The 228452-nt window shown below is 60.6% G+C and carries 209 protein-coding genes and 1 pseudogene (2 of these 210 only partly in view); 104 read left to right on the top strand and 106 right to left on the bottom strand.

Going from position 1 to position 228452, the window contains the following annotated elements:
* Nucleotides 1–608, bottom strand: partial view of a YihY/virulence factor BrkB family protein gene (locus FDG13_RS06955; RefSeq protein ID WP_370528179.1) — the 5' portion only. The gene continues 274 nt to the left of window position 1, outside the view; the window shows 608 of its 882 coding nt (coding positions 1–608); the start codon lies at nucleotides 606–608; its stop codon lies off the left edge, out of view.
* Nucleotides 609–1124: 516 nt separating this feature from the next.
* Here FDG13_RS06955 and FDG13_RS06950 point away from each other — a divergent pair.
* Nucleotides 1125–1754, top strand: a complete 630-nt coding sequence (locus FDG13_RS06950; protein WP_180126076.1) for a DUF2026 family protein — start codon at nucleotides 1125–1127, stop codon at nucleotides 1752–1754.
* A gap of 38 nt (nucleotides 1755–1792) precedes the next feature.
* Here FDG13_RS06950 and FDG13_RS06945 read toward each other — a convergent pair whose 3' ends face one another.
* The 4 genes from FDG13_RS06945 to FDG13_RS06930 form a co-directional block, all read right to left on the bottom strand.
* The gene (locus FDG13_RS06945; protein WP_180126075.1) at nucleotides 1793–2704 is read right to left on the bottom strand and encodes a hypothetical protein; all 912 of its coding nucleotides are present in this window, start codon (nucleotides 2702–2704) and stop codon (nucleotides 1793–1795) included.
* A gap of 367 nt (nucleotides 2705–3071) precedes the next feature.
* Entirely contained in the window at nucleotides 3072–4217 is a 1146-nt protein-coding gene (locus FDG13_RS06940; RefSeq protein WP_180126074.1) for an ABC transporter permease, read from the bottom strand.
* 2 nt (nucleotides 4218–4219) lie between these two features.
* Nucleotides 4220–7054, bottom strand: a complete 2835-nt coding sequence (gene rbbA, locus FDG13_RS06935) for a ribosome-associated ATPase/putative transporter RbbA (RefSeq protein ID WP_370528178.1) — start codon at nucleotides 7052–7054, stop codon at nucleotides 4220–4222.
* Nucleotides 7055–7060: 6 nt separating this feature from the next.
* On the bottom strand, nucleotides 7061–8032 hold the full coding sequence (locus FDG13_RS06930; RefSeq protein ID WP_180126072.1) for an HlyD family secretion protein: 972 nt from the start codon (nucleotides 8030–8032) through the stop codon (nucleotides 7061–7063).
* 410 nt (nucleotides 8033–8442) lie between these two features.
* On the opposite strand from FDG13_RS06930, the gene FDG13_RS06925 reads away from it, so the two are divergent.
* The gene (locus FDG13_RS06925; protein ID WP_180126071.1) at nucleotides 8443–10920 is read left to right on the top strand and encodes an EAL domain-containing protein; all 2478 of its coding nucleotides are present in this window, start codon (nucleotides 8443–8445) and stop codon (nucleotides 10918–10920) included.
* Nucleotides 10921–11110: 190 nt separating this feature from the next.
* Entirely contained in the window at nucleotides 11111–14716 is a 3606-nt protein-coding gene (locus FDG13_RS06920) for an EAL domain-containing protein (RefSeq protein ID WP_180126070.1), read from the top strand.
* Nucleotides 14717–14821: 105 nt separating this feature from the next.
* On the opposite strand, the gene FDG13_RS06915 is transcribed toward FDG13_RS06920, so the two are convergent.
* The 4 genes from FDG13_RS06915 to FDG13_RS06900 form a co-directional block, all read right to left on the bottom strand.
* Complete coding sequence (locus FDG13_RS06915) at nucleotides 14822–17932, bottom strand: efflux RND transporter permease subunit (RefSeq protein WP_180126069.1); 3111 nt, start codon at nucleotides 17930–17932, stop codon at nucleotides 14822–14824.
* Entirely contained in the window at nucleotides 17929–19236 is a 1308-nt protein-coding gene (locus FDG13_RS06910) for an efflux RND transporter periplasmic adaptor subunit (protein ID WP_180126068.1), read from the bottom strand. The genes FDG13_RS06915 and FDG13_RS06910 overlap by 4 nt, the downstream gene beginning before the upstream one ends.
* A 113-nt stretch (nucleotides 19237–19349) precedes the next feature.
* Nucleotides 19350–19928 carry a cob(I)yrinic acid a,c-diamide adenosyltransferase gene (locus FDG13_RS06905; RefSeq protein WP_180126067.1) on the bottom strand — a complete coding sequence of 193 codons (579 nt, stop codon included), beginning with the start codon at nucleotides 19926–19928 and terminating at the stop codon, nucleotides 19350–19352.
* Nucleotides 19929–20032: 104 nt separating this feature from the next.
* Nucleotides 20033–20440 (bottom strand): hypothetical protein, encoded by a 408-nt coding sequence (locus FDG13_RS06900; RefSeq protein WP_180126066.1) that lies wholly within the window; start codon nucleotides 20438–20440, stop codon nucleotides 20033–20035.
* 115 nt (nucleotides 20441–20555) lie between these two features.
* Here FDG13_RS06900 and FDG13_RS06895 point away from each other — a divergent pair, with 115 nt between their 5' ends.
* Nucleotides 20556–21980 (top strand): FAD-binding oxidoreductase, encoded by a 1425-nt coding sequence (locus tag FDG13_RS06895; RefSeq protein WP_180126065.1) that lies wholly within the window; start codon nucleotides 20556–20558, stop codon nucleotides 21978–21980.
* Between the two features lie 58 nt (nucleotides 21981–22038).
* On the opposite strand, the gene FDG13_RS06890 is transcribed toward FDG13_RS06895, so the two are convergent.
* Nucleotides 22039–22515, bottom strand: a complete 477-nt coding sequence (locus tag FDG13_RS06890) for a hypothetical protein (protein WP_180126064.1) — start codon at nucleotides 22513–22515, stop codon at nucleotides 22039–22041.
* Nucleotides 22516–22648: 133 nt separating this feature from the next.
* On the opposite strand from FDG13_RS06890, the gene FDG13_RS06885 reads away from it, so the two are divergent.
* The 3 genes from FDG13_RS06885 (at nucleotide 22649) to FDG13_RS06875 (ending at nucleotide 27396) form a co-directional block, all read left to right on the top strand.
* Nucleotides 22649–23044, top strand: coding sequence for a glutathione S-transferase N-terminal domain-containing protein (locus FDG13_RS06885; RefSeq protein WP_180126063.1), 396 nt, complete (start codon nucleotides 22649–22651; stop codon nucleotides 23042–23044).
* A 69-nt stretch (nucleotides 23045–23113) separates the two neighbouring features.
* The gene (locus FDG13_RS06880; protein WP_078364980.1) at nucleotides 23114–23875 is read left to right on the top strand and encodes a sulfite exporter TauE/SafE family protein; all 762 of its coding nucleotides are present in this window, start codon (nucleotides 23114–23116) and stop codon (nucleotides 23873–23875) included.
* A complete protein-coding gene (locus FDG13_RS06875; protein ID WP_180126062.1) occupies nucleotides 23875–27396 on the top strand; it encodes a bacteriohemerythrin in 3522 nt (1173 codons plus the stop codon). Before FDG13_RS06880 ends, FDG13_RS06875 begins: the two co-directional genes overlap by 1 nt.
* Nucleotides 27397–27530: 134 nt before the next feature.
* On the opposite strand, the gene mtnA is transcribed toward FDG13_RS06875, so the two are convergent.
* Genes mtnA through FDG13_RS06860 form a run of 3 tightly spaced genes read right to left on the bottom strand, consistent with a single transcriptional unit; the run spans nucleotide 27531 to nucleotide 31969 of the window.
* Entirely contained in the window at nucleotides 27531–28622 is a 1092-nt protein-coding gene (gene mtnA / locus FDG13_RS06870) for an S-methyl-5-thioribose-1-phosphate isomerase (protein ID WP_180126061.1), read from the bottom strand.
* Nucleotides 28619–29878, bottom strand: coding sequence for an S-methyl-5-thioribose kinase (gene mtnK, locus FDG13_RS06865; protein WP_180126060.1), 1260 nt, complete (start codon nucleotides 29876–29878; stop codon nucleotides 28619–28621). Before mtnK ends, mtnA begins: the two co-directional genes overlap by 4 nt.
* Nucleotides 29879–29899: 21 nt before the next feature.
* The gene (locus FDG13_RS06860) at nucleotides 29900–31969 is read right to left on the bottom strand and encodes a bifunctional aldolase/short-chain dehydrogenase (protein ID WP_180126059.1); all 2070 of its coding nucleotides are present in this window, start codon (nucleotides 31967–31969) and stop codon (nucleotides 29900–29902) included.
* 148 nt (nucleotides 31970–32117) lie between these two features.
* Between FDG13_RS06860 and FDG13_RS06855 the strand changes: the two genes are divergently transcribed.
* The 3 genes from FDG13_RS06855 (at nucleotide 32118) to FDG13_RS06845 (ending at nucleotide 34430) form a co-directional block, all read left to right on the top strand.
* Nucleotides 32118–33110 carry a sugar-binding transcriptional regulator gene (locus tag FDG13_RS06855; protein ID WP_180126058.1) on the top strand — a complete coding sequence of 331 codons (993 nt, stop codon included), beginning with the start codon at nucleotides 32118–32120 and terminating at the stop codon, nucleotides 33108–33110.
* Nucleotides 33111–33264: 154 nt separating this feature from the next.
* Complete coding sequence (locus FDG13_RS06850; RefSeq protein ID WP_180126057.1) at nucleotides 33265–34005, top strand: TerC family protein; 741 nt, start codon at nucleotides 33265–33267, stop codon at nucleotides 34003–34005.
* Entirely contained in the window at nucleotides 34002–34430 is a 429-nt protein-coding gene (locus FDG13_RS06845) for a universal stress protein (RefSeq protein ID WP_180126056.1), read from the top strand. Before FDG13_RS06850 ends, FDG13_RS06845 begins: the two co-directional genes overlap by 4 nt.
* Here the strand turns inward: FDG13_RS06845 and FDG13_RS06840 are convergent.
* The 7 genes from FDG13_RS06840 to mnmG form a co-directional block, all read right to left on the bottom strand.
* Entirely contained in the window at nucleotides 34423–35157 is a 735-nt protein-coding gene (locus FDG13_RS06840; RefSeq protein WP_180126055.1) for a trans-aconitate 2-methyltransferase, read from the bottom strand. The genes FDG13_RS06845 and FDG13_RS06840 overlap by 8 nt on opposite strands.
* A gap of 58 nt (nucleotides 35158–35215) precedes the next feature.
* A complete protein-coding gene (locus FDG13_RS06835; RefSeq protein WP_180126054.1) occupies nucleotides 35216–36196 on the bottom strand; it encodes a ParB/RepB/Spo0J family partition protein in 981 nt (326 codons plus the stop codon).
* Between the two features lie 13 nt (nucleotides 36197–36209).
* A complete protein-coding gene (locus FDG13_RS06830) occupies nucleotides 36210–36749 on the bottom strand; it encodes an alpha/beta hydrolase (protein WP_180126053.1) in 540 nt (179 codons plus the stop codon).
* A gap of 57 nt (nucleotides 36750–36806) precedes the next feature.
* Entirely contained in the window at nucleotides 36807–37592 is a 786-nt protein-coding gene (locus FDG13_RS06825; RefSeq protein WP_180126052.1) for a ParA family protein, read from the bottom strand.
* Between the two features lie 69 nt (nucleotides 37593–37661).
* Nucleotides 37662–38276 carry a LysE family transporter gene (locus tag FDG13_RS06820; RefSeq protein ID WP_180126051.1) on the bottom strand — a complete coding sequence of 205 codons (615 nt, stop codon included), beginning with the start codon at nucleotides 38274–38276 and terminating at the stop codon, nucleotides 37662–37664.
* A gap of 329 nt (nucleotides 38277–38605) precedes the next feature.
* Nucleotides 38606–39259, bottom strand: a complete 654-nt coding sequence (gene rsmG, locus FDG13_RS06815) for a 16S rRNA (guanine(527)-N(7))-methyltransferase RsmG (RefSeq protein ID WP_180126050.1) — start codon at nucleotides 39257–39259, stop codon at nucleotides 38606–38608.
* Nucleotides 39256–41328: a tRNA uridine-5-carboxymethylaminomethyl(34) synthesis enzyme MnmG gene (gene mnmG / locus FDG13_RS06810; protein ID WP_180126049.1), complete on the bottom strand. Its 2073-nt coding sequence runs from the start codon at nucleotides 41326–41328 to the stop codon at nucleotides 39256–39258. The genes rsmG and mnmG overlap by 4 nt, the downstream gene beginning before the upstream one ends.
* A gap of 187 nt (nucleotides 41329–41515) precedes the next feature.
* Between mnmG and FDG13_RS06805 the strand changes: the two genes are divergently transcribed.
* The 16 genes from FDG13_RS06805 (at nucleotide 41516) to minE (ending at nucleotide 54635) form a co-directional block, all read left to right on the top strand.
* On the top strand, nucleotides 41516–42730 hold the full coding sequence (locus FDG13_RS06805; protein ID WP_180126048.1) for a 6-phosphofructokinase: 1215 nt from the start codon (nucleotides 41516–41518) through the stop codon (nucleotides 42728–42730).
* 352 nt (nucleotides 42731–43082) lie between these two features.
* The gene (gene gstA / locus FDG13_RS06800; protein WP_180126047.1) at nucleotides 43083–43691 is read left to right on the top strand and encodes a glutathione transferase GstA; all 609 of its coding nucleotides are present in this window, start codon (nucleotides 43083–43085) and stop codon (nucleotides 43689–43691) included.
* A gap of 41 nt (nucleotides 43692–43732) precedes the next feature.
* Nucleotides 43733–44476 carry a rhodoquinone biosynthesis methyltransferase RquA gene (gene rquA, locus FDG13_RS06795; protein ID WP_180126046.1) on the top strand — a complete coding sequence of 248 codons (744 nt, stop codon included), beginning with the start codon at nucleotides 43733–43735 and terminating at the stop codon, nucleotides 44474–44476.
* Nucleotides 44477–44544: 68 nt separating this feature from the next.
* Complete coding sequence (gene ccmA, locus FDG13_RS06790; protein WP_180126045.1) at nucleotides 44545–45180, top strand: cytochrome c biogenesis heme-transporting ATPase CcmA; 636 nt, start codon at nucleotides 44545–44547, stop codon at nucleotides 45178–45180.
* Nucleotides 45177–45872 carry a heme exporter protein CcmB gene (gene ccmB / locus FDG13_RS06785; protein ID WP_180126044.1) on the top strand — a complete coding sequence of 232 codons (696 nt, stop codon included), beginning with the start codon at nucleotides 45177–45179 and terminating at the stop codon, nucleotides 45870–45872. The genes ccmA and ccmB overlap by 4 nt, the downstream gene beginning before the upstream one ends.
* Nucleotides 45869–46606: a heme ABC transporter permease CcmC gene (gene ccmC, locus FDG13_RS06780; RefSeq protein ID WP_180126043.1), complete on the top strand. Its 738-nt coding sequence runs from the start codon at nucleotides 45869–45871 to the stop codon at nucleotides 46604–46606. Before ccmB ends, ccmC begins: the two co-directional genes overlap by 4 nt.
* Nucleotides 46593–46787 carry a heme exporter protein CcmD gene (gene ccmD, locus FDG13_RS06775; RefSeq protein ID WP_180126042.1) on the top strand — a complete coding sequence of 65 codons (195 nt, stop codon included), beginning with the start codon at nucleotides 46593–46595 and terminating at the stop codon, nucleotides 46785–46787. Before ccmC ends, ccmD begins: the two co-directional genes overlap by 14 nt.
* Nucleotides 46784–47227, top strand: a complete 444-nt coding sequence (gene ccmE, locus FDG13_RS06770) for a cytochrome c maturation protein CcmE (protein WP_180126041.1) — start codon at nucleotides 46784–46786, stop codon at nucleotides 47225–47227. Before ccmD ends, ccmE begins: the two co-directional genes overlap by 4 nt.
* Nucleotides 47228–47261: 34 nt before the next feature.
* Nucleotides 47262–49229: a heme lyase CcmF/NrfE family subunit gene (locus FDG13_RS06765; RefSeq protein ID WP_180126040.1), complete on the top strand. Its 1968-nt coding sequence runs from the start codon at nucleotides 47262–47264 to the stop codon at nucleotides 49227–49229.
* The gene (locus FDG13_RS06760) at nucleotides 49226–49750 is read left to right on the top strand and encodes a DsbE family thiol:disulfide interchange protein (protein WP_180126039.1); all 525 of its coding nucleotides are present in this window, start codon (nucleotides 49226–49228) and stop codon (nucleotides 49748–49750) included. Before FDG13_RS06765 ends, FDG13_RS06760 begins: the two co-directional genes overlap by 4 nt.
* Complete coding sequence (locus FDG13_RS06755; protein WP_180126038.1) at nucleotides 49747–50214, top strand: cytochrome c-type biogenesis protein; 468 nt, start codon at nucleotides 49747–49749, stop codon at nucleotides 50212–50214. The genes FDG13_RS06760 and FDG13_RS06755 overlap by 4 nt, the downstream gene beginning before the upstream one ends.
* An 8-nt stretch (nucleotides 50215–50222) precedes the next feature.
* Entirely contained in the window at nucleotides 50223–51560 is a 1338-nt protein-coding gene (gene ccmI / locus FDG13_RS06750) for a c-type cytochrome biogenesis protein CcmI (protein WP_180126037.1), read from the top strand.
* A gap of 387 nt (nucleotides 51561–51947) precedes the next feature.
* A complete protein-coding gene (locus FDG13_RS06745; RefSeq protein WP_180126036.1) occupies nucleotides 51948–52127 on the top strand; it encodes a hypothetical protein in 180 nt (59 codons plus the stop codon).
* Between the two features lie 596 nt (nucleotides 52128–52723).
* Nucleotides 52724–53503 (top strand): septum site-determining protein MinC, encoded by a 780-nt coding sequence (gene minC / locus FDG13_RS06740; RefSeq protein ID WP_370528177.1) that lies wholly within the window; start codon nucleotides 52724–52726, stop codon nucleotides 53501–53503.
* Nucleotides 53504–53555: 52 nt separating this feature from the next.
* Nucleotides 53556–54371 carry a septum site-determining protein MinD gene (minD, locus tag FDG13_RS06735; protein ID WP_180126034.1) on the top strand — a complete coding sequence of 272 codons (816 nt, stop codon included), beginning with the start codon at nucleotides 53556–53558 and terminating at the stop codon, nucleotides 54369–54371.
* A 3-nt stretch (nucleotides 54372–54374) separates the two neighbouring features.
* Nucleotides 54375–54635 (top strand): cell division topological specificity factor MinE, encoded by a 261-nt coding sequence (minE, locus tag FDG13_RS06730; protein ID WP_078364951.1) that lies wholly within the window; start codon nucleotides 54375–54377, stop codon nucleotides 54633–54635.
* Between the two features lie 45 nt (nucleotides 54636–54680).
* On the opposite strand, the gene FDG13_RS06725 is transcribed toward minE, so the two are convergent.
* The 3 genes from FDG13_RS06725 to FDG13_RS06715 form a co-directional block, all read right to left on the bottom strand.
* A complete protein-coding gene (locus tag FDG13_RS06725; RefSeq protein WP_180126033.1) occupies nucleotides 54681–55013 on the bottom strand; it encodes a flagellar protein FlaG in 333 nt (110 codons plus the stop codon).
* Nucleotides 55014–55134: 121 nt separating this feature from the next.
* Nucleotides 55135–55335, bottom strand: coding sequence for a hypothetical protein (locus FDG13_RS06720; RefSeq protein ID WP_180126032.1), 201 nt, complete (start codon nucleotides 55333–55335; stop codon nucleotides 55135–55137).
* A gap of 271 nt (nucleotides 55336–55606) precedes the next feature.
* The gene (locus FDG13_RS06715) at nucleotides 55607–57826 is read right to left on the bottom strand and encodes a cation-translocating P-type ATPase (protein ID WP_255435129.1); all 2220 of its coding nucleotides are present in this window, start codon (nucleotides 57824–57826) and stop codon (nucleotides 55607–55609) included.
* Nucleotides 57827–57904: 78 nt separating this feature from the next.
* Here FDG13_RS06715 and FDG13_RS06710 point away from each other — a divergent pair, with 78 nt between their 5' ends.
* Nucleotides 57905–58102, top strand: a complete 198-nt coding sequence (locus tag FDG13_RS06710) for a heavy-metal-associated domain-containing protein (RefSeq protein ID WP_180126031.1) — start codon at nucleotides 57905–57907, stop codon at nucleotides 58100–58102.
* A gap of 3 nt (nucleotides 58103–58105) precedes the next feature.
* Nucleotides 58106–58768 carry a Crp/Fnr family transcriptional regulator gene (locus tag FDG13_RS06705; RefSeq protein ID WP_180126030.1) on the top strand — a complete coding sequence of 221 codons (663 nt, stop codon included), beginning with the start codon at nucleotides 58106–58108 and terminating at the stop codon, nucleotides 58766–58768.
* Nucleotides 58769–58812: 44 nt separating this feature from the next.
* Here the strand turns inward: FDG13_RS06705 and FDG13_RS06700 are convergent, their stop codons facing one another.
* Nucleotides 58813–61017: an OsmC domain/YcaO domain-containing protein gene (locus FDG13_RS06700; protein WP_180126029.1), complete on the bottom strand. Its 2205-nt coding sequence runs from the start codon at nucleotides 61015–61017 to the stop codon at nucleotides 58813–58815.
* A gap of 22 nt (nucleotides 61018–61039) precedes the next feature.
* Nucleotides 61040–61384, bottom strand: coding sequence for an HNH endonuclease (locus FDG13_RS06695; RefSeq protein ID WP_180126028.1), 345 nt, complete (start codon nucleotides 61382–61384; stop codon nucleotides 61040–61042).
* A 241-nt stretch (nucleotides 61385–61625) separates the two neighbouring features.
* On the opposite strand from FDG13_RS06695, the gene FDG13_RS06690 reads away from it, so the two are divergent.
* Nucleotides 61626–61814, top strand: coding sequence for a DUF2892 domain-containing protein (locus FDG13_RS06690; protein WP_180126027.1), 189 nt, complete (start codon nucleotides 61626–61628; stop codon nucleotides 61812–61814).
* A 252-nt stretch (nucleotides 61815–62066) separates the two neighbouring features.
* Here FDG13_RS06690 and FDG13_RS06685 read toward each other — a convergent pair whose 3' ends face one another.
* The 3 genes from FDG13_RS06685 to FDG13_RS06675 are packed head-to-tail and all read right to left on the bottom strand — an operon-like array spanning nucleotide 62067 to nucleotide 64660.
* Nucleotides 62067–62807 carry a cytochrome c3 family protein gene (locus tag FDG13_RS06685; RefSeq protein WP_180126026.1) on the bottom strand — a complete coding sequence of 247 codons (741 nt, stop codon included), beginning with the start codon at nucleotides 62805–62807 and terminating at the stop codon, nucleotides 62067–62069.
* The gene (locus FDG13_RS06680; protein ID WP_180126025.1) at nucleotides 62804–63382 is read right to left on the bottom strand and encodes a hypothetical protein; all 579 of its coding nucleotides are present in this window, start codon (nucleotides 63380–63382) and stop codon (nucleotides 62804–62806) included. The genes FDG13_RS06685 and FDG13_RS06680 overlap by 4 nt, the downstream gene beginning before the upstream one ends.
* Nucleotides 63383–64660, bottom strand: a complete 1278-nt coding sequence (locus FDG13_RS06675; RefSeq protein WP_180126024.1) for a 2Fe-2S iron-sulfur cluster-binding protein — start codon at nucleotides 64658–64660, stop codon at nucleotides 63383–63385.
* A gap of 210 nt (nucleotides 64661–64870) precedes the next feature.
* On the opposite strand from FDG13_RS06675, the gene FDG13_RS06670 reads away from it, so the two are divergent.
* A complete protein-coding gene (locus FDG13_RS06670) occupies nucleotides 64871–65818 on the top strand; it encodes a cation diffusion facilitator family transporter (protein ID WP_180126023.1) in 948 nt (315 codons plus the stop codon).
* Nucleotides 65819–65901: 83 nt separating this feature from the next.
* Here FDG13_RS06670 and FDG13_RS06665 read toward each other — a convergent pair whose 3' ends face one another.
* The gene (locus FDG13_RS06665) at nucleotides 65902–66804 is read right to left on the bottom strand and encodes a recombination-associated protein RdgC (RefSeq protein WP_180126022.1); all 903 of its coding nucleotides are present in this window, start codon (nucleotides 66802–66804) and stop codon (nucleotides 65902–65904) included.
* A gap of 189 nt (nucleotides 66805–66993) precedes the next feature.
* Here FDG13_RS06665 and FDG13_RS06660 point away from each other — a divergent pair, with 189 nt between their 5' ends.
* The 3 genes from FDG13_RS06660 (at nucleotide 66994) to FDG13_RS06650 (ending at nucleotide 68706) form a co-directional block, all read left to right on the top strand.
* Nucleotides 66994–67524: a Spy/CpxP family protein refolding chaperone gene (locus tag FDG13_RS06660; RefSeq protein ID WP_180126021.1), complete on the top strand. Its 531-nt coding sequence runs from the start codon at nucleotides 66994–66996 to the stop codon at nucleotides 67522–67524.
* 148 nt (nucleotides 67525–67672) lie between these two features.
* Nucleotides 67673–68494, top strand: coding sequence for a DUF2189 domain-containing protein (locus FDG13_RS06655; protein ID WP_180126020.1), 822 nt, complete (start codon nucleotides 67673–67675; stop codon nucleotides 68492–68494).
* Entirely contained in the window at nucleotides 68494–68706 is a 213-nt protein-coding gene (locus tag FDG13_RS06650; protein ID WP_180126019.1) for a DUF2788 domain-containing protein, read from the top strand. Before FDG13_RS06655 ends, FDG13_RS06650 begins: the two co-directional genes overlap by 1 nt.
* Nucleotides 68707–68710: 4 nt before the next feature.
* On the opposite strand, the gene FDG13_RS06645 is transcribed toward FDG13_RS06650, so the two are convergent.
* Both FDG13_RS06645 and FDG13_RS06640 read right to left on the bottom strand, forming a co-directional pair.
* Nucleotides 68711–69298, bottom strand: a complete 588-nt coding sequence (locus FDG13_RS06645) for an NnrU family protein (protein WP_370528176.1) — start codon at nucleotides 69296–69298, stop codon at nucleotides 68711–68713.
* A 27-nt stretch (nucleotides 69299–69325) separates the two neighbouring features.
* The gene (locus FDG13_RS06640; RefSeq protein ID WP_180126018.1) at nucleotides 69326–70915 is read right to left on the bottom strand and encodes a diguanylate cyclase; all 1590 of its coding nucleotides are present in this window, start codon (nucleotides 70913–70915) and stop codon (nucleotides 69326–69328) included.
* Between the two features lie 259 nt (nucleotides 70916–71174).
* Between FDG13_RS06640 and FDG13_RS06635 the strand changes: the two genes are divergently transcribed.
* From FDG13_RS06635 to gpmI, 5 genes are all read left to right on the top strand, one after another.
* Nucleotides 71175–71993, top strand: a complete 819-nt coding sequence (locus tag FDG13_RS06635) for a shikimate 5-dehydrogenase (protein ID WP_180126017.1) — start codon at nucleotides 71175–71177, stop codon at nucleotides 71991–71993.
* Between the two features lie 207 nt (nucleotides 71994–72200).
* Nucleotides 72201–73667, top strand: a complete 1467-nt coding sequence (locus FDG13_RS06630; protein ID WP_180126016.1) for a sensor domain-containing diguanylate cyclase — start codon at nucleotides 72201–72203, stop codon at nucleotides 73665–73667.
* A gap of 190 nt (nucleotides 73668–73857) precedes the next feature.
* A complete protein-coding gene (locus FDG13_RS06625; protein ID WP_180126015.1) occupies nucleotides 73858–74640 on the top strand; it encodes a DeoR/GlpR family DNA-binding transcription regulator in 783 nt (260 codons plus the stop codon).
* A gap of 260 nt (nucleotides 74641–74900) precedes the next feature.
* Nucleotides 74901–77519: a bifunctional acetaldehyde-CoA/alcohol dehydrogenase gene (gene adhE, locus FDG13_RS06620; protein ID WP_180126014.1), complete on the top strand. Its 2619-nt coding sequence runs from the start codon at nucleotides 74901–74903 to the stop codon at nucleotides 77517–77519.
* Between the two features lie 182 nt (nucleotides 77520–77701).
* On the top strand, nucleotides 77702–79342 hold the full coding sequence (gene gpmI, locus FDG13_RS06615; protein ID WP_180126013.1) for a 2,3-bisphosphoglycerate-independent phosphoglycerate mutase: 1641 nt from the start codon (nucleotides 77702–77704) through the stop codon (nucleotides 79340–79342).
* 368 nt (nucleotides 79343–79710) lie between these two features.
* On the opposite strand, the gene FDG13_RS06610 is transcribed toward gpmI, so the two are convergent.
* The 4 genes from FDG13_RS06610 to dnaA form a co-directional block, all read right to left on the bottom strand.
* On the bottom strand, nucleotides 79711–81357 hold the full coding sequence (locus tag FDG13_RS06610) for a heparinase II/III family protein (RefSeq protein WP_180126012.1): 1647 nt from the start codon (nucleotides 81355–81357) through the stop codon (nucleotides 79711–79713).
* Nucleotides 81358–81522: 165 nt separating this feature from the next.
* On the bottom strand, nucleotides 81523–84126 hold the full coding sequence (gene gyrB / locus FDG13_RS06605; RefSeq protein ID WP_180126011.1) for a DNA topoisomerase (ATP-hydrolyzing) subunit B: 2604 nt from the start codon (nucleotides 84124–84126) through the stop codon (nucleotides 81523–81525).
* 149 nt (nucleotides 84127–84275) lie between these two features.
* Nucleotides 84276–85382, bottom strand: a complete 1107-nt coding sequence (gene dnaN, locus FDG13_RS06600) for a DNA polymerase III subunit beta (RefSeq protein WP_180126010.1) — start codon at nucleotides 85380–85382, stop codon at nucleotides 84276–84278.
* Between the two features lie 69 nt (nucleotides 85383–85451).
* Nucleotides 85452–86861, bottom strand: a complete 1410-nt coding sequence (gene dnaA / locus FDG13_RS06595; protein WP_180126009.1) for a chromosomal replication initiator protein DnaA — start codon at nucleotides 86859–86861, stop codon at nucleotides 85452–85454.
* A 273-nt stretch (nucleotides 86862–87134) separates the two neighbouring features.
* On the opposite strand from dnaA, the gene rpmH reads away from it, so the two are divergent.
* The 4 genes from rpmH to yidC are packed head-to-tail and all read left to right on the top strand — an operon-like array spanning nucleotide 87135 to nucleotide 89718.
* Complete coding sequence (gene rpmH / locus FDG13_RS06590) at nucleotides 87135–87269, top strand: 50S ribosomal protein L34 (RefSeq protein ID WP_006299042.1); 135 nt, start codon at nucleotides 87135–87137, stop codon at nucleotides 87267–87269.
* A 54-nt stretch (nucleotides 87270–87323) separates the two neighbouring features.
* Nucleotides 87324–87728: a ribonuclease P protein component gene (locus FDG13_RS06585; RefSeq protein WP_078364900.1), complete on the top strand. Its 405-nt coding sequence runs from the start codon at nucleotides 87324–87326 to the stop codon at nucleotides 87726–87728.
* Nucleotides 87725–88009, top strand: a complete 285-nt coding sequence (gene yidD / locus FDG13_RS06580; RefSeq protein WP_180126008.1) for a membrane protein insertion efficiency factor YidD — start codon at nucleotides 87725–87727, stop codon at nucleotides 88007–88009. Before FDG13_RS06585 ends, yidD begins: the two co-directional genes overlap by 4 nt.
* The gene (yidC, locus tag FDG13_RS06575) at nucleotides 88006–89718 is read left to right on the top strand and encodes a membrane protein insertase YidC (protein WP_180126007.1); all 1713 of its coding nucleotides are present in this window, start codon (nucleotides 88006–88008) and stop codon (nucleotides 89716–89718) included. Before yidD ends, yidC begins: the two co-directional genes overlap by 4 nt.
* Nucleotides 89719–89781: 63 nt before the next feature.
* Here yidC and FDG13_RS06570 read toward each other — a convergent pair whose 3' ends face one another.
* Nucleotides 89782–90240, bottom strand: coding sequence for an Lrp/AsnC ligand binding domain-containing protein (locus tag FDG13_RS06570; RefSeq protein WP_180126006.1), 459 nt, complete (start codon nucleotides 90238–90240; stop codon nucleotides 89782–89784).
* A gap of 164 nt (nucleotides 90241–90404) precedes the next feature.
* On the opposite strand from FDG13_RS06570, the gene FDG13_RS06565 reads away from it, so the two are divergent.
* Both FDG13_RS06565 and FDG13_RS21290 read left to right on the top strand, forming a co-directional pair.
* Nucleotides 90405–93410: an L-glutamate gamma-semialdehyde dehydrogenase gene (locus FDG13_RS06565; protein WP_180126005.1), complete on the top strand. Its 3006-nt coding sequence runs from the start codon at nucleotides 90405–90407 to the stop codon at nucleotides 93408–93410.
* Nucleotides 93411–93537: 127 nt separating this feature from the next.
* Complete coding sequence (locus FDG13_RS21290) at nucleotides 93538–95166, top strand: methyl-accepting chemotaxis protein (protein WP_180126004.1); 1629 nt, start codon at nucleotides 93538–93540, stop codon at nucleotides 95164–95166.
* A 9-nt stretch (nucleotides 95167–95175) separates the two neighbouring features.
* Here FDG13_RS21290 and rocF read toward each other — a convergent pair whose 3' ends face one another.
* The 3 genes from rocF to FDG13_RS06545 all read right to left on the bottom strand — a co-directional run bounded on the left by rocF (nucleotide 95176) and on the right by FDG13_RS06545 (nucleotide 98289).
* Nucleotides 95176–96099 carry an arginase gene (gene rocF / locus FDG13_RS06555; protein ID WP_180126003.1) on the bottom strand — a complete coding sequence of 308 codons (924 nt, stop codon included), beginning with the start codon at nucleotides 96097–96099 and terminating at the stop codon, nucleotides 95176–95178.
* Between the two features lie 19 nt (nucleotides 96100–96118).
* Nucleotides 96119–97666 (bottom strand): PAS domain-containing methyl-accepting chemotaxis protein, encoded by a 1548-nt coding sequence (locus FDG13_RS06550; RefSeq protein ID WP_180126002.1) that lies wholly within the window; start codon nucleotides 97664–97666, stop codon nucleotides 96119–96121.
* 161 nt (nucleotides 97667–97827) lie between these two features.
* Complete coding sequence (locus FDG13_RS06545; protein WP_180126001.1) at nucleotides 97828–98289, bottom strand: Lrp/AsnC family transcriptional regulator; 462 nt, start codon at nucleotides 98287–98289, stop codon at nucleotides 97828–97830.
* A gap of 138 nt (nucleotides 98290–98427) precedes the next feature.
* On the opposite strand from FDG13_RS06545, the gene FDG13_RS06540 reads away from it, so the two are divergent.
* The 5 genes from FDG13_RS06540 (at nucleotide 98428) to FDG13_RS06520 (ending at nucleotide 103800) form a co-directional block, all read left to right on the top strand.
* The gene (locus tag FDG13_RS06540; RefSeq protein ID WP_180126000.1) at nucleotides 98428–99522 is read left to right on the top strand and encodes a saccharopine dehydrogenase family protein; all 1095 of its coding nucleotides are present in this window, start codon (nucleotides 98428–98430) and stop codon (nucleotides 99520–99522) included.
* A gap of 115 nt (nucleotides 99523–99637) precedes the next feature.
* Nucleotides 99638–101149: an aldehyde dehydrogenase family protein gene (locus FDG13_RS06535; protein WP_180125999.1), complete on the top strand. Its 1512-nt coding sequence runs from the start codon at nucleotides 99638–99640 to the stop codon at nucleotides 101147–101149.
* Between the two features lie 60 nt (nucleotides 101150–101209).
* Nucleotides 101210–101608, top strand: coding sequence for a rhodanese-like domain-containing protein (locus FDG13_RS06530; RefSeq protein ID WP_180125998.1), 399 nt, complete (start codon nucleotides 101210–101212; stop codon nucleotides 101606–101608).
* Between the two features lie 360 nt (nucleotides 101609–101968).
* Nucleotides 101969–102727, top strand: a complete 759-nt coding sequence (locus FDG13_RS06525) for a TSUP family transporter (protein WP_078366887.1) — start codon at nucleotides 101969–101971, stop codon at nucleotides 102725–102727.
* A gap of 50 nt (nucleotides 102728–102777) precedes the next feature.
* Nucleotides 102778–103800, top strand: coding sequence for a GGDEF domain-containing protein (locus FDG13_RS06520; protein ID WP_180125997.1), 1023 nt, complete (start codon nucleotides 102778–102780; stop codon nucleotides 103798–103800).
* Here the strand turns inward: FDG13_RS06520 and mrdA are convergent.
* Genes mrdA through FDG13_RS06500 form a run of 4 tightly spaced genes read right to left on the bottom strand, consistent with a single transcriptional unit; the run spans nucleotide 103787 to nucleotide 108385 of the window.
* The gene (gene mrdA, locus FDG13_RS06515; RefSeq protein WP_180125996.1) at nucleotides 103787–105871 is read right to left on the bottom strand and encodes a penicillin-binding protein 2; all 2085 of its coding nucleotides are present in this window, start codon (nucleotides 105869–105871) and stop codon (nucleotides 103787–103789) included. The two genes, FDG13_RS06520 and mrdA, sit on opposite strands and share 14 nt — an antisense overlap.
* A 3-nt stretch (nucleotides 105872–105874) precedes the next feature.
* Nucleotides 105875–106405: a rod shape-determining protein MreD gene (mreD, locus tag FDG13_RS06510; RefSeq protein ID WP_180125995.1), complete on the bottom strand. Its 531-nt coding sequence runs from the start codon at nucleotides 106403–106405 to the stop codon at nucleotides 105875–105877.
* Nucleotides 106402–107325, bottom strand: a complete 924-nt coding sequence (gene mreC / locus FDG13_RS06505; RefSeq protein ID WP_180125994.1) for a rod shape-determining protein MreC — start codon at nucleotides 107323–107325, stop codon at nucleotides 106402–106404. The genes mreD and mreC overlap by 4 nt, the downstream gene beginning before the upstream one ends.
* Before the next feature lie 16 nt (nucleotides 107326–107341).
* A complete protein-coding gene (locus FDG13_RS06500; RefSeq protein WP_180125993.1) occupies nucleotides 107342–108385 on the bottom strand; it encodes a rod shape-determining protein in 1044 nt (347 codons plus the stop codon).
* Nucleotides 108386–108587: 202 nt separating this feature from the next.
* On the opposite strand from FDG13_RS06500, the gene gatC reads away from it, so the two are divergent.
* Genes gatC through gatB form a run of 3 tightly spaced genes read left to right on the top strand, consistent with a single transcriptional unit; the run spans nucleotide 108588 to nucleotide 111860 of the window.
* Nucleotides 108588–108887, top strand: coding sequence for an Asp-tRNA(Asn)/Glu-tRNA(Gln) amidotransferase subunit GatC (gene gatC, locus FDG13_RS06495; RefSeq protein WP_180125992.1), 300 nt, complete (start codon nucleotides 108588–108590; stop codon nucleotides 108885–108887).
* A gap of 18 nt (nucleotides 108888–108905) precedes the next feature.
* Nucleotides 108906–110378, top strand: coding sequence for an Asp-tRNA(Asn)/Glu-tRNA(Gln) amidotransferase subunit GatA (gene gatA / locus FDG13_RS06490; protein WP_180125991.1), 1473 nt, complete (start codon nucleotides 108906–108908; stop codon nucleotides 110376–110378).
* Nucleotides 110379–110387: 9 nt separating this feature from the next.
* Nucleotides 110388–111860, top strand: coding sequence for an Asp-tRNA(Asn)/Glu-tRNA(Gln) amidotransferase subunit GatB (gene gatB / locus FDG13_RS06485; protein ID WP_180125990.1), 1473 nt, complete (start codon nucleotides 110388–110390; stop codon nucleotides 111858–111860).
* On the opposite strand, the gene FDG13_RS06480 is transcribed toward gatB, so the two are convergent.
* Nucleotides 111857–112537 carry a DUF4124 domain-containing protein gene (locus tag FDG13_RS06480; protein WP_180125989.1) on the bottom strand — a complete coding sequence of 227 codons (681 nt, stop codon included), beginning with the start codon at nucleotides 112535–112537 and terminating at the stop codon, nucleotides 111857–111859. The genes gatB and FDG13_RS06480 overlap by 4 nt on opposite strands.
* Nucleotides 112534–113244 (bottom strand): orotate phosphoribosyltransferase, encoded by a 711-nt coding sequence (gene pyrE, locus FDG13_RS06475; protein ID WP_180125988.1) that lies wholly within the window; start codon nucleotides 113242–113244, stop codon nucleotides 112534–112536. Before pyrE ends, FDG13_RS06480 begins: the two co-directional genes overlap by 4 nt.
* A 10-nt stretch (nucleotides 113245–113254) precedes the next feature.
* Here pyrE and FDG13_RS06470 point away from each other — a divergent pair, with 10 nt between their 5' ends.
* From FDG13_RS06470 to FDG13_RS06455, 4 genes are all read left to right on the top strand, one after another.
* Entirely contained in the window at nucleotides 113255–114040 is a 786-nt protein-coding gene (locus FDG13_RS06470; protein ID WP_180125987.1) for an exodeoxyribonuclease III, read from the top strand.
* Nucleotides 114041–114123: 83 nt separating this feature from the next.
* Nucleotides 114124–114870, top strand: a complete 747-nt coding sequence (fabG, locus tag FDG13_RS06465; protein WP_180125986.1) for a 3-oxoacyl-ACP reductase FabG — start codon at nucleotides 114124–114126, stop codon at nucleotides 114868–114870.
* A 183-nt stretch (nucleotides 114871–115053) separates the two neighbouring features.
* Nucleotides 115054–115773 carry a TerC family protein gene (locus FDG13_RS06460; RefSeq protein WP_180125985.1) on the top strand — a complete coding sequence of 240 codons (720 nt, stop codon included), beginning with the start codon at nucleotides 115054–115056 and terminating at the stop codon, nucleotides 115771–115773.
* 48 nt (nucleotides 115774–115821) lie between these two features.
* Nucleotides 115822–116172 carry a phage holin family protein gene (locus FDG13_RS06455; RefSeq protein WP_180125984.1) on the top strand — a complete coding sequence of 117 codons (351 nt, stop codon included), beginning with the start codon at nucleotides 115822–115824 and terminating at the stop codon, nucleotides 116170–116172.
* Here the strand turns inward: FDG13_RS06455 and FDG13_RS06450 are convergent.
* Nucleotides 116143–117756, bottom strand: a complete 1614-nt coding sequence (locus FDG13_RS06450) for a M48 family metalloprotease (RefSeq protein ID WP_370528175.1) — start codon at nucleotides 117754–117756, stop codon at nucleotides 116143–116145. The two genes, FDG13_RS06455 and FDG13_RS06450, sit on opposite strands and share 30 nt — an antisense overlap.
* Nucleotides 117757–117894: 138 nt before the next feature.
* Here FDG13_RS06450 and moaC point away from each other — a divergent pair, with 138 nt between their 5' ends.
* The gene (gene moaC, locus FDG13_RS06445) at nucleotides 117895–118386 is read left to right on the top strand and encodes a cyclic pyranopterin monophosphate synthase MoaC (RefSeq protein WP_180125982.1); all 492 of its coding nucleotides are present in this window, start codon (nucleotides 117895–117897) and stop codon (nucleotides 118384–118386) included.
* A 12-nt stretch (nucleotides 118387–118398) separates the two neighbouring features.
* On the opposite strand, the gene FDG13_RS06440 is transcribed toward moaC, so the two are convergent.
* The 3 genes from FDG13_RS06440 to FDG13_RS06430 all read right to left on the bottom strand — a co-directional run bounded on the left by FDG13_RS06440 (nucleotide 118399) and on the right by FDG13_RS06430 (nucleotide 122289).
* Nucleotides 118399–119973 carry an O-antigen ligase family protein gene (locus tag FDG13_RS06440; protein WP_180125981.1) on the bottom strand — a complete coding sequence of 525 codons (1575 nt, stop codon included), beginning with the start codon at nucleotides 119971–119973 and terminating at the stop codon, nucleotides 118399–118401.
* Nucleotides 119974–120078: 105 nt separating this feature from the next.
* Nucleotides 120079–121794, bottom strand: coding sequence for a PglL family O-oligosaccharyltransferase (locus FDG13_RS06435; RefSeq protein ID WP_180125980.1), 1716 nt, complete (start codon nucleotides 121792–121794; stop codon nucleotides 120079–120081).
* Nucleotides 121795–121860: 66 nt separating this feature from the next.
* On the bottom strand, nucleotides 121861–122289 hold the full coding sequence (locus FDG13_RS06430) for a pilin (RefSeq protein WP_180125979.1): 429 nt from the start codon (nucleotides 122287–122289) through the stop codon (nucleotides 121861–121863).
* Between the two features lie 307 nt (nucleotides 122290–122596).
* Between FDG13_RS06430 and FDG13_RS06425 the strand changes: the two genes are divergently transcribed.
* Complete coding sequence (locus tag FDG13_RS06425) at nucleotides 122597–123055, top strand: MaoC family dehydratase (RefSeq protein ID WP_180125978.1); 459 nt, start codon at nucleotides 122597–122599, stop codon at nucleotides 123053–123055.
* Here FDG13_RS06425 and FDG13_RS06420 read toward each other — a convergent pair.
* Genes FDG13_RS06420 through purB form a run of 3 tightly spaced genes read right to left on the bottom strand, consistent with a single transcriptional unit; the run spans nucleotide 123000 to nucleotide 125817 of the window.
* Nucleotides 123000–123809: an enoyl-CoA hydratase gene (locus FDG13_RS06420; protein ID WP_180125977.1), complete on the bottom strand. Its 810-nt coding sequence runs from the start codon at nucleotides 123807–123809 to the stop codon at nucleotides 123000–123002. The two genes, FDG13_RS06425 and FDG13_RS06420, sit on opposite strands and share 56 nt — an antisense overlap.
* Nucleotides 123810–123865: 56 nt before the next feature.
* Entirely contained in the window at nucleotides 123866–124426 is a 561-nt protein-coding gene (locus FDG13_RS06415; RefSeq protein ID WP_180125976.1) for a YaeQ family protein, read from the bottom strand.
* 11 nt (nucleotides 124427–124437) lie between these two features.
* Nucleotides 124438–125817: an adenylosuccinate lyase gene (gene purB, locus FDG13_RS06410; protein WP_180125975.1), complete on the bottom strand. Its 1380-nt coding sequence runs from the start codon at nucleotides 125815–125817 to the stop codon at nucleotides 124438–124440.
* 144 nt (nucleotides 125818–125961) lie between these two features.
* On the opposite strand from purB, the gene FDG13_RS06405 reads away from it, so the two are divergent.
* Nucleotides 125962–126576 carry a glutathione S-transferase C-terminal domain-containing protein gene (locus FDG13_RS06405; RefSeq protein ID WP_180125974.1) on the top strand — a complete coding sequence of 205 codons (615 nt, stop codon included), beginning with the start codon at nucleotides 125962–125964 and terminating at the stop codon, nucleotides 126574–126576.
* Between the two features lie 46 nt (nucleotides 126577–126622).
* Here FDG13_RS06405 and FDG13_RS06400 read toward each other — a convergent pair whose 3' ends face one another.
* The 8 genes from FDG13_RS06400 to FDG13_RS06365 all read right to left on the bottom strand — a co-directional run bounded on the left by FDG13_RS06400 (nucleotide 126623) and on the right by FDG13_RS06365 (nucleotide 134423).
* A complete protein-coding gene (locus FDG13_RS06400) occupies nucleotides 126623–127081 on the bottom strand; it encodes a nuclear transport factor 2 family protein (protein WP_180125973.1) in 459 nt (152 codons plus the stop codon).
* Nucleotides 127078–127857, bottom strand: a complete 780-nt coding sequence (locus FDG13_RS06395; RefSeq protein ID WP_180125972.1) for an SDR family oxidoreductase — start codon at nucleotides 127855–127857, stop codon at nucleotides 127078–127080. Before FDG13_RS06395 ends, FDG13_RS06400 begins: the two co-directional genes overlap by 4 nt.
* Nucleotides 127858–127929: 72 nt before the next feature.
* Nucleotides 127930–128469 (bottom strand): DUF3833 domain-containing protein, encoded by a 540-nt coding sequence (locus tag FDG13_RS06390; RefSeq protein ID WP_180125971.1) that lies wholly within the window; start codon nucleotides 128467–128469, stop codon nucleotides 127930–127932.
* Nucleotides 128466–129752 (bottom strand): MFS transporter, encoded by a 1287-nt coding sequence (locus FDG13_RS06385; protein WP_180125970.1) that lies wholly within the window; start codon nucleotides 129750–129752, stop codon nucleotides 128466–128468. The genes FDG13_RS06390 and FDG13_RS06385 overlap by 4 nt, the downstream gene beginning before the upstream one ends.
* A 370-nt stretch (nucleotides 129753–130122) precedes the next feature.
* Nucleotides 130123–131364, bottom strand: coding sequence for a cyclopropane-fatty-acyl-phospholipid synthase family protein (locus FDG13_RS06380; protein WP_180125969.1), 1242 nt, complete (start codon nucleotides 131362–131364; stop codon nucleotides 130123–130125).
* A gap of 11 nt (nucleotides 131365–131375) precedes the next feature.
* Nucleotides 131376–132158, bottom strand: coding sequence for a DUF1365 domain-containing protein (locus FDG13_RS06375; RefSeq protein ID WP_180125968.1), 783 nt, complete (start codon nucleotides 132156–132158; stop codon nucleotides 131376–131378).
* A 73-nt stretch (nucleotides 132159–132231) separates the two neighbouring features.
* Entirely contained in the window at nucleotides 132232–133524 is a 1293-nt protein-coding gene (locus FDG13_RS06370) for an NAD(P)/FAD-dependent oxidoreductase (RefSeq protein ID WP_180125967.1), read from the bottom strand.
* Nucleotides 133525–133730: 206 nt separating this feature from the next.
* A complete protein-coding gene (locus tag FDG13_RS06365; RefSeq protein ID WP_180125966.1) occupies nucleotides 133731–134423 on the bottom strand; it encodes a YggS family pyridoxal phosphate-dependent enzyme in 693 nt (230 codons plus the stop codon).
* Between the two features lie 36 nt (nucleotides 134424–134459).
* On the opposite strand from FDG13_RS06365, the gene FDG13_RS06360 reads away from it, so the two are divergent.
* The 3 genes from FDG13_RS06360 to FDG13_RS06350 all read left to right on the top strand — a co-directional run bounded on the left by FDG13_RS06360 (nucleotide 134460) and on the right by FDG13_RS06350 (nucleotide 137827).
* Nucleotides 134460–135503, top strand: coding sequence for a type IV pilus twitching motility protein PilT (locus FDG13_RS06360; protein WP_180125965.1), 1044 nt, complete (start codon nucleotides 134460–134462; stop codon nucleotides 135501–135503).
* A 248-nt stretch (nucleotides 135504–135751) separates the two neighbouring features.
* Entirely contained in the window at nucleotides 135752–136888 is a 1137-nt protein-coding gene (locus tag FDG13_RS06355; RefSeq protein WP_180125964.1) for a PilT/PilU family type 4a pilus ATPase, read from the top strand.
* Between the two features lie 21 nt (nucleotides 136889–136909).
* Nucleotides 136910–137827: an NAD(P)-dependent oxidoreductase gene (locus FDG13_RS06350; protein ID WP_180125963.1), complete on the top strand. Its 918-nt coding sequence runs from the start codon at nucleotides 136910–136912 to the stop codon at nucleotides 137825–137827.
* A gap of 131 nt (nucleotides 137828–137958) precedes the next feature.
* Here FDG13_RS06350 and FDG13_RS06345 read toward each other — a convergent pair whose 3' ends face one another.
* The 3 genes from FDG13_RS06345 to FDG13_RS06335 form a co-directional block, all read right to left on the bottom strand.
* Nucleotides 137959–138603, bottom strand: coding sequence for a BON domain-containing protein (locus FDG13_RS06345; RefSeq protein WP_180125962.1), 645 nt, complete (start codon nucleotides 138601–138603; stop codon nucleotides 137959–137961).
* Entirely contained in the window at nucleotides 138600–139199 is a 600-nt protein-coding gene (locus FDG13_RS06340; RefSeq protein ID WP_180125961.1) for a phosphoheptose isomerase, read from the bottom strand. Before FDG13_RS06340 ends, FDG13_RS06345 begins: the two co-directional genes overlap by 4 nt.
* Nucleotides 139200–139313: 114 nt before the next feature.
* Nucleotides 139314–139706: a YraN family protein gene (locus FDG13_RS06335; protein ID WP_180125960.1), complete on the bottom strand. Its 393-nt coding sequence runs from the start codon at nucleotides 139704–139706 to the stop codon at nucleotides 139314–139316.
* Here FDG13_RS06335 and rsmI point away from each other — a divergent pair.
* On the top strand, nucleotides 139705–140643 hold the full coding sequence (gene rsmI, locus FDG13_RS06330; protein WP_180125959.1) for a 16S rRNA (cytidine(1402)-2'-O)-methyltransferase: 939 nt from the start codon (nucleotides 139705–139707) through the stop codon (nucleotides 140641–140643). The genes FDG13_RS06335 and rsmI overlap by 2 nt on opposite strands.
* Nucleotides 140644–140667: 24 nt before the next feature.
* On the opposite strand, the gene FDG13_RS06325 is transcribed toward rsmI, so the two are convergent.
* Entirely contained in the window at nucleotides 140668–141513 is an 846-nt protein-coding gene (locus tag FDG13_RS06325; protein ID WP_180125958.1) for a M48 family metallopeptidase, read from the bottom strand.
* A gap of 144 nt (nucleotides 141514–141657) precedes the next feature.
* Between FDG13_RS06325 and FDG13_RS06320 the strand changes: the two genes are divergently transcribed.
* The gene (locus FDG13_RS06320; RefSeq protein WP_180125957.1) at nucleotides 141658–143778 is read left to right on the top strand and encodes an acetyl-CoA hydrolase/transferase C-terminal domain-containing protein; all 2121 of its coding nucleotides are present in this window, start codon (nucleotides 141658–141660) and stop codon (nucleotides 143776–143778) included.
* Between the two features lie 128 nt (nucleotides 143779–143906).
* Here FDG13_RS06320 and FDG13_RS06315 read toward each other — a convergent pair whose 3' ends face one another.
* The 5 genes from FDG13_RS06315 to sucC all read right to left on the bottom strand — a co-directional run bounded on the left by FDG13_RS06315 (nucleotide 143907) and on the right by sucC (nucleotide 150191).
* Nucleotides 143907–146282 (bottom strand): GspE/PulE family protein, encoded by a 2376-nt coding sequence (locus FDG13_RS06315; RefSeq protein WP_180125956.1) that lies wholly within the window; start codon nucleotides 146280–146282, stop codon nucleotides 143907–143909.
* A gap of 78 nt (nucleotides 146283–146360) precedes the next feature.
* On the bottom strand, nucleotides 146361–146996 hold the full coding sequence (locus tag FDG13_RS06310; RefSeq protein ID WP_180125955.1) for an FHA domain-containing protein: 636 nt from the start codon (nucleotides 146994–146996) through the stop codon (nucleotides 146361–146363).
* Nucleotides 146997–147054: 58 nt separating this feature from the next.
* Nucleotides 147055–147846 (bottom strand): Stp1/IreP family PP2C-type Ser/Thr phosphatase, encoded by a 792-nt coding sequence (locus FDG13_RS06305; RefSeq protein ID WP_370528174.1) that lies wholly within the window; start codon nucleotides 147844–147846, stop codon nucleotides 147055–147057.
* A gap of 263 nt (nucleotides 147847–148109) precedes the next feature.
* Nucleotides 148110–149003, bottom strand: coding sequence for a succinate--CoA ligase subunit alpha (sucD, locus tag FDG13_RS06300; RefSeq protein WP_078364848.1), 894 nt, complete (start codon nucleotides 149001–149003; stop codon nucleotides 148110–148112).
* An 18-nt stretch (nucleotides 149004–149021) separates the two neighbouring features.
* On the bottom strand, nucleotides 149022–150191 hold the full coding sequence (gene sucC / locus FDG13_RS06295; RefSeq protein ID WP_180125954.1) for an ADP-forming succinate--CoA ligase subunit beta: 1170 nt from the start codon (nucleotides 150189–150191) through the stop codon (nucleotides 149022–149024).
* A gap of 152 nt (nucleotides 150192–150343) precedes the next feature.
* Between sucC and argC the strand changes: the two genes are divergently transcribed.
* A complete protein-coding gene (argC, locus tag FDG13_RS06290; protein WP_180125953.1) occupies nucleotides 150344–151279 on the top strand; it encodes an N-acetyl-gamma-glutamyl-phosphate reductase in 936 nt (311 codons plus the stop codon).
* Nucleotides 151280–151283: 4 nt separating this feature from the next.
* Complete coding sequence (locus FDG13_RS06285) at nucleotides 151284–151550, top strand: DUF2164 domain-containing protein (protein ID WP_180125952.1); 267 nt, start codon at nucleotides 151284–151286, stop codon at nucleotides 151548–151550.
* Between the two features lie 18 nt (nucleotides 151551–151568).
* Here the strand turns inward: FDG13_RS06285 and recX are convergent, their stop codons facing one another.
* Together recX and recA are read right to left on the bottom strand one after the other, a co-directional pair.
* The gene (gene recX / locus FDG13_RS06280; RefSeq protein WP_180125951.1) at nucleotides 151569–152018 is read right to left on the bottom strand and encodes a recombination regulator RecX; all 450 of its coding nucleotides are present in this window, start codon (nucleotides 152016–152018) and stop codon (nucleotides 151569–151571) included.
* 50 nt (nucleotides 152019–152068) lie between these two features.
* Nucleotides 152069–153151, bottom strand: a complete 1083-nt coding sequence (gene recA / locus FDG13_RS06275; RefSeq protein WP_180125950.1) for a recombinase RecA — start codon at nucleotides 153149–153151, stop codon at nucleotides 152069–152071.
* A gap of 152 nt (nucleotides 153152–153303) precedes the next feature.
* Here recA and FDG13_RS06270 point away from each other — a divergent pair, with 152 nt between their 5' ends.
* The 3 genes from FDG13_RS06270 to FDG13_RS06260 all read left to right on the top strand — a co-directional run bounded on the left by FDG13_RS06270 (nucleotide 153304) and on the right by FDG13_RS06260 (nucleotide 156000).
* A complete protein-coding gene (locus tag FDG13_RS06270) occupies nucleotides 153304–153777 on the top strand; it encodes a MarR family winged helix-turn-helix transcriptional regulator (protein WP_180125949.1) in 474 nt (157 codons plus the stop codon).
* Between the two features lie 69 nt (nucleotides 153778–153846).
* Nucleotides 153847–154521 (top strand): response regulator transcription factor, encoded by a 675-nt coding sequence (locus FDG13_RS06265; RefSeq protein ID WP_078364842.1) that lies wholly within the window; start codon nucleotides 153847–153849, stop codon nucleotides 154519–154521.
* Between the two features lie 21 nt (nucleotides 154522–154542).
* Nucleotides 154543–156000, top strand: a complete 1458-nt coding sequence (locus FDG13_RS06260) for a sensor histidine kinase (protein ID WP_180125948.1) — start codon at nucleotides 154543–154545, stop codon at nucleotides 155998–156000.
* A gap of 9 nt (nucleotides 156001–156009) precedes the next feature.
* On the opposite strand, the gene FDG13_RS06255 is transcribed toward FDG13_RS06260, so the two are convergent.
* The 3 genes and pseudogenes from FDG13_RS06255 to FDG13_RS06245 form a co-directional block, all read right to left on the bottom strand.
* A complete protein-coding gene (locus FDG13_RS06255; RefSeq protein WP_180125947.1) occupies nucleotides 156010–156759 on the bottom strand; it encodes an SPOR domain-containing protein in 750 nt (249 codons plus the stop codon).
* 8 nt (nucleotides 156760–156767) lie between these two features.
* Nucleotides 156768–157598: a biotin--[acetyl-CoA-carboxylase] ligase gene (locus tag FDG13_RS06250; protein WP_180125946.1), complete on the bottom strand. Its 831-nt coding sequence runs from the start codon at nucleotides 157596–157598 to the stop codon at nucleotides 156768–156770.
* A 21-nt stretch (nucleotides 157599–157619) separates the two neighbouring features.
* A pseudogene (locus tag FDG13_RS06245) lies at nucleotides 157620–158102 on the bottom strand (SET domain-containing protein); the annotation flags it as partial.
* A 55-nt stretch (nucleotides 158103–158157) separates the two neighbouring features.
* Between FDG13_RS06245 and FDG13_RS06240 the strand changes: the two are divergent.
* The 3 genes from FDG13_RS06240 to FDG13_RS06230 all read left to right on the top strand — a co-directional run bounded on the left by FDG13_RS06240 (nucleotide 158158) and on the right by FDG13_RS06230 (nucleotide 161830).
* Entirely contained in the window at nucleotides 158158–161133 is a 2976-nt protein-coding gene (locus tag FDG13_RS06240; RefSeq protein WP_180125944.1) for a DNA topoisomerase III, read from the top strand.
* A 128-nt stretch (nucleotides 161134–161261) separates the two neighbouring features.
* Nucleotides 161262–161552 carry a CopG family ribbon-helix-helix protein gene (locus FDG13_RS06235; RefSeq protein WP_180125943.1) on the top strand — a complete coding sequence of 97 codons (291 nt, stop codon included), beginning with the start codon at nucleotides 161262–161264 and terminating at the stop codon, nucleotides 161550–161552.
* Entirely contained in the window at nucleotides 161540–161830 is a 291-nt protein-coding gene (locus FDG13_RS06230; RefSeq protein WP_180125942.1) for a type II toxin-antitoxin system RelE/ParE family toxin, read from the top strand. Before FDG13_RS06235 ends, FDG13_RS06230 begins: the two co-directional genes overlap by 13 nt.
* Here the strand turns inward: FDG13_RS06230 and FDG13_RS06225 are convergent.
* Together FDG13_RS06225 and FDG13_RS06220 are read right to left on the bottom strand one after the other, a co-directional pair.
* On the bottom strand, nucleotides 161824–162441 hold the full coding sequence (locus FDG13_RS06225) for a ParA family protein (RefSeq protein WP_180125941.1): 618 nt from the start codon (nucleotides 162439–162441) through the stop codon (nucleotides 161824–161826). The two genes, FDG13_RS06230 and FDG13_RS06225, sit on opposite strands and share 7 nt — an antisense overlap.
* A 77-nt stretch (nucleotides 162442–162518) precedes the next feature.
* The gene (locus FDG13_RS06220) at nucleotides 162519–163349 is read right to left on the bottom strand and encodes a TIGR00266 family protein (protein WP_078364832.1); all 831 of its coding nucleotides are present in this window, start codon (nucleotides 163347–163349) and stop codon (nucleotides 162519–162521) included.
* 210 nt (nucleotides 163350–163559) lie between these two features.
* Between FDG13_RS06220 and FDG13_RS06215 the strand changes: the two genes are divergently transcribed.
* The 4 genes from FDG13_RS06215 (at nucleotide 163560) to FDG13_RS06200 (ending at nucleotide 167719) form a co-directional block, all read left to right on the top strand.
* Entirely contained in the window at nucleotides 163560–164627 is a 1068-nt protein-coding gene (locus FDG13_RS06215; RefSeq protein WP_180125940.1) for an extracellular solute-binding protein, read from the top strand.
* A 96-nt stretch (nucleotides 164628–164723) separates the two neighbouring features.
* Complete coding sequence (locus tag FDG13_RS06210) at nucleotides 164724–165878, top strand: ABC transporter ATP-binding protein (RefSeq protein ID WP_370528173.1); 1155 nt, start codon at nucleotides 164724–164726, stop codon at nucleotides 165876–165878.
* Nucleotides 165865–166755, top strand: a complete 891-nt coding sequence (locus FDG13_RS06205) for an ABC transporter permease (RefSeq protein WP_180125938.1) — start codon at nucleotides 165865–165867, stop codon at nucleotides 166753–166755. Before FDG13_RS06210 ends, FDG13_RS06205 begins: the two co-directional genes overlap by 14 nt.
* A gap of 91 nt (nucleotides 166756–166846) precedes the next feature.
* Nucleotides 166847–167719 (top strand): ABC transporter permease, encoded by an 873-nt coding sequence (locus tag FDG13_RS06200; protein WP_180125937.1) that lies wholly within the window; start codon nucleotides 166847–166849, stop codon nucleotides 167717–167719.
* 17 nt (nucleotides 167720–167736) lie between these two features.
* On the opposite strand, the gene FDG13_RS06195 is transcribed toward FDG13_RS06200, so the two are convergent.
* Nucleotides 167737–168147: a hypothetical protein gene (locus FDG13_RS06195; RefSeq protein ID WP_180125936.1), complete on the bottom strand. Its 411-nt coding sequence runs from the start codon at nucleotides 168145–168147 to the stop codon at nucleotides 167737–167739.
* 217 nt (nucleotides 168148–168364) lie between these two features.
* Between FDG13_RS06195 and FDG13_RS06190 the strand changes: the two genes are divergently transcribed.
* From FDG13_RS06190 to FDG13_RS06170, 5 genes are all read left to right on the top strand, one after another.
* Nucleotides 168365–169315, top strand: a complete 951-nt coding sequence (locus FDG13_RS06190; RefSeq protein WP_180125935.1) for a LysR substrate-binding domain-containing protein — start codon at nucleotides 168365–168367, stop codon at nucleotides 169313–169315.
* A gap of 80 nt (nucleotides 169316–169395) precedes the next feature.
* Nucleotides 169396–170946 carry an acetolactate synthase large subunit gene (locus tag FDG13_RS06185; RefSeq protein ID WP_180125934.1) on the top strand — a complete coding sequence of 517 codons (1551 nt, stop codon included), beginning with the start codon at nucleotides 169396–169398 and terminating at the stop codon, nucleotides 170944–170946.
* Nucleotides 170947–171055: 109 nt separating this feature from the next.
* Nucleotides 171056–171496 carry a cytidine deaminase gene (gene cdd, locus FDG13_RS06180; protein ID WP_180125933.1) on the top strand — a complete coding sequence of 147 codons (441 nt, stop codon included), beginning with the start codon at nucleotides 171056–171058 and terminating at the stop codon, nucleotides 171494–171496.
* Nucleotides 171493–172287: a purine-nucleoside phosphorylase gene (locus FDG13_RS06175; protein ID WP_180125932.1), complete on the top strand. Its 795-nt coding sequence runs from the start codon at nucleotides 171493–171495 to the stop codon at nucleotides 172285–172287. The genes cdd and FDG13_RS06175 overlap by 4 nt, the downstream gene beginning before the upstream one ends.
* Nucleotides 172288–172298: 11 nt before the next feature.
* Nucleotides 172299–172817 carry a Rossmann fold nucleotide-binding protein gene (locus FDG13_RS06170; protein WP_180125931.1) on the top strand — a complete coding sequence of 173 codons (519 nt, stop codon included), beginning with the start codon at nucleotides 172299–172301 and terminating at the stop codon, nucleotides 172815–172817.
* A 2-nt stretch (nucleotides 172818–172819) separates the two neighbouring features.
* Here FDG13_RS06170 and FDG13_RS06165 read toward each other — a convergent pair whose 3' ends face one another.
* The 5 genes from FDG13_RS06165 to FDG13_RS06145 form a co-directional block, all read right to left on the bottom strand.
* Nucleotides 172820–173434, bottom strand: coding sequence for a hypothetical protein (locus FDG13_RS06165; RefSeq protein ID WP_180125930.1), 615 nt, complete (start codon nucleotides 173432–173434; stop codon nucleotides 172820–172822).
* Between the two features lie 29 nt (nucleotides 173435–173463).
* Nucleotides 173464–174450, bottom strand: a complete 987-nt coding sequence (locus FDG13_RS06160) for an MDR family oxidoreductase (protein ID WP_180125929.1) — start codon at nucleotides 174448–174450, stop codon at nucleotides 173464–173466.
* A gap of 353 nt (nucleotides 174451–174803) precedes the next feature.
* On the bottom strand, nucleotides 174804–176297 hold the full coding sequence (locus FDG13_RS06155; RefSeq protein WP_180125928.1) for a VWA domain-containing protein: 1494 nt from the start codon (nucleotides 176295–176297) through the stop codon (nucleotides 174804–174806).
* Nucleotides 176297–177895 carry an AAA family ATPase gene (locus FDG13_RS06150; protein WP_218942643.1) on the bottom strand — a complete coding sequence of 533 codons (1599 nt, stop codon included), beginning with the start codon at nucleotides 177893–177895 and terminating at the stop codon, nucleotides 176297–176299. The genes FDG13_RS06155 and FDG13_RS06150 overlap by 1 nt, the downstream gene beginning before the upstream one ends.
* A 187-nt stretch (nucleotides 177896–178082) precedes the next feature.
* On the bottom strand, nucleotides 178083–178484 hold the full coding sequence (locus FDG13_RS06145) for a bacteriohemerythrin (protein ID WP_180125927.1): 402 nt from the start codon (nucleotides 178482–178484) through the stop codon (nucleotides 178083–178085).
* Between the two features lie 182 nt (nucleotides 178485–178666).
* Between FDG13_RS06145 and deoC the strand changes: the two genes are divergently transcribed.
* The 3 genes from deoC to deoA are packed head-to-tail and all read left to right on the top strand — an operon-like array spanning nucleotide 178667 to nucleotide 181463.
* Nucleotides 178667–179467 carry a deoxyribose-phosphate aldolase gene (deoC, locus tag FDG13_RS06140; protein WP_180125926.1) on the top strand — a complete coding sequence of 267 codons (801 nt, stop codon included), beginning with the start codon at nucleotides 178667–178669 and terminating at the stop codon, nucleotides 179465–179467.
* 28 nt (nucleotides 179468–179495) lie between these two features.
* Nucleotides 179496–180119 (top strand): YbhB/YbcL family Raf kinase inhibitor-like protein, encoded by a 624-nt coding sequence (locus FDG13_RS06135; RefSeq protein ID WP_180125925.1) that lies wholly within the window; start codon nucleotides 179496–179498, stop codon nucleotides 180117–180119.
* 24 nt (nucleotides 180120–180143) lie between these two features.
* Nucleotides 180144–181463 carry a thymidine phosphorylase gene (deoA, locus tag FDG13_RS06130; protein ID WP_180125924.1) on the top strand — a complete coding sequence of 440 codons (1320 nt, stop codon included), beginning with the start codon at nucleotides 180144–180146 and terminating at the stop codon, nucleotides 181461–181463.
* A 78-nt stretch (nucleotides 181464–181541) separates the two neighbouring features.
* Here deoA and FDG13_RS06125 read toward each other — a convergent pair whose 3' ends face one another.
* The 8 genes from FDG13_RS06125 to FDG13_RS06090 form a co-directional block, all read right to left on the bottom strand.
* Nucleotides 181542–182768 (bottom strand): ATP-binding protein, encoded by a 1227-nt coding sequence (locus FDG13_RS06125; RefSeq protein WP_255435126.1) that lies wholly within the window; start codon nucleotides 182766–182768, stop codon nucleotides 181542–181544.
* A gap of 135 nt (nucleotides 182769–182903) precedes the next feature.
* The gene (locus FDG13_RS06120) at nucleotides 182904–184556 is read right to left on the bottom strand and encodes a B12-binding domain-containing radical SAM protein (RefSeq protein WP_180125922.1); all 1653 of its coding nucleotides are present in this window, start codon (nucleotides 184554–184556) and stop codon (nucleotides 182904–182906) included.
* Nucleotides 184557–184675: 119 nt separating this feature from the next.
* Complete coding sequence (locus FDG13_RS06115; RefSeq protein WP_180125921.1) at nucleotides 184676–185389, bottom strand: RES family NAD+ phosphorylase; 714 nt, start codon at nucleotides 185387–185389, stop codon at nucleotides 184676–184678.
* Nucleotides 185389–185784, bottom strand: a complete 396-nt coding sequence (locus tag FDG13_RS06110; protein WP_078364805.1) for an MbcA/ParS/Xre antitoxin family protein — start codon at nucleotides 185782–185784, stop codon at nucleotides 185389–185391. The genes FDG13_RS06115 and FDG13_RS06110 overlap by 1 nt, the downstream gene beginning before the upstream one ends.
* 215 nt (nucleotides 185785–185999) lie before the next feature.
* Nucleotides 186000–186422, bottom strand: coding sequence for a YchJ family protein (locus tag FDG13_RS06105; RefSeq protein WP_180125920.1), 423 nt, complete (start codon nucleotides 186420–186422; stop codon nucleotides 186000–186002).
* A 46-nt stretch (nucleotides 186423–186468) separates the two neighbouring features.
* Nucleotides 186469–189663: an EAL domain-containing protein gene (locus tag FDG13_RS06100; protein ID WP_180125919.1), complete on the bottom strand. Its 3195-nt coding sequence runs from the start codon at nucleotides 189661–189663 to the stop codon at nucleotides 186469–186471.
* Between the two features lie 2 nt (nucleotides 189664–189665).
* Complete coding sequence (locus tag FDG13_RS06095; protein WP_180125918.1) at nucleotides 189666–190949, bottom strand: extracellular solute-binding protein; 1284 nt, start codon at nucleotides 190947–190949, stop codon at nucleotides 189666–189668.
* Nucleotides 190950–191073: 124 nt separating this feature from the next.
* Entirely contained in the window at nucleotides 191074–192225 is a 1152-nt protein-coding gene (locus FDG13_RS06090) for a cupin domain-containing protein (RefSeq protein ID WP_180125917.1), read from the bottom strand.
* Between the two features lie 320 nt (nucleotides 192226–192545).
* Between FDG13_RS06090 and FDG13_RS06085 the strand changes: the two genes are divergently transcribed.
* Together FDG13_RS06085 and FDG13_RS06080 are read left to right on the top strand one after the other, a co-directional pair.
* The gene (locus FDG13_RS06085; RefSeq protein WP_180125916.1) at nucleotides 192546–193022 is read left to right on the top strand and encodes a peptidylprolyl isomerase; all 477 of its coding nucleotides are present in this window, start codon (nucleotides 192546–192548) and stop codon (nucleotides 193020–193022) included.
* Nucleotides 193023–193162: 140 nt separating this feature from the next.
* A complete protein-coding gene (locus FDG13_RS06080) occupies nucleotides 193163–194932 on the top strand; it encodes a DEAD/DEAH box helicase (protein ID WP_180125915.1) in 1770 nt (589 codons plus the stop codon).
* 27 nt (nucleotides 194933–194959) lie between these two features.
* Here the strand turns inward: FDG13_RS06080 and FDG13_RS06075 are convergent, their stop codons facing one another.
* Nucleotides 194960–196135 carry an ATP-binding protein gene (locus FDG13_RS06075; RefSeq protein WP_180125914.1) on the bottom strand — a complete coding sequence of 392 codons (1176 nt, stop codon included), beginning with the start codon at nucleotides 196133–196135 and terminating at the stop codon, nucleotides 194960–194962.
* 798 nt (nucleotides 196136–196933) lie between these two features.
* On the opposite strand from FDG13_RS06075, the gene FDG13_RS20860 reads away from it, so the two are divergent.
* From FDG13_RS20860 to FDG13_RS06060, 3 genes are all read left to right on the top strand, one after another.
* On the top strand, nucleotides 196934–197083 hold the full coding sequence (locus FDG13_RS20860) for a hypothetical protein (protein WP_218942642.1): 150 nt from the start codon (nucleotides 196934–196936) through the stop codon (nucleotides 197081–197083).
* 210 nt (nucleotides 197084–197293) lie between these two features.
* On the top strand, nucleotides 197294–199270 hold the full coding sequence (locus FDG13_RS06065) for an AAA family ATPase (RefSeq protein WP_180125913.1): 1977 nt from the start codon (nucleotides 197294–197296) through the stop codon (nucleotides 199268–199270).
* Between the two features lie 202 nt (nucleotides 199271–199472).
* Entirely contained in the window at nucleotides 199473–200864 is a 1392-nt protein-coding gene (locus tag FDG13_RS06060) for a DUF2130 domain-containing protein (protein WP_180125912.1), read from the top strand.
* 156 nt (nucleotides 200865–201020) lie between these two features.
* On the opposite strand, the gene FDG13_RS06055 is transcribed toward FDG13_RS06060, so the two are convergent.
* Nucleotides 201021–201596 (bottom strand): PIN domain-containing protein, encoded by a 576-nt coding sequence (locus FDG13_RS06055; protein WP_180125911.1) that lies wholly within the window; start codon nucleotides 201594–201596, stop codon nucleotides 201021–201023.
* Nucleotides 201597–202073, bottom strand: a complete 477-nt coding sequence (locus FDG13_RS06050) for a helix-turn-helix domain-containing protein (RefSeq protein ID WP_180125910.1) — start codon at nucleotides 202071–202073, stop codon at nucleotides 201597–201599.
* A 212-nt stretch (nucleotides 202074–202285) separates the two neighbouring features.
* On the opposite strand from FDG13_RS06050, the gene FDG13_RS06045 reads away from it, so the two are divergent.
* A complete protein-coding gene (locus tag FDG13_RS06045) occupies nucleotides 202286–202684 on the top strand; it encodes a VOC family protein (protein ID WP_180125909.1) in 399 nt (132 codons plus the stop codon).
* A 49-nt stretch (nucleotides 202685–202733) separates the two neighbouring features.
* Here the strand turns inward: FDG13_RS06045 and FDG13_RS06040 are convergent, their stop codons facing one another.
* On the bottom strand, nucleotides 202734–203864 hold the full coding sequence (locus FDG13_RS06040; protein WP_180125908.1) for a Fic family protein: 1131 nt from the start codon (nucleotides 203862–203864) through the stop codon (nucleotides 202734–202736).
* A 318-nt stretch (nucleotides 203865–204182) separates the two neighbouring features.
* On the opposite strand from FDG13_RS06040, the gene FDG13_RS06035 reads away from it, so the two are divergent.
* The 3 genes from FDG13_RS06035 (at nucleotide 204183) to FDG13_RS06025 (ending at nucleotide 205646) form a co-directional block, all read left to right on the top strand.
* A complete protein-coding gene (locus FDG13_RS06035; RefSeq protein ID WP_180125907.1) occupies nucleotides 204183–204692 on the top strand; it encodes a DUF1993 family protein in 510 nt (169 codons plus the stop codon).
* A 136-nt stretch (nucleotides 204693–204828) separates the two neighbouring features.
* Complete coding sequence (locus FDG13_RS06030) at nucleotides 204829–205209, top strand: VOC family protein (protein ID WP_180125906.1); 381 nt, start codon at nucleotides 204829–204831, stop codon at nucleotides 205207–205209.
* A gap of 86 nt (nucleotides 205210–205295) precedes the next feature.
* The gene (locus FDG13_RS06025; protein WP_180125905.1) at nucleotides 205296–205646 is read left to right on the top strand and encodes a hypothetical protein; all 351 of its coding nucleotides are present in this window, start codon (nucleotides 205296–205298) and stop codon (nucleotides 205644–205646) included.
* Nucleotides 205647–205811: 165 nt separating this feature from the next.
* On the opposite strand, the gene FDG13_RS06020 is transcribed toward FDG13_RS06025, so the two are convergent.
* Together FDG13_RS06020 and FDG13_RS06015 are read right to left on the bottom strand one after the other, a co-directional pair.
* The gene (locus FDG13_RS06020; RefSeq protein ID WP_180125904.1) at nucleotides 205812–206444 is read right to left on the bottom strand and encodes a mechanosensitive ion channel family protein; all 633 of its coding nucleotides are present in this window, start codon (nucleotides 206442–206444) and stop codon (nucleotides 205812–205814) included.
* A gap of 192 nt (nucleotides 206445–206636) precedes the next feature.
* A complete protein-coding gene (locus FDG13_RS06015; RefSeq protein WP_180125903.1) occupies nucleotides 206637–207833 on the bottom strand; it encodes a Fic family protein in 1197 nt (398 codons plus the stop codon).
* A gap of 309 nt (nucleotides 207834–208142) precedes the next feature.
* On the opposite strand from FDG13_RS06015, the gene FDG13_RS06010 reads away from it, so the two are divergent.
* The 5 genes from FDG13_RS06010 (at nucleotide 208143) to FDG13_RS05990 (ending at nucleotide 211319) form a co-directional block, all read left to right on the top strand.
* The gene (locus FDG13_RS06010; RefSeq protein WP_180125902.1) at nucleotides 208143–208523 is read left to right on the top strand and encodes a VOC family protein; all 381 of its coding nucleotides are present in this window, start codon (nucleotides 208143–208145) and stop codon (nucleotides 208521–208523) included.
* Between the two features lie 133 nt (nucleotides 208524–208656).
* A complete protein-coding gene (locus FDG13_RS06005; RefSeq protein ID WP_180125901.1) occupies nucleotides 208657–209064 on the top strand; it encodes an OsmC family protein in 408 nt (135 codons plus the stop codon).
* Complete coding sequence (locus FDG13_RS06000) at nucleotides 209061–209966, top strand: pirin family protein (protein ID WP_180125900.1); 906 nt, start codon at nucleotides 209061–209063, stop codon at nucleotides 209964–209966. The genes FDG13_RS06005 and FDG13_RS06000 overlap by 4 nt, the downstream gene beginning before the upstream one ends.
* A 60-nt stretch (nucleotides 209967–210026) precedes the next feature.
* A complete protein-coding gene (locus FDG13_RS05995; RefSeq protein ID WP_180125899.1) occupies nucleotides 210027–210617 on the top strand; it encodes a TMEM175 family protein in 591 nt (196 codons plus the stop codon).
* Between the two features lie 102 nt (nucleotides 210618–210719).
* Nucleotides 210720–211319 carry a DUF1439 domain-containing protein gene (locus tag FDG13_RS05990; protein WP_180125898.1) on the top strand — a complete coding sequence of 200 codons (600 nt, stop codon included), beginning with the start codon at nucleotides 210720–210722 and terminating at the stop codon, nucleotides 211317–211319.
* Nucleotides 211320–211353: 34 nt separating this feature from the next.
* On the opposite strand, the gene ypfH is transcribed toward FDG13_RS05990, so the two are convergent.
* From ypfH to FDG13_RS05970, 4 genes are read right to left on the bottom strand one after another with little or no spacing between them, the layout of a single operon-like run.
* On the bottom strand, nucleotides 211354–212049 hold the full coding sequence (ypfH, locus tag FDG13_RS05985) for an esterase (RefSeq protein ID WP_180125897.1): 696 nt from the start codon (nucleotides 212047–212049) through the stop codon (nucleotides 211354–211356).
* A 50-nt stretch (nucleotides 212050–212099) separates the two neighbouring features.
* Complete coding sequence (locus FDG13_RS05980) at nucleotides 212100–212852, bottom strand: gamma-glutamylcyclotransferase (protein WP_180125896.1); 753 nt, start codon at nucleotides 212850–212852, stop codon at nucleotides 212100–212102.
* Nucleotides 212853–212872: 20 nt separating this feature from the next.
* Complete coding sequence (locus FDG13_RS05975; RefSeq protein WP_180125895.1) at nucleotides 212873–213280, bottom strand: DoxX family protein; 408 nt, start codon at nucleotides 213278–213280, stop codon at nucleotides 212873–212875.
* A 59-nt stretch (nucleotides 213281–213339) separates the two neighbouring features.
* Nucleotides 213340–213675: a DUF4148 domain-containing protein gene (locus FDG13_RS05970; RefSeq protein ID WP_180125894.1), complete on the bottom strand. Its 336-nt coding sequence runs from the start codon at nucleotides 213673–213675 to the stop codon at nucleotides 213340–213342.
* A 263-nt stretch (nucleotides 213676–213938) separates the two neighbouring features.
* On the opposite strand from FDG13_RS05970, the gene FDG13_RS05965 reads away from it, so the two are divergent.
* Complete coding sequence (locus FDG13_RS05965; RefSeq protein WP_180125893.1) at nucleotides 213939–214739, top strand: tRNA-uridine aminocarboxypropyltransferase; 801 nt, start codon at nucleotides 213939–213941, stop codon at nucleotides 214737–214739.
* A 47-nt stretch (nucleotides 214740–214786) separates the two neighbouring features.
* On the opposite strand, the gene FDG13_RS05960 is transcribed toward FDG13_RS05965, so the two are convergent.
* Nucleotides 214787–215431, bottom strand: coding sequence for an NAD(P)-dependent oxidoreductase (locus tag FDG13_RS05960; RefSeq protein WP_180125892.1), 645 nt, complete (start codon nucleotides 215429–215431; stop codon nucleotides 214787–214789).
* A gap of 95 nt (nucleotides 215432–215526) precedes the next feature.
* Here FDG13_RS05960 and FDG13_RS05955 point away from each other — a divergent pair, with 95 nt between their 5' ends.
* The gene (locus tag FDG13_RS05955; protein ID WP_255435123.1) at nucleotides 215527–216444 is read left to right on the top strand and encodes a LysR substrate-binding domain-containing protein; all 918 of its coding nucleotides are present in this window, start codon (nucleotides 215527–215529) and stop codon (nucleotides 216442–216444) included.
* A 61-nt stretch (nucleotides 216445–216505) separates the two neighbouring features.
* On the opposite strand, the gene alkB is transcribed toward FDG13_RS05955, so the two are convergent.
* Both alkB and FDG13_RS05945 read right to left on the bottom strand, forming a co-directional pair.
* Nucleotides 216506–217165, bottom strand: coding sequence for a DNA oxidative demethylase AlkB (alkB, locus tag FDG13_RS05950; RefSeq protein WP_180125891.1), 660 nt, complete (start codon nucleotides 217163–217165; stop codon nucleotides 216506–216508).
* 88 nt (nucleotides 217166–217253) lie between these two features.
* Nucleotides 217254–218369, bottom strand: a complete 1116-nt coding sequence (locus FDG13_RS05945; protein WP_180125890.1) for a DNA alkylation repair protein — start codon at nucleotides 218367–218369, stop codon at nucleotides 217254–217256.
* Between the two features lie 100 nt (nucleotides 218370–218469).
* Between FDG13_RS05945 and FDG13_RS05940 the strand changes: the two genes are divergently transcribed.
* Complete coding sequence (locus FDG13_RS05940) at nucleotides 218470–219594, top strand: DNA glycosylase AlkZ-like family protein (RefSeq protein ID WP_180125889.1); 1125 nt, start codon at nucleotides 218470–218472, stop codon at nucleotides 219592–219594.
* A gap of 52 nt (nucleotides 219595–219646) precedes the next feature.
* Complete coding sequence (locus tag FDG13_RS05935; RefSeq protein ID WP_180125888.1) at nucleotides 219647–220525, top strand: PA4780 family RIO1-like protein kinase; 879 nt, start codon at nucleotides 219647–219649, stop codon at nucleotides 220523–220525.
* 302 nt (nucleotides 220526–220827) lie between these two features.
* Here the strand turns inward: FDG13_RS05935 and FDG13_RS05930 are convergent, their stop codons facing one another.
* A complete protein-coding gene (locus FDG13_RS05930; RefSeq protein ID WP_180125887.1) occupies nucleotides 220828–223233 on the bottom strand; it encodes a transglycosylase domain-containing protein in 2406 nt (801 codons plus the stop codon).
* Between the two features lie 56 nt (nucleotides 223234–223289).
* Here FDG13_RS05930 and FDG13_RS05925 point away from each other — a divergent pair, with 56 nt between their 5' ends.
* Complete coding sequence (locus tag FDG13_RS05925) at nucleotides 223290–224000, top strand: glutathione S-transferase N-terminal domain-containing protein (RefSeq protein ID WP_180125886.1); 711 nt, start codon at nucleotides 223290–223292, stop codon at nucleotides 223998–224000.
* Between the two features lie 107 nt (nucleotides 224001–224107).
* On the opposite strand, the gene FDG13_RS05920 is transcribed toward FDG13_RS05925, so the two are convergent.
* Nucleotides 224108–225274, bottom strand: a complete 1167-nt coding sequence (locus FDG13_RS05920; protein WP_180125885.1) for a GGDEF domain-containing protein — start codon at nucleotides 225272–225274, stop codon at nucleotides 224108–224110.
* A gap of 129 nt (nucleotides 225275–225403) precedes the next feature.
* The gene (gene yjjJ / locus FDG13_RS05915) at nucleotides 225404–226741 is read right to left on the bottom strand and encodes a type II toxin-antitoxin system HipA family toxin YjjJ (protein WP_370528172.1); all 1338 of its coding nucleotides are present in this window, start codon (nucleotides 226739–226741) and stop codon (nucleotides 225404–225406) included.
* A gap of 242 nt (nucleotides 226742–226983) precedes the next feature.
* On the opposite strand from yjjJ, the gene FDG13_RS05910 reads away from it, so the two are divergent.
* Nucleotides 226984–228452: the 5' portion of an AsmA family protein gene (locus tag FDG13_RS05910; protein ID WP_180125884.1), read on the top strand. Its footprint extends 499 nt past the window's final position; 1469 of the gene's 1968 nt are visible here — the first part of the coding sequence; its start codon is at nucleotides 226984–226986; its stop codon lies beyond the right edge, outside the window.

Genomic DNA, 228452 nt, shown 5'->3' with positions numbered 1-228452 from the left:
TTGTAGATCAGTGCAAACATGGCGGCCACCAGCAAAAAGCTGCCTAAAGCGTTGACCACCGCCGCCAGCACCAGCCAGCCGCCAAACACCGGCTGCAACCAGTTGCCCATGACACCCAGCACCGCACTGGTCACCAGGGACACCATCAGCAGGAAACCAATCGCCAAAATCATGCCAAAAGACAGCAGCCGCGCCCGCACCAGAGCCAGCCAACCACTGCTGGGCTGCTGCGCCGCCACGCGCCAGATGCGATCCAGCGCGTCCTGCAATTCGCCAAATACCGAGGTGGCGCCAACAAACAGCATCAGCAGGCCCAGCACGGTGGCCAGTGAGCCCTCCAGCGGTTTGTCGACACTGGCCAGCAAGTCCTGCACGGCTTTGGCACCGGCATCGCCCATCAAGCTGCTGAGCTGGTGCGCAATTTCACCGCGTGCCGCGTCTTCACCAAACACCAAGCCCGCCACCGAGATCACGATCAGCAACAAGGGCGCCAGCGAAAACAGGGTGTAGTAGGCCAGCGCCGCGCCCATGCTGAGCGCGTAATCGGCCAGCCAGGACTGTGCAGTCTGTGTCAGCAGACGCCAGAAGGCACGGATATTCCAAGGCACCTCAGGCCACCCGGTGGTTCAAGCCGGGCACCTGGATTGGGCGTGACTGGTTGGCAAACAAAGCATGGGCACCCCTGAACAACGAAGAGGGCTCCGAGTATTCGCCACGGGCGCCGCGCTGGCTGTTCGCCAGCGCACATGGCGGGCTAAGTGGATGCACCAGGTTATGCATCAAAACGTGCTCTAGCCCTTATTTAAAAAGGGCTAGGTGCTATGGTATCTGTGTTGGCTGTAGGTTGGATTGATTAAGCCAACGGGCGTGGGCTGGTGCACGACGGCTGCCTGACTTTGATGCGCCGGGCACCATGTGGTGCTTGGGTTTAGGGTGGGTGCAGGCTGGAAACTGTCTGTCGGATTTCGAAGGCTAGTATCGGTGGGCGCTGAAACGTAACACTCAAGATTCAAGACCTCGGTTGGCTGCTTCGACCGGTTGAATCCAAGCCAGAAATCTGTCCTTCATCCAGAACTTTGTAAAAAGCGGAAGTGCTATATGGACGCACCGTTTAAAGTGGCGGCATGAAGACACACCCACTGCTTCCGTTGCCGGACTATCAGCGTATCTATCAGGTTATCTACAGCGTACTTCAGGCGAGCGAAGTTGCCTGCACGCATCGGGCCTGCATCCTGTTCACTATCGCTGGGACATTGATCCTTCGGGAGCATTACAAGCTACCCGCCACGATCAGCACCGGAGTCATGGCGATGATGGTTAACGAAAAAAACTCAACCGTCGCCATGTACGGACGCATGGGGGACGGACCTGAAAGCGATAGTCAAGCGTTTCATGCGTGGGTCGAATGCAAAGGCTGGCTGATTGACTTCATGGCCCCCATCATGGGCATAGGCTTCAAGGAAGACGGGCACGTGCAGCACGTGCCAAGGTGGATGCTTCAGAAGCCTTTGGCCGATCAGAAGACCTGCATAAACGATCTACGGCGGACAGGGGACTACTACTTGGAGCACGATTCTGCGCTTGCTGAGTCGCTTATTGACAGCCAATCTGGAAGCTCGATTGACCTAGCGAACGTTTGCCTTTCATGGTTCCGCCGTCCTCCATCGGCATTGAAGGAACTGGCCCTAGGTGATAGCCAAGGCACGCCCAAGAAGCTTGTCTTGCGTGCCCCGTCGATTGACGGGGTCTGGTGAGTGACTGCGCTCCCTTCGCAATCAAGCGCAATGAACCATTAGCCCTTAATAGCGCCAGCAGCAAGGGCCAGCAACGTTTGAACGTGCGGCTTCGCCAGTTCACCCAGGATGCTGCCCGCTGCGCCCTCAGCAACGGTCTTGATGCTGAGGGCTGTGGCTTTGATGATTTCCCACTTCGGCTTCGGTGAAGTGGCTTGCGCCTTCAGGGTCGCCAGTTCGGCCCGCAGTTCGTCGGCTACATCGCCTTGTACGGCACCACGGTCAAGGGCAGCGCCCAGGGCTTCGATCAAGCCGCGCAGTGCATCAAGGTCGGTGCCCGTGGTGGGGTTGGCTTGGGTCTGGGTTGATCCGTTGGAACTGATCTGAATCTGCGAGCCCGACACGTTGACAAAATGAAAATGCTGTTCTTGCACGGCTTGCTTCTCCTGTTGCGTAAAGGACATTCCTTCACCGATGATCCCGCGCCCTTCAAGGTCTAGCGCCCAATCAAGAATGCGGCTTCTGACACGCTCTATCACGCCGGTCACTTGTATACAAGAGAACTTCAAAAATGGGCGCGTTGCGTATCCTGACCCCTCTTGCATCATGCACATAAGAAGCTGTTCACCATCGGGAGGAAAGTAGCGCCGCAACATTTGGCCACTTTGAGAGAACTGAATGAGTTCTGGGATGGATTCGTACAGCTTCATATTCGTCAACATGTCCGCGATTTCAGGCGGAACCATGAACGGAACCGATTTGCGATAAAGATCCTCCGCAAACAGGTGCCCGGAAATTACCCGATAGTCGGGAACCTCTCCATCGTAGCCATTTAGCTCGGAATTGATCCAGCACACAAGCTCAGGGACAGCAAGGCGGCGGGCCACGACAAGGGCGCGGCGCAGTAGGTTAGCTGTTGATACGGCTGGTGAGCTTGCCATATCGACAAGCTCGGGCACGAGTGCAGGCATGTTCTCCCCTTTGGTTGCATGCATCGGGTGGAGGCGCTGGTTGACAGTGTGGCGTGGCCTTGGTGGCACCCATTGCAGGTGGCCACATTATCCGTAGGGTACGGGGACAACTTTCACTGCTGACTTGTCAGATGAGGCCTGCAGAGTTCGGACCGCCCTGTTCGCGCTCCAACAGCGACAATCAGCAGGGGATGGGTTGGAGCGGCGGCTGAACCCATCTCCTACCACCCACAGCCGGTGAGCCCCCTCAACAAAGCGCCATGGCTTTCTGTCTGCTTTGCAACCGCAGACAACGATGACACTTCCAAGGCTTTTTGGCCTCCAGCCCTTATAGATAAAGGGCAGATAGCTATTATTTCTGAACGACTCAAGCCTGCGTCTGCGTCACCGAGCTGCGAAAACGCCGCAGCGCCGCGACAAAAAACACGCTGCCCACACCCAGCATACAGAGCATGTCAAACCACACCACGCCCAGCCCGGCGCCCCGGTACAAAATGGCCTGCGCCAGCCGCACAAAGTAGGTGGTGGGTGCGGCCAGCATCAGGTGTTGCACCAGCTCCGGCATGCTTTCACGCGGCGTCACACCGCCTGAAAGGAGTTGCAGCGGGATGATGGTCAGGATGATCAACAAGCCCAGCTGCGGCATCGAGCGCGCCAGCGTGCCCAGATAGATGCCGATGGACGCGGCCGCAAACAGGTACAGCGCGGCAGCACCCACAAACAGCGTCACCGACCCGGCAATCGGGATCTTGAGCACCAGCTGCAGCACCACCGTCATCGCAAAAATCACGCCCAGCAGCACCGCCAGCCCGTTGGCCCAGATCTTGGCCAGCATGATCTCGTAAGGGGCCAGCGGCATCACCAGCAGGTGCTCGATGGTGCCGTGTTCACGCTCACGAATCAGCGCGGCACCCACCAGGATGATGGTCAACATGGTGACGTTGCTGATCACCTCCATCACCCCGCCAAACCATTTGCCGTTGAGATTCGGGTTAAAGCGCACGCGGGTCACCAACTGGATCGGCAGCGCCGTGCTGTCGCGTTTGCCAGTCAAAAATTCGGTGATCTCGGCGCTGGCAATCGACTGGATGTAACTCGCCCCGATGAAGGACTGGCTCATGTTGGTGGCGTCGATGTTGAGCTGCACCTCGGGCTGGCGCCCGGCCACCAGGTCACTCTGGAAGTGGGCTGGGATGATCAGGGTGAAGGAGTACAGGCCCTTGTCCATCGCCGCATCCATCTGGTTCAGTGCCATCTGCTGCGGCAGCTTGAAGTAGGGCGGGTAAAGCGCATCCACCAGGCGGCGCGACAGCGGGGACTGGTCCTCGTCCACCACCGCCACCGGCGCGTTGTGCAGCTCGGTCGAGGTCGCGGTGGACGCCACATAAATGCCGCCTGAGAACGCCCAGATGATCAGCAACAGCAATACCTTGTCGGCGACCAGGCTGCGCAACTCTTTGATGCCCAGACGGTAGATGTTGGACAGGCTGGCGACAAAGCGATTGGCAGCCATGCTCATTTCTCCTGCTTGCGCAGCAGCACCAGGCTCAGCAAAGTCAGCACCGGGATAAAAGCCGCCAGCGCAGCGAACTGGCCCATCAAATCACCAAAACCCAGCGCCTTGGTAAACACACCCCGGCAAATCACCAGAAAGTAAGTCGCCGGGAAAAACTGCCCGATCCAGTAACCCAGGCCTTCGAGCGAACTCACCGGCGTGGTCAGCCCGGCAAACTGCACCGTGGGCAACATGGTCAACAAGGCGGTGCCAAACAGCGCGGCAATCTGGGTGTTGGTGAAGGTGGAGATCAGCAAGCCGATGCCGGTGGTGGCGGTCACATACAACAAGGCGCCAAAACTCAGCGCCAGCACACTGCCCTTGACCGGCACCCCAAACACCACCACCGCCTGCAACAACAGCAAAAAGAAGCTGACCATCGACATGGCGATGTAGGGCAGTTGTTTACCCACCAGAAACTCCAGTCGGCTCACCGGCGTGACATACAGGTTGGTGATGGAGCCCAGCTCTTTTTCACGCACCACACCGAGCGCCATCAGGATCGCCGGGATGAAGATCAGCAGCAGCGGAATCACCGCGGGCACCATGGCAAAAATGCTTTTGAAATCCTGGTTGTAGCGGTACCGCAGCACCAGTGAGGCGGCCTGCACTGGCGCGGAACCGGTCGCCTCCGTGATCAACTCGTTCACATACTGGTAGTGGAGACCTTGCACGTAACCACGGATGGTTTCACCACGAAACGGCATGGCGCCGTCGATCCAGACACCCACCTCGGGATGGCGCCCGAGCCGCAGGTCGCGCCCAAAGCCCGCTGGCAGCTCCACCGCCAAAGACAACTCGTCGCGGCGCATACGCTCGTCAATGTCATCGCTGCTGGTGAGGGCGGGCTGCTGGATGAAGTAGCGCGACCCGGCAATGTTTTGGACATAAGCCCGGCTCTCGGGCGACTGGTCGCGGTCGAGCACGGCAAAACGCAGGCCTTCCACGTCGAGCGAAATGCCGTAACCCAGCACAAACATCAGCAGCACCGAGCCCAGGAGGGCAAAAGTCAGGCGGATCGGGTCGCGGCGCAACTCCAAAAACTCGCGGTAGGCGTAAGCCAGCAGGCGGCGCAGGCTGAAGGCCGTATGGGGTGGGTTGACACGTGGCGTGACAGGTGCTCCTGTATTTGTATCGCTGCTCCCTTTATCGACAAGGGCTAGAGTCGCTTTTGATGCATCAGTGGCGGGCTGTGAATCACCGGTCACGGCTGGGGTGACCTCTGATGGCGGTGCTGCGCCAGCGGGCGCAATGCCGCTGGCTTCTTCGAGGTAGCTGATAAAAGCGTCCTCCAGCGTGGCCGCGCCGCGTGTTTGCCGCAGCGCTTCGGGGGTGTCGCTGGCCAGCACACGCCCGGCGTGCATCAAAGAGATCCGGTCACAGCGCTCGGCCTCGTTCATGAAATGGGTCGAGATAAAAATGGTGACGCCCTGGCTGCGCGACAACTCGGCCAGCAGTTCCCAGAACTGGTCGCGCGCAATCGGGTCCACGCCCGAGGTGGGTTCGTCCAGGATCAGCAGCTTCGGGCTATGCACCACCGCCACCGCGAGTGACAGCCGCTGGCGAATGCCCAGCGGCAACCCGGCGGCGGGTTCATCCAGATACGCACCGAGCGAAAACCGTTTCACCAATTCGTCCAGCCGTGCGCCAATGGTGTCGGGTGGCAAGTGGAACAAATGGGCGTGTAAGTCCAGGTTTTGCCGCACCGTGAGTTCGCCATACAGCGAAAACGCCTGCGACATGTAACCGACCTGTTTGCGGGTGTCCAGGTCGCGGGCATTCACCACCTTGCCAAACAAGGTGGCCTGACCTTCGGTGGGCGGCAGCAGGCCGGTGAGCATCTTCATGGTGGTGGTTTTGCCACAGCCGTTGGAGCCCAAAAAGCCAAAGATTTCGCCGCGTTCGATGCGAAAACTCACGTCGCTCACCGCGGTGAAGTCGCCAAACCGCTGGGTCAGGTGGCTGGCCTCGATGGCAGGCGGGCCGCTGCTGGGCTGGCGCGGTGGCATCACCAGCGTGTGGTGGGCCTTGCGCTGCTCGGCTGGCAGCAGGGCGATGAAGGCTTCTTCCAACGTGGTTTGACCGGTTTTGGCAAGTAACTCGGCCGTGCTGCCGGTGGCCAGCACGCGCCCGGCGTCCATCGCCACCAGCCAGTCAAACCCCGCGGCTTCTTCCATGTAGGCGGTGGCCACCACCACACTCATGCCGGGACGGCGGGCACGGATGTTGTCGATCAGCTCCCAGAACTGGCGGCGTGACAGCGGGTCGACCCCGGTGGTGGGCTCGTCCAGGATCAGCAGGTCGGGGTCGTGGATCAATGCGCAGCACAGGCCGAGTTTTTGTTTCATGCCGCCCGAGAGTTTGGCCGCCGGGCGGTCGCGAAACGGTGTCAACCCGGTGCTGGCCAGCAGCTCGGTGATGCGTGTGGCACGCTCAGCCGCGTTTTGCCCAAACAGGCGGCCAAAAAAGTCGACGTTCTCAAACACAGACAGTGTGGGATAGAGGTTTTTGCCCAGGCCTTGGGGCATGTAGGCAATACGCGGCTGGGTTTGGTTGCGCTGCTTGCGGTCTGCCATGTCGGCACCCAGGGCGCTCACCTGGCCAGTTTGAATCTCTCGCGCACCGGCCAGCAGCGCCAGCAGGGTCGATTTGCCAACCCCGTCTGGGCCAATCAGGCCCACCATACAGCTTGCGGGCAAGTCCAGCGTGATCTGGTCAAGCGCCAGCACTTTGCCGTAGCGCTGGGTCACACCCCGCAAGCTGGCGACGCTGCTGGTGGGTGCGGGGGTGTTCACGGCCAACTACCGCAGTTGCAAATTCTTCGGCCAGGGTGCTTGGGGGTCGGTCAACACGTAGGCCAGGCCAGGCATGCCGCCTTTGGTGATCTGCTCATGCTGGGCCAGCCAAGTGGCGTCGACCTTGACCTTGACACGGAACATCAGTTTTTCACGCTCGCTGCGGGTCTCCACCTCTTTGGGTGTGAACTGGGCGCGCGGCGCCACAAAGCTCACGCTGGCGGGCAGCACCTGCTCGGGCAAAGCGTCCAGCACAATACGCGCCGGGCTGCCAATGAGCACTTTGCCAGCATCTGCGGCGGGTAAAAAGATGGTCATGGACACATCCGACATGTTCAAGAGGGTCAACAGCTTGGAGCCAGCCGCCAGCACCTCACCCGGTTCGGCCAGGCGGTAGAGCACGCGCCCGGTGATTGGCGCCTTAAGCGTGGTGTCGTTGACAGTGGCGCTCAGGCTCTCGCCACGGGCCACTGCCGCCTGTGTGGCGGACTCGGCCTCGGCCACCTGCATACGTGCCGCAGACAGCCCGGCCAACGCGCCTTGCTGGGTGTTGCGATCACGGTCAAGCGTGGCACCGCTGATAAAGCCCTTTTGCACCAGTTCTTGTGAGCGTTGCAGGGTGATACGCGCCAGCGCCATATCTGACTCGGCCTTGGACACACCGGCTTGCGCGGCACGGGTGGCTTGTTGTGCCTGGCGCACCTGGGCCTGAGCGGCGCGCCACTGGGCGGCAACGTCATCGGCATCAAGGGTGGCCACGGTCTGGCCCTGGGCCACTTGGTCACCTTCGTGCGGGATCAGGCTGGCCAGCCGCCCACCGACCTTGGTGGCCACATCCACCTCGGTGGCCTCCAAGCGGCCATTGCCAAAAGACAGGCCCTGCGGCAACTCGGGTGCTCGCATCTGCCAGATGGCAAAGGCACCGCCCAAGGCAGCCACCAACACCAGCGTTATGACAATTTTTGACTTGGTGGACATGGTTTTTTGTAGATGGGTTCGAAACGTGAATAGTCAAGGAATTTTTTGACGTGGGCAGGGCGAGGACAGACGCTCTGGATGCTAGACCTTGCTGGCAGACCGGACCGTGCGTCAGCACCCATTGGGTAACGCCGTGACACACGGCTGCCAGAGGCAGAGATTGAGCGTGATATATTGCCACAGCCCTTATCCCAAAAGGAATGATTGCTACGATAAATGTACTATCCCGCCCGTTTGACAGGTCTGACATACTTGACACAAGGTGATGGCTTATGCTCTGCGGGTGGCTGCAGATAGGCAGCGTGCAGGCCCGGTCTGACAAGATGTATGTCTGACCACCGGCCATGGCGACGGGATGACCAAGCGTGTAGGGACCCTATTTGAGTGGGCAACCACGGGAAAAGTTTGACATGAGCGATGAGAACAAACAGCTGCGGGCCGCCATCGACTGCATGCACACGCCGATCTACATCAAGGATCTGGACGGGCGCTACCTCTACGCCAATGATGTGGCTTGCGCCATGCGTGGTCTGCCCCGCGATCAGGTGATTGGCAAGCGTGATGTCGATCTGTTCCCGCCAGCTGCCGCAGACATCATCAGAAGCCACGACCAGCAGGTGATCAGCAGCGGCCAGCCCGCCACCTTGGAGGCCTTCTTGCCCAGTCTCGGGCATGAAGGTGTTCGGTGTTATCTGAGCTTCAAACAAGCCCTGTTGGATGAGGCTGGGCAAGTCAACGCGGTGGCAGGCATCGCCGTCGACATCGATGAACGCAAGCGCAAAGAGGACGAACTCGAGGCCCTGAAAAACCGTTTTGCCGCCACCCTGCAGGCGATTCCTGACCTGATGTTTGAAGTGGACCTGGAAGGCCGTTACCACGCCCACCACGTGCCCCGAGAGGACTGGAGTCTGGTTGCCCCTTCCAAACTGCTCGGGCGCTCAATCCGAGAGGTGCTGCCAGCGCCAGCCGCCGACATCTGTTACCAAGCCCTGCAAGAGGCCTTGGAGAACGGCTTTTCGATCGGCCACCAATACAGACTCGATCTGGAGCGGGGACCCGAGTGGTTCGAGTTGTCGGTCGCGCAGAAAACGCCTGTTGCCGACGAGCCGCCACGTTTTATCGCGCTCTCCAGGTGCATCACACGCCGCAAGGTGGCCGAACAAGCCTTGCAGGAAAGTGAGTCCATGCTGCGCGCCATCGTCGACAACACCCCGGTGGCCTACTGGGCACGCGACCTGGACGGGCGCTGCATCATGGAAAACGCCACCGCTGTCCAGTTTGTCGGCAGCCAGTTGGGCAAAACATTGGAAGAGTCCGGATGGCAAGAGGACGATGTGAGCGTCTGGCTGGCGCAAAACCGCCGCGCCTACGCCGGTGAGGTGGTCGAGGTCGAATACGAATCTTATTCTCTGCGCCATGGCGCACTGCGGGTCTTTCATGTGGTGCTCTCACCGATCCGGGCCGGTGATGCCATTGTTGGCATCGTTGGCTTCAGCCAGGACATCACCGAGCGCAAACGCCATGAACAACGGATCCACCAACTGGCCTTTTTTGACCCGCTGACCCAGCTGCCCAACCGGCGGCTCATGTTTGACCGGCTGGAACATGCGCTGGCCACCAGCACCCGGCATCGCCGCATGGGCGCTTTGCTGATGATCGACCTGGACCACTTCAAGGAGCTCAACGACACCCATGGCCACACCACCGGCGACGGGCTGCTGGTGGAAGTGGCGGCCCGCTTGGGTCGCAGCATTCGCCAAGGTGACACCACCGCCCGCTTAGGGGGCGACGAGTTTGTGGTGATCCTCGAAGACCTCGGTGGCGCCCAGGGCAGCCCGGTGCAGGCCGCCGCCATTGCCACCAAGATCAGGGATGCCTTGAACCAGCCGTTTCAGCTGGCCGCCGGGCCCCAGGGTGAGGCCATCACCTACCACTGCTCTGCCAGCATCGGGGTGGCCCTGTTTGGTGATGTGGAGACCTCGGCCACAGAGTTGCTGCGCCGGGTGGACACCGCCATGTACCAGGCCAAAGCGGCCGGGCGCAACACCTTGCGTTTTTTTGACCCGGCAATGCAGGCCGCAGCCAGTGCGCGCGCGGCCATGAACGCTGATTTGCATGAGGCCCTCGGGCTGGGCCAGTTTGAACTGCACTACCAGGTGCAGATGAACGAGCAGCGCCAGCCCATCGGTGCCGAAACCCTGCTGCGCTGGCGCCACCCGCAGCAAGGTATGGTCTCGCCAGCCAGTTTTATTGCCCTGGCCGAAGACACCGGCCTGATTGTGCCGCTGGGCAACTGGGTGCTGGAAACCGCGTGTCGCCAGCTGGCCACCTGGTCAAAGCACCCTGAGCTGGCCCAGCTCAGTCTGGCGGTCAACGTCAGCGCACGGCAGTTTCGCCAGCTCAACTTCACCGACCAGGTGCAGCAGCTCTTGGTCAGCACCGGTGCCCCGGCCAGCAAACTCAAGCTGGAGCTGACCGAAAGCACCCTGATCGAAGATGCCGACGCGGTGGTCCAGCGCATGGAGGAGCTGCAGGCCCTGGGCATCCGCTTCTCGCTGGACGATTTCGGCACGGGGTATTCCTCCCTGGCATACCTGAAGCGCCTGCCACTGGCCCAGCTCAAGATTGACCAGTCCTTTGTGCGTGATCTGCTCACCGATCACAATGACGCGGCGATTGTCAAAACCATCATCGCTCTGGGCAACAGCCTGGGCCTGGACGTGATTGCCGAAGGGGTCGAGACCGAAGCGCAGCTGGCTTTTCTGGCTGAACATGGCTGCCGTGAATACCAGGGTTATCTGTTCAGCAAACCGGTGCCGTTGGCCGCGTTTGAGCACCTGTTGCTGGCCATGAGCACCCACCCACCGAGCCAGAAAATTTGTCACTAAAAACACGGCGAGGAGTAAACTTTCCCGACATCGCCTGGTGACCCCCCTCGACGCCACGCTGGCGTCACAAGCCAAGCACCTCACTCTACTTGAGCACCCGCGTCTGGCCGGCGCCCACTGCCACCAAGAGCCGACGCAGCTGATCAGGTAGCTTGCCTCGCATCTGCACTTTTGGAAGGCAATGCCGCTTATGGGCCTGAAGTTTTTTCAGTTGCGCTCCCTCAAAACCCGGGTGACCGTGCTCACACTGCTGCTGTTTGTGGTGAGCACCTGGTCGCTGGCTTGGTATGCCAGCAGGATGCTGCGCACTGACATACAACAGGTTTTGGGTGAACAACAGTTCTCCACCGTGTCGGGCATTGCACGTGAGCTCAATGAGCACCTGAATGATCGCCAACGGGCCCTGGAAACCATTGCCAAAAGCATCAGCGCAAATCTCCTGAGGAACCCAAACGCATTGCAGGCCATGCTCGAGCAACGTCCGTTGGTGCCGCTCATGTTCAATGGGGGGGCTTTTATCACCGGGCTGGATGGCGTGGCCATCGCCGATGTGCCACGTTCAGCCGGGCGGGTTGGCACCAACTACATGGACCGGGAGTCGGTGTCGATCCCTCTGCGAGAGGGCAAAACGGTGATTGGCAAACCCGCCATGGGCAAGAAGCTGGGGGCACCCATCTTCAGCATCACCGCACCCATTGTGAGCAATGACGGCAAAACCATCGGCGCGCTGGTGGGCGTGATCAACCTGGGTCAAGCCAATTTTCTCGACCAGATCGCCCAGACCCGCTACGGCAAGACCGGCAGCTACCTACTGATCGCACGCCAACACCAGCTGATCATCACGGCGTCGGACAAAACCCGTGTCATGCAGCCCTCGCCCGCGCCGACACTCAACACCATGCACGACCGCTATATGCAGGGTTTTGAGGGCTACGGGCTGGCCGTGAGCTCACGCGGGGTGCTGGAGTTGTCGGCCGCCAAGGCCATTCCTTCGGCCAACTGGATCGTGGTGGCCACCTTGCCTGCCAAAGAAGCTTTTGCCCCGATGGATGACATGTTGCAGCGGCTGTTTATCAACGCGGTGGTCTTGACCGTGCTGGCCGGTGTGTTGACCTGGTGGCTGATCAGCCGGTTGTTGCAGCATCAACTCGCCCCGATGCTCTCAGCCAGCCGGGCGCTGGTTCACCAGACCCTCAGTGACCAGCCCGCACAGCTGCTGCCGGTGCAGCGACAGGACGAAATCGGTGAGTTGATTGGTGGCTTCAACCTGCTGCTGGAATCCTCCGCCAAGCGGGAAAACGCCTTGGTGCAAAGCGAGGGGCGTTTCAGACAGCTGTTTGAAAGAAATTCCTCGGTGATGCTGCTGATTGAGCCAGCCTCGGGCGACATCGTGGATGCCAATGCGGCGGCGCTGGACTATTACGGTTATTCGGGCCAGCAGCTGGTGGGCATGAACATCAGCGCCATCAACACCTTGCCACGTCGACAAGCGGCCGAGCAAAGGCAAAGTGTCTTGAACGGCAAACGCAACCATTTCCTGTTTACGCACCGCCTGGCGTCGGGCGAGTTACGTGACGTGGAGGTCCATTCCACACCGATTGAAACGCAAGAGCGCCGTTTGCTGTTTTCCATCATCTACGACGTGCACGAGCGGGTACAGGCGCAAAAGGCGCTGCAGGAGAGTGAGCAGAACCTCGCCATCACCTTGCGGTCGATTGGGGACGCTGTCATTGCCACCGACCCGGCGGGCCGCATCACCCGCATGAACCCGACCGCTGAGCAGCTCACCGGGTGGCCACTGGCTGACGCGATCCACCAGCCACTGGCGGAGGTGTTTCGCATCATCAACGCAGAAACACGCCTGACGGTGCCCGACCCGGTGCAGCTGGTCATGGCACGCGGCCATGTGGTTGACCTGGCCAACCACACCGTGCTGCTGGCCCGCGACGGGCAGGAATACCAGATTGCCGACAGTGCCGCGCCGATCCGCGACGCCACGGGTGTGATCGTGGGGGTGGTGCTGGTCTTCAGCGATGTCACCGAAAGTTACCAGGCCGAGCTGGCGCTGCGGCTCAGTGAACAAAGGTACCGCTCCCTGCTGGACCACCTGTCTTCGGGCGTGGTGGTGCACAACCCAGACAGCTCCGTCCTGTATGCCAATGCCACGGCGGCCACCCTGTTCGGGCTGACTCTGGATCAGATGTTGGACAAAACCGCAACCGATCTGGACTGGCCGCTGCTGCAGGAAGACGGCACCCCCATGCTGGCACAAGACTACCCGGTCAACCGGGTGCTGGCATCGGGGGAGTCGCTCAAGAATTATGTGGTGGGCGTGCACCACGCCGGTCAGCCAGCGCCCAGTTGGGCGCTGTGCAGTGCCTTCCCGCTGCGGGATGCCGAACACACCCTGCTGCAGGTGGTGGTGACCTTCACCGACATCACCGAACGCAAGTTGCAGCAAAGCCAGTTGGAGCACATTGCCCATTTTGATGCCTTGACCAACCTGCCCAACCGCGTGTTACTGGCTGACCGGCTGCAGTTGGCGATGGTGCAGGCCCAGCGGCGCGGGCAACAGCTGGCGGTGGTTTTCCTGGACCTGGACGGTTTCAAAAACATCAACGACCGCCATGGCCACGGTGTTGGCGATCAGTTGCTGATCTCACTGGCCAAAGCCATGAAAGACAGCCTGCGTGAGGGCGACACGCTGGCGCGTATTGGTGGGGACGAGTTTGTGGCGGTGCTCAGTGACCTGGACAACCTGCCCAACTGCGTGCCCATGTTGGCCCGCTTGCTGGAGGCCGCTGCGGCACCGGTGCATGTGGGCGAGTTGCTGCTGCAAGCCTCGGCCAGCCTGGGTGTCACCTTCTTCCCGCAAGCCCAGGAGATTGATGCGGACCAGCTTTTGCGCCAGGCCGACCAGGCCATGTACCAGGCCAAAGTGGCGGGCAAAAACCGTTACCACATCTTCGATGCTGCGCAGGACACCTCGATTCGCGGTCACCACGAAAGCCTGGAACGCATCCGCCTGGCGCTGGCCCAGGACGAGTTCGTCTTGTATTACCAGCCCAAGGTCAACATGCGCCGTGGCCAGGTCGTCGGGGTGGAGGCGCTGATCCGCTGGCAACACCCTGAGAAAGGCCTGCTGGCGCCCGGCGCGTTTTTGCCGGTGATCGAAGACCACCCGCTGGCCGTGGCGGTGGGTGAATGGGTGATTGACACCACCTTGAGCCAGATTGAGCGTTGGCACGAGAGTGGGCTGGACCTGCGCCAGGTCAGCGTGAACGTGGGGGCGCGCCAACTGCAACAGGGGGACTTTGTGGAACGCCTGCAATTCCTGCTGGCCAAACACCCCAAGGTCAACCCGGCCAACCTGCAGATCGAGGTGCTGGAGACCAGCGCCTTGTCGGACATGGCGCTGGTCTCGCAGGTGATCGAAGACTGTGCACGTTTTGGGGTGATGTTTGCGCTGGACGACTTTGGCACCGGCTACTCATCCCTCACCTACCTCAAGCGCCTGCATGTCAACATCCTCAAGATCGACCAGAGTTTTGTGCGCGACATGCTGGAGGACCCGGACGATCTGGCCATTTTGCAAGGTGTGATCGGCCTGGCCGCCGCCTTCAAACGCCAAGTGATTGCAGAAGGTGTCGAGACCGTGGCGCATGGCACCGCGCTGCTGCACCTGGGCTGCGAGCTGGCCCAGGGTTATGGCATTGCCCGGCCGATGCCTGCGGCGCAATTGCAGGCCTGGGCAGCAGCCTGGCAGGCCGACGCCGCCTGGTCTGAGCTGGCCTGAACGCCAGCACCGGCCTCGCGCCCACGGCTTTTAAGTCTTTTATGCTTCTAGCCCTTTTGGAATAAGGGCTAATAGCTATTTTTTTGAATAATCCCTGCCATCGACTCAGGCCGTGCCGCTGGTCGCCTTGTCTTGCTCAGGCGGCACCTCGGGGGTGAGCACCGGGCCACGGCCGCTGAAGCGTTCCAGCGTCAGGTAGATCACCGGGGTGATGAACAGCGTGATGGCCTGCGAAAACACCAGCCCACCGACCACCGCCAGACCCAGCGGCTGGCGCAGCTCAGCTCCGGCGCCAATACCCAGCGCAATCGGCAAGGCGCCCATCAGCGCGGCCATGGTGGTCATCATGATCGGGCGGAACCGCAGGATGCAGGCCTCGCGGATCGCATGCGCCGGGTCCATGCCCTGGTGGCGCTGGGCGTCCAGCGCAAAGTCGATCATCATGATGGCGTTCTTTTTCACAATGCCAATCAAAAGCACGATGCCGATGGTGGCAATCAAGGTGAGGTCCTGGCCAAACAACATCAAGGTGGCCAGCGCCCCCACAGCGGCTGAGGGCAGGCCAGCCAGGATGGTGAGCGGGTGGATGTAACTCTCATACAACACGCCCAGCAACACATAAATCACCAGCAGCGCGGCCAACACCAGCACCAGCTGGCTGGCTTGCGAGCTTTGGAACACCGCAGCGTCACCGCCGTAACGGCTGATGATCGAGGTGGGCATCTGAATCGCCTCGCGCGCGGCGTCGATGTGGGCCGTGGCATCACCCAGCGCCACACCGGGGGCCAGGTTAAACGACACGGTGACCGCCTGCAACTGCCCAACGTGGTTGATCGAGGTCGGCCCCACGGTGCGCACCACCGTGGTGAAGCTTGAGAGCGGTACCAGTGCTCCGGTGGAGGCGCGCACATACAGCTTGGCAATCGCGCTCTCGTCCTGTTTGTCCTCGGGTGTCACCTCCATGATGACCTTGTAGGTGTCGGTGGGCAGGTAGATGGTGGAGACCTGGCGTTCACCAAACGCGCTGTACAGCGCGGTGCGTACCGTGTCCATGGAGACACCAAGTGCGTTGGCACGGTCGCGGTCGATCTGCAGCTGGGCTTGCAGCGCGCGCAACTGCGCGTCGCTGGTCACGTCACGGAACATCGGGTCGTTACGTAGGCGGTCCTGCAGCTTGTTGGCCCAGTCGTTGAGTTCGTCGGCGCGCACACTTTGCAAGATGTACTGGTACTGCGCCTTGCTCTGGCGCCCGCCGAGCTGCAGGTTCTGTGTAGGCCGGATAAAGATCTTGATGCCCGGCACCGCGTTGACCTTTTTGCGCAGCCCCTCCACCACCTGCTTCATTGGCGGGCGCTGACCGAGCGGTTTGAGGCTGATGAACATGCGCCCGGAGTTTTGGGCACCGCTGCCACCGTTGAAAGAGCTGACCGCCGCCACCGCCGGGTCCTGGCGGATGATCTCGGCCACACGCTCCTGCAGTTGCACCATGGCGGTGAACGAGGTGTCTTCACTGGCCTCGGTGCTGACCGACATCTGACCCAGGTCTTCCTCAGGGAAAAATCCTTTGGGGATGACCATGACCAAAACGACGGTAGCCACGATGGTGGCGGTGGCCACACCCATCACCAACACCCGGTGCGCCAGCGCGCGGTCCAGCCAGCGGGTGTAGAACGCCAGCATGCGATCAAAACCACGCTCAAACATCTGCACCACGGCACCTGGCGGTTTTTTGTGCGCCTCATCACTCAGGAAACGGCTGGCCAGCATCGGCACCAGGGTCAGCGACACAAAGGCCGAGACCACAATCGCCAAACCCACCACCACCGCAAACTCGTGGAACAACAGCCCAATCACACCGGGCATGAAAAAGATCGGGATAAACACCGCAATCAGCGACACCGAGATCGAGATGATGGTAAAGCCCACCTCACGGGCGCCGCGTAATGCCGCCTGAAACGGCGGCTCGCCCCGCTCGACGTGGCGGATGATGTTCTCGAGCACCACAATCGCGTCGTCCACCACCAGGCCCACCGCCAAGGTAAGGCCCAGCAGCGAGATGTTGTCCAGGCTGTAGGACAGGCCCCACAGCAGCGACACCGCACCAATCAGCGACACCGGCAAGGACAGCGCCGGGATCACGGTGGCGACAAACCGGCGCAGGAACAAAAAGATCACCAGCACCACCAGCACAATCGTGCCCAGCAGGGTCAGCGTCACATCGTGCAGCGCCTCGCGCACCGACAGCGAGCGGTCATTGATCGGTGTCAACGAAACAGACTGAGGCAGCTGCGCCTGCATGGCCGGTAAGGCCGCACGCACCGCGTCCACCACCTGCACCGTATTGGCGCCGGGCTGGCGCAGCACCGCCAGGGTGGTGCTGGGCTCACCGTTGAAGGTGGCCCAGTTTTTATCGCTTTCCACGCTGTCCTCAACATTGGCCACGTCCTTGAGCCGCACCGAGTTGCCACCCCGGGTGCTGATAATCAGCTCGGCAAATTCGGCCGCATTTTTGAGCTGCTGGTTGGCCTGTAACACCAGCGTCTGGCGTGGACCTTCCAGGGTGCCGACGGGTGTGTTGACATTGGCCGCCCTGAGTGCAGCGCTGAGTTCATCCAGACCGATGTTGCGCGCCGCCAGCGCATCGGGCCGCACCTGCACCCGCACCGCATAACGCTTGGCACCAAAAATATTCACCTGCGCCACACCGGGCAGGGTCGCCAGCGTGGGGGTGATCAGATGCTCGGCGTAGTCCTGCAAGTCCGCTGGCGACAACGAGGGTGATTGCAAGGCGATCAGCAGCACCGGTGCGTCGGCCGGGTTCACCTTGCGGTAAGACGGCAGGGTGGTCATCTCGATCGGCAGGGCCCGCTGCGCACGCAGCAGCGCCGCCTGCACGTCCACCGCTGCCGCGTCGATGTTGCGGCTCGCGTCAAATTCAAGCGTCAGCGAGGTGCTGCCCAGCGTGCTGGTGGAGCTGATGGTGGTTAAGCCCGGCACCGTCTGGAACTGTTTCTCCAGCGGCAAGGCGACCGAGATCGCCATGGTCTCGGGGCTGGCGCCAGGCAGGTTGGCGCTGACGCTGATCACCGGGGTGTCGTAACTGGGCAGGGCGGCAATCGGGATGCTTCTGAAGGCCATCACCCCGGCCAGCACAATGGCCAGATTCAGCAACACCGTCATCACCGGACGGCGAATGAACAACTCCGACAGGTTCATGGCTGGCTCGCTGTCTGGGCAGCAGCGGGTGCCGTGGCGCTGTTACCAGCGCCTTTACCCTGCTCTTTGCTTTTGCCTTTGCCAGCACCCGCGTCTGGTGCCATAGCGGCTGGCGCACGCACCACCACCTTGGCTTGGGGCCGCAAGTTTTGGTGGCCATCCAGCACCACGACCTCACCGGGCTGGACACCACTGAGCGCCGCCTCGCCAGCTTCGGCGTGTAACAGCTTGACCGGGCGTGGCACCGCCACTCCGTCCTCAATCACATAGACGATCGTCCCGCGCGGCCCCTGGATGACGCTAGATTGTGGCACCACCACCGAATCTTTCAGGGTGGTGACGGTTTGCTGCACCTCGACAAAAGCGCCCGGCCAGAGCTTGCTGGCCGGGTTGGCAAACACCGCCTTGGCCTTGACCATGCCGGAGTTGGCATCCACCAGGTTGTCCAGAAACTGCAGCCGCCCATCAAAGCTGCCACCGCCGTCGGCCAGCGTGGCCGTCACCTTGGCACCAGCACCCTGAAGCGCTGTCAAGGCATGGGACAAGTCGCGTTGCGAGATGCTGAAGGCCACACCGATCGGGTCAAGCTGGGTGATGGTGACCAGCGCGGTCTGGTTGGCCAGCACCGCGCTGCCCGCAAACACATTGACCGCACCAGCGCGACCGCTGTTGGGCGCGGTGATGCGGGCATAGGACAGCGCCACGTTGCTGGCCGCAATCGCTGCCTGGTCAGCCGCCACGGTGGCGATCCAGGTGTCCACCTGTGCCTGGGCGGTATCCACCGCACCCTGCGAGACAAAGTTCTGTGCCAGCAGCTGCTTGGAGCGTTCCCACTGGCGCCGCGCTTCCGCCAGGCTCGCCTGGTCTTTGGCCAACTGGGCACGTGCCTTGGTGACATTGGCCTCATCGGTACGGGCATCCAGCGTGAACAACAGCTGCCCGGCTTTGACAAACTGGCCTTCCTTGAAATGCACCTGGCGGATCGTGCTGGTGACCTGTGAGCGCACATCCACACTGGTGAGTGGCACCACGGTGCCGGTCGCGTTGAGTTTGACCGCCATGTCGCGCTGCGCGGCGTGTACCACACTCACCGACACCGGTGGCGCAGCTGCACTGGCAGCAGGGGCGGGTGTGCCTGCCGGGGCACTGGCAGCAGGGGCGGGTGTGCCTGCCGGGGCACTGGCCGCAGGTGCCGTGGTGGCCGCAGCGGGGATGGGGGCTTTGTCAGAACAGCCGACAAGGGCCAAAACAACCAGCGCAGACACGGCGCTGGTGGTGGTGAGAGACGGGCGCAAAAAGTTCATAGCCCATGATAAATCAGGCTTATGTCAGGGATGTCGGGCATGTAAAGTGCCCTGCAAAGTTCTGGTAAAGATGGCGTGGGGCACGTGTTTTCACGGCGTCGCCAGTGCCAACCTCAATCCGCCACGGATTGTTTCAGGCGTTCACTGCGCCAGTACACGTCGTCACCCACGCCGCCTTCCGGTCGGTAGCGGTTGAGCACCCGCGCCAGCACAAACATCAGGTCAGACAAGCGGTTGAGGTACTGCTGCGGTGTGGGTTTGAGTGCATCCTGGTTGGCCAGCGCCACCACCACACGCTCGGCCCGGCGTGCCACGGTGCGGCACACATGCGCCTGCGCCGCCGCACGACTGCCTGCGGGCAGGATGAACTCCTGCAGTGTGGGTAGCTGCGCGTTGAAATGGGCCAGGGCTTCTTCGAGCGCCAGCACCGCATCCTGCTGGAGCAGCTCATAACCAGGGATCGACAACTCACCGCCCAGGTTAAAGAGCTGGTGCTGGATGCTGACCAGCAGCTCACGCACCGCGTCTGGCATCGGCTCACACAGCAGCAGGCCGATGTGGGAGTTGAGCTCGTCCACGTCGCCCATGGCGTGGATGCGCAGGCTGTTCTTGGACACGCGGGTGTTGTCGCCCAGGCCGGTGCTGCCGTTGTCACCGGTGCGGGTGGCGATTTGTGTGAGTCTCTGGCCCATGATGGCTACCTTGCTATGATAAAAATAGCTATCGATTATCCTGGAGCCGGGTCCCGGCAGCACAGGACCTGACCAATGGCCCTAGCGCCAGCAGTGCAAAAGCCTTACACCAACAGCACCAGCAAACACAGCACGGCATACGGGAAGGCCACCGTCGGGCGCAGAGCGCTGCGGCCATATTCGGCCAGCAGGCCGCTCAGACCAGGGCGTTGGGCCAACCACTGTGTATGCAGCTGAAACGGTGCCTCGGCGCCCTGCGGTCCCCGCGTAAACAGCCCCTCGATCACCAGCAAGCGCTCGGCCAGCCGGTGCTGCCAGGTTTTGAGGATGGCCTCCTGCAGCCACAACACCAGCACCAGGGCCGCCGCCAGCATCGGCTCCAGCCCGGTCATCCAGCTACCCGCCACCAGCAGCACGGCCAGCAGCTTGAGACCCAAGGCGTTGCGCTCTTGCGCTTCGTGGTGGTTTTGCAGGGTGGCCCACTCCTGGGCCAGGGCGTGTTGCATCTCCATGGGGATAAGACCTTTGACATTCGGATAAAACAGCGCCCAACGGCTGCGGCTGGATTGTCCCCCACGCCGCATGCAGCGGCGATTGCCGATAATCCCCCTCCACCACGGAGACCCCATGAACGCATCCCTGACGAGCGACCACCTGCGCCCAGTTGTCCAAACCCGCCCGGTACCCCCTGCCCTGATCGAGGCCTTGCGCCAGCGCTTTGGCCAACAGCTGTCACTGGCCCAGGTGGTGCGTGAACAGCACGGGCGCGACGAATCCTCTTTCAGCGTGCCACCGCCCGACGCGGTGGTGTTTGCCGAATCGGCCCAGGATGTGTCTGATGCAGTGAAGCTGGCCGCGCAGTACAAGGTGCCGGTGATCCCGTTTGGTGCGGGCTCGTCGGTGGAAGGGCATCTGCTGGCGGTGCAAGGCGGCATCAGCATCGATGTGGGCCGCATGAACCAGGTGCTGGCCATCCACGCTGAAGACCTGACGGTGACGGTGCAACCCGGCGTGACGCGCAAGGCCCTGAACGAAGCCGTCAAATCCACTGGCCTGTTTTTCCCGATTGATCCCGGTGCCGACGCCAGCATCGGCGGCATGTGCGCCACCCGTGCCAGTGGCACCAACGCCGTGCGTTACGGCACCATGCGTGAGAACGTGCTGGCGCTCGACGTGGTCACCGCCAGTGGTGAGCTGATCCACACCGGCACCCGTGCCAAAAAAAGCAGCGCCGGTTACGACCTGACGCGCCTGATGGTGGGCAGCGAGGGCACGCTGGGCATCCTGACCGAGATCACGCTCAAGCTCTACCCGCTGCCCGAGGCGGTGATGGCCGCCACCTGCAGTTTTGCCAGCCTGGCCGAAGCCGTCAATGCCACCATCCAGATCATCCAGATGGGGGTGCCAATTGCGCGTTGTGAGCTGCTCGATGCCGTCACCGTGCGCATGGTCAACACCCATTCCAAACTGAGCCTGCCCGAGAGTGCCTTGCTATTGATGGAGTTCCACGGCTCACCGGCTGGGGTGCAGGAGCAGGTGGAAACGGTGCAAGCGATTGCCACCGAGTTTGGTGGTGACACCTTTGAATGGGCGCACACCCCCGAGGAGCGCACCCGACTGTGGACCGCGCGGCACAACGCCTACTTTGCCGGGGTGCAATCGCGCCCGGGCTGCAAAGTCATCTCGACCGACGCCTGTGTGCCGATCTCGCGGCTGGCCGACGCTTTGCTGGACTCGGTGGCAGAGACGCAGGCCAGCGGCATCCCGTACTTCATGGTGGGCCATGTGGGTGACGGCAACTTCCACATGGGGTATTTGATCGACCCCAACAGCCCCGAGGAGCGGGCCACTGCCGAACAGCTCAACCACCAGCTGGTGCGCCGGGCGCTGGCCCTGGGTGGCACCTGCACCGGTGAACACGGTGTGGGCCTGCACAAGATGGGTTTTCTGGTGGAAGAGGCTGGCGTGGGCGCGGTGGCCATGATGCGCGCCATCAAAACCGCGCTGGACCCGGACAACATCCTGAACCCGGGGAAGATCTTTGCACTATAGTTTTGAGAGCTATCAGCCCTTAATATAAAAGGTCTAGAGGCCAATTTGATCTGTATTGTCAGCGCTGCGGTTCAGCCTCCTGGTCTGGCGCAGCGCGGTCCAGCAGCAGCTTGACCAGCATCACCGCCGCAGCCGAGCTCAGCAGCACCGGTGAGGCACTGAGCCACAGGGCCAGGCTGTGCATCGCCTGCCCACTGACCTGTTGCACAAAACTGGTCAGCTCCACCACATCGTCCACCTGCACCTCGTCAAGCCGGGTCGACCAGCCCGAGAGCCCGCCCTGCAGCCGCAGTTTGGCAAACACCCCGTTGGCCACCGCCAGCAAGGACAGGATACCCAGCGGTTGCATCAGCTGGCGGAGCAACACCCGGCGCTCGTCGGGGGCGGCACTTTGGTACACCTTGCCCACCAGCTTGGAGAGCATGCCCGATTGCACCGCAGGTGCAGCTTGGGTGTAGACCTCGACCAGCAGCTGGTCCATCGGTATCTCGGGGGCTTGCGGCAAAAGCCCAGTGCTTGGGGATGGCGCAGTCATGGCTTGGCTCCTTGGGTGATCTGCTTCCAGTTTAGGCAGCGTTTGTAAGCAGCGGTTAGCGCCGTGTAAAGCCCAGGTAAAGCCCGCCCCGGGTACGTGCCGTATGATCAAACAACAGCCACCTCTTTGTTTGATGAAACCTCTGATCCGACTCTTTTTCCGCAGCCTGCGCATTGCCCTGGGCCCCGTCATGCTGCTCTGGGAGCGGCTCAGCCGCCCCCAAGCTGTACAGCGTACTCCCGCACAACAGGCGCTGATCGCGCAGGACTGCCGCAGCCTGGCGCTCTACCAGTTCAAAACCTGCCCGTTTTGCCTCAAGGTGCGTCAGGAGATGCACCGGCTGGCGCTACCCATCGAGAAGCGTGACGCCCAGCATGACGCCCACCACAAAGCCGAGCTGGTGCAAGGCAGCGGGCGCGACCAGGTGCCCTGCCTGCAGGTCACCGATGCCAACGGCCAGGTGCAGTGGATGCAGGACTCTGCCGTGATCATCGGCTACCTGAACCAGCGCTTTGGTGTGTCCGCCTGAGTGCTCAACTTGCGCTAAAACCCCCAGTCCACGCACAAAAAAGGTGCCCAAGCGGGTGACAATGGCGGGATGTTGTTGGACGTCTGGACCCTCCCCTTGCTGCTGGCTGGCGCTGCTTTTGCGGCCGGTGTGCTCAACGCCGTGGCTGGCGGCGGCAGCTTCCTGACCCTGCCCGCGCTGGTGTTTGCGGGGGTGCCACCGATCATGGCCAACGCCACCAGTGCGCTGGCGGTGAGCCCGGGTTACCTCGGCAGCACCCTGGGTTTCCGGGACGAATTGCGCCGTGTGCCACCGCGTCGCCTGCAGCGTGAAATGGCCATTGCGGCGCTGGGTGGTGTGGCCGGTGCCTGTTTGCTGCTGGTGACACCGGCCAAAGTGTTCTCGGTGATCGTGCCGTGGCTGCTGTTGTTCGCCACCGCGCTGTTTGCTGCAGGGCCGAGCCTGGCGCGTCGGGCCCAGCGCAGCACACTCGACCTGGACCGCTGGCGTGAGCCGGGTCTGCTGCTGGTGGCGATTTACGGGGGTTATTTCAACGGTGGCCTGGGTATTTTGCTGATGGCCTTGTACGCCGTCACGGGTGAGTCCCACATCCACACCGCCAATGCGCTCAAAAACCTGAACTCGCTGGTGTTGTCCTGGTTGTCAGTGGCGGCCTTTGTGCTGGCCGGTGCGATTGCCTGGCGCGAGGGCCTGCTGATGATGGTGGCCGCCACGGTGGGCGGTTTTCTCGGCGCGCGCTGGGCCAGACGCTTGCCAGCGCAGGCGGTCCGTTGGGGTGTGATCGTGACCGGTCTGGTGATGAGCCTGGTCTTTTTCACCCGCAACAGCTGATGCTGAACCAGACGATGTTTGAGATCTTCCCCTGGAACAGCCACCTGGACACAGGCATTGCCCTGATCGATGAGCAGCATCAGGTGCTGGTGCGGCTGATCAACCGGCTGGTGCAGCAACATGTGCACGGCGCCAGTCTGGTCGACCTCAACACCAGCCTGGCGGAACTGACCGACTACGCCGACAGCCATTTCCGCACCGAAGAAGGCATCTGGCGGACCACGCTCGCAGGCCATGCCGCCTTGGACGAGCATGTGCGCGAACACCAGCGTTTTGTGGCCCAGGTGGTGAAGCTGCAGGCGGTCCAGGCGCCCTTGCCCGAGCTGATGGACGAGTTGTTTGCCTACCTGACCGAGTGGCTGGCGGTGCATATTCTGGAACACGACAAACACCTGGCGCAGGTGGTGCTCGGCGTCAACGCAGGACTCAGTCTGGCGCAGGCACACCAGCAGGCGCGAGCCACGAAGTCTGACGCCACACCGGTACTGCTGCAGGGTGTGTTGGCGATGTACCGCACGGTGTCGGCCCAGGCCTTGTCACTGATGCAGGAGAAAGTGGCCCGCCAACAGCTAGAAGGTGCGCTGACCAGCAGCCAGCAACGCTGGCGGTTTTTGCTCAATGGCCCCACCGGGCGGGCCCCGACGTCGATGTCGCCGCTGGAGCAGACCCTGCGCAGCGTGATCGACCATGCCCCCACCGGACTGGTGGTGGCCGATGCGGTGACCCGCCGTTTTGTGTTTGCCAACGCCTGGTTTTGCCAGCTGTTGGGTTACCCACTCGAGGAACTGATGGGCATGGGTCTGGTGGACATCCATCCCGCCGAAACCCTAGCGGAGATAGAGGCTGACTTTGAGGAGATGTTGCGGGGCATCACCAAAGCGCCGCGCGTGATCACCACGCAGCGCAAGGACGGCAGCCGCTTCATGGCCGAGATCGAGCGCCTGCCAATGACCCTGGCCGGGCGCAGCAGCATCCTGGCCATCTTCACCGATGTGACCGACCGGCACCGGGCCGAGTTGGCGCTCACCGCCAGCGAAACCCATTTGCAGACCCTGGTGGACACCCTGCCCGATCAGGTCTGGCTCAAGGATGTGAACGGTGTTCTGCTGTCGTGCAACACCGCGTTTGTGCACTTTCTCGGGCTGGAGAAGGCGGCCATTGTTGGCAAAACCGACCACGAACTGTTCACCCAAGAACTCGCCGATGCTTTCCAAGCCCGTGACCAGGTGGCCAGCGCCTTGCAACAGCCACTGGTCTATGAGGAATGGGTCACCCATCCGATCAGCGGCCAGCGTGCGCTGATGGAGACCACCAAGGTGGCGCTGCGTGATGCCAAGGGCCAGTTGCAGGGGGTGTTGGGCGTGGCCCACGACATCACCGAACGCCAGACCATTACCGCCGCCCTGGAAGCCGAACGCCTGCAGCTGCAAAACGCGGTGGACGCAGCCCAGGCCGGCACCTGGGAATGGGACCTGCGCACCGATGTCATCCGTTTCAACGAACGCAGCTCGGCCATGCTCGGTTACCCCGGGCTCAAACACCGGCAAGGCCCGTACGGCTTGTACATCTCGTGGATCCACCCGGACGACAAGGCGCGCCAGCAACGCCTGATGGCCCAACACCTGAGCGGCGAATCCTCCAGCTACGAGCTGGAGTTGCGTTTGTGCCACAGAGACGGCCACTGGGTTTGGTGCCGCACCCTGGGACGGGTGATGCAGCGTGACGAGACCGGTCAGCCGCTGCTGCTGTCGGGCATCACCATCGACATCAGCGAACAAAAAAACCACCACGAACAGATCGACTACATCACCCACCACGACGCGCTGACCGGCCTGCCCAACCGCAAGCTGTTTGTTGAGTTGCTGGCCGCCAGCATGGCCGAACACAGCACACCACAACAGTTGGCCGTGGCCTACATCGATCTAGACAACTTTGCCGCGCTCAACCTGTCTTATGGACCCGAAATTGGCAACGCGCTGATCCTGGCGGTGAGCCATCGGCTCTCCGCCACGCTGCACAGCCAGCAGCTGCTGGCCCACATCGGTGGTGACGAGTTCGCGGTGATGTTCAGCCATCTGGCACAACCCGAGGATGGCCTGCGCCTGGTGGACCAGTTGCTGGTCGTGCTGGCGCAGCCAATGCAGGTGGCCGACCAGGTGCAGACGCTGTCGCTGACCGCCAGCATCGGCATCGCGCAGCTGAGCCCGAGCGATCCGATTGATGCCGAGCAGCTGCTGCGCCAAGCCAGCCAGGCGATGTACCTGGCCAAACAGGCCGGCAAAAACCGTTATCACCACTTTGACCCGGTCAAGGACGCCATCACCCGCACCCGCCTGACCCGCATCGACGAGGTCGGCCAAGCCCTGGTGCGACGCGAGTTTGTGTTGTTTTACCAGCCCAAAGTGCGCCTGAACACGGGTGAGGTGGTCGGTTTTGAGGCCTTGATCCGCTGGCAACACCCTGAGCTGGGTTTGCTGCCGCCTTACGCCTTCATCGGTCTGCTGGAGCAGCATCCGATGGCGGTGAAACTGGGCGACTGGGTGATCGAAACCGCGCTGGCCCAGCTGGCCAGCTGGCAGGCCCAGGGGCTGAACACCGCCGTCAGCGTCAACATCGACGCGCAGCAGCTGCTCGACCCCGAATTTGCCGACCGGCTGCAGTGGCAGCTGGACCAGCAGCCCACCCTCCAGCCCCAGCAGCTGGAGCTGGAGATCCTGGAAACCGGCGCTTTAGGCAACATCACCCAGGTCTCGGCGCTGATCGCCCGGCTGCAGGGCATGGGGCTGTCGTGTGCGCTGGACGACTTTGGCACCGGTTATTCCTCGTTGACCTTTCTGAAACAGCTGACCGCACACACCCTGAAGATTGACCAGAGTTTTGTGCGCGGCATGCTCGACGATGTGGAAGACGCTTCCATCGTCAACAGCGTGCTGGGGCTGGCACGCAACTTTGACCGCATCGCCCTGGCCGAAGGCGTGGAAACCGTGGCCCACGGCTGCGCCCTGATCGAATTTGGTTGTGAGTTTGGCCAGGGATATGCGATTGCCAAACCCATGCCCGCCGCCCAGGTGCCGGGCTGGTTAACCCAGTGGTCTGTGCCAGCCAGCTGGGCCGAGTCCGAGTCGGTGGGTTCACGCGGCATTGCGATGCTGCTGGCCGAAACCGAACACCGCGCCTGGTTCAAGAGTGTGATGGCGCTGGCCACCCACTCACAGCGCCCACCGCTGGTGGTGGACGGCCCGTGCTGCCGCTTTTCGGTCTGGCTCAACAAACCCAGCACCCGGCTCAAGCTGACGCAGTACCCTGGCTTTGCGCGCCTGGAAGCGTTACACCAGACCCTGCACGAGCGCGCCGATGCGCTGTTGCAGCAGGAGGCCAGGCGCACGGCCCCCGAAACAGCGCAGGAACTCGCTGCGCTGGCCGAGCTGAGCCAGCAGTTGCTGACCGAGCTGCGACAACTGCGTCAGTTGCACAAGCTGACCCCGGACACTGGCGAACCCAGCTTCACCTTCAGAACCTAGACCACGGGGCGGCGGATGACACATCCCGAAGCTCCGTCGTGTCGCCCTGAATCGCTCTGCTATTTGTAGCTACAAGCCCTTTTGATACAAGGACTAGAGGCCAATTTGATGCATCACCTGCCCGACCCTGGCGCTCAGCGCACGGGTGCAAACAGCGCCTGGATCGCCTGCGGATGCGCCGCGCACAGGCCACGCTCGGTGATCAAGGCGGTGACCAGGCGCGCGGGTGTCACATCAAAACCGGGGTTGGTGCCGGTAGCGGTGTTGCTCGGGCAAATCTGCACTGTGCTGAGGTAACCGTCGGCATGCCAGCCCGACAGGTGCGAGATTTCCGAGCCATCGCGGTTCTCGATCGGGATCTCGCGCAGACCGTCATGCACCGTCAGGTCCAGCGTCGAGGACGGCATGGCCACATAAAACGGCACCTGGTTGTCAAACGCGGCCAGCGCTTTCAGGTAGGTGCCGATCTTGTTGCAGACGTCCCCGCTGGCGGTGACGCGGTCGGTGCCCACGATGCACATGTCCACCTGACCACGCTGCATCAGGTGGCCACCGGCGTTGTCAACAATCAGGGTGTGGGGCACACCGTGCTGGCCCAGCTCCCAGGCGGTGAGTGAGGCGCCCTGGTTGCGCGGCCGGGTTTCATCGACCCAGACATGCACGTCGATGCCTTCGTCAAATGCCTGGTAAATCGCCGAGGTGGCGGTGCCCCAGTCCACCGTGGCCAGCCAACCCGCGTTGCAGTGGGTCAGGATGTTGATGCGCTGGCCCGGGCGTTGTTGCGCCAGGGTGCGGATCAGCGCCAACCCGTGTCGGCCCAGTTGCTGGTTGATGGCCACGTCTTCGTCGGCCATCTGGGCGGCCAGCGTATAGGCGGCTTCTACCCGTTGTTCACGCGGCAGCGGCAACAAACGGGTCAACATGCGGCTCAGCGCCCAGCGCAGGTTGACGGCCGTGGGCCGGGTCGCCAGCAAGCTTTGTTTGGCGCTGATCAACGCGGCATCACTGCTGTCCTGGCGCATGGCCACCGCCATGCCGTAGGCGGCCACCACCCCAATCAGCGGGGCACCGCGAATCCACATGTCGCGGATGGCTTGGCCAACGTCAGCCACATCACGCAGGCAGGCGGTTTTGAGTTCGTGTGGCAGATAACGCTGGTCAATCACACCCACACTGTGGTCGGTGTTGAGCCAAACGCTGCGCCAGGCTTGTCCTTGTACTTTCATGGAAGAGATCGTCGTGTCTGTCGGGCCAGGTCCAATGCCTGGTCAATGTTAATGATATGGTGGCGTTGCAACAGCAGCGCCTCACCCAGGCTCAAAGTGCGCAGCTCAATGGCTGCCCGGGCCTGGGGGTCGGGAATGCTGGCGACCTCGGCCACCTTGGCCAGGCCCAGGGTGCGGCGGATCAGTTCGCAACCGGCAAAACCCAGCGCATCGCTGAAGATGCGCCGCACAAACTGCTGGCGAAACAGGGTCTGGCTGCTGGCGTCCCGGGCACAGCCCATGAAGCCAGCGCCAGCCTGGTCCTCATGCTCTTGCCACAAACGAAGAAAGCTCTCCGAGAAGCCGCGCCAGAGGTCACCGGCCTGTGCCAACAACCAGTCCTGGTAGGGCGCGGGGTCTTCCCCGGCCTGCAGACGGTGCCAGTCTTGCGACAGGTAGGCGGTGAAAAGGTTGGCCAGCAGCAGGCCCGGATCAAAACCCAGCGGGCCGTAACAGGCAAATTCGGGGTCGATCACATAGGTGTCGGTCTGGTTCACCATGACCGAGCCGGTGTGCAGGTCACCATGTAACAAGGTTTCGGTCTGGTTCATGAAGGCCCACTTCATCTGCGCAGCAGCCACCCTGAGCGCCGGGTTGTTGTGCAGCCGCTCAATCTCGGTGCGTGGCAACGCCGGGCTGTAGACGTTGCTGGCGTGGTCTTCAAACGGGCAGGTAAAAACCAGGTCTTCGGTGATCTTGCACAGCTCGCCATTGATGGTTTGGGCCACCGCCTGTTTTTTGGCATCCGCACCCAGGTACAGATCGGAGCCATGAAACAGGGTGCGCGCCAGGTAACCCGACAGGTGTTGCGCCAGAAACGGGTAACGCAGGCCCTGGATCAGGCCCTTGCGCAGATTCTGGTGGTGACTCAGGCGCTGCATGATGATCAGCGACTGCGCGCTGTCAAAGTGCAAGACCTGGGGCACATGCTGCGGGCACAAGGCGCCAAACTGCCGCAGGGCGTGCGCCTCGCGGTCAGAACGGTGCCGGGTCAGAGGCCAGCCCTCACCCACCAGGCGCATGTAGGGCAAGGCCTGTTTGACCACCAGACTGGCTCTGGGATTGGCCTGGCTGCTCACAAAATAGACGTAGTTGAGGTTGCCGTCACCCACCTCGACGATGTCCAGCGCATCCATGTCGCCGAGCAAGGCGGTGACGGACGGCACGGTCCGCAGGTAGTTCGCCAGGGTGCTGATGTTGAGGCTTGTAAAGTCCATGGTGTGCGGTGTCAGACGTTCCTATCGCAACATGGCAGCCACGTTGCCACCATCGACCGTGATGACGTTGCCGGTGCTTTTCTTCAACTGGGCCGACAGCACAAACGCATCGGCCACGTCCTGCGCGGTGACTTCCTGGCCCAGCAGGTTACCACCCATGTAGTCCGCCTCACTCAGGCCCCGCGCCTTGGCGCGGGCGGTGATGGTCTGGTCGTTGAGCAGGCCGGTGCGGATGCGGTCGGCATTGACCGCATTGACCCGGATGCCGTCCTTGCCATGCTCCAGCGCATATTGCCGCACCAGGGCCAGCAAAGCCGCCTTGGAGGTGCCATACGCACCAAAGTCGGGGCCGGGGTTGACCGCCTGCTTGGACACATTGAACAACAACACACCGCCCAGGCGCTGCTTTTGCAGGATACCCACGGCGGTTTGCGCCACCAGCTGGTGGGCAAAAAAGTTCACCTCAAAACTCTGGCGCAGCCGCTCAACGGGAAGATCCAGCATGCCACCCCCGAGCGCCACACCGGCGTTGGACACCAAAATGTCGACCCCACCAAAACGCTGCACCACTGCCGCAAAAGCCAACCGCACCGAGTCGGCATCGGTCACATCACAGTGCAAGGCCAAGGCCCAGCGTCCGATGTGCTTGGCCACGGCCTGGGCGGCGGTGGCATCCACATCGAGCAGCGCCACCTCGGCCCCTTGCGCGGCAAAAGCACGCGCGGTGGCCGCACCAATGCCGCTGCCAGCACCGGTGACCACCACCACCCGGCCTTGCAAGGGTTTGGCAGTGGCTTTACCCAGCTTGGCCTGCTCCAGCGACCAGTATTCCAGGTCAAACGCATCGGCGGGCGACACCGGCTCGTAGCGGCCACAGGCCTGCGCCTCGGTGACCACCTCCATCCACGAGGCCATCACATCGGCGTTCACCGCCGCCTCGGCCGCGGTTTTGCCCAACGCCACCAGACCGAGCTGCGGGATGACAATGACACGCGGCAATGGGTCCAGCTCTGTTTTACTGCCGCCCACGCGGGTGTTGTGTTGCTCAAAATAAGCGTGGTAGTCGCTGACATAGGTGGCCAGCCGGGCCTGGGTGTCACGCACCCAGTTATCCAGCTGGCCCGCCAACGGGGCCTGCAGCACCAGCGGGCGGTTTTTCATGCGGATCACATGGTCAGGCGTGGCCACTCCGCGCTGGGCCACCTCGGTCTGACCCAGCCCGTTGGCAAAGTCCAGCGCCAGGGCGTCAGCACGCAAATCCAGCAGCCAGTGCTGCGGGCCATTGGCTGGCGCGATGTCGGCCAGCGCCGCACGCAGATACGGTGCCACCTCGGCCAGGCTCACCACCTGCTCCGGCATCACGGTACGGCTTGCTGCCGAGACGCTTGCTCGGCTGGCCTTGCGCGCGGCAATGAAGACTTCCGCGCGGGTCACAAAGTCGATCATGCGTTCGTAGGACTGGCGGGCGCTGTCGCCAAAACTGAACAGGCCGTGTTTGGCCAGCAACAGACCCTTGGCCTTGGGGCGGGCTTCAAAGGCACGGGCCACCACCTGGGCCAGTGCAAAACCCGGCATCACATACGGAATCCAGATCAGTTCGTCGCCATAAATCTCACGGCACAGGGCTTCGCTGTTGGGCTGGTCAGCAATCACCAGGGCCGCTACCGCATGGGTGTGGTCGATGTAGGTGGCGTCCACATAGGCGTGTAACAAGGCCTCCACCGACGGGGTCGGGGCGCTGCTGTCGAGCAGGTTGGTGCGCAAGGCGTTGACCATGTCTTCGTCAGACAAACGATCAAGCTGGCGCAGTTGGTGCAGACTGTCCATCCGCACCGCCGGGTGACCGGCTGGCTCGATGCTAGCCAGGTCCCAGCCGCTGCCCTTGACACACAACACCCGCACCGGCTGGCCCAACACGTCTGACATCGTCAGCTTGACCGAGGTGTTGCCACCCCCATGCAAGACCAGCTTGGGATTGGCGCCCAGCAGACGCGCCGAATAGGTGCGCAAGGCCAAGGCCGGCGGTACCGCGTGTGTGGCATATTTCTCAACATAAGCCGCCGCGTCGACATCACTCCACAAACTGTTCATACAAGCTTTCAAAAAACAAGTAACATAAGTCGCTGATTTTTAACAAATGTCTCATTGACATATGTTAGCAGCCCATTTCATTTGTCCGGATCGGCATCCGGACCCAGCCGATCCCCCTCCCACTGGTCGCGCCACAAAGGACCCCCACATGAGTACATCCAAAACGCCCAAACCAGCCCAAAGTGGCAAAGGGGTGGCCGGAACCAATGCGCCCAACCTGGACCCGTTGTTGTCGGCCGCCTGGCTGTATTACGAAGACCAGCTCACCCAAAGCGACATTGCCGAGGTGCTCGGTGTGTCGCGCGCCTCGGTCATCAATTACCTGCACGAAGCCCGCCGCCTGGGGGTGGTCAAGATCACCCTGGACAGTGAACACTACACTGCCATGCGGCTGGCCCAGCGCCTGAGCCAGCACTATGGGCTGGAGCGTTGTATCGTCATCCCCGACGACCAGGGCCGCCGGCCGGCCGAGGTGCGCCTGGGTGAGGCCGGCGCGCAGCTGTTGTCCAGCCTGGTGAAAACCGGCGACATGTTGGGCGTGTCCTGGGGACGCACGGTGCTGGCGCTGTCGCAGGCGATCTCACCACAACGCGTGCCAGGGCTGTCGGTGATCCAGATCACCGGCAGCATGCTGGCCACCTTCGAGTTCTCGCCTGAGCTGTGCACCTCCAACATCGCCGACCGTTTTGGCGCCCGCTGTATCAATCTGCATGCGCCCGCGCTGGTGTCGCGCGCCGAGATCCGCGAGCTGCTGTACCAGGAGCCGGCCCTGATCCCGCAGCTGGAGCTGCTGCAAACCTGCACCAAGATCGTCTTTGGCCTGGGCCATGTGGGGCGCGACAGCACGATTTTTGCCTCGGGCGCGGTCACTCCCGACGCGATACAACCGTATCTGGCGCAAGGCGCGGTGGGGGTGATTGCCGGGCGTTATTTCAATGCCGCGGGTCAGCCCATCCACGGGCCGCTGGATGAACGCATGATTGGTTTAACGCTCGATGAGATAGATCGCATTCCGATGCGCATCTGTGTCACAGGTGGTGTGGCCAAAGCACCCGCCATCCGTGCGGCGCTGCAAGGTCGGCACGCCACCATGCTGGTCACCGACGAACTCGCGGCACAGGCCCTGGTCGACAGCTTGTAGGGTGATGAGGGGTATCAGACACTCTGATACTGATAGCTGGATAGCCTTTTCACATCAGGGCTAGAGCCCTTTTTTTCACATATACATGGCCAACAGACCGGTACCCGCCTTGGCCGGGCCGAAGGTGCAGCTTCGCTGTCCATAGAATCACCCCATGCCTGACTTCACTTCTTCCCTGTTCTGGATCGCCGTCCTCCAGATCATCATCATCGACATCATGCTGGGCGGCGACAACGCGGTGGTGATCGCCCTGGCCTGCCGCAAATTACCCCCTGAACAACGCAACAAAGGTATTTTCTGGGGTGTGGTGGGTGCCATTGGCCTGCGCGTGGTGATGATCTTTTTTGCCCTGAAGCTGCTGGCCGTGCCGTATCTGAAGATTGTGGGTGGTCTGCTGCTGCTGTGGATTGGCATCAAGCTGATGCTGCCCGAGCACGAGGAGGGCCACGACAGCATCGACGGTGGTACCACGCTGATGGCGGCCATCAAAACCATTGTGGTGGCCGATGCGGTGATGAGCCTGGACAACGTGATTGCAGTGGCAGGTGCCTCGCACGGCTCGATGGTGCTGGTGACCTTTGGCATCTTGGTGTCGATCCCGATTGTGGTGTGGGGCAGCAAACTGGTGCTGACCTTGATGGACCGCTTTCCGGTGGTGATCACCCTGGGTGCAGCGCTGCTGGGCTGGATTGCCGGTGGCATGCTGCTGAGCGACCAGGCCACGCCTGAAGCAATCGCCAAAGGCCTGCCTTACGCACACCACCTGTTCGGCGCTGCGGGTGCGGCGCTGGTGGTGGTTCTGGGCAAGTGGCTGGGTAGCCGACAGCCCAGGCGCCCCAGCGTGGAACTGAGCACCCCGGCCCCAGACAAAACAACCAACGGAGATATGCCATGAGCCCTTCCCATCTGATTGCCATCGACGGCTCAGAACCCTCAGCACGTGCGGTTGAGCACGCCATTGCGGACGCAACAAGCCGCAAAGAGTGCCCGCACCTTTACCTGGTGAATGTGCAGCCGGCGCTGTCCTCCAACGTGTCACGCTACATCGACGCCGACACCATCAACGACTTCCAACGTGAGACCGGGGAAGAAGCCCTGGCGCTGGCCAAGGCCAAGCTGACGGCCTGCGGCCTGGACTTTTCATCCCACATCCTGGTGGGTGAGGCCGCGCCCACCCTGGTCGAATTTGCCCAGCAAAAAAACTGCAGCCAGATCATCATGGGCGCCCATGGTTTTGGCAGCGTGGTGGGCCTGCTCATGGGTTCGGTCACCGTCAAGGTGGTGCACCTGTCGCCGGTGCCGGTGCTGCTGGTCAAATAAATGGCTGCTGGTAGAGCCACACCGGGCGCCCATCCGGCGCCCGCAAACAGGCCTGGGGCTGCAAAGCCAGGGCCTCAAACTCCAGACTCACCAGCCAGGCGCCTGGTTTCAACTCGGCCAACGCCTTGGTCACCGCACGCGGCATGCTCTCGGGCCGCTGGAACACATACACCAGGTCATAGCCTGACCAATCGGCCTGCCAGATATCACCCTGACGCACCCGCGCCCACGGACAGCGCAGCGCACACAGGCCACATAACAACCAACTCCATTCCAGCCCGTGCAGTTGCGCCTCTGGATAGGCGGCGCGCAGCGCCTTGAGGCCATCCCCCAGACCACAGCCTGCATCCAGAACCATAGCGCCTGGACCAAGTGGAACCTGGTCTGCAAGGTCTTTTAAGGCATGGGGCGGGGTTGGAAACAGTGGCGCATCACGCCAGGCGTTCAAAGGGTAAATCAGCAACAACAATAACAGCGGCAGCAACCAGGCCCAGGCTGGCAGGCTCACGGAGCCCGACACCAGCAACAGCAGCGGGAAACCCAGGCCAATCATCAACCGCCGCCACCAGCTGCTGCCCAGCAGGCTGGCGACCACGCCCAGACCACAGGCACAACCCAGGGCCAGCAAGGGGCTCTGGCCGCTGTGTAACAGGCTTGTGAACAATCCCCAGGCGGCCAGCCAGGTCAGGACCGCAGGCAGGGGCCAGAGGCGGGACAGGCGGCTCATGGCAGCCGGACTCCTGAAACACACATGGCGTGCTTAACCCAGCCAGCTGGTGCTCAGATCAGAGCTTCTGCAGTTTCTCGATCAGCCCATTGAGCTCGTCAAGCGAGCCAAAAGAGATGCTGAGTTCACCCATTTCTTCCATACGCCCGGCCCGTTTGACACGTTTTTTGACACGCACTTCAACCTCGGCCATCAGCAGGTCAGACAGTTCTTCTTCGACGCGTTTTAAATCGCGTGACTTTTCTTTTTTGGGTTTGCTGGCCACCAGCGAGAACTCGGCGCCGAGTTTTTTGACCAGGCTTTCGGCCTCGCGCACCGACATTTTTTTGGTGGCGATCTGGCTGGCAGCGGTGATCTGCATCGCTTTGTCCAGGCTCAGCAAGGCGCGGGCGTGGCCCATCTCAACATCACCGGCCATCAGCATGGTCTGCACCGGCTCGGCCAGGTTCAGCAGGCGCAGCAGGTTGCTGGCGGCGCTGCGTGAGCGGCCCACCGCCTGTGCCGCGGTTTCGTGCGTCAGGCCAAATTCCTTGATCAGGCGTTGTAAACCCTGGGCTTCTTCGAGCGGGTTGAGGTCTTCGCGCTGCATGTTCTCGATCAGCGCCATGGCGGCGGCGGCCTCGTTGGGCACGTCGCGCACCAGCACCGGCACACTCTCCAGCCCAGCCAATTTGGCGGCGCGGAAACGGCGCTCACCGGCAATGATCTCGTACACCGGGCGCCCGGCACCGCCTTGCATGTCGGGTGAGATCTGGCTGCGTTTGAGGTCAGCATCGGTATCACTCAGACGGCGTACCAGGATCGGCTGCATGATGCCTTGGGCTTTGATCGATTCGGCCAGTTCATAGAGCGCGCCCTCGTCCATACGGGTGCGCGGCTGGTACTGGCCGGGCACCATGTCGCTGAGCAAGAGGGTGGACGGTTGGCCACTGTTGGCAGCCGCCGAAGATGCGCCATCCGTGCCGAGCAGTTCGTCGACCGTTGGTCCGAGCAAGGCTTCAAGCCCGCGTCCCAGGCCTTTGGGTTTTTTGGTGACCATGTGTGTCCCTTTTTTAAATGTTTGTCAGTTCTTGCAACAGGGCCTGCCCGGCCGACCAATCGCCCAGGCCGGACTCGGCATTGATGTGACCGCGTGCGCCCATGTTGACCAGGCGGGAACCCCAGGCGCTGGCAAACTGGGTGGACCGCTCAGGGCTGCAATACGGATCGTCGCTGCTGGCCACCAGGGTGCTGGCAAACGGCAAAGTTTTCAGCACCAGCGGCGACCAGCTGCTCAGCACCGAGCGTAATTCTTCACACTCGGCATCACCGGGCGCCACCAGCAGAGCGGCCTTCACCAGCCGGGTGTGGCTGGAGTGCGCCGCCCACGCCGCCACCAACTGGCAGCCCAGGCTGTGCGCCACCAGCACGGCCGGACCATCGAGCGACAACAACACCTCTTCCAGGCGGCCCATCCAGTCACCCCGCAGCGGGCGCATCCAGTCGTGCTGCTCCACCCGGGCGTAGCCAAACTGGGCCTGCCACAGGCTTTGCCAATGCGCTGGGCCAGAGTTCTGCCAACCTGGCAGGATGAGGATGTTCTCAGGTTTCATCATGTCTGTTTTGATAGCTATTAGCCCAGGTTCTGATTGGGCTAAAAGCCAATTTGCCTACATTTTTTTGATGCGTTCCACCATCTCGGTGGCAAAGCTCACAAAGGCTTGTGCACCCTTGCTTGACGGGTCAAACACCACGCCGGGCACACCGTAGCTGGGTGCCTCGGCCAGGCGCACATTGCGCGGAATCACAGTGTCAAACACCTTGTCTCCAAAACGTGCCTTGAGTTGGTCACTGACCTGCTGCTGCAAGGTGATGCGCGGGTCAAACATCACGCGCAACAGGCCGATGATGGCCAGGTCTTTGTTCAGGTTGGCGTGCACCTGCTTGATGGTGTTGACCAGGTCAGCCAGGCCTTCGAGCGCAAAGTATTCACACTGCATCGGCACAATCACGCCGTTGGCACAACACAGCCCATTGAGGGTTAGCATCGACAGGCTCGGTGGGCAGTCGATCAACACAAAGTCGTAGTCACCGTCAACCTCGGCCAACGCGGTCTTCAGGCGTTTCTCGCGCCGCTCCAGGCTGACCATCTCGACCTCGGCCCCGGCCAGCTCCCGGTTGGCCGCCAGGATGTCATAACCACAACCCGCCTCTGCCAGCTTGTCGCTTTGTACACGCGCCTCACGCACCGAGGCGGACTCCAGCAACACGTCGTAGACACTGAGCGCGAGCTTGCGTTTGTCCACACCTGAGCCCATGGTGGCATTGCCCTGCGGGTCCAGGTCCACCATCAACACGCGCTGACCGACCTTGGCCAGCCCGGCGGCCAGATTGACGGTGGTGGTGGTCTTGCCAACGCCACCCTTTTGGTTGGCAATGCAGAAGATTTTGGCCATAGAAACAAACTCAGGGTAAAAAGGAATCCAACAAGATCATGGTTTCACGTGAAACAGCGACGACCCAAACTAGCGCGATACCGCCAGCTTGATGCCGAACCCGACCAAAAACAAACCAGCCACTTTTTCAAGCACACGCGAGATCATCGGGTTGGCACGAACCCTCTCGGCCAGAAAGTGGGTCAACAAGGTCGAAGTCAAACCGTAACCCAAGGTGAGCGCCGCGATGGTGGCAGCCATAACAGCGTAGGTCAGCAGCCCCTGCTGGTGTACCGGGTCTACAAACAGCGGAAAAAACGCCATGTAAAACAAAATGGCTTTGGGGTTGAGCAGCGTGATCATCAACGCCTGCTGCAGGAAGTGATGTGGTTTGATGCTCAGCACCGGCGCCGCACCCGGCTTGGCCAGCAGCATCTTGAACCCCAGCCAGGCCAGATATGCGGCACCCAGCCACTGCACCGCGTGGAAGGCATCCGGGTAGGCCATCAGCAAAGTGGCCACACCGGCCACCGCCGACCACATCAAGACCTGATCCCCCAGGATGACCCCCAACGTGGCCGCTAGTCCACCCTGGATACCGCCCTTGCTGGTCGAGGTGATCAAGGCCAAATTGCCCGGCCCTGGCACCAGCAGGAAGACCAGAACGGTGACAACAAAGGTGGTGTAGTCGGTGATGCCGAGCATGGGATTCTTTAGACAGGGGGAGGCTGAGAGTTTACGTTGGAATGATTGCGGTCAGAAAGCCCCGCCCTCATCTGTTGTTGGCTTACCCGCAGCGGAGTTGGGGTGGATACCGCCGTTCGTGTCCCCCGGCCTGCGGCCTCCTCCTTAACCTCACTTTGGTACCCACCCCAACTCCACCGCTAGCGCTGAATTTAACCCTGACAGGAATGCCACGATCATCCCGAATCAGTTGGATGATGCGTTTTGCGTAGGTTAAGGAGGAGGCAGAAGGCCGGGGGACACGAAGCAAAACGCGTCGCCCGGCTGATTCCTACGAGGTAAAAAAAGACTCAAGCGATCAACGCAGGCCGCATCCAGACAATACACCGCTCCGCGCCCAGTCCCGGCACCTCCAACTGTTCCACGTGAAACACAGACACATTGGACGGCAGTGCCGCCATCTCCTCTGCCGGGTGTTTACCCTTCATCGCCATCCAGATACCCTGCTCTGCCAAGGCCTGGGCCGACCAGTTGGTGAAGTCCAGCAGCGAAGCAAACGCGCGTGAACTGACCACCTGGTATTTGTCGGTCAAACTCTCAACACGTGCATGCACACCCCGCAGATTGGACAACTTCAGGGTGACCGCCACCTGCTGGATAAATGCAGCTTTTTTGGCCACCGTATCAACGCAGTGCACCGTGATATCGGGGCAGCAGATGGCAATCACCACACCGGGCAAACCGGCACCTGAGCCCACATCCAGCAATTTGAACGAGGCCGTTGCATCAGTGAGCTGATGCCGCAAAGGCTTGATCACCGCCAAGCTGTCCAGCAGATGGTGCGTCAACATCTCGGCCGGGTCGCGCACCGCAGTCAGGTTGTAGACCTTGGTCCATTTCTGGATCAGGCCCAGATAGTCCAGCAACCGGGCTATCTGTTCGTCCGTCAGTGCCAAACCCAGTTCGGCCAGACCCTGGCGCAGTGGTACCTCCAGCGTGTTCATTGAGCCACCTCGCTGTTGACCTCCGGCGCCGACGCAACGGGTATCCCAACACGCCGGTCGTCGGGTGTCACAAAACCTTTGAACTTGGTCTTCTTCAAATGGATGGTCAACAACGAAATCGTGGCTGGGGTGATGCCCGACAGACGTGAGGCCTGGCCCAGTGTTTCCGGCTTGTGACGGTTGAGTTTTTGGCGCGCCTCAATGCTCAGTGCAGACACCTGCATGTAGTCCAGATCCTGCGGCAGCTTGAGGTTTTCGTAGTGGGTGGCGCGTTGTACATCGTCCTTCTGGCGATCGATGTAACCAGAATATTTACTGGCGATCTCAACCTGCTCGATCACCGTCGCTGCCGCATTAGCCTCGGCTGTTTCACGTGAAACATCAGCAGCCAACTCGGCCGATGCGTATCTACCACCATCCAAAGACATCAACGACGCATAGCTGACACCCGGGCGACGCAATAACTCAGCCAGGTTGTACTCGTGCTCCAACGTCTTGCCCAACACACGCTCAGCTTCGGCAGCTTCCAGGTTTTTGGGACTGACCCAGATCAAGCGCAGACGCTCTGTTTCACGTGAAACAGCATCACGTTTGCGGCTGAATGCATCCCAGCGCACATCGTCGACCAGGCCGAGTTGGCGGCCCGCTTCGGTCAGCCGTGCGTCGGCATTGTCTTCACGCAACTGCAGCCGGAACTCGGCCCGGCTGGTGAACATGCGGTAAGGCTCGGTTACACCTTTGGTGATCAGGTCGTCCACCATCACACCCAGATAGGCTTCATCACGTGCAGGCACCCAGATGTCTGCCTGGTACTCGATGCGGCCTGTGGCGCTGCTTGCACCGTCACCACCACCGAGGGCACGCGCCTGTAGCGCAGCATTGATGCCGGCAAACAGACCTTGTGCCGCAGCCTCTTCATAACCGGTGGTGCCGTTGATCTGGCCGGCAAAAAACAGGCCGTTGATAACCCGTGTCTCGAAACTGCTTTTGAGCTGTTGCGGGTCAAAGTAGTCGTACTCAATCGCGTAGCCGGGCCGCAAGATGTGCGCGTTCTCCAGACCCACCATGCTGCGCACCAAGTCGTACTGGATGTCAAACGGCAGGCTGGTGCTGATGCCATTGGGGTAGTACTCGTGGGTGGTCAGGCCTTCAGGCTCCAGAAAAATCTGGTGGCTGTCCTTGTCGGCAAAGCGGTTGATCTTGTCTTCGACACTCGGGCAATAACGCGGGCCCACGCCTTCGATCTTGCCGGTGAACATCGGGCTGCGATCAAACCCGCTGCGGATGATCTCGTGGGTGCGTTCGTTGGTGTGGGTGATCCAGCACGGCATCTGCTGCGGGTGTTGTTCTGCCCGGCCCAGAAAGCTGAACACCGGCATCACCGGGCTCATGCCTCCGGGCATGCCGTCGCCAGGTTGTTCGGTACAGCGGCTGAAGTCGATCGAACGACCATCGATGCGCGGGGGTGTGCCTGTTTTCAGACGCCCTTGCGGGAGTTTCAGTTCTTTGAGGCGAGCACTCAAGCTCACCGCTGGTGGGTCACCAGCACGCCCGGCGGCATAGTTGTTCAGGCCGACATGGATCTTGCCATCCAGAAAAGTGCCCGCCGTCAGCACCACCGTGCTGGCACGAAAGTGAATGCCGACCTGGGTCACCGCACCCACCACCCGGTCACCCTCCACCATCAGGTCATCCACCGCCTGCTGGAACAGCCACAGATTGGGCTGGTTCTCCAGGCGCTTGCGGATGGCTGCCTTGTACAAAATACGGTCGGCCTGGGCACGCGTGGCGCGCACTGCCGGGCCTTTGCTGGAATTCAGAATCCGGAACTGCACACCACTCTCGTCAGTAGCTGCGGCCATGGCGCCACCGAGGGCGTCCACCTCTTTGACCAGATGGCCTTTGCCGATGCCACCAATCGAGGGGTTGCAGCTCATCTGGCCCAGCGTCTCGATGTTGTGGGTCAACAGCAGCGTCTTGCAGCCCATGCGGGCAGCTGCCAACGCGGCCTCGGTGCCGGCATGGCCGCCACCGACGACGATCACGTCAAAGTGTTGGGGATAAAGCATGGTGTTTCCATCGAATGGGCGGGAAAAAAAACGGCGCTCGCCCGGCGCCTGTGTACAACTGCGGCAATTTTACCGAAGCCCCCTAAAACCACGTCTCTCGGGCTGTTTCGTCAGCAAAGTCAAACATGTTCAGGCGCACAATAGGTCTTGGCAGTTTCAGCAACATTCTTTTGAAACAGGACAATCCATGGCATCCGGAAAAATTCTCGTCGCCCAAGGTGGCGGCCCCACTGCAGTCATCAACCAATCCCTGGTCGGCGTAGCGCTCGAAGCTCGTCGTTTTGGCCAGATCGAACACATCTACGGCGCGCGCCACGGCGTGCGTGGCATCGTCGACGAGAACTTTGTCGACCTGACCCAGGAGACCAGCCACAACCTGGAACTGGTGGCCAACACCCCGTCAAGCGCCCTGGGCTCCACCCGCGACAAACCCGACGCCGCCTACTGCCACGAGATCTTCAAGGTGTTGCAGGCCCACCAGATCGAGCATTTTTTCTACATCGGTGGCAACGACTCCAGTGACACGGTACGCATCGTCAGCGAAGAGGCCCAAGCCGCCAACTACCCACTGCGCACCATCCACATCCCCAAGACCATTGACAACGACTTGGTTGGCAGTGACCACACACCCGGTTTCCCGTCAGCCGCACGTTTTGTGGCGCAAGCTTTTGCCGGTGCCAATCTGGACAACGCCGCCCTGCCCGGCGTCTATGTGGGTGTGGTCATGGGTCGCCACGCCGGTTTCTTGACGGCGGCCTCGGCCCTGGGTAAAAAATTCCCGGACGACGGCCCACACCTGATCTACTTGCCCGAGCGCACCTTTGTGCTGGAGAAATTCCTCGCCGATGTGAAAGTGGCCTACGAGCGTTTTGGCCGTTGTGTGATTGCGGTCTCAGAAGGCATCCACGACGCCTCCGGCACACCGATCGTCACCTTGCTGGCCAAAAAAATCGAGCACGATGCCCACGGCAATGTGCAGCTCTCGGGCAATGGCGCACTGGCCGATTTGTTGTGTGAAGAGATCAAGTCCAAGCTCAACATCACGCGGGTGCGTGGTGACACCTTTGGCTACATGCAACGCTCGTTCATCGGTTGTGTCTCGGACGTGGACCAGCGCGAGGCGCGCGAGGTCGGCGAAAAAGCGGTGCAGTTTGCCATGTGGGGCGACCGCGATGGCTCGGTGGCCATCAAGCGCACCGGCTTTTATTCGGTCGACTACGAACTGCTGCCGCTGGCCAGCGTGGCTGGCAAAACACGCACCATGGAAGACGAGTTCATCACCGCCAGCGGCACCGATGTGACCGACGCCTTCCGTATGTACCTGCGCCCGCTGCTGGGCTCCAAAATGCCCGATGCCTTCCGGCTGCGGCACAACCCGATTGCCAAGGTTTTACACCGGTAAATCATGCTCTAACCCTTATTTAATAAGGGCTGGTAGCTATCGTTTTTGTGATAGCTGGGCTATACGCTGAGACCAGATCTGTCGGGGTCTCACTTGGCCAGCAGGGGTTCACCGTGGTCCGTTCCCAGCGTCGGCGCCGGGGTGCCAACTGTCAGCTCCTTTTTTGATGGCTGACTCACCAAGCAAAACAAGGGCTCACTGCCCCAAACACCCTTGCTGTTCTTGTGCACGATTTCAGGGCTTCCCGGGCGCTTGCCGCGCTCGGAACAGACAGGCGGGTTAGCATCGGCACACCGCTGTTGTTGTTGCCATGGTGTGGCGTTGCTCACCTTCATTTTTTCTGGAACACCGCATGAAACTCTACTACTCGGCCGGCGCATGTTCGTTGGCAACCCATATTGCGATGAAGGAAACCGGGCTGGCTTTTGAAGCCGTGTCCGCACCTACCAAGACCCACCGTCTGGAAGACGGAACCGACTACTACAGCATCAACCCGCTGGGTTATGTGCCGCTGCTGGTGCTCGACGATGGCAAGCAGTTACACGAGGTTGCGGTGATCCTGCAGTACCTGGCCGATCTGGTGCCAGAGCGGCAGTTGGCACCTGCCAACGGCACGTTTGAGCGTTACAAGCTGCAGGAATGGCTCAATTTCATCGCCACAGAGCTGCACAAAGGCTTCTCCCCGCTGTTCACACCGAACCTGCCAGACGAGGCCAAAGAACCCGCCAAAGCCCGCCTAAACGCCCGCCTACAATGGGTTGACGGCGAACTGAGTGGCAAAAATTACCTGATGGGAGACGTGTTCACCGTCGCTGATGCCTATCTTTTTGTGGTGCAAAGTTGGGGCAAGTTCGTGGGCATTGATGTGTCAGCCTTGGTCAACTTGAGCGCTTTCGCCACCCGGGTAGCGGCTCGTCCGGCTGTGCAAGCGGCCTTGCGGGCCGAAGCTTTGTTGAAGTAGGCCACAGCGCCATCACGCACTCTCTGATTCAAGGTCTGTTCATGATTTTCGATAAAACCAGCGCACGCCCACTTGACACATCCTTGACTTCAGCTGCCACCGTTCCCCAAGTCCCTGTTGTCGTACCCGACTATCTCGAAAAGACCTACTGGTGGGCCTATACCCACCCGAATGCGGTTCGAGTGTTTGAGCGCCAGTGGCTGGTGAACCTGATTCTGTGGGGCAACTTTTCGCGCCTGCGTGATCTGGCGCTGCAGGACATGGGCCAGGTCATCACCGGCCAGGTGCTGCAGGTGGCGTGCGTGTATGGCAACCTGACCGAACACATCGTGCGCCGCCTCGACCCCCAGGCTCACCTGAGTGTGATCGACGTGGCACCGGTGCAGATCAAGAACTTGCACCAGAAACTGCGTGACAAACGCCAGGTCAGCATCCTGCAACAAGACGCCTCGAACATGGGTTTTGTGGATGCCAGCCAGGACACCACACTGGTGTTTTTCCTCCTGCATGAAATGCCGGTGGAGGTGCGCCGCCAGACCATCAGCGAGGCGCTGCGTGTGACCAAGCCGGGTGGCAAAGTCATCTTTGTCGACTACCACAAGCCGGTGGCCAGCAGCCCGTTTCGTTACATCATGGTGCCGATCCTGACCACACTGGAGCCGTTTGCGATGGACTTGTGGCAGCACGAGATCACCGAATGGCTGCCCCCTGCAGACAGCTACAGCCACATCGAAAAACACACCTATTTCGGTGGCCTGTATCAAAAGGTGGTCATCACCCGCTGAAGCCGTCTGTGGTCCCGGGCAAGGGGCGGGCCATAAGATAATTCGAGCATTTTGTTGCTGGCACGCTCTTGAACACCTCACCTACCCTGACATTTTCCAAACTTGGCTGTACCAAGGGTGGGCGTCAGCTTTTCAGGGATGTGGATCACACCCTGCAAGCGGGCCACTGGCTGTATGTCACCGGCGCCAACGGTGTGGGCAAAACCAGTTTGTTGCGCATGGTCTGTGGTTTGGCACCAGTAGATTCAGGCCAGATTCTCTGGAACAACAGCCCCATTGCCGCCCAGCGTGACAGTTACCGGCAAGACCTGTGTTACCTGGGCCACCTCAACGCCTTGCAGGAATCGATGTCGGTCCAGGAAAACCTGGTGTTCACCTCGGCGTTGGCCGGGGTGGCACTGGACGCGCAACAGGCCAAGTTGGTCCTGGCGCGGTTTGGCCTGCACGGGCGCGCACAACAACTGGTGCGCCACCTCTCCCAAGGGCAAAAGCGCCGTGTGGCCTTGTCGCGGCTGGCACTCAGCTCGGCCAAGCTGTGGGTGCTGGACGAGCCCTATGTGGCGATGGACGAGGCTGGCATCCAAATGTTGTCAGACCTGATTGCTGGCCATCTGGACCAGGGCGGCCTGGCGGTGTTGACCAGCCACCAACGGGTGCCGGTTGGCACACACAGCCCACAGATTTTGGAATTGACCGCGTCATGACCCACCCACCCTCCCCACTGGGCGCTGCCTCGGTCATGCTGGCCCTGATCCGGCGCGAAATCGCCTTGGGTCTGCGGCAAAAGGGCGAGGTACTGACACCGCTGGTGTTTTTCATGGTGATTGCCAGCCTGTTCCCGCTGGGGGTGGGTGCCGAATCGAGTTTGTTACTGCGCATGGCACCCGGTGTGTTGTGGGTCAGTGCATTGCTGGCGGCGATGTTGTCGTTACAACGCATGTTCGCCACCGATTACGCCGACGGCTCACTCGAGCAAATGGTGTTGTCCCCGACCCCGCTGGGCCTGCTGGTGCTGGCCAAGGCGCTGGCGCACTTTCTGTTGTCGGGTGTGCCGCTGGTACTGATGGCGCCGGTGTTGGGCCTGCAGTTTGGACTGGACGGCCGGGCGCTGGGCATTTTGATGCTGAGCCTGCTGCTGGGCACACCCACCTTGAGCCTGATTGGCAGCATTGGCGCCGCATTGACCTTGGGCGTACGCGGCGCAGGGGTTTTGTTGTCCCTGCTGATTCTGCCGCTTTATATTCCGGTGCTGATCTTTGGTGCCGGCGCGGTTGAAGCGGATGCTGCTGGCCTGGGATTTGGCGGGCACCTGTCGCTGCTGTCCGCCTTGCTGGTGCTGTCTCTCTTTTTTTCACCCATGGCCACTGCCGCTGCCCTGAGGATTTCTCTGGAATGAAAACACGCGTTGTTCACTGGTTCAAATTTGCCTCGCCACAAAGTTTTTATGGGCTGGCGGGCAAGATGTGGCCCTGGTTTGCCGGCCTGGCCACGGTGCTGGCCGTGGTCGGTTTGTGGATCTCTTTTTTTGTGGCACCGGTGGACGCCCAACAGGGCCAGGGTTACCGCATCATCTTTGTCCATGTGCCAGCCTCACAGCTGTCAATGCTGATCTACCTGGTGATGGCTGCCTGGGCCGGTCTGGGGCTGGCGTTCAACACCCGCCTGTCAGGCATGATGGCCTGTGCACTGGCTCCCACGGGCGCACTGTTTGCCTTTTTGTCACTCATCACCGGGGCCTTGTGGGGTAAACCGATGTGGGGCACCTGGTGGGTCTGGGACGCGCGCCTGACCTCCGAGTTGATCCTGCTGTTTCTCTACCTCGGTTTCATGGCATTACACGCCAGCATTGACGACCCGCGCCGGGCCGACAAAGCCAGTGCGGTACTGGCGCTGGTGGGTGCGGTTAATGTGCCGATCATTTATTTCTCGGTCAAATGGTGGAACACCCTGCACCAGGGTGCCTCGGTGTCGCTCAAAGGCAGTTCCATGGCCAGCACCATGCTGAGCGGCATGTTGATCATGGTGCTGGCGTTCTGGATGTACGCCATCGCCATCGCCCTGCTTCGGGTGCGCAACATCATTTTGGATCGTGAACGTCATACGGAATGGGTGAAACATGCAGTGGCATAGCTGGTCAGAATTCTGGGAGATGGGGGGTTACGGCCTCTACGTCTGGGGCAGTTTTGGCATCACCGCGCTGGTGGTCGTTGGAGAGATCTGGCAACTTCGTGCACAACGCCGGGCCTTGTTACGAAACCTTTTGAACGAAACCAGCTCTCAAGACGATCACCATTCGTCCACACTCTCATGAAACCACGTCATAAACGCGCCGCCCTCATAACTGGTGGCCTCGCCGCGATTGGGCTGGCCGCCTACTTTGTGCTCAATGCCTTTGAGAGCAACCTGGTGTTTTTTTTCACCCCGAGCCAGATCGCCTCTGGTGAGGCACCCAAAGAACGTACCTTTCGCGTCGGCGGCATGGTCAAGGAAGGTTCCCTCAAGCGCGACAACCTGACCGTACATTTTGTGGTGACCGACACCGCCAAAGAGGTGAACGTGTCCTACACCGGTATCCTGCCCGACCTGTTCAAGGAAGGCAAAGGCGTGGTGGCCCAGGGCAAACTCGATGGCAGCGGGCATTTCACCGCCTCCGAGGTGCTGGCCAAACACGATGAAAACTACATGCCCCCCGAAGCTCAGCATGCCATGGACCAGGCGCAGCTGAACAAGGCCGCCAGCTCCCTCAAGTAGGCCTGGCCCACCGCCACTTAACAAAAAACACGCCATGATTCCAGAAATTGGACACTTTTCACTGATCCTGGCCATGCTGGTCGCTTGTTTCCTGGGGGTACTGAGCATCGCCGGTGGGCAGCAAGGCCGTGCCGACTGGATGGCTCTGGCGCGCCCTGGTGCCCAGGTGTTGTGCCTGCTGGCCGCGTTTTCCTTTGGCTGCCTGACCTACGCGTTTTACACCAACGATTTTTCGGTGATGTATGTCGCGCAGCACTCCAACTCCAAGCTGCCAGACATGTACCGGTTTGCCGCCGTCTGGGGTGGCCATGAGGGCTCGCTGCTGCTGTGGCTGCTGATGTTGTGCGGCTGGATGATGGCCATCTCATTGTTTTCACGCCAGTTGCCCGATGTGATGGTGTCGCGTGTGCTGGGGGTGATGGCCCTGATTGCGGCGGGCTTTTTGATGTTCATGCTGTTCACCTCCAACCCCTTTTTGCGGTTGGTGGACATCCCGGCCGACGGTCGGGACCTCAACCCCTTGTTACAAGACCCGGGTCTGGTGTTTCACCCACCCATGCTCTACATGGGGTATGTTGGTATGTCGGTGCCCTTTGCCTTCTCGATTGCCGCCCTGCTCAATGGCCGCCTGGATGCCGCCTGGGCACGCTGGACCCGGCCCTGGGCCACCGCTGCCTGGATCTGCCTGACCATTGGTATTGCCCTGGGCTCCTGGTGGGCCTACTACGAACTGGGTTGGGGTGGCTGGTGGTTCTGGGACCCGGTGGAAAACGCCTCGTTTTTGCCCTGGCTGATCGGCACCGCACTGATCCACTCGCTGGCGGTCACCGAAAAGCGTGGCCTGTTCAGAAGCTGGACCATCATGCTGTCACTGATCGCTTTCTCCCTGAGCCTGCTCGGAACCTTCCTGGTGCGCTCGGGTGTGCTGACCTCGGTGCATGCCTTTGCGTCCGATCCCAAACGCGGGGTGTTCATCCTGTTGTTCCTGGCATTGGTGGTGGGCAGTTCACTGGTTCTGTTTGCCACGCGTTCCGGCAAAGTGCGCTCGGGGGGCTCCTTTGCCCTGTTGTCACGCGAAACTTTTTTGCTGCTCAACAATGTGCTGCTGACCACCGCTGCCGCTGCGGTGCTGCTGGGCACGGTCTACCCCTTGATCATTGATGCGCTCAATCTGGGCAAACTCTCAGTGGGGCCGCCTTATTTCAACAGCGTGTTTGCACCCATCATGCTGCCAGTGCTGTTCTTGATGGTGATCGGCTCCTTTGCCCGTTGGAAGAGTGACACGGCCAGTAACCTGCTCAGAAAACTCAGCCCGGTGGCGCTGGTATCGGTACTGCTGGGTTGCGGCGCGCCGTTTTTGGCGGGGTCCTGGTCAGCACTGGTGGCGCTGTCTCTGTCGCTGGCCTTCTGGATTGTTCTGGGGTCCTGTGTGCAAATCTACCGTCAGCTCAAAGACACACTGCACTGGAGGTCGACACCCATGTCTTTCTGGGGCATGCATGTGGCGCACATTGGTATCGCGGTGTGTGTGGTTGGTATCACCATGGTCAAGGGTTATGAAACCGAAAAAGACGTGCGCATGACTGTCGGCGACACGGTCGAAGTGGGTGGCTACACCTTCCGCCTGACCGGCATCAGCCAAAAAGTCGGCCCCAACTACAACGCCGATGTCGGCACGGTGGAGCTGATCAAGAACAGCCAGGTGCTCAAGACCCTTCACCCTGAAAAACGCAGCTATTTTTCATCCACCATGCCAATGACCGAAGCCGCCATCGACAGCGGTCTCACACGCGATGTGTATGTGTCTTTGGGTGAAAAACTCGACAGCAGTGGTCCACCTGCCTGGGCAGTACGTGTTTATCACAAGCCATTTGTGCCCTGGATCTGGGTCGGTTGTCTGTTGATGGCACTCGGTGGTGCCATGGCTGTGATGGACAAACGCTACCGCCGCAAGCTGGTGAGCACATGGACAGGGGTTGAGGTGAAAGGTGCCACGACATGAAAAAGGCCTATATCCCGCTAGGCATTTTTGTTGTGTTGCTGGTGTTCCTCGGCATTGGCCTCACCCGTGACCCACGTGAAATTCCTTCGCCGCTGATTGGCAAACCCGCACCCGATTTTTCTGCCCCGGTGCTGGACAACCCGGCCCTGCAGATCACCAAACAAGACATGTTGGGCAAAGTCTGGTTGCTCAACACCTGGGCCTCCTGGTGTGTAGCCTGCCGGGAAGAACATCCCCTGTTGATGGAATTTACCAAAACCAAGACCATCCCCATCGTTGGCCTGGACTACAAAGACAAGGATCAGGATGGCCAAAAGTGGCTGGCTCGTTTTGGCAACCCCTATGACGTGGTGATTGCCGACCGGGATGGCCGCATCGGCATCAACTTTGGTGTCTATGGTGTGCCTGAGAGCTTTTTGATCGACAAAGCCGGTGTCATTCGTTACAAGCAGATCGGCCCGTTCACACCGGACGCCCTGCAAAACAAACTGCTGCCTTTGATCCGGGAACTACAACAATGAAAGTCTGGTTTGCTTTGATTCTTTGCTGGCAACTGCTGGCACCAACCTATGCCAACGAAGCTGCCCCTTTGGCGGACGATCCGGTGGTGGAACAGCGCCTGATCAGCATTGCAGAAGAATTGCGTTGCCTGGTGTGCCAGAACGAGTCTCTGGCGGGTTCGCGCGCCGAGCTGGCCAACGATTTACGTCGCGAAGTCCGTAGCCTGATCACTGCCGGCAAATCGGACGCTGAAATCAAGGAATTCCTGGTCAGCCGTTACGGTGACTTTGTACTGTACAAGCCGCCTGTCAAGCCCAGTACCTGGCTGTTGTGGTTTGGCCCTTTGTTGTTGTTGTTGGGCGCGGTCTGGTTGCTGATCCGCACCATCCGCCAAACCCAGAACAATGCCAACACCGAGGTGCTTGACGATACCAAGCGGGCCAGGGCACAAGCCCTCTTACAAAAGACTGATCTTCCAAAATGACTCTATTTATGGGAATCGCAGCGCTCATGACGCTGCTGGTGGTGGCTTGGCTGATTTATCCCTTGCTGCGTCCACCACAACACCGTGGTGTCTCTGCCGAGCGTTTGAACATTGACATCCACCGCGACCAGCTCAAGGCGCTGGAGGCTGACCTGGAACGTGGTGTCATCAGCCAACAAGACTTTGAAGCAAGCCGCGACGAGTTGCAACTGCGTTTGCTCGACGACACGGAAAGCCACGAATCTCGCCAGCCCAACCACAGCAACAGCTTCTGGAATGCCAAACGCATCGCCTGGCTCATGGGTTTGGCCACACCGGCGCTGGCCATCGGCATATACATACAACTCGGTGCACCCACCGCCATCGACAGGGTGGCACCCACCGCAGTGGATGACCAGCAAGTCAAACAAATGGTCGACACCCTGGCTGCCAAATTGCAGGCCAATCCAGACAATCCAAAAGGCTGGGCCATGCTGGCGCGCTCCTACAAAGTGCTGGGCCGACTGGAAGACGCTAAAGCAGCTTTTGAGAAGGCGGGCGACTATGTGCACACCGATCCAGATGTGTTGTTGGACTACGCAGCCTTGCTTGGCATACTCAACGGCAGCAAGCTGGAGGGCCAAGCCGCACAGATGATCAACGAGGTGCTCACACTCAGCCCGGACCATCCCAATGGCCTGATGTTGTCGGGCATCAGTGCCTACCAACGGGCAGACTACGCAACTGCCGTCAAACAATGGGAGAAATTGCTCGGCCTGTTGGACCCCAACTCAGCTGACGCACAACAGATCCAGGCCAATATCGACGACGCACGAGCCCAAGGCAAATTACCCGCCGGAGACAACACCAAACTGCCACCTGTTCCCGCCGGCGCAGCCAATGGCAGCACCACACCCGAGATGATCAACCAGATGGTAGAGCGGCTCGCCAGTCGCCTCAAAGACAATCCCAATGACTACCCTGGCTGGGCCCGGCTGGCCAACGCCTACAAGGTCCAGGGGAGGCTCGATGAGGCAGTCCAGGCCTTTGGCAAGACCGGCCCACTGCTGGAAACCGATGCCAACTTGATCACCCAGTACGCCGACCTGTTGGCCACACGCGCCAAAGGTGATTTCAAGGGGCAAGCACTGGCACTGGTCAACAAAGCCCTGCGCATCGACCCCAAACAGCCCAATGCCCTCATGATGGCAGCACAAGCCGCTTACCAGGCGGCTGACTACGGCACTGCCATCCGCCACTGGGAAACCGTGCTGACGGTGCTGCCTGGCGGCTCACAAGAGAGCCAACTCGTGCGCAGCGAGATCACCGATGCTAAAACCAAGCTGGCAGCACGCAGCAAACCCTGACGCTTTTTTCACCCAACTGCCACCAACCAGATGCGGGCGATGCCCGCATCTGGTTTTTTTTCGTCCAAAACGGCTCAACAACCCCATAACAAAGTGCCACACGCGACTTGGATAAAGCTGTGAATAGTTTGTCTTTAAAAAATGACTTATCCACATAAAAAATTTTGAACTGGAGTTGTCCAGTTTCCGGGCGCAGTTGCAAGGCATGCACATGCACAGGAATTGGAATGCTGTAAGTCTATGTTTTATATGAATTAAATGAGCTTATCCACGGAAGGGGGCAAAGCTTATCTACTACTACTATTTTGTATTCCAATATTTAAATAAAGACAAGGCTGAAGTTTTGACACCCATTTTTGACATCGGAGAAAAATCGAGGGTTGGCTCGTGAACCTCCTCAAAGCCAATGCCAGTGACGCTCCTCGCTGGGCGCGCTTGGCCGACGCCTACAAGGTTCTGGACAAGCTGGATGAGGCTGTAAAAGCTATTTCGTTGCCGGAAGCAGACGCCAATGTGATCACCCAGTTTGTTGACCTGTTGGTCACACCCACCCATGGTGATATGTAGGTCCATATCGTGCACAACGAGATCACCGATGCCAGAACCAAGCTGGCGGCACACAGCTAAGCCTGACTGTTTTTTTCACCAAACGGCCACAAACAGATCGCCGCTATGCCCGAATCTGACTTTTCATTCCAAACGGCTCAACAGCTCTGAGACAAAGCTGCAACAGGTGACTTGGATAAGTCTGTGAATAATGTGTCTTGAAAAAAAGACTTATCCACAAAAAAATTGAAAAAGTGAAGTTGTTCAGTTTTCGGTAGCAGATGCAAGACAGGTACGTGCACAGGAATTTTCGTACGGTAAATCTTTGTTTTATATGGACTAAATGGACTTATCCACGGAGACGAGCAAAGCTTATCTGCTACTACTATTTGATATTCCAAGATTTGGATAAAGACAAGGCCAAAGTTTTGACAGCGTTTACTGGATACGGAGAAATTTCAAAGAAGCTTGTGCATAAAGTGAAATATCCTTGGTCTGCCTGCCTTTTTTTGGAGTGCAATCAAGTAACATTTGGGCCTGGCTTGATGACGCCGTCCCCGACAAGGTATTTGTCTTGCCCAAACCCCTGCGCTTTACCCGTTTCGCCTCCAACACCTGTGACTGACTCCTTCGAAATTAAAAGCGCCCAGCTTCCGCTGATGTCGCTGGTCACCAAAACGCCCGATTTGCAAACCGTGGCGGCTGAATTGCTCAAGCGTTATGGGCCAGCCAGCGACAACGCCGATTTTTTTGACCAGGACGCGGTGGTCATTGACTGCGCTAAACACCAGGTGGAAGTGGACAAGCAGGGTCTGTCGGCCCTGATCACATCCCTGCAGAGTTGTCGCCTGAAGCCAGTGGCATTTCGTGGTCATCCGACCAACAACAACGAAGCCGCTGTGGCCTTGGGATTGGTGATTGCGGCGCCAGAGGTGACCCGCAGCAAATCCGCAGCAGAGGCCAAAAAAATGGTCTCAGCACCGACCGAGGTGGTCAGAGAAGTGGTGACCGAAGTCATTCGTGAAGTGGTGCGTGAGGTGCCTGTGGCCGGACCTGGCACCCTGGTGATTGACAAACCGGTGCGCTCAGGGCAAAAAGTGTACGCCCGTGGTGCGGATCTGGTGGTGCTGGCCATGGTCAACCAGGGTGGTGAAATTGTGGCGGACGGCCACATCCATGTGTATGCCCCGCTGCGTGGCAAAGCCATGGCTGGGGCCAGTGGCAACGTCAACGCCCGTATTTTCTCGACTTGCCTGGAGCCAGAACTCATTTCGATTGCCGGGGTTTACCGCACCAGCGAAAATCCGCTAGCGCCAGACATCCAGGGCAAAGCAGCGCAAGTGCGTTTGAGTGATGATGGCCAGGAGAAGCTGCTGTTTGAATCCCTGAAATCCTGACGAAGTCGCCACTAGGCGACCTCTGAATTCCTGTTTGAAAGATTGTGTAGTTATGACAAAAATCATTGTGGTGACCTCTGGCAAAGGTGGCGTTGGTAAAACCACGACCAGCGCCAGTTTTGCAACCGGCCTGGCACTGCGTGGTCACAAAACAGCGGTGATCGACTTTGACGTGGGCCTGCGTAATCTGGACCTGATCATGGGGTGTGAACGCCGTGTGGTGTATGACCTGATCAACGTCATCCATGGTGAAGCCAACCTGAACCAGGCGCTGATCAAGGACAAGCAGTGTGACAACCTCTACGTGCTGGCCGCCTCACAAACCCGGGACAAAGACGCGTTGACACAAGAGGGTGTTGGCAAGGTGCTGGCCGACCTGACCGCCATGGACTTTGATTTCATCGTCTGTGATTCACCTGCCGGCATTGAAACCGGTGCGCTGATGGCCATGCATTTCGCCGACGAAGCGCTGGTGGTGACCAACCCCGAAGTGTCTTCGGTGCGCGACTCAGACCGCATCCTGGGCATGTTGTCCAGCAAAACCAAACGTGGCATGGCGGGTGAAGAACCTATCAAGGAACACCTGCTGATCACCCGCTACAACCCGGCGCGGGTCAACCAGGGCCAGATGTTGTCTTTGCAAGACATCCAGGACATTTTGCGTATCAAACTCATTGGGGTGATTCCCGAGAGTGAAAGTGTGTTGCAGGCATCCAACCAGGGTGTGCCAGCGGTGCACCTGAACGGCAGCGATGTCTCGGAAGCCTACAAGGACGTGGTGTCGCGTTTCCTGGGTGAAGACAAACCCTTGCGTTTCATCGATGCGCCCAAGCAAGGCCTGTTGCAACGCCTGTTCGGGAGCAAATAAAGCATGTCTTTTTTCTCATTTTTTCTCGGTGAAAAAACAAAGACAGCCAGTGTGGCCAAGGAGCGCCTGCAGATCATCCTGGCCCACGAGCGCAGCGGCCGCAGCCCGGCCACGCCCGACTATCTGCCCGATCTGCAGCGTGAACTGATTGCGGTGATCAGTAAATACGTCAGGATCAATCAGGATGACATCAAGGTCAACCTGGAGCGCCAGGACAATCTGGAAGTGCTCGAGGTCAAGATCGAGCTGCCAGACAAACGCTGATGGCTCTGAGCTGCTCATCCGCCTGGATGACAGCCTGTTTGCTGCTCAAGCCTGCTGGTTGAGCAGTGAACCTTTTTGGAACCGGTCCATCTCTTTTGAAATACGCAGGGCCACCTCAGAGGGCACTTGCCACAGCACTTCTTTGGTGACGTTGTTGGTCAGCGTCAGCAACTGTTTGCCACTGTCTTGGTCCACAGAAAACTGCAACTCTTTGGCCGCCACCGGCACCTTGCTTTGCATGTCACTCACCAATTGGTTCAACTCAGCAGGGCTGGGCGTGGTGTTGCTGGCTCCAATGGTCTGGTTGTTTTTGATTGGCTGCTTGGCTGGTGCCGAGGTGTTCACAGTGCCTGCAGCAGGTAAAACTGTGTTGTTCACTGGCGTTTTGATCGCCGTTGGGCTTGGACCTGAGGGCGTCAGGCCCGCTGCAGTTCCTGTCACGGCGAAAGTACCCATGGCTGAAGATCCTTGTCAGTCGCTCTGGAAGGTGATTGCCCGATCAGGCTTTCACACTCAGGTTAGTGCCTGTGAGTTGCCCCAGGGCATTGGTGAATGCCTGTGCTGTGCTGGCCGGTTTGGACGTGCTGTCCTCAGCCGGCGGGGGTGTCGGCTTATCACCCCGTTTGGCGTCTGTCGCCTCCAGCGGGTTGGTTTTTTGCGGAGCTTGAACAGGGGTACTTGAGGAGATAGAGATGGTCATGGACAGTGGCCTTTCTATAAAGAGACGGTTAAGTGACTCACACCTGCGACACAAGAAGCCAGGTAACTCTGTAAAAAGAGTTCTACCTGATCACCTTATCGGCGCGGTTTTTGAGAACTTAAATGTCAAAGTCCACTTTTTTCAAGATTTTTGATGTTGGCCGCCAGCCGCCAAGGCCAGCCCTCAAGCACATGGCCGACCCAGGTTGTTGAATGTTACAAAAAGACGAGCTACCAGCCCTTTATCAATAAGGGCTGGAAGTCAGTTTTCCTTATAAACCCGGGCGCCAGCGCTTGAGCAGCAAGGCGTTGGCCATGACACTCACCGAACTCAGCGCCATGGCGGCACCGGCCATCACTGGGTTCAATACACCAAACGCCGCCAGCGGAATGCCCACCACGTTGTAGACAAAGGCCCAGAACAGGTTCTGCCGGATCTTGGCCACGGTGCGCCGAGAAATGTCCAGCGCGCCAGCCACCAGCGCCAGATCCCCACGCATCAGGGTGATGCCGGCGGCGTGCATCGCCACATCGGTGCCACCACCCGCATTGGCCATCGCCATGCCGACATCGGCAGCGGCCAGCGCCGGGGCGTCGTTGATGCCGTCACCCACCATCACCACGGTCTGACCGCCCTGTTTTAATGCGCTGACGTGGGCCGCCTTGTCACCCGGTAGCACATCGCTAGTCACCTCGTCTGGTCTCAAACCGACACGCCTTGCCATGGCTTGCGCGGCCACTTGCTGGTCACCCGAGAGCATTAACACCCGGATGCCACGGGCACGCAGACTGGTGATGGCCGGGGCAGCGCTGGGTTTGGGCTCGTCGCCAAAGGCCATCAGGGCCAATACCTGCACGCCATCAGGGCCGCGTTGGGCCAGCGCCGCCAGCGTGGCGCCCGCAGTTTGCAGGCGGGCCACAGCCTCACCCAGCTCGGCCAGTTGACCGCCCAGTGAACCGATCCAAGCCAGGTTGCCAATCACAAAATCCTGGTTGTCCACCGTGCCTTGTAAACCTTTGCCGGGGGTGGAGAGCACCTGGCTGACCTCGGGCAAGCTGATGTGTCGCTCAGCCGCTGCGGCCACCACGGCTCGCGCCAGTGGGTGGCTGCTGCCGCTCTGAATCGCAGCGGCCACGGCCAGCCAGCGCGCTTCATCCTGCCCCGGCAAGACCACAAAATTGGTCAAAAGTGCCTGGCCCACCGTCAGGGTGCCGGTTTTGTCAAACACCACCACCTGCGCTTTGTGGGCCAACTCCAGCGCCTGGGCGTCCTTGATCAGAATGCCATGTTTTGCCGCTACGCCGGTGCCCGCCATGATCGCCACCGGTGTGGCCAGACCCAGCGCGCAGGGGCAGGCAATCACCAGCACCGTCACCGCGTTGATCAGCGCCACATCAAAAGCATGGCCGGTGAACCACCAGCCCAGCAGTGTCAACAGCGCCAGCACCAGTACCACCGGCACAAACACCGCGCTGACCTGGTCCACCAGCCGCTGGATTGGCGCTTTGCCAGCCTGGGCGTCTTCCACCAACGTGATGATGTGGGCCAGCACCGTGTCCACGCCCACCGCCTTGACCGTGATGATGAGCCGCCCATCGCCATTGAGCGTGCCGCCGGTGATCGGGTCACCCTCTTTTTTGCCCACCGGCAAGGGTTCCCCGGTCAGCATCGACTCATCCACCTGGCTCTGCCCTTCCAGCACCAGGCCATCGACGGCAAAACGTTCACCGGGGCGCACCACCAGCCGGTCGCCGGCCAGCACCTCGTCCACCGGCACATCCACCTCACCGTCCAGCCCCAGCAGGTGGGCCACGTCGGGGCGCAGCGCGTGCAAGGCGCGGATGGCCGAGGTGGTTTGCCGCTTGGCGCGTGCCTCCAGCCATTTGCCGAGCAGCACCAGCGTGATCACCACCGCCGAGGCTTCAAAGTACAGGTGCGGCATCTCATCCGCAGGCGACTGCAACCACAACCAGACCGACAGCGCCCAGCCTGCCGTGGTGCCCAAAGACACCAGCAAATCCATGTTGCCGCTGCGTGCCAGCAGTGCATGCCAACCGGCCTTGTAAAAACGTGCACCCAGCACAAATTGAACCGGTGTGGCCAGCACAAACTGCAGCCAGGCGGGCAGCATCCAGTGTTGGCCCAGCAGGTCACCGAGCATCGGCAACATCAGCGGTACCGACAAGGCCAGGCCCAGCGCCACCGGGCCAAAACCAGCCCAGGCTGAGGCCGACGGCGCATCCACCGCAGCGTTGGCCGCCACCGGCTCGTAACCCGCATCACGGATGGCGCGTTTGAGCCGCGCCTCAATCTGCTCAGACGGCGCCACCATCACCCGCGCCGACTCGGTGGCCAGGTTCACCGCCACTTCGGTCACACCGGGCACTTTTTTCAGGGCACGTTCGGCCCGGGCCACACACGAGGCACAAGTCATGCCGTGGATGCCAAGGTCAATACGCAGGGGGGGAAGGTCAGAAGTCGGGGTGGTCATAGAGGTGCGAGGCTCGAAACAGAGGGAACAGGGTCCACAATAAGTCTTTTGTGATCACCCTATTTTCAGAGGTTTCAAATGAAGTACAGCTTTCACGTCGAAGGAATGACCTGCGAACACTGCGAAAAAGCCGTGGTGCGCGCAGTGCGCCAACTGGACAACAACGCACAGGTGGTGGCAGACCGGCTGCAGAAAAAGGTCGAAGTCGAGTCCACCGCTAGCGCACAAGACATCAGCCAGGCCATTGTGGAAGAAGGCTACCAAGTGGTGGCTTGAGCCATGGATGCCGTGTGTGACTGGCCGATGGCTGAAGTCACCAGCCTGTACCCCTCACTCAAGGACGTCCAGCCCGGTCTGGCCGAGATACAAAGCAGCCTGCCACCGATGGTGGTGCCCGCCCACACCGAGTTATTCAGCGAAAACGCCGCCTGCCAGGGTTTCCCGCTGGTGCTGGAGGGTGAGATCAAGGTCTCACGCCACTCGGACGACGGCCGCTCGCTGGAGTTATACCGGGTGGTGCCGGGCGAGTTGTGCCTGGTGTCCAGCGCCAGCTTGTTTCGCAGCCAACCGCTGGCCGCCTGTGGCATCACCACCCGGCCCAGTACGTTTTTACTGATTCGCCCGGAGCTGTTCAAACGCTGGATCGAGACTCCTGCCTTTCGCAATGATGTGCTGGGCCTGTTTGCCGAACGCATGGCCGACCTGACCGCGCTGGTGGACGCCGTCGCTTTTCACCGGCTGGACCGGCGCCTGGCCGCCGCCCTGCTTGGGCGCGGTCAGCACCTGAGCCTCACGCACCAGGCCCTGGCCGACGAGTTGGGTACGGTGCGCGAGATGGTGACGCGCCTGCTGCGCCGTTTTGAGCGCGACGGTTGGGTGGCGCTGGGGCGCGAGCAGATCAGCATCCTCAACAGCGCGGCTTTGCGGGCCCTGGCCAGTTAAATAGGATGGGTCGATTCAGCCGCAGTGCCCAATGACGCAAGGCTTTAGCTGGCCACAGCCGCCGCTTTGGCCCGCGCTGTATGCAGTTTTTTGTAGCTGTCGATCAAGCGGTGGTGCCGCTCAAGCCCCTCTAGCTTGATACTGGTGGGCGTCAGGCCGAAGAAGCGTACGCTGCCGTCTACGGACCCCAACACCGCGTCCATCCGCTGGTTGCCAAACATTCGGCGGAAATTCACGATGTAATCGTCCAGTTCCAGGTCGTCGTCAAGTTGCACTTCCAGCACCACGTTCAAGGCCTGATAAAACAAACCTCGCTCGCGCGAGTTGTCGTTGTACTGCAGGAAGGCGCCCACCAACTCGTGCGCCTCCTCCCATTGCCGCAAGGCGAGTTGAATCAGCAGCTTCAACTCCAGAACGGTCAGCTGTCCCCAGGTCGTGTTCTCGTCAAACTCGATGCCAATCAGCGTGGCGATGTCGGAATAGTCGTCCAGCTCGCTGTTGTCAAGACGATCAAGCAGCGCTTCTAGGCTGGCGTCATCCAGGTCGTGCAGGTTCAGGATGTCTTTGCGGAACAAGAGCGCTTTGTTGGTGTTGTCCCAGATCAGATCTTCGACCGGATACACCTCCGAATAACCGGGCACCAGAATCCGGCAGGCGGTAGCGCCCAGCTGGTCATACACCGCTGTGTAGACCTCTTTGCCCATGGCGCTCAGAATGCCGAACAAGGTCGCGGCTTCCTCGATATTGGCGTTGTCGCCCTGGCCGGAAAAGTCCCATTCGACAAAATCGAAGTCGGATTTGGCGCTGAAAAAGCGCCACGACACCACGCCGCTGGAGTCGATGAAGTGTTCAACAAAGTTGTTGGGCTCGGTCACCGCGTTGCTGGTGAAGGTGGGCTGGGGCAAATCGTTCAGGCCTTCAAAACTGCGGCCCTGCAGCAACTCGGTCAGGCTGCGTTCCAGCGCCACCTTCAGGCTCGGGTGTGCGCCGAACGAGGCAAACACACCGCCAGTGCGCGGGTTCATCAGGGTGACGCACATCACCGGGTACACCCCACCCAGCGACGCGTCTTTGACCAGCACCGGAAAGCCTTGCTCTTCCAACGCTTGGATGCCTGCCAGGATGCCGGGGTATTTCGCCAGCACCTCGGGCGGCACATCCGGCAAGGTCATTTCGCCCTCCAGAATTTCGCGTTTGACGGCTCGCTCAAAAATCTCGGACAGGCATTGCACCTGGGCCTCAGCCAGCGTGTTGCCAGCACTCATACCGTTGCTGACGAACAGGTTTTCGATCAGGTTGGACGGGAAATACACCACCGCACCGTCCGATTGCCGCACAAAGGGTAGCGAACAGATGCCGCGTTTGGCATGGCCGGAGTTTGTATCGATCAGGTGTGAGCCACGCAATTCACCATCGGGGTTGTAAATCTGCAGGCAGTGGTCGTCCAGAATGCCGGCCGGCAACGCATCTTTGCGGCCGGGCTTGAACCAGCGCTCGTTGGGGTAGTGCACAAACGCCGCGTTGGCGATGTCTTCACCCCAGAACGACCCGGCGTAAAAGTGGTTGTTGTTCAGGCGCTCGATGTATTCGCCCAAAGCCGACGCCAGCGCGCTTTCCTTGGTCGCACCCTTGCCATTGGTAAAACACATCGGCGAGTGTGCGTCGCGGATATGCAGCGACCACACATTGGGAACCAGGTTGCGCCACGAAGCAATTTCAATCTTGATGCCCAGATTGGCCAACACGCCCGACATGTTGGCGATGGTTTGCTCCAAGGGCAGGTCTTTGCCCGCAATAAAGGTGTGGGTGTCAGCGGTAGGCTTCAGGGTCAGCAAGGACTGCGCGTCGGCGTCTAGGTTCTCGACCTCTTCAATCACAAACTCGGGCCCGGTTTGCACCACTTTTTTGACCGTGCAACGTTCGATGGAACGCAAAATGCCCAGCCGATCCTTGTCGGAAATATCCGCTGGCAACTCAACCTGGATCTTGAACGTCTGCTGGTAGCGGTTTTCCGGATCCACGATGTTGTTCTGCGACAGGCGGATGTTCTCGGTGGGAATGTTGCGCGTGTCGCAGTACAGCTTGACGAAGTAAGCCGCACACAGGGCCGATGAGGCCAGAAAGTAATCAAACGGCCCCGGCGCCGAGCCATCACCCTTGTAACGAATCGGCTGATCGGCGATGACCGTGAAGTCATCGAACTTGGCCTCAAGACGAAGTTTGTCGAGAAAGTTGACCTTAATTTCCATGGAGGAATTCCAAAAATAGTGCTCAGGATGATGATGGATCCGCCCCTGTGAAGGGTGAAACCCTCATGGCGAGGGCCGCTTGGACCACGGGCGAAACGGACTGCGCGGAAATCTGCCGGTCTCTGCAATAACGCGACGCCAACCACTGTTCCAAGGTTTTTGCGCCCTTGCTTGCGTTGCAGCCAATGCAGCAAAGTGCGATATTGTCGCGTGTGACAATTTTCGCATCGTTGACGATATGTTCCCACGAGCGCTGTTCACGACGCACCTTCGACACCTGCGCGAATGAAACGCCGCAATAAACGCAGTTTCGGTCGCGTTCAAGCACTTCGTTTTCAAGCCAGGCGGGAATGTTCCACTTGTTCATGGTCTGAAGCTAGCAGATACCAGTATCACCCCATGCTCCGGCAGAGGGGATCGGACAACTGCTGATCACTGCAACAGCGCGCCGCTTGCCAATGCTCCAAGGGCCACGCCCCCTTGTGTTGAATTGACAACCGCAGCCAGACCCTCCTGGGTGACTTGAGTCACAGACGAATGTAGCGTGCACGCGTGTAATTCACACATCGTCCCTCCCCTGGGCAGTGTTTTTTTACCAAGGAGTTGTCATGAAAACCAATGTTGGCGGTATCGACCGCATTCTGCGTATTGTTTTGGGTCTGGTGCTGATTGGCCTGACGCTGACCGGCACCATTGGTGTCTGGGGCTGGATTGGTGTGGTGCCCCTGGCCACCGGCTTCATGAGTTTTTGCCCGCTGTACACGATGATCGGCATGAATACCTGCCCGAAGAAGTGACACTTTGAACCCGTCTGCAGCGGGTTTCATCTCATAAGACAAGCCTGCCGATGTCAGCCTCGGCAGGCTTTTTTATACTTTTAATAGCTATATACCCTTATTAGATAAGGGCTAGAGGCTGATTTTTCATATAAAGCCTGGGCACTTACCCATTGCTCAGCGGGATCGCCCACACCCTCTGGAAGCCGCCGAGCCGCACCCAAGTGCCGCCGCTCAATCCATAACAAGTTGGTGGATGTGTATGTGGGCATGTCAGTCGTCATCTTGGTGGCCCTTGCGCTCGCTGCCACCTTCTCGGCCACCTTTGATGTCGTGTTTGTTGCCGCTGCGGTGGCATTCCACGCAGTTCTCATACTTGCTGATGCCTTCCTTGATGTGCTCGCGGCGGATGTTGTCGGGCGTGTGTTCGTGGCAGCCGTAACAGGTGGAGCGGCTGTAGTCGTTGCGCACATGGCAGGTGGCGCATGGGGCGTTGTGGTCGCGGTCCAGCACAAAAAACTTGTTGTGGTCAAAGGTGGCCGGTGTCCATTGGGTCTGGCTGTGGCATTGCAGGCAGTTGCCGGTGACCTGTTTGTGCAGCATATCGGTGGGCGTCTTGTGGCAGCTCTGGCATTGTTCCAGCGTGACCTTTTTGAGCAGGCTGTGGTCAAACTGGCGCTGGCGGGCAAAACGTTTCACCCCGGCGTGGTCGCTGTGGCAGGCCACACAGTCTTGGCTTTGCAGTTCCTGGTGGAAGGCGGTGCTGGTGCTGGGCTTGACCAGGGCCACACCGAGGGTGCTGAGCCGGCCAATGTCGGCCGGTTTGTGGCAGGTGCTGCACTTCTCAGAGTTAGCACCGGTGAAACTGGTGTGGCAGGCAAAACAATCCCCCTCCAACGCTTTGTGGCCGGGAATGAGTTTGCCCGGGCCCACCATCAAATTGGGGTAGATGAAAGTCAATGCGCCCAGAATGACCAGATTGACGGCCAGGATGATCTTGACCAGCTTGCTCATACCCAGCCCCAGAACAAGAACACGCTGATGATGTGACCCAGTGCGATCACCGTGAACACGATGTAGATCGGTATGTGCACCTTACGCCACTGGTTCATGATGTAGAGCGTCACTGCGTCCCAGAACACCGCCTGCTCTACCTCGGGTTTGGACAAACCACGCAGTTGAAACTGCTCACGCTGGTTCTGCACATGGGCCCGTGCCCGCTTGAGCAGCATCTTGCCCACCAACCCACTGACTACATTGATGCTCATGGCCACCGTGGCCAGCCAGGGCAGGATGGCGTTGAAATGCACCCCAGCGTGGATCAGGATCATCAGCGAGCCCAACCAGGCGCTGAACTCGTGCATCTTGAGCAAGATGCTCGGGTCACCTGATGTCACATATTTGCGTTTACGCAGCGAGTAATACAGCGAAAAAATGATCAGCAAGGTGCCCAGAATGCCCAGGTAGCGCCCGACCCAAACCAGGTTGAGCCAGTGCAGCACATAGTCACCCGAGAGCGTGGCCGCAGCCAGCAAACCCAGCAGCAAAAAGAACGGCAAAACATGGTCGCGCCACAGGGATTGGTTCATTTACAGCTCCAGCACAACGTCGGTTTTGGGGGTGCAGACACACAGCAGGCAGGTACCCGGCTCAGGGTCATAGTCGGGCGCCTGTTGGTAACCCACCTCACCCGAGCGGATGGTGGTCTGGCAGCTGCCACAGCTGCCAGCGCGGCAGCCAGAGTTCACCGCAATGCCCTGGCTTTCGGCCAGGTCCAGCAAGCTGGTGCCACCCGCAGGCCAGGTCAGTTGTTGGCTTGACTTGGCAAAACTCACCGTCACAGCAGTGTCAGTCGCTTGCACAGAGGTGGCGGCGTTCACTTCCCGCGCAGCGCTTTTGCGTTTGACAGACGCCGGACCAAAAGCCTCGAAGTGGATGCGCGCATCGGGCACACCCCAGTCTTCCAGTGCTGGCACCAGGCTCGCCAACATCGGTGTCGGGCCACACAGGTAGAAGTGGTAGGGCTTGAGTGGCAGCAGCTGGCGCAGCAAGTCAATGGTGATGCGGCCCTGGCGCTGGTAAGGGCTGCCCAAGTCCGTCTTTTTGTCGGTGTCACTGAGGCAGATAAACAGGTGAAAGTTGGGGTGCATGTCGGCCAGGGCTTCCAGGTGCGCCTGGGCCATCAGCTCCTGGGCATGCCGTGCGCCGTAAAACAGCCACACCTCGCGCCCAGGTTGTTCAGAAAAACACCAGTTCACCATGCTCAGCATCGGCGTGATGCCAATGCCGCAGCCGAGCAGCACCACGGGCGCATCACTGCGGTCCATATAAAAGTGCCCGGCAGGTGCGCGCACCTGCAGCACACTGCCCAGCTGCACCTGGTCATGGAAGTAGTTCGATGAACGCCCGGGTGGATGGGTACTGTTCAAGGGCGCCGGTGCGCGTTTGATCGACACGCGGTAGCCGTTGGCCCGTGGCCCGTCTGAGAGTGAATAACAGCGCGTGATGGCTTCGGTGCTGCCCGCTGGTGAGTCCATCTCGAGCCGAAAGGTCAGGTACTGGCCGGGCAAAAACGGCGGCAAGGCTTGAGCGTCTTGGGGTTCCAGATGAAACGAGCAGATGTCACCCACGGCGTTTTCGACAACTTTGTGGGTGACTTTGAAGGCGCGCCAGCCCGACCAGGCCGGCGCAGGCGTGGTCATTGGTGCCAACGCGGGGCTGGGCTCAGCTGGTAGGCCACCTTGGGCCACCGAGCTGCGCAGCGCGTCGTAAGTCTGCCAATGGCGCCAGAAGCCGATGGACAGGTAGATCGAGAGTTGCAGCAGGATGGCGCCGACGATCCACAGCAACAAATGCAGCGAGGTCATGTGATGGCACCTCGGGCCCGATGGGCGCTTAGCTCAGAGTTCAGAATCACTTGGATCACCTTCTTCATGTCGAAGTGACCACAGCCTAGGTTCGCCACCTTAAACAACTCTTAACCCCTACCAAAACGCTCTGGGAAGTCACCCGGCTTCGCGTTAAGAGGACTTTAAGCTGCGCCTGCGACCATCAGCCGACCTTAGCAAAGCCTCACCATGACAACGTCTTATCTCCCCACCCGTTTATTGACCCCGACTCGCCTGTTATGGGCCTCCATTGCGGTGGCTGTGACCACCATCACCCTGAAAACCGGGGCTTGGTATGTCACAGACTCAGTGGGCTTGCTGTCCGACGCGATGGAGTCGTTTGTGAATCTGGCCAGTGCCATTTTTGCCTTGATGATGGTCACCATCGCCCAGCGTCCGGCCGACGAGGAACACCCTTATGGCCACCACAAGGCAGAGTATTTTTCTTCCGGTTTTGAGGGCATTCTGATTGTGGGAGTGGCCTTTGGCATCATCTGGGCGGCAGCGTCGAGGCTGTTCACACCGCAACCGTTACAAGAACTGGGCTGGGGCCTGGCCTTGTCCATCCTCAGTTCGGCGCTGAACGGTTTGCTGGCCTGGGTGATGTTCAGCGCCGCCAGGGCGCACCGCTCGATTGCACTGGAGGCCGATGCCCGGCACCTGGTCACCGATGTCTGGACCTCTGCGGGTGTGGTGCTGGGTTTGGCGGGTGTGGCCTTGACCGGCTGGCTTTGGCTGGACGCGTTGGCGGCCATCGGGGTGGCGCTGAACATCCTGTGGGAAGGTGGTCACCTGATGTGGCGTTCAGCCCAAGGTTTGATGGATGAAGCCGTTGAACCCGAGGTGTTGCAGAACATTCAGACCACCATGACCTCTTTTGACCAGCAGACGATCCGTTTTGACCATGTGATCACACGCCGCTCGGGCCAACGCCGTTTTGTGGATTTGCACATGCACATGCCATCACACTGGACACTGGGGCGTGCCGCTGCTGTCAGGACCGAGCTGGAACAGGCGCTGATGCGCGCCGTGCCGGGTTTACGCGCCACCATCCAGTTGTTGCCCACTGATGTGGAGGCGCATGTTGACGAGGTCAAAGACCTGTCTGCAGCTCAACACGTCAAGGCAAGCAAATGAACACATCACAACCATGTATTGCCTTTTTGGGTGGTCTGATCCCTGCTCAACGGCTGAGATGCTTGGCGCTACGGCGCTGAACCTCAAGCCACCGGCATCTCACCGCCCAGTGCCTCCAGCACATCGGGCAGCATTTTTTGCAACTCGCCGGTCGAGATCGTGACGTCGCCGTCAAAGTCATCGTCTTTTTTGTGGTTGGCGCTGGTCGACTCAAACACACCGTCCAGAAACGCGATTTTTTTCAGCTGCAAACCTTCGGTCAGCATGAAGGAGACACGTTCGTTCCAGGTCATGGCCAGGCGCGTGGGCATTTTGCCTTCGCGGATGTGTTGTTGAACCTCTTCGGTATCGAGCCGGTGGCGGGCGTAACGCACCACGGCTTTGGACTCGTCGGCGGCCTTCAACTCACATTCACGGTCCACGCTGAACCCTGCCGGGGCGTCCAGGCTCAGCAGCCACTCGGACATCGCCGCCACGGGTGAGACCTGGGTGGTGATCATCGTTACCGCAAAACCCGGCAGCGCCTGCACCAGCAGCGTCACCACCTCGTCGGCACGGGCCTGGCTGGCGGCGTCGATCACCAGCAGGTGGTTGTCGCGGTCGATCCAGACCAGCACACTGGACTGTTTGGTGAATGCCATGGGCATCAGCTCCAGGCGGATGTCATCTTTGAGGTCGCGGATTTCTTTCTTGCCGGGTTTGCGCCCGGTGCTGGCTTCGATCTGCTCCACACGTTCTTGGGCCTTGCGGTTGATCACCGAGGCGGGCAGGGCACGGGTCTCGACCATCAGCTTGACGATCCATTGGCCAGCCACGGCTTCGAGCAAGGGGCCATTGGGCTGGCGGCGTGGCTCGACCCAGCCAATCGACTTTTCCTGGCTGGCGCCGCACTCGACATATCGACCGGCCTGCAGACTTGCCTCGACCTGTTCGGCGGTGCTGCTCCAGTTGGTATCAAGACGGTACATGATGATATTTTTGAACACTGAAAATCCCTTTGTGCTGGAAAACTGAATTGGCTAACCCGTGATCATCCCATCAAATCCGGGGCCAAACGTTCATGCAACTTTACATAGCTTGTTGTCCGCGTTATCGCTGGGATACATGCGACGCAGATACTTCTTTTCACGCCGATGCCACTTTCAGGTCAGAGGCTCTACCCAAAGGATGTCATCATGAAAACGAATCTCAAACTCTCCCTGATTGCCGGTTTGCTGGCCGTGACCGGTGCGGTTTACGCCCAAGGCCCGATGGGTGGCCAGTGTGACCCAGCCATGGGCGCTGGTATGGGCATGCGGCACGACCGCATGGGCAAGATGGACCCGACCCGTATGCAGGCCATGATGGAAAAACGCGACGCGCTGCTCAAAGCCCAGTTGAAGCTCACCCCGGCCCAGGAAGGTGCCTGGAAAAGTTTTGTCGATGCCAGAAAGCCGGCAGCTCCCGCTGCCAACCTGCAACGCCCTGACCCGGTTGAGATGGCCAAACTGACCACGCCGGAACGCCTGGACAAGATGAAGGCGCTGCGCGAGGACCACCTGAAAACCATGACCGCAGCCATGGCCAAACACGAAGAAGCCACCCGGGCGTTTTACGCAGCCCTGACGCCTGAGCAGCAAAAGGTGTTTGATGCCGTCAGCATGCAGGGTCATCGTGGTGCCATGGGCTCACGCCATGGAAAAGCGCCGATGCCCGTCAAGCCATAAACAAAGCGTGACCAGCGGGCCGATACATCGGCCCAACCACCCAGCCGACATCTGTCTTTGACCGGTGTCGGCTTGTTTTTTTGGCCTTGCAACGTGGTCGGTTGCCAGGCCTGTGTCACCATCAGGCCTTTTGTTGAAACAATCGCCCATGGCCCCCACACCGTTACCGATTCATCCCGCTTCGCCACGCAGCATCAGCCTGATGCAACCCTTGACCTGGCTGGTTCGCGGTGCACGCGACACCTTGCGCTGCGGTTGGATCAGTTATTTACATGGCTTGGTCATGGCGGTGTTTGGTGGTTTGCTGCTGGTTCTGGCGCATGACCAGTTTTGGCTGCTTGCCGGCGCTTTTTCCGGGTTTTTGCTGGTGGCGCCGATTCTGGCGACCAGTCTTTATGCCATGAGCCGGGCACTGGAGCGTCGTGAACCTGCGGGTTGGCCGCTGGTCCTGAAAACCTGGCTGAACTGGATAGACGGCGACTTCGTCAAGTGGGGTGATGAACACTGGAATCTGGTGCGCTTTGGCATCCTGCTTGCCGCCGCAGGAACAGCCTGGGTGGTGTTGTCAGCGGTGTTGATTCAGCTGATGGCGCTGGCACCGATTTCAGCCCCGCGTGATTTTCTGGTGCACGTGGTGCTGGCCCCCAAAGGATTTTTGTTTGAACTGTGGTTGATGCTGGGCGGTATTTTGGTGGCACCCATTTTTGCCTCCACAGTCATCACCATTCCCCTGCTGCTTGACCGCAGGGTCAGTGTGCGACAAGCGGTCACCTTGAGCTGGCAGGTGGTGGTGGCCAACCCGATTGCTTTGGCTTTGTGGGGTGCCATCATCATGGTTTTGATCTTCGTGGGCCTGAGTGCGATGTTGCTGGGCCTGGTGATCGTGGTGCCGTTGCTGGGGCATGCGAGTTGGCATGCTTACCGGGATTTGGTGGATGTGTCAGGTGTGCCAGGGTGGGAGCAGCGTTGATGTGGGGATTTACGGAAGAACAGATCAGCAACTTTGGCATGACCTTTGGCATTGGTGCCTTCATCCTCTACATGCTGTTCATCATTGGCCAGCTGGCCTGGGAGTCCAAAGCCGGCAAGTTCGGCACCTTTGTGATGTTTCTCGGGCTGGCGTTTGGTTTTGTGGGTTTTGCCGCGAAGTACCTGATCCAGTACTTCATGGACATCAAATAACCGTTTAACCGAACGGTTTGGTACCAATCAGCAGGCCGTGTAACAAAAAGGCAAACACCAGCCAAGCGACCACCCCCACCACCACGGTGATCAGGGTCGCGCTCAGCTTGGTGGCCGGGCGAGTGGCAGACGGGTTGCGCCGGTCGCGCTTGCGGGCGGAGATGAAGTCCAGCACTGCCCAGGCCAGAAAACTGCCAAACAAGACCTGATGGCCCAGGTTGCCATTGGCCGTCAGGTGCGCTACTGCCCACAGTTTCACACCGGCCACCATCGGGTGGTAGACACGTGCCTTGATGGCGTTGCCTGGCACATAGGCTGCCGCCAGCAAAATAAACGCCATCAAGGTGAAAAGTGAAGCTGCATGGCGCATGCCCACGGGCGGAATCCAGAGCCACACTGGCTCGTTGCGCACCAGCCCGAAGCCATAAATCACCAACACCAGGCCTGCCAGGGACAACACGGCATAAGCGCCACGCCAGGCATCCGCACCCCATTTTTGCTGCTGGCGTGTGCGCCAGTCATCGGCATAAATGCGCACCGAGTGCACCCCTAAAAACAAAATCAAACCCGCTATCAGGGTCAACATGGCCATGGTTCAGTCCTTCTAAAAAAATGGGGGTCAGGCGCCAAGCACCCGGTTTTTGCCGGCACGTTTGGCCAGGTACATGGCCTGGTCGGCGCGTTTGATGGCCTGTGGCCCGGTTTCACCGTGTGCCAACTGCGCCACACCGGCGCTGAAGGTGATCAGCACCTTCTCGGTGCCGGCCAGGAAAAAGCGTTTGGTGAGTTCGCGCTGCAACCGGGTCATGGCCTCAATGCCTTTGTCCAGCGGCGTGTCGGGCAGCAGGATGACAAACTCTTCACCGCCGTAACGGGCCAGGGTGTCTTGTGGGCGCATCACCTCGCGCGTCACGCTGGCCAGGTGCGCCAGCGCCGCATCACCCGCACCATGGCCCAGGCTGTCGTTGAGCTTTTTGAAATTGTCGATGTCCAGCAGCGCCATACACAAAGGGGTGTCCTGCCGCTTGACCTTGGCGACTTCGCGTGTCACCGCTTCTTCCAGGCCCTGGCGGTTGAGGGCGCCGGTGAGGGGGTCGTGGCGCGCCTGCGCGCTGACACGGTCAAGCTCCTGGTGCAATTTGCTGATTTCGGCCTCGGTGGCCTCGGCACGCTGTTTCATGGTCTGCAGCTCGTCGCGCGCGGCCTGGCTGTCCTTGGCCATGGTGCGGGTGGCGGCCACCATCTCCTTGAGCACCGGCGCAATGTCGGTGATGCTGCGGGCCTGCTCAATCAGCTTGGCGCTCTCCTCCAGCTGGCTGTGAAAACCGGTGGTGGACTGCGACATGGCGGCCAGCCGGTCGATGAAGGTGGCCAGCATCTGGCGCATCTCTTCTTGTGCCTGGACTGCCAGGCTTTTGGCCTCGGTCTGTTTGAAGATCACGTCCTTGAGGCGGGCCTCCACATCGTCCAGGCGGCGCAGCGTCAGCGGTGGCACACAGGCGGCTTTCACCGCGTCCACCTGACCTTTGAGCCAACTGTCGTCCAGGCTCAGCTGGCTGATGTTGTCGATGACCAGGTGCAGCAGCTTGAGCAGCACCGTCTTGATCTCGGCCTGGTCTTCGGCGGCAAAGGACAGGCGGTGGCTGTATTGCCCAATCGCCTGTTTGACCGCCACCACATCCGCGCCGGGGTCACGCAAGGACGTGAGCAGGTTCTGGGTCTGCTCTGCAAAACGTTCATCGTCTTGACCCAGCGCGGGCAACGCGAACTCGATCAAACGGGCGATCTGGCCCAGAAAATCGGCCGTCAGTGCCGGGGCTGTCAGACTGGCGGGGGCTGGCGCGACTTCAACGCCCATGGGCACAGGCAGCGTGGACGCGCCTGTCGACACACCGCCCGGCGCCTTGGCTGGCTCAGGTGCCGGGGGGCTGAAACCACCATAGGCCATCAGCGCATTCTTGACCCCGTCCCAGTTGAGCTGGTTGATCGACGACTCGAGCAAGCCCCGCTGCTTTTGCTGGCCCGGTGTTTTGGTGGGCAGGGCCAGCGCAATGTCACGCAGGCGGTCCACCGGAAACGGCGGCTCCATCGGCAACTGCGCGATTTCGCTGTAGATCTTCTGGTAGTTCAGGGGCGTGGGCGCCAGCTTGCGCAAGCTCAGTTGCTTGAGCGTTTCCCGTGCAACCTCGAACGGTGTTTTCTCAGCCATGGCATCCTAACTATAAATTCAGTAGCTATCAGCCCTTATTGAATAAGGGCTAGAGGCATAAAATACCTTGAACGACACAGCAACATGCCGCATGGCGATCTTAGGTAACAAAGACCGGGATGTCTTTGTGGGACATCAACACAGTGCATGGCCGCCCATCTTCTGTCAATTTTAGGTGTCATGCCGTCCATCAAAACTGCGCGTTGGGTACACCCTAAACTAGAACCCACTCCCGCTTTGATGAAATGGCCATCCGCTCATGACCCGACAGATCAACAAGGACACCATCGTTTGTATGTCTCTGGCGGCGCGCCCGAGCAACTTTGGCACCCGTTTCCACAATTTTCTCTACGAGGCGCTGGGCCTGGACTACCTCTACAAGGCCTTCACCACCACCGATCTGGCGGCCGCCATTGGCGGGGTGCGCGCGCTGGGCATTCGCGGCTGTGCGATCTCGATGCCCTTCAAAGAAGCCTGTATCCCGATGGTGGATGAGCTCGACGCCTCGGCGCTGGCCATCGACTCGGTCAACACCCTGGTCAACACAGCGGGCCATCTCAAGGCCTACAACACCGACTACATCGCCATCAGCAAGCTGCTGGCCCAGCACCAAGTGCCGACGGATCTGGTGTTTGCGCTGCGTGGCAGTGGTGGCATGGCCAAGGCCGTGGCCTGCGCCCTCAGAGATGCGGGCTTCAAGAACGGCTTTATTGTGGCCAGAAACGAGGTGGCCGGGCGGCAGTTGGCCGATTTGTACGGGTTTGCGTGGCGGCCCAACATGGCGCAGGTGCAGGCTGACCTGCTGATCAATGTCACACCCATCGGCATGGCCGGTGGTGCGGAGGTGTCCACCCTGGCTTTTGCCGAGACGGCGATTGAGAGCGCCCAGATGGTGTTTGACGTGGTGGCCCTGCCCGCAGACACACCCCTGATCCGTCACGCCCGAGCGCAGGGCAAACCCGTCATCACCGGTGCCGAGGTGTTTGCGATTCAGGCGGTGGAGCAGTTTGTGCTCTACACCGGGATACGACCGAGTGAGGCCCTGTTCCAGCAAGCGGCCGCCTTCGCCCGTGGCTGAGCTGGCAGGCCCAGCAGGCGCAGGCCATGACCCCGCAGGCCCGCCAAAGTTGAGCGGCACGTAAACTCGCCAGCCTGTTCACGCAGGGTGGCCAAGCAGTGATTGCGCCAACTTGAACCGGCCTCCGGTGAGCGTCGCCAGTGGGTACGCTTGGCACAACACATCCGAGGCATCCCCTTTTGGCCCATCACCTTCGACCTGACAAGCATGACACCTCTACGCGGCACCGACCGCAGCAAACTGATGGCACTGGTCTGCCTGTTGCTGTGCTGTGGCTTCCTGGCCACCACGCTGATCAGCTATTTTTCATCGCGCGGCGTGGTTCGCACCGCGATCATCGACACCGAACTGCCGCTGACCTCGGACAACGTCTATTCTGAAATCCAGCGTGATCTGGTGCGACCGGTGCTGATCTCCTCGATGATGTCGCGTGACACCTTTTTGCGTGACTGGATCATTGGTGGTGAGGGCGACATCCGGCAGATGACGCGTTACCTCAAGGAGGTGATGTCGCACTACGGCGCTTTCACCGCTTTTTTTGTATCCGACGCCAGCAAAACCTACTACCACGCCGACGGTGTGTTGAAACGCGTGGCACCCGAGGAGCCGCGCGACGCCTGGTATTTTCGGGTGCGCCAGATGAAAGAGCCCTACGAGATCAATGTCGATCCCGACCTCGCCAACCGTGACAAGCTCACCATCTTCATCAATTACCGGGTGCTGGACTACCAGGGCCAGTACATCGGTGCCACCGGTGTGGGGCTGACGGTGGATGCGGTGGTGGCCATCATCCAGGACTACCAACGGCGGTTTGGTCGCACCATCTACTTTGCCAACAGCGAAGGTGACATTGTGCTGGCCGGGCGCAGCAAGGAAGGTGGCGAGCAAAGGCGCAACATCCGCGACATCCCCGGCCTGCGGGATCTGGCCGACACCATCCTGGCCAGCAAGGGCGGCAGCTTCGAGTACGAGAGTGCTGACAGTCACCACTTTGTCAATGTGCGCTACATCCCCGAGCTCAAGTGGCAGCTGTTTGTGGTGAAAGACGACAAACTGGCGGTCTCCAATGTGCAACGTGCGCTGTACTTCAACCTGCTGGTCTGTGCCTGTGTCACGCTGCTGGTGCTGACGCTGCTCTACATCAGCTTCAACCGCTACAACAAGGCTTTGGAAGAGATGGCCGCCACCGACAGCCTGACAGGGCTGGCCAACCGGCATGCCCTTGAACTGCTGCTGCAGCAGGCGATGCGCGAGGCCACACGGCAAAACTCGCCGCTGACCGCCATCCTGTTTGACATCGACCATTTCAAAGCGCTCAACGACAGCCTGGGCCACCTGGCGGGTGACCGTGTGTTGCGCCATCTAGGTCAGCTTCTGCAAGCCAACCTGCGCACCTCGGACATCGCCTGCCGTTGGGGTGGCGAAGAGTTTTTGATTGTGCTCAAGGACACCCCCATGGCGGTGGCGCTGCGCATTGCCGAGACACTGCGCCTGCGTGTTGCAGAGATGCCGACTGCCCCCAAAGAAGCCATTCACATCAGTGCCGGGGTGGTGGCGTGGCAGCTCGGTGAGTCGATCACAGCCTTGCTGGAGCGTGCCGACGTGCAGCTTTACCGCGCCAAAGCGGCGGGCCGCAACACCGTCTGCAGCGAAACCACGGTCACCGCCAGTTGACCATGGTGCTTGTGCATTGCCGCTGAATTACCCCAGCGGCAAACGGGCCAAAACCACGGGCTGCCCGCACAGGTGGCCGAATCAGCCATTTTTGGTGATAATTCGCAGGTGTTCGAATTTGTGAGACTTTTCTGCAACACGAACATTTTCAAACTTATTAAGCAGCCACCAAACTGCAGGAAGAGACACCATGGCTGAGCACCTGGCCGACCATCGCCAAGAATTGATCATGTCGGTACTTTCGGCCCGGGGTGAGTGCCGAACCAAACAGCTGGCAGCGCAGTTCCAGTCGTCTGAAATGACCCTGCGCCGTGACCTGGCCGAACTGGAGAAGCGTGGCCTGCTGCGCCGGGTCCACGGCGGCGCGGTGCTGCTCAACCGGGATGTGGACTTTGTCCAGCGCCGGGACCTTGGCCAGGCGCAAAAGCAGTGGGTCGGTCGGGCGGCCACACGTTTGCTCAAAAGTGGCCAGACGGTGTATCTGGACGCGGGCACCACCGCCTGCGAAATGGCCCGCGCCATTGCCCAGGGCCTGCCCGAGGTGAGTGACCTGTCCATCGTGACCCACGGCATCAGCATCGCCGGCGAGCTGGCGGGCCGCACGCCTTATCAGCTGCAGCTCATTGGTGGCGACATTTACCAGAACGCATTGAGCACGGTGGGCCCGGTGGCCCTGGCACAAATTGCCAAGCTCAACATCGACGTGTTTTTCCTGGCGCCGGGCGCGGTCGACAGCCACGCTGGCTGGACCAACTCCAACCTGATCGAGGCCACGGTCAAACGCGCGGTGGTGGCGCGCAGCAAGACGGTGGTGTCCATCTGTGACAGCGCCAAATGGGGGCAAGAGTCTTTTGCCACCATCGTGCCTCTCGAAGGAGTCAGCCGCTGGGTGGTAGACCGCGGCCTGCCGCCTGACGGCGTGGCGGCAGCCAAGGCCGCCGGCATCACTCTCTGTTACGCCGAAGGTTTGTGACGCGCAGCCCTTGGCCCGAAAGACCCCAAAAACTATTTTGAAATGTTCGTATGTGTTCGTTATTGTGTGTAAAATGACCACACTCAAACTAATAACACAGACCAAACGAACAGAGTGAGAGGTGTGTTGTTGGCTCATGCAAGGAACTTTTCATCCATCGGCATGTCAAGATATCTTGCGCGTTTTTGAGAAAACCCTCGCGCTGCCCGACGGGTTGTGGGGTGGCAGCGAGTGTCTAACTTCAGTTTTGGAGAATCAAGATGGCTGTGACGAACAAGGATGAACTCTACGCACTGGTGGCGCGGGTCAAGAAGGCGCAAGCACTGTTTGCGACTTTCACGCAGGAAAAAGTGGATGCCATTTTCCGCAACGCAGCGCTGGCTGCCACCGACGCGCGGATCCCGCTGGCCAAGCTCGCTGTGCAGGAAACCGGCATGGGTGTGCTGGAAGACAAGGTGATCAAAAACCACTTTTCGTCAGAGTACATCTACAACAAGTACAAGGATGAGAAGACCTGCGGCATCCTGTCTGAAGACGACAACTTCGGCACCATCACCATTGCCGAACCCATCGGTATCCTGTGCGGCATCGTCCCCACCACCAACCCCACCTCCACCGCCATCTTCAAGGCGCTGATCGCGCTCAAGACCCGCAACGGCATCATCTTCTCGCCCCACCCACGGGCCCGCAGGTCCACCTGTGAAGCCGCACGCCTGGTGTTGGAGGCTGCTGTGGCGGCTGGTGCACCAGCCGACATCATTGGCTGGATCGACGAACCCACCGTGGACTTGTCCAACGAGCTGATGCGCCATCCAGACATCAACCTGATCCTGGCCACCGGTGGCCCGGCCATGGTTCGCGCGGCTTACTCCTCCGGCAAACCCGCCATTGGTGTGGGTGCGGGCAACACCCCGGCCGTGATTGATGAGACCGCTGACATCAAACGCGCGGTGGCCTCCATCCTGATGTCCAAAACCTTCGACAACGGCGTGGTCTGTGCGTCCGAGCAGTCGGTCATCATTGTGGAACAGGCCTACCAGGCGGTGCGTGAACGTTTTGCCAAACATGGCGGCTACATCCTGAACGCTGAAGAAGCCGAAGCTGTGCGCAAGGTCATCCTCAAAAATGGCTCACTCAACAGCGCGATCGTGGGCCAATCGGCCATCGTGATTGCAACCATGGCCGGGATTTCTGTGCCGGGTTTCACCAAGGTGTTGATCGGTGAAGTGACCGATGTGTCAACCAATGAAGCCTTTGCCCACGAAAAACTTTCACCCATGTTGGCCATGTACAAGGCCACAGATTTTGTTGATGCTTGCAGCAAAGCAGCAGCCTTGGTGGCCATGGGTGGCATTGGCCACACCTCCTCGCTCTACACCGACCAGGACTTGCAGGGTGACCGCATCGCCTACTTTGGCGACAAGATGAAGACCGCCCGTATCCTCATCAACACACCGTCTTCACACGGTGGTATTGGTGACCTCTACAACTTCAACCTGGCGCCGTCCCTGACTCTGGGCTGTGGCTCTTGGGGTGGCAACTCGATTTCCGAGAACGTCGGACCCAAGCACCTGATCAACAAGAAAACCGTCGCCAAAAGGGCCGAGAACATGTTGTGGCACAAACTCCCCAAATCCATCTACTTCCGCCGCGGCTGCCTGCCGATTGCCCTGGAAGACCTGTCAGACCGCAAGCGTTGCCTGATCGTCACCGACCGCTATCTTTTTGAGAACGGTTATGTGGACGACACCGTGCGCATCCTCAAGAAACAAGGCCTGGAAGTGGAAGTTTTCCACGAAGTGGCAGCCGACCCGACCCTGGCGGTGGTGCGCAAGTGCCTGTCGATGGCCAACGCCTTCCAGCCTGACGTGATCCTGGCGCTGGGCGGTGGCTCACCGATGGACGCGGCCAAGATCATGTGGGTGATGTACGAACATCCGGAAGTCCAGTTTGAAGACCTGGCGCTGCGTTTCATGGACATCCGCAAACGCATCTACAAGTTCCCCAAGATGGGCCTCAAGGCCATGATGGTCGCGGTGCCAACCACCTCCGGCACCGGCTCCGAAGTGACCCCGTTTGCCGTGGTGACCGACGAAGTGACCGGTGTGAAGTACCCGATTGCCGACTACGAACTCACACCCAACATCGCCATCGTGGATGCCAACCTGGTCATGAACATGCCCAAGTCACTCACCGCTGTGGGTGGTATCGACGCGGTGACCCATGCGCTGGAAGCTTATGTCTCGGTGATGGCCAACGAGTACTCTGATGCACAAGCCTTGCAGGCCCTCAAGCTGCTCAAGGACTACCTGCCAGCCTCGTTCATCAACGGTGCCAACGATCCGAAAGCACGTGAACAAGTCCACAACGCGTCGTGTATCGCTGGTATTGCGTTTGCCAACGCCTTCCTGGGTGTGTGCCACTCGATGGCGCACAAGCTGGGGGCCGAGTTCCATCTGGCCCACGGCCTGGCCAACGCGCTGCTGATCTCGAACGTCATCCGTTACAACGCCGCTGACATCCCGACCAAACAAACCGCCTTCAGCCAGTACGACCGGCCCAAGGGTGTGGAACGTTATGCCCAGATCGCCAAACACCTTGGCCTGGAAGCCACCAGCGACCACGACCACGTTGAGAAACTGGTGGAGTGGGTCGATGGCCTGAAGAAAGTGCTGGGCATTCCTGCCTCCATCCAGGCAGCCGGTGTCAACGAAGCCGAATTCCTGGCCAAGGTGGACAGCCTGGCAGAAGCCGCGTTTGATGACCAGTGCACCGGCGCCAACCCGCGCTTCCCGCTGATCAGCGAACTCAAGGAACTGCTGATCCACAGCTACTATGGCAACGCCTATCACGAGGTGTATGAGTCTGAGGCGGAATAAGCAAGACTTCAGCGCAAGCGAAGCGCCCTGACCGAGAACTCCCCTCGCCTGCCAAGGCGCGGGGAGTCTTGCGTTGTGTACCCTGCTTGTTTTTTTAACCCGATGGCCAGCGATAAACTGACCTGACCCGGGATGCGTCGCAAAATCGAGGCATCCACCGAACTTTTACTTCAGAACCCACCATGCTTCAAAAATTTTCTGCCTTCCCCGGCGTACCCGGCCCCGTTGTTGTCATCGTCATGGACGGTTACGGCATCCCTAAACTCGATGTTGGCAGCGCCATTGCCGCCGCCAACAAGCCCACCTTGGACCGCCTGTTTGCTGAATGCTCCCACATCAGCCTGCGCGCCCACGGCACCGCTGTGGGCATGCCGTCCGATGACGACATGGGCAACTCCGAAGTTGGCCACAACGCCATCGGCGCTGGACAGGTCTACAGCCAGGGCGCCGCGTTGGTGGCCAACGCGATTGCCGACGGCTCGATCTGGCAAGGCGAAGCCTGGCAGCAGATCGTGGCTGGTGCCAAGGCGGGCCGCGGTGTGGTGCACTTCATCGGCCTGTTTTCTGACGGCAATGTACACAGCCACATCGACCACCTGAAGGCCATGGTGGCCCAGGCCAAGCTCGAAGGTGTCAAGACCGTACGTGTTCACGCCTTGATCGACGGGCGCGACGTGCCCGAAACCAGCGCGCTCGACTATGTGGTGCCGTTCGAGGCCTTTCTGGCCGAACTCAGCACCGATGGTTTTGACGCCCGCATCGCCTCTGGCGGTGGCCGCCAGAACATCACCATGGACCGTTACGACGCCAACTGGCCGATGGTCGAAAAGGGCTGGAAAACCCATGTGCTGGGTCAGGGCCCGCAGTTTGCCAACGCCACCGCCGCCGTGAATGGCCTGCGCGCCAGCTACCCCGGCACCATCGACCAGGATTTGCCCGAGTTTGTCATTGCCGAGAACGGCCAGCCTATTGGCACCATCGAAGACGGTGACTCGGTCGTGTTCTACAACTTCCGTGGCGACCGCGCCATTGAAATCACCCGTGCTTTTGTTGAGCAGGCGTTCAGCCGTTTTGACCGCGTGCGCACACCGAAGGTGACCTATGCCGGCATGCTGCAGTACGACGGCGACCTGAAACTGCCCGAGCGTTTTCTGGTGACCCCGCCCGCCATCCGCGACACCTCGGGCGAGTGGTTCAGCCAGGCTGGCCTGGCCCAGTTTGCGTGTTCCGAAACCCAGAAGTTTGGCCATGTCACCTACTTCTGGAACGGCAACCGCTCCAACAAGTTTGAGGGCGAAACCTGGCAAGAAGTGCCCAGCGATGTGGTGCCGTTTGAACAGCGCCCGTGGATGAAGTCAGCCGAGATCGCCGACGCCATGATTGCCGCCATCCAAAGCGGCCAGTACAAGCTGCTGCGCTGCAACTTTGCCAACGGCGACATGGTCGGCCACACCGGCAACTTCCGCGCCGCCACCATGGCTGTCGAAGCCGTTGACCTGGCCCTGGCGCGCCTGCTGCCGGTCATTGAAGCCGCTGGCGGCGTCGCGCTGATCACCGCCGACCACGGCAACGCCGACGAGATGTACGAGCTGGACAAAAAGACCAAACAGCCATCCTTGAACAAGGACGGCTCTTACAAGGCCAAGACTGCCCACACCTTGAACCCGGTGCCGCTGATCCTGTTTGACAAGGTCACCGGTGGCAAGCTGGCGCTGAACCAAACCGCTACCGCCGGTCTGTCCAACATCGCCGCCACCGTGGCCAACCTGGCGGGTCTGGAAAAACACGCCAAGTGGGACGAGAGCCTGCTGCAGGTGAAGTGATCCAACAGCCTGCCCAAGCGGCAGGCTGTTGAGCAGGCTGTCCGCTTGGACGGCTGCTCGGGCCAAGATAGAAGCGCCAGGCCGAGCAGGGCTGCGCAGCATGTGGCCGTTGGTGGCTGGCCAACCAGGCCGCAACCTGACTGGCAGACCGAGTGACTTGCACGACAGCCACAGCATCAATCGCTATTGATTAAGTAGCTATCAGCCCTTTTAGAAAAAGGGCTAGATGCCAGTTTTCATATAAAGCCACAACAAACCCTGTTCAGTCGGGGAAGCAGCATCAAGTCCATCCAGGACGTGATGCGTCACCTGTGCTCCCGTCTGTTGATCAGACTTTCCACCCGTGGCCCACCGCCTCCCCTCACCCATCAGGCGCGGGAGAATGTGGTGCTTAGTTTCCAGCTGCCATCTGCCGCTGCTTGACCTGTGACGGTCAATTGCCTGACATTGGGGTTGGGCGCGTCATAGTCGTTCTGGGGGGCGGAGATGTCCGTCACCGCCAACTGCAGTCCGGTGCCCTCAAACTGTATGGCCAGGCGTTTGCCCTTTTGGGTGAGAGACACCCGATGGCCGTCGATGTGAACCTCGGCTTCGGTGTTGATGGCCCATCGGACCAGGCATCCAGCCTGTGCGCCTTGAATCTCGTCGCTCAAAAGCACCGCATCGTCCATGAAGCGGATGCGGCGCGTGGCCTGTTTGACTTGGCCGGGAAGCAGAGCGGGGGTGAGGTCGATCAGCGCTTCGCGCGCCTCAAGCATTCGCAAACTCGCCATGCCCGTGGCGCTGTGTGGCAGCCCATGGAGTGTCAGCGTGTTGTGGGCTTGCGCTGACAGTCTGAAAACTTGCCAGCGGCTGGCGTTTTGCTTCATGTTCCACAGGTCAATGCCCCGGGACTCCAAGCTGTTGTAGTCCTGCATGCCCAGGTCTTTGACCCATCTGACGCCGTCCAGATCCAGCACAAAGCTACCGGCATCCATGTGCGCATGGTTGTGTGCGGCACCCCCTGCCTTGATCGCCAACCACAAGGCGTTGGGGTCTGACCAGGACGAACGCCAGATCGCCACGGGTTGGTCGCCTTGACCGGAAAACTCTGTGGAAGAGGTCTTTCCAGCTGTCTCCATGGGCCACCAGAGTGCGGACAGGGGTGCAAAACGGTCAGACATACCCCGCTTGGCCCGGATCATCTGCCGCATCGCGGTCAGCAGGGCAGGTTGCGCCAGTTCGCGCGCCAGATACACCAAAGCACAGGGGAATCCCGGTCCTTCATTGCTGTCTGCAAAATCAAAGGTTTTGCCCGATGGGCCAATCGCGTGGGCATAAAACTCGGCACTGCGCTTGAAGCCTGGCGCACTCAGAATGTCCCAATCGGTGCCCTTGGTGCCACGCAGGGCCGCGATGAGCAACACCGAATAGCAGGTTCCGTAGTCCCAATACCCCGGGCCTTCAGGGTAAACGCCGTCGGGACGGTAGGCATTCAGACCAATCGAGACATCTCGTTTGGCCGCAGCAAGAAGGTCTGTCGCCAGCGAAGCCTGGTCCTCTTCTACCGCGAGCGCGCCAAGTGCCATGCCGCTAATACAGACCTGATTCCAGTTGTTTTTGGCCTTGAAGGTCGAATGGCCATGCCGGGCTTGTGTTATGCCTTTGTCGATGATGGCGCCGCGTAGGGTGGCGCGGTCTGCTGCCGTCAAGTCATCCCAAAGCCAGTCATAGGCTATGGCCATGCCTGCCGTCATTTCAGCAACATCGAGGTAATGCGCCGGGTGCCAGTCGCTGAAGCTGGCCACGTTGAGCATTTCCTGGCGTGCGCGGTCGAAGAACACGGATTCACCAGTCACCCGGTAGGCAAAGGCCCACTGCAGGCTGCGGCGGATGAATTCCCGGGACACACCCAGAAGCCGACGGCCCTCCAGCTGACGCGCCAACGGCGCAATACCGATGTCCTTGCGCGCCCGATCCAGCAAGCTCGTTGCCAAGCGATCCAGATCAGGATCTGCCTGGCGACGTGTGTCCAAAGAAGACCAATCGTCCTGTGTTGTGACCAGCTTAGGGTGAGGCGCAGACGCCGCCAAACTGCCAGCCATCACGCCCCTGTGCCTCGTTAGCAACAGGAGTAATGGGGCTGCTGTTGCCAGTAATTGCCGACGACAGAGCGCCACAATACTTGCCCAACAACGACATTAAATATCGATGTTGCCCGCCCGCAGCGCGTTGGTTTCGATGAATTCGCGTCTGGGTTCGACTTCGTCACCCATCAGCATGGTGAACACCTTGTCGGCCTCGATCGCGTCGTCAATCTGCACCCGCAGCAAGGTGCGCACAGCCGGGTCCATGGTGGTCTCCCACAGCTGTTCGGGGTTCATTTCGCCCAGCCCTTTGTAGCGCTGGCGGCTGGTGGCGCCTTCGGCCTGGGTGATGAGCCAGTCCATGGCTTCGCGGAAATCCGCCACTTTTTGCTCTTTTTGGCGTTCGCCTTCACCCCGTGTGACACGAGCACCCGCGCCCAGCAGGCCTTTGAAGGTTTTGGCGGCCTCGGCCAGCGCACCGTAGTCCGCGCCGTGGACAAAGTCTTGCGTGAGCACGCTGCTCTTGATGTTGCCGTGCAAACGGCGGCTGATGCGCAGAATCGGTTTGTCGGTGCGCGCGTCAAATTCCCCAGCCACTTCGGCGTCGGGCAAGAAGGCCTGCATGGCGGCGGCAGAGATCTCGGCATCGGCCACGGTGTCGAGGTTGAGCGCCACGCCGTCGGCGATGGCGCGCAGGGCCGACACATCCATGAAGTTGCCCAGGCGGGCAATCACGGTCTGGGCCACCTGGTGTTTGCGTGCCAGCTCGGTCAGGGTGTCACCCGTGAGCGGTGTGTTGGTTTCACCCCCGGTGTGGACGGAGGCGTTCACTAGGGCCACACGCAGCAGGAAGTTGTCCAGGTCGGTTGGGCCTTGCAGGTACAGCTCTTCGCGCCCGGCCTTGACCTTGTACAGCGGCGGCTGGGCGATGTAGATGTGGCCACGCTCCACCAGCTCGGGCATCTGGCGGTAGAAGAACGTCAGCAGCAGGGTGCGGATGTGGGCGCCGTCCACGTCGGCATCGGTCATGATGATGATGCGGTGGTAACGCAGCTTGGCCACGTCAAAGTCGTCGTTACCGGTGGAGCCACCGGCCTTGCCGATGCCGGTGCCCAGAGCGGTGATCAGGGTCAGGATTTCGTTGCTGGTGAGCAGCTTTTCGTAGCGCGCTTTTTCCACGTTCAGGATCTTGCCGCGCAGCGGCAGGATCGCCTGGAACTTGCGGTCGCGCCCCTGTTTGGCGGAGCCACCGGCGGAGTCCCCTTCGACGATGTAGATCTCGCACATGGCGGGGTCTTTTTCCTGGCAGTCGGCCAGTTTGCCGGGCAGGCCCATGCCGTCGAGCACCCCTTTGCGGCGGGTCATGTCGCGTGCCTTGCGGGCGGCTTCGCGGGCGCGCGCGGCTTCGATGATCTTGCCAACGATGATCTTGGCGTCGGCCGGGCGCTCTTGCAGATAGTCGTACAGCAGTTTGGACACGATGTCTTCCACCGGGCCGCGCACCTCAGATGACACCAGCTTGTCCTTGGTCTGGCTGCTGAACTTGGGCTCGGGCACCTTGACGCTCAGCACACAAGTCAGGCCTTCGCGCATGTCGTCGCCGGTGACTTCGACCTTGGCCTTTTTGGCGATCTCGGTGTCGTCAATGTATTTGTTGATGACACGGGTCATGGCGGCGCGCAGGCCGGTCAGGTGGGTGCCACCGTCACGCTGGGGAATGTTGTTGGTGAAACACAGCACCTGTTCGTTGTAGCCGCTGTTCCATTGCATCGCCACTTCCACACCGATGTTGGTGTTCTGGTCACTCTGGCGGTCACCCAGGGCGTGGAAGATGTTGGGGTTGAGGATGGTCTTGCCCTTGTTGATGAAGTTCACAAAGCCACGCACGCCGTCCGCGCCGGAAAAGTCGTCTTCCTTGCCGGTGCGCTCGTCTTTCAGGCGGATGCGCACACCGTGGTTCAAAAAGCTCAGCTCGCGCAGGCGTTTGGCCAGCACGTCGTAGTGGAAGTCGTTGTTCTGCTGGAAGATGTCGGTGTCGGGCAGGAAGTGCACCTCGGTCCCGCGGCGTTCGGTGTCACCAATGACCTTCATCGGCGAGACTTCGATGCCGTCTTGCACCTCGGTGATGCGGTTTTGCACAAAACCCTTGCTGAACTCGAGCACATGCACCTTGCCATCGCGGCGGACCGTCAGGCGCAGCATTTTGGAGAGGGCGTTGACACAACTCACACCCACACCGTGCAGGCCGCCAGACACCTTGTAGCTGTTCTGGTTGAACTTGCCACCGGCGTGCAACTCGGTCAGCGCGATTTCGGCCGCAGAGCGTTTGGGCTCGTGTTTGTCGTCCATCTTGACGCCGGTGGGGATACCGCGCCCGTTGTCCACCACCGACACCGAGTTGTCGGCGTGGATGGTGACCAGGATGTCGTCGCAATGGCCTGCCAGCGACTCGTCAATCGAGTTGTCCACCACCTCAAACACCAGGTGGTGCAGGCCGGTGCCGTCGGATGTGTCGCCGATGTACATGCCCGGGCGCTTGCGCACCGCTTCCAGACCTTCGAGGATCTGGATCGAGCCTTCGCCGTAGGCCTCGGAGGCGCCGGCCTGGTGCGCGTCGATGTTGGGCTGATAGTTGGAGCTGTCAGCGCTGCCTTCACCCGTGTGAACCCCGCTGTCGGTGGCTTCAGGGGCAGGGATGGGCTTGTTTTCTTCGGTCATGACACACTCTTGATCAGGTTAGACAGGCTTTTGGCGGTCAGCGCTGTCGCAAAACATCGTAAATTTCGGGAAGTCTGGAAACATCAAACCCGCAAGGAACAAGCAGCTCATCGCGGGTTTGGTGGGGTGCACGGGGGCAGCCTGTGCGTCTAGATTCGCATGGGCATCACCACGTACTTGAACGTGTCGTTGTCGGGAATGGTCAGCAAGGCCGAACTGTTGCCGTCGGAGAGTTCGATCTTGACCATCTCCTGGCTCATGTTGGACAGCGCATCAATCAGGTAGGTCACGTTGAAACCAATCTCGATGCTGTCACCGCTGTAGTCGATGTCCAGCTCGTCCACGGCTTCTTCCTGCTCGGCGTTGTTAGCGGCCACACGCAGGGTGCCGGGGTCGATGTTCAGGCGCACACCTTTGAACTTGTCGCTGGTCAGGATGGCGGTGCGCTGCAGGGTGGACAACAAGGCCGCACGGCCCAGAGTGATGCCGTTTTGGTGGTTGCGCGGGATGACGCGGTTGTAGTCCGGGAACTTGCCCTCCACCAGCTTGGTGACAAACTCCATGCCGTCAAAACTGAATTTGGCCTGGTTGTTGGCAAACTGCATCTCGATGGCGCCTTCGGCATCACTGAGCAGGCGCTGCAATTCCAGCACCGTTTTGCGCGGCAGGATCACCTCTTGTTTGGGCACTTCCACATCCAGCGTGGCGCTGGCAAACGCCAGGCGGTGGCCGTCGGTCGAGACCAGGCTGAGCTGCTGGCCTTCGGCCACAAACAGGATGCCGTTGAGGTAATAGCGGATGTCGTGCACGGCCATGGCAAAAGACACCTGGCTGAGCAAATTTTTGAGGGTTTTTTGCGGCACGCTGAACACCGGGCCAAAGTTGGCCGACTCCTGCACCAGCGGGAAGTCTTCAGCGGGCATGGTCTGCAGGGTGAACTTGCTCTTGCCACCTTTGAGGATCAGCTTGGCCGCGCTGGATTCAAGGGACACCACCTGGTCGCTGGGCATGCTGCGCAGGATGTCGATGAGTTTGCGCGCACCCACGGTGGTGGTGAAGTCGCCGGTATCACCGCCCAGATCGGCAGTGGTGCGGATCTGGATTTCGAGGTCACTGGTGGTGAGCTGCACGCTGGCGCCGGTTTTGCGCAACATGATGTTGGCCAGAATCGGCAGGGTATGACGCCGCTCCACAATGCCGGAGACTGCCTGCAGCACGGAGAGCACTTTACTTTGGGTGTCTTTGATCACAATCATGTTGTCTTCTTCCGGTCTGTTTCTAATGGATTGGTCGATGTGTTTCGGCTATTTTCCCACTCATTTGTTTCAGCCTTTGAGGGTCTGCTCCAGCACGTGCAACTGCTGGTTGAGCTCCGTCAATTGTTGGCGTTCCCCTCCAATTTTTCGCACCGCATGCAACACCGTGGTGTGGTCGCGCCCGCCAAACAACTCGCCGATTTCCGGCAGGCTCTTTTGTGTCAACTCCTTGGCCAGGTACATGGCAATCTGGCGTGGCCGGGCGATGCTGGCCGGGCGCTTTTTGGAGTACATGTCGGCGATCTTGATTTTGTAGTAGTCGGCCACCGTTTTCTGGATGTTTTCCACAGAAATCTGCCGGTTCTGGATCGACAGCAGGTCGCGTAGCGCCTCGCGTGCCAGGGCAATCGAAATTTCCTTTTGGTTGAAGCGTGAGTAGGCCAGAATTTTGCGCAAAGCACCTTCGAGCTCGCGCACGTTCGAGCGCACATTCTTGGCAACAAAAAACGCCACCTCTTCGGGCATCACGATGCCTTCGGCATGCGCCTTGTTGATCAGAATCGCCACCCGCATTTCCAGCTCGGGCGGCTCGATGGCCACCGTCAGGCCCGAATCAAAGCGCGAGACGAGGCGCTCGTGGATGTCGGCCAGGCCTTTGGGGTAGGTGTCGCTGGTCATCACGATGTGTGATTTGCGCGCCAGCAAGGCCTCAAAGGCGTTGAAAAACTCTTCCTGGGTGCGTTCCTTGTTGGCAAAAAACTGCACGTCATCGATCAGCAGCAGGTCCAGCGAGTGGTAGCGCTCCTTGAACTCGTCGAACGCTTTGCGCTGGTAGGCTTTCACCACGTCGGTCACAAATTGCTCGGCGTGGATGTAGAGCACCTTGGCGTTGGGTCGCTCACTGATCAGCTGGTTACCCACAGCGTGCATCAAATGGGTTTTGCCTAGGCCGACACCGCCGTAAATAAACAAGGGGTTGTACAGATGACCAGGCATACCCGCCACATGCATGGCAGCGGCGCGCGCCATGCGGTTGGCGCTGCCCTCGACCAGGGCGTCAAAGGTCAACGCGGCATTGAGCCGGCTTTTAAGGGGCTCGTTGCTGTTGATGTTGTCTGGACTCGGGGCGGCCGCCTGGCCCGGCGCATTGGCGGGTTTACCAAGCAGGGGCGCCCTGGGGGTCGGCTCACGTGCGGCCAAAGCCAGTTCAATGCTGACGGGTTGCCCGGTGAGGCGCTCCATCAGGGCGGCCAGGCGGGCGCTGTATTGCGCCCGGATCCAGTCCATCTTGAAGCGGTTGGCGACAAAAATCGTGACTTTGGACAGGTCGTCAGAGACCTGTGCTGTCAGTGGCTTGATCCAGGTCTGGAACTGTTGGTCAGGCAACTCCTGCGCCAGTTGTTCGATGCAGGTTTGCCAAAAATCGGGGCTGGCCAGGACCTCGTGGGTGTCTGGCTGCGGTGGGGATCCCTGCGTCATGTGGTGTCAGCTTGGTGTGGATAGTTTTAAATTGCTGTGCCCTGTATTCTAATTTATCAAAGCCTTATCCACACCCCGTGGCAACCCGCAAATCTTGCTGCTGGCAGGCCCTTGCGAACATCTATGAAACTAATGGTGAACCGCTGGTCACAAAAATTTGCGATAATCCGCGGTTCCCTGAACATTTCAGGAGAAAACCGAACGTCGGTTGATTTGGCACGGGCACTTGTTCCGTGGAGCAATCAGCTGCTTTAGCCTCTTAGGATTTCCAAAATGAAACGCACATACCAACCCTCCAAAATTCGTCGCGCTCGCACCCACGGCTTTTTGGTCCGCATGAAAACCCGTGGCGGCCGCGCTGTGATCAATGCGCGCCGCGCCAAGGGTCGCAAGCGTCTGGCTGTCTAAATCCCGTCGCGAGATGGGTCAGCGGCTGTCCAGCCTTCTCCACGCGGCCTGACCTTGCAGCGTCTTGCAAACCGCCCACAGTTCCAGGCGGTATTGGCTGGCTCCACTTTGGCGCGAACCCCTCACTTTGCCTTGCATTGCGTGGCCCTGAATGCCAATCAAACCGATGAAGCCCGTCAACCACTGTTTGCGGTGGACGATGTCTGGCTGGGCGCCATGGTGCCCAAACGCTGGGCTAAACGTGCGGTCACCCGCAATACCATCAAGCGCCAGGTGTACGCCGTGAGCCAGGACTTTGCCTCTTCACTGACGCGGTCTGCCCATGTGGTGCGACTGCGCAGCGGTTTTGATCGCCAGCACTTTGTCAGTGCCACGTCTGAGGTGCTGAAAGCGGCGGTGCGCAGTGAGTTGCAGCAGTTGTTTGCTCGGGCCGTGGCAGCACGCCCGCAACAGCCATGATGGCGCGTCTGTTGATCGGCCTGGTCAAAGGCTACCGGCTGTTTTTGAGCCCGTCGCTGGGGTCGGCTTGTCGTTTTGAGCCGACCTGTTCTGCGTATGCTCTGCAAGCTTTGCAAACCCATGGTGCGGCCCAAGGCAGCTACCTCACGCTCAAGCGTCTGGGGCGTTGCCATCCTTGGTGTGAGGGAGGGCTTGACCCCGTCCCGCCGCCCAACACTGTTTCTCCGCGTCGCCTGTTGACCCGGTTGATCTCAACTTCCCCTGAAAAGAAGTCTTCATGAACGATATTCGGCGCACTATGTTGTGGGTGGTCTTTGGCATGTCTCTGGTCATGCTATGGGACCAATGGCAGGTCTACAACGGGCGGGCAACGACCTTTTTCCCGAGCCCGACCCCGGTGGTGGCCCAAGGTGCCAGCGCAACACCGGCCAGCGGCGTGCCAAGCGCGGTACCCACTGCTACAAATACTGCAGCTAATAGCTCAGATATAGCCAAGGCTACGAGCGGTTTGCCTGCACAAGATGTGGCGAAAGTCGCGCATGAGCAAGTGGTTGTCCAGAACGATGTGCTGAAGGTCACCTTTGACACCGAAGGTGGTTCGGTGGTGCGTACCGAGTTCCTCAAACACATCGATATGGCGGACAAGTCCCGCAACTTTGTCTTGCTCGACGACAGCCCATCGCGGGTTTACCTGGCCCAGTCGGGTCTGATTGCGGCCAACGGCGGCCCTGCCCTGCCCACCCACAAGGCCGTGATGACCCTGGCACCCGGTGAGCGCAGCCTCAAAGACGGCAGCCAGACGCTCGAAGTGCGGTTCGAATCGCCCGAGGTGGGTGGTGTCAAGCTGATCAAGACCTACACCTTCAAACGCGGCAGTTATGCCCTGGCAGTTAAACACGAAATTGTGAATGTGGGTAACTCACCTGTGGTGCCGCAGCTGTACCTGCAACTGGTGCGCGACGGCAACAAGCCGCCGGGTGAGTCAAGCTTTTACTCCACCTTCACCGGCCCGGCGATTTACACCGAAGCCAAGAAGTACCAAAAAGTCAACTTTGAAGACATCGAGAAGAACAAGGTCGATGTCGAGAAATCCGCCACCAACGGTTATGTGGCCATGGTGCAGCATTACTTTGCCAGCGCCTGGCTGTTGGGTGATGGCATCCACCGTGACCTGTTCCTGCGCAAGGTCGACACCAATTTGTACTCGGTGGGCATGATTGCACCGCTGGCCGAGCTGGCACCGGGTGAACGCAAAACACTCGACACCACCTTGTTTGCTGGTCCTCAGGAAGAAGAAGTGTTGAGCTCGTTGACACCCGGCCTGGAACTGGTCAAGGACTATGGCTGGCTGACCATGCTGGCTAAGCCGCTGTACTGGTTGCTGGTGCAGCTGCACAACGTCATCGCCAACTGGGGTTGGTCGATCATGGCGCTGGTGCTGTTGCTCAAGATTGCGTTTTACTGGCTCAATGCCAAGGCCTATGCCAGCATGGCCAAGATGAAGGCGGTCAACCCGAAAGTGACCGAGATGCGTGAGCGCCTCAAGGACAACCCGCAGAAGATGCAGCAGGAGATGATGCGCATCTACCGCGAGGAAAAGGTCAACCCCTTGGGCGGTTGTTTCCCGATCATGATCCAGATTCCGGTGTTCATTGCGCTGTACTGGGTGTTGTTGTCGAGCGTGGAAATGCGCAACACACCGTGGCTGGGCTGGATCCATGACTTGTCCTCACCCGATCCGTTCTACATCCTGCCGATCATCATGACGTTGACCACGGTGCTGCAGACCTCGCTAAACCCGGCGCCGCCAGACCCCTTGCAAGCCAAGATGATGTGGTTCATGCCGCTGGCCTTCAGCGTGATGTTCTTCTTCTTCCCCTCGGGCCTGGTGTTGTACTGGATCACCAACAACATCTTGTCGATTGCCCAGCAGTGGGTCATCAACACCCGCATGGGTGTGCCACCGAAGTTCCACCTGCCCAAGTTCTGACCCGGTGTGACAAGCTCGGCACGCTGTTGCTGAGCTTGCCCGGCAGACCGCCCGGCGGTCTGCTTATACCGGCAGATGGGTGGTGTTCTTGACCTCTTCCATCACCGCATAAGTGCGTGTCTCACGCACACCCGGCAGTTGCCATAACACGGTGCCGGCAAACTCGCGGTAGGCATTCATGTCGGCCATCCGGGTCTTGAGCAGGTAATCAAAGCCACCGGCCACCATGTGGCACTCCAAAATTTCGACGCGCACCTGCACCGCTGCCTTGAAGGCCTCAAACACGTTGGGCGTGGTCTTGTCCAGCAGCACCTCGACAAACACCATCAGCCCGGCACCCAGTTTGACCGGGTCCAGCCGCGCCTCGTAGCCTTGAATCACACCGTCTTTGGTCAGCCGTTGCACCCGCGCCAGCACGGCGGTGGGTGACAGGGTGACCAGTTCGGCCAGTTTGAGGTTGCTGATGCGGCCATCCTCTTGCAAGGCGTGCAGGATCTTGCGGTCAATGCGGTCGAGTTCCATGGTGTTCGGGGATTTGTCTTGTCTCAGTGGCGGTCAGAGCGTCTAAACATGCCTGGTAACGCCGGATAGATGAATGAATCACTATATCAAATCAAAAATAAAGTGAAAAATTCACCGAATAAACCGACAACATAGCGCTTTTATTTGTTGCCGGAGTTTTCCCCATGTTGTTGACCCAACGCTTGCCTGAACCGTACCGTCCCGAAGCCGCCATCGTTGCCCAGCGGTTGACTTCCCTGGGCCAAGCGCTGGACTGGGTGGCCGTGGCCCGCGTGGCCGCACCCTGGGTGCAGGCGGTGCGCGACAACCCGCCCCCGTTCTGGGCGATGGAGAGCCTGCTCAAGGAGTACCCGATCAGCAGCGCCGAGGGCCTGGCCCTGATGCGTCTTGCCGAAGCCCTGCTGCGTGTGCCCGATGCCGAGACCGCCATCGCGCTGACCGCCGACCAGCTGGGCCGCGCGGATTTTGAGGGCAGCAGCGACAAGGTGATCTCGCGCCTGTCGAGCACCGCCATCGCGCTGAGCAAACACTTCCTGCCCACGGTCGGTGACAAGACCGGTGAACCCGGTCTGCTGGCCAAGCTGGGCGCGCGCACCGTGGTGGCTGCGACTTTGCGTGCGGTGCAGTTGCTGGGCCGCCAGTTTGTGCTGGGCCAGACCATGGCCGAGGGCATGTCCGAGGCGGTGTCGGCCAAAAAGAAGACGCCCAACCTGCGCTACAGCTACGACATGCTGGGTGAAGGCTCACGCACCGATGCCGATGCGCTGAACCATTTGAAGAGTTATCAGAATGCTATTGCTGCAATAGCTACCACCTCAAGCCCAACAAGGGCTTGTGAGGACAATGACGGCATATCCATCAAACTCAGCGCCTTGCACCCGCGTTATGAATACGCCCAGGTGGACCGGGTTTTGGCCGAGCTGGTGCCGCGCGTCTGGGGTTTGTGTGAACAGGCGGCGCGCGCCAACATCAACCTGACCATTGACGCCGAAGAGGTGGACCGGCTGGAACTCTCGTTGGCGGTGTTTGAGGCGCTGCTGGCCAAGGTGGCCGAGCAGTGCCCGCAATGGCGCGGTTTTGGCCTGGCGATGCAGTCGTACCAGACCAATGCGCAGGAGTTGGTCCAGCATGTGATTGCCCTGGCGCGCCAGTACAAGCTGCGCCTGATGTGCCGCCTGGTCAAGGGCGCGTATTGGGACGCCGAGATCAAACGCGCCCAGGAGTTGGGCCTGCCGCACTACCCGGTGTTCACCCACAAACACCACACCGACGTGTCCTACCTGGCCTGCGCCAAGGCCCTGCTGGAGTCGCCCGACGCGCTCTACCCGCAATTTGCCAGCCACAACGCCGCCACCATCGCCGCAATCCTGCAGATGGCCGAGAAAACGGGTTCGCCCTTCGAATTGCAGCGCCTGCACGGCATGGGCGAAGGCATCCATGACGAGGTGCTGAAAAACCCGCAGATCGCCTGCCGCGTCTACGCGCCGGTCGGCGCCCACAAGGATTTGCTGGCCTACCTGGTGCGCCGCCTGCTGGAAAACGGTGCCAACTCCTCGTTTGTGCACCAGCTTGCTGATGAAACCCTGCCGGTTGCTGAGCTGCTGGTCTCACCGCTGCGCCAGGAACCCCATCCGTCGCTGCCTCTGCCATTGGCTTTGTTTGGCACACAGCGTCCCAACAGCGCCGGTCTGGACCTGACCGTGCCCGCGATGCGCGACAGCCTGTTGGCCGCCTACGCCAGCACGCAGGTGCCCAGTGTGCCAGTGTTTGATGCCAAATTGGTCTCCGGCCCTTTATCAATAAGCACTAGCAGCTACAAAACATGGAGCAAAATACCGGTAACTGAGCGCGCTGCCACGCTGCGCCAATCTGCCGATGCGCTGCAAACCCAGCTGCCGCAGTTCTGCGCCCTGTTGGTCAAGGAAGCTTTCAAGACCTGGAACGACGCGATCAGCGAGGTGCGCGAAGCCATCGACTTCCTGCGTTATTACGCTGCCCAGGCCGAGGCCATCATGCAGCCGCAAACCTTGCCGGGCAAAGAGGGCAACACCATGCTGGGCATCACCGGTGAGAGCAACGAGCTGTTTTTGACGGGCCGTGGTGCCTGGGTTTGTATCAGCCCCTGGAACTTCCCGCTGGCCATCTTCACCGGCCAGATCGCCGCCGCCCTGGTCACCGGCAACACCGTGTTGGCCAAACCGGCCGAACAAACCCCTGGTGTGGCGCTGGCGATGGTCAAACTGATGCACGCCGCTGGCGTGCCCGAAGGCGCGCTGCAGCTCTTGCACGGCCCGGGTGAGACCGTCGGTGCCGCCCTGGTGGCAGCACCCGGCGTGGCCGGTGTGGTGTTCACCGGCAGCACCCAGGTTGCCAAAACCATCAACCGGACCCTGGCCGCCAAAGACGGCCCGATCGTGCCGCTGATCGCCGAAACCGGTGGCATCAACGCCATGTTGGTCGACAGCACCGCGCTGCCTGAGCAAGTGTGTGACGTGGTGATGCAATCCGCGTTCCGCAGTGCGGGCCAGCGCTGCTCGGCGTTGCGCCTGCTGTGTCTGCATGAGGAAATTGCCGACCATGTGATCGAGATGATCTGCGGCGCCGCACGCGAACTGGTGGTGGGCGACCCGGCCGACCTGGCCACCGACCTGGGCCCGGTGATCGACGCCGAGGCCTTTGCCGGTATCCAGCAGCAGCTGCAACGCTTGGATGTAGAGGCAAAACGCCTTCCAGCCCAATCAGGAAAAGGACAAGCAGCTACCAGCAAGGTAGCAAACTTGATTGCGCCGCAAGCCTATGAGGTGGCGAACATCAGCGACCTGAAGCAGGAAATTTTCGGTCCGGTGCTCCACATCGTGCGCTGGACCAGTGACCCGCTCAAGGTGATTGAACAGATCAATGGACTCGGTTATGGCCTGACGATTGGCATCCAGACCCGCATCGACAGCCGCGCTCAAGCCCTGGCGCACGCAGCCCACATCGGCAACGTCTACATCAACCGCAACCAGATTGGCGCGGTGGTGGGTGTGCAACCGTTCGGCGGCGAAGGCCTGTCAGGCACCGGCCCCAAAGCCGGTGGCCCGCACTACCTGTACCGCTTCTGCGCCGAACAGACCATCACCATCAACACCACAGCGGCGGGGGGCAACGCGGCCTTGTTGGCGGGGTGAGGAATAGGGGGCGCAGCGCCTGAGCCGGGGCGTCTGGGGCGCCCACGAGGGGGTGGTTGTTGTGGCATAGTCCGTGCAAAACGGATGGTGGCACCTGGCCACCCACCGGCATACCCAGGAGACAGACATGACCCACAACGCGGCAAACACAACACCGGTAGACACGTTTGGTGACCGGATCATTTTGCTGGCCATTGGGCTCAGCGCGGTAGCGGCGCTGATTCTGGGCGCACAGTTTGTGGATACCGCGCTCGCGGTGGGTGGAACAATGGCTTTTGTGTTGCTGGCGGGTGTGGTGTATGCCAGCGCCAAAGGCACGACGCTGAGCCGTTTTGTGCTGACCTTTGTGCTGGTGGGCTTGGTGGTGTTGCATATCCAGCTGGCACAAGGCATGCTGGAGTTCCACTTTGGGGTGTTCGTCACCTTGGCACTGTTGCTGGTGTACCGGGACTGGCGCATCATCGTTTTCGGCGCGGCCATGTACGCGGTGCACCATGTGTTGTTTGACCGCCTGCAAGCGGCAGGTTATGGCCTGTACTGCCTGACAGAACCCAACTTCAAGGTCATTGTCCTGCACGCGGTGTATGTGGTGGTGCAGTCGGGCGTCGAAATTGTGCTGGTGACCGGCATGGCGCGTGCCGCGCAGGCCGGGGAAGAGTTGGCGGTGCTGGTCTCTCGCATCAACCAGACCGATGGCATCTTGCTCAATGTGTCCGGGGTTGCCACAGGCACGCCTTCCAGCCAGGCGCTCAAGACCACTTTGGAGCGCATGGACGTGGCGGTGTCGTCGGTACGCACCGGCTCCCACAGCATTGAGCTGGCTGCCGCCGAAATAGCCAGTGGTAACCAGGACCTGAGCGACCGCACCGAGCAGACCGCCAGCAACTTGCAGCGCACTGCCAGCAGCATGGCCAGCCTGACCCAGATCGTCACCCAGTCTGCCGACAACGCCCGCCAAGCCAACCAGCTGGCCATGAACGCCAGCAGTGTGGCGGCCCAGGGCGGGCAGGTGGTTGGACAGGTGGTAGAGACCATGCGCCGCATCAACGAAGCCTCGCGCAAGATTGGCGACATCATCAGTGTGATTGACGGCATTGCTTTCCAGACCAACATCCTGGCCTTGAATGCGGCGGTTGAGGCCGCCCGGGCTGGTGAACAGGGCCGCGGTTTTGCCGTGGTCGCCTCTGAAGTGCGCAGCTTGGCCGGTCGCAGTGCCGAGGCCGCCAAGGAAATCAAGACCCTGATCAATACCAGTGTGGAGCGGGTGGAGCTGGGCAGCACGCTGGTCGACCAGGCTGGCACCACCATGACCGAGGTGGTTGACGCTATCCGCCGCGTGACCGACATCATGGGTGAGATCAGTGCCGCCAGCAGTGAACAGGCCTCCGGTGTGGCCAGTGTCAGCGAAGCAGTGACACAAATGGACCAAGCCACGCAGCAAAACGCGGCGCTGGTAGAACAGATGGCTGCGGCTGCGGGTGGTTTGCGCACACAGGCCCAGGAGCTGGTGCAAACCGTGGCGGTGTTCAAGTCCAGCACAGGCGCAACCTCCGACCGGGCAACGCCTGTGCAGCAAGCCCCACGCCAGGTGAGCGTCAAATCCGTGGCTGCACCTGCACCCCGCGCCAAGTTGTCTGTCGCCACCAAACCGCCCTCGGTTCGGCCCGGCGTCTCACAGATCAGCCACACCCCAGCCCCGGTGAAACCCGCAGACAAGCCAGCAGCTTCGTCTGAGGGTGAATGGGAAAGCTTCTGAGCGCCGCGCTCAGGCAGCCGTTTTGCGCATCAGGGTGCTTTTGCCAAACAGCGACTCGATCAGGTCCACCGCGACCTCGGCGGTCTTGTTGCGCACATCAAAGGCCGGGTTGAGCTCCATCACGTCGAGTGAGGCCAGGCGGCCGGTGTCGGCGATCATCTCCATACACAGCTGGGCCTCACGGTAGGTCGGGCCACCACGCACCGTGGTGCCAACACCTGGCGCGATGTCGGGGTCGAGAAAGTCCACGTCAAAACTCACATGCAGGTGGGTGTTGGCGTCCACCAGCGCCAGTGCCAGCTCCATCGCGGCACGCATGCCCATCTCGTCGATGAAACGCATGTCAAACACATCGAGACCGGCTTCGTGCACCAGGCGCTTTTCACCTTCGTCGACGCTGCGGATGCCAATCTGGCGCACCCATTTGGGGTTGATCGCAGGCACCTGGCCGCCGATGCGGGTCAGCACGTCCGGCCCGTAACCGCACAGGCAGGCCACCGGCATGCCGTGGATGTTGCCGCTGGGGGTCAAGGCGTTGGTATTGAAGTCGGCGTGGGCGTCCAGCCACAACACACGTAACTTCTTGCCCACGTCGCGGCAATGCCGCGCCACCGCGCTGATTGAGCCCAGGCCCAGGCAGTGGTCACCGCCGAGCAAGATCGGCAGGCGATTTTGCTGCAGCTCGGCATACACCGCGTTGTGCACCGCTTGGTTCCAGGCCACCACCTGGTCCAGATGGCGGTAGCCATCCACCGGCGGCAACCAGGGGTTGCTGGGGCCGCTCAGGTTGCCCCGGTCGATCACATCCAGGCCGTGGCTCTGTAACACCGGGATGATGTTGGCCACACGCAGGGCTTCGGGGCCCATGCTGGCACCACGGCTACCCGCGCCAATGTCGGTCGGTGCTCCAATGAGGGAAATAGGGTTTGTCATGGGGTCGCACTGTACCTCGCTATGACGAGAACACCTTGACCGCACCCACCAGCCGCTGGGCCTGTTCACCCAGGCTGGCCGCAGCCGCACTGCTCTCTTCGACCATGGCAGCGTTTTGTTGTGTCATGTCATCGAGCTGGGCCACTGCTTGACCGACTTGTGAGATGCCCAGAGACTGCTCTTTGGAGGCCAGTGTGATCTCGCGCATGAGGTCGTTGACATGGTTGACTTGGTTCACCACGTCGGCCATGGTCTGGCCAGCCTGGGCCACCAGTTTTGAGCCACTTTCGACCTGGCTGACCGAGTCGTCGATCAAGGCCTTGATCTCTTTGGCCGCTGCGGCCGAGCGGCCTGCCAGACTGCGCACTTCGGAGGCCACCACGGCAAAACCCCGACCCTGTTCACCGGCCCGGGCCGCCTCGACCGCTGCGTTCAAGGCCAGGATGTTGGTCTGAAAGGCAATGCCGTCAATCACGCTGATGATGTCGGCAATTTTGCGGCTGGAGCGGGTGATTTGTGCCATGGTGGCATCCACCTGGCCCATGTTGTTGCCACCCTTGGCCACCACCTCGGTGGCGTTTTGCACCAAGGAGCTGGCGTGCAGGGCGGTGTCCGCGTTTTGCTTGACCGAGGCGGTTTGCTGCTCCATGGCCGCAGCGGTTTCTTCGAGGTTGGAGGCTGCTTGCTCGGTCCGGCTGGAGAGGTCGCTGGCCGCCGCTGCAATTTCCTGGCTGGCCACCTGCACGCCCGAGGCCTGCTCAAACACATCGGCCACCAGGGACTGCAGGTTCAGGCCGGACTGGTTGACGGAGCGGGCGATTTGCCCAATGTCGTCCACCCGGTTGAGGTTGAGGTCGGGCGCCGATTCACCGGTCGCCACCTGTTGCGCAGCCACCCTGATGTGCCGCAGCGGTGTGGTGATTTGCTGCTCAATGAAGACATCGGCCAGCAACAGGCTAAGCGTCAGCGCCGCAGCACTGGCCATCATCACCGTCGGGCCCAAGCCTGAGCCGACCAGCACCGAACCGGTGAGCAGCCCGACGCCCAGCAGCGGCAAGCGCACACGCCAGGCGGTGGGCAGCAGCTGCAGGGTACTGGCCCAGCGCATCAAACCGGTGCGCACCACCAAGCCCCGGTGGAACGCCAGCCCGCCAGCCTTACCCGCTTTAAAACGGGCATAGAGCTGGGCAGCGGCATCAATCTCTTGGCGCGGGGGATGGGTGCGAACCGACAGATACCCGGTGAGCTGGCCTTTGCGCCGCATGGGTGCGGCGTTGGCGCAGACCCAGTAGTGGTCCCCGTTCTGGCGCCGGTTTTTCACCACCGCGCGCCAGGATTGCCCCTCTTTGAGGGTGCGCCACATGTCCTCAAAGGCTTCCACCGGCATGTCCGGGTGGCGCACCAAATTGTGCGGCTGGCCCATCAGCTCATGCACCGCATAACCGCTGGTGCGCACAAACGCAGCATTGGCGTAGGTGATAGTGCCGTTTGGCGTGGTGGTCGACAGCAGGGTTTCGGCCGCTGGAAACTGGTACTCCTGCTGGCTCACGGGGAGGTTGATACGCATGGCGGGAAGACTCTCGGTTATGTCAGGCAGGGGCCTGTTCCAACGATTTGCAAAAAACGAAACAGTATTTTACTTTTTCTGCAAGGAACGTGCCAAAAGTTGGACCGAGAGGCTAGAGCGTGCACTGATGCACCACTGCGCTGGCGCGGGGCCGCCGCTCTTCAGGTGCGCTCGATCTTCCAGGCCAGCGCTACCGAGGTGGTGGTTTTGACCACTCCTTCGAGGTTGCGGATGTCGTCGAGCAGGGTGTTGAGCCGCACTGCCGACTCCGCGCGCAGCAGCAACACGTAGTCAAACTCACCACTTACCGCACACAGCTGGCGCACTTCGGGCATACGTTGCAGCTGCTCCTCGATGCCACGCCCGGCCTTGGGCTGCACCGTCAGGCCCACAAAAGCCTGCAAGCCCTGGTTGAGCATGTCCTGCGCCAGGCGCACGGTGTAGCCGGCAATGACGCCTTCGCGCTCCAGGCGGTTCAGGCGCGACAGCACTGTGGTGCGCGCGGTGCCCAACTGGCGCGCCAGGTTGGCGGCCGATTCACGCGCGTTGAGCTGCAACAGTGCCAGCAGTTGGCGGTCCAGCGCGTCGCGCAATACAGGTGTGGGCAAGGTGTTTGGGCTCATGGTTTCATAAATTTGACGTTATGACAATACATTCATCATAGTGTCTGTTTCAAGCGTGATTTTGTCCAATAAGCCACCACTTTCGACACGCAGGAGACCTAAACTGGGTGCATCTCGGTGATGTTTAAGGAGCAAGTCATGCGTGTTGTTTTAATGGGTGCCGGTCACATCGGCCAAACCATTGCGGCCTGGTTGGCCAAGAGTGGTGACTACACCGTCAAGGTGGTCGATTGCAGTGTGGTGGCGCTCAAGGCGCTGGCCCATCTGCCGGTGGAAACCGCGCTGATCGACACCTCGGACGTGGACGAATTGCGCAACAGCATGACGGGTTATGACGCCGTCATCAACGCCTTGCCCTACCACCTGGCGCTCACTGTTGCAACCCAGGCCAAGGCGGCTGGTTGCCATTATTTTGATTTGACCGAAGACGTGGCCGCCACACGCGGCATCATGGCCCTGGCCGAAGGCGCCAAAACCGCTTTCATGCCGCAGTGTGGTCTGGCGCCGGGGTTTATCGGCATCGTGGCGCACCACCTGAGCCGCAAATTCACCGAGTTGCACGAGGTCAAGATGCGCGTGGGGGCGCTGCCTGCCTTCCCCACCAACTCGCTCAAATACAACCTGACCTGGAGTGTGGACGGCCTGATCAACGAGTATTGCCACCCCTGCGAAGCCATCCGTGACGGCAACGTGATCGAGGTGCTGCCACTCGAAGGCATGGAACATTTCAGCCTGGACGGCACCGAGTACGAAGCCTTCAATACCTCCGGCGGTCTGGGCACCCTGTGCGACACACTCAAAGGCAAGGTGCAAACGCTGGACTACAAGACCGTGCGTTACCCCGGCCACGGCGCCATCATGAAAATGCTGCTGCAAGAGCTGGGCATGCAGCACGACCAGGAAACCCTCAAGGCGATTTTGCGCAAATCCGTGCCGCTCACGATGCAGGACGTGGTGCTGGTGTTTGTCACCGTCAGCGGTGAATGTGACGGCAAGTTCATGCAAGAGGTGTTTGCGCGCAAGATTTTTGCCGACCGTTCCGAGACCAACCCGATGAGTGCGATCCAGATCACCACGGCAGCCGGCATCTGCGGCGCCATCGACCTGTTCCGCGAGAAAAAACTGCCGCAGTCGGGCTTCATCAAACAAGAGCAGGTGGCCCTGCCCGATCTGCTGGCCAACCGCTTTGGCAGCGCCTACCAGCAGTCGCGTCAGGTCGAGTCGATAGGTTGAGAGGACCGCCGGGCGCAGAGGCCCTGGTCGACCGGATGACCCGAGGATTTATAGATAAAAATGAGCTTCGGCCCTTATAAAATAAGGGCCAATAGCACCTTTTTCAGGAGCAATCATGCAGACCTCTGTGACCGAACTGATGGCCTCTTTGGGTGTGGCCCCCCAAGCCTTGCAAGGGGGAGATCTGGCTACTCTGTCGCCAATCGACGGCCAGCTGCTGGCGCAGGTGCACAGCACCCCCTTGGACCAGGTGGCCCACGCCGCCGTGCGTGCCCATGGCGCTTTTTTGCGCTGGCGTGTGGTGCCGGGACCGCAGCGCGGTGAACTGGTGCGCCTGTTGGGTGAGGAGTTGCGTGCCCACAAGCAGGCGCTGGGTCAGCTGGTGACGCTGGAAGTGGGCAAAGTCTCCTCCGAAGGCCTGGGTGAGGTGCAGGAGATGATCGACATCTGCGACTTTGCCGTGGGTCTGTCGCGCCAACTCTACGGTTCAACGATGGCCAGCGAGCGCCCCGGCCACCGCATGATGGAAACCTGGCACCCGCTGGGTGCCGTGGGGGTGATCACTGCCTTCAATTTCCCGGTGGCGGTGTGGGCCTGGAACGCGGCCTTGGCGCTGGTCTGTGGCAATGCGGTGGTCTGGAAACCCTCCGAGAAAGCGCCACTGTGTGCATTGGCGGTGCAGGCCCTGTTTGAGCGCGCCTGTGTGCGTTTTGGCCAACCGGAGCTCAGCCGCGACCTGAGCCAGCTGCTGCTGGGCCACGCCGATGTCGGCCAGGCGCTGGTGGACCACCCCAAGGTGGCCCTGGTGTCGGCCACCGGCAGCACCCGCATGGGCCGTGCCGTAGGCCAGGCGGTTGCAGCACGGTTTGGCCGCAGCCTGCTGGAGCTGGGTGGCAACAACGCCATTGTGGTGGCGCCCAGTGCCGACCTGGACATGGCGGTGCGTGCGGTGGCTTTTGCCGCAGCTGGCACGGCTGGGCAGCGCTGCACCACCGCACGGCGCCTGATCGTGCATGCGGATGTTTATGGTGATCTGGTCGCGCGGCTCAAGAAGGCGTATGCCAGTTTCAGGATCGGCGCACCCACCGAGCCTGGCACCCTGCTGGGCCCGCTGATCGACCAGGCCGCGTTTGAGGCCATGCAGAAGGCGTTGGTCCTGGCGCGCCAGCAAGGGGGGGTGGTCACCGGGGGTGAGCGGGTTCTGCAAGCGCAGTACCCGCAGGCGTTTTATGTCAGCGCCGCCTTGGTGGAGATGCCCGCGCAGACCGAGGTGGTGCGCCACGAGACCTTTGCCCCCATCCTCTACATCCTGAGCTACCAGACGCTGGCCCAGGCCATCGCGCTCAACAACGACGTGCCGCAAGGCCTGTCGTCGAGCATTTTCACCAACGACCTGCGTGAGGCGGAGAGTTTCCTGTCGGCAGCCGGGTCGGACTGCGGCATCAGCAATGTGAACATCGGCACCTCGGGTGCTGAAATTGGCGGTGCTTTTGGGGGTGAGAAAGAAACCGGCGGTGGCCGCGAAAGTGGCTCGGACGCCTGGCGCGCCTACATGCGCCGAGCCACCAACACCATCAACTACTCCAGCGCGCTGCCGCTGGCGCAAGGTGTCAGATTTGACATCTGAGCTGGCTGGGGCCGGTGCTCGCCTGTATGCTCTGTCTCTTTTTCAAACAAGGTGAACCGCATGACAAACAAACAATGGCTTCGATCTGCACTGGTGTGTGTTGCTTTGAGCGCCTCGCTTGGCGCCTGGGCCGGTGTGGCCAGCGTCGATGTCAATCAGGGTGCCACCCTGCAAAGCCAGGGCGCGTTGGTGATTGATGTGCGCGAACCCAACGAATACGCCGAGAGCCATGCGCCCGGCACCACGCTGATCCCGCTGGGTCAGCTGGAGAGCCGCCTGCCGGAGTTGCGCGCCCACCAGAACCAGCCGGTGGTGTTGTTCTGCCGCAGCGGCCAACGCTCGGCCCGTGCCCAGGAGATCCTGGCCAAGGCCGGTTTCACCAAGGCGGTGAACATGGAGGGTGGTCTGATCGCCTGGAGCAAAGCTGGCTTGCCAGTGGTGACGGGCGAGGCCAAGTAGTTCTGCGGCTGCGGGCCACATGAGCCCACAAGGCACCCGATTCCTAGACACAGATCAAGGGTAAACCTGAAAAGGGTATGTCCCGATGGCCGCAGACCGCTGTGGCGCGTACAGTTGAACCATCACCCGGGCGCTACGCCCGGGCATGGTGAGAGGCCCCAGGAGACAGACCCAACGAGGTCACACAAAAAAACAGAGACAAGGCACCGGCCAACCCGGTGCCTTTTTTAATGGCTGCGCCGCCCACAAGGCGGTGTCCCGGTTTATATAAAAAATTGGCTTACAGCCCTTATCTAACAAGGGTCAATAGCTATACAAATAGAAGCTGTTCGAGTTGCTGCCAATGCGACAATGGTCCCTATGGAATTACTCATTGTCTCGTTGGCCAGTCTGTTTGCCGGTTTTGTCGATGCCATCGTTGGTGGCGGTGGCCTGATCCTGGTGCCTGCCCTGTTTGCCGCTTTTCCCACCGCCCACCCGGCCACCCTGTTTGGCACCAACAAGGGGGCATCGCTGTGGGGTACGGCCTTTGCCACCTGGCAATACAGCCGCCGGGTTCAGATACGCTGGGTCGCCCTGTGGCCAGCCGCCGTGGCGGGTCTGGTGGCCTCGTTTGCCGGGGCCTGGTTAGTGACGGTGATCTCACCAGATTTTTTGCGAAAGGTCTTGCCGCTGGTGCTGCTGGCGGTGCTGCTCTACACGCTGGCCAAGAAGGAACTGGGCCGCACCCATGTGCCGCGTTTTGCGGGGGGTCAGGAGCAGCTGGCGGCAGCTGCGATTGGTCTGGTCATTGGGTTTTATGACGGCTTTTTTGGCCCGGGCACCGGCAGTTTTCTGGTGTTTTTGTTTGTGCGGGTGCTGGGTTACGACTTTCTGAGCGCCTCGGCAGCCGCCAAGCTGGTGAACTGCGCCACCAATGTGGCGGCGCTGGTGTTGTTCATCAGCAAAGGACACATCTGGTGGCATTTTGTGCTGGTGATGGCTTTGGCCAATGTGCTGGGCAGCCTGCTGGGCACCCGGCTGGCGCTCAAACATGGCACCGGCTTTGTGCGTGGGGTGTTTCTGGTGGTGGTCAGTGCGCTCATCTTGAAGACCAGTTATGACGCCTTTCTGCGCTGAGTGGCTAACATGACGGCTTTGACCGTCGACTCTTCCTTCGAAAGTTGATCTTGCGTTACTCACAGTCGAAAGAACAAAGCGCCGAGCTGCTGCGCATCGTGCTGGCGCGTATGGGTCAGCATGATGCGGCCTTCAACCCACTGACTTACACCGTCTGGTTTGAGTACGCCGCTGGCAGCAACAACCGCTTGAACCACGCCATGGACCTGCTGATGCGCGGTGGTCGCCGACTCACCGACGATGACCTGTTGATGTTGTACCAGGCCCATGTGGCGGACCTGGACCCGCAGGCGATGCAGCGCATTGGCAACGAGTTGCAGAAAGTCATGACCACCCTGGCCGATGCGGCAGGCAGCACCGGCAACAGCGCCGACCAGTTCAGTGCGCAGCTCGACACCCTGGCCGCCAATTTGCAAACGCTCAACAACACACTCACGGCACCGATGGTGCTTCAGGTGATCGAGAGCACGGCGCGGATGCGCAGCTCAGCCCATGCGCTGGAGTCGGATGTCAAGGGCAGCCAGAGCGAAATCCAGCGCCTGCAGAACGAACTCAACCGGGTGCGCGACGAGTCGCTGATCGACACGCTGACCCAGGTGCTCAACCGCAAAGGCTTCGACCAGAAACTGGCCGCCATGCTGGCACGGCCAGCCAGCGAGGCGCATCAGCATGGCCTGATCATGTTTGACATTGACCATTTCAAGGCCGTCAACGACACCCATGGCCACCTCAAGGGTGACCGTGTGTTGCAGGCCGTGGGGGAGGTGTTCAAAACTTGTCTCCCGCCGGGAGGAACGCTGAGTGTGGCGCGTTACGGTGGTGAGGAGTTTGCCGTGCTGGTGCCCGACACCACCTTGGAGGAATGCCTCAAGGTGGCAGAGCAGGTGCGCGCACGCACCAAGGCACTGAAAATCCGTGATCGGCGTACCCAGGCGTTGGTGTTGACGGTCACGATGTCCGGCGGCGTGGCCCTGGCCCAGCCCGAGGATGACACACACAGCCTGACGGCTCGCGCTGACGCTGCGCTGTACCGGTCCAAGCAGGACGGGCGCGACCGAATCACCTGCGCGTGAGCGGGCCCGCTGCGCTGGCGGCTGGCGCGGCGGATGCAGCCGACGCACCCGATGTGGCCCCACTGGCCGCACCCGCTGCCTGAGAGGCTACCGAACTGGCGGCCAAGGCGGCGGCGTTAGGCAGGCCTGAAACGCTGGCCAGGAGCACCTCACTTGCCAGTCGTGGTTTGCCAATCGGCGCGGTGGCCTGACCGCGGCTGACGGCCGCCAGGTCTTCTTCGCTGGGGTATTGCCCAAGCAGCCAGTAGTCAAATACACGCCTGGCGATGGGGGCCGCCGCTGTGGAGCCAAAACCTGCATTTTCAACAATCAAGGCCAGCGCAATTTTGGGGTCATCGGCCGGTGCAAAAGCGACGTACAGGCCGTGGTCGCGTTTGCGCTCTTCCATGCGAATGGCGCTGTATTTTTCGTTCTTGCCAAGCGACACGGCTTGCGCCGTGCCGGTTTTGCCACCACTGACGTAGCTGGCACCGGCAAACACACGTGAGGAGGTGCCTTCTTGTGCCACACCCACCATGGCCTGCCGGATGATGTCCACATGTTCCGGCTTGAACCCCAGGTTCACCACCGGATCAGCCGCCAGCGGCGTCTCGACCCGGGTGTGGGCATCTTGTGTGGCAATCACCAGCTTGGGTTTGTGTTTGAGGCCCCCATTGACCAAAGTGGCGGTGGCCTGCGCCAACTGCAGCATGGTGAAGCTGTTGTACCCCTGGCCAATGCCCAGGGAAATGGTTTCACCCGCGTACCACTTTTTCTGCTCAGGGCGTTTGTAGTAGCCGCGTTTCCAGGCCTGGCTGGGCAACACCCCCCGCACTTCTCCGTGGATGTCAATGCCGGTGATCTGGCCAAAGCCCAGCGGGGCCATGAAATCATGGATGGCATCCACACCGAGCTCATTGGCCAGGGAGTAGAAATAAGCGTTGCTGGAGTAGAGGATGGCGCGGTGCATGTCCATGATGCCGGTGCGATCATTCTCAGGACTGCCGAAGCGGTGGCCGCCAAACATATAGAAGCCTGGGTCGTTGACCAGCGTGCTGGCATTGCGTTTGCCGGTGCTCAAGGCGGCTAGCGCCATGAAGGGTTTGTAGGTGGAGCCCGGTGGGTAGGTGCCGCGCAAGGCCCGGTTGAGCAGCGGTTTGTCAATCGACTCGTTGAGCAAAGCCCAGTTGTCCTGGTCGATGCCTTCCACAAACAGGTTCGGATCGAAGGTGGGTTTGCTGACAAAGGCCAAAACCTCACCGGTTTTGGGGTCCAGCGCCACCAGCGCCCCACGGCGATCGCCATAGAGGTCTTCGATGAGTTTTTGTAACTTGATATCGATCGACAGCTTGATGGTGTTGCCGGGTGTGGAAGGCTGGCTGGTCAGGCGCCGGGTGGCGCGCCCACCGGCCGAGGTTTCCATCGAATCGACGCCGGTGATGCCGTGTAACTGTGGCTCAAAACTCTGCTCCACACCGAGTTTGCCGATGTAGTCGGTGCCACGGTAGTTGGCCGGGTCTTCGGAGCTTTCCAGCTCCTCTTTCTCCGTCGCGTTGATGCGCCCGATGTAACCGATCACATGGCTGGCCAGCGCACCATACGGGTAGTTGCGAAACAGGCGGGCTTTGATGTCCACCCCCGGGAAGCGGTAGCGTTGTGCGCCAAAGCGGGCTACCTCTTCGTCGGTGAGTCGGCTGCGCAGTGGCAAGGACTCGAAACTGCGGGCCTCTTCGCGCAGTTTTTTGAAGCGTTTGCGATCCCGCGGTGTGATGTCAATCACCTTGGCCAGATCGTCGATGGTCTGCTCCAGGTTGGCCACCTTTGCCGGCGTGACTTCCAGGGTGTAGGCCGAATAGTTGGTCGCCAACACCACCCCGTTGCGGTCCAGAATCAGGCCCCGGTTGGGCACGATCGGCACGATGGCGGTGCGGTTGTTCTCCGCTTGCGCCAGCAGATCCTCGTGGCGTGTGACCTGCAGATACACCAGCCGTGCCGCCACCAGGCTGAAACACCCCACCACCACGATACTGGCCACCAGCACCCGCAGGCGAAAACGAGACAGCTCGGCCTGAACGTTGCGGATCACCGTCATGGTTTACAGCGGCCGGTTGTCATCACGGTCGGGCGCCTGGCGCTGCGGCAGCAACAGCAACACACTCACCACTGGCCACAACAAGACCTCAATCAGCGGGGACAACACCACCGACCAACCGGGGAAATACTCCCCGGTCAGCAGCCGGATGATCAAGGTCAGTGCGTGTGCGGCGGCAAACAGCGGCAGCAGTTGCAGCGCCTGACTCGGTACCGAGAACCACAAAATCCGCCGGTGAATGCCAATGGCCAGAAAACTCAGTGCGCTGTAGGCCAGGGCATGTTGCCCCAGCAGTGCGCTTTGGTGGACATCCATCGCCAGACCCAGTAAAAAGGCCGCCCCCACACCCACCCGCTGGGGCTGGTGAATGGCCCAGAACACCAGAATCAGTGCCAGCAAATCCGGCAGCCAGGCGGCGCGCCCCCATAGCCCCATGTTTTGCAGCATGTTCAGCGCCAGCGCCGTGATCAGGCTGCCCCAGATGAACCAGGGATTGGCCGGCAACAACAACTGTTGGCCACGCGGCATCATCATGGTTTGCCCCCTTTGGCTTTGGCCGAAGGCAGGCTGACCGTGGGCTCGGGCCGTGCCAGCATCTGCCCGGTCAGGGGTTGCAACACCAGCACATGCAGGCTGCCAGCGGTTGCGGCCACCGGGATGCAGCGCACCCGTGCAAAGGCAGAATCTGCGCCACGCTCGATTTTGTCCACCCGTGCCACTTGCAGCCCAGGGGGGTAGACGCCGTCCACACCACTGGTGGTTAACAGGTCACCGGCTTGCAGGTCCACATTGGCGTCCAGAAAACGCAGCTCCAGTGAACCTTTGCCCGGGGTGTCATCACCAAAAGCCAGGGCGCGCAGACCGGTACGGGCGTTGAGCACCGGAATGGCCTGGTTGCGGTCTGTGATCAAGGTGACTTCACTGACCAATGGGTAAACACGTGTGACCTGGCCCAGCACACCCAGCTCGTCCAGCACCGGTGAGCCCGTCTGTACCGCCGCCAGGGCGCCTTTGTCAATGATGACCTTGCGGCTAAATGGATCGGCGGCGTCATACAGAACCTGCGCCGCCAGGGCGGGTGTGTTGACACGGTCACGCAAGCCCAGCAGTGCGCGCAATCGGGCGTTTTCCTGACTGAGTTGTTCCACCTGTTGGGCACGTTGGGATTGCAGGCCCAATTGGTATTGGGCCGCCGCTTCATTGGCCTGGGAGGTGGTTAGCGAATCAAAATATTTGCCACCGTCACGCGTCCAGATCACCGGCTGCAGCATGGCCCATTGCAAGGGATAGATGACCGTGGCAATCGCTGCACGAACCGGTTTGATGATGCTGAAACGGTTGTCTGCCACCATCATCAGCACCGCCAGTACACCAAAAAAAACCAACTTGGACAGGGCCGACGGCCCTTGCCGGAAGAATGGCGGCGGTGATCTGTCCAGCGTACCCAGTGGCATCGCTGACTCCCGGTGTTTATTCGCTGGTGAAAATGGAGCCCAGACGTTCCATCTGGTCCAGCGCAATGCCGCAGCCGCGCACCACGCAGGTCAGCGGGTCTTCGGCCACCAGCACAGGCAGGCCGGTTTCTTCGGCCAGCAGGCGGTCCAGGTCACGCAGCAGGGCGCCGCCACCGGTGAGCATCATGCCGCGGTCGGCAATGTCGGCACCAAGTTCCGGTGGGGTTTGTTCCAGCGCATTCTTGACCGCCGAAACGATGTTGTTGATCGGGTCGGTCAAGGCCTCGAGGATTTCATTGCTGGAAATCGTGAAGCTGCGTGGCACACCTTCAGACAGGTTGCGCCCGCGCACTTCCATCTCACGGACTTCGCTGCCGGGGAAGGCTGAGCCAATACTTTTCTTGATGGATTCGGCAGTGGGTTCACCAATCAGCATGCCGTAGTTGCGGCGGATGTAGTTGATGATGGCCTCGTCAAACTTGTCGCCACCCACGCGCACGCTGCCCTTGTAGACCATGCCGCCCAGCGAAATCACGCCCACCTCGGTGGTGCCGCCGCCAATGTCGACCACCATCGAGCCGCTGGCCTCAGACACCGGCAAACCTGCGCCAATGGCCGCTGCCATGGGTTCTTCGATCAGGTACACATCACTGGCACCGGCGCCCAGCGCACTTTCGCGGATGGCGCGGCGCTCGACCTGGGTGGAGCCGCAGGGCACACAAATGATGATGCGCGGGCTGGGCCGAAACACCGAACGCGGGTGCACCATCTTGATAAATTGTTTGAGCATCTGCTCTGTGACGGTGAAGTCGGCGATCACGCCGTCTTTCATCGGGCGGATCGCCTCGATGTTTCCAGGCACCTTGCCCAGCATGGCCTTGGCTTCCTTGCCCACCGCTTGGATGGTTTTTTTGCCTTGGGGGCCACCTTCGTGGCGGATCGCCACCACCGAGGGTTCGTCCAGCACAATACCCTTGTCACGTACGTAAATCAGGGTGTTGGCGGTGCCCAGGTCAATGGCGAGGTCAGTGGAGAAATACTGACGGAATGCTCCAAACATGAATCGGTCCTCTCGGGTACAAACAGCACTTCGGCTCGCTTGTCACCCTGTAATGTGTTCAAAATGGTGGGTTTTCGGCAATAAACCATGCCGTTTTGGACTGTTGCCCAAAGACGGGATAATACCCTATCACCCCCGCACAAGCCGTGCCCAGGGGCTGCTGAAACCCTGATTTACACCCTGTTGCAACCAAAATAAAGCCATGTCTCTGACCCTTGCTGATATTGACCGCCTGGCGCATCTGGCGCGGCTTGGTCTCCAACCCGATGAACGCACCCGCTTGTGCTCCCAACTCAACGATTTTTTCGGCGTGGTTGAAAAAATGCGATTGGTGGACACCGCAGGGGTGGTGCCACTGGCGCACCCGGTGGATGTGGCCGGCGACATGGCGCTGCGCCTGCGTGATGATGTGGTGAGTGAGCCCAACCAGCGCGACGCCAACCAGAAGAGTGCACCTGCGGTCGAGTCCGGCCTGTTCCTGGTGCCCAAGGTCATCGAATAAGCCAAGCCCATTTTTATCATGACGCAATCTACCGATCTTCACGATCTGACCGTGGCCGAACTGGCCAGCGCGCTGCGTGACCGCAAGGTCTCTGCGGTCGAAACCGCGCAGCATTTCCTGGCGCGTGCACAGTCACACGCCGATCTGGGTGCTTTTCTGGACACCAACAGCGATGTCACACTGCGCCAAGCCCGCACTGCTGATGAACGGCTGGCCGCTGGGACGGCAGGTGTCCTCGAAGGTGTGCCGATGGCGCACAAGGACATTTTTGTCACCCGTGATTTCGCCACCACGGCGGGCTCGCGCATGCTGGACGGTTACCACTCACCGTTTGACGCCACGGTGGTGTCACGGCTGGCCGACACCGGTGTTGTCACTCTGGGCAAGCTCAACTGCGACGAGTTTGCCATGGGCTCGGCCAACGAAAACTCGGCCTTTGGCCCGGTGAAAAACCCCTGGGACATCACCCGCACGCCGGGCGGCTCCTCCGGTGGCAGCGCCGCAGCGGTCGCTGCGCGCTTGGCGCCAGCCGCCACCGGCACTGACACCGGCGGCTCGATCCGCCAGCCCGCTTCGTTTTGTGGCATCACCGGCATCAAGCCAACGTATGGCCGCGCCTCGCGTTACGGCATGGTGGCTTTTGCCTCCAGCCTGGATCAGGCCGGTGTGTTGGCGCGCAGCGCGCAGGACTGTGCCCTGGTGCTCTCGAGCATGTGCGGGCCGGACCCGGAGCGGGATTCGACCTCGCTGGATGTGCCTGCCGAGGATTTCACCCGCACGCTGGCGGAGCCGATCAAGGGCCTGCGCATTGGTGTACCCGCCGAGTTTTTTGGTGAAGGCCTGGCACCGGATGTGCGTGCTGCAGTGGACGCCGCGCTGAAAGAATACGAGGCGCTGGGCGCCCGGCTGGTGCCGATTTCGCTGCCGCGCACCGAGCTGTCGATTCCGGTCTACTACATCATTGCGCCGGCCGAGGCGTCGAGCAACCTGAGCCGTTTTGACGGGGTGAAGTTTGGCCACCGCGCCAAAGACTTCAAAGACCTCAACGACATGTACGAACAGACCCGCGCCGAAGGGTTTGGTGACGAGGTCAAACGCCGCATCATGATCGGTACCTATGTGCTGAGTCACGGTTATTACGACGCCTATTACCTGCAGGCGCAGAAGATCCGCCGCATGATTGCCGACGATTTCCAGCAGGCCTTCCAGCAGTGCGACGTGATCGCCGGGCCGGTGGCACCGACGGTGGCTTGGGCACTGGGTGGCCACGGCAACGATCCGCTGGCCGACTACCTGGCCGACATCTTCACCTTGCCAGCCTCGCTGGCGGGTTTGCCCGGCATGAGCCTGCCGGTCGGTTTTGGCGCAGGCAACCTGCCTGTTGGTTTGCAGCTGATTGGCAACCACCTGAGCGAATCACGCCTGCTCAATGTGGCACACCGCTTCCAGCAGGCCACCGACTGGCATATCCGCCGCCCGCAAGGCATCTGAGAAAAAACCATGACTGATACAAAATATGTAGCGCAAAAGTCCCTGCTGGTAAGGGGTTATGAGGTTGTGATTGGTTTCGAGACCCACGCCCAGCTGTCCACCAGGTCCAAAATCTTCAGCCGCGCGGCCACGGCCTTTGGCGCTGAACCCAACACCCAAGCCTGTGCGGTGGATCTAGCCCTGCCAGGCACGTTGCCGGTGATGAACAAAGGCGCGGTCGAGCGGGCTATTGAGCTTGGCCTGGCGCTGGGCTCGCACATTGCACCACGCAGCATTTTTGCCCGCAAGAACTACTTCTACCCCGACCTGCCCAAGGGTTACCAGATCAGCCAGTTCGAGATCCCGGTGGTTCAGGGCGGCTTGGTCGAGTTTTATTTGGGTGACGAGAAGAAATCGGTGCGCCTGGTGCGCGCCCATCTCGAAGAAGACGCGGGCAAGTCCTTGCACGAGGACTTCATTGGCCAGACCGGCATTGACCTGAACCGCGCCGGCACACCGCTGCTGGAGATCGTCACCGAGCCCGACATGCGCTCCACAGCTGAGGCGGTCGCCTACGCCAAGGAGCTGCACAAGATCGTCACCTGGATTGGCATCTGCGACGGCAACATGCAAGAAGGCAGTTTTCGCTGTGACGCCAATGTGTCGGTGCGCAAGCCCGGTGAACCGCTGGGCACCCGGCGCGAGATCAAGAACCTCAACAGCTTCAAGTTCATGCAACAGGCGATCGACTACGAGATCCGCTGGCAGATCGACGAAATTGAGGATGGCCGTGCCATCCAGCAGGCTACCGTGTTGTTTAACCCTGACACTGGTGAAACCCGCGCCATGCGCAGCAAGGAAGACGCTGCCGACTACCGCTATTTCCCCGACCCGGATTTGCCACCGCTGGTGATTGCCCCCGAGTGGGTGGAGCGTGTTCGCGTCGGCATGACCGAGTTGCCACGTGTGATGGCGGCACGTTTTGTCAAAGACCACGGTTTATCGGATTACGATGCCACAGCCCTGACCCAGAGCAGAGAGGTTGCTAGCTATTTTGAAGCGGCTACTGCTGCTTGCGGCCAGCCCAAGCTGGTCGGCAACTGGATCATGGGTGAGATCTCGCGGCGTCTGAATGCCGCTGAATCTGACATCAGCGCCTGCCCGGTTACACCCGCGCAGCTGGGGCAACTCGTGACGCGAATTCAGGATGGCACCATTTCCAACAATGCGGCCAAACAGGTGATGGATGTGCTGTGGGTCGACCCACACACCGAGGTGGATGCGGTGATTGAGGCCAAAGGCCTCAAACAAAGCAACGACACTGGTGCGCTGGAGAAGATTGTGGACACCGTGCTCGCCGCCAACCCGAAAAACGTGGACGAGTTCCGCGCGGGCAATGCCAAGGCGCTCAACGCGCTGGTGGGCCAGATCATGAAAGCGAGCCAAGGCAAGGCCAATCCGCAGCTGGTCAACGAGCTGCTGAAGAAAAAACTCGCCGCTTAGTCGGGTTTGGGCGCTGTGGCCAGTTGCCACAGCGGCATCAGGCGCTGCTGTTCGGCATCAAAGCGGGCGTTGACCCGCGTGATCTCGGCATCCTTGTCGGCCAGAAAACGCCCCTGCGCAGCCAGGGTCTGGTTGACCTCATCGATCTGGCGTTTGAGCCGCAGCGGCGCTCGGCTGGGGTCTTTGGCATAAAAGGCCATCTCATCCAACAGCTTGGTCTTTTGGGCCTGCAGGTCGGTGACCTGGACCTGCGCGGTTTGTTTGACGCGGTTGATGTGGTCCAGCGCGTTGGCCCGCTCCTGCTGGTGGGCGCTTTGGGTTGGGTAACGGACCAGCAGGGCGCGGTCGCGGCGTTTTTCTTCTTCCAGCAAAGCGCGTTGCGCTTGTTCGGCCTTCTCTTTGGCTTCCTGTTCGGCGTACTCCTTGGCGGTCAAGGTCGGGCCAACCCGGGTTTTGACGGTGCCACTCGGGTTGAGGATTTTTTGCTCGCGGTCGCGGCACTCTGCAATCGGGCGGTCCGAGGTCAGCTTGCGCCCCCGGGCATCCAGGCAGGTATAGATCTCAGGTGTGGGTAGCTGCGCCTGTACCGCCCCGTGGCCCAGCGCTGCCAACCAGCCCAGAACCAGGCCACCGGCTAGGCTGCCACCGCGCTGCCACCAGCCGGGTGCGTGGGTCATGCGCCATCGGCCCCGTAGCGTGCGCGGTAGGCAGCCACCCGTTCGTGGGCATCGGCTAGCCCGGGCACACGGTGGTGTTGCAGGTACTGCAGCAAATCGTTGAGTTTTGCCACTGAGCAGACTTGCAGACCGAGCTGGTTCTGCACATATTGCACCGCGCTGTGTTCGACGTCCTGGCCGTTTTCCGTGGCTTTTTCCTGGCGGTCCAGCGCGATCACCACCGCATGGGCGGTGGCGCCCGCCTGCTGGATCAGCGCGATGGACTCGCGCACGGCCGTACCCGCAGACATGACGTCGTCGACGATCAGCACCCGGCCCTGCAGTGGCGCACCCACCAGTGAGCCACCTTCGCCGTGGTCCTTGGCTTCCTTGCGGTTGTAGGCAAAAGGCACGTTGCGGCCCAAGCGCGCCAGCTCCACGGCCAGCACCGCACCCAGCGGAATGCCCTTGTAGGCGGGGCCAAAAATCATGTCGAATTCGATGCCGCTGCCCAATAGGCGCTGCGCATAGAATTGCGCCAATTTGCCCAGCTTGGCACCGTCGTCGAACAGGCCGGCATTGAAGAAGTAGGGGCTCAAGCGGCCGGCTTTGGTTTTGAATTCACCAAAGCGCAGCACGCCGCTGGCCACCGCAAACTGCACAAAGTCTTGTGCCAGACTGTCCTGGCCCGGGCTGGTACAGCTTTCGATTTCGACACACTCTGACATGGGGAATTCCTTGTTCAAATTGACCAGCCTGAACCTCAATGGTATTCGCTCCGCCACCAGCAAGGGCTTGGAGGCATGGATCGACAAAACCGCGCCTGATTGTATTTGTGTACAAGAGGTCAAGGCGCAGGCCCCCGACCTGGCCGACCGGTTTGAACACCTGGCGGGTTTGCCGGGCTACTTCCATCTGGCCGACAAAAAAGGGTACTCAGGCGTGGGCATCTACAGCCGCCAGGAACCCAGTGAGGTCATCGCCGGGTTTGATGGCGCCGAGTTTGATACCGAAGGGCGCTACCTGGAGCTGCGTTTTGACACACCCACGGCCCGGCGCTCCATCATCAGTTGTTACTTTCCCAGTGGTTCGTCGGGTGAGGAACGCCAGTTGGCCAAGTACCGATTTCTGGACCTGATCTACCCGCACCTGCAACAGCTCAAGGCGCAGCGTGAATTCATTGTCTGTAGTGATGTCAACATCGCCCACAAAGAGATTGACCTCAAAAACTGGAAGAGCAACCAGAAGAACTCCGGCTTTTTGCCTGAAGAGCGGGCCTGGATGACCAAGCTGCTCAGCGAAGGTGGCCTGGTGGACGTCTATCGGCAGTTGCACCCCACGACCACCGACGAGGCCTACACCTGGTGGAGCAACCGCGGCCAGGCTTATGCCAAAAATGTGGGGTGGCGGCTGGACTACCATCTGGCGACACCGCAACTGGCCGCCTGTGCCCATGCGGTGGCGATCTACAAGGCTGAGAAATTCTCGGATCACGCGCCAATTACTGTGGATTACGACTTTTAAAGCGTGTTATCGCTGTCAACTTGGTGCAATCTCCGGGCCCTAGAATCTTTGGGGCTTTTACTCACCAACCACCGGGGATCATCATGACAGCACGTCTCAGCAACAAGGTTTCCATCATCACTGGCGCTGCGCAGGGCATTGGCCTGGCCACCGCCATCAAGTTCGCCCAGGAAGGCGCCATCGTGATTGTTTGTGACGTCAAACAAGAGGCGGTGGACGAGGCTGTCGCTCAATGCCGCGCCTTGGGCGCCACCGCCGAAGGTTTTGTCATGGATGTGACCCAGCGCCCCGTGGTGGATGAGGTGGTGGCTCAGGTCAAGGCCAAGTTTGGCCGCATCGATGTGCTGGTCAACAACGCGGGCATCACCCAGGACGCGCGCCTGCAAAAAATGACCGAAGCGCAGTTTGACAAGGTGATCGACGTGAACCTGAAGGGTGTCTTCCATTGCACCCAGGCGGTGGCCGACGGCATGGTGGCTCAGGGCAGCGGCGTGATTCTGAACGCCAGCTCGGTGGTGGGCCTGTATGGCAACTTTGGCCAGACCAACTACGCCGCCACCAAATTTGGCGTGATCGGTTTCACCAAGACCTGGAGCCGCGAGCTCGGCCCCAAGGGTGTGCGCATCAATGCGGTGGCGCCTGGCTTCATCACCACCCCGATGGTGGCCGCCATGCCCGCTGAAGTGCTGGCCAAGATGGCCGAGAAGGTGGCCTCGCGCCGCCTGGGCAAACCTGAAGAAATCGCCAATGTCTACGCTTTCCTGGCCAGTGACGAAGCCAGCTACATCAATGGCGAAGTGATCGAAGTCTCGGGCGGCATCTCGCTGTAACAGACCTCGGCGGTGCCACAGCCAGCGTCAGTGTCGTGTGCACACCCCCGTCAACCCTGGCCGAATGCCACCTGGCCCAGAGCTGTGTGTTTTCTGGATGCCATTTTGCGCAAGTGTTGACGTGGTGCAAGGCGTTTCACGTGGCAAGGTGCAAGATGGCGGTTTTGAACTGACCTAACACCTATGGAACTGTTTTCTGCCACCTGGTGGTGGGCCCTGCTGGCCATTGTGCTGATTGATCTGGTGCTGGCCGGAGACAACGCGATCGTGATTGCGCTCGCAGCGCGCAATTTGCCCCCCCATCTGCAAAACCTGGCGGTGGTCTCTGGCACCGTTGGCGCGATTGCGGTGCGCGCGATGCTGGCATTTGGTACGGTCTGGTTGCTGCATATCCCGGGGCTGCTGTTGCTGGGCGGGCTTGGTCTGATCTGGGTGGCCTACCAGCTGCTGGCCGACGATACCGACGAGGCCTCGGCCGACCCGGTGGCCAACACCTTCTGGGCCGCCATGAAAACCATCATCGTGGCCGACGCGCTGATGGGTGTCGACAACGTGCTCGGGGTAGTGGGTGCGGCGCACGGCGCCTTGGAGCTGGTGGTCATTGGCCTGCTGCTCAGTGTGCCGATGGTGTTGTTTGGCAGTTCGCTGGTGCTCAGGCTGGTGCAGCGGTTTCCGCTGATTGTCCAGCTGGGTGGTGCGGTGCTGGCCTTGACCGCCGCCAAAATGATCGTGAGTGAGCCGGTGCTCAAGGACGTGTTTGGTCCTTTTCACGGTGACGTTGCGGCCGCCCCCTTGCAGACAGCGGCACGCTGGGTGGTGTATGTGCTGGTGGTGGTGGGTGTCCTGGTGTCCGGTTGGTGGAAAAAGCGCGGCGCCCAGGTCAGCCAGCAGCTGGTGGGTTAAACCCCTTTCGGCCGGGTCAGGCCGGGTTTTGGGGTTAAGCTGTCCCCCATGAAACTACTCCTCAAATGGTTGCTCAGCGCCGCCGCCCTGCTGTGTGTGGCCTATCTTTATCCCGGCGTGGTGGTTGGCAGCTTTGGTGCGGCCATGAAAGCTGCGCTGGTGATCGGGCTGTTCAATATGGTGTTGCGCCCGGTGCTGGTGCTGCTTACCTTGCCTGTGACCCTGATCACGCTCGGGCTGTTCCTGTTTGTCATCAATGCCCTGATGTTCTGGGCTGCCTCGGGTGTGCTGGAGGGCTTTCACGTGCAAGGCTTTGGTGCGGCGCTGCTGGGCTCGCTGATTTACTCCGTGCTCGGTATGGTGATCGACTCAGTGTTTGAGCGCCTGTTGTTTAAGTAAGTCCGCGATCTGGCGTTGGCGTGTGTCGATGATGGACGCGTCGATGTGGTCGGCCGCCCGCCCCAGTGCCTCGTTGCTGCGCATCAGGTCTTGTGCGGCGCGCAGCCGGTCCATGGCGCCGGTGTAGTCCAGCCGCGCAGCTTGCGCCTCAGCCTCGGCGCGCAGGGCGCGCAAACCCTGGTTCTGCGCCCCATACAAACCCGCCAGCGTCTGCCAGACCAAGGCGTCCTGCGGCTGGCTGCTGAGCCAGGTTTGCAGGTTCTGGATGCTTTGACCCAAGATGTCAGCCTGTTTGAGCTGCAAGGCCAATTGCGCCTGCAAGATCAGCAGCGGGCGGCGCATCTGGGCCAGCGGCAAGCTGGTGCCCTGGGTCAAGCCCAGGCTGGTCGCCAGGCTCGCCAGTTGTGCTGGCGTCAGGTCACGTGCGCTCAGGTCGATCTCAGCACCCAACCAGCGCACCGGCGCTGTCGCTTGCACATCCACAGCGGTCAGTGTTTGCAGCCGGGCCAAATAACGTCGCGATTGCACCGGTTCACGCAACAGGCTGGCGGCCAGGGCAGCGCCATACACCGTGCCGGCCTGTTGTGCCACAGGGAACACGCGTGAGCCCGCATCATCGGCTTGTGCCAGCCAGCTGCGCAAGGCATCCACACCGGGGTTGGACAAAACCTTGGCGCGGGTGCTCATCATGGCGTGCAGCAGGGTGGGCGCCGCAGCCACCGCATGCGGTGCACCCAGCGGCAGGCGCGACTGCATGTCGGCGATGCGCTCGGTGGTCAGCGGGTGGCTGCGCAGGTAGGGGTAGTTGCCGCTGTCGTTGAGGCGTGCTGCCTGCTGCAGTTTGTCAAACATGGTGACAAACCCTTGCGCGTCAAAACCGGCCTGGGTCATCACCCCAAAACCGACACGGTCGGCCTCCCGCTCCATGTCGCGTGAAAAATTGAGCTGGTTTTGCGCCGCCACGGCCTGCCCGCCTACCATCAGCGCACTGCCCGCGTCGGCGCTTTTGCTGGCGGCCAGTGCGCCCAGGATCATGGCGCCGATCAGCCAGGGGGTTTGTGCGCTGTCTTTGGCAATCAGGCGCGAGATATGCCGCTGGGTGACGTGGCTGAGCTCGTGGCCCAGCACCGAGGCCAGCTCGTCGCGGCTGCTCACCACCGCCAGCAGCCCCAGATTCACCCCCAGGTAACCACCGGGCAGGGCAAAGGCGTTGACCGTGCGGTCGCGCCCCAGCATGATGTGCCAGGCAAAACGCTCATCCAGCTCGGGTGTCAGTTCGCCACGCAGGCGGGCGGCGGCCAGCAGCGGCTGCCAGATGCCCTGCACATAGTCGGCCAACACCGGGTCGTCCAGGTAGTCGGGGTCACGAAACAGCTCGGCTGCAATGCGGTCACCCAGACGGCGCTCTTCGGCGCTGGCCAGGGCGCTGCCGTCACCGAGTTGCGGCAAGCCTGCCGAGGCACTGTCGATGCTGCTGGGTACAGGTGTCTGAGCCGTCAGGTTGCTGGGCAGCCAGGCACACGATACTGCCAAAACAATAGCTATATGCCCTTTATTGATAAAGGCTAGAGGCCGATTATTCATAATTTTCTTGCGTGGCATGCCGTCCCGAGAAGGTCCATGGTTAGCGCCTGTGGTGCGCGTCAGCCCGTATGATGCCAGCCGCGTGTAAAGGTTCGGTCCCACCGGACTGCCCAGTCCCCCTTATTGAAACGGTTTGTCATGAGCACTCTCACCCATTTTGACGCACAAGGTCAGGCCCACATGGTCGATGTGGCCAGCAAGGTCGCCACCCACCGTGTGGCGGTGGCCGCTGGCCGCATCGAGATGCGGCCAGACACGCTGGCGCTGATCACCGGCGGCAGTGCTAAAAAAGGCGATGTGCTGGGCATCGCCCGTGTGGCGGGCATCATGGCGGCCAAAAAAACCAGCGAACTCATCCCGCTGTGTCACCCGCTGGCGCTGACCCGGGTAGCTATCGAATTTGAAGTGATTCAGGCTGATTCAACAAGGTCTGGCGCCGTTTTCTGCACCGTGACCGCCGAAACCGTGGGCCCCACCGGCGTTGAGATGGAAGCCCTGACCGCGCTGCAGGTGGCGCTGCTCACCATTTACGACATGTGCAAGGCGGTGGACCGCGGCATGCTCATCACCGGCTGCCAGCTGCTGGAAAAACACGGTGGCAAGTCGGGCAGTTTTGTGGCGGGTGGGTAGACACCGGTTTGCTCACAGCGCGGACACTGCCGCACCATGTTTGGCAGCCCACACCGCATAGTCCTTGGGAAACGCCGCCCGGTAACGCGCAGCGTAAAAAGCCACTTCATGGTTGCGGCCCAGCAGCAAGGCGCTGTTGAGCAGAAGCTCCACCACGCGGGCCTCGGGTGAAAAATGCAGCATGTTTTTCGCCAGTGTGTTGATCGCAGCCGCATTGGCGGGGGTCAGCGTGGTGATGGTCAGTTCAGCAAAACGCACCGGGTCCTGGTACAGCCAGACACCACGGACTTTGTCCAGCGTGTGTTCGCGGTAAGCGCTGGCGCGGTGGTCCTGGTCCAGATACATCTGGCTGGCCAAGAAATAGTTCCAATAGGCAAAACTGCAATACGCCACCAAAACAATAGCAAATAGCCCGTATAGATAAAGGGTTGGAGCACAAAAACGCTTGTAAGCGCAGGCCAGCCCACCATGGGGCGGCACCCACCACAACAGCCACACACTCAAGGCCGCAGCCATCTGAAACGGCCCGTACCACAGCGGGTACTCCAGCAGGCTGTGTAACGCAATCACCGCCAGCACACCCCAGGCCAACTGGCGTGTCGGGTGGCGTTCGCGCCAGGGCTGGCCAAGCCACAGCAGCCACAGGGCCAGGCCACACAGCGCCAGCGCCATGGGCAGGCCTAGCTCCACCGCCAGGTGCAGCGGCAGGTTGTGAGCGTTGTCCAGAATGTCACAAAACCGGGTGCCTGGGTAGAGCGTGATGAAGTGGGCGTAGTCCAGCTCACCCCAGCCCCAACCCGTCCACGGCCTGAGAGAGATCAGATGCAGCACATTGCCCCACAGCGTGAGTCGGCTGGCGCAAGCCGCATCCCCCGCCCGCAGACGCGCCCAGGCGCCGCTGCTTAACGGGTCCAGCCCGGCCAACCACGGCAGGGCCACACTCGCCGCCGCGTAGGCGATCAGTGCCGCCAGCAGCACCGTGAACACCCGTCGCGCCTGGGGCCTGGGTACCTTGCGCTGCCACCACAGGCTCAGCAGCAGAATCAGCACCAGCTGCAACAGCCCGGTGCGTGACGCCGAGGCGGCATTGCCCGCACCCAACAAGACCCCAGCGACCAGCACCAGCGTCAGCCGTGCCGACGGCCAAACCGAGCGCGGCTGGCTCGGCCGCAGCCGCAGCACCCCCACCGGCGCCGCCGTGGCGGTGTAAGACGCCGAGCGGGCCACCAGCCACAACAGCGCCACCAGCCCAATGCTGAGCAGCGTGGCAAATTGGTTGCGCTGGCGCAGGTTGCCAAACGCCTGGCCCAGCTCGGTGTGGTTGACCCAGATGCCAAACACAGCTGTCTGGCCAAAGTACTGCAACAGGCCCAGCACAGCGCTCACCACCGCCGCCAAGGCCCAGGCCAACACCACGGCTTTCACCATCTGCTGGTTCTCACCCCGCTGCCTGTCGAATGCCAGCGCCAGCAGCACCCCGGCCGCGCAGGCCCAGGCAAACAACAAGGGCCCCACCTGCGCCGTCGGGCCAGGGGAAAACGGGTTCAGCCAGGGGAGGAGGATGAAGAGGAAGGCGGCGGTGGGCATACAAAATCACAACTTGTGATCAGGATTTAGCTACTCTGACCGAGAACCGGGTGTGATTTGGTGGGTAACGAATTCGTGATTGGTGTTGTATAAAATATACAAATACTAATTTGTTTGAAAATTGGACTCCGGTGGCCATTTAAGTGTAATTTCATACTTTTTGTTCCTGGTTTCTGCTGCCCAAGCTTTCTTTAAGATGTCGCATTTTGTCTGATCTGTTATTTTGCAGATTTTTGACAAAATAGTGGATGCTTCATCTTGTTGTTTATTGCGTGCAAGCGCCACTGCCAGCATATACAGCCCATCGGCTGTTGGTTTAATCCCGACAACTTTACGCAGCCGATTTAGGTCATCTGCTGAAAGTGTTTGATCGAAATCCAGCTGACTTAGCTTAATCCATTCCTGAAAATAATTCAAAACAAGCACATTTGGAACGAAATCTTTAGGTATTTTTTCAAGACCAATACCTGCATTTTTAAATCGCCAATTGTAATAGCTTTCCTCAACCTTAAAATAATCGCTAATGATTACACCAAGTAGAATTGAAGCGCTCAATGAAAAAACCAAAAATAACCAGCGAGAACTGGATAATATTTGCGAGTTCGGAAGATAGACACTGATCGAACCTATCAATACCCCGGTGGGTAACAAGAAGTAAGCGTAGTTCAATGGATATTCGAACATGGCGTGAATGCTTGCCACACCAACAAGCATAACCATTATTGCAGTTGTTGCATTTTTGACATTCAAGAATGCACGAACTAACCAACAAGCTAGCAAGCCAGAGAGCAGTATGCCAATTGGAATTCCAAATCTAATCACTAAATCTAGAAATAGGTTGTGGGTGTGGCCAAAGATGCCGGTCAAACTGGCAAACTTGTCAGCGACGTCCAACTGTGCCCTTTCGACTTCGGTAAAACCATATCCAAACCAGGGTCGTTCAAACGCAGCATGCGCAAAAAGGCTCCATGCGCTGAACCTAAGCTCACCTTGCTGAGCAAGACGCAGGAAGCCGTCTTCGCCGCCTAATCCTAAACTCTTGTAAAGCAACTGAAGTGCAGAGGGCAAGCACCACAAATAACCGTAGAGTAAGCTCACGACATAAGGTAAGCGACTTGTCACCCACAAGTGTCGCCACCACCAAACAGCCGTTACCAAGGCCGTTGCGCCCAATAGTCCTGACCGGGACTGTGTCAACGCTAACCCGGTAAGTAAAAAAGCAGCAATAAGCACAGCGACAGAACCACGGATGTACCGCGCGTTCACCGCCCACAGGCAAGCCAGAAGTCCCCAGAGTAATAAAGTTGCCAAGTTATTAGGCTGCCCCACGTTGGCATATGGCCGATTGCTTGATAAACCCATGGACCAGATATCTGTGATCCCATCATCCAGCAGTTGGAGCCAAGTATTCCATTGTAACCAAACTGATAGCACCGATGCCAGTGCAAAGGTGAGTAAAAGTATCTTCAGTAAAACTTCAGAATGATATTTTTCCCAGCGATAGCCTACTGCAACTGCCAAGCCAAAACCTATCAAATAGACGCTAGACATCCAAGCCTGTTGCACAAATGGCAATAACCCAGCAGAAAACTGGAGCCATACGATACCCGTCGATACAAAACCTACCAATGAGAGAAAAGGCCAATCAACTTTGTTCTTAGATAGATTAATAGAAAATAGTGATAGCAGCGCAAACCATGTTGCTGCCCATGCTTCTGAATGAAAAGCAGACCATGGCAAATAGTGGTTGGGTAGGAGCCACGCTAGGCAAAGCAAAATGGAAGCCAAAACTGATAACAAAGAAAACTGATTTGACTTCATTTATATTTGTGGCTCCATAATGAAAAAGCCCCCAAAAAGGGGGCGATTGAAAAAATTCCTATGAACTTATTGGTTGCAACTTGCGGGCCTATATTTGGCCAAAATGGTTCCTCCGCAAACCCAAGTTACTTGACCGTTAGCTTGTGCGGTACCTGACATGATGATCGCTCCTGCTGCTGCAGTTGGCAGGCCTTTCGATGTGGCGGTTACGACGCCTGTCTGTGAGTTAGATCCTTGCGCGTAGGAAACGCTTGCAACATATGTTGAGGACTGAGTTTCGACAGCAGACACGCCACTCGGAAATCCTCCGGTGACCGCAACTTGTTCAGACAGTGTTGTACGAGCAGAAGATGCCGCCAAAATGACTTCTGAGACCTTGGCTTTGGTTGTGTAATCTTGATAAGCTGGCAGCGCCACAGCCGCCAAAATACCGATGATTGCAACCACAATCATCAATTCGATCAGGGTAAAACCCTGTTGCATAGAACGCTTCATGACTAACTCCTTAAGGTGAAGAATAAAAAACGGTAACCCGGCTCAAGCAGCAGCTTCCGTGCCAAACCTTATCTTGGCCTTGAGGTGGCCATCCAAGCGACTTTTTAGCTAAATGCGCGTAAAAAGTCCTCAAAACGCAAAGCCATTTTTGTCACTCTGTGCGCTTCACCTGACAATTTTTGTCACCTTAAGCAGGGTATGAACCCATCATCGGACCAGTTGGCGCAATGACCTGGGTCGATGGACGACGCACAACCCATTGGCATGGCATGACAATCAGCCAATCCCCATCCAAGGACGCTCCACCATGAACGAACAAAACGGTTATGACATTGAAGACCTGCATGTGGGCATGACCGCCACATTGGCCAAAACCATCACCGAGGCCGACATTCTGCTGTTTTCAGCGGTGTCCACCGACGTGAACGCCTTGCATCTGAATGAGGAGTACGCCGTCAGCACACCGTTCAGGGGGCGTATTGCCCACGGCATGTTGTCAGCCAGCCTGATTTCGGCCGTGCTGGCCAACCGTCTGCCTGGCCCTGGCACGATTTATCTGGAGCAGAGCCTGAAGTTTCTGGCGCCGGTGCGCCCGGGAGACACCGTGCAGGCCACCGTGACTGTGCTGGAGATCGGCGACAAAGGCCGGGTTAGCTTGCAAACCACCTGCCGCGTCAAAGAGGTGGTGGTGATCGATGGCCAGGCCCAGGTCAAGATTGGCTCATCGGCGCGGCGTGCTGCCAGTTTGGCGGCCGTTTCTCGATAAAAGCCTGCACGCCCTCCAAGGCGCTGTCCTCCATCATGTTGCAGGCCATGGTCTGGGCGGCGTCCAGGTAGGCGGCTTCGATGCCGTTCTCCAGCTGGCGGTAGAACAGGCCTTTGCCAAGTGTGATCGCTGCGCGGGGTTTGGCCAGGATGTTATCGACCAGGCGGGCCAGCTCTTGGTCCAACTGATCGGGCTCGGCCACCCGGTTGACCAAGCCTTCTGCCAGGGCTTTCTGGGCGCTGATGAATTCGCCAGTGACCAGCATCTCGAACGCGGCCTTGCGCCCCAGGTTGCGTGACAGCGCCACACCGGGTGTGCTGCAGAACAGTCCCAGATTGACACCACTGACCGCAAAACGCGCGTTGCTGGCCGCCACCGCCAGGTCACACATCGCCACCAGCTGGCAACCCGCTGCCGTGGCGATGCCCTGCACGCGTGCAATCACCGGCACCGGGAACTTCTGGATGCTGACCATCAGCCTGGCGCATTGTTTGAACAGCGCCTGGTAGTAACTGTGTAAGGGTTGGGCGCGCATTTCGCGCAGGTCGTGCCCGGCACAAAAGGCCTTTCCGGCGGCGGCAATCACCACCACAGACACGCTGTCATCCGTGGCCAGGACATCCAACTCGTGTTGCAGGGCGTTCATCAGCGCCTCGGACAGCGCGTTGAAAGCGTCCGGGCGGTTCAGTGTCAGGGTGACCAGGCCACGGGGATCGCGGCTGGTAAAGACAAGCGGGGTGTCAGAGGTGGTCATGGCAGGGGCAGCAGTGGAAGGTGCCCCTTTGTATCAAGAACCTGGTCTTGACGCCACTATTTCCAGCGCAGGGGCTCGATGTCGACGTTGTGTTGGCCGTCACCCAGCATCAACACACCCTCCTGGATCGTGGCTTGCAGCGCCATGCTGCGCTGTGCCAGCGGCACCAAAGCCTGGGCGGTGCTGCTGGGGATGCGCCAGACCTGCAGCTTGTCGAGCCGGGTGAGTTTGCTCTCGATGCCTTTCCACCAGATGTCGGCGGCCTGGCCAAAGGCATACAGCACCACCGCATCGGCCTTGTTGCAGGCTTTGGAGAGTGGTTTGTCCTCAGGCTGGCCGACTTCAATCCACAGGCGCGTCAATCCGGTGAAGTCACGTAGCCAGACATCGGGTTCGTCCGGGTCACTCAGACCCGCGCCAAAGGCCAGCGTGCCGTCACCCCCACAAACACTTTGCAACTGATGCGCCTGCAATGCCAGCGCACACAGGCGAACCATCATGCGTTCGTCGGTTTCGCTGGGGTGGCGCGCCAGGGTCAGGGTCTGGTCGGCGTAATAACTGTGGTCAATGTCAGCAATCTGCAGGCTGGCTTTGAAAATGGTGGATTTGGTGGCCATCAGGGGGCTGCTTACACGCGTCGGGCCAGGTCGGCCGCTTTGCCGGTGTAGCTGCCCGGCGTCATGGTCAGCAAACGGGTTTTCTCAGACTCAGGAATCGCCAGATTGCTGATGAAACCTTGCATCAGCTCACGTGTCATCGGGGCGCCACGTGTGAACTCCTTGAGCTGTTCATACGGCTCGGGCAGGCCAAAACGGCGCATCACGGTCTGGATCGGCTCAGCCAGCACTTCCCACGAGGCATCCAGATCCGCAGCGATGGCCGCCTCGTTGATCTCCAGCTTGCCCAGGCCGGTGGCCAGCGACTGGTAGGCCAGCACGGTGTAACCGAGTGCCACACCCATGTTGCGCAGCACGGTGCTGTCGGTCAGGTCGCGCTGGAAGCGGCTGATCGGCAGCTTTTCAGACAGATGGCGCAACACCGCGTTGGCCAGGCCCAGGTTGCCCTCGGCGTTTTCAAAATCAATTGGGTTGACCTTGTGTGGCATGGTGGAGGATCCCACCTCGCCCTTCTTGAGTTTTTGCTTGAAGTAGCCATGCGAGACATAACCCCAGACGTCACGTGACCAGTCGATCAGGATGGTGTTGGCACGTGCCATCGCATCAAACAGCTCGGCCATGTAGTCATGGGGCTCGATCTGGATGCTATAGGGTTGGAATGTGAGGCCCAGGCCGAGTGGTTCCGGGCTTTCGATCACCTTGCGGCTGAAGGCCTCCCAGTCAAACTCGGGCCAGGCCGACAGGTGGGCGTTGTAGTTGCCCACCGCGCCATTCATCTTGGCCAGCAGCTGGACGCGGGCGATTTTGTCGCGTGCCGACACCAGGCGCACCACCACGTTGGCGACTTCCTTGCCCACGGTGGTCGGGCTGGCGGTCTGGCCGTGGGTGCGGCTGAGCATGGGCACGGCGGCAAAGCTGTGCGCCATCTCGCGTAACTTGTCGATGATGCCGTCCAGCGCGGGCAGCAGCACCTGGTCACGCCCGGTTTTGAGTTGCAAGGCGTGGCTGGTGTTGTTGATGTCTTCGCTGGTGCAGCCAAAGTGCACAAACTCTTGTGCAGCCAACAGTTCGGGGCGGGCCTCGAACTTGGCCTTGATCCAGTATTCGACCGCCTTCACGTCGTGGTTGGTGGTTTTCTCGATGTCCTTGATCGCCAGACCGTCGGTGGCCGAGAAGTTCTTCACCAGACTGAGCAAGTAGGTGCGTGCACCTGGTGACAGCGGCTTGAACTCGGCAAAGCCGCAGTCGCTCAAGGCGATGAACCAGGCAACTTCAACCTGCACCCGGCGGTGCATGTAGCCCAGTTCGCTCATGGCGGGGCGCAATTTGGCAAGTTTGGCGGCGTAGCGGCCGTCCAGCGGTGAGAGGGCGGAGATGGCGTGGGTACTCATGGGCGGGATTGTAGGGGCCGACTGCGTTGTGGGTCTGGGCGCCCACGGTGGCCAGGGCAATGTCCTTGCCCGTCAGCTCACATTCATCTCGCCAGATAAAATTGCGGCAAACAACCACGATCACAGATCACCAGCCACATGCCCATGAAACTCGTCGGATCCAATACCAGCCCCTACGTTCGTAAGGTGCGCATCGTCATGGCCGAGAAAAAACTCGACTATGACTACGTGTTGGAGGACGTGTGGAGCGCTGATACCGAGATAGCCCAGTCCAACCCGCTTGGCAAAGTGCCGTGCCTAGTGCTGGAAAACGGTGAGGTCATTTTTGACTCGCGTGTGATCGTCGAGTACTTTGACACCCTGTCACCGGTAGGCAAGCTGATTCCAGCCGTGGGCCGTGAGCGCGCTGAAGTCAAAACCTGGGAGGCCCTGGCCGATGGCCTGCTGGACGCCGCCATCCTGGCCCGGCTGGAAGCCACCTGGGGCGGGCGTACCAAGGCGCAGCGCAGCCAGGCCTGGATTGACCGGCAACTGGTCAAGATTGACGCCGCCCTGCAAGCCATGAGCAAAGGCTTGGGCGACAAGGCCTATTACACCGGCACCCACCCGGGTCTGGCCGACATTGCCGTGGGGGTGGCACTGGGTTATCTGGACTTCCGCTTTGCCGACATCAACTGGCGCGAGGCGCATCCTAACCTGCACAAGCTGTATGACAAGCTGGCGCAGCGCCCCAGCTTCATCGACACCCAACCGGTTTGAACTGACCGGCTAAACGCCGGTCCCCTACTGAGCAGGCACGCACTGTTTATGAACTGGCGCGGCGTTTGAGCCAGCGCATCAGGCCACCCAGCACGGGCAATTTCTCGTACAACTCCTCAGCAGCATCCCAGTAGTCGCGGTGTAGGGTGATGAACCCAGCCTCGTTGAGCACCAGATGGGTTGCACCCAAGATGGTCTGGGTCTGGCTGGTTTTGAAACCTTTGAAGCAAAACCTGAACTCCCAGGTCAGAAAACACTGCTGGCACTGCAGCACCTGGTGGGTCACCACAAAACGCGGTTGCTCCAGCTGCACAAACATATGGGCAAAGATGTGCTGGATGGCTGGGATGCCCACCACCTCGTTGAACGGGTCTTTGAAGCGCGCCTGCGGGTCGTAAAACTCACCCAGGAGGTTGAGGTTCTGTGGCGACACGGCTTCGAAAAACTGCACCATGCGTTCGATGGCTGCCGTATGGTCTACGGATGCTTGGGGGTGGGTGCTCATTGCGTGACTTTCTGAACCAGGTTGAAGTAGACGCGGTAGGGCAGCAGGCGCAGCAGCTTGAGCCACAGTGTGAACCGTTTGGGAAAGTGGATCTCGAACCGCCCCTTGGCCCAACCCGACAAAATCGCCTGTGCCGCTTGGTCGGGGCTCAAGAGCGCAGGCATCTTGAAGTCGTTCTGCGCGGTCAGTGGTGTCTCGACAAACCCCGGATTGATGATTGACACCCCAAGACCCAATGGATGCAGGTCCAGGTACAGCGCTTCGGCCAGGTTGATCAGCGCCGCTTTGGTCGGGCCATAGGCCAGGCTGTTGGGCAAGCCACCGTAACCCGCCACACTGCCCACCAGGCTGATGTGGCCCTGGCCACGCGCACGCAGGGCGGGCAAGACAGCGTCGAGCAGGTACAAGGCGCCCAGGTAATTGACCTCCACATGGCGCTGCATGTTGGCCGCGTCCAGCGCGTCGGCGCGCATCGGCTCGTAATGGCCGGCGCAGTACATCACACCGTCAAGCGGGCCCTGGGCCAGCAGACTGCTGGCGGCCTGTTGCACCGCCGCCTGATCGGTGGCGTCCAGCGGCAAAGCCTGGCACAGCGGGTGGGCTTGCGCCAGCGCCTGCAAGGCCTGAGCCTTGCGCGCCGACACCACCACCCGCGCACCCTGGGCCAGCAAGGCCCGCGCGGTGGCCGCACCAATGCCGCTGCTGGCGCCCACAATCCACACGGTTTTGCCTTGCCAGTCGGTCAGAGGCGGATTCAGGGGGTTGAGTAGGGACATGAATTGCTTCTATAAGAATAGCTATCAGCCTTTTTTCTAAAAGGGCTAGAGGCCAATTTAGCTTGTAAGGTGTTAAACCGGCTGTTTGGTGAACGCCAGCGTGACCTCGCCCAGGCGCAGACCAAACTTGCTCATCGTGGCCTTGTTGAGCATCACGGTGTCGGTCATCAAGTACATCCAGTCGTCAAACTGCACCTCGTAGACGGTGCCGTCCACCGGCAGCGACAGGGTGTAGGTCCAGTGGAAGGCATTGCCACGCGTCTGGCCGCTGGCCTCACCCACCACATCGTCGGCGCGGCCGGTGTAACGGCCATCGGGCAGCTGGGTCAGGCGCCAGATGCGTTTTTGTGTTGTGCCGTCAGAGTAGCTGAAAGACTCGTCGAGAACACCCTCGTTGCCGGTCCAGCTGCACACCATCAACACCGTGAAGCGTTTGACCACCGCACCGGATCGGTCGGTGAAGAGACCGTAGGCGGTGAGCTGGCCGTTGAAGTAGCTGCGCAGATCCAGCACCGGGGTCTGGCTGGCGTAACTCTCGATGTCTTGGGAAGCGCAGCCACTCAAGGCCAGGCCAGCGGCGGCGCTGGCAGATAAAAGCAATCGTCGTTTCATGGTCTCTTTCGGATGAGGAGGAGGTAGAGCAGGCCAGCGGCCAGCGTTTTGAGCAGGCAGGGCAACACGCAGTAGGCCAAGGTCAGTGTGCGCAAGGCCTCAGGGTCGGTGGCCCCGGGGCTGTAGCCCAGCAGGCCCAGCGCAGGCAGCGCCAGCCCGGCGGCCAGGGCCAGGTTGAGCTTGGTGGCAAAGGCCCACCAGCCAAAGTAGGCACCCTCTAACTGCTGCTGGTCACCACTGCGCTGGATGACCCCCGCGAGCAGGGCGGCAGGCAGGGCCAGGTCCGTGCCCAGCGCCACGCCCGAAAGGGCGCACACGACCACAAATTCGGCCACATCCCCCGCGCCCAGACCTGCAGCAAAGGCAAACACGCCAATCGCCAGCAACATGCCCAGCCCCCAGGTGCGCACCAGACCCAGACGAGCCACCACTTTGAGCCAGAGCGGGATGCTGAGCGCTGCGCAGACAAAATAACTGCCCAGAAACAGCGGCTCGGCACTGGCGGGCGCCTGCAGCCGGTCCTGCACAAAAAACAGCAGCAGGGTGGCGGGGATCGCGCTGGCAATGCCGTTGACCATAAAAACGGCCATCAGTTGCCTGAATCGGTCACGCCGCCACGGCAGCCACAAGCGTCCAGCGGCAGGTTGGTAGACCAGCACACCACTGGCCTGCGGCCTGGGCCCGCTGCGCCAGGCCAGCCAGCCACCCACACTCACTACCAACAAGATAGCTACTGTGGCAGGTAAACCAAGGGCTACCGGCGAAATGGATGCTATCACCACCCCCAGCAGCCCAAGCCCCTCGCGCCAGGCGACCACACGACTGCGGTAGAGCGCATCCCCACCCAGCCGAGCACCCCAGGCCTGGTGCAGGATGGTCAGCGCACTGAACGCGGTGGTGGTCAGCAGCAGCGTGGCCCCGAGCCACAGCAGCAGCTGGCTGGGGCTGCTCTGCAGCGCGGCGGGCGGGAAAAACAGCAAGGCAAACCCGCCGCACAGCAGCACGGCCGCCAGGGCCGCCCAGCGCAGCACCCGGGCTGACGCAGCTTGTGCCGCGTGATCGTGCTGGTGCAAGCCATCGGCCCAGCGCCCGAGCAGCGGGTCGATCAGGGTGTCAAACAGCCTCACCGCCACCAGCACCGCACCGAGCGTGGCCAGCGGCACACCAAAACTGCGGGCGTAGTGGTTGGGCAGCAGCACATACAGCGGCAGCGCCACAAAGGCCAGCGGCAGCCCCATCAGGCCGTAGCGCCAGCCTTGTTGCCAGGTGAGTGGGGTGCTCATGGTCTGTGGCTCGGCTTGTGCGTGTTGCGGAGGGGACCGAACCGTTGAGTTCTTGGGTCTCGGGTGGCAGCGGGCGGGGTACGGCGGGCCACCTCAGACGCGCTGCGCTTTGCGACATCGGTGTCCCGCCATACCCCACCCACTGCAGTGAGCGTTTGGGTTCGCGAGCGCTTAACAGCTGGATTGCCAAAAGGTGGAGATGCCCAGACTGTCTCAGGCGAGGCGGGGGCAGGCCGTGGGCCGATGTCGCAAAGCGCAGCGCGTCTGAGGCCTGCGGCCTGCCCCCGCTTCGCCGACCACACCGGCTGGCACGTCATGGAATGGCTCCGGACTTCCATAGACCACGCGCTGTCACGGGCGTCGTCCTGAATCAATCCGCACGCTTACGCAACGTGTACTGCAGCACGTCAATGTTGTTTTCCAGAAACGCGGCCTCGCAGTAGGCTAGGTAAAACTCCCAGATGTGCATGAAGCGCTCATCAAAACCATTGGCCAGAACCTCGGCACGGCGGCTCAGGAAGGCGTCGCGCCAGCGCTTGAGGGTTTCGCCATAGTCGTGGCCAAAGGCGTATTCGTCCACCACCTCCAACCCCGCCGCTTGGGCCTGGGCGCGGAACTCGCGTGGGCACGGCAGGCAGCCGCCCGGAAAGATGTACTGCTGGATGAAGTCGGTGGAGTTGACATAGCGGTCAAACAGCGCGTCGTCGATCACGATGCTCTGCACACAGGCGCGCCCACCGGGTTTGAGCAACTTGGCCACCGTGGCAAAGTAGGTCGGCCAGTACTCGCGCCCGACGGCTTCGATCATCTCGATCGAGCAGATCGCGTCAAACGGCGCGTCGTTGATGTCGCGGTAATCCTGCAGCCGCAGATCGGCTTGCTGGCCCACACCCAAGCGCGCCATGCGGTTCTGGGCAAAGGCCAGTTGCTCGGTGCTGAGCGTCACGCCGGTGATGTGGGCGCCAAATTCGGTGGTGGCTTTTTCTGCCAGCGCGCCCCAGCCGCAGCCAATTTCCAGCACCCGGTCGCCAGCCTTCACCCCGGCCATGCTGAGCGCGCGGCGCACCTTGGTATCTTGGGCCTGGGCCATGGGCTGGTTCAGGTCGCCGCCAAAAATGGCGGCCGAGTAGTTCATGGTGTCGTCTAGCCACAGCTTGTAAAAGGCATTGCCAAGGTCGTAATGGGCGTGGATGTTTTTTTGGCTGTTCGCCTTGGTGTTGCGGTGCATCAGGTGTTTGATGCGGTACAGCAGGCGCCCGAGCCAGGTGCCATAGATCACACCTTCCACCTCGGTGCGGTTTTTGATCAGCACGCGCAGCAGCTCGGTCAGGTTCGGGGTGCTCCAGTCACCCGCGATGAAACTCTCGGCAAAACCGATGTCGCCTGACTTGAGCGCGGCGCTGAACGGCGTCCAGTTGTGCAACACCAGGGTGGCATGTGGCAGCGTCTGTTGGCCAAAACGCTGCATGCTGCCATCGGGCAACTGCACGGTGAGGCTGCCATGCTGCAGTTTTTGCAGCAGCTTGAAAACTGTGCGTGCGGGTCTGGGGCAGTTTTGGGGCAAAACAAAAACGCTCGCCCGACTGGTCGTGCTGCTGTTGGTGGGGGGCATGGCGGGTGACCTCAACGGGTGGTGAAGTGAACGGGCGGAGGGGGCTTGCGAAAGAACGGCACTTTTTTGACAAACAGCTTGAGTGCGTGCCAGTGGATACGAAAAGCGATGCCAAAGGTCATCATCGGGTAGCCCAGCAGGGCGCGCCTTGCCGATTGGGCGGTCAAGGGCTCCAACTGCCCTGCCACACTGGTCTCGATCAGCGGGCCAGCAGCATCGTCAAAGTCGATACGCGCCACGGTGCGTTTGAAGTCCGGCGTGGTCATGAAACGAAAGCGGTAGCCGCCCTCAACCGGGCAAAACGGCGACACATGGAACACCTTGGCCGCTCGCAATTCCTGGCCAAAGCCGGGTTGGTCCAGCAAATAACAATGCCGCTCACCAAAGGTGTTGTTGACCTCGGCCACGATGGCCCGCAGGCTGCCGTCGGGCCGGTGGCAGTACCAGAAACTCACTGGCTTGAAGGTGAAGCCCAGCACCCGCGGGTAGGCATGTAACCAAACCTCACCGGTGGCGTCCCCAATGCCTTCACCCGCCAGCAGTTCGTCAAGCCAAGCCAGCGCGCCGCCTTGCGCCACACCCCGGCCATCACCATGGTCGGCATCGTAAAAACTCAGCGGTGCCCAGTGGTTGCGTGCCAGCGCGCCCGAGCCATTGGCCTGCAGGCTGCGCATCGGCAGCATCAGGAAGTAGGTCGGGTAGTGAAAGTCGTGGCGAACGGGTTTGAGGCGGGTGTGGCGCACCTGGCCAAAACCGATCAGCGGCTGCAGCGGGGCTGGGGTGGTCGTGTTCATGCCCGGGTGTTGGTGACGTTGCGCAAATACATAGCAGGTGGGCCTTGATAAATAAGGGCTAGAGGCCGTTTTCTTATAAAGAAGGCAGTGCTGCCAGCCGCTGTGCCACATCCAGCCCGGACTTCAGCCCGTCTTCATGGAAGCCATAACCCGTCCAGGCGCCGCAGAAGTAAGTGTGCTGCTGGCCTTGTAACGCAGGCACCTGCGCTTGCGCACGGATGGCGTCCAGGTCAAACACTGGGTGGGCGTACTCAAATTCGCCGTGGATGCTGGCCGGGTCAATCTCGTGCACCGGGTTCAGCGACACCAACACTGGCTGGGTGAAAGGCAGCGGCTGCAGCTGGTTGAGCAGGTAATGCAGGCAGACCCGCGCATCACGCCGGGCGGTGGCCGGGGCGGCGGCACGCTCGAAGTTCCAGGCAGCCCAGGCGCGTTTGTTTTTTGGCAGCACCGAGGTGTCGGTGTGCAAGACCGCGCGGTTGGGCTGGTACTGAATGGCGCCCAGCGTGTGCTGCTCGGCCTGGCTTGGCTGCGCCAGCATGGCCAGCGCCTGGTCTGAATGGCAGGCCAGCACCACTTTGTCAAAACGCTCGGTCAAGCCGTTGGCGGTGATGCTCACACCATCGGCATCGCGTGTGATGTGTTGCACCGGGGTGTTGAGGCGTTTGTCGCTGATGTGGGCAAGAATTTTGTCGACGTAGTGGCGCGCGCCGCCCTGCACCGTCCACCACTGCGGGCGCTTGGTGACCTGGATCAGCCCGTGGTTGTGGCAGAAGCGGACCATGGTGGCCACCGGAAACTGCAGCATCTGATTCGTCGGGCAGCTCCAGATGCAGCCCAGCATCGGCAGCAGGTACCAGTCGCGGAACTCGTCGGAGAACTGTTCCTGGCGCAAAAAGTCGGCCAGTGGTTGCATCAGCTCGGAATCCACGCCCTGCAGCGCCAGTTCGGTGGTCAGCCGGTTAAAGCGCAGCAAATCTCGCAGCATGCGCCAAAAACGTGGGTTGACCAGGTTGCGGCGCTGGGCAAATACCGTGCTCAGCGAGGAGCCGCTCCATTCCAGCGGTGACCCACCGGCCTGGCCAGGCACCTGGACCGAGAACGACATGTCGGACTTGGCAGTTTGCACCTGCAAGTCGGCCAACAACTGGATCAGGTTTGGGTAAGTGCGCTCGTTGAACACCAGAAACCCGGTGTCCACACCGTAAGTTTGCGTGCCCTGCGCTGTCGGCAGGGTGATGTCCACCGTGTGGGTGTGGCCGCCAAAATAGCTGTCGGCTTCAAACAAGGTGATCTCGGCATGGCTGTGCAGTTTGTGGGCAACAGCCAGACCGGCAATGCCGGAGCCAACAATGGCGATTTTCATAAGGGTTGAGGCAGGTAAAAACGGTGACGTAATTTTGTGACTGGTTGGTAATTTAGCACATTCAATCGTTTTACGCTGACCTATTTCAAGGTGACCATGCGGCGGCAGCCCGATCACTCTGCGCATGGATGCGCCGCCGCAGGGCTGCAGTTGCCCGGCGGTAGTTGGTGTAGACGTTGCCCCAGCCGAGGGCGGGTCAGGCCCCGTCAGGCCGGGTAATTGCGCGCGCCAAAAATCGCCGAGCCGACGCGCACCAGGGTGCTGCCCGAGGCCACTGCGGCCTCCAGGTCGGCGCTCATGCCCATCGACAAGGTGTCGAGCTCCAGGCCTGCGTTTTTTAAAGCATCAAACAGGTCTCTAGCCCTTGTGAATAAAGTACATTCAGCTTCAAAATCAGGAGCTGGATCGGGGATACACATCAGGCCACGCAAGCGCAACTGCGGCAGTTGGGCCACCGCCTGGGCCAGCGCCAGCGCCTCCTCCGGGCGCACGCCGGACTTGGTCGGGCCGCCGTCGACATTGACCTGGAGACACACCTGCAACGGCGCCAGATGGGCCGGGCGCTGTTCACTCAGACGCTCGGCGATCTTGAGCCGGTCCACAGTGTGCACCCAGTCAAAATGTTCGGCCACCAGCCGACTCTTGTTGCTCTGGATCGGGCCGATGCAGTGCCACACCAGCGGCAGCGCGCGCAGCTCGGTGATTTTCTGCACCGCTTCCTGGATGTAGTTTTCACCAAACCAGGTTTGCCCGGCGGCATAGGCGGCCTGAATGGCATCGGTACCAAAGGTTTTGGAAACCGCCAAAAGTGTGACGGAATCGACAGGTCGGCCAGCACTTTGGCAGGCGGCTTGCAGGCGCGAGCGCACCGCAGCCAGTTGTAATGGAATCGTGGTCATAATTGCTTTAGCGTAACAAACAATCCCGGGGGTTTTGTGGATATCACCCAATTGCTGGCATTCAGCGTCAAAAACAAGGCATCCGACCTGCATCTGTCGGCAGGTTTGCCGCCGATGATCCGCGTCCACGGGGATGTGCGCCGCCTCAATGTGGATGCCCTGGACCACAAACAGGTGCACGCCATGGTCTACGACATCATGAACGACGCCCAGCGCAAACACTACGAGGCGTTTCTCGAGATTGACTTCTCGTTCGAGATCGAAGGCCTGGCGCGTTTTCGGGTCAACGCCTTCAACCAGAACCGGGGCTGTGGTGCGGTGTTTCGGACCATTCCGAGCAAGATCCTGACGCTGGAGCAGCTCAACTGCCCGAAGATTTTTGCCGACCTGGCCCTCAAACCGCGTGGCCTGGTGCTGGTGACCGGGCCGACCGGCTCGGGCAAATCGACCACGCTGGCGGCGATGGTCAATTACCTCAACGAGAACGAGTTTGGTCACATCCTCACCGTCGAAGACCCAATTGAATTTGTGCACGAGTCCAAAAAGTGCTTGATCAACCAGCGTGAAGTCGGCCCCCACACCCAGAGTTTTGCTGCGGCCCTGCGCTCGGCCCTGCGCGAAGACCCGGACGCGATCCTGGTCGGTGAAATGCGTGACCTGGAAACCATCCGCTTGGCGATGACAGCGGCCGAAACTGGCCACTTGGTGTTTGGCACCCTGCACACCAGCAGCGCTGCCAAGACCATCGACCGGATCATTGACGTGTTCCCGGCCGAAGAAAAAGAGATGGTGCGCGCCATGTTGTCCGAGTCGCTGCAGGCGGTGATCTCGCAGACCTTGTGCAAAACCAAGGACGGCCAGGGCCGCATCGCCGCGCACGAGATCATGCTGGGCACCAGCGCCATCCGCAACCTGATCCGTGAGGGCAAGGTGGCGCAGATGTATTCGAGCATCCAGACCGGCAACAGTGTCGGCATGCAGACACTGGACCAGAACCTGACCGATCTGGTGCGGCGCAATGTCATCAGCGCCGCCGAGGCCCGCACCAAGGCGAAAATTCCTGAGAACTTCCCCGGCTGACATGCCCCCACGCTTGTCATTTCATGTACTGCGCTGCCCCCCAAGGGGGCGGTTTCGGCTTGGGACGGCCCGGCGCCGAAACGTCATGGCTCACCCCCCGGCTTGCCCACTCTGTGTGGCCGCTTTCCCCCTTGCAGGGGGCAACGCCAGTGGCCCGGCAGAGCCGGTTCCACGGCGTTGCTGGCCTCATTTGGTTCACTCGTAGACCTGTTCAAGCTCATCCGTTTTAAAGACAAGGAGGTGTTCTGATGGAACGCGATCAAGCCACGACATTTATCACCGACCTGCTCAAACTCATGATTGGGCGCGGCGGCAGTGACCTGTTCCTGACCGCCGAATTGCCGCCGACCATCAAGGTGGATGGCAAAGTCACCAAGGTGTCGCCGCAGCCGCTCAACGGCACCCACACCATTGCGCTGGCGCGTTCCGTCATGAACGACCGCCAGATGGCCGAGTTCGAGCGCACCAAAGAGTGCAACTTTGCGATCTCGCCGCCCGGTCTGGGGCGCTTTCGGGTCAATGCGTTTATGCAGCAGGGCAAGGTGGGCATGGTGATGCGCACGATCCCGAGTGTGTTACCCACCATCGACGGCATGAAACTGCCGCCGGTGCTCAAGGAGATCGTCAACGCCAAGCGCGGCCTGTGTATTTTGGTCGGGGCCACCGGCTCCGGCAAAACCACCACGCTGGCGGCGATGGTGGACTGGCGCAACTCGACCACCTATGGCCACATCATCACGGTGGAAGACCCTATTGAATTTGTGCACGCCCACAAGAACTGTGTGGTGACCCAGCGTGAGGTCGGCATCGACACCGACAGCTGGGGCGCGGCCCTGAAAAACACCTTGCGCCAGGCGCCCGATGTGATTCTGATGGGTGAAATCCGTGACCGCGAAACCATGGAGCTGGCGATTGCTTTTGCCGAAACCGGCCACATGTGCCTGGCCACTTTACACGCCAACAGCACCAACCAGGCGATCGACCGGGTCATCAACTTCTTCCCGGAAGAACGCCGTCAGCAGGTGCTGATGGACTTGTCACTCAACCTCAAGGCCATGGTCTCACAACGCCTGATTGTCAAGCCCGATGGCAAGGGCCGCACGGCGGTGGTCGAAATCATGATCAACTCACCCTTGATTTCCGACCTGATCTTCAAGGGCGAGGTCGCCGAGATCAAGGAGATCATGAAAAAAAGCACCGAACTGGGCATGCAGACCTTCGACCAGTCGCTGTTCAAGGCCTACGAAGACGGTGGCATCAGCTATGAAGACGCCCTGCGCAACGCCGACTCGGTCAACGACCTGCGTCTACAAATCAAGCTCAACAGCAAACGCGGCAAAAGCAGCAACCTTGCCGCTGGCACCGAAAACATCACCATCACCTGATTTTTTGAAAGACCCCAATACATGACGAGCAAGAGCTACGAAGCCATTCCCTCCCGCCGAGTCGCCTTTTTGGGCCTGGGGGTGATGGGCTACCCGATGGCGGGCCACCTGTCCCGTGCCGGTCATTTGGTCACGGTGTACAACCGGACAGCATCAAAATCCATAGCATGGTGTTCAGAATACACAAGGGCTGATGGCCAAAAAAATGCTGTAAGTTACGCCGCCACACCACGCCAGGCGGTGCAGGGTGCCGAGCTGGTGTTTTGCTGTGTTGGCAACGACGACGACCTGCGCAGTGTGGTGCTCGGCCCAGACGGTGCGTTTGCCGGCATGCAAGCCGGTGCGGTGCTGGTGGACCACACCACCGCCTCGGCCAATGTGGCGCGTGAGTTGTATGCCCGCGCCAAAGAACTGGGCCTGAGCTTTGTTGATGCGCCGGTTTCCGGTGGCCAGGCCGGTGCCCAGAACGGTGTGCTCACCGTGATGTGTGGTGGTGACAAACTGGCGTTTGAGGCCGCCCAGCCGGTGGCGATGGCTTTCTCCAGAGCCTTCACCTATCTGGGTGACAGCGGCGCGGGCCAACTCGCCAAAATGGTCAACCAGATTTGTATTGCCGGGCTGGTGCAAGGCCTGGCCGAGGCGGTGGCTTTTGGTGACAAGGCCGGGCTCGACATGAACCAAGTGCTCGACGTGATTGGCAAGGGCGCCGCACAAAGCTGGCAACTCGACAACCGTGGCAAAACCATGGTGGCCGATCAGTTTGACTTTGGTTTTGCGGTGGACTGGATGCGCAAGGACTTGGGCCTGGTGCTCGACGAAGCCCGGCGCAATGGCGCCAAGTTGCCGGTGACCGCGCTGGTGGACCAGTTTTACGCCGATGTGCAGGCCATGGGTGGGCGTCGCTGGGACACCTCCAGCCTGATCAAGCGTTTGAAATAGGTTCCCCCCTGAGCCGCGCCTGGCGGCGCGTCACCCCCTCAAGGGGGCAACACCAACGGCCCGGCAAAGCCGGTTCCATGGTGTTCTGGGTTTGGGACTGTGGCACTCGAACTGCGAGAGCTACTCCAGGCCTATTTGGCTGTCGTCTTGGACTCGGGTGCGGGTTGTGGCAACAGGTTGCGCAACTCGTCTTCGCTGATGATCTCGAACACCCGCACCACTTTTTGCACACCACTGGTCGAGCGCGCGATGTCGGTGGCGCGGTCTGCTTCACGCTGGGTGACGCGGCCCATCAGGTACACGGTGCCGCGCTCGGTCACCACCTTGTAGGCATTGGCAAACAGGTCTTTGGCATCCACAAAACCGGCCTTGACCCGGCCAGTCACCAGCACGTCGGAGGAGCGCTGCGTCAGCGTGGACGTCCCCAACACCACCAGCTCGTTGACCACAGATTGCACGTTGTCAACCCGTGCCACCACCTGTTCCACCAACTGGCGGTCTTGCGCCGAGGGGACTTCACCGGTCAGCAACACACGCCGGTTGTAGCTGGTGGCATTCACATGCACGCGATCACCCAGGTTGTCGCGGATGCGGCTGGCGGCGCGTAACTCAATGCCTTCGTCCTCCAGCTGAGCGCCCGAGGTGCGGCGGTCTGTGGCCACAAAGCCGGTCATCACCGCGCCGCCCATGATCACCGGGAAACAGGCGGTCAAGCCCGTGCTCAGGCCAATGGCAAGCGCCATCACGCTGACAAGTCGTCGTGAGGGGTAGTTCATAAGGGGTTTTCCGTATCGCCGAGTAACAGGTCATCCACCGCGTCGCACAGGCAGTGCAGTGTCAGCAGGTGAACCTCTTGGACACGTGCCGTGCGTTCGTGCGGCACACAAATATGCACATCGGTGTCGCGCAGCGCTCGGTTGAGCTTGCCGCCACCACGACCACTGAGGCCAATCACCACCATGTCGCGCTCGTGGGCAGCTTCCACCGCCTTGAGCACATTCTCCGAATTCCCGCTGGTGGTGATGGCAATCAGCACATCACCGGCCTGGCCCAGGGCACGCACCTGGCGCGAGTAAATGACGTCGAAGCCATAGTCGTTGCCGACGGCCGTCAGGATCGAGCTGTCGGTGGTCAGAGCGATGGCGGCCAGTTCGGGGCGTTCGCGCTCAAAACGGCCGACAAACTCGGCGGCGAAGTGCTGCGCGTCGGCGGCCGAGCCACCGTTGCCACAGGCCAGCACCTTGCCCCCGCTGGTGACACAGGCCAACAAGGCTTGCACCGCGTTGGCAATGGGTTGACTCAAGACCGGTGCGGCCTGGTATTTCAGGTCGGCACTGTCGATGAAATGTTGTTGGATTCTTTGCTCTAGCATGGGTGGCATGATACCCGGACCGAACTTAACCACGTCTTAAAACCCTGGCAAAAACGGGTTATCACAAAGTCTTACACCCGCTGTCCATGGTGCCACCTGCTCGGATCGTGTTGTCTAGGCGGCGTCAAACGCGCCCTGAATCCACACCACCTCGCCCGATTGCACCGTCACCACATCAAAACGACAGGACGGCAGGCGTGCTAGGCGCATCAGGTAGTGGCGTGCGGCCAACACAATCCGGCCTTGTTTGACCGCGCTGACACTGGCCGCCGCACCGCCATGGCTGTCACTGTGGCGCTGGCGCACCTCGACAAATACACAAGTGCCGTCGGGCGCACGCATGATCAAGTCGATTTCACCGCCACCGCGCCCGGGGGTTCGATAATTGCGTTGCAACAGCACCAAGCCGGCGCGCTGCAAATGCTGCAGCGCCAGCGCCTCGGCGGCGTCGCCCGCCTGCTTGGTGGTGCGCGGTTTGAGCTGCCCTTTTGTCGAAAGAAGTCCCATGTTGAATTCTCCCCCCTTGTCCCGGCTAAGCAGCAGCTTTGTCAATGCTTTGCAGGCGGCGCGTGACGCTGCCGCTGGCCAGAATTATCTGCCCGGTGCCCTGTATGTGGTGGCCACACCGATTGGCAACCTGGCCGACATCACCTTGCGCGCCTTGCACCTTCTGCAACTGGCCGACGTGGTGGCCTGTGAGGACACGCGCCACACCCAGGCGCTGCTGCGCGCCTATGGCATCGACAAAACGCCGGCGCAACTGCTGGCGGTGCACCAGCACAACGAGGCGCAAGCGGTGCAAACGGTGCTGGAGCGGCTGCAGCAAGGCCAGCGGGTGGCCTATGTCAGCGACGCGGGTACGCCCGCCATCAGCGATCCTGGCGCCCGGCTGGTGGCCGGGGTGCGCGAGGCGGGTCTCACTGTGGTGCCGCTGCCCGGCGCCAGCAGTGTGATCACGCTGTTGAGTGCGGCCGGTGTGCTGGCTGACAGCAGCGGGCACAGCGGTTTTGTGTTCGCCGGGTTTTTGTCCGCCAAAGCCACGGAGCGCTCTGTGGCTGTGCTGGCGCTGTCTGCGGAATCACGTGCGGTGGTGCTGCTGGAGGCGCCCCACCGCATCGAGGCCCTGGCCAGTGCGCTGGCCGTGCTCGGTGAGCGGCCGCTGACCGTGGGGAGGGAGTTGACCAAACAGTTTGAAGAAATTGCCACGTTGCCGGCCAGCCAGTTCCCGGGCTGGCTCAGTGCCGATGCCAACCGAACACGGGGTGAATTTGCGCTGGTCTTGCATCCGGCAGCCGCGACGGCCAGCGCCGGGCCGGACACCCGTGTGCTGCAGCTGTTGCTGGCTGAACTGCCGCTGAAAACTGCGGTGAAACTGGCCGCCGAGATCACCGGCGAGCCGCGCAACGCCTTGTATGAGTTGGCGTTGGCGCTCAAGGCCGGTTGAACAAAGCTGCAGCTGTGCTGGGTGTCAGCCCGCCCGGGCGCGTGAATACAAGGGCAAGACCTTGGGCAGATTGGCCTCGATGTCGGCGATGCGGGTTGTACCCGCCGGGTGGGTCGACAACCATTGGGGTGGTGCACCCTTGTTGGCCACGGCCATTTTTTGCCACAGGCTGACACCGGCGCGCGGGTCAAAACCAGAGCGGGCTGCCAGCTCCATGCCGACCAGATCGGCCTCGGACTCGTCGCTGCGGCTGAACTGCAGTGTGAGCAGCTGGGCGCCGTAGTTGGTCACTGTCTGCCCGAGTTCGCCCAGGCCCAGAACCTGGCTGAGCAAGGTGGCACCAATGCCAGTGGCGGCGTTTTTGCCCATGCGTTCACGTGCGTGTTCACGCAGCGCATGGGCGATTTCATGGCCCATGACCATGGCCGCCTCGTCGTCCGTGAGTTTGAGCTGGTCCAGGATGCCGGTGTAGAACGCGATCTTGCCGCCTGGCATACAAAACGCGTTGATTTGTTTGCTGCCAATCAGGTTGACCTCCCAGCGCCAGTTGGCAGCGCGCGGGTTCCAGCCCAGCGCGTGGGGGATGATCTTCTGGGCCATGGTGCGCAGGCGGCGCAGCTGGGGGTTGTCCTTGCCCGCCAGAGCATTCTGCGCGGCGGCCTGTTGCAGCATCTGCGCGTACTGCTGGGCGGCCGATTTTTCGATGGTTTCGGCAGGCACCAGCTTGGTGAACACCGAGTTGCGGCCCACATCCACCCCTTCGGCCTGCGCCAGCTGCAGGCTTGCGCCCGGCACAGCCAGTGTCAGGGCGGCACCTTGCAGCAGCAATCGCCGCTGCGCGCAAAAGTAGCAGCTATGGTGGTTATTCATGGTTGATTTGTCCTGTCAACTGACATGGCCCTTCTGTAGAGTGAGGCCCTCAGATTCGTAATTTTGTCTGTGCAATTGTGGCTCAAGGCGCGAAAATTCAAGCCACATAAAAACCATTTGCGCCCAAGGCCTAGGAGACATTTGATGACCGCCCCCCTGTTTGTTGCGTCGATGGACGCCTGTGTGGACCATATTCTGGACGCCGTTGCCGGGCCGATTGTGCTGGGTATTCCGCTGGGTGTGGGCAAACCCAACCCGCTGGTCAATGCGCTGTACCAGCGCATCAAGGCCAACCCGGCGCGCCAGTTGCGCATCATCACCGCCTTGTCACTGGAGAAACCGGTCGGCCACAGTGAGCTGGAGAAGAACTTTCTGCAACCCCTGGTCGAACGGGTGTTTGGTGACTACCCGGACCTGGACTACGTCAAGGACCTGCGCGCCAACCAGCTGCCCCCCAACATCGAGGTGCAGGAATTTTTCATGAAAACCGGCGACTACCTTGGCAACGTCGCCGCGCAGATGGGCCATATTTCCACCAACTACACCTTTGCTGCGCGTGACATGGCGGTGCAAGGCATGAATGTGGTGGCGCAAGCGGTAGCTGCCAAGGGTGAGGGGGAAAGTCTGCGCCTGAGCCTCTCAAGCAACCCCGATATCACCCAGGCGGTGGTTGAGAGTGTGCGCGCCAGCGGACAACCGGTCATCACGGTCGGTGTCATCAACCACAAGACGCCCTTCATGCCCAATGGCGCCGAGGTCAGCCCCGATTTTTTTGATGTGGTGGTGACCGACCCGGCGGGCACCCACGATGTGTTTGCGCCGCCCAACAACAAGGTCAGCCCCGCCGACTACGCCATTGGTTTACATGCATCGAGTCTGGTGCAAGACGGTGGCACCTTGCAGATTGGCATTGGTTCACTCGGGGATGCGATTGGCCAGTCGTTGATCGTGCGGGACCGCCATGGGCCGGAGTACCGGCGCATTCTGGAATCGATCTGCCCGGGCGGGCTGGCCGGACGGGAACTTGGGCGTTTTGACATCGGGCTGTATGGCTGCTCGGAGATGCTGGTCAACGCCTTTTTGCGCCTGATCGAGGCCGGCATCATTCGCCGCGAGGTGTATGACGATGCGGTGTTGCAACAGCTGCTCAACAGCGGTGAGATCCCGGACAACTGCGTCACGCCTCACATGCTGCAGGCCTTGCTGGATGCCGGGCGCATCCGCTCCCCACTCTCCGAGGAGGACCTGGACTTCCTCAAACACTATGGCATCCTGCGTGCCGAGGTGGTGCTGCATGGCCAGCAGCTGCGCTGTGGCAGCCACCAGTGCAGCAACCAGATCCGCGAGCCGGCCAGCTTTGCGCTGGTGAGCCAGCACATGCTGGGTACCCACCTGCTCCATGGGATGTACATGACCGGCGGGTTTTTCCTGGGGCCACGCGACTTCTACGAACGCCTGCGCACCATGGCGCCGCAAGACCTGGCCAAGATCGACATGACGCGCATCGACTTCATCAACCAGCTCTATGGCAACGATGCGCTCAAACGTGCCCAGCGGCGCAAGGCCAGTTTCATGAACACCACCATGGTGGTGACCCTGCTGGGCGCGGCGGCCAGCGACACGCTGGAGTCGGGTCAGGTGGTCAGTGGGGTGGGTGGCCAATACAACTTTGTCGCGATGTCCCACGCGCTGGCGGACGCGCGCCTGATCATGATGTTGCGCGCCACCCATGACAACAAACATGGCCTCAAAAGCAGCATCGTCTGGAACTACGGCAGCGTCACCATTCCGCGGCATTTGCGTGATGTGGTGATCACCGAATACGGCATCGCTGAACTGCGTGGTCAGTCGGATGGCGAGGTGGTCAAACGCCTGATTGCGATTGCCGACTCACGCTTCCAGGACGAGCTGGTCAAACAAGCCAAGGCCCACGGCAAACTCGAAGCCGACTACGAAGTGCCCGAGTGTTACCGCCACAACCTGCCCGAGGTGATCGCCGCCAAGATCAAACCCTGGTCCGAGGCCGGGCTGCTGCCCGACTTCCCCTTTGGCACCGACCTGACCGAAGACGAGTTGCACATGGTGCGGGCTTTGAAAAAGATGAAACACGCCAGCCACCACCCGGCCGAATTGGTCACGATGGCGGTCAAAAGCCTGTGGGAGGGCAAAGAGGCGCCGCCCGCTTATCTGGCGCGCCTGGGGCTCGACGAGGTGCACAGCTTCAAGGACCGCGTGATGCGCCGCCTGTTTGCCAATAGCCTGTGATGCTGATCAAAAAGAATAGCTTTAGACCCTTATCTAATAAGGGCTAGAGGCCAATTCTTCATATAGACACAGACAGAGCATCAGGCTGGGCATTTGCCCACTGCACCCAAGTCAGCGGCGCCCCGTGTCTATTTGATGCAGACCGAGCGCACCATCTTGAGGTCGGTCAGACCCATCATGACTTTTTCCATGCCGTCCATCTTGAGGGTGCGCATGCCACCTTCCACCGCCGTGGCAAACACCTCGGCGACGCGGGCGCGCTCCTGGATCTGCTTCTTGATGCCGTCGTCGGCGATCAGCAGCTCGTGCAGGCCAACACGGCCTTTGTAGCCGGTCTGGTTGCACTTGTCACAGCCCACATGGCGGTAAAAGTGCAGCTGGCCGTTGTCGGCGTACAACTGCTTCCAGCGGTCAATCAATTGCGTCAAGGCGCCCTCGTAGTCCTGTGCCCAGGCGGCTGAGTGGCGCAGCTCCTCGGCGTATTCCATGGCAAACAGGCGCAGCTCCTCGGCGTCGGGCACATAACTTTCCTTGCAGATACACAGCTTTTTGGCCAGCCGCTGCGCCAGAATGCCCAAGAGTGCATCGGCAAAGTTGAACGGGTCCATGCCCATGTCCAGCAGCCGGGTGATGGACTCGGGTGCCGAGTTGGTGTGCAGGGTGGAAAACACCAGGTGCCCGGTGAGTGAGGCCTCCACCCCCATGGCCACGGTTTCCTTGTCGCGCGACTCACCGACCATGATGATGTCGGGGTCGGCCCGCAAAAACGCCCGCATGATCAGCGCAAAGTCGATACCGGCCTTGCGGTTGATCTGCACCTGGCGCAGCCCTTTCTGGGTGATTTCGACCGGGTCTTCGGCGGTCCAGATCTTGGTGTCAGGCTTGTTCAGGTGTTTAAGGATCGAGTGCAAAGTGGTGGTTTTGCCCGAACCGGTGGGGCCACACACATAAAACAGGCCGTAGGGCTTCTCAATGGTCTGGATCACGCGCGCCATGTTGTGGCTGGTCAGACCGAGCTTGTCCAGCGGAATCGGCTCACCAGCGGCCAGAATCCGCATCACCACGTCTTCCACCCCACCGGCAGACGGGATGGTCGCCACCCGCAGTTCGATGTCGAGCGGGCCGTATTTCTTGAACTTGATCTTGCCGTCCTGCGGCTTGCGACGCTCGGAGATGTCAAGGTCACACATGATTTTCAGGCGGGTGACCATCGCCTGGCGAAAGTGGGATGGCACCTCAATGTAGGGTTGCAAGGACCCGTCAATGCGAAAACGGATGCCGGTCTTGAACTTGCCCGGCATCGGCTCGATGTGGATATCTGAGGCGCCCTGGTGGTGCGCGTCGATGATCACCTTGTTGACAAACTTGACCAGTTCGTTGTCGGCTGCGGCCGATTCCAGCGCGTCGCTGAGACCACCCTCATCATCCATCGGGCCACTGTCCATATCGGCCAGCATCTCGCTGATGCTGCCGCCTGTGACCTCGATACCAAAAATCTGCCCCAGCGTGTCGCGAAACTCGGTGTGGGTGGTAACCCGGTACGAGAAGCTGGTGAACCGCGGAAACACCTGTTGTACGATGCGTGAGCTGCGCACCGCCTCCGGGTCCAGGCACATGATGACCAGCCCGGCGGGTGAATCCTCCAGCGGAATCCAGCCCTGTTCTTCAATGAACTCGCGCTTGAGGGCGCCGTGCAAGGCCTCTGCGCGGATGCGCCCCTCGATCCAAGGCTCGTAAGGCACGCCAAAAAACTTGGCCAGCGATGGCCCGATCTGCGCCGCACGCACCTGGTACTGGGTCAGCAACAAACTCTCAGCCGTGAGCCCCTGGGCACGTGCGTCTTGCAGGCATTGCTGCAACTCACTGGCGGTCATCACGCCCTCAGAAACCAACCCATCGTATTTGGTCACCATGCGTCGTACACCTTCCTCGGTGCCATGGATGCGGTGGCGGATCGCCGTGGCCAGGGTTTTACACAACTGAGAAATACCCTCAATCTCCAGATCACCAAAGGGTTTGTTGCTCTTGTTATTGATAACTTGCAAGACGCCGTAGAGCGTTTCGCCCTCGAGAATTGGCGCCACCATCATCTGCCGGGTGCGGTAGCCCGAGCGTTTGTCCACCTCTTTCAAAAACGACAAGGCCGGGTGGATGGTCTTGAGCGACTCATCGTCATACACATCGGGCAGGTTCACCAGCATGTGGCTGTAGGCCACATACCCGGCAATACTCTGCGGGGAGATCGGCAGCTTGAGGTCGCGACTGCTGTTGAGCCCGGTCTTGACCTTGGAGATGATGGCGGTGTTGTCTTCGTTGACCACATACAAGGTCAAGCGGTCGGCATCAAAGAGCTTGCAGATGTCCTGGCTGGCTTCGAGCATGATCTGCTCGATGTTGTCGGTTTCGTGGATGCGGGCGGTCACATGCTGAAGCTGCTTGTAAAAAAGCGCTTCAAACGTCATGCCACTTCGATCAACGTGGTGCATTTTGAGGCCGGTGTTCATGGCGCTTTGATCTCAAACAGAGCAAGGGGTTCCGGAGTTGGTGGCCAACCCGTGTACCGGGTCAGCCGTCCACATGGGTCAGCTCTGGAGGAACTGCATTTCTGTGCCCGCCAGCAAAATCCGGTCACCGTGTTTCAGCACAACGGGCTCATCACCCACGGTGTTGCCGTTGAGTGTCAGGCGATCTTGGCCTTCGACGTGGTGCACAAAGTAGTTGTGACGACGCTGGGTGATGGCGGCCACCGACACCCCGGGTTTGCCCACCGTGGTGACCACTTTGGTCAGGGCCATCTCGCGCCCCGCAGCGGCACCGGTCAGCACCTTGATGGCGCCTTTGAGCTCTGGAACCGCTGCCGTGGGGGCCACAGGCATCGGCGCAGGCGCTTGCGGCCTGTGCATCATGGTGCGTTCATAGGCATCGTCGGCCCCGGCAGCGTCAAAGCGGATCTTGTATTTGCCCATCTCCATGACATCACCGTGCTGCAGGACTTGCCGCTTGACGGCCTTGCCGTTGATGTAGGTGCCGTTGGTGCTGTGCAGGTCTTCGACCGCCACCTGATCGCCGGTTTTGATCAGCACCGCATGTTCTCCGCTGACGGTCAGGTTTTCAATCACGACGTCGTTGTACGGCCTGCGCCCAATGCTTGTCCGGTCCTTGGTCAGCGTGACTTCACTGTGGACGACGCCGTCCATCATCACCGTTATGTGGGGCATGATTCTCTCCTGTACAACGCAGTATATGGGTTTGAACCGGGCATGTTGCCCTCATGGATCAGGGCTTGCCGAACAAGCGTGAGATTAAACCGGATTTTTCCGGCGCCTTGCCAGCCTGTGCCAACAAGACCGAAATGTTGTCGCGTCCCCCATTGAGGTTGGCGCGGGCCACCAGCTCGGTGGCCACCAAAGTCAGGTTATTGTGGTTGTTCAGGCTGGACAGGATGTCTTTGTCGGTCAACATGTCGGTCAGGCCATCGGTGCACATCACATACAGATCACCGTCCTGGACCGGATGTTCGTGGATTTCGACCCGCACCACGTCCTCCACCCCAAGCGCCCGCGTCAACAGATTTTTGCCAGGCGCAAATGCGGCCTGCTCTTGTGTCAGGTAACCAGCATCCACCTGCTCTTGCAGCATCGAATGGTCTTTGGTGATCTGGGTCAGCACCCCGTCGCGCAGGCGGTAACAACGCGAGTCACCCACATGCCCCAGAATCAGTTTTCCGCCATGGAACACACCGGCCACCAGGGTGGTCCCCATGCCAGCGTACTGTGGGTTGGCATTGGCCGCGTTCAGAATGGCCACATTGGCTTCGTCAAAGCAGGTTTCAAGCATCCTGGCCACTTGTGAGGGGCTGTGCTGGGTGTCATCGGCAGACAGCCAGCGCACCAGCTCAGAGGTGACGAGCTGCACCGCCATGCTGCTGGCCACTTCACCGGCGTTGTAGCCACCCATGCCGTCTGCCAGAACAGCCACGCCCAGAGCGGTATCAAAAGCCAGGGCGTCCTCGTTGTTGGCCCTGACCAGGCCGGCGTCGGTCAGTGCGTGAAAACTGTAATGCATCATGAATCGTCAATGTTCCTGTCCAGCCTGTCCTTGATTGGCGGTTCCTGAAGGGGGAGTCAAAGCCACCGTTGTGGCAATGTGAAGGCCTAACGCCGCATTTTGCCTTGAATGTGCGGCCCACCTGCCGACCATCCGGGCGCTTGTCCGGCTTCTTTGTTTTGTGAGGTGGCCACAGGGGCATAAAAAAAGCGTTCAGGCCGCCAGGGCTTGAACGCTTGGTCCTGCAGGTGCCATGGCCAGAGTGGCCGGCACCCCCAACAGGTTTACAGCAAAGCTTTGAGCAATTTGGCCATTTCGGACGGGTTGCGTGTGACCTTGAAGCCACATTCTTCCATCACCGCCAGCTTGGCTTCGGCGGTGTCTGCACCACCCGAAATCAAGGCACCAGCGTGGCCCATACGTTTGCCTGCGGGTGCGGTGACACCAGCGATGAAGCCCACGATGGGTTTTTTCATGTTGAGCTTGCACCAGCGTGCGGCTTCGGCTTCGTCGGGGCCACCGATTTCGCCGATCATGATCACCGCATCGGTGTCAGGATCGTCGTTGAAGGCCTTCATGATGTCGATGTGTTTGAGGCCGTTGATCGGGTCACCACCGATGCCGACCGCGCTCGATTGGCCCAGGCCGATTTCGGTCAGCTGCGCTACCGCTTCATAAGTCAGGGTGCCGGAGCGGCTGACCACACCAATACGGCCCTTGCGGTGGATGTGGCCGGGCATGATGCCGATCTTGATCTCGTCTGGTGTGATCAGACCCGGGCAGTTGGGGCCGAGCAACAAGGTCTTTTTGCCGCCAGCGGCTTCCTTGGCCTTCATCTTGTTGCGCACTTCGAGCATGTCACGCACCGGAATGCCTTCGGTGATGCAGATCGCCAGGTCCAGGTCAGCCTCGACAGCCTCCCAGATGGCGGCAGCGGCGCCTGCGGGCGGCACGTAGATCACCGACACGGTGGAGCCGGTTTCCTGGGCCGCTTCTTTGACCGAGGCGTAAATCGGGATACCGAAGATGGATTCGCCGGCCTTTTTCGGGTTCACACCGGCGGCAAAACAATGTTTGCCATTGGCGTATTCCTGGCACTTTTCGGTGTGGAACTGACCGGTCTTGCCGGTGATGCCCTGGGTGATGACCTTGGTGTCTTTATTGATGAGGATGGACATGGTGTTTCCTATTCAGTCTCAGGCTGCGGCTTTGACGGCAGCGACCACTTTTTGGGCCGCATCGGCCATGGTGTCGGCGCTGATGATCGGCAGACCCGACTCGGCCAGCATCTTTTTGCCCATTTCTTCGTTGGTGCCCTTCATGCGCACCACCAGCGGTACCGACAGGTTGACCGCCTTGCAGGCGGTGATGATGCCGGTGGCGATGGTGTCGCACTTCATGATGCCGCCAAAGATGTTGACCAGGATGGCCTTGACCTTGGGGTTTTTGAGCATGATCTTGAAGGCTTCGGTGACCTTCTCGGGGGTGGCGCCGCCGCCTACGTCGAGGAAGTTGGCGGGTTCAGCGCCAAACAGCTTGATGGTGTCCATGGTGGCCATGGCCAGACCGGCACCGTTGACCAGGCAGCCGATGTCACCGTCCAGGCTGATGTAGGCCAGGTCAAACTTGCTGGCTTCGACCTCGGCCGGGTCTTCTTCGTCCAGATCGCGGTAGGCCACAATTTCCGGGTGGCGGTAGAGCGCGTTGGCGTCAAAGTTGAACTTGGCGTCGATGGCTTTGATGCCGCCATTGCCTTCCAAGATCATGGGGTTGATTTCCACCAGCGAGGCGTCGGTGTCCATGTAGACCTTGTAGACCTTTTGCAGCACGTCAGCGGCCTGGGCGACCGAGCCAGTCGGCACACCAATCGCGTTGGCCAGTTTGGCCGCTTGTGCATCGGTCAGGCCGGTGGCCGGGTCAACGATTTCTGTGATGATCTTCTCGGGTGTGGAATGCGCCACCTCTTCGATGTCCATGCCACCTTCGCTGGAGACAATCATCGCCACGCGCTGGCTGGCGCGATCTGTCACCGCCGAGACGTAGTATTCCTTTTTGATGTCGGCGCCGTCTTCAATCAGCAGGCGACGCACTTTTTGACCTTCGGGGCCGGTCTGGTGTGTCACCAGCTGCATGCCCAGGATCTCACCTGCGAGCTTTTTCACATCGTCAATCGAGCGCGCCAGCTTCACGCCGCCGCCCTTGCCACGCCCACCGGCGTGGATCTGCGCCTTGACCACCCAGACCGGGCCGCCAAGTTTTTGTGCGGCTTCTACCGCTTCTTGAACAGTGAATGCTGCAATGCCACGTGGCACTGGCACACCAGCTTGGCGCAAGATGTCCTTGCCTTGGTACTCGTGAATTTTCATGAGGTCTCTCTCGGGAACGGATGTTAAAAGTGCACCTGAAAGCCGCTTGTGGGCAACGGTTTACCGACGCTGGGTGATGCGTCGCGGACTGTATCATGATGAATTGATTCATTCTTTAGCCAGTCTTACAAGACCAGGCGTTTTTATTCACCATGCAAAAAATCTTCATCGATGGCGAGGCCGGCACCACCGGACTGCAGATTCGCGACCGCCTGCAGCATCTGGACGGCATCGAACTGGTCAGCATCGCACCCGAGCTGCGCAAAGACGCCGCCGCCAAGCGTGCGCTGATGGCCGAGGTGGATCTGGTGGTGCTGTGTCTGCATGACGAGGCTGCTATTGAATCTGTATCAATGATCGCTGATATTGAAAGGGCTACAGGCACAAAAGGCCCCAAAATCATCGATGCCTCCACCGCCCACCGCACTGCACCGGGCTGGGTCTACGGTTTTGCCGAACTGTGTGCTGGCCAGCGCGAGGCCATCCAAGCCGCGCGGCGCGTGGCCAACCCGGGTTGTTACGCCACCGGCGCCATCGCCCTGATCCGCCCGCTGGTGGATGCTGGGCTGATCCCGGCGGATTTCCCGCTATGCCTGCCTGCGGTGAGTGGTTACTCAGGCGGCGGTCGCCCCATGATTGAGGCCTACGAACAAGGCAAAGCCCCGGCTTATGAGCTGTACGCGCTGGGTCTCAAACACAAACACATCCCGGAGATCCTGGCCAACACCGGCTTGACACGTCGCCCCCTGTTTGTGCCCTCGGTCGGCAACTTCAAACAAGGCATGCTGGTGCAGATTCCGTTACACCTGGACCAGCTGCCCGGCCAGCCCAGTGTGGCCGACTTGCACCAGGCACTGGCCAAACATTACGCAGGCAGTCAATGGGTCAGTGTGGTGGAAACCAGCTCAGACAACAAACTCGACGCGGTGGCACTCGACGGCAGCGACGCCATGGAGCTGCGCGTGTTTGGCAACCAAGACAGCAGCGATAACTTCCGCCACGCGCTGCTGGTGGCGCGGCTGGACAACCTGGGCAAAGGCGCCAGCGGCGCGGCGGTGCAAAACCTCAAACTGATGCTGGGGCTCTGAGTCCATGGCGGTTGAGCTGTCCAAGGAAACCCGCGCCACGGCGGTGACCTCGATCGAGCGCTGGTTCACGGCCCACATGGACATGCGTATTGGCAACATGCAGGCCGCCGAACTGCTCGACTTTTTCCTGAAGGAGCTGGCGCCGAGCGCTTACAACCAGGGGGTGGCTGACGCCCAGGCGCAGATGCTGGCCCGTGTCAACGAGCTCGACATCGATTGCCATGAGAGTGAATTCGCCTACTGGAACGGCGGTCGACGACGCGGTACCTGACGCCCGACCTGCGGCCCGTTACTCGTCGTCCGCGCCCGTCACCACCCGGCGGATGGTGTCACCACCAAAACCGCGGCTCGCCAGAAAACGCATTTGTTTGGCCCGCTGATCGGCATCTTGCGGGGCCTGACCAAACTTTTTTTGCCAAACATCGCGCGCACGTTCGAGCTCGGTGGTGCGCAAAGCCTGGACTGCGTCCGCCACCGCTTGCGGGTCCAGCCCCTTGCCTTGCAGCTCCTGCTTGATGCGCGCCGCGCCGAGTTTGCTGGCGCGGCGGTTCACCACCGACTCCAGCACCCGCTGTTCACTGATGAAACCCTTGGCCTGCAAGTCATCGAGCGCGGCTGCCAGGCTGCCGGACTCCTCCTCAAACGGCGCCAACTTGCGCTCCAGCTCCAGCCGCGAGTGTTCACGGCCGCTGAGCAGGCGCAGGGCGCGCCCTTTGAGTGAAGGTGTGGCAAAGCCCATTCAGCACATCACTATTAAAAATGGAGCTATCTGTCCTTATTGAATAAGGGCTAGGCGCCCTTTTTGCTTGCAGCTTTGGCTGCTGCGTCGATTGGCTCGGAGCCCGCCAGCAGCGGGATGCCCAGAGACGCGCGCACCTTGTTTTCGATCTCGCGGGCGAGGTCGGCGTTTTCCTTGAGGAACTCGCGTGCGTTGTCGCGGCCCTGGCCGATTTTTTCACCGTTGTAGGCGTACCAGGCGCCGGACTTGTCGAGGATGTTGGCGGTGACGCCCATGTCGATGATTTCGCCCTCGCGGCTGATGCCCTGGCCAAACATGATGTCGAACTCGGCGGTCTTGAACGGTGGCGACACCTTGTTTTTAACGACTTTGACCTTGGTTTCGTTGCCGATCGATTCCTCACCCTTCTTGATGGTGCCGGTGCGGCGGATGTCCAACCGCACCGAGGCGTAGAACTTGAGCGCATTACCGCCGGTGGTGGTCTCCGGGCTGCCAAACATCACACCAATCTTCATACGGATCTGGTTGATGAAGATGACCATGCAATTGGTTTTCTTGATGTGGGCGGTGAGTTTGCGCAGCGCCTGGCTCATCAATCGGGCTTGTAAGCCGGGCAGGCTGTCACCCATTTCACCTTCCAACTCGGCCTTGGGTGTCAAAGCCGCCACCGAGTCGACCACGATCAGATCCACCGCGCCGGAGCGCACCAGGCTGTCGACAATTTCCAGCGCTTGTTCACCGGTGTCGGGCTGGCTGATCAGCAGGTCTTGCAGGTTGACGCCGAGGTTTTGCGCGTACTGGATGTCGAGTGCGTGTTCGGCATCGACAAACGCACATTGGCCGCCGGTTTTTTGCATCTCGGCAATCACCTGCAGGGTCAGCGTGGTTTTGCCGGATGATTCCGGGCCATAAATTTCCACCACCCGGCCACGTGGCAGGCCGCCGACACCGAGCGCAATGTCCAGCCCGAGTGAGCCGGTGGACACCACCTGAATGTCTTCGATCACCTCGCCTTCACCGAGGCGCATGATGGTGCCCTTGCCAAACTGCTTCTCGATCTGGGCCAGCGCCACTTGCAGGGCTTTGGCTTTTTCGGCGTTGGCGGGGGTAAGTGTTTTAGCGGGTGCGTCCATGGTGGTCTCCTGAGGTGTCAACAAGTGGGCGGGTGGGAAAGCTTGCGCATCCTCTGTCAATAACTACAGGCTGGATGCTTGAACAGTAGTTTACAAGCACTGTTAAAAATAGAAAAGACAATTTATCGTCAATTTGGTTTACTATTTTGGACATGGACACTTTACCCTCAGACACCGGCTGGCGCCAGGCGCATCTGGGCCACTGGCTGGCGCTGGCGCTGCAGCGTTTTGATGCGCGTGTGTTGCAGCTGATGGCACGCAACGACCAGGTGCCGCTGGCACTCAGCAACCTGGCGGCGCGCGGCAGTTTGACCGCCTCCCACATCCACATCACGCGTCATCTGGCGCTGCAGGGTTCGCGCCTGACCGAGCTGGCGCAGCGTGCTGGTGTCAGCAAACAGGCGATGGGCAAGCTGGTAGACCAGTGCGCTGCCTGGGGCCTGGTGCGGCGCGAGGACGACACGCAGGACGCCCGTGCCCGCCGCGTGGTATTCACCCCCACCGGGCTGGCCTGGCTGCAGGCTTTTGAAGAAGCGGTGACCCAGGCCGAGGCCGAATTGCGCGCCGCGGTCGGGTCGGAGGTGGCCACCGTGATTGCTATCGGACTGGAAGCATACGCGGCCTAAAATGGCCTTACAAAGCGCGAGACAGCACGTAACCCCACAGGCCTCAGTGGCCACAACGAGGAGACAGCCATGCGAATTTTGATTGCCGAGGACGACCAGGTGCTGGCAGACGGTTTGCTGCGTACCCTGCGCAGTTCGGGGGCAGCGGTGGACCATGTGGCCAGCGGCACCGAGGCCGATGCGGCACTGATGACCAACACCGAGTTCGACCTGCTGATCCTGGACCTGGGCCTGCCCAAGATGCACGGGCTCGAAGTGCTCAAAAAACTGCGTGCGCGCGGCTCCTCGCTGCCGGTGTTGATCCTGACCGCCGCCGACAGCGTCGAAGAACGGGTAAAAGGCCTGGACTACGGCGCCGACGACTACATGGCCAAACCCTTCAGCCTGCAGGAGCTCGAAGCCCGCGTGCGCGCCCTGAGCCGACGCGGCATGGGGGCGGCCAGCAGCACCATCAAACACGGCCCGCTGATCTACGACCAGGGTGGGCGAGTCGCCACCATTGACGGCGTGATGGTCGAGCTGTCGGCGCGTGAACTAGGCCTGCTGGAGGTGCTGCTGCAGCGTGCCGGGCGCCTGGTCAGCAAGGACCAGCTGGTCGAGCGCCTGTGTGAATGGGGCGAAGAGGTCAGCAACAACGCCATCGAGGTCTACATCCACCGCCTGCGCAAGAAAATCGAAAAAGGCCCGATCCGCATCGCCACCGTGCGCGGCCTGGGCTACTGCCTCGAAAAGATCCCCGGGTAGCCCCCACTTCTTCGCCACACCGTGAACGTTTTTCAGCGCGAACAGCGTTCCCTGTTTGGCGAAATCCTGGACTGGATGCTCACGCCATTGTTGCTGCTGTGGCCGGTGAGTCTGGTGCTGACCTGGCTGGTGGCGCAAAACATCGCGGGCAAGCCGTTTGACCGGGCGCTCGAGTACAACGCCCGGGCCATGGCGCAACTCATCACCATGCGTGGCAACAAGCCCGAATTTGTGCTGCCACGCCCGGCGCGTGAACTGTTGCGCGCCGATGACTCCGACACCGTGTATTACCAGGTGATCGGGCCGCGCAGCGAACTGCTCAGTGGTGAAGCTGATCTGCCTGCGCCCTCGGCCGAAGAGAAGGTGGTGCCTGATGAAGTGCGCATCCGCGACGATGTGATCCAGGGTTTTGACATCAAGGTGGCCTACATCTGGGTCAAGCTACCCACCCGCAACGGCGACCTGGCCTTGGTGCAGGTGGCCGAGACACTGGAAAAACGCTCGGTGCTGGCCACCGAAATTGTCAAAGGCGTGATGCTGCCGCAGTTTGTCATCTTGCCACTGGCGGTGTTGCTGGTCTGGCTGGCCCTGGTACAAGCCATCCAGCCCCTCAACCAGCTCGAAGAACGTATCCGCGCGCGCCGACCCGATGACCTGAGCCCGATCGATGCCCAGGCGGTGCCGCTGGCGGTGTCCCCCCTGGTGGACTCGGTCAACGACCTGCTGTTGCGTCTGACCGACTCGATTGCCACCCAGAAACGTTTCCTGGCCGACGCGGCGCACCAGCTCAAAACCCCGCTGGCGGGGCTGCGTATGCAGGCCGACCTGGCCCAGCGTGAGGGCGCCAGCGCCGAGGACCTCAAACACTCTCTGCGCCAGATTGGCCGCGCCAGCATCCGTGCCACCCACAGCGTCAACCAGTTGTTGTCGCTGGCGCGGGCCGAGAGCAGCGGCTCGGCCATGCCACGCGCCCTGTGTGACCTGGCGGAAGTCTGTATGTCGGTGGTGCGCGACAGTGTGCCGCGTGCGCTGGAAAAACACATTGACCTGGGCTACGAAGGCGCTCAGCCCGGCACACCAGGCTGCACTATGTTGGGCAACGTCACCCTGCTCAAGGAGATGATCCGCAACCTGGTGGACAACGCCATCAACTACACCCCGTCCAGCCTGGTGTCACCGGGCATGATCACCGCAAGGGTCTTGACCGACCCGGTGGGCCGTTTGCTGGTGCTGCAGGTGGAGGACTCTGGCCCGGGCATTCCTGAGTCTGAGCGTGAACTGATCTTCCAGCCGTTTTACCGCGCCTTGGGCACCGATGTGGATGGCTCGGGCCTGGGTCTGCCGATTGTTCTGGAAATTGCCCAAAAACACGGTGCCAAGGTCAGTCTGGAAGACACCCAGCCGGGTCACACACCGCCTGGCGCCCGTTTTGTGGTCACTTTCACCGCGACCCTGCCCGATGAGCTGCAGCCGGCCTGAGGCCAGCCGCTACGGCTGAGATGTGGCGGCGGTGGGTGCCGACGCCGCAGTCTGTTCCGGCGCTGTCACCAGTTGTGGGCAAAGCACCAGCGGTTTACCCGGCAAAGCGGCCTGCAGGCTGTCCAGCGCCGCCTGGTCGGCCGCGCTGATGCTGGGCAGGCGCAGGTGGTAGGTCACGCTGGCCTGGCGCTCCTGTATCACCCGGGCTGAACGCACCCCGCGTTTGACCAGGTCTTGCAAACCGGTTTTGGCCGCTTCTTCCGTGGAAAACACACCCAGCGAGAAGCCTGGTGACAGTGCGGTGTTGCTCAAAACAAAGAACTTGACCTTCAACTCTGTCAGCTGCTCACGTTTTTTGGCCAGATCAGTCGCCTGGTTGTAGGGGCCCATGTAGACCATCCAGCGCGCGGGTAGCCGACTCTCGTCCAGCACCCAGGCCCCAGGTGGCAATTTGGCCGCGAGCAGGGGGCGCAATGTGTCGACCTGAGCTTCATCCAGTTCACCGCTTTGCCAGCAGCTGCTGGCCACCGGCTCGGCGGGCGTCGACGCAGGGGCGGGCTCTGGTGCGGATGCGGCGGTGTGTGTTGCGTCTGCCTTGTCCGTCAGCACCACCAGCGCCTCGGGGTGAATCTGCTGGGCCAGGCGTTGTGGCTCGTGTTGCTGCGTCGGACCCCAGCCGTAGGCCTGCAACCAGCCCTGTCCCCGGGCGAAAACACCCAGGTTCAGCAACACCAGCAGCAGAACCATCAGGCGCCACATAGCCGCTCCTAGCCGCCGCTGGCAGGGTTTGCTAGGCCAGCGGCCCGCCGCACACTGACCTCGGCACTGGTCACCCGCTGCAGACCCTGACCGGTTTGCAATAACAAGGCCCCCACCGGGTCTACCCCCATGGCCACACCTTGTTGGCCATCGCTTAAGCTCACCGGCGTCTGCGCCAGCGCATCACGGGCATTAAAACGTGCCTGAAAGGCCGCAAAACCCTGCTGCTCAAACGCCCGCAGGGTCTGCACCAAGGGGAGCAGTATCTGGGCCAAGGCCAACATCGCGCTGATGCCCGGTACCAGCTCGGCCAGCCCGGCCGGTTCGGTCGACAAGCCAGCCACCTCGGGGCGTTGGATATTGAGGCCGATGCCAATCACCACATATCGGCTGCCTGCTTTGCCGGGGTTGCGGGTGTTGGCGGTCTCGATCAGGATGCCTGCCAGCTTGCGACCCTGCCACCACAGGTCATTGGGCCATTTCAGGCGGATCTCGGGGTGCAGGCTATTGGCCAGGCTCCAGCCCACGGCCAGCGACAGGCCCGACCAGTCCTTGGGGGCCAAGGGCAGGCCCAGGGACAACATCAGCGTGCCCGGGCCAGCACTGCCAGCAACGCCCGGGCTGCTGTGCCAGGGGCGTGCCATGCGCCCGCGCCCGGCGGTCTGGTGCTCTGCAATCAAGAGCACGGGGTCTTCCACACCAGCGCGCAGTCGGCGCATCAGCTCGGCATTGGTGGAGTCGATCTCGGGCAGCACCTCCACGCTGAAGCCGGGCAACTGGGGCTCCACAGCTTGCCAGAGTGCTTCGCTGGGCCAGGGCGTCAGGGCGGGTAGTGTCATGGGGTGGCGCTACTTGCGCTTGCGTTTGGGGGCCAGCAGGGTGCCACGGCAGTTTTTGGCGCCACACCAACACGGGTACTCGGCCTTGAGTTTGGGCGTGTAACGCTCGTCGATGATCAGGCCGTAGTCGTAGTGCAGCTCTTCACCGGCGGCGATATTGCGTAGCGCCTTGATGAAAATGCGGCCCTTGTCTTCGTCGGCCTCGCAGTTGCCGTCGCAGGAGTGGTTGATCCAGCGCGACGAGTTGCCGTTGACCCCGCCGTCGATCACCCGGGTTTCATTCACATGAAAATAAAAGGTGTGGTTCGGGTTGGTCGGGTCGTGCGGGTGGCGCGCCTGGGCTTCTTCCCAGGTGATGATCTCGCCCACATACTCGATGATGGTTTCACCCTCGGCGATGTCCTGCAGTGCATAAACACCCCGGCCATGGATGCCGGAGCGGCGCACCTGGATGCGGCGGGAGGTAGCGGGTGATTTTTTCGACACGGTTAAAAAATTTGGTATCGTGAACTCGTATGGGTGCGCGTGTGCGCCCGCGAGAAACAGGGATTGTATTCAGATGACTATCGCAGAAAACACTAAAACAGCAGTGGCAGGCAAAACACTGGTCATTGCAGAAAAGCCCTCGGTGGCACAAGACATCGTGCGTGCACTCACGCCGGTGGCGGGCAAGTTCGAGAAACACGACGAGCATTTCGAAAACGACAGTTATGTGGTCTCCAGCGCGGTGGGCCACCTGGTCGAAATCCAGGCGCCCGAGGCCTACGACGTCAAACGCGGCAAATGGAGTTTCGCGCATCTGCCGGTGATCCCGCCGCACTTCGAACTCAAACCGGTTGACAAGACCAAGACCCGCCTCAACGCAGTGGTCAAACTGGCCAAACGCAAGGACGTGGGCCAACTCATCAACGCCTGTGACGCGGGCCGCGAGGGGGAGCTGATCTTCCGCCTGATTGAACAATACGCGGGCGGCGCCAAACCGCTGGGCAAACCGGTCAGCCGCCTGTGGCTGCAGTCGATGACACCCCAAGCCATCCGCGACGGCTTCAACGCGCTGCGCAGCGACAAACAGATGCAACCCCTGGCCGACGCCGCGCGTTGCCGCTCCGAGGCCGACTGGCTGGTGGGCATCAACGGCACCCGCGCCATGACGGCGTTCAACTCGCGCGACGGTGGCTTTTTCTTGACCACCGTGGGCCGGGTGCAAACCCCGACGCTGTCGGTGGTGGTGGAGCGCGAAGAACTGATCCGTGGTTTTGTCTCGCGCGACTACTGGGAAATCCATGCGTCCTTTGCCGCCCAGGCCGGTGACTACCCGGCCAAGTGGTTCAATCCAACCTGGAAAAAAGACGCTGATGACGTCGAGAAAAAAGCAGATCGCGTCTGGAGCCAGCAAGAAGCGCAAGCCATTGCTGACGCAGTGCGTGGCCAACACGCCACCGTCACCGAAGAAAGCAAACCCACCACGCAAGCCAGCCCGCTCCTGTTTGACCTGACCAGCTTGCAACGCGAAGCCAATGGCAAGTTCGGCTTTAGCGCCAAGACCACGCTGTCGATTGCGCAAAGCCTGTACGAGCGCCACAAAGCGCTGACGTACCCGCGTACCGATTCACGCGCCCTGCCCGAAGACTATGTGCCGGTGGTCAAACAGACCTTTGAGATGCTGGCCAACTCCGGCATGCGGCACCTGGCACCACATGCTCTGACGGCACTGAACAACAACTACATCCGGCCCAGCAAGCGCATCTTTGACAACAGCAAGGTGAGTGATCACTTTGCCATCATCCCCACATTGCAAGCGCCTGGCGAGCTATCAGAAGCAGAGCAGAAGCTGTATGACCTGGTGGTTAAGCGCTTTTTGGCGGTTTTTTTCCCAAGCGCTGAATACCAGGTCACCACCCGCATCTCCAAAGCGTTGGAGTACCACTTCAAGACCGAAGGCAAGGTGTTGGTCAAACCGGGCTGGCTGGCCATCTACGGCAAGGAAGCCGCCGACGAAGTGGCTGATGCCAAGGACGGCGACAAAGGCCAGAGCCTGGTGCCGGTCGCCCCCGGCGAAAAGGTCAAAACGGAGTCTGTCGACCCCAAAGGCTTAAAAACCCGGCCGCCGGCTCGCTACTCAGAAGCCACCCTGCTCGGCGCCATGGAAGGCGCTGGCAAAACCGTGGAAGACGACGAGTTGCGTGAGGCCATGCAGGAAAAAGGCCTGGGCACACCCGCCACCCGCGCCAGCATCATTGAAGGTTTGATCTCTGAGAAATACATGCTGCGTGAAGGCCGTGAGCTGATCCCCACCGCCAAAGCCTTCCAGCTGATGACCCTGCTGCGTGGCCTAGGGGTGGAAGAACTCTCCAAAGCTGAACTCACCGGTGAGTGGGAGTACAAACTCAGCCAGATGGAGCAAGGCAAACTCAGCCGCGCCGCCTTCATGGCCGAAATCGCCGCGATGACCGAACACATCGTCAAAAAGGCCAAGGAGTACGACCGCGACACCGTGCCCGGCAACTACGCCACGCTCAGCTCACCGTGCCCCAACTGCGGTGGTGTGGTGAAGGAAAACTACCGCCGTTATGCCTGCACCGGTGCTGACGGCCAGGGCGAAGGCTGCGGCTTCTCGTTTGGCAAAACCCCGGCTGGCCGCACCTTCGAGCTGGCCGAGGTGGAGCAATTCCTTCGCGACAAGAAAATTGGCCCGCTTGACGGCTTCCGGTCCAAGGCCGGTTGGCCGTTCACCGCCGAGATGGTCATCAAGTTTGACGAAGAGGCCAAAAACTACAAACTCGAATTCGACTTTGGCGACGACAAAAAGGGTGAGGAAACTGGCGAACTGGTCGACTTTGGCGAGCAGGTCAGCCTGGGCGCGTGCCCCAAATGTGGCGCTGCGGTGTTTGAACACGGCAAGAACTACGTGTGTGAAAAATCCGTGCCCACTGACGCGCAACCCACACCCAGCTGCGACTTCAAAACCGGCCAGATCATCCTGCAACAGCCCATCGAGCGCGAACAGATGGGCAAGCTGCTGAGCACCGGCAAGACCGACTTGCTCGACAAGTTTGTCTCGATGCGCACCCGGCGCAACTTCAAGGCCATGCTGGTCTGGGACGCCACCGCTGACAAGGTCAACTTCGAGTTTGCACCCAGCAAGTTCCCACCACGCAAAACCGCTTCGGCACCGCTGACACGCACCGCAGCTGCTAGCAAAAAAGCAGCTGCTAGCCCAGGTGATAAAAGGACTACAGGCACAAAAGCCACTAAACCCGCAGCCAAGAAGACGGCCGCCAAAACACCGCGCAAGGCACCCGCTGCTGGTGCGGGCTCCACCCCCAGCGCGGCACTGGCGGCAGTGATTGGCGCCGAACCAATTGCCCGCGCCCAGGTCATCAAGAAGCTTTGGGACTACATCAAGGCCAACAACTTGCAAGACGCCACCAACAAACGCGCCATCAACGCCGACGCCAAGTTACTCGCGGTGTTTGGCCAGCCGCAGGTCAGCATGTTTGAACTGGCGGGCATTGTGGGTAAACATTTGGGGTGAGGTGGAGTGGTCACACTGTGTGACCATTTTGAAAAGCGCATGGGTCAGGTTGTACCTGTCAAATCAACTGTGATTGACGCAGAAGTCAGGTAAAGTAATACCTGTTAGTTTTCGCAGGAGGCTCCCACATGACCACAACTGTTGCCAGACCCATGTCCGTCAAGCTGGACCAGGACACCCGTGGGCGCATGGACCGCTTGGCGCAATCTCGCAGGCGCACCACACATTGGCTTATGCGCGAAGCCATCCAGCAGTACATTGAGCGTGAAGAAAAGCTGGAGGCTTATCGACAAGATGGCATCGCAGCTTGGAACACCTACCAAGCCACCGGACTGCATGTCACTGAGGAAGAAGCGGACGCCTGGCTGGCCAAGCTGGAGGCAGGTCAGGACGCAGAGCCACCTGCATGCCACGTCTGATTTGGTCGCAGCCCGCGCTGCTGGACATGCAAAGGCTGCAGCGGTTTCTGGCTGAAAAAAGTCCAGATGCGGCCAAACGCGCCGTGGCAGCCATTCGCCAGGGCGTCAAGACCTTGGCTTTACAGCCGGGTGTAGGCCGCCCGGCAGACGACATGGCAGCGGGGTACCGGGAATGGATGATCGACTTTGGCAACAGCGGATATGTTGCGCTGTACCACTTTGACGGCCAAACCGCTGTGATCCTGGCCCTGCGGCACCAGAAAGAAATCGGCTACTGATCCAACCACTCACAAATCGGCTGCCACTGCGCCAAGTCGCGCGTCACACGTTCGGGCGCCAGGTCAAACACGGTCAGGCCACGGGCGGCGAGTTGGACGTAGTTCTGAGTGTTGCGCACATAACCAAGCACCGGCAGGCCGGTGGATTCGACAAAGGTGCGCAATTGTTCGGCGGCGCGGGTGCGTTCATCCACCCGCATGCCCACGATGCCGATCTGGGTTTTGGCGGCCTGGGCGCTTTGCGCCAGCTCGTCCAAAAAATCTTTGGTGGCAAAGATGTCGAACACGCTGGCTTGTAATGGCACCACTACCTTGTGTGCGAGTTTCAGCACCTCCTTGAGCCGTTTGCCGTGTAGCCCGGCCGGGGTGTCCAGCACCACATGGGTTGTGCCTTTGGGTGGTTTGGCGATGTCGTCGCGGTCCACCTCCCAGCTGGTGATCGGCCGGGCGGTGTCGGGCCGCAAGGACAGCCAGAGTTTGCTCGACAACTGCCGGTCGGCGTCGCCCAGCATCACGGCCTGGCCACGCGCTGCAAAGTAGCCCGCGATCTGGGTTGAGAGTGTGGATTTGCCCACGCCCCCCTTGGGGTTGGCCACAACAATCACTGGCATAGATGCTCCTGGTTAAATAGCTATAAGCCCTTTATATAAAAGGGCTAGAGGCCAAAAATGCTTTGAAACCTTGGCGTTTATTCGTCCTCGCCACCCAGCAGGCCGCCAAGCAGGCCACCACCCAGCAAGGTGCCACCCAAGGCCGCACCACCGAGCACCGAGCCCTGCTCTGACGAGCGCCCACCCGCAGCCGGTGCTGAGGCGATGATGCGGTTGGCCAGCCTTGAGAGCGGCAGCGACTGCAGCCAGATCTTGCCCGGGCCGCGCAAGGTGGCAAAAAACAGGCCTTCGCCGCCAAACAGCGCCGATTTGATCTTGCCCACGTACTGGATGTCAAAGTCCACCGACGGCTGGTAGGCCACCACACAGCCTGTGTCCACCCGCAGGGTTTCGCCTGGGGCCAAGGTGCGCTCCATCAACGTGCCACCGGCGTGGATGAAGGCCATGCCGTCGCCATCGAGCTTTTGCATGATGAAGCCTTCACCCCCAAACAAGCCCACGCCGAGTTTTTGCTGGAAGGCAATGCCGAGCGACACCCCCTTGGCGGCGCACAAAAACGAGTCTTTCTGGCACAACAAGGTGCCTCCCAGTGCAGACAAGTCGATCGGCACAATCTTGCCGGGGTAGGGTGCGGCAAAGGCCACACGCTGTTTGCTGGAGGCGGTGTTCTGGAACACGGTGGTGAACAGGCTCTCACCCGTCAGCAGGCGCTTGCCCGCGCCCATCAGCTTGCCAAACAGGCCGCCTTGCTGGGCGCCGTCGCCAAACACCGTGTCCATCTGGATACCGGCCTGCATGTACATCATGACACCGGCCTCACCCACGGCCGCCTCACCGGGGTCGAGTTCAACCTCGACGTACTGCATTTCGTTGCCAAAAATCTCGTAGTCCACCACATCCATCGCCATTTTTCACTCCTTGAAACAGCAGCGCCACCCGGCCTGCCCGGGCGCAACGATAGCAAGATTTTTTGACAGCGCCACCCCATCTGGCGCAGGGGCAAGAATGAGCTCGCGCGGACACCAAAATGTCATTAAAGTGTCGTATTCTGGCGTGCTGGCACAGGACGTGCATGCCACCTGGCCTGAGTTTCACCCATCAACCCAAAGGACTCATCCATGAAAATCCGCTACACGTTTGTTGCTGCTGCTGTGATCGCGCTGGGCTGTGTTGGCCTGGCCCAAGCCCAGGAGAAAACCCTGCGTTTGCTGACCTGGGCCGACTATGCGCCCGCGGATGTGGTGGCTCAGTTTGAGAAGGAAACCGGCTACAAGGTCGAACTCACCCTATCCAACAACGAAGAGATGATCTCCAAGCTGCGCGCCACGGGTGGCGCCGGGTTTGACCTGGCCCAGCCCTCACAAGACCGCATTGCCGGCCCGCAAACCGAATTCGGCATCTACAAACCGATGGACCTGAGCAAGCTCAAGACCGAGCTGTTCATCCCCAGCATGTTGGATGCCACCAAGATCAACACCACGGTGGCGGGCAAGGTGTATGGCCTGCCGCACATCTGGGGCACCGACGGCCTGGTGGTCAACACCAAACTGGCCAAGATGGAAAACTACACCGACCTGTGCAAGGCCGAGTTCAAGGGCAAGGTGGCCTACCGCCTGAAACGCCCAACCCTGCTGGCTTTTGCCTTTGCTTCGGGCAAAGACCCGTTTGCGCTGTACAGCAACCCCAAGGCCTACACCGAACTGATGGATGAAGTGGGCAAGACCCTGACCGCCTGCAAACCCAACGTCAAGTTCTACTGGGACAACAAGGACCAACTGCTCAACGGCATGCGTGCTGGCGAAATTGTCGGCGCCATGATGTGGGACACAGGCGGCTGGAAGCTCAACAACGAAAAACCTGAGATCCAGTTCCTCGCGCCGAAGTCTGGTGCACTGGGCTGGATCGACACCTTTGCGATTCCCGCCAAAGGCAAGAACGACGCCGCAGCCTACGCCTGGATCAACTTCAACATGCGCCCCGAAATCGCCGCCAAGGTGGCTGGCTCGGCAGGCAACTTCACCGCGTCCAAGGGTGCGGACCAGCTGATGGACGCCAAGCTCAAGGCCCAGTTTGCGACCAGCTTCCCCGAAGCTGCTTTGAAGAACATCAAGTGGTACCCGGCCGTGCCCGCTGGCATTGAGGACATCGAAGGCAAGGTGCTCGACCGCATCAAGGCCGCCAACTAAAGTTGACGCTGCGGGCTGTGCCCGCACACCCTGCCAGGCCGGACATCCCCGGTGTGGCAGGGCCCTATTTGGATCTGGATGTGCGTTGGACCTGTCTTGACACCTTCCCCTCTACAAGCCAACCCGGCTGCGCAGCCTGACCTGCAAGCCACCCGCGTCGCCAAGCACTACGGTGCCTTCCGTGCGGTGGACGATTTGTCCTTCTCGGTGGCGCGTGGCAGTTTCTTCTCGATCCTGGGCCCCTCGGGCTGCGGCAAAACCACGCTGTTGCGCATGATTGCCGGCTTTTTAAGCCCGGACTCAGGCGAGATTCTGATTGGCGGCAAGCCGATGAACGGTGTGCCGCCTAACAAACGCCCGGTGAACATGGTGTTCCAGCACCTGGCGCTGTTCCCGATGATGAGTGTGGGTGACAACGTGGGTTATGGTCTGGCGCGTCGCGGGGTGGCCAAAGACGAGATCAAACGCCGCGTCGGAGACATGCTGGAGCGGGTCAGCCTGCCCGGCGCACAAAACAAACGGGTAGACCAGCTCTCGGGCGGGCAGAAACAACGTGTGGCGATTGCCCGCAGCCTGGTGCTGGAGCCGACGCTGCTGCTGCTTGACGAACCACTCGGCGCACTTGACCTGAAGCTGCGCGAACACATGAAGATCGAGCTCAAGCAGTTGCAAGCCGCTTTTGGCACCACCTTTGTCTACATCACCCACGACCAGTCCGAGGCGCTGGTGCTGTCTGACCATGTGGCGGTGATGAACCATGGCCGTTTTGAGCAGGTGGGCACACCGCAACAGCTGTATTACGAACCACAGACGCCGTTTGTGGCGGGGTTTGTGGGTGCCAACAACCGCCTGGCTGGTCACGCCACCGAGGTGAATGGCAACATGGTTACGGTCACCAGTGGACAAGGTCTGGTGATGCCAGCGCGCGCCATTGGCCAGATTGCCCGAGGTGATGCGGTCGAGGCCTTTGTGCGGCCCGAAGTTGCCCGCCTGGCGCGCCAGGCGGCGCTGCTGACCGATGCGGGTTTGCCCAGTTTTAACGCCCGGGTCGAGAGTTTGTTGTTTGATGGCGCCAACTCGGCGGTGTTGCTCACCGAAGCCCAGTCCGGCACCGAGTTCCGCATTGCCCTGCCACAGACCGGTGAATTTGCCGACCTGGCAGTGGGTGAAACCGTGTATTTTGGTTTTGACCCGCAACGTGCCGTGTGTTTTGCCGCAGGCACTACGGCCAATGAGCATGTCTTCAGCTGACCCCACCTCTCAGTCGCGCCATGTCGCGCGGCTGATGCTGATGCTTTTGCTGGCTCCGGCCTTGTTGTGGTTGCTTGGGCTGATTGTGTTGCCGCATGTGGAGCTGGGCATCTTGTCGATGCGCGCGCGCGTAGCGCCACGGGTGTACGAACCCAGCCTGGCGCAGTTCCGCACCTTTTTTGAAGAGCCGCTGTACTGGCACACCTTCATGCGCACCGCGCTGATGTCGATCGTGGCCACCGCTTTGACGCTCTTGATGGCCTTCCCGATTGCCTGGACGATTGCCAAGCTGGTGCGCGGCCACGCCAAGTCGATGTTGTTTGTGATGTGCCTGATCCCTTTCTGGGTCAGCGAAACCGTGCGCACCCTGGGCTGGATGATTCTGCTGCGCGAGTCGGGCGTGTTGCCCGCGCTGCTGGCCTGGATGGGGGTGACACCAGCGCCGGTGGAGCTGCTGTACCACGACGCCACCATCCTGGTCGGGCTGGTCTACACCTCGATGTTGTTCATGGTGATCCCGCTGATCAGCGCGCTGGAGAGCCTGGACGATTCCCTGATAGAAGCGGCCTACGACCTGGGCGGCAACGGCTGGTCGATCCTGCGCCAGATCGTCATCCCGCATGCGGCGCCCGGCATTGTGGCGGGTTGCATTGTGGTGTTCATGCTGACGCTGGGCAACTACCTGACGCCCACGCTTTTGGGTGGCAAAAACTCGCAGTGGTTCACCGAACAGATCTACACCCAGTTCATCACCCGGTTTAACTGGGAGCAGGGCGCGGCCTTTGGTTTCTTGCTGCTGGCCCTGAGCACCGCCATTGTCTGGGTTGGTCTCAAGCTCAGCGGTCAGAAATTTGGTGAAGTGATGCAACGCTCATGATCACCTTGGACACTTCAAAATCAATAGCTGGTAGCCCTTTAGATACGAGGGCTAGAGGCCAATTTCTCTTAAAACATGTTGGAGGTGCCGCGTGATTGCCTCCCTGCCCCGCCCGCTGTGGTTGCGCACCAGCACCATCGTTTATGGCCTGGCCTTTTTTGCGTTTTTATTCTTGCCGCTGGTGGTGGTGGCGGTCTTTGCCTTCAACGACGCACCTTACCCGGCGCCTCCCTGGCGTGGTTTCACGCTGGACTGGTTTGTCGGCCATGACGGTTCGGGGCGCACCGGCCTGTTTGCTGACGCGGCGATGCTCGGTAGCCTGTGGACCAGTGTGGTGGTGGCCTGCTGGGTCACTATCTTGTCCGTGTTGGTTGGCACCGCCAACGCGTTTTTGATCGAACGCACCCAGTTCCGTGGCAAACAGGCGCTGAGTCTGCTGATGCTGGCGCCGCTGGTGATTCCGGGGGTGATTCTGGGTATCTCGATCCTGGCCTTTGCCAGCCGCATTGCCAACCTGGCTGATGATTTGTGGGGCCTGGAGCTGGAGTTTCTGCGCCCCGGCCTGCCGTTGGTGGTGCTGGGGCAGTTTTCCTACATCGTGTCGATTGCCACGCTGACCATCACCGCGCGCCTGAAACGCTTTGACATCACCCTGGAAGAAGCCGCCTACAACCTGGGTGCGTCACGCCTGGCGGTGTTGTGGACCATCACCCTGCCCTACCTCAAACCCGCGCTGATCGGCTCGGCAGCGATCTCGTTTTTGATGAGTTTTGAGAACTTCAACACCACGCTGATGTTGGTCGGCTCCGACTCACCGCTCACCGTCATGATGTATGGCCGGATGCGTGAAGGCGCCACGCCGGTGCTCAACGCGGTGAGCCTGCTGCTGATGGTGGCCTCCGCCGTGCTGGCGTTGACTTTGATGCGGGGCAACAAGCCCGGCACCTCCAACAACACCCACTGACGGACATCAAGCGCGGTTCAGGCCGCTTTGTCCAGCTGGGTAATCGGTGGGTGTGAGAGCAGCCATGGCAGGCCGTTTTTGGGTGCTGCGCCTGTGTTCCTGGTCGTGTTGAACGCGCACACTGTGTGTGCTGCCGTGGACTGGGCGACTGGCTTGGCCGCAGAACCACTGTCCATCCAGTCCAGCCACTCTGCCTGCCAGTTGGGGGTGTGGATGGGTTCTTGGCTGTTGGTCGTCTCTGGCCAGGTGTCGACCTCGTTGTCGTCTGCCGCCACTCCTAAAGGCTGATGGGCTGCCTCTAGCCAGTCGGCCATCCAGGTCGGGGTGTCCAGCGCTTGCTGGCGTTCCAGAATCTCTGGCCATTCCAGCCAGGCACGTTCAGCCACCACTGGGGTGAGCATGGGTTTCAAATTCACAAATGCGTTCATGACGAACTCCTGGCAAAGGGCGAAGTTGCCTTGTCTGAACAGGTCAAACACAAGGGCAACGGGTTGTGTGGGTCAGCCGTCAGCACCACGCAAGGAACGGCTGGTAAGCGAATACGATGGCCGAATGTAGTTCTGTTGCTGCACCGCAGCAAACTATCATTTATGATGCTCACCCTTAGTTTTATTTAGCCTGCCGCCCACCGGCTGGACCCCCACCGTGGTTTACCGACTCCCCGCCCTGTCCACCTTCCGCACCTTTGAGGCGGCGGTGCGTCACCTCAGCTTTGCCAAGGCCGCAGCCGAGTTGAACGTCACCCCGGCGGCAGTCAGCCAGCAGATCAAGAAGCTGGAGTCTTACCTGGGTGTCGCACTGTTCCAGCGCGGCCCCAACGCACTGACGCTGACCGACGACGCCCAGGCCATGTACCCCAAGATCCGCGCCGGGCTGGACCAGTTTGCGGCCGGGGTGGAACTCACCCAACACCATGCGCAGCGTGCGCTGCATGTGACGGCCCCACCGGCTTTTGCGGCACGCTGGCTGATTCCCCGGCTGGGCCGGTTTTCAGCCGCGCACCCTGATGTGCTGGTGCGCATCACCAGCCTGATTGGCAACATCGATGAGCCAGACGGCGTGCTGGCCCAGTCCAGCCACCTGATCGACCCACGCAGCGAAACCAGCGAGGTGGCGATCCGGTTTGGTAACGGGCGCTACCCTGCCTACCAGGTCGAACACCTGTTCACCCCGGACTTTGTGGTGGCTTGCCGCCCCAGCCTGTGTGTGGGTGAGCTGGCGCTGCGGCAGCCGCAGGACCTGAGCCGGCATGTGCTGATCCACGACGACTCGACCCGCGAGGTGGTCTCCATGCCCAACTGGCAAAGCTGGCTACTCAAGGCCGGTGTCAGCGGTGTGGATGTGGCGCGTGGCCTGCGGTTTTCAAACGCCATCCTGACCTTGGAGGCCGCGCTGGACGGCCAGGGTGTGGCGTTGGTCCAGCAACAGCTGATCGAGGCCGATGTGGCCAGCGCCCGGCTGGTGATTCCGTTTGCGACCAGCCTGCCTTCACACTACGCCTACCACCTGGTGTCTGCCAAAACCGCCACCACCCAGCCGGTGGTGCTGGCCTTTCAGCAGTGGCTTCGGCAGGAAGTTGGCCAGGATCACACCTAGTGAAAGCCTCCTGAGGGTTTGTTGGCGGTGCGATACTTTGAAGCAGATCGCTGCAGAAGTCTTCAAGAGGAGTGCTCGCTGTGAATGGTGCTGAATCTCTGGTCCAAACCCTGCTGTCCGGTGGTGTGAACGTCTGTTTTGCCAACCCTGGCACCTCTGAAATGCACTTTGTCGCGGCGCTGGACGCGCATCCCGACATGCGTTGTGTGCTCTGCTTGTTTGAAGGTGGTGCCACTGGTGCGGCCGACGGTTATTTCCGCATGAGCGGTGAGATCGCCGCGACGCTGCTGCACCTGTCGCCCGGCCTGGGCAACGGGTTTGCCAACCTCCATACCGCCCGCAGGGCGGGGTCCGGCGTGCTGACCATTGTGGGTGACCACGCCACCCACCACATGGCTTATGAGAGCCCCTTGAAGGGCGACATCCCCGGCCTGAGCCGCAGCATCGCCCATTGGACCCGTGTCAGCCCCGACGCGGCCAGTGTGGCCCCTGACGGCGCACAGGCCATGGCGGCGGCGCGGTCGCACAACGGCCAGCTGGCCACCCTGGTGCTGCCGGCCAACACCGCCTGGCAGGAGGCCACGGGGCCTGCCGCAGCCGTGCCACCGTCGCCACTGATCCGCCCCGACCTGGCCCGCATCCAGGCCGCCGCCCACACGCTGCAGTTGCCGGGTGCCGCCCTGATGGTGGACGGCCCCACACTGCATGGCGACCTGGGTATGCTGGCCGCGCGGATCGCCAAAAAAACCGGCGCCCGCCTGATTGCACCGTACCTGGCCGCCCGCATCCGGCGCGGTGCCGGTGCCGTGGCCTTTGAGCGGCTGGCCTACGGTGTGGATGACAACGCGGCGGTGCTCAAAGACGTGCGGCACATGGTGCTGGCCGGGGCCCAGCGGCCCACCAATTTTTTTGCCTACCCCGGCAAACCCAGCCTGCCCGAAGCCCCCAACACCGCCGTGTTTGACCTGTGCAGCCGCAGCATGGATGTGGGCTACACCCTGAACACGCTGGCCGAGTGTTTGGGCATCACCACCACTGACCCCTACGACTGCTGGCCGCAAGCCCTGCCCGCCTTGCCAAGTGGTCCGATGAACATGACACTGATTGGGCAGGCTTTTGCGCACCTGCTGCCCGAGAACGCCATCGTGGTGGACGAGAGCATCACCCTGGCCCGTTTTTTCATGCCGCCCACACAACAGGCACGTCCCCATGACTGGTTACACACCACCGGTGGCGCCATCGGCTTTGGCCTGCCCAATGCGGTGGGGGCGGCCCTGGCCTGCCCGCAGCGCCCGGTGTTTGTGCTCACGGGCGACGGCTCGGCCATGTACACCTTGCAGGCGCTGTGGACCATGGCGCGCGAGCAGTTGCATGTGGTCACCATCGTGTTTGCCAACCGGGGTTACCAGATCCTGCGTGGTGAGTTGGCCAACGTGGGGGTGACCCAGGTGGGCCGCAACGCCCTGCGTATGCTCGACGTGGAGCAGCCGCAGCTCGACTGGGTCAAGCTGTCCGAAGGCCATGGTGTACCCGCAGATCGGGTCACCGATGTGGACGGTTTTGTGGCCAGCTTGCGTGCGGCCATGGCCAAGCCCGGCCCGCACCTGATCGAAGTCGTTTGCCCGGTGTGACGACGCTTGGGCCGCGTGCGTATGACGCGGCTTGGACCTTGTCCGCAGCGCCCTGGCGGACTGCCACCGGGGGCGCGCTTTGTGCCTGTTTTCTCAGTACATTAGCCCCATGCATATAACAACCCTGACCGAATCCCAGCAGCAGGCACTGCTGTCTGCCGCCCGCGCCGCCCAGCTCAAGGCCTATGCGCCGTATTCCCACTACCCCGTTGGCGCCGCCGTGCTGGACGACCTGGGCCGCATCCACGCGGGCTGCAATGTCGAAAACGCCGCCTACCCCGAGGGGGTGTGCGCCGAAGCCTCGGCCCTGAGCGCGATGGTGCTGGCGGGCAGCACCCGCGCCCGCGCCGTGCTGGTGGTGGGCAACGGTGGCAAAAATCATAGCGCCTGGACCACACCATGCGGGGGCTGCAGGCAAAAATTGCGTGAATTTGGCGCGCCAGACCTACCCGTGTTGTGCGCCAATAACGAAACCACCGGCCCAAGCTACACGCTGGCGCAGTTGCTGCCCGAGGGTTTTGGGCCCGATCACCTGGGAGCCCAAGCATGAACGCGCTGAGCACGATTCAGGCACGCGCCGGTCAACTGCAACCCCGCATCGCCGTGGTGCTGGGTTCAGGCTGGGGCGGGCTCACCGAGCACATCAGCAACGCCATCCAGATCCCCTACAGCGAGCTGGAAGGTTTTCCGCAGCCCACCGTGGCAGGCCACAGTGCCATGTTGTGGCTGGGCCACATCGGCGTACAGCCGGTGGTGGTGATGAGTGGGCGCAAACACGGTTATGAGACCGGCGCAGTGGACGGCATGGCGCTGCCGCTGCAGGTGTTGCAGGCGCTGGGTTGCCACACCCTGGTGCAAACCAATGCCGCGGGCAGCCTGCGGCTGGACATGCCACCGCAGAGCCTGATGCTGGTCAGCGACCACCTGAACCTGCCGCAGCGCTCACCCCTGGTCGGGCTCACCGGCAACCAGCGTTTTGTCAATATGGTGGACGCCTATGACCCTGAGCTAAAAGAGCATGCAGCCCTGATTGCCAAAGGGCAAGGCGCTACACTTTTTAAAGGTGTGTACGCCTGGCTGCTGGGCCCGCAGTTTGAAACCCCGGCCGAGATTCGCATGGTGCAAGGCCTGGGCGCGGACGCCGTGGGCATGAGCACCGTGCCAGAAACTATCCTGGCGCGTTACCTGGGCCTGCGTGTGCTGGCGCTGTCCTTCATCACCAACTACGGCGCCGGCCTGTCCACCGAACACCTGAGCCACGCCCACACCCTGCAACAGGCGCAGGAAGGCAGCGCGAAAGCCAGCCGGTTGCTGGCGGACATCATTGCGGCGTTGCCGTGAGTATCCCGTTTATGACCCCCTCCATCCGCCGTCCCCAAATATGTGTTCTGGGCAGTGCCGAGCCGGGTTCTGCCGCTTATGAACTCGCCGCTCAGGCCGGGGCGCTGCTGGCGCAGTTGGGCATCACGGTGGTGAGTGGTTGTGGCAGCCCGGCGACACGGGTGGCGGCTGAGCGGGCGATGGGTGCGGGTGGGCTGGTGGTCAGCATCGTGCCGCCGGACCAAATGCCTGCGCCGGACTGGCCAGCCACCGTGGTCATTCCCTGCGGCATGGGGGACGCGCGCAACCTGCTGATGGCATTGGCCGGTGATGCCTGCATTGTGATCGGCGGGCGCGCTGGCACGATTTCGGAAGTCTGCCTGGCCTGGTTGCACAAACGGCCTTTGCTGCCGTTGGTGGGTTGTGGGGGTTGGTCCAACGACCTGCCCAGCAACCCGCCGGACGAACGGCAGAATTCACCAATCTTGCCCTGGGGCTCCATGGCTGAGCTGGAAGCCCAGTTGCGCGAGCTGGGCCTGGTGCCAGCCTAGTTTCAAGGCGCCAGCACCCGAATCTGCAGCAGACGTTGGCTGTTGGCGGCGGCCTGGCTGCTGTACACCCCGGCCTGCGGCGCACTGCCGCTGATGGCCACGGTGACCCATTGGCCCAGCGGTGCATTCACCGTGGTGACCAGCTGGCTTTTGCTCTGGTCGGGCAGCTCGGTCCCGGTGCGGTGGCCGACACTGGTCGACTGCACGTCGATGTCCAGGCGCACCGGCTGTTTGCCACCGGGCCAATGCGGCTGCACCTGCAGGCTCTGGCCCGCTTCCAGCCACACCAGACCGTTGGTCACGCCACCACCCGTGTTGGATGCAGACACGCCGGGCGCCGACATCGAAGCGCTTTGCACCGATACCGATTGCACCCACTGCATCGGCATGGACTTGGACACATGGAAGCTGGCTTTTTCGCCATTACGCACGCTGACCGTTTGTGCCGTCATCAGCGCCTCACGCGTTGTGCTGGCCGAGTAGCCCCCTTCATTGCCAGCCTCCACCTGCCGCACGTCCACAATCAGGTTGCGCTGGGGCAGTTGTGCATAAGCTGGCAGGGCCAGCAGGCAGGTCAGGCCAAGCCCAGTGATGCAGTTACGTCTGGGGTGGTTCATGTGAAGCCTGTATTGTTCTTCTGGCGGGCTCAGCTGCCCGCCACATTCACCACCACGCGCCCGCGGACTTGCCCCTGCAACAGCTCGGCGGCAACGTCAATGGTCTGGTCCAGTCTGATCTCACGGGTCATGGCTTCCAGCTTGCTCACATCCAGGTCACGCGCCAAGCGCTCCCAGGCTTGCAAACGCACAGCCAGCGGTGCCATCACACTGTCAATGCCATAGAGCGTGACACCACGCAGGATGAAGGGCGCCACCGTGGCCGGGAAGTCCATGCCACCGGCCAGCCCGCAGGCCGCCACTGCGCCGTTGTATTGGGTGGTGGCGCAGGCATTGGCCAGGGTGTGGCTGCCCACGGTGTCGATGACACCGGCCCAGCGCTCCTTGCCAATGGCTTTGCCCGGCGCCGACAACTCAGCCCGGTCCATGACTTGGGCTGCACCCAACGCTTTGAGGTAGTCAGATTCCGCCAGCCGTCCGGTAGAGGCCACCACGGTGTAGCCCAGTTTGGCCAGCAAGGTGATGGCCACACTGCCCACACCACCATTGGCACCAGTGACCAGAATCTCACCGTCGGCGGGTTTGATGCCATGGCGCTCCAGCGCCAACACACACAACATCGCGGTGTAACCGGCGGTGCCAATGGCCATGGCCTGACGCTCGGTGAAGGCGGCGGGCAAAGGCACCAACCAGTCACCCTTGACCCGCGCCACCTGGGCCAGACCACCACAATGCGTTTCACCCACACCCCAACCGTTGAGGACGACCTTGTCACCCACCTTCCAGGCCGCATGGCTGCTTTGGGTGACGGTGCCAGCGAAGTCGATACCCGGAATCATCGGGAAGCGACGCACCACGGGCGACTTGCCGGTGATGGCGAGGCCATCCTTGTAGTTGAGGGTGGACCAGGCCACCTTCACCTGGACATCACCGTCGGGTAACACCGACTCGTCGATGGTTTGAAGCTGAGCCTGGTAGCCCGCGTCGCCTTTGGTGATGAGAATGCCTTTGAACATGCTGTGCTTTCCTTGATGCTTGGTACTTGATACGGCGCTATTGTGCAGGTTGGCGGCTGGTGGGATGTACATCAGCGGTACCAGTTGTTGCCTTTACCGGGATGGTGGATAGATGGGTGCTGTATTGACCAATCCTTTTGGGGTGGTGAGCGGCTGGGTTGCAGCGCAAGCAGCCAATTGACTCAGCAACATGGGTAACGACTCTTTGCCGTCCGGCCATCGTTCAGCGAAGGTGATGAAGTAGTAGTGCGAGTTCGGAAGCCTATCCTGGATAGGCTGGTCGATTCACAGCTGCTGCAGTATCCCGAACCGCCGATTCTCCGGCTCGCCTGCCTTGTCAATCTGAAGCAGATTCACTGAAACGAACTTCTAGCCACTCTTTTTTGAAAACCCACCAACTCTGTAACCTGGCTGCTGAGCGGGTCATAAATCCACTCATGATCGAACAGCGAGCGCACATCCTGCGCATGGAAACCCTCATCGATCACCAACGAGTGGAACCGATTTCCATTTAAGCGCTGTGCTTCAATGGCATTCAGGATTTTGTCGGGCAGATGGCCCATGACAAAATCAGAAATCACGAGCAGATCGGCCTTTGCATACTGATCGCGCTGCATGGTGTCCAAGGCATGTTTCAAGGCAGGTGTGACGTCCGTGCCGCCATGGAATGACATTTGCAAAAAGCGCATCAACGACTTCATGTCGTTTTCCAAGCCGAGGTCCAGAGTCTCGATGTTGGTCGAAAAATTGATCAGGTAGCAGTCTCGCTTTTGCTCACGTGCTTTGGTCGCCATGTACAGTGCCATCGCTTTGGCTATGGTCTCCGGCATTCCATGCATAGACCCACTGGTATCCAGGCAGATAACCATGGGACCCATCTTGTCCGTTTCTCTGGTGCGTTGCTCTGTCACGTATTCGTGCTGTTCACCGACTAATTGCAAGCCGCGCATGTCAAAGCACATCAAGCGGGACTCGAGGTACTTCATGTCAAACAGAACGGACGTGTCCGAGTCGGCTAGCAGCGCCAGTTCGCTCGGCAAAGCGTGCTCCAGATCCCGACCCAGCCGTATCCCGATGATCTCTTCCCGTGAGTTTGGATCAGGCTGCCATACATCTTGGATGTGCACCGTGTTCACTTGCTCGACCCGCTCGGATAGTTCAATCTGACGGAGTTTTCCCAGCATATTGCACAAGGCCTTCACGCCAGCATCGTTAGCAAGGTACTGCGCCCAGCGTTTGAACTGATCAATGTCTTGAGGTGAAAGCTGTCCTTGGGATAGGTCTATCAGGATGCCAGGCTCGAGTCCCAACGATTCGAGCTGGCGAGACAGTGTGTTTATCAACTCGAGAAAGGCCTCCAACTCGTTTCGCAGGGCATCGCGTCGCCTAGCGATTTCTTGAAGCTCCCATTCACTGAAGGCTCTATCTAGGGCTTCTCTCCACCGGATACTTAGTAACCCGGCTGCAGTTTGAAGATGCTCGCGCGACTTGCCCTTGATTTCCTTTTGGTCTTGACGCTCTGACGCTTCATCGCTTACCTGCTTGTGCCAGAAGGCCTGATCGAAAGGCTTGCCCGTCGCCTGGCATAACTCACCGAAGCATTGGGAGGCGGAACGCCATTCCTCTTCCTGAATCACTCCCAAGTCAACCTTGGCGACAAAGTCTTCCCAGTCCTGCTCATGCGACGCAAACGGGTTGTCAGCGGCCAAATCGAGCTTTGTACGTCGAGTCCACTCTTCAGCGCGGAATTTCACAGTCTCTTCAGCGACCTGGGTCCACAATGGAAACTTGGCTTGCAAGTCATCCAGTAAGGTAATTGCCGCAGCTTTGGATGCGTTCTCAGGCATCACTGACACAAGCTAAGAAGTCGCTCGCAGTCCAGTACACGGAGATTCAGGCGCTCGACTTGCGCCTGCACACCCTTGTAGGCCAATTCCGTCTTGACTTCAGGAACGAAGGTGGATGCCATCGAAAGACGATAGGCGCTCACTTGGGCTTGCACTTGATCCCGGACCGTTTCCAGCTCATTTTTGAGCTCGAGCACTTGCTGGGTCAGTGCCTTAACCAGCCGCTTGTTGACACCTGTTTTTTTATCCCCCTTGTGGAACAAAACACTTGGGGTTACTTTAACAACGCGTGTGCGGCGATAGCCATCATCCAATTTAATTTCGCACACACCTTGACTGTCGAATTTGCAAGAAACTTCTTCCAAAACGGAGCCCCGAAGAGTGCGAGGTTTGAATGTATTCGCAGATTTCAATTCTTTAGATGGAATCAATATGGATTTGATCCGACCGTGCCCATACGATTCATAGTCTTCTAGTTCAACTTGAAAGTAATGCTCCCCTTGATGCTCAACCGTCTCGTACAGGTCCTCTGTGTGATAGAGCTCTTGATGAATTTCCTTGTCGTAGGCATCTTTCGCACGATCAAGCGCAGCTAGGTCAGCATCACCATCGAATCCCGATTGCTGAACAGCTTTGGCTACGATCTCAGCAACAGCTTCACGGTTCTCGTTCGTCGTCCAAAGACAGTGCTGCAACAGCAGTGCGTCGCTGTGATTAGTTTCCTTGCGGCCATTAAAGAATGCTGCAGCCTTCATTAGCATGGAGGCCCGTTGCCAGCGCCGGTCAGACACGTACACTTTCAGTATCTCATGCTGAGCGTGTAGGGCGTCTCGGATCAGGTGAATGATGGTCCGTGTTTCGTTGGACAGTCGAACGGACGAATGTATATCTCTGCGCCAAGAATCCCACTCTGCCTGTTTGACAACCAACTCAGGTGGAACGGTCACTCTGGCTTCGGTCGGAGGGCTGTCAAGCAAGTTGTCGAAGTGGTCTGATTGCGCAATCGGAGGCACCATCAACCGTACTATAAAGCGGTCATACAAGGCGTCAAGGCCCTGTTTGTCGTCCGGCGTTTCGTTCGACGCGGCGATCAACGCTTTGAGCGGGGCTTCCTCGATCTGATCGCCATTGCGAAAGCGCCGCTCATTGATGAGCGTGAGCAGTGCGTTCAGAATCGCTGGACTGGATTTCCAAATTTCATCGAGAAATGCGAACTCGGCCCTGGGCAAGTAGCCCTCGGTCTTGCGTACGTACCTGTCTTCTTTCAGCTCTTTGATAGACACAGGTCCAAACACCTCTTCGGGTGTACTGAACCGGTTCATCAGGCATTCGAAATAGGAGGGATCTTCGAATCCGCAGGCAATGCGTCTCGAAATCAGGCTCTTTGCCGTGCCTGGAGGTCCGTAAAGAAAGGTGTTCTGCCCACTCAATGCCCCCAGAAAGGACACCGCGACGATCTCCTCGCGCTCATACATCCCGACCGACAGGTGCCGAAGCAACTCCTGAATTCGTTTCTTTAGTATCACTTCACATCCCTGAAAAATTATCGATTCGTTCGCCCTCGCGTCCTTCCCCAACAACTCAGATACTTGATGCAAAAGCTTACTGAAGGGAGAGGCTGCATGACAGACGCGCCGAATTTACAGTAAGTCTAGATGAGTCCGCTTTTGCAATATCCACTGCTACAAAAGTCATGTGCATGATCTTGACGTGTAGCGGTTGCTAGAACCAAATCTACCGAATGGCTCCAACCAGCCTCACCCGGCTCCCGTTTGACTGCCACGCCTACATCACCCGCGACAGATACGTCCCAAGTCGCCCATCCGCTGTGAGGATGTGTTTGGTTAACCATTGCTCCAGAAACAGCACATGTTCCTCGGCGAAAGAGGCGCCTGGCTGGAGCAGCAGCTGTTGCAGCTCCTTGGCGCTCTGGATCAGTTCCTGGTGTTCGGCCTTGTGGTCTTCAGCTTCTGGATAGCGGTGTTTGAGCATCAAGCGCTCTTCGTGGCTGAAATGCCAGACCGTGCAGTAGACCAGCTCGTCCAGGGTGGCCGCCAGATACTCTTTGGATTCGCCGTCTGAAATGGCGTGGTTGAGGATGTTGAAGATGTGGATCAGCTTGTGATGGTCTTCATCAATCTCGGTGACACCCACGCTGAGTATCTTGTCCCAAACGAGGTCTTTCACGATTCTTCTCCTGCGTCAAATACCAAGGCCCGACAGAGGGATTGGTTCGCGTGAAGCTTGTTTTGTTTGAACATTTGTCACGACGAGCAAACATTCTACGACCGGCCGCCAGGGGTAACCGCCGACCGATGAGTCGCAAAACTCCCGCTCGGTGTGCCCGGTGCAAACGTATCATTCCCCTCATGAACACGACGCCAACACCCCCCTGGTCACTAAACCTGCCCGCCAGTGCCCGCCTGACCCTGGCCTGCCTGGACCTCACAAGCCTCAACGACAGCGACACCGAAGTCGACATCACCCAACTCTGCCAACGCGCGCAGGGGCCGATGGGCCCGGTGGCCGCCGTCTGTGTCTGGCCGCGATTCGCCGCTTTTGCCCGCGCGCAGTTGCCAACCCACATTGGTGTGGCGGCGGTGGCCAACTTTCCGCATGGCAACACCGATGTGGAAACCGCTGTGCAAGACACGTTGCAGATCGTGCAGGCCGGTGCCCAAGAGGTGGATGTGGTGCTGCCGTATCGGGCGTTGATCGCAGGGGATGAGGCAGCAGTCACCCGGCTGCTGACGGCAGTTCGTCAGGCCTGCCCGGGCATGGTGCTCAAGGTGATCCTGGAGACCGGTGAACTCAAAACCCCGGCGCTGATTGAGCGCGCCTGCCAGCTGGCCCTGGCCGCTGGCGCCGACTTCCTGAAAACCAGCACCGGCAAAACTGCGACCCACGCCACACCTGAGGCGGCGCAAATCATGTTGAACGCCATTGCAGCCAGCCCTGCTGCCAGAGATACAGTGGGTTTTAAGCCCTCTGGCGGCATCCGAACGGTGCAGGACGCTATTGTTTATGAGGCATTGACGCAGCAGATTCTGGGCGTCGAGGCTTTGAACCCAAAGCGTTTTCGCATTGGCGCCAGCAGCATCTTTGGCCACATCGAATCGGTGCTGAACCCCACGGCCACACCCGCCGCTGTGCCCAGCAGCGGCTACTGAGTTGTTCAACCCCACCAGGAGACCCACCATGAACTTGCCCTGCGCCACACTGCTCTTCCGTGTTCCTTGTGCCCTCGCTCTGGTCATGGGGCTGGCTGGCGGGCCGGCCAGTGCGCAAAGGGCGCCGTTTATGTTGTCCAGCCCGGACCTGGCCATGGGCACCTTTGACAACAAGTTTGTCCTGAACGGTTTCGGCTGCAAGGGTGCCAATGTGTCGCCCGCGCTTGAATGGCAGAACGTGCCGCCCGGCACCAAGTCACTCGCGCTGCAGGTGTTTGACCCCGACGCGCCCACCGGCGCAGGCTTTTGGCACTGGACGGTCTACAACCTGCCACCCACGTTGACCTCTCTGCCCCAGGGCGCGGGCAATGCAGCGGCCAAGTTGCCCGCCCCGGCTTATGGCGGTGCCACCGACTATCTGGACACCGGCGCCACCGGTGGCAACGGCAACTACGGCGGCCCCTGCCCACCCGAGGCCGACAAGCCACATCGCTACATCTTCACCCTCTACGCGCTGGCGGTGGACGATCTGGCCAAGGCCGGTGGCATCCCCAAAACCGGCAGCCCCTCGCTGTACTCCTTTGTGCTGAACAAAGGTCTGGGCGCCTTGCTGCTGGACAAAGCCAGCTTCACCGCCACTTACGGTCGCTAAACACCCACATCCACAGGAACCCCCATGCTTGCCCAGGAAATCATCCGCATCAAACGCGACGGCCACACCCTAAAACGCAGCCACATCGACAGCTTTGTGAAGGGCCTGGTCGACGGCTCCTGGAGCGAAGGCCAAGCCGCCGCGCTGGCCATGGCCATGTTCCTCAAGGGCATGCGCCGTGACGAAACCGTGGCGCTGACCCAGGCCATGACCCATTCCGGTCTGGTGATGGACTGGTCCAGCGCCAACTTGAGCGGCCCGATTCTGGACAAACACTCCAGCGGCGGCGTCGGCGACAAGATCAGCCTGATGCTCGCACCGCTGGTGGCTGCCTGTGGTGGTGTGGTGCCGATGATCTCGGGCCGTGGCCTGGGCCACACTGGCGGCACCCTCGACAAACTCGGCAGCATCCCGGGCTACAACGCCACGCCTGACGTGGCCACGTTACACCACGCTTTGCAGGCGGCAGGCTGCGCCATCATTGGTCAGACGACCGATCTGGCGCCGGCCGACCGACGCCTCTACGCCATCCGCGACGTGACCGCCACGGTGGAATCGGTGCCACTGATCACCGCCAGCATCTTGTCCAAAAAACTCGCGGCCGGGTTACAAGGCCTGGTGATGGATGTGAAAGTGGGCAACGGCGCCTTTGCCGACTCGCTCGACATGGCCAGCACTCTGGCCGAGTCGCTGGTGCAGGTGGCAGGCGGCGCCGGTTTGCCCACGCGCGCCTGGATCACCGACATGAACCAGGTGCTGGGCCACACTGCGGGCAATGCGCTCGAAGTGCTTGAAGCCGTGGCCTTCCTCAAGGGCCAGGCGACAGAACCGCGCCAGATGGAAGTCACCCGGCGCCTGAGTGCCGAGCTGCTGCTGATGGGCGGGTTGGCCGTGGATGAGGCCGAAGCGCTACAAAAAATAGACCATGCTTTGCAGAGCGGACAAGGGCTGGAGCAGTTTTCTCGCATGGTGGCCGCACTCGGCGGCCCGGCCGACTTTGTGGAGCGCCCAGCCCACTACCTGGCCAGCGCCCCAGTCACGCTGGCCGTGCCCGCGCCACGCAGCGGCTTTGTCACCGGCATGGCCACACGCGACACTGGCCTGGCCGTGGTGGAACTCGGCGGCGGCAGGCGCCTGGCCAGCGACACCGTGGACCCGCGTGTGGGTTTCTCAGACTTTGCCCAGATCGGCCAAGCCGTGCAGGCGGGTGAACCGCTGGCTGTGGTACATGCGGCCGATGTGGCTTCTGCCGAGCGGGCGCGAGCTTCCTTGCTGAGCCTGATTCACATCGGTGACACGGCACCGGCGCTGGCGCCGGTGCTGGTCAAATACATCACGGTCTGACAGTCAAAATGGCCCGTAGCCCAATGTTTTATTGGGATAAATGCTATAAAAATAACTAAAAATCGGAGGATTTCAGCGTTATCTGCCTTGCCTGCCTAATGGGCTTGTCTGGCCCCATAACGTAGATAAGGGGGCGGCCCACAGTCCGTCACCCAAAGGCAGGGTCTCTGTGCCGTCGTAGAGCAAGATACCCATCTTGAATTGGTCTCCTGCCGCGCTGGCTAGTTTTTTCAAGCCACGCAAATCGCGCTCATCGACTGTGGCTGCCGCTTTCACCTCCACACCCACCAATTGCCCGGCAGCGTTTTCGATCACCACATCCACTTCCACTTGATCGAGGTCGCGGTAATAAAGCAGTCGATAGTCACCTTCAGCGGTTGTGGTGTGTTTGAGCAATTCGCTGTAGACAAAGGTCTCCAGAACATGCCCAAACCGGGTACGGTTGTGGTGTGCCTCGGCAAAACCGAGCTCGGCCAGCGTGGCCAGCAAGCCAGCGTCAAGAAACTGAAGCTTGGGGGTTTTGATGACGCGTTTGAGTCGGTTTCTGGCCCACACGTCAACCCGTTTGAGCAAATACATCTGCTCAAACACGCCCGTGTAGCGTGCAGCCGTTTTGCTGTCCAGGCCCACCTGCGCCCCCAATTGAGAGTAATTGCACATTTGCCCAGACACTTGCGCCAGGCAGCGCAAAAAGCGCGGCAACTCGGCGAGTTTGTCGATACCAGCCACGTCTAGGACATCCCGCTGGATCAATGCGTCGGTGTATTGGCGCGCCCACGCCGTTCGCCGTCGCTCGGTCGAGCGAGACAAGGCTTCGGGGTAACCGCCGCGCAGAACTGTTTCAACCAATGTATCCCCCACCACCACCGTTGAAGCCGTCAGCACTTGGCCAGCAAATGCCGCATCAATCCAGTTGGCAGCATTCCCGTGCAACTCACTTTGAGACAGTGGCAACAGGGACAAGGTTTCCATCCGGCCAGCCAGCGAGTCGGCTACCGCAGGCAGCGTCATCAGGTTGGCAGAGCCCGTCAACAAAAAGCGCCCGGCCCTGCGGTCCTCATCCACACTTTTTTTTATGGCCAGCAGCAGTTGTGGCGCGCGTTGGATTTCATCGATGACAGCGAAGTCCAAGCTGCGAACCATGCCCGCCGGGTCTTGCCGGGCTGACAGCAGCGTCAAGTCATCGTCCAGTGTCAGGTAGCGCATGCCCATGGCAAGGGCTTGTTGGCGCACCAGAGTGGTTTTACCGACTTGACGTGGCCCTGCCAGCAAAACAACCGGCGTATCCGCCAAGGCCTCAGCCATGCGCGTTTGGATCAGACGGGGGTAGAGAGATGCCGTATTCATACGCACATGGTAGCGTTAATTCTGGAATCTGGTGGCATTAGATTCGGAATCTAACAGCGTAAATTTCGGAATATAGCTCAGTGAAATTCGGAATCAACTCTGGGCTTGGTGCCGCTCTTGCCGCGCCGCCAGCGTGCGTGCTGCCTTGGCAGCAGCGGGTGCCTGACGCGGTAGCAGGCCTTGCAAAACCTGCGGGTTGGCCCGTGCGCCGCTGCCGAGGTAGTCGGCCAACAGGGCCTGGCGCACGGACTCGGGGGGCAGGCTCTGGCTCAGGTAGGCAAACAACGTGTCCACCAGCAACTCAGGCGTCAGCTTGTGGGTGCTGCCCAGACGCTGCCACAACCAGCCCGATAGCAGCCAAAACCGCCAGAACGGCGATGTTTGCGCGGCGGCCAGCTCTGCCTCGGTGCCGTCCAAGGAGCCAAACACATCGGCAGGTGGTGTTTGCAGCACCAGCGCCAGCGTCTGGGCAAAACGCCCCGAGTTGGCCAGCAAGTCCCAGTAGCGCACCAGGCGCGTGAAGCGTTGCACGGTGTTGGCATCGACCACGCCGGTGTGCAACACGGTGTAGGGCGGCTCGGGGTCGTAGACCATGCCATGCACCTCGCTGTGCCGTGCCACCGGTGCACCGCGCAAGCGTTTGAGCACACCGAGCTGGATCTCGTGCGGGCCAATCGCCAGCAGGCGGTCGAACCCCTCGGCAAAACTGGCCAGCGTTTCACCCGGCAGGCCAAAGATCAGGTCGGCGTGCAGGTGGGCGTGGCTGTGGGTCAGCAGCCAGCGCAGGTTGGCTTCAGACGCGGCGTTGTCCTGGCGGCGCGAGATGGTGTGTTGCACCTCGGCGTTGAAACTCTGCACACCCACTTCAAGCTGCAATACACCCGGTGGAAACTGCAGCAGCATGGCTTTGAGGCGCTCGGGCAGGTGGTCGGGGATCACCTCAAAATGCAAAAACAGCTGCTCGTTGGCCGGGGCACCTGCGGCGGGCAGGTGATCCAGAAAAAACTGCAGGATGCGCACCGAGTGCTCGATCTTGAGGTTGAAGGTGCGGTCGACAAACTTGAAGTTGCGCGCGCCACGTTGGTACAGCGCTTCCAGCGCCGCCAGCACCCGGTCCTGCTCAAAGGCCCAGGCGGTTTTGTCGAGTGAACTCAGGCAGAACTCACACTTGAACGGGCAGCCGCGTGAGGCCTCCACATACAGCAGGCGGTGCGCCAGATCGGTTTCGCTGTACTCGCCGTAGGGCAGGTTGATTTCGGCCAGGTCCGGCTGTTCACCAGCGATGATCTTCATCAAAGGCTGCGGGCCGTGGATCAGCGCGCGGCATAACTTGGCAAAACTCACATCGCCCCAGCCGGTGATGACATAGTCGGCCAGGGTGGTGATGGGTTGCTGCTGCGTCTCGTGGCTGACCTCGGGGCCGCCGAGCACGACCTTGATGTCTGGCCGCGCCGCCTTGAGCAGGTGCAACACCTCCAGCGTCTGGGTCACGTTCCAGATGTACACCCCAAACCCGACGATCTGCACCGCGCCAGTGGCATTACCCAGCGTGGCCAGCAGATCGGCCACCACCTCGGTGGCCGGGCGGGAGATGGTGTATTCGCGCAGCAGCGTGTGTTGGCGCAAACCACCGCCACCGTGCTGATCCAGATTGGCCAACAGGTAACGCAGGCCCAGCGAGGCATGGATGTAGCGCGCGTTCAGTGTGGCCAGAACAATGCGCGGGGCAGCGCCAGCTTTAAACATCAAAGTGATCCCTAGCCCTCATAAAACAAGGGCAGGTAACTATCAAACCAATAGTGTGTGCAGGGTGCATTGATGCCTGGCTCAGCTCAAGGGTAGGGTGCAAAAAACGGTGCAACGCCTCAAAGCGACGCGGTTGCCACGGTCAGCCAGGTCAGGCCGGGTTGCTTTTCGACGATGATGTTCTGGCCATCAAGCCGATAGGACAGTTGGCAGTGAAGCCGCGGGTTGGACAACACAGCAGGGTTAAAAACCACATAGTTGTGCCCTGGTTTGTAACGCACTGATGTGGTCACCAAACCGGGATGGCCTTCGCGGTGTAATCTGGCACCGACCGACTGGGTGGCGCTGTAGTCGGTTGGGTGCATCAAGCCGGGGTGTTGGGCAGTCAAAGGCCGCAAGTCCAGCAGCGCCGCATCACAGCTCACGTCATACAGCTTGCGCTCACCCACCACCTTTTCTTTTTCAAACCCAGCATCACTCAGCAGCCCGTTGAACCAGTGGTAAGCGGTCTCGTAGACCGTGGTTTCGGCGGAGTCACAGCCGTACCAGACGCCAAACGAGCCGTCAGAAAACCGGCTGCGTTGCCAGTGCTTGAAGGGCCAGCCAATCGCGTTGGCCCAGGCGGCATCTTCAAACGGCCGGTGGATGACCGGGGTTCTGGACACATAGAGCGGGGGTTTGACCTCGTCTTCAACCTGCTGCGCCATCGCCCACTCAGCCGGGCTGCTGGTCAAGTCATCAAACAGGTCTTGGGATGTGCCGATGGACACAACATTACGGATCACGCTGCGGTGCACATCGGCCAGCGTGAGGTGGGCAAACAGCGAATCCATCACACCCCGCGGGCGCGGTCCAGATAGGCGCGCACCATCAACAAACCGGCAAAGCCCCAGGCTTTCACCACCTCCACCGGCGTCAGGTTGTCAAACGCCTTGTTGCGGGTCGACATCCAGCGGTAAGCCAGCTCGCGGTTTTGCGGGAACAACAAACGCAGGTTCTTGTGGATGCCCAGCAGGTGACCCACACGCTCAAACTGGTCGCGGCTGGTGCCGATGGCCTCGCCCTTGCGGTAGCGCGTCAAGGCCGCTCGGTTGCTGGTCGCAATGCCCAGCAGCGCCGCCTGGTCCTCGGTGGGCAAGGCCCAGTGGTCCAGCAAAGTCATCACCATTTTGGCCAACGCACCCCGGTCTTGCGAGACAGCGGGCTGCGGCTCAAGTACAGCGGTCATGTGGGGGCTCCTGTGCGGCTAGTCATTGGATGATGGAAGCAATGTTGTCAAAACTATTAAAACACAAATTGTGTGAATAGTATCCAAATAAGGATTTGGGACCGAACCAGCCGAGATTCAGGTCAACCCAGTTTTATCCATGTTTTATGCCCCTAGCCCTTATTCAATAAGGGCTAATAGCTACTGTTTAAGAAGTAACCAGAGACACCAGCGCCTCAGGTGTCGGGTGTCCCATCCTTGCCCGGGTGGGTGCCGTCGATGTAGAGCCAGCGGCCGTCTTCGCGCACAAAACGGCTGATCTCGTGCAGGCGGGCCCCGCGCCCGGCGTCACGCAGGCGGGCGACGAACTCGACCACACCGGCGTCACCGGTGGCCTCTGCGTGGCGGATGTCGAGCTCCAGCCACTTCACGGGCGGCAGTTCCAGCTCACCCGGTGCTGTGCTGGGGTGCCAGGTGGCCAGCAGGTAGTCGATGAACCCTTTGACATAGGCGCTGTAGCGCGAGCGCATCAGTGCCTCGGGCGTGGGGGCGTGTTGGCCCTGTGCCAGCCCGCTGTGCCAGGGGCCGCAGCATTGGGCGTAGGTCAAACCACTGCCGCAAGGGCAGGCCGTGTGGGTGTCGGGGACTTTGTTTCGCATGGTGTGTGTGGGTTGGCAGGGGCATTTTCTGCCAACTTGGGCGGCTTTACGCCGTCCACTGCGCGTGTTGGTGCCAACGCACCATCCAGTCGGGCAGCTCGGCCGCTGGCATGGGACGGGCAATGCCATACCCCTGGGCCAGGGTGCAGCCGATGCTGGCCAGCAGCTCGCCGTGGGCAGCGGTTTCCACACCCTCGGCAATCACCTCGCGGCCAAAAGCGTGGGCCAGGCCAATCACACCGCGCACAATCGCCAGGTCGTTCGGGCTGTCGAGCATGTCGCGCACAAAACTCTGGTCAATCTTCAGTGTGTCAGCAGGCAGGCGGCGCAAATAAGTCAGTGAGGAGTAGCCGGTGCCAAAGTCGTCCAGCGCAAAACTCACCCCCAGCTTCTGGCAGGCCACCATGGCCACCCCGGCCTTGGCCAGGTCTTCAAGGGAACTGGTCTCCAGCACTTCCAGCTGCAGCTGACCCGGCGCCACCTCGGGCTGGGCTGCCAGCAGCAGCGCCAGCCGGTCGGCAAAGCCGTCCTGCTGCAACTGCCGCGCGCCAATGTTGACACTGACCGGCAGGTGTAACCCTTGGGTCTGCCAGGTGTGCATCTGCGCCAGAGCGGTGGCAATCACCCACTCGCCCATGTCAACACTGAGCGGGTGGTCCTCAAACACCGGCAGGAAACTGGCTGGTGGCAGCAGCCCGCGCTCGGGGTGGCGCCAGCGGATCAGGGCCTCGGCACCGGTGATCTGGCCGGTGAGCAGGTTGGCCTTGGGCTGGTACAGCAGCACAAACTCGCGTTGGTCCAGCGCACTGCGGATGCGCGCCAGGCTCTCCATCTGGGTCTTGATCGCGGCGTCGTGCGCCACGTCAAACAGCCGGAAGCGGTTTTTGCCGCTTTGTTTGGCCACGTACATGGCCTGGTCGGCGTGGCGCATCAGCAGGTCGGCATCGGCGTTGTCCTGCGGGTAGAGCGTGACACCAATGCTGGCCGAGACCTGCAGCGCCACCGGGCCGGTTTTGCCCCGCACCCACACCGGGCTGGAGGCCGCCTGCAGCAGGCGCTGCAACAGCGGTTCGTGGTCATCCAGCGCGTTCAGGTCGGCCAGCACCGCCACAAACTCGTCGCCGCCAATACGTGCCAGGGTGTCGCCCTCACGCAGGCTGTGTTTCATGCTTTGCGCCAGGGCCACCAGCAGCTCGTCGCCAGCGTCATGGCCATGGCTGTCGTTGATGGCCTTGAAGCCGTCCAGGTCCAGGTAGGCCAGAGCCATCTGGTTCTCGTGGCGCTGGCATTGCAGCATGGCCTGGTGCAGCCGGTCGGCCAGCAGCAGCCGGTTGGGCAATTGGGTCAGCGGGTCGAAGTGGGCAATGTTCTCCAGCTGCTGCTGGTGCGCCTTGATTGGTGTGATGTCAGAGAACAGGGCCACGTAGTTCTGCAGCTGGCCGTCGACGTTGCGCACCGCGCTGACGGTCAGCATTTCGGCGTAGACCTCACCGTTTTTGCGTCGGCTCCAGACCTCACCACTCCACTGGTCGGTGCGGGTCAGCGTGCGCCAGATGTCCAGGTAGAAGGCCGAGGTCTGGTACTTGGACTTGAGCATGCGCGGGTTGCGGCCCAACACATCGGCGCGGTCAAAACCGGTGATGTGGGTGAAGGTGTCGTTGACATCGATGACGCGGGCGCGGGCGTCGGTGATCACGATGCCCTCACGGGCATAGGTGAACACGCTGGCGGCCAGTTGCAGTTTTTCTTCGGCGCGTTTGCGCTCGGTGACATCGGCAATCACACCAATCAGGCCCAGTTTTTCGCCTTGGGTGCCCAGCCATAGCTTGCCGGTCAGATGGGCCCAGAAAATCTCGCCATTGGCCCGTTGGTACCTGCGGTCTTGGTCCACCATGGGTATCTCACCACGCATCAGCGCGTCCATGGTCTGTCGGCGCAAAGACAGCTCGGATGGGTCCACCAGGTTCAGGTAGTCCGAACCCAGCAGGCTGTCCATCGGTATGCCAAACATCTCACTCATGCCAGCATTGGCCTGGGTAATGCGCCCCTGCATATTGACCAGAAAGATGGCAATGGGCGCGGTGTCAATGATCTGGCGCAGCATCAGCCCGCGTTCGGCCAGCTCCAAGGTGCGCGCCTGCACCCGCTTTTCCAGCTCCTGGTGTGCCACGGCCAGAGCCTGATTCTGGCCGAGCAAACGTTCTGTCATGTCGTTGAACGACTGCGCCAGCTCCCCAATTTCATCGGCCACACCCAGCTTGGCGCGCACCCGCAGTTGGCCCAAACCGATTTGCTGCGTCACATTCACCAGCGCGCGGATCGGGCGCAGGATTTCCTGCGACAGGTAACGCGATGACACCAGCGCACTGAGCAGGGTCAGCAGAAAGATGGTGCCCATCAGCGTGATGGCCAAGGACATCTGGCGCCGGATCGTCTTGTCCACACTGTCACTGACCTGCTGGCTGCGTTGTTGCAGCGTGTCGGAGATGTCGGCAAGCTGCTGCTCGGTGGCGTTGTTGAAGTCTTGCAACCGGTTGAAGTTGTCCAGGCTGGTGACGTAATCGGTGGCGTCGCGTTGGAGGTTGTAGACCAACTGCTGAAAATCCGATTGTGTGCGCAGCTGCTGGGCGCTCTCGCGCAGCTGCGCCAATGTCTGATGCAAACGTGCTGAGGCGGACCCGCCGGAGCGGTTCAGTCGCAGGTTCAGCTGGATGGCTTGCCCCAGCCCTTGCAGCCGCATCACCTCAGACTGCAGCTCAGCCAGGGCGCGGCGGTCACGCGCGCTGAGGCTGATGAGCTGGGCGGTGTCCAGATGGGCACTCATGCGCTGGCTCAGGCTCAGCGACAGTTTCTTCACGGTCGCTTTCTGGTCCGCCTCCACCATGTATTTCTCAAAATGCAGCATGAAGTCACCCAGCAGCGAGCGCATGGTGGCAAGCTGCTCTGCATTCAGCGCCTGCGCCTGGGCGGCGGCGTTGATGCGCAGGCGGGTACTCTCCAGGCCATCAAACACCTGCCTGGCCACCGGTGGTGACAGCGCGTTCACGTAGCGGCTGGCCAGCAGCCGCACCTTGTCGACCTCGGACACCACCTCGGCCACGTTCTGTTTCTGCCCCACCAGCCCCACGATGGCATAGGTGGCTGCGGCCACCACCAACGCGTTCACAAGAATCAACGCGGTCAGCGCCCCAAAACTGATGCGGATCTTGTCATGTAGTCTGAGTTGTTTGAGAAAACGCATGCTCAGTGGACCGGGTTCGTCTGAAAGTAGGCAGCTGCCTCCCGGGCCAGTCGGTTCAGAATGTTCGGGTAGGCCTTGGGCAAGGCCAGAAACTCTGTAAACGCGTTCAAACCCAGTTCAGCCACAGCGTGCGGGGTGGTCAGATCGTACAAAAAGGCAAAGTGTGCGCTTTGACCGATGTCGTCGAACAGGCGTTGTTGGATCGGGCTGTAAGTGCTGCGTGGCACCTGCGCACTGGGTGCCAGTGCGCCAGAGTGGCGGGTGAAGGCCTGCTGCGGCGCCTGGCCAGCCAGGTAGCGCAAGACCTCTTTGGCGCCCTCCTTGTTGATGGCTTTTTTGGGCAGCACCAGGCCGTCCACTGATCCCAGTGCCACGCGTGGCACATCGTCACGGATCTGCGGAAACATGAACACGTCATAGTCCTGGCCCAGCACCCAGCGGTGTGACTTGTCGCTGAAGTAGTCGATGTTCCAGGTGCCCATCAGTGTCATGGCGGCGCTGCCCTTGAACACCATCTCGTTGGCGCCCTGGTACCAACCCAGCTCGTGAGGGTCTGGGTTGAAATAACCCTTGTCGAGCAGGCTGGCCCAAAGCGCAAACACCGCTTTCACCTGCGGGGCGTCGTAACGCGCCTGGCCCTGCATCAGTTGTTGCCGGAACGTATAGGGTGCGGTGCGCAGCAACAGCAGGTCAAACCAGAACTGCACAGGCCAACGGTCTTTGGCACCCAGGGCAATCGGTGTGACACCGTTGGCCTTAAGTGTGGCGCAGATTGCCAAAAACTCGTCCCAGGTGCTTGGCGGTGTCAGGTGGTGCTGGGTGAATACCGCTTTGTTGTAGAAAAAACCCACACCATATTGGGTCAGCGGGAGCAGGTATTTGTGCCCCTGGTAGTCACTGGCCTGGCGCACAAGTTCTGGCGGAAAGTGTGTCTCCAACCTGGCCTGCTGCCAGATGTCGTCCAGCGGCTCCAGATCGGGCACAAGAACAGCCGTGCGTGCACCCGCCCAGTTGGAATACAGGTCAGGCGGGTGCCCACCCTTGACACTGCCCTGGATGCTGCTTTTCAGAGCGTCATGGTCCAGCAACACCGACTTCAGCTCAAAACGCGTGGACTGGGCGTTCAAACTCTGCGTCACTTCGGTCAGACCCTGGCCAGACAGACCGGGGAAAAAGTGCAACAAAGTCACTGCCGTCTTGGGGAGGGTCGTAGCCGGAGTCTCGGGGGCGCGCTGGCAGGCCGTCAGGGCCAGCAGCGGCAACAGAAAGAGGAGGAAGAGCTTCACCAGCGACGTGTGCAAAAATTTTGAATGAGGCGAGAGTATCACCTCAAAAACTGACACAGATTCACCCGCCGCCACCGCCAGAGCCAACTGCCCAGACCGCAGAATACCTTGGTGTGATGCGCCCTTAGTCCTTGAAGTACCAGTAACCCGCGTTGACCCACTCGGTGAGCTGGCGCACCAGTTCCGGGTTGTTCAAACCACTTTGCAGCGCGTCATAACCCGGCTCGTCTTGGTCACACAGCGCCAGCAGAGCGTCCTTGCAGGCCGGGCCAAAGTCAAAACGTTCACCGTCCACGTAACACACACCTTGCGCCAGCGTTTCGTCCACATAAAAACAGCGCAGGCCACCGGTGCGCACCAGCGGCTGTTCACGCAGGGCGTTGATCAGCTCGGCCGCGTCCAGCGGTTCGTCCAATGCCTGCAGGTCCAGCGCGCATTTGGTTTTGGAGAAATAGCTGCCCGCAAAGTCGGCCAGCAGCAGATCGTTGTCCAGCACACTTTGCAGGTGCGCCTTGATGCGGGCAAAGTCAGCTTTGTCGATCTGACCTTGATGTTGGTGAATGGGGCGGTGCGGGTCGGCCAGCAGGTGCTGCGCTTGGTCTTTGTCGATGGCGTAGTCGGCCAGGCCGCTGAGCATGTCGCAGGCCGATTTGGCGCGAAAGCCGACTGAGAAACTCATCGACTCTTCCAGCGTCACGCCGTCATGCGGGAAACCCGGTGGGATGTAGAGGATGTCGCCGGGCAGCAGCTCGGTGTCGATGATCGCCTCAAACGGGTCGGTGTGCAGCAGCGCCGCATGCGCGGCAAACTGCCGGTGGTTGCCCACATCCCCCACGCGCCAGCGCCTGCGGCCACTGCCCTGGCAGATGAACACGTCGTACAAATCAATATGTGGCCCGACACCACCGCCGGGCACCGCGTAGCTGATCATTACATCGTCAAGCCGCCATTTGGGGATAAAGGCAAAGGGCTTGACCAGCTCGGCCACCTCGGGCGACCAATGGTTCACCGCCTGCACCACCAGCGTCCAGCCGTTGTCGCCAAAACGCTCGAACGACTCAAACGGCCCAAACTCGGCTTGCCACTGCTCACCTTGTTTGTAGACCATGCGTGACTCGACCTCGTCCTCGCAGGCCAGCCCGGCCAGCTCGTTGGGAGAAATCAGGTCGGCCCAGTTCTTGAACCCCTGGCGAATGACCACCGGCTTTTGCTGCCAGTAGTGGGCCATGAAGTGTTCCAGGGAAAAGTCGGTGAGGTTGAGTGTGAGAGCGGACATAAGAGGACAAAGGGTGGAAGCAAGCGGCAGCGTTTTGGCTGCTGTGGCGCAAACGGCAGGGGTCAGAGGCTGTGCCAAACAGGCATGGCCATTCAGCGCCCCTCAATGAGTCGGCGGATGGTAGAGGAATCACTGGCGCCGAGCCACCGCAATCTGGCCATGTCTTGACGTGGCTCAGAGTCAGCCCAAACAAATCGCTGGGTGGCGTGTGTTTTGACAACACCCACGCAGAGGCGGCCAAGCCCTCACACCCCACCCGACAGCCACCTTGCGCGAAAATGCCCGACCCGCCGCACCCGCTGGCCAACCCCCACATTCCCATGAACATCGAAAAAGACACCGTTGTCACCCTGCGCTACAAAGTGGCCGACGCCAAGGGCAAACTCCTTGAAGAAGCCAAAGAGCCCATGGCCTACCTGCATGGCGGCTACAACAACACCCTGCCCAAAATCGAAGAAGCGCTGCAAGGCAAAACTGCAGGCTTTCAGACCACGCTGGTGCTGCAACCCGAAGACGGTTTTGGCCTGCGTGATGAAAGCCTGGCGCAAACCATGCCGCGCCGCGACTTCCCGCCGGGTGTCAAAGTCGGCGGCCAATTGCATGGCCACACCGCCGACGGGCGCGAACAGGCGTTTCGCGTGGTCAAGATCAAGGGCGACACCGTGCTGCTGGACGGCAACCACCCCTGGGCTGGCATGGAACTGCGCTTTAGCCTCAAGGTGACCGAGGTGCGCGCCGCCAGTGCGGAAGAGCTGGCCCACGGCCACGTTCATGGCGCGCACGGGCATCACCACTGAACCAACACCCATCGTTATAAATGTGCCGTTGAACATGTAACACGGCACGTGCCTGTCCCATAATCCTGAGAGGCATATCTCAGGGACGGGACAGCGCAGTGGCAACCCTTTTACCAGCACTTGGTGCATGCATAGCCCGCATGACCAGCGGCGAGCGCCGTCTGGCCCAGCGGCTGGAGCAAAAGCTCGACGACGACTACCTGCTCTGGTACGACGTCCCCATTGGCCCCAAACAAACCCACCCCGACTTTGTGCTGCTGCACCCGCGCTGCGGCCTGCTGATCCTGGAAACCAAGGACTGGAAGCTCGACACCATCCTGCGTGTTAACCGCCAGTCGTGGGACATCCTGGGCCACAACGGCCCCAAGGTGGTGATCAACCCGCTGGCGCAGGCGCGCCACTGCGCCATCCAGGTGGTCAACGCGCTGGAGCGCGACCCCCAGCTGCTGCAGGCCGACGGCCCGCACCAGGGCAAGCTGGCGTTTCCGTGGGGGCACGGTGTGGTGCTGACCCACATCAGCCGCAAGCAGTTTGAGAGTGCCGGGCTGGGCGAGGTCATCGAACCCCACTACGTGATCTGCAAAGACGAGATGGAAGAATCCGCCGACGTGGAGGCCTTCCAGCAACGGCTGTGGCAGATGTTCCCCCACAGCTTTGGCGGCGCTTTGAGCCTGCCCATGCTTGACCGCGTGCGCTGGATCTTGTTCCCGCAGGTGCGCGTACCCACCCAGGGCGCCCTCTTTGACGACAACGACGCAGAGGCCGACCTGCCCAGCATCATGCGTGTGATGGACCTGCAGCAGGAGCAACTGGCCCGGTCTTTGGGCGACGGCCACCGTGTGATCCACGGTGTGGCCGGTTCGGGCAAAACCATGATCCTGGGCTACCGCGCCGAATACCTGGCCAAAGCGGGCGCACCGGGCAGTAAACCGGTGCTGATCCTTTGTTACAACGAGCCGCTGGGCGTCAAGCTCCACAGCATGATGGTGGCCAAGGGCCTGAGCGAGCGGGTGCATGTGCGGCACTTTCACAAATGGTGCCATGAGCAAATGCGGGCCTTTGGCCAGACACTACCTGGGCAGGGTGCCCACTTTTTTGAAGAACTGGTGCACGCTGTCATACGCGGCGTGGAGCGCAAACACATCCCCAGCGGCCAATACCAGGCGGTGCTGATCGACGAAGGCCACGACTTTGCGCCCGAGTGGCTCAAGCTGGTCACGCAAATGGTGGACCCCACCACCAACAGCCTGCTGGTGCTGTACGACGACGCCCAAAGCATTTACGAGCGCGCGCGTGCCAAACAGTTCAGCTTCAAAAGCCTGGGCATCCAGGCCCAGGGCCGCACCACCATCCTCAAAATCAACTACCGCAACACCCAGCAGATTCTGCAAACCGCCAGCCTGGTCGCGGCCGATCTGCTGACCGCCAACGACAAGGACGACGACGGCATCCCGCTGGTGAAACCCATCAGCTGCGGGCGCGACGGCGAGGCCCCGCTGATCATCAAACTGCCCAGCCTGCGCGACGAGGCCTACGCCATCACCGACAGCCTGCGCGCCGCGCACGAAGAAGGCCACGCCTGGGGCGACATGGCCGTTTTGTGCCGCGATTGGCAAACCATCAATCTATGTGCCGACGCGCTGCATCAGCGCGGGCTCCCGTTTCGCGTGCGCGCGAGACCGGGCGACTTCCAGCCCGCTGCCGACCACATCCACGTTATGACCATGCACGTCAGCAAAGGCCTGGAGTTCCCGGTGGTGGCCCTGCCCGGCGTGGGCCACATGCCCGCACCCGGTGAGCCCGAGAAGGACGAGGCGCGGCTGTTTTATGTGGCGGCGACGCGGGCGACGCAGAGGTTGGTGTTGGGGGTGGGGGGTGAAGGTGGGTTTGGGCGCAGGTTTGAGGCCTGAGTGCAGACCACGAACGGCAGCGCCGCACTAGCCCTGCGCCAACAACGCTGCCAACTCCAGCAAGCCAATCGCCTGTGCGCCATGCCTTAAAGGGATGCGTTCCTGCCCTGGGTACACCACGTAGCGCTGCGTGATCTGCAGGTCGTCACAGGCCATGGAAAACCCTTTTTCCGGGCTGGGGGCCATGGAGCGCTTGACCTCGATCGCGATCTCGGGCTTGCCACCTTTTTCCAGCACCAGGTCAATTTCTGCGCCCACCTGGGTACGGTAAAAGTAGGGCACGCGCAAACTGCCTGCCGCCTGGATCAGGTTCTCCAGGCAATGGCCCTCATAACTCAGGCCACACACCGGGTGGCCCAGCAGGTCGTTCAAGCTCTCCAGTGCCAGCAGGCCATGCAGCAGACCACTGTCGCGCACATACACCTTGGGCGACTTGACCAGCCGTTTGCCCAGATTGCCACCCCACGGGCGCAGGCGGCGCACCAGTTGCAAGTCCACCAGCAGGTCGATGTAGCGGTCAATGGTGGGGTTGGCCACACCCAGTGCACTGGCCATGCGCGCCTGATTGAGCACACTGCCCTGGTTGTGCGCCAGCATGGTCCACAGGCGGCCAATCGTCTCAGCAGGCAGGCGCGGCGCAAACATGGGCACGTCGCGCTCCAGGTAGCTGCGGATAAAGTCGCGCCGCCAGTCCAGGCTTTGGCTGTCGTTGGGGGCCAGCAGGCTGTCAGGGAAACCGCCGCGCAGCCACAGGGTGCTTTCAGTCAGGCTGGCGGCAGTGGCCTCCATCACATTGAATGGCGCCATGTCGAGGTAGGCCACGCGCCCGGCCAGGGTTTCGCTGCTTTGGCGCATCAAATCCAGCGCGGCCGAGCCCAGCAGCAGAAACTGCCCACTGCGAATGCCTGCTTGCCGGTTGTCGTCAATGATGCCGCGCAAGACTTCAAACACACCGGGTGCGCGGTGAATCTCGTCCAGGATGACCAGTTTGCCCTGCTGGGCGCGCAGATAGGTGTCGGCATCATCGAGGCGCAAACGGTCAGCCGGGCGTTCCAAGTCCAGATACACCGCACCGCCCGGCCAGTCCTTGGCAAGGGTGCGCGCCAAGGTGGTTTTGCCGACTTGGCGCGGCCCCAACAGCACCACGGCGGGGGTTTGAAGCAGTTTTTGGCGGACGGTGGATTCGAATTGACGACTTTTCATCATTGAAATTTTAACTTGTCACGTTAATATTTCAATGTTAATCGGTGCTTAACGTTTAGAAAGATAGGCACCATGGGGCGGGTTGATGCACCTTGCCACGGTTCGACTTGAACGTTCTTGCAACATTTGGCTGCCGGTCAGCGTCTGAAAAATTGATTTGGCTCAACTATAAATAGAGTAGCTGATACCGCTTGTTTTATAAGGGCTAGAGGCACCTTTTATCTATAGAATGCCATCACAAGGGTAAGCCGCATGGCTGCGAGACAGCTTGGCGGTATGAAGCACGCGACAAGAACAATCTCACTCAGGGGTGATTTGGGATGGCGACTTTCATTTCTTCCATCAGCGCCAAGCTTGGCGTGCAGCACACCGGCAAGGTGCAGCCATGAGCCAAGTCGTCCCTGAATCTGCCCGCAGCCTGCACGCTGAACTGCGCACCCTGATAACCAGCAGCTGGACCAAAGGAAAGAAGGCCCCGTGAGCGTCGTCCAACCAAAGACATTAATGCGCCCGCCGGTCATGACAATGGCAAGCAGCATGAGTCACATGGTGGCGTTTGCCGACCCGATCCCAATTTTGTCGACACTGTCGGCAAAAAGCTTGCAACACAAGGTGCAGCTTGTACTGCCACTTACGCAGTTTGTCGCGACAGTGTCACGACATTTGGGCTGGAGCCACTTTGTCAACTAATTGCCCCTCAAAAGGCTGGACAAGCATGAGCGCCAAGCGGGCGAAGAGGCCCCCATCGGCCTCATCCTGCGCGCTGAACCCAGCCGCGAACAGGTGTAGCTACTGCAAATGCACAAAGACGGCATCACCGTGGCCGAATACTGGACCGAACTGCCGCCCAAGGCGGAGCTGGAGCAGCATCTGCACCAGGCTTTGATTGAGGCAAGGGAACGGCTGGCGCGGCGGTGGGTGTTGTTGGAGGGGGCAGGATGCGGATGACTGAAGTGCGCGAACGCTTGGAATTCCCCGTGGTGGCGTTACCCGGCGTGGGGCATATGCCAGCGCCTGGGAAGAATGGGAAGGAAGCGGCGTGGGTGTTTTATGCGCCGGCTACTCGGGCGACGCAGAGGTTGGTGAAGGGGTGATTGGGGACGGGATTTTCGCAAATCAATTGAGCAAATAGATCTTCAAAAGTTGCTAAGGACTCGTGTGATTTTGCTCGCTTGGCAGTCACACTATTTGAAAACAGAAAACATTAAAGGAAGATATATGCTTCTCGGAATAGGTTTAAAGAATTACAAAGTTTATAAAAATATCCAATTTATTCCAATTTCATCGGGCGCAAGTTTTACAGCTTATCTTGGGCCTAATGGGATTGGAAAAACCTCCATTTTTGAGGCCCTGGATCGTTTCTTTAATGGTGGTGATTGGATCACCAACAATGAATCGAAGAAGGACTCAGATGATTCCGCATTTGTTTCTCCTTTATTTTTAATTCCAATAAATGAAATCTCGTTAACAAAGAAAGAAAAGAAACTGGCTGGCCTGTTAAGTGCCTTTTTTTGGGATTTCTCGGTAGCACCTTACAATTCTTTTGTCAAATCCATTATTGAAAGCATAGCTGCAGCAGCTACTTTAGGTTGCAATAAAGACACACATTATCTATTTGTACTCGGAAATACATATAAAACTAATGAAATAGAAATACCTTTTTTTGGAAATGACATTAAGAAAATTTTTGAAGAACACATTGATGTTAACTTCGAAGAGCTCGCGGATTTGCTAAAAAAGATCAAATCCCATTATAGATACATATACCTTCCAGCTGAGGCTGACTCATTGACATTTAGCAAAATGGAGTCCGTGTATATTCGAAAACTTTTGGATGAAGATATTAAGAAGAAAATTCAAGATTCAATTAGCAAAAATAGCATTGATGATATAAATAAAAAACTTAAGGAATTCATTGATCAGATAAATGAAACTCTTGATCAATATGTATACAAAGGCAAGCGCAAAGATCAACTGACAGTAAATGATCTTATCGAAAGAATTTTTTCAGCCTATTTTGGAATAAAAGTTTTACATAAGAAAAATGGCGGAAAGGAAACAACGATAAAGGACTTAAGCTCGGGAGAAAAGAGGCAGGCGTTGATTGATCTTTCATATGCGTTGATTTCTCGATCAGAGCTAAAAGACTACCGGGTCATACTAGCTATCGATGAGCCTGATGCATCAATGCATGTTGCCGCTTGTCATGATCAATTTGAAAAAATAGCCAGAATACCAACACTGTGCAAACCCGTCCCGCAAGTTCTAATTAACACTCACTGGTACGGTTTCATTCCAGTAATACGTTCTGGCACAGCACACTCATTATCTCGAGGCGAAAATTCCATCGAATTTTTCTCCTTCAATTTGGAAAATTTTAGAGAACATATTAATCAGAATTTCACTAAATCTCATGGAAAGTATCCGAAAGAGGTCGAACTAAAGAGCTACCAGGACATGATCCAGTCAGTTGTTGTTAGTATGCTTCGCGACAAGCCATACAACTGGATATTTTGCGAAGGTCTATCTGATAAGATATATCTATCACACTATTTGTCAGATCTTATTGAAAATAGAAGTCTACGAATCGTTCCTCTCGGAGGCTTCAAACAGGTACGCCGCGTGTATGAATATCTCTCGGCACCTCTGAGCGATAAAGAAGCAGGCTTCAGAGGAAAAGCTCTGTGCATCGTAGATACGGATGCACAAAAGGAGCACGTTGAATTAAGAAAGGATGCAAAAAATCTTTTTTTTAAAAGATTAGTGCGCGACGAGAGTAAATTGGAAGTTGTAGCTCTTGATGTCGATAGTCAACATAGTTTTCCAACGGAAATTGAGTTTGCCTTGCGTGAAGAAGTTTTCAAAACGTTACTTGAATCTCCAGGTCTGTACAAGGGTATCGAAAAATTCTCAGTTCTTCAGGAGATCGTGAAGGAAACATCCGTAACTGAAGGCTCAAACAATCTTTACGACTATCTAAATCTTGGGCCAAAACAAAAAAAGCGATTGATGAATGAATTTTTCGATATTGACAACAATAAAATTTCTTTCGCAAAAGCCTATATAGCTTGCGATCCAGATAGGTCTTTTGAACCCAAATGGATCGAAACCATAAGACAAATCATTAAGGGGTAACATGCCGAGAGTATTGGATTTGCTCTGCTATTGATAGCTGCTTGCAAATAACTCACGAGGGCTGCAGCCCTATTTCAATCTCAAATCCCGCCCATTCAGCCAGCTTCTGCTGCAGCCCTTCTTTGCTGGGTAAATAGAGCTGGTAAGCGCCGGTGTGCTCAGGTAGCTACCAGCTCAACCAAATAGAAGAGGTCCTCTCGCCATGCACGAAATCATCTGCCCCCACTGCAACAAAGCCTTCAAGATCGACGAGGCGGGGTATGCCGACATCCTCAAGCAGGTGCGCGATGGCGAGTTTGAGCAAGCTTTGCACGAACGGCTGGAGCTGGCCGAGCGGGAAAAGCGCGACGCGATTGCCTTGGCCAAGGCTGAGGTGACCAACACGCTTCAAAAGGCTGCGGCTGCCAAAGACACCGAGATTCAGGCGCTGAAGGCCCAACTGGACGCGGGCGAGGTGGCGCGCAAGCTGGCGGTCACAGAGGCCTTGGGCGCGGTGAGCAAAGAGCGCGATGTGCTGGCCAACGAACTGGCCCAAGCGCGCAGCGCCCAGCAGGCGGCAGCACAGTTGGCAGAGGCCAAGTTGGCTCATGCGCTGCAGGCCGAAGCGGCCAAAAAGGACGCCGAAATTCAGGCGCTGCAAGCGAAGCTGGCGGCCAGCGACACCGCGCGCCAGTTGGCGGTGAATGAAGCCGTGGGGGTGGTCGCCCGCGAGCGCGATGGTTTGAAGAATGACCTGAGCCTCATCGCCGTCAAGAGTCAGCTGGAAGAAAAGGCCATCAAGGAAAAGTACGAACTGCAGATCAAGGAGCGCGATGGCGCGATTGAGAGCCTGCGGAACTTCAAGGCGCGACTATCGACCAAGATGGTGGGCGAGACGCTGGAGCAGCACTGCGAGATTGAGTTCAACCGCATTCGTGCGGCGGCCTTTCAGCGCGCGCATTTTGAGAAAGACAACGACGCGCGCACCGGCAGCAAGGGCGACTACATTTTTCGCGAGGCGGATGAGCACGGCACCGAGATCGTCTCCATCATGTTTGAGATGAAGAACGAGAGCGATGAAACGGCCACCAAGAAACGGAACGAAGATTTTCTGAAAGAGCTGGACAAGGACCGCACCGAGAAAGCCTGCGAATACGCGGTGCTGGTGTCCCTGCTGGAGCCGGAGAGCGAGCTGTACAACAGCGGCATCGTCGATGTGTCGCACCGCTATCCGAAGATGTATGTGGTGCGGCCGCAGTTTTTTGTGCCGCTGATCACGCTCTTGCGCAATGCCGCGTTGAATTCGTTGAAGTACAAGTCCGAGCTGGCGCTGGTGCGCTCGCAGAACGTGGACATTACGAAGTTCGAGACCCAGCTCGACGAATTCAAGACGGCGTTTGGGCGCAATTGGCGCCTGGCCTCCGAAGGCTTTGAAGAAGCTATTCGGCGCATCGACGAAGCAATCAAGGACCTGGAAAAAACCAAGGAAGCGCTTCACAAGTCAGCCAACAATTTGCGCCTGGCCAACGACAAGGCCGACGACCTGACAATCAAAAAGCTCACACGCGGCAACCCCACGATGGCGGCCAAGTTTGCTGAGTTGAACAATAGTTAATACACCCCATTCCGAAGCCCCCATGCAACTCGGCTACACCATCCCCTTGTGTCAGACGCGCCCTGTTTTGAGGTGGCGCTGTGCACGCCCATGGCGTGAATGCTACTGTGTTAGTAGCATGTTGCCTTTATTTTACAAGGGCTAGAGGCCTATTTATCAAATAAGCGTGACAGCCTCACGCAGCAAATCCGCCGTCATTGGCAAGCCTCGCCTTTCAAACGCCTCAAACAACTCTTGCGCTGGCCGCGCAGGGTTGGTCCAGCGGTCACGCATTTTTTTGATGGCGCTCAGCGCCGGTATCTTCTGCAGCTGCAATTGGTTCATCACAAACTCGTCGGGGTGCTGCACTTCAATGCCGTAGGGCTGCAGCACATCTGCTGGAAAGTCTTTGGTGTTGAAGGTGACGATGGCGTCGGCGTGCCCGGCAATGGCTGCAGCCACAACATGCCGGTCGTCCGGGTCGGGTAGGTCGATGCTGGTGATCAATCTCTCATAGTTGGTCACCAGGGAGTCGGGCACGCTGGCGTTCATCCGCTCAGCAAGCTGCGGCAGTTTGGCGGCAATCTCGGGCCGGTCTTGGGCCAGGTGGCGCATCCACTCGGCGTGGATGGTGGTGGTCCAACGTGCGTGGTAAAGGCGCTCAACGGCCAGACTCAGAAGGGTGTCACGCATCAGTTGCGGGTACAGGACATTCGCATCCAGAATGGCCGTGTAACGCGCCGAGCCAGCCACTTACAACTCCAGCCCCAGGTCTTCAGACAACTTGGTCAGGTCTTGCAGGGCCTGTTCAGACTGCTCTTGCTGCGCAGCCTGGTAGCGGCGCAGTTCTTCGAATTCGATGCGGCGGTGGCGGTTGACCTTGCGGCATGCCAGGCGGTTGGCCTCGATCTCTTTGATCACAAAAGGCCGCGACACATTCAGAAAATTGGCGGCCTCTTGGGTGGTGAGTTCGTGTTTTTGCGGTACCAGCAGCATGGGCTCTTGTTTGGCCATTTGCCGCAGCACGTCGGCAAAAAAGCGCAGGGCACGGGGCGGCAGTTTCAGCACCGGGGTTTCATGCTTGGCTTCGCCCTCTTCGCTCACATCCAGAATGATGTTGATGTGGTCCGCATTGGAATGGTCCAGCGCGGTCATAAGGCATTGGTGGGCAATGGCAGCCATGTCGGCTTCAGCGTCATTGGCGGGGTCAAGCACTTCCTGGTCTTTCATGGGGTTCTCCTTGGCGCGGTGGCTTTGGGTCAGGCCAGTTGCAATGGGTGGAAATAATAGCATTATTCGAAATAAACGCAACGTTCGAAGCAAATGAATGTACCAGCTCACTTAATATTTGATAGCTATTAGCCCAATATATTAGAGGGCTAGAGGCCGATTTGACGTATAAATACGTGCATTGTTCAACCCACCACCAAAAGGCCACTCCTATGCAACTCGGCTACACCATCCTCTATGTGCCAGACGTGCCCGCAACGCTCAAGTTTTACGAAGCGGCTTTTGGGCTGACAACGCGGTTTTTGGACGAAAGTGGCGACTATGGCGAGCTGGACACCGGCAGCACCACGCTGGCGTTTTCAGCCCACCGCCTGATGCAGCAGCTGGGCAAGAACCCGCAGGCGGCCGATGCACACGCGCCCTGCTTTGAGATTGCGCTGTGCACGCCCGATGTGCCCGCCGCACTGGCGCAGGCCATTGCCGCCGGTGCCACGCCGATGCGCCCGGTCGAGGTCATGCCCTGGGGTCAGACCATCGCCTATGTGGCCGATATCAATGGCTTTCTGGTGGAGTTATGCACGCCCATGGGCTGGGCATTGCCGTTAGGCTGATGATTCAATTGTGATAGCTACTAGCCCTTATTGAACGAGGGCTAGAGGGCTATTTGGCACACAACTCGTATCCCGTACTCCGCCCCCCGCCCTCCAGCCTGCCCAGCACGCCACGCGCCAGCAGGTCGTTGATGTCGCGCAGTGCCGTGTCTGCGGAGCATTTGCCAATGGCTGCCCATTTGGCGTTGGTGAGCTTGCCCTCCATGCCGTCCAGCACCCGGTTCAGCACCAGCGTTTGCCGCGCGTTCATGGGGGTGCCTGCCCAGCGTTGCCAGAACTGGGACTTCATCAGCACACCAGCCAGCATGCCATCAGCACCCTGCACGGCGCGCAGCAGGCAGGCCAAAAACCAGCTCAGCCACGGCGTGACGTCCAGCGTGCCGCGCTGGGTGGCTTCTAGCTGGTCGTAATACTGTTTGCGCTCGCGCTGTACTTGGGCGCTGAGGCTGTAGAACCTTTGAGCCGCGCCCTCGACGCGGGCCAGCGCCATGTCACCCACGGCGCGGCTGATGCGGCCGTTGCCGTCGTCAAACGGGTGCAGGGTCACCAGCCACAGGTGGGCCAGACCGGCGTGGATCAGGGCGTCGCCAGCAGGGGCGGCGTTAAACCATTGCAGAAAAGCAGCAGTCTCTGCGGGTAGTGCGGTGGCGGGCGGCGCCTCAAAGTGCACTTTTTCTCTGCCCACGGGGCCGGACACCACTTGCATGGGGCCTGCGGCGTCGTTGCGCCAGGTGCCCACCTGTATGCGCACCCGGCCGCTGTAGCCGGTGGGGAACAGGGCCGCGTGCCAGCCAAACAGGCGCTCTGCGGTGAGCGGCTGGGCGTGGTGCTGGGTGGCGTCTAGCACCATGTCAACCACGCCGTCCACGTTCCGGTCGGCGGGGGCCAGCGCGCCAATGTCCACGCCCAGCCTGCGGGCGATGGAGGAGCGCACGGCGTCCAGGTTGAGCGCCTCGCCTTCAATGGCGCTGGTGGTGATGACTTCTTGCGTAAGGGCTTGCAGCGTGGCCTGGTCGCGCTGCGCCAGCCCCAACTCGGCCATGCGGCCCGCCAGATGGCCCTGCGCGCGGTGCACCTGCGCCAGCGGCGCGGCCAGCGCAGCCGCGTCAAACCGCCACTGCGGCCAGTCGGGGCGCTGCCAAAGGTAGGTGCGCCGGGGTTGGGGTTTGTCGGTAAACATGCGGTGATTATGTGGCTTATTCGCCGCTTTATGTGCGTCAAATAAAGGTGACATTCGCCGCGCTGGGTGCAATGCATGCACGGTGCAAGCATCAGAGTCCACACAATGACTCTAGTTTTAATAGCTGCTTGCGCTTATTCAACGTGGGCTAGAGGCCGATTTGGCATAAAACCCTGCGGCAATGACTGGTTCAGCAAAGCTGGGGTTTCAACCTTACAGCGCAGGTGCGCGCAGCTACCGGGTACATTGCCCAGCGACGCCACGGCGGCACGGCGGAGCCCGCCCTTTCTCCCTCCCCAACACTTACAGGAACACTCTATGACCAGCGCTATGTACACCCACTCGGTTCCCGTCTTCAAGCAGATGCTGACGGCTTTGAAAACCATTCTTGCGCAGGCAAGCGAATACGCTGGCGCCAAGTCAATCGAGCCCGACGCCTTGTTGCAGGCGCGGCTGGCGCCCGACATGTTTCCGATGATCAAGCAGGTGCAGATTGCCGCCGATTTCGCGCGTGGTATCTCGGCACGACTGGCGGGGGTGGAGGTGCCAAAGTTGGAAGGGCAAGAGAAGAGCTTTGCCGATCTGGATGCGCTTTTGACGCAGACCCTGGCCTTTTTGGACAGCGTGAACGCTGCGCAGTTTGAAGGCAAGGAAGGCGCTGAGATCGTCTTGCGCCCCGGCACGCCCAAGGAGAAAAAACTCAATGGGCAGGCCTACCTGGCGAACTATGGTTTGCCGCAGTTCTTCTTCCACGTGACGACCGCCTACGACATCCTGCGCCACAACGGCTTGACTATTGGCAAGCGCGATTTCATGGGCGTGTATTGAAGGCAACCGGGGAAGGTTCCGGTGGCAGGCGAACGGTTCATTTTTGATAGCTTCTTACGCATATTCAACGAGGGCTAGAGGCCAATTTGGCATATAAATACGTGCATTGTTCAACCCACCTCCACGAGGCCACGCCATGCAACTCGGCTACACCATCCTCTACGTGCCAGACGTGCCCGCCACGCTCAAGTTCTACGAAGCGGCCTTTGGGCTGAAGACGCGGTTTTTGGCCGAGGGCGGCGACTACGGCGAGCTGGAAACCGGCAGCACCGCGCTGGCGTTCTCAGCCCACCGCCTGATGCAGCAGCTGGGCAAGAACCCGCAGGCGGCCAATGCACACGCACCCTGTTTTGAGATTGCGCTGTGCACCCCCGATGTGCCCGCCGCGCTGGCGCAGGCCATTGCCGCCGGTGCCACGCTCATGCGCCCGGTCGAGGTCATGCCATGGGGCCAGACCATCGCTTATGTGGCCGACATCAATGGTTTTCTGGTGGAGTTGTGCACGCCCATGGGCTGATCACCTTGCGGCTGATTTGGGCTTGACTCAGCCCGCCAGCCCCGCCAGCCCCGGCATCCTGAGCTTTTCTTCCAAAACTCATCACCATGCAACTCCCGACCCTCATAGATGCCGGTCTCATCGACTGGACGATCTACACCTACCTTTTTTACCTGCTGTTCGTGGTCACCATGGCGGCCAAGGCGGCGTGGGACCAGCTGAGCATCGTGCCCCGTGTGCTGCTGGTGCCTGCGGCACTGGTTGCGGTGTTGATGGATGTCTTTTTCAACCTGGTCCCTGCGACCGTCATTTTTCTGGACCTGCCGCGTGAACTGCTCTTCACCAAGCGGCTGGAGCGTTACAAAGCGCAGGGGGCTGGATGGCGCTACACCGTGGCACGCTGGATTTGCCAGAACCTGCTCGACCCCTTCCAGCAAGGGGGACACTGCAATTCGTAAAGGCGGTGACGCCACTCGCGCGCGTTAAGCCAACATAAACCGCGCGAGCATCAAACACCAAAGCCTGTATCACGACGGGATTCAGGCTTGTTGGGGCGTCAGTGCTAGTTCCTGAGTTCATAGCAGTAGACCCTTATTGGCAGAGGGCTAGAGGCCAATTTGGCACTACAAACTGGGCGGTGGCGTCTGCCCGGCGGCGGGGCTGCTGCTGGCAGCTTGCGCGGCGGGTGTGGGCGCTTGCCCGCCCTTCCAGCGCCGGACCACCCGTTGGAAGATCAGCGCATTGGGAATCTGCAGCAGGGTGCCCGGGGTGGGGCTGTCGCTGTCTTCGAGCGAGGTGTAGAGCAGGTTGATGTCAACCACGCGGCCTCGGGCGCCAGGTTTTTCGGCCACGTCCAGCAGCTCGATGCTGTCACCCAGCCGGTAGGGCCGCACGGTGAAGATCAGGAACGCGCAAAACAGGTTGGACAGCACGCTCCAGGCAGCAAAAAAGGCCACCGCACCCACGGTGGCAAAGCCGGTGAAGGCGGTCCAGAGCACGGTGGCCGACACGCCCAAGCGCTCCAATACCAGCATCAGGGCCGCCAGCATGATGGTCCAGCGCAGCAGGCCTTTGAGCGGCATCGTTAACTCAATCGGCAGCAGGTAATGTCGGCCAACGCGGCTCACCGCCCGGCGCAGCAGGTACTGCAGCAACCACGCCACCAGCAGGATCAGCAGAATCTGCAGGCCCGGAACAATGATTTCAAGCCAATCGCGTGTCCAGTCGGGCAGGTAGGAGGTGAAGGGTCGAAGCATGTGGGTCGGTCAGAGCGGTTGGCACAAAGCCCGCATTTTCCACGCATCGGCTGCACCACCCGCCAGGCTTTAGGCAAGGCCACACTGAAGGGCCACTGTGCTGCAGCGCAACGCCATCGAAACGGGCGGTCTTATGTCGGTACATCAGTCTGTATGTCAGATATATACCGAAACTTGTTTTGAAACAATGAGTTAGTGCTGTTCGTAGGCATCGGCCTCTGCCTCTGGCCACAGCTGCGGAAACAGAAAACGCAGCGCATGCTGCGGCAAACCAAAACGCACCTTGCCTTGCGGCGAGTCTGACTTGAGCAAGCCGCGTTTGACCAATGCCCCCAGCGCGTCGGTGGCGCCCCGGTCGCTCATGCCCAGCATGGACTTGAAGTCTCCGCGCGTCATGTCTTCGCCACTCAAAAACAGGTAGTGCAACGCGCGTAGCGACTCCTGGCGCACGCCTTGTTTGACGACAGTTGACTCAAACACTAGGCAGGCTTCGATGCGCGCTTTCATGGTTGCAAAGTCGAGCATGTTGCCCATGAAGTGCACCTGATCCAGGCAGGTGTCCAGCACATAGTCGGCCCAAGCGATCAGGGCCTGTTCACTCAAGTTGCCGCGCCCATCCAAATCGCCCCGGCGCAGGCTGTCGGCATCGGCCAGTAGGGCGTAGTAGCGCTCGGTGCTGCGGGCAAATCCACGCAATGGTGACCATAGGCCACCGGTGTAGCCCAGCGCACTGAGCAGGGTGTGGGTGTGCAAGCGCATGACGCGGCCGTTGCCGTCCACAAACGGGTGCACCCAACCCAGGCGTTGGTGCGCGCAGGCCATGGCCACCAGCGCGGCTTCGCCACGGCGCACACCACCGTAAAAGCTGGCCCATCGTTGCAAAAAGCCAGGCACGCTGGCTTGGGCAGGTGCTACATGCTGGCCGACCTGCACGTCCTGCTGGCGCAAGGCGCCGGGCACGATGGGCGCTTGTTCCGGGGTCAACAGGTCGGCGGCGGGCAGCCGGCCAAACAATTCGCGGTGCAAGTCCTGCACCGCTTCCACCGAATACAGCGCGGCGGCACCGTCTGGCCGGCTGTAGCGTTGCTCCAGCGCTTGCTCGGCCTGGATGTGCGCCAGCGCCAGTCGCTGTTTGGCTGCCAGCACCGCGTCTTGGGAAAAGTCTTGGCGCAAGGCCTGATCAATCTCACGCGGGCGGGTGTGCTGGCCTTCGATCCGGTTGGTGTAGTACGAATTCATGTTGCGCAGCAGGCCGCGCAGCTCCGGCGGAACACGGGTGCCCGCCAGGGGGGAGGCCACGCGAGACAGGTCATGCGCTTTGGTCAGCAGTGGCTCCAAACGTGCATCGGACGGGATCAATGGCTCAAACTGGTGGGGTGCGCTGTACATGCTTACGATTTTGCCAAGTTTTATTGGCTTGTAAACTATTGTTTTACTTATATTTAATTCAATTATTGCTAACTTATATGCCAACTTACATGGCAATCTTGTTATTGAGTTTGTGCAAGCAAGCTTGCGTGTTGAACGTGGAGCGTTCATTTTTCAATACCAACCATGCAAGGATGCCCCTTTCACGAGTGTGACGAGTCCTTGAGCCGGTCTTTCTTGCAACGACACCTGACATTGGGGTCTCGCGTACCATCCCCCGGTTCAAATCTGCTCAACAATCCGCGCTCTGCGCAAGCCCCGGAGAAAGCCATGTTCAGTCATGTGATGGTTGGTGTGAAAGACCTTGAGGTCTCCAAGACGTTTTACGACGCTGTGCTCGGCACGCTCGGCATCGGCCCAGGGGTGGCCAACAAAAGCCGCTATTTCTACCGCAGCCCCACCGGCGCGTTTGGCATCACCCTGCCCATCAATGGTGAGCCCGCGACCCATGCCAATGGCAGCACCATCGGTTTTGCCATGCAGTCGCCCGAGCAAGCCGATGCTTTCCATGCAGCTGGTCTGGCCAACGGCGGCACCACGTGTGAAGACCCGCCGGGCTGGCGCGAATTTCCCACCGGGCGAATCTACTTGGCCTATCTGCGCGACCCGGACAACCACAAGATTTGTGCGGCGCACCGGCCTGCCAACTAGTCTTCGCGCTAAACCATGCGCCTACGCCTGTTCCGCTTAGGTGACGAGCCCTTGTTACGCGCGGTGTTTCACGCGTCGGTGCATGGACTGGCCCGTTTTACACTGGAATTCACCCCCACCGGAGACCACCCAGATGAGCATTCAGATCCAGCGCAAACCCGGCGCCCCCCTGGCCCAGACCATCCATATTGGTGAACACGAGCTGTGCGCCGATGTGTCCGCCGCCGAGGGCGGTGGTGACGAAGGCCCGAGCCCGCACGACCTGTATGACGCCGCACTGGGTGCCTGCAAGGCGCTCACCGTCATGTGGTTTGCCAAAAAGAGAAACATCGCGGTGGACGATGTGCACACCGAGGTGCTGCGCGACAGCAGCCAGGAGCGCAACGGTGTCTACAAGCTCAGCACCCGGCTGGTGATCAGCGGCAGCTTCAGCGAAGCCGAGCTGGCGCAACTGACCGCCGTGGCCGACAAGTGTCCGGTGCACAAGCTCATGACCAGTGTGACGACCGAAATCACCACCACCGTGGAGCGGGCCGCATGAGCGCGCCGCAGCTGCTGGGCGCCCATGCCCATGACCTGGGCGGTGGTTTTGTGGTGCGCCGTTTGTTGCCCGCCGCGCAACGCCAGGCGGTGGGGCCGTTTCTCTTTTTTGACCACTTTGGCCCGGTCACCGTCACACCGGCTGACAACCACGATGTGCGGCCACACCCCCACATCGGGCTGGCGACGCTGACCTATTTGTTTGACGGCGTCATCCTCCACCGCGACAACCTGGGCTACACCCAGCGCATCGAGCCGGGTGCCATCAACTGGATGACGGCGGGCAGCGGCATCGTGCACTCCGAGCGCAAGCCCGAGGCCGAACGCAACAGCACGTACGTCAACCACGGCCTGCAGCTGTGGTTGGCGCTGCCCGAGTCCGCGCAAGAGGTGCCCGCGAGTTTTGTCCACACCCCGGCCAGCGCCATCCCCGAGCTGCAGGACGGCTGCGCCCAGGTGCGTGTGCTGGTGGGGCAGGCGCTGGGCGCCCAGTCGCCAGTGGCCACCTTGTCACCCACGCTGTACCTCGACATTCGCCTGCCCGCCCATGGCCAGTGGACCTTGCCGATGCTGGCTGACGAGCAGGCGGTGTATGTGGTGCAGGGTGATCTGCAACTGGACGGCCAGCCATTGGCACCGAACACCCTGGCCGTGCTGAGTGAGAGCACCGTGCTGAGCGCCGGGCCAGAAGGTGCTCGTCTGATGGTGGTAGGGGGTCAGCCACTGGGGCGGCGGTTCATCTGGTGGAACTTTGTGTCAACCAGCAGGGAGCGCATCGAACAAGCCTCCCGCGCCTGGGCCGCCATGGACCCCAGCCAAGGCATGGGCCAGGTGCCGGGTGAGGCGGAACACATTCCGCTGCCAGAACGCAAACCTTCTCGCACCGAGAGCGGCGCGGCTTAACGGCTGCGCTGCATGGCCCACCCCATTGGCCCCCAGCCGATTCCCCAGCAAGGACATCACATGAACAAAAACCGCCTGGAAGCCTTCAGCGATGGCGTGATCGCCATCATCATCACCATCATGGTGCTGGAGTTCAAGGTGCCGCACGGCGCGCAGTGGGTCGATCTGCTGCCGCTGTGGCCGGTGTTTCTGAGTTATGTGCTGAGCTTTGTCTACGTGGGCATTTACTGGAACAACCACCACCATCTGTTGCATGCGGCCAAGCAGGTGAACGGCGCCATGTTGTGGGCTAACCTGAACCTGCTGTTCTGGCTGTCACTCATGCCGTTTACCACCGCCTGGATGGGTGAGAACCACTTTGCAGCCGCGCCGGTGGCGCTGTATGCGGCAGACCTGTTGTTGTGCGCCATCGCCTACAACCTGCTGCAAGCGCGCGTCGTCAAGTCGCTGGGACCGGACTCGCCCTTGCACCAGGCACTGGGCAAAGACCTCAAAGGCAAGGCCTCGATTGCTTGTTACTTGGCGGCGGTACCGCTGGCGATGCTGGGTCTGCCCTGGCTGGCTGGCATGGTGTTGGCGGCCATGGCGCTGATCTGGCTTATCCCCGACCGGCGGATTGAGCAGCGGCTTCTTGCCGGGCAGCCGCGTTGAACGCCACGTTCCTATGCCACAGGCCTTGAGGGGACGTGTCAGAGTTTGGTGCTGGCGCTCTGACAGGCACGGCGCACAATGGCTTGCCAAAGGAACGCTTGTATGCACCGTCGACATTTGATCTCTCTTGCTTTTTTCCTGCCCTTGGGCGGCCTGACCTTGGCCGCTGTGGCCGATACCCTGGTGCAGCCAGACGACGCGACGCAGGCGCTGCCGCAGTTCAAAGTGTCTGCTGCGCGCTTGCAGCAAGCTGTGGCGCAGCGTTTTCCGCTGCGTTACCCGGTGTCGGGGCTGTTGAATCTGGACCTGCAGGCGCCGCAACTGAGCCTGCTGCCCGCACAAAACCGTCTGGGCGCCGAGATGGCCATCGATGCGGCAGGCCCGGCGCTGCAGGGCAGCCACCACGGCGCGCTGGCGCTGGACTTTGCGCTGCGTTACGAGGCCAGCGACCTCACGGTGCGTGCCCACCAACTGCGTTTTAAACAGCTGACCATGCCCAGCTTGCAGCCCCGCGTGGCTTTGCTGCTCAACACCTACGGCCCCACTTTGAGCGAGCGCGCCTTGATGGAAGTGGTGTTGCACCGCCTGCAGCCCAGCGACCTGGCGCTGCCCAACAGCATGGGTCTGCAGCCCGGCAGCATCAGCGTGACCGACACCGGGCTGGTGATTGGTTTTGTGCCCAAGCCTTTGAGCCCGCCCTGAGGGCGCCTGTACCCCAGCAGCGCTGGAGTCTGCCTTACGGCTTAGGTGCCGCAGCTGCTTGCTGGGCAGCCGCTTGACGTACCGCGTCCCAATGGTGCTTAGGGATATGGCCCACAAACCGCTCCACCACCAGGTCCATCACCTCGGTCGTGATCTCATGGCCCAGGTAGGGAATGACATCGGCGGTGAGGTCACCACCCAGGGCCACCAGCCGTTGGGCGGCGGTCACGCAGTGCCCGTAGTGGACCACCGGGTCTGACTTGCCGTGGAAAAAATGCAGCGTGGTTTTGTCTGGCGCGTGGGTTGGCAGCTGGGCATAACGCCCTGACAGCGCCACGATGCGCCCGGCCAGCCCGGTGTGCACCTGCGCGGCTTCCAACGCCAGGGTGGCGCCTTGGCCAAAGCCCAACACCGCCGTGGCGCTGGGTTCCACACCGCTGCTTTGCTGCCAGAAACGCAGGTTCTGAATGAAGGCCGGCACCACCGCTGCCACCCGCTCGGCGTGGTTGTCGTCGGTGAGCCCCTGCTCTGAAAACCACTGGGCACCGCCGGGTTGGGTGTCGCTGGGGGACGGGGCCTGCACGCTGACGATGAACGCCTTGGGAAACTGCAGCGCCAGCCGCTGCCCCAGGGGCAGCATGTGCTGGGCGCTGGCACCCACACCATGGTGCAGGATCAGAAGCTGTTGTGCGGTCTGAGTGGGTTGCTGGAGGATGATGGCGTCGGACACGGTCAGGCCTTGTGAGGGGTGGTGTTGCAGGGGGGAGCTTGGGGCACAGTTTAAGGGGGCGCCACCGCAGGGGCGGCGATCTGCGCCACACGCGCCAGCAACTGGTCAACATAGTGGTCTTGAATGCCCAGGTGGGTCAACTGCTCGGCCAGCTGTTCGAGGTATTGCCGATTGCTGCCGATGAAGCCAGACGCTGTGGCGATGGCTCTGGCGGTCTTGTCCAGCGGTTGCCGACCCACATACTGGCTGCTGGCGGGGTTGGACACAAAAGCCAGGGCACACAGTGGGCCCTGGGGTGTGCTGAGTGGCAGCATGGCTGGCACATAACTGCCCTGGATCATCTCGCGCCGCCAGAGCATGGCCAGCTCGTTCTGCAGCTGATGGGCTGCGATGCGAAAGGCCAGGCCGATGCAGCAGCCCGCTTGGTGTTCGAGTGACAACATCAGCGCCGGACAGTCCACCGTGCCACGGCCCATGTCGACCTTGAAGGAAAAACAGCGTTGGTAACCCGCCAGGCTGGCCAGGCGAACTTCCGCAAACTCAAAGCCCGGGTTCCACATCAGGGAACCATAGGCAAACACCCACAGGTCCTGCCTTGTGTCGATGTCGGCCAGAAAGACTTCCATCGAGGTCTGCAACACCTGGTCTGACAGACGCCAGTTGTCCGGGCGGCCCTGGCTACGGGCCAGCGCGTCCCAGGCGGCCATCACCTCGGTGGTGGCGCGCAGCGCCGATTGGCATGGTGCGCTCACCTTGCCCCGAAGCTGGGGCAGGTGGGCAAAGGCGTCGGGTGTTGGCGGCATGGTCTCGCTTCAGAGGGTGCTCAGGCTTTGCGGGCGTCCAGGCTGAAGGCGCCTGCACCGTTGGCCGCCAGGGCCAGCAAGCCGCCCACCACCGCGATGTTTTTCCAGAACAGCAGCTGGGTGACAAAGGCCTGGTCTGCAGGCACTGCCCAGTAAGCGTGGAAGAAGAACGACGCCGCCAGGGTGAAGACCGCCAGCACCAGCGCAGCGATCCGGGTGCCAAAACCGGCCAGCAGCGCCAGGCTGCCGACGATTTCAACCACCAGCGCCAGCACCGCACCCACCACCGGCAGAGGCAGCCCCACCGACGCGATGTAGCCCACGGTGCCGGAAAACCCGGTGAGCTTGCCAATACCTGCGGGCAGGAAGAAGGCAACGAACAACAAACGCGAGGCCAGGGCCAGGCTACTTTGGATGGACTTGGACATGATGGTGTTCTCCGCTTGGTAAAAGAGTTGCATGTGGAGCGTCGTCGGCTGGGACGGGATTAACCGCCGTGGTTGTCGTTGAGAGAGAACTCACCCGAACGTTGGGCTTGCAGCAGCTCGGCCAGCACCTGTTCGCGGGTTTTGCCTGCCTCAACGGCTTTGACCGGGTATTGGCTGGGGTAGAGCTCGTTGAGCTTTTTGCCGGAGTCACCGTTGGCAACGATGTCGCCGGTGCGTTGGGCTTCCAGCAGTTCGGCACGCACTTGGGCACGTGTTTTGCCGGCGGTTGTGGCGGCGGAGGTGTTGTCGGCGGGGTAAGCAGCCTCGGCATTGGCATAACCAGCGGTCAGGGCAGACAGGGTGATGGCGAGAACGGCAGCGTAAGTGGTTTTCATGGTTCAAATCCTTTAACAGTTGATAAGGTGAATCCGGTGGGGCCTGTGGCCTTTTCCGGTGTCATCGCGTGGCCTAGAGGGTTGCATCGCGTTGATGGGATGAACTGTAAAGTTTCTAATTCAATAGATAAACAACCAAACCATCACCGATACATTGCTGTATTCACAACAATCAACCCTGTTTGTCACCCGTGGCGGGGGTCTTGGGGCCTGGGTCGGGCTTGGTCTGTGGGCTGGGCCACACGCCATAATCGCCGCTCCCCATGCCCACGCTCCCTGTGTCTCCATCCACCCCCCACGCCGTCTCCCGCCTGCGCACCGAACGCCTGGCGCGTGCTGTCAAACCGTTTCGCATGCGCGGAGGCCCGGCCGAACGCTGCCCCGGTTGCCGGGTCATGTTCAGCCACTGTTTTTGTAACTTGCGCCCGAACGTGAGCACCCAGGCGGGCGTCTGCCTGCTGATGGCCGACATCGAACCACTCAAACCCAGCAACACCGGCTGGCTGATTGCCGACGTGGTGCGTGACACCTTTGCGTTCAGCTGGGCGCGCACCTGGGTCGACCCGCGATTGCTGACGCTGCTGGCCGACCCGCAGTGGCAGCCTTATGTGGTGTTTCCGGGGGAGTTTGTGACACCCGAGCGGGTGGTGCATGCGCTGGTCCCTGAGGCGGCGGCGCCAGGGCAGGCGTCCAAGCGCCCGCTGTTTGTGCTGCTGGATGCGACCTGGGCCGAGGCAGGCAAGATGTTTCGCAAAAGCCCGTACCTGAACAGTTTTCCGGTGCTGAGCCTCAAGCCCGAGCAGGTCTCGAACTACCGGCTGCGTCGCTCCAGCCGCAGCGACCACTTTTGCACTTCGGAAGTGGGGGCCCTGTGCCTGGAACTGGCCGGTGAAAACCACGCGGCCGAGGTGCTGGCCACGTACCTCGATGTGTTCACCCACCACTACCTGCAGGCCAAGAACCAGAAGCCGCTGGACCTGGAAGACGCCGCGCATCTGCGGCTGCAGGCCCTGGCGGCTGCGCCTGTGCAGGCGCAGGCAGGGCTGCAGCGGGAACCTCAGTAACTACCGTTGTTGTAGCTGTCAGCCCTTATGCAATAAGGGCTAGAGCCTTAATTTGCCACTGTAAAGCGCTGCTGGATGTGGCGCGGCTGTTCCAGCTCGTCGACGATGGCCACGGCCATGTCTTCCACCGAAATGGCGGCAGGTGCCTCACCCTCGCCGGGCAGCGGGTGGTCCAGACCGGTGCGGTACTGGCCGGTGCGCACACCTGGTGCCAGGATGATCGGGGGCGACAAAAAGGTCCAGTCCAGGCTGGTTTCGAGCTTGAGCCTGTTCAGCGCCTCGCGCGCGGCCAGGGCGCCTTGTTTGTACTCGGCCGGGAAACCAGCGGTGTCCACCAGTTGCACACCGGGCGCCACAAACAGGCTGCCTGCGCCACCCACCATCAAAAAGCGTTTGACACCGGCTTGCTTTGTGCCTGCCACGATGGCGGCGGTGCCTTCCAGGAACAGGTCGTGGATGCGCGGCTCGGTCCAGCCCGGGTTGTAGGCGCTGACGACGGCGTCATGCCCGGCCACGGCCTGTGCCACTTGGGCCGCGTTCAGCGCGTCGGCCTGCACCACGGTCAAACCCGGCTGGGCGCTGAGTTTGGCCGGGTTACGCGCCAGCACGGTGACCTGGTGGCCGCGGCTCAACAACTCGGTCAACAAGGGGGCGCCGACAAAACCTGTGGCGCCAACGAGTGCAATTTTCATGGTGATCTCCGGTGTGTTTAAGATGCTGATAGTGTCTTTGCTTCACAAAGCATTGACTAGATGGTCAATTTGACTAACACTGTGAAGTAAAACTAATGAATAGGGCGCAACACATGGCGCAGATGGACCAACTCAAACGCATGGCGGTGTTTGCCGAGGTGGTGGCCACCGGCTCGCTGTCGGCAGCGGCACGCCAGCTGCAGATGACGCCCTCGGCGGTGAGCCAGCACCTGCGCCAGCTGGAGTCGGCCCTGGGGCTGGCGCTGTTACACCGCTCTACCCGCAAGCTCACGCTGACCGAGGCCGGTGAACGCTACATCGAAGGCTGCCGTGCCATGGTGGCTGCGGCCCGCAGTGCCGAGCAGGCGCTGGCGCGCCACCGCGACGAGCCCGAGGGTGAGCTGCGTATTGCCGCGCCGATTGGCATGGGCGGCTTGCTGGCGCAGGCGCTCGCGCCCTTGCGCCAGCACCCCCGGCTGACGCTGCGCCTGCTGCTCGACGACGCGCTGATCGACCTGATAAAAGAGCGGGTGGACATCGCCCTGCGTGCAGGCAAGCTGCCTGACTCCAGCCTGGTGGCGCGCAAGCTTGGCGGCATGGCCGCGCAGATGTGCGCCGCACCGGCCTACCTGGCCGAGCGCGGCTGGCCGCAGCAGCCGCAGGATCTGGCCACGCACGACTGGCTTGGCGGCAGGCCCTCAACCGGTGGTGACGACACCTTGCTGCTGCACAACGCAGCCGGTGACGAGGTGGCGGTGCAGGTGCACAGCCGCGCCCACGCCAGCCAAGTCACCGCCTTGCACGCCCTGTGTGTGGCGGGCTGGGGCATCAGCGTGGTGGTCAGCGACGATGACCGCCGCGCGCTGGTGGACGGGCGCCTGCTGCCGGTGTTGCCGGGCTGGCAGCTGCCCGTTATGCCGATTTACGCCATCACCCCGCGCCGGGGTGAACAGCCCGCCAAGGTGCGCCATGCGCTGGCGCTGCTGACCGCGCACTTTGAACAGGCGCCTTGACTGCTACTGTATTAATAGCTGCCTTCCCTTGTTGTTAAAGGGCGAGAGGCCAAAAATACCTTCAGGTGCCGCGCCTGACCTGGCGAAACGTCAGGTTGATACGCCGCCTGCCCAGCAGCGCATGTTCCCCCTCGGCCAGTGCCGCCACACCATGAAACGCCAGCCGCGACGGACCACCCCACACCACCACGTCGCCATGCACCAGCCGGTAACGTTGCGGCCGGTCTTGGCGGCTGCTTGTGCCAAACAGAAACACCGCAGGCAGGCCCAGTGACAGCGAGACGATGGGTGCGCTCAGGTCCTGCTCATCGCGGTCCTGGTGCAAGGAGAGTTTGGCGCCGGGTTGGTACTGGTTGATCAGGCAGGCGTCGGGCGCAAAATGCGGGTAACCGGCCAGCGCTGCAGCCTGCTGAGCCAGCGCCAGACCAACAGCGGGCATGGCTGGCCAAGCCTGGCCTGAGAGCGGGTCTTGCGCCGCATAGCGGTAACCACGCGGGTCGGACACCCAGCCCAGTGGGCCGCAGCTGCTGGTCGACACTGACATGGTGTAACCGCCTGGCGTTTGCATATGCCGTAGCGGTGCCTGTTGCAGCACGGCCTCAACCGCTTGCAGCAGTTCGGGCGCTTCGTTCAAGACGAAACCACGCAGCAGCAGTGCACCCGGCCCGAGGCTTGTGGGTGTCGCATCCGGCTCCGGTGGCAGGTCGTCAAAGAGGTCCATGGCACGTCCGTTGCATTCCTTTATTGATAGCTATTGGCCCTTGTGATCAAAGGGCTATAGGCCAATTTGATGCACAAGAATCGGTCCATCAACCCGGCACCAGCTCAAACGCGCCGAGCGGCTGCGCCTGGCCGTTGAGCAATACCGCCACCGGGTGGGCCCCAGGGTAGTGTTTGCGGGTCGTCATCTCAGCCAAGGAGAGTTTTTTGGACAGTTGCACGGTCTGACCGGGTGCCAGCTCCAGCGTGGTCAGTTTGAACACCTTGGCGCGGGTTTGACCATTGGCCTTGACATAGTGCACCGCCAAGTCCACCAGCACTTTTTGCGGCTGCTTCTGGGCATTGGTCAAGGCAAAACTGATCTGCACCGCACCACCCATCACCGCTTGGCCGGGGCTGATCTGGACCTGGCCCACAGCCAGCTGCGCGGCCTGGCCAAAACCCAGCACGGTGAGCGCACCGGCTTCGCCGCGTTTGACCGCCGAGCGCAGCGCGTGGTTCACGATCCAGGCCCGCTCTGGACTGGCATCTTGTAGCCAGGCCTGGGTGATGCGGGTCAACAGCTCGGGGTGGTCCTTGCCAATGTCGTTGAGGTTGTTGGCCACCGAGCGGCGCACATAGAGCGCCGGGTCGTCCTTGAGCAGCTCCAGCAGGGCCAGCACCGGCGTCGGGTCGGCCTGGAACTGACGCAAGCGTGGCGCCCAGGGCAGGCGCGGGCGCGAGCCCTCAGACACCAGGCGGCGCACATGTTCGCTCGGGTCGGTGGCCCAGACCCTGAACCGCGCCAGTGTGGCTTGCGTGTGCTGCTCCAGAAACGGGCGGATGCTGAACTCGGCGCTGAAGCGCTGGGTCAATGCGTGTTGGGCGGCCATCGACGCCTCGAAGTGGTCCAGCCCGTAGCTGGCCACAAACAAGGTGTGCGGCAGGTACAAAAACGAGCCCAGCGTCAGGCTCGGGTCGCGGCCATGGGGTTGCTCTACCGACGCCATCAGGATGGCCAGTGCCTCAGGGTAGTCGCCCGGCAAGAAGCGGCGCAGTGCTCGGGCGATGTGTTGGCCACGCGCCATCAGCGCCAGCTCCTCAAAACCGTCCATCACCTCGGCCACAAAACCGGCAGAGTCAAAGGCCGGGTAGACCGGTGCAATCATGCTGGTTATGGCCTGTGGCACGTCGGCGCCGTATTGTTTGATCAGGGGTTCAGCCATGGTGGAGGGTGCTTGTGTTCAAGAGGTGTGACATGGGATTGTTGACCCAATGTCTGGCAGATATACTGTATTTTTACACAGTTACCAAAGGCTGGGCACCATGGCCATCACCCTCCACCAACTGCGCCGGTTTGCGCTGGCCCGCAGTCTGTTTGCACCCACCACACTGCCTGCGGCCATCGCAAAGCTGGGTTTTGTGCAGGCCGACCCGATCCGCGCCCCAGCGCGTGCGCAAGACCTGACCCTGCGCCACCGCGTCAAGGCTTACCGCGCCGGTGATCTGGAGCGGCGTTACCCCCAACTTGATGTTGAAGAAGACTTTTTTGTCAACTACGGCTTTGTGCCACGCAGCACCCAGGCGCTGATGCACCCACGTGTGCCGCAGGCGGTGTGGACGCCAGAACGTGCTACGCAGGCGCAAGCTGTGCTGGACTTTGTGCGGGCCCATGGTGTGGTGCACCCGCGTGAGGTGGACGCCCACTTTGCCCACGGCTCGGCGCGCAACTGGTTTGGCGGCTCGTCCAACGCCAGCACCCAACTGCTTGACGACATGCACTACCGCGGCCTGCTGCGGATTGCCGGGCGTGTGAGTGGTGTGCGCACCTATGCCGTGCGCGACGGCATGTCAGAAGCCGCGCCGGACCCGGCCCAGGCCATGGACGCGCTGGTGGATGTGATCGTGAACAAATACGCACCTTTGCCCGAGCGCTCGCTCGGTGAGCTGATCAGCCACCTGCGTGGTGGTACGCCGCAGTGGGCGACCCAGCGCGCCGCTGCGTTCCAGCGGGCCAAACAGCGCCTGACCAGCGCCCGCATCGACGGTGTCACCTGGTACTGGCCAGCCGATGAAAACCCGGGGACCCGCCGCCAGGCCAACAGCGATGTGCTGCGGCTCTTGGCCCCGTTTGACCCGGTGGTCTGGGACCGGCGCCGGTTTGAGCTGTTCTGGGGCTGGGCCTACCGTTTTGAGGCCTACACCCCGGCGCCCAAGCGGGTGCGTGGTTATTACGCGCTGCCGCTGTTGTGGCGCGAGCAGGTCATTGGCTGGGGCAATCTGGCAGTGCGTGGTGACCAGCTGGAGGTGGACCTGGGTTATGTGGCGGGCAGTCCACCCAAGGACGCGAGGTTTGCGCAGGCGCTGGCGGAGGAACTGGCACGCTTGCGCACATTTCTGGCACTGCCTGAAACACCCCCAGTAGGGCTTCAGCCAGACGCACTGGGCTGATTTAGGCGCTGGGGCTGACAATCCAGCTCCCTCAGCCCCGACCCAACGCCCCATGAAACCACCTGCCCGACTGATGTCCCTGATTGAAGAGGGTCTGATCGACAGCGTGGTGCGCCAGCTCATGAGTGGCAAGGAGGCGATGGTGTTTGTGGTGCGCTGCGGTGCGGAGACGCGCTGCGCCAAGATCTACAAAGAGGCCACCCAGCGCAGCTTTCGCCAGGCGGTGGACTACACCGAAAACCGCAAGGTGAAAAACTCACGCTCGGCCCGCGCCATGGCCAAGGGCAGCAAGTTTGGCCGCCAGGAGCAAGAGGCCGCCTGGCAAAGCGCCGAGGTCGACGCGCTCTACCGCCTGGCCGCCGCCGGTGTGCGGGTGCCCCAGCCCTACAACTTTTGCGACGGTGTGTTGCTGATGGAACTGGTGACCGACGCCCAGGGCGACGCCGCCCCGCGCCTGAACGATGTGGCCTTCACGCCCGAGCAGGCGCGCCAACACCACGCCACGCTGATCAAAGAGGTGGTGCGTATGCTGGGCGCCGGGGTGGTGCACGGAGATTTGTCCGAGTTCAACATCCTGCTGGCGCACACCCCCGGAGTGGATGGGGCCGACGGTGTGGATGAGCCGGTGATCATCGACCTGCCGCAGGCGGTGGATGCGGCGGGCAACAACCACGCCCAGCGCATGTTGCTGCGCGACGTGGCGAATCTGCGCGACTTCTTTGGCCAGTTCGCCCCCGAACTGCTGGCCACCGAGTACGGCCCGGAAATCTGGAGCCTGTACCAGGCCGGGCTGCTGAGTGTGGACATGCCGCTCACAGGTCGTTTTGAGCGCTCACAAGCCAGTGTCGACATGCAGGCGGTGTTGCGCGAGATTGACGACGCCCGGGCTGAAGACGCGGCGCGTCGGCTGCGGATGGCGACGGCGGGCTGAGGCTGGCGGCCCAAGACCGTCTCACGTCTTGGGTGGCAGCGGGTGGGGTATTGGCGCCCACCTCAGACGCGCTGCGCTTTGCGACATCGGTGGACCCCAACACCCCACCCGCTGCGGCGCGCACTTTGGTTCGCCACCGTTCAACAGCCTGACCCCTGAAAAAAGCTGAGTCCCGGCGATGTTCTCGGGCCGTGTGAGTTTGGGCGGGGGGCCGATGTCGCAAAGCACAGCGCGTCTGAGGCCTCGCGCTCAAGCTCACATGGCCTACCCACAGAGCAGCACGTCAGCGAATGAACCCGGCCCTAACGCACCGCGTCATCGGGCACCACAGCAGGTGCAGGCACAGACACCGGTGCCACCGGTCCCAGCGTGGGCGCGGCGCTGGAGGCTGAAATGGGCGATACCGGCGCACTGGCAGGCAGCGTCACCGTGGACGCCACCACCTCAACCGGCTCGCTGGCTGGCACAGCAGGTTCCTCCACCACCACCTCCTCGTCCGGGATGGGGGCGGGCTGACGCACCGGTTGTGGCACCGGCGTAGGTTCGGGCGCCATCAGGCCTTGAGCCCAGTCACGCAAGCCCTTGGCCAGCTGGCTGAAAAAGCCCTCGGGCGGTGTCTCAAAACGCACGCGTGAGTCAATCAACTTGGATCGCAGCGCCTGGGCGGTGACATCACCCACGATCGGCAAGGCGCTGTGTGCGCCCTGGCCCCAGTAGTCGCTGCGCAGGGTGATGCGACCATCGTTGAAACCTACCCAGGCACCGGCCACCAGCTGCGGGTGCATCAGGATGAACCAGCCGTCGGTGTTGTCCTGGGTGGTGCCGGTTTTGCCGGCCACATCGGCGCGGATGCCGTAGCGGCTGCGGATGGCCACACCGGTGCCTTTATCCACCACACCCCGCATCGCGTCGAGCAGCTGGTAGTTGGCTTGAGCCGACAGGGCCCGCTGTGGCTTGGCCGGGGCGAACTCGGCCAGCACCTCGCCCTGGCGGTTTTCGATGCGGGTGACCAGCATCGGCGCCAGGTACTGGCCGTCATGCGCGATGCTGCTGTAGGCGCTGACCATTTCCTTCAAGCTCACCGGGCTGGTGCCCAGGGCCAGCGCGGGCACCGCCTCCAGCGGGCTTTCGTTCACGCCCATGGCACGTGCCAACCGGGCCACCCGCTCGGGGCCTACGGATTGCATCAGTTGGGCGGTGATGGTGTTTTTGGAATAGGCCAGCGCGTCACGCAAACGCATGGGTTTGTCGCTGGGCGGGCCACCGTCGCTGGGGCGCCAGACTTCACCGCCGGGCAGCGGGATCTCCACCGCCTGGTCGATCAGCGTGTCATCGGGGCTGGCGCCTTTGTCGAAGGCAGCGCCGTAAACAAAAGGTTTGAAGGTGGAGCCGGGTTGACGCCGCGCCTGCGACACATGGTCAAACGGCTCATTCGCAAAGTCGCGGCTGCCCACCCAGGCGCGCACCTGGCCGTTGCGCGGGTCCAGTGCCAGAAAACCTGCCTGCAAACGGGTTTTCTGGGTGCGCAGTTGGCCCATGAAGCTGCTGTCTTTCAGCAAGGCCTTCAGCACGTCGTCAGCATTTTGGCCCGCCTCGACCGCACGGCGGAATTCTGGTGTTTCGCGCACAAGGGTCTGGACCAGGGCGCTGTCCGGTCCCCAGGCGCGGCGCGGCTGCCAGGCGGCGTCGGCCAGGGTTTGCAGGTGGCGGCTCTGGCGCGCCAGTGCCTGGTTGGCCAGGGTCTGCAGGCGTGCGTCGATGGTGGTGTGCACCACCAGGCCGTCGGCATAGAGGTTGTAGTCGTGGTCGTCGGCCCAGTCGATCAGCCATTTGCGCAGCTGCACCGCAAAGTGTGGCACCGGCCCGCTGTCCTCCACCTGACGCTCAAAGTCAATGCGCAGCGGGCGTTTGCTCAGGCTGGTGTACTGCGCGGCGTCCAGCTGCCCCCGTTTGACCATTTGCGCCAGCACGGTGTTGCGCCGCTGCAGCGCCCGCTCGGGGTTGAGGACCGGGTTGTAGTAGCTGTTGCCCTTGAGCATGCCCACCAGCGTGGCGCTTTCCAGCACACTGAGCTGGTCGGCCGACTTGTCAAAATAGGTGCGCGCCGCCATCTCGATGCCGTAGGCGTTGTAGAGAAAGGGCACGGTGTTGAGGTAGGTCTCCAGAATCTCGGGCTTGGTGTAGAGCGCCTCGATCTTGAACGCGGTGATGGCTTCCTTGAGCTTGCGCGTGAGTGTGGGCGCGCGGCCAATCTCCTGCGGGAACAGGTTGCGTGCGAGTTGCTGGGTCAGGGTCGAGCCGCCTTGGCGCTCACCCGAAAAGGTGTGCAACGCCGCTGAGGCGGTGCGCCGCCAGTCCAGCCCGAAGTGTTCGTAAAAGCGGTGGTCTTCGGTGGCGACCAGTGCGTTCACCACCGAGGGCGCCACATCTTTGAGCGGCACCCAGACCCGGTTGGCCCATTTGAACTCGGTCAGCAACTTGCCGTCGCTCGACAGCACCTGCGCGGGCAAATCGACCTTGGCCTTGCGGATGTCGCTGATGGCCGGGGTGAAAGGAATCAGCAGCAGGGTGTAGGCCAGCAGCAGCGTGGGCAGCGCGGCCAGCGCCCAGAGCAGCTCGCGCCGGGTCGGGCGGCGCCAGCGCTGCAGAAACTCAGTCAAAAAAGGGGGAAATCGAGAGGGTAAGGACACGCCGGAACCAGTGGGCATAGACTGCCATGGAGGTGGATTATCCGCCGCATTCAACTGCCCCAACAGGACACCCCATGACCGATCTCTCCTCCTTTGCCATCACCCGCAAGTGGCCCGCCCAGCACCCGGAGCGCCTGCAGCTCTATTCCTTGCCCACCCCGAACGGCGTCAAGGTGTCGATTTTGTTGGAAGAAACCGGCTTGCCGTATGAGGCGCATCTGGTGAGTTTTGAGACCAACGACCAGCTCTCACCCGAGTTTGTGGCGACCTTTCCCAACAACAAGATTCCGGCCATCATCGACCCCAATGGCCCCGGTGGCCAGCCGCTGGCGTTGTTCGAGTCAGGTGCCATCCTGCTGTACCTGGCCGAGAAAACCGGCCAGTTTCTGCCAGCTGATCTGGCGGCCCGCTACGAGACGATCCAGTGGTTGATGTTCCAGATGGGCGGCATCGGCCCGATGTTTGGCCAACTCGGCTTCTTCAACGTGTTTGCTGGCAAAGATTTTGAGGACAAACGCCCGCGTGACCGCTACGTGGCGGAATCCCGGCGCCTGCTGGGTGTGCTGAACCAGCGACTGGCGACACGCGCCTGGGTCATGGGGGATGACTACAGCATTGCTGACATCGCGATCCTGCCCTGGGTGCGCAATCTGATCGAGCGTTACCACGCGGCCGATTTGGTGGGCATGACCGACTTCCCGCACGTCACACGTGTGCTGGCGGCTTTTGTTGCCCGACCTGCGGTGGCGCGTGGGCTGCTGGTGCCACAACGCAGCCCGGTGTAGGCAGCTTGGTTGCCACACTCAAATTTCTGTTTTGATAGCGCCTAGCCCTTGTTACATAAGGGCTAGAGGGCAATATGGCGTAGATTCTGCGCGGCAAGTCGCCTGAATCAGGCGGCTTGGATCGCCGTCTCTGCGCTCAGGTTGGTGTCCTCTGCCGCTGGCGCAGGCAGCTCGCACACCACGCGGTTGCGGCCTTGCGTCTTGGCCGCGTACATCGCCAGGTCGGCCCGGTGCATCAGGCTCGACAGGCTGGTGTCTTCCTTTTGTAACAAGGCAATGCCGATGCTGACGGTCTGGCAGATGGCCTGACCCTGCAGCGTGAGCGGCACCGCAGCGGCGGCCTGGCGCAGGCGCTCAGCCGTTTCGGTCGCCTCGGCCTGCGTCGTCTGGGGCATGAGCAGCGCGAACTCCTCGCCGCCAAGCCGCCCCAGGCAGTCCCCCGTGCGCAGGTTGCGCTTCAGGGCATCCACCACCGCACCCAGCACCTCGTCCCCCGCCAGGTGGCCGTACTGGTCGTTGATTTGTTTGAAGTGGTCCAGGTCAATGATCAGCAAGGCCAGCACATGGGATGAGCGATGGGCGGCCTGGAGTTGCTGGTTGGCCTCGGCCAGGAAATAGCGGCGGTTGACCAGGCCGGTCAGTGCATCGCGTGAGGCCTGCAATTCCAGCTCCCTGATCAAGATCTCGTTGCGCTGGCGCAGTTGCAGGGCCTCGGTCGAGTAGGTGTTGATCTGCCTTGCCACCAGCAGCATTAAGACGCTGAAACCGAGCCCCAGCAGGCTCAGGCCGACATTGAACCAGCTGAGTTCGAGCAAGGGCAGGCCAAGCAGGGCCAGGACGGGAAAGACCATGTCGCGCTCCAGTGTGCGCAGATGGGCATTGCTCATTGAGGTGGTCAGTGCGATCAGCGCGATGTGCACCAGCATGATGAACACCAGGCTGGCAAAGTTGTCATGCTGCCAGGCCCAGAACACCAGCGACGACCAGGCCAGCATGTGGGCGCCGTGGGCCAGGGCGATGCGCCTGGCCCAGTGTGGCTCGTCGGACGCTCCGGTCTGGCTGCGTTTGAAGGCCTGGTAGACGCGGATGTAGTTGGCGATGATCAGCAGCTCAAAACCAGCCCAGATGGCGGCCCAGCTGACCGGCACCCAGTTGGTGAGCATTGCGGCGACCACCAAGGTCAGCAACGGCGCCAGGTAGCGGTCATGCAGATGGATATCCACATACAGGTGTAACTGGGCCAGGCGGATGTCTGCCCTTGGGTCGGTCATCATGGGAAGGTCTTTTTTTCGGGTGTACTTATGGGGCCAGACTATGCCTGATTGATGTTGCCTTGTCATGGCCGCCCCGACCTGGGAAACCGTATCGCTCAAGTGTTGCGCTGTCGGCGCTGTCCCCGGAGCTTATCCAGCGAGGTGTGCCAAGTTGTTTGCGCAAATCTGCCGGAACGGGGCTGAGATTCTGGTGTCTGCGGCGGCGGCTTGCCAGAAGCTGATGGCCAGCGCGCGTGCCTGTGGCCACTCTGGCAGCGTGGCTGCCGTCGGTTGCAGAGGCCGCGCTGCAAAGTCACGCGCCACCAGTTCACCACCCACCGGCGCATAGAGCATGGGCAACATGTCGTAGGTGGGTGACAGCACCCAGTCGTCGCCCTGGATCAGCAGCGAGATGTTGCCGTAATGCCGGTCGGTGTTAGCGATGAGCTGGCCGTAGGCCTCCAGCAGGCGCAGGGTGCGCGCGTCTCCCGCTTGCAATTGCCTGCGGGCGAGCATGCGGTTGGCGGTGGCTGCCCAGTTGTCCATTTCACCGATAAATTGTGCGTCGTGCACCTGCAAAGAGACCATGCCGATGCGGCCCAGCTGACCACTCGCCCCGACGGCCGAAGGTATGCGGTCAAAACGCTCAGACTCCAGGAAGATGCGGCCTGCACCGCTATGAATTTGGGTACGTGCGGCAGGGATGCCCGCTGCGGCCAGCGTTTGCAAAGCCAGATGTTCACACACCAGCAAGTCGCGCAGGCGCTGATCTACCGGGCTGTCCCCGGCGGGAGAAAACTTCACCAGCACTGGCCGCCCGGCACAGATGGTGCAGAACTTGGGTTGCTCACCACCCGCCGACGAGCCGGGGTGGGTGCCCAACATGGCCTGGTCCGCCAGGCGTGGGTAATCCAGGGCTGAGTCGACACGAGAGCTGCGTTCAGGCAAGGCAAAAAAACGCGCAAACGCGGCCTCGCCCAGGATCAGGTTGCCGGGCAGGTCGTCGCCATAAAGCGTGAGCGCGCGCAGCACATCGTCATCGTTCCAGTGGCGCGGGTCGTTGCCCAGTTGCAGCTCGGGGTGGCTGTGGGCAAAGGTGCGGCCCATAAAACCCTGTGGGCGCATGTCCTCCAGAAACCAGGGCAGGCCGTCGTGCCGTTCGCTCAGCCCGTCGGCCTCATCGACCCAGAAAGCACCCCCTTCAAGCGGCACCAGCCGCGCAAACGGTGAGGGCTGACCCAGTGCATCAATGCGCATCACCTGCACCTCGCGCCCGACACCGGGCACGTTGCGCGCCAGCACATAACGCTGTGAGCGCGCCGCACCCACCTTGAGCACCTGGCCCGACTGGATCAGCGGCGACAAGGCGCGCGACACCGTGGGCTGACTCACGCCCAGCGTGACCTGCAGCTCGGCGCTGGTCAACACGCTGCCCTGGCGGCGCAGCGCCTGCAGGGCATGTTGGGTGAGCTCAGGTGTGGTGGCCACGAATCATTATATGAATAGATATTTAAATGACATTGTTCTTACAAAACAATAGCTTGTGTGCATTTGTGAATAGATAAATTACGAAAACTTATGCGCTTGGCTTCAGTCACGGAGTATGACGGGGCAATCTGCTGCGTCTGGGCTTGGGTGCGCTGACGCACAGTCCCATCAGCCGCTGACGCAGACAATCGCGCGAGACCCAGGGTGCCCCCGCACCCAGTCCCTGTGAAAGTCACACGTTTATGGTTTTTCCTTCCTTTTTGGTGTTGCGGCGTTATTTGCTGTGGGCGCTGGCGGCTCTGCTGACCGGGGTGTTGCTGCTGGTACTGGTCATCGCCTTGTTCGGCTGGAACTGGTTGCGCGCGCCCATGGAGCGTCTGGCCCTGCAACACACCGGGCGTGAGCTGGTGTTAAGTGGTGATCTGACGGTGGACTTTGGCTGGCCGGTGGCGCGTTTACATGCCGCCGGTGTGCGTTTTGCCAACCCGGCCTGGGCCAAGGAAAAACAAATGGTCACGGCCGAAGGTGTGGCGGTCAGTCTCGATCTGAGCAGCTTGCTCAAGCGCAACATCACCTTCACCGAAGTGCGCCTGGAACAGGCCGCCATTTTTCTGGAACAGTCCAACAAGCGCAAAAGCTGGTTGCTGGACACCCAGCAGCAGGACGAAAACGCCCGCATCCACATCGGACGGGTGGCGCTGGACCATGGCACGCTGGGGTATGACGATCTGGACCAGAAAACCAGCATCCGTGCTCAGCTGGCCACCGCCTCGGGTGAAGCCAGCCGGGCCACGGCGCTGGACTTGAGTTTCTCGGCCACCGGCCAGTTCAAGGGGTTGCCTTTGAGAGCGCAGGGCAGCGGTGGCCCGGTGCTGGCGCTGCGCGACACCAGCCAGCCCTACCCGCTCAAACTGACCGCCAGCGTCGGCCCGACCCAGGTGCAGGTGGACGGCACGCTGACCGGTCTGCTGACTTTTGCTGAGGTGGACATGAAGATGGCGCTGTCGGGGGGCAGCCTGGAGCAGCTTTACCCGCTGCTGGGCATCGCTTTCCCAGGCACCCGCGCGTACTCGGTGACGGGCCATCTGTTGCATATGGATCAGCGCTGGCGGTTTGAGAAGTTCAGCGGTCGTTTTGGCGCCAGCGACATCGCCGGGTTTGTTGAGGTCACGACTGGTGGCCAACGGCCGGTCTTGAACGCTGTGCTCAACTCGCGCCTGCTGGCGCTGGACGACCTGGGCCCGGTGATTGGCGCACGCAGCGGCAGCCTGGCCCAGGCCGTGAAAGACCCGCAGGCACAAAAGCGGGTGTTGCCCGAGCTGCCTTTTAAGACCGAGCGCTGGGACTCGGTGGATGCCGATGTCAAACTCACTGCCAAAACCCTGCGCCGAGCCGAGGCGCTGCCGCTGGAAGACCTGTCGGTTCATTTGAAGTTAAGCGACTCGGTGCTGACGCTGGACCCGCTCAACTTTGGACTGGCCGGTGGGCAGTTGCAGACCCAGATCACGCTGGACGGGCGCAGCACACCGATCCAGGCCAGCGCCCAGGTGCGGGCACGCAAGCTGTTGTTGTCCAAGCTGTTCCCCACGGTGGACCTGAACCAGGCCAGTATTGGCCAGATCAATGGCGAGTTCAAGCTGAGTGGCACGGGCAACTCGGTGGGTGACATGTTGGCCAGTGCCAACGGCCAGGTGGGTCTGGTGGTGGCTGG

Origin of the sequence: Rhodoferax sp. BLA1 (assembly GCF_013416775.1) — a bacterium.
In the GTDB taxonomy this organism is placed as follows: Bacteria; Pseudomonadota; Gammaproteobacteria; order Burkholderiales; family Burkholderiaceae_C; genus Rhodoferax.
This window is presented reverse-complemented; position numbering and strand designations above follow the sequence as displayed.

Bases quoted from the DNA above. Each gene is read 5' to 3' on its own strand.
- FDG13_RS06075 (WP_180125914.1), bottom strand. From the start codon at position 196,135: ATGAAAAGTCGTCAATTCGAATCCACCGTCCGCCAAAAACTGCTTCAA.
- FDG13_RS06880 (WP_078364980.1), top strand. From the start codon at position 23,114: ATGTTGTTGGACGTCTGGACCCTCCCCTTGCTGCTGGCTGGCGCTGCT.
- FDG13_RS06155 (WP_180125928.1), bottom strand. From the start codon at position 176,297: ATGCCTGAGAACGCATCCAAAGCTGCGGCAATTACCTTACTGGATGAC.
- FDG13_RS06670 (WP_180126023.1), top strand. From the start codon at position 64,871: ATGACAACGTCTTATCTCCCCACCCGTTTATTGACCCCGACTCGCCTG.
- FDG13_RS06385 (WP_180125970.1), bottom strand. From the start codon at position 129,752: ATGAGCACCCCACTCACCTGGCAACAAGGCTGGCGCTACGGCCTGATG.
- rpmH (WP_006299042.1), top strand. From the start codon at position 87,135: ATGAAACGCACATACCAACCCTCCAAAATTCGTCGCGCTCGCACCCAC.
- FDG13_RS06165 (WP_180125930.1), bottom strand. From the start codon at position 173,434: ATGAACCACCCCAGACGTAACTGCATCACTGGGCTTGGCCTGACCTGC.
- FDG13_RS05980 (WP_180125896.1), bottom strand. From the start codon at position 212,852: ATGCCGCCAACACCCGACGCCTTTGCCCACCTGCCCCAGCTTCGGGGC.
- gstA (WP_180126047.1), top strand. From the start codon at position 43,083: ATGAAACTCTACTACTCGGCCGGCGCATGTTCGTTGGCAACCCATATT.
- minD (WP_180126034.1), top strand. From the start codon at position 53,556: ATGACAAAAATCATTGTGGTGACCTCTGGCAAAGGTGGCGTTGGTAAA.
- FDG13_RS06045 (WP_180125909.1), top strand. From the start codon at position 202,286: ATGCAACTCGGCTACACCATCCTCTATGTGCCAGACGTGCCCGCAACG.
- FDG13_RS06090 (WP_180125917.1), bottom strand. From the start codon at position 192,225: ATGTCCGCTCTCACACTCAACCTCACCGACTTTTCCCTGGAACACTTC.
- FDG13_RS06405 (WP_180125974.1), top strand. From the start codon at position 125,962: ATGAAACTCGTCGGATCCAATACCAGCCCCTACGTTCGTAAGGTGCGC.
- gatB (WP_180125990.1), top strand. From the start codon at position 110,388: ATGACTGATACAAAATATGTAGCGCAAAAGTCCCTGCTGGTAAGGGGT.
- FDG13_RS06500 (WP_180125993.1), bottom strand. From the start codon at position 108,385: ATGTTTGGAGCATTCCGTCAGTATTTCTCCACTGACCTCGCCATTGAC.
- FDG13_RS06135 (WP_180125925.1), top strand. From the start codon at position 179,496: ATGAACTTGCCCTGCGCCACACTGCTCTTCCGTGTTCCTTGTGCCCTC.
- FDG13_RS06120 (WP_180125922.1), bottom strand. From the start codon at position 184,556: ATGTTTAAAGCTGGCGCTGCCCCGCGCATTGTTCTGGCCACACTGAAC.
- moaC (WP_180125982.1), top strand. From the start codon at position 117,895: ATGAGCACTCTCACCCATTTTGACGCACAAGGTCAGGCCCACATGGTC.
- ccmD (WP_180126042.1), top strand. From the start codon at position 46,593: ATGCAGTGGCATAGCTGGTCAGAATTCTGGGAGATGGGGGGTTACGGC.
- FDG13_RS06890 (WP_180126064.1), bottom strand. From the start codon at position 22,515: ATGACTGCGCCATCCCCAAGCACTGGGCTTTTGCCGCAAGCCCCCGAG.
- FDG13_RS06170 (WP_180125931.1), top strand. From the start codon at position 172,299: ATGACCCCCTCCATCCGCCGTCCCCAAATATGTGTTCTGGGCAGTGCC.
- minE (WP_078364951.1), top strand. From the start codon at position 54,375: ATGTCTTTTTTCTCATTTTTTCTCGGTGAAAAAACAAAGACAGCCAGT.
- FDG13_RS05925 (WP_180125886.1), top strand. From the start codon at position 223,290: ATGACCGATCTCTCCTCCTTTGCCATCACCCGCAAGTGGCCCGCCCAG.
- ccmB (WP_180126044.1), top strand. From the start codon at position 45,177: ATGACCCACCCACCCTCCCCACTGGGCGCTGCCTCGGTCATGCTGGCC.
- gpmI (WP_180126013.1), top strand. From the start codon at position 77,702: ATGCTTCAAAAATTTTCTGCCTTCCCCGGCGTACCCGGCCCCGTTGTT.
- FDG13_RS06920 (WP_180126070.1), top strand. From the start codon at position 11,111: ATGGGCCTGAAGTTTTTTCAGTTGCGCTCCCTCAAAACCCGGGTGACC.
- ccmC (WP_180126043.1), top strand. From the start codon at position 45,869: ATGAAAACACGCGTTGTTCACTGGTTCAAATTTGCCTCGCCACAAAGT.
- FDG13_RS06540 (WP_180126000.1), top strand. From the start codon at position 98,428: ATGCGTGTTGTTTTAATGGGTGCCGGTCACATCGGCCAAACCATTGCG.
- FDG13_RS06380 (WP_180125969.1), bottom strand. From the start codon at position 131,364: ATGCCCCCCACCAACAGCAGCACGACCAGTCGGGCGAGCGTTTTTGTT.
- FDG13_RS06690 (WP_180126027.1), top strand. From the start codon at position 61,626: ATGAAAACCAATGTTGGCGGTATCGACCGCATTCTGCGTATTGTTTTG.
- FDG13_RS06945 (WP_180126075.1), bottom strand. From the start codon at position 2,704: ATGCCTGCACTCGTGCCCGAGCTTGTCGATATGGCAAGCTCACCAGCC.
- FDG13_RS06850 (WP_180126057.1), top strand. From the start codon at position 33,265: ATGCCTGACTTCACTTCTTCCCTGTTCTGGATCGCCGTCCTCCAGATC.
- FDG13_RS06925 (WP_180126071.1), top strand. From the start codon at position 8,443: ATGAGCGATGAGAACAAACAGCTGCGGGCCGCCATCGACTGCATGCAC.
- FDG13_RS06840 (WP_180126055.1), bottom strand. From the start codon at position 35,157: ATGAGCCGCCTGTCCCGCCTCTGGCCCCTGCCTGCGGTCCTGACCTGG.
- fabG (WP_180125986.1), top strand. From the start codon at position 114,124: ATGACAGCACGTCTCAGCAACAAGGTTTCCATCATCACTGGCGCTGCG.
- FDG13_RS06705 (WP_180126030.1), top strand. From the start codon at position 58,106: ATGGATGCCGTGTGTGACTGGCCGATGGCTGAAGTCACCAGCCTGTAC.
- gatA (WP_180125991.1), top strand. From the start codon at position 108,906: ATGACGCAATCTACCGATCTTCACGATCTGACCGTGGCCGAACTGGCC.
- FDG13_RS06040 (WP_180125908.1), bottom strand. From the start codon at position 203,864: ATGTTTACCGACAAACCCCAACCCCGGCGCACCTACCTTTGGCAGCGC.
- FDG13_RS06265 (WP_078364842.1), top strand. From the start codon at position 153,847: ATGCGAATTTTGATTGCCGAGGACGACCAGGTGCTGGCAGACGGTTTG.
- FDG13_RS06270 (WP_180125949.1), top strand. From the start codon at position 153,304: ATGGACACTTTACCCTCAGACACCGGCTGGCGCCAGGCGCATCTGGGC.
- FDG13_RS06885 (WP_180126063.1), top strand. From the start codon at position 22,649: ATGAAACCTCTGATCCGACTCTTTTTCCGCAGCCTGCGCATTGCCCTG.
- FDG13_RS06645 (WP_370528176.1), bottom strand. From the start codon at position 69,298: ATGGCCATGTTGACCCTGATAGCGGGTTTGATTTTGTTTTTAGGGGTG.
- FDG13_RS06425 (WP_180125978.1), top strand. From the start codon at position 122,597: ATGAACGAACAAAACGGTTATGACATTGAAGACCTGCATGTGGGCATG.
- FDG13_RS06710 (WP_180126031.1), top strand. From the start codon at position 57,905: ATGAAGTACAGCTTTCACGTCGAAGGAATGACCTGCGAACACTGCGAA.
- FDG13_RS06530 (WP_180125998.1), top strand. From the start codon at position 101,210: ATGACAAACAAACAATGGCTTCGATCTGCACTGGTGTGTGTTGCTTTG.
- FDG13_RS06355 (WP_180125964.1), top strand. From the start codon at position 135,752: ATGGAACGCGATCAAGCCACGACATTTATCACCGACCTGCTCAAACTC.
- FDG13_RS06680 (WP_180126025.1), bottom strand. From the start codon at position 63,382: ATGAACCAATCCCTGTGGCGCGACCATGTTTTGCCGTTCTTTTTGCTG.
- cdd (WP_180125933.1), top strand. From the start codon at position 171,056: ATGCATATAACAACCCTGACCGAATCCCAGCAGCAGGCACTGCTGTCT.
- FDG13_RS06635 (WP_180126017.1), top strand. From the start codon at position 71,175: ATGACCCGACAGATCAACAAGGACACCATCGTTTGTATGTCTCTGGCG.
- FDG13_RS05975 (WP_180125895.1), bottom strand. From the start codon at position 213,280: ATGTCCAAGTCCATCCAAAGTAGCCTGGCCCTGGCCTCGCGTTTGTTG.
- FDG13_RS06240 (WP_180125944.1), top strand. From the start codon at position 158,158: ATGACTATCGCAGAAAACACTAAAACAGCAGTGGCAGGCAAAACACTG.
- FDG13_RS06025 (WP_180125905.1), top strand. From the start codon at position 205,296: ATGCAACTCCCGACCCTCATAGATGCCGGTCTCATCGACTGGACGATC.
- dnaA (WP_180126009.1), bottom strand. From the start codon at position 86,861: ATGACGCAGGGATCCCCACCGCAGCCAGACACCCACGAGGTCCTGGCC.
- alkB (WP_180125891.1), bottom strand. From the start codon at position 217,165: ATGGACCTCTTTGACGACCTGCCACCGGAGCCGGATGCGACACCCACA.
- FDG13_RS06205 (WP_180125938.1), top strand. From the start codon at position 165,865: ATGTCTTCAGCTGACCCCACCTCTCAGTCGCGCCATGTCGCGCGGCTG.
- FDG13_RS06685 (WP_180126026.1), bottom strand. From the start codon at position 62,807: ATGAGCAAGCTGGTCAAGATCATCCTGGCCGTCAATCTGGTCATTCTG.
- ccmE (WP_180126041.1), top strand. From the start codon at position 46,784: ATGAAACCACGTCATAAACGCGCCGCCCTCATAACTGGTGGCCTCGCC.
- FDG13_RS06020 (WP_180125904.1), bottom strand. From the start codon at position 206,444: ATGCTTCGACCCTTCACCTCCTACCTGCCCGACTGGACACGCGATTGG.
- mreD (WP_180125995.1), bottom strand. From the start codon at position 106,405: ATGATGATGCCGCGTGGCCAACAGTTGTTGTTGCCGGCCAATCCCTGG.
- FDG13_RS06460 (WP_180125985.1), top strand. From the start codon at position 115,054: ATGGAACTGTTTTCTGCCACCTGGTGGTGGGCCCTGCTGGCCATTGTG.
- FDG13_RS06105 (WP_180125920.1), bottom strand. From the start codon at position 186,422: ATGCGAAACAAAGTCCCCGACACCCACACGGCCTGCCCTTGCGGCAGT.
- FDG13_RS06005 (WP_180125901.1), top strand. From the start codon at position 208,657: ATGAGCATTCAGATCCAGCGCAAACCCGGCGCCCCCCTGGCCCAGACC.
- FDG13_RS06825 (WP_180126052.1), bottom strand. From the start codon at position 37,592: ATGGCCAAAATCTTCTGCATTGCCAACCAAAAGGGTGGCGTTGGCAAG.
- FDG13_RS06010 (WP_180125902.1), top strand. From the start codon at position 208,143: ATGTTCAGTCATGTGATGGTTGGTGTGAAAGACCTTGAGGTCTCCAAG.
- FDG13_RS06350 (WP_180125963.1), top strand. From the start codon at position 136,910: ATGACGAGCAAGAGCTACGAAGCCATTCCCTCCCGCCGAGTCGCCTTT.
- FDG13_RS05945 (WP_180125890.1), bottom strand. From the start codon at position 218,369: ATGGCTGAACCCCTGATCAAACAATACGGCGCCGACGTGCCACAGGCC.
- FDG13_RS06950 (WP_180126076.1), top strand. From the start codon at position 1,125: ATGAAGACACACCCACTGCTTCCGTTGCCGGACTATCAGCGTATCTAT.
- FDG13_RS06720 (WP_180126032.1), bottom strand. From the start codon at position 55,335: ATGACCATCTCTATCTCCTCAAGTACCCCTGTTCAAGCTCCGCAAAAA.
- mreC (WP_180125994.1), bottom strand. From the start codon at position 107,325: ATGCCACTGGGTACGCTGGACAGATCACCGCCGCCATTCTTCCGGCAA.
- FDG13_RS06250 (WP_180125946.1), bottom strand. From the start codon at position 157,598: ATGACACTACCCGCCCTGACGCCCTGGCCCAGCGAAGCACTCTGGCAA.
- FDG13_RS05990 (WP_180125898.1), top strand. From the start codon at position 210,720: ATGCACCGTCGACATTTGATCTCTCTTGCTTTTTTCCTGCCCTTGGGC.
- FDG13_RS05935 (WP_180125888.1), top strand. From the start codon at position 219,647: ATGAAACCACCTGCCCGACTGATGTCCCTGATTGAAGAGGGTCTGATC.
- FDG13_RS06855 (WP_180126058.1), top strand. From the start codon at position 32,118: ATGAGTACATCCAAAACGCCCAAACCAGCCCAAAGTGGCAAAGGGGTG.
- rsmI (WP_180125959.1), top strand. From the start codon at position 139,705: ATGTTGAATTCTCCCCCCTTGTCCCGGCTAAGCAGCAGCTTTGTCAAT.
- FDG13_RS06545 (WP_180126001.1), bottom strand. From the start codon at position 98,289: ATGAGCCCAAACACCTTGCCCACACCTGTATTGCGCGACGCGCTGGAC.
- FDG13_RS06220 (WP_078364832.1), bottom strand. From the start codon at position 163,349: ATGGCGATGGATGTGGTGGACTACGAGATTTTTGGCAACGAAATGCAG.
- FDG13_RS06835 (WP_180126054.1), bottom strand. From the start codon at position 36,196: ATGGTCACCAAAAAACCCAAAGGCCTGGGACGCGGGCTTGAAGCCTTG.
- FDG13_RS06630 (WP_180126016.1), top strand. From the start codon at position 72,201: ATGACACCTCTACGCGGCACCGACCGCAGCAAACTGATGGCACTGGTC.
- FDG13_RS06225 (WP_180125941.1), bottom strand. From the start codon at position 162,441: ATGCCAGTGATTGTTGTGGCCAACCCCAAGGGGGGCGTGGGCAAATCC.
- recX (WP_180125951.1), bottom strand. From the start codon at position 152,018: ATGGGCTTTGCCACACCTTCACTCAAAGGGCGCGCCCTGCGCCTGCTC.
- FDG13_RS06370 (WP_180125967.1), bottom strand. From the start codon at position 133,524: ATGAAAATCGCCATTGTTGGCTCCGGCATTGCCGGTCTGGCTGTTGCC.
- mtnK (WP_180126060.1), bottom strand. From the start codon at position 29,878: ATGGACTTTACAAGCCTCAACATCAGCACCCTGGCGAACTACCTGCGG.
- argC (WP_180125953.1), top strand. From the start codon at position 150,344: ATGCAAAAAATCTTCATCGATGGCGAGGCCGGCACCACCGGACTGCAG.
- FDG13_RS06625 (WP_180126015.1), top strand. From the start codon at position 73,858: ATGGCTGAGCACCTGGCCGACCATCGCCAAGAATTGATCATGTCGGTA.
- FDG13_RS06845 (WP_180126056.1), top strand. From the start codon at position 34,002: ATGAGCCCTTCCCATCTGATTGCCATCGACGGCTCAGAACCCTCAGCA.
- rocF (WP_180126003.1), bottom strand. From the start codon at position 96,099: ATGACAAACCCTATTTCCCTCATTGGAGCACCGACCGACATTGGCGCG.
- FDG13_RS05970 (WP_180125894.1), bottom strand. From the start codon at position 213,675: ATGAAAACCACTTACGCTGCCGTTCTCGCCATCACCCTGTCTGCCCTG.
- FDG13_RS06175 (WP_180125932.1), top strand. From the start codon at position 171,493: ATGAACGCGCTGAGCACGATTCAGGCACGCGCCGGTCAACTGCAACCC.
- deoC (WP_180125926.1), top strand. From the start codon at position 178,667: ATGAACACGACGCCAACACCCCCCTGGTCACTAAACCTGCCCGCCAGT.
- FDG13_RS06905 (WP_180126067.1), bottom strand. From the start codon at position 19,928: ATGGGCCAGAGACTCACACAAATCGCCACCCGCACCGGTGACAACGGC.
- deoA (WP_180125924.1), top strand. From the start codon at position 180,144: ATGCTTGCCCAGGAAATCATCCGCATCAAACGCGACGGCCACACCCTA.
- FDG13_RS06310 (WP_180125955.1), bottom strand. From the start codon at position 146,996: ATGCCCCACATAACGGTGATGATGGACGGCGTCGTCCACAGTGAAGTC.
- FDG13_RS05995 (WP_180125899.1), top strand. From the start codon at position 210,027: ATGAACAAAAACCGCCTGGAAGCCTTCAGCGATGGCGTGATCGCCATC.
- FDG13_RS06700 (WP_180126029.1), bottom strand. From the start codon at position 61,017: ATGGAAATTAAGGTCAACTTTCTCGACAAACTTCGTCTTGAGGCCAAG.
- FDG13_RS06715 (WP_255435129.1), bottom strand. From the start codon at position 57,826: ATGACCACCCCGACTTCTGACCTTCCCCCCCTGCGTATTGACCTTGGC.
- FDG13_RS06390 (WP_180125971.1), bottom strand. From the start codon at position 128,469: ATGAAACGACGATTGCTTTTATCTGCCAGCGCCGCCGCTGGCCTGGCC.
- FDG13_RS06100 (WP_180125919.1), bottom strand. From the start codon at position 189,663: ATGCGTTTTCTCAAACAACTCAGACTACATGACAAGATCCGCATCAGT.
- FDG13_RS06755 (WP_180126038.1), top strand. From the start codon at position 49,747: ATGAAAGTCTGGTTTGCTTTGATTCTTTGCTGGCAACTGCTGGCACCA.
- FDG13_RS20860 (WP_218942642.1), top strand. From the start codon at position 196,934: ATGCACAAAGACGGCATCACCGTGGCCGAATACTGGACCGAACTGCCG.
- FDG13_RS06195 (WP_180125936.1), bottom strand. From the start codon at position 168,147: ATGAACGCATTTGTGAATTTGAAACCCATGCTCACCCCAGTGGTGGCT.
- FDG13_RS06695 (WP_180126028.1), bottom strand. From the start codon at position 61,384: ATGAACAAGTGGAACATTCCCGCCTGGCTTGAAAACGAAGTGCTTGAA.
- FDG13_RS06535 (WP_180125999.1), top strand. From the start codon at position 99,638: ATGCAGACCTCTGTGACCGAACTGATGGCCTCTTTGGGTGTGGCCCCC.
- FDG13_RS05965 (WP_180125893.1), top strand. From the start codon at position 213,939: ATGCCCACGCTCCCTGTGTCTCCATCCACCCCCCACGCCGTCTCCCGC.
- FDG13_RS06345 (WP_180125962.1), bottom strand. From the start codon at position 138,603: ATGAACTACCCCTCACGACGACTTGTCAGCGTGATGGCGCTTGCCATT.
- mnmG (WP_180126049.1), bottom strand. From the start codon at position 41,328: ATGCTTTATCCCCAACACTTTGACGTGATCGTCGTCGGTGGCGGCCAT.
- FDG13_RS06230 (WP_180125942.1), top strand. From the start codon at position 161,540: ATGCCACGTCTGATTTGGTCGCAGCCCGCGCTGCTGGACATGCAAAGG.
- FDG13_RS06235 (WP_180125943.1), top strand. From the start codon at position 161,262: ATGACCACAACTGTTGCCAGACCCATGTCCGTCAAGCTGGACCAGGAC.
- FDG13_RS06660 (WP_180126021.1), top strand. From the start codon at position 66,994: ATGAAAACGAATCTCAAACTCTCCCTGATTGCCGGTTTGCTGGCCGTG.
- FDG13_RS06110 (WP_078364805.1), bottom strand. From the start codon at position 185,784: ATGACCGCTGTACTTGAGCCGCAGCCCGCTGTCTCGCAAGACCGGGGT.
- FDG13_RS06760 (WP_180126039.1), top strand. From the start codon at position 49,226: ATGAAAAAGGCCTATATCCCGCTAGGCATTTTTGTTGTGTTGCTGGTG.
- FDG13_RS06910 (WP_180126068.1), bottom strand. From the start codon at position 19,236: ATGAACTTTTTGCGCCCGTCTCTCACCACCACCAGCGCCGTGTCTGCG.
- sucC (WP_180125954.1), bottom strand. From the start codon at position 150,191: ATGAAAATTCACGAGTACCAAGGCAAGGACATCTTGCGCCAAGCTGGT.
- purB (WP_180125975.1), bottom strand. From the start codon at position 125,817: ATGAGTACCCACGCCATCTCCGCCCTCTCACCGCTGGACGGCCGCTAC.
- recA (WP_180125950.1), bottom strand. From the start codon at position 153,151: ATGGACGCACCCGCTAAAACACTTACCCCCGCCAACGCCGAAAAAGCC.
- FDG13_RS06900 (WP_180126066.1), bottom strand. From the start codon at position 20,440: ATGGAGATGCAACACGCCCTGGCCCAGGAGTGGGCCACCCTGCAAAAC.
- FDG13_RS06565 (WP_180126005.1), top strand. From the start codon at position 90,405: ATGTTGTTGACCCAACGCTTGCCTGAACCGTACCGTCCCGAAGCCGCC.
- FDG13_RS06115 (WP_180125921.1), bottom strand. From the start codon at position 185,389: ATGGATTCGCTGTTTGCCCACCTCACGCTGGCCGATGTGCACCGCAGC.
- gatC (WP_180125992.1), top strand. From the start codon at position 108,588: ATGTCTCTGACCCTTGCTGATATTGACCGCCTGGCGCATCTGGCGCGG.
- FDG13_RS06305 (WP_370528174.1), bottom strand. From the start codon at position 147,846: ATGATGCATTACAGTTTTCACGCACTGACCGACGCCGGCCTGGTCAGG.
- FDG13_RS06440 (WP_180125981.1), bottom strand. From the start codon at position 119,973: ATGCCCACCGCCGCCTTCCTCTTCATCCTCCTCCCCTGGCTGAACCCG.
- FDG13_RS06030 (WP_180125906.1), top strand. From the start codon at position 204,829: ATGCAACTCGGCTACACCATCCTCTACGTGCCAGACGTGCCCGCCACG.
- FDG13_RS06050 (WP_180125910.1), bottom strand. From the start codon at position 202,073: ATGAAAGACCAGGAAGTGCTTGACCCCGCCAATGACGCTGAAGCCGAC.
- FDG13_RS06450 (WP_370528175.1), bottom strand. From the start codon at position 117,756: ATGAATAATCGGCCTCTAGCCTTTATCAATAAAGGGCATATAGCTATT.
- FDG13_RS06085 (WP_180125916.1), top strand. From the start codon at position 192,546: ATGAACATCGAAAAAGACACCGTTGTCACCCTGCGCTACAAAGTGGCC.
- FDG13_RS06675 (WP_180126024.1), bottom strand. From the start codon at position 64,660: ATGACCTCGCTGCATTTGTTGCTGTGGATCGTCGGCGCCATCCTGCTG.
- FDG13_RS06895 (WP_180126065.1), top strand. From the start codon at position 20,556: ATGAACGCATCCCTGACGAGCGACCACCTGCGCCCAGTTGTCCAAACC.
- pyrE (WP_180125988.1), bottom strand. From the start codon at position 113,244: ATGTCAGAGTGTGTCGAAATCGAAAGCTGTACCAGCCCGGGCCAGGAC.
- FDG13_RS06570 (WP_180126006.1), bottom strand. From the start codon at position 90,240: ATGGAACTCGACCGCATTGACCGCAAGATCCTGCACGCCTTGCAAGAG.
- FDG13_RS06930 (WP_180126072.1), bottom strand. From the start codon at position 8,032: ATGTCCACCAAGTCAAAAATTGTCATAACGCTGGTGTTGGTGGCTGCC.
- FDG13_RS06375 (WP_180125968.1), bottom strand. From the start codon at position 132,158: ATGAACACGACCACCCCAGCCCCGCTGCAGCCGCTGATCGGTTTTGGC.
- FDG13_RS06015 (WP_180125903.1), bottom strand. From the start codon at position 207,833: ATGTACAGCGCACCCCACCAGTTTGAGCCATTGATCCCGTCCGATGCA.
- FDG13_RS06435 (WP_180125980.1), bottom strand. From the start codon at position 121,794: ATGAAGTCAAATCAGTTTTCTTTGTTATCAGTTTTGGCTTCCATTTTG.
- FDG13_RS06430 (WP_180125979.1), bottom strand. From the start codon at position 122,289: ATGAAGCGTTCTATGCAACAGGGTTTTACCCTGATCGAATTGATGATT.
- FDG13_RS06160 (WP_180125929.1), bottom strand. From the start codon at position 174,450: ATGTTCAAAGGCATTCTCATCACCAAAGGCGACGCGGGCTACCAGGCT.
- FDG13_RS06765 (WP_180126040.1), top strand. From the start codon at position 47,262: ATGATTCCAGAAATTGGACACTTTTCACTGATCCTGGCCATGCTGGTC.
- FDG13_RS05930 (WP_180125887.1), bottom strand. From the start codon at position 223,233: ATGCCCACTGGTTCCGGCGTGTCCTTACCCTCTCGATTTCCCCCTTTT.
- FDG13_RS05940 (WP_180125889.1), top strand. From the start codon at position 218,470: ATGGCCATCACCCTCCACCAACTGCGCCGGTTTGCGCTGGCCCGCAGT.
- rquA (WP_180126046.1), top strand. From the start codon at position 43,733: ATGATTTTCGATAAAACCAGCGCACGCCCACTTGACACATCCTTGACT.
- FDG13_RS06940 (WP_180126074.1), bottom strand. From the start codon at position 4,217: ATGGCTGCCAATCGCTTTGTCGCCAGCCTGTCCAACATCTACCGTCTG.
- FDG13_RS05920 (WP_180125885.1), bottom strand. From the start codon at position 225,274: ATGATGACCGACCCAAGGGCAGACATCCGCCTGGCCCAGTTACACCTG.
- gyrB (WP_180126011.1), bottom strand. From the start codon at position 84,126: ATGACCGAAGAAAACAAGCCCATCCCTGCCCCTGAAGCCACCGACAGC.
- FDG13_RS06525 (WP_078366887.1), top strand. From the start codon at position 101,969: ATGGAATTACTCATTGTCTCGTTGGCCAGTCTGTTTGCCGGTTTTGTC.
- FDG13_RS05955 (WP_255435123.1), top strand. From the start codon at position 215,527: ATGAATAGGGCGCAACACATGGCGCAGATGGACCAACTCAAACGCATG.
- FDG13_RS06480 (WP_180125989.1), bottom strand. From the start codon at position 112,537: ATGACCCACGCACCCGGCTGGTGGCAGCGCGGTGGCAGCCTAGCCGGT.
- FDG13_RS06125 (WP_255435126.1), bottom strand. From the start codon at position 182,768: ATGGCTGAGGCCTTGGCGGATACGCCGGTTGTTTTGCTGGCAGGGCCA.
- FDG13_RS06400 (WP_180125973.1), bottom strand. From the start codon at position 127,081: ATGAGCACCCACCCCCAAGCATCCGTAGACCATACGGCAGCCATCGAA.
- FDG13_RS06340 (WP_180125961.1), bottom strand. From the start codon at position 139,199: ATGCTAGAGCAAAGAATCCAACAACATTTCATCGACAGTGCCGACCTG.
- dnaN (WP_180126010.1), bottom strand. From the start codon at position 85,382: ATGATTGTGATCAAAGACACCCAAAGTAAAGTGCTCTCCGTGCTGCAG.
- FDG13_RS06325 (WP_180125958.1), bottom strand. From the start codon at position 141,513: ATGAATAACCACCATAGCTGCTACTTTTGCGCGCAGCGGCGATTGCTG.
- FDG13_RS06805 (WP_180126048.1), top strand. From the start codon at position 41,516: ATGGCATCCGGAAAAATTCTCGTCGCCCAAGGTGGCGGCCCCACTGCA.
- FDG13_RS06315 (WP_180125956.1), bottom strand. From the start codon at position 146,282: ATGAACACCGGCCTCAAAATGCACCACGTTGATCGAAGTGGCATGACG.
- mrdA (WP_180125996.1), bottom strand. From the start codon at position 105,871: ATGACGGTGATCCGCAACGTTCAGGCCGAGCTGTCTCGTTTTCGCCTG.
- FDG13_RS06320 (WP_180125957.1), top strand. From the start codon at position 141,658: ATGACCGCCCCCCTGTTTGTTGCGTCGATGGACGCCTGTGTGGACCAT.
- FDG13_RS06365 (WP_180125966.1), bottom strand. From the start codon at position 134,423: ATGACCACGATTCCATTACAACTGGCTGCGGTGCGCTCGCGCCTGCAA.
- FDG13_RS06860 (WP_180126059.1), bottom strand. From the start codon at position 31,969: ATGAACAGTTTGTGGAGTGATGTCGACGCGGCGGCTTATGTTGAGAAA.
- FDG13_RS21290 (WP_180126004.1), top strand. From the start codon at position 93,538: ATGACCCACAACGCGGCAAACACAACACCGGTAGACACGTTTGGTGAC.
- FDG13_RS06255 (WP_180125947.1), bottom strand. From the start codon at position 156,759: ATGTGGCGCCTGATGGTTCTGCTGCTGGTGTTGCTGAACCTGGGTGTT.
- FDG13_RS06875 (WP_180126062.1), top strand. From the start codon at position 23,875: ATGCTGAACCAGACGATGTTTGAGATCTTCCCCTGGAACAGCCACCTG.
- FDG13_RS06000 (WP_180125900.1), top strand. From the start codon at position 209,061: ATGAGCGCGCCGCAGCTGCTGGGCGCCCATGCCCATGACCTGGGCGGT.
- FDG13_RS06420 (WP_180125977.1), bottom strand. From the start codon at position 123,809: ATGACCACCTCTGACACCCCGCTTGTCTTTACCAGCCGCGATCCCCGT.
- FDG13_RS06830 (WP_180126053.1), bottom strand. From the start codon at position 36,749: ATGAAACCTGAGAACATCCTCATCCTGCCAGGTTGGCAGAACTCTGGC.
- FDG13_RS06640 (WP_180126018.1), bottom strand. From the start codon at position 70,915: ATGGCTGAGAAAACACCGTTCGAGGTTGCACGGGAAACGCTCAAGCAA.
- rsmG (WP_180126050.1), bottom strand. From the start codon at position 39,259: ATGAACACGCTGGAGGTACCACTGCGCCAGGGTCTGGCCGAACTGGGT.
- FDG13_RS06820 (WP_180126051.1), bottom strand. From the start codon at position 38,276: ATGCTCGGCATCACCGACTACACCACCTTTGTTGTCACCGTTCTGGTC.
- FDG13_RS06915 (WP_180126069.1), bottom strand. From the start codon at position 17,932: ATGAACCTGTCGGAGTTGTTCATTCGCCGTCCGGTGATGACGGTGTTG.
- yidC (WP_180126007.1), top strand. From the start codon at position 88,006: ATGAACGATATTCGGCGCACTATGTTGTGGGTGGTCTTTGGCATGTCT.
- FDG13_RS06455 (WP_180125984.1), top strand. From the start codon at position 115,822: ATGAAACTACTCCTCAAATGGTTGCTCAGCGCCGCCGCCCTGCTGTGT.
- FDG13_RS06035 (WP_180125907.1), top strand. From the start codon at position 204,183: ATGACCAGCGCTATGTACACCCACTCGGTTCCCGTCTTCAAGCAGATG.
- FDG13_RS06655 (WP_180126020.1), top strand. From the start codon at position 67,673: ATGGCCCCCACACCGTTACCGATTCATCCCGCTTCGCCACGCAGCATC.
- FDG13_RS06650 (WP_180126019.1), top strand. From the start codon at position 68,494: ATGTGGGGATTTACGGAAGAACAGATCAGCAACTTTGGCATGACCTTT.
- FDG13_RS06415 (WP_180125976.1), bottom strand. From the start codon at position 124,426: ATGGCCACCAAATCCACCATTTTCAAAGCCAGCCTGCAGATTGCTGAC.
- FDG13_RS06080 (WP_180125915.1), top strand. From the start codon at position 193,163: ATGACCAGCGGCGAGCGCCGTCTGGCCCAGCGGCTGGAGCAAAAGCTC.
- FDG13_RS06335 (WP_180125960.1), bottom strand. From the start codon at position 139,706: ATGGGACTTCTTTCGACAAAAGGGCAGCTCAAACCGCGCACCACCAAG.
- sucD (WP_078364848.1), bottom strand. From the start codon at position 149,003: ATGTCCATCCTCATCAATAAAGACACCAAGGTCATCACCCAGGGCATC.
- yidD (WP_180126008.1), top strand. From the start codon at position 87,725: ATGATGGCGCGTCTGTTGATCGGCCTGGTCAAAGGCTACCGGCTGTTT.
- FDG13_RS06285 (WP_180125952.1), top strand. From the start codon at position 151,284: ATGGCGGTTGAGCTGTCCAAGGAAACCCGCGCCACGGCGGTGACCTCG.
- ccmI (WP_180126037.1), top strand. From the start codon at position 50,223: ATGGGAATCGCAGCGCTCATGACGCTGCTGGTGGTGGCTTGGCTGATT.
- FDG13_RS06395 (WP_180125972.1), bottom strand. From the start codon at position 127,857: ATGTCCCTACTCAACCCCCTGAATCCGCCTCTGACCGACTGGCAAGGC.
- FDG13_RS06550 (WP_180126002.1), bottom strand. From the start codon at position 97,666: ATGCGTATCAACCTCCCCGTGAGCCAGCAGGAGTACCAGTTTCCAGCG.
- FDG13_RS06215 (WP_180125940.1), top strand. From the start codon at position 163,560: ATGAAAATCCGCTACACGTTTGTTGCTGCTGCTGTGATCGCGCTGGGC.
- mtnA (WP_180126061.1), bottom strand. From the start codon at position 28,622: ATGAAAGTACAAGGACAAGCCTGGCGCAGCGTTTGGCTCAACACCGAC.
- FDG13_RS06060 (WP_180125912.1), top strand. From the start codon at position 199,473: ATGCACGAAATCATCTGCCCCCACTGCAACAAAGCCTTCAAGATCGAC.
- FDG13_RS05960 (WP_180125892.1), bottom strand. From the start codon at position 215,431: ATGAAAATTGCACTCGTTGGCGCCACAGGTTTTGTCGGCGCCCCCTTG.
- adhE (WP_180126014.1), top strand. From the start codon at position 74,901: ATGGCTGTGACGAACAAGGATGAACTCTACGCACTGGTGGCGCGGGTC.